Source organism: Serratia sp. P2ACOL2, assembly GCF_003691565.1.
Classification (GTDB): Bacteria; Pseudomonadota; Gammaproteobacteria; order Enterobacterales; family Enterobacteriaceae; genus Serratia; species Serratia liquefaciens.
The window spans coordinates 230,687-461,372 of record NZ_CP033162.1 but is presented as its reverse complement, the minus strand read 5'-3'; the positions used below and the strand labels follow the sequence as shown (position 1 = coordinate 461,372).

The 230,686-nt window shown below is 56.3% G+C and carries 208 protein-coding genes, 6 tRNA genes, 3 pseudogenes and 1 other annotated feature (2 of these 218 cut by a window edge); of the genes and pseudogenes, 95 read left to right on the top strand and 122 right to left on the bottom strand.

The window, feature by feature from the left end:
- Both mog and tal read right to left on the bottom strand, forming a co-directional pair.
- Positions 1–433 carry the 5' portion of a molybdopterin adenylyltransferase gene (gene mog / locus EBA31_RS02245; RefSeq protein WP_020825144.1) on the bottom strand. Its footprint begins 155 nt before the window's first position, so only the first 433 of its 588 coding nucleotides appear in the window; its start codon is at positions 431–433; its stop codon lies beyond the left edge, outside the window.
- 150 nt (positions 434–583) lie between these two features.
- Positions 584–1,537 carry a transaldolase gene (gene tal / locus EBA31_RS02240; protein ID WP_020825143.1) on the bottom strand — a complete coding sequence of 318 codons (954 nt, stop codon included), beginning with the start codon at positions 1,535–1,537 and terminating at the stop codon, positions 584–586.
- Positions 1,538–1,918: 381 nt separating this feature from the next.
- On the opposite strand from tal, the gene EBA31_RS02235 reads away from it, so the two are divergent.
- Both EBA31_RS02235 and yaaA read left to right on the top strand, forming a co-directional pair.
- On the top strand, positions 1,919–3,343 hold the full coding sequence (locus EBA31_RS02235; protein ID WP_122077097.1) for a sodium:alanine symporter family protein: 1,425 nt from the start codon (positions 1,919–1,921) through the stop codon (positions 3,341–3,343).
- Between the two features lie 104 nt (positions 3,344–3,447).
- Positions 3,448–4,221: a peroxide stress protein YaaA gene (gene yaaA, locus EBA31_RS02230; protein WP_020825141.1), complete on the top strand. Its 774-nt coding sequence runs from the start codon at positions 3,448–3,450 to the stop codon at positions 4,219–4,221.
- A 63-nt stretch (positions 4,222–4,284) separates the two neighbouring features.
- On the opposite strand, the gene thrC is transcribed toward yaaA, so the two are convergent.
- The 5 genes from thrC to EBA31_RS02205 form a co-directional block, all read right to left on the bottom strand.
- Complete coding sequence (gene thrC / locus EBA31_RS02225; protein ID WP_020825140.1) at positions 4,285–5,574, bottom strand: threonine synthase; 1,290 nt, start codon at positions 5,572–5,574, stop codon at positions 4,285–4,287.
- A gap of 3 nt (positions 5,575–5,577) precedes the next feature.
- Positions 5,578–6,507, bottom strand: coding sequence for a homoserine kinase (thrB, locus tag EBA31_RS02220; RefSeq protein ID WP_020825139.1), 930 nt, complete (start codon positions 6,505–6,507; stop codon positions 5,578–5,580).
- Between the two features lies 1 nt (position 6,508).
- Positions 6,509–8,968: a bifunctional aspartate kinase/homoserine dehydrogenase I gene (thrA, locus tag EBA31_RS02215; RefSeq protein WP_122077094.1), complete on the bottom strand. Its 2,460-nt coding sequence runs from the start codon at positions 8,966–8,968 to the stop codon at positions 6,509–6,511.
- Positions 8,969–8,993: 25 nt separating this feature from the next.
- Positions 8,994–9,112: a sequence feature (Thr leader region), on the bottom strand.
- The gene (thrL, locus tag EBA31_RS02210; protein ID WP_071998276.1) at positions 9,051–9,119 is read right to left on the bottom strand and encodes a thr operon leader peptide; all 69 of its coding nucleotides are present in this window, start codon (positions 9,117–9,119) and stop codon (positions 9,051–9,053) included. Its footprint overlaps the feature before it by 62 nt.
- 212 nt (positions 9,120–9,331) lie before the next feature.
- The gene (locus EBA31_RS02205) at positions 9,332–10,018 is read right to left on the bottom strand and encodes a tRNA/rRNA methyltransferase (protein ID WP_020825137.1); all 687 of its coding nucleotides are present in this window, start codon (positions 10,016–10,018) and stop codon (positions 9,332–9,334) included.
- Positions 10,019–10,651: 633 nt separating this feature from the next.
- Between EBA31_RS02205 and arcA the strand changes: the two genes are divergently transcribed.
- A complete protein-coding gene (gene arcA, locus EBA31_RS02200; RefSeq protein ID WP_004949989.1) occupies positions 10,652–11,368 on the top strand; it encodes a two-component system response regulator ArcA in 717 nt (238 codons plus the stop codon).
- Positions 11,369–11,412: 44 nt separating this feature from the next.
- Here the strand turns inward: arcA and creA are convergent, their stop codons facing one another.
- The gene (gene creA, locus EBA31_RS02195) at positions 11,413–11,892 is read right to left on the bottom strand and encodes a protein CreA (RefSeq protein ID WP_020825136.1); all 480 of its coding nucleotides are present in this window, start codon (positions 11,890–11,892) and stop codon (positions 11,413–11,415) included.
- 342 nt (positions 11,893–12,234) lie between these two features.
- Here creA and robA point away from each other — a divergent pair, with 342 nt between their 5' ends.
- On the top strand, positions 12,235–13,104 hold the full coding sequence (gene robA / locus EBA31_RS02190; protein WP_020825135.1) for an MDR efflux pump AcrAB transcriptional activator RobA: 870 nt from the start codon (positions 12,235–12,237) through the stop codon (positions 13,102–13,104).
- Here the strand turns inward: robA and gpmB are convergent.
- On the bottom strand, positions 13,101–13,748 hold the full coding sequence (gene gpmB, locus EBA31_RS02185) for a 2,3-diphosphoglycerate-dependent phosphoglycerate mutase GpmB (RefSeq protein ID WP_122077092.1): 648 nt from the start codon (positions 13,746–13,748) through the stop codon (positions 13,101–13,103). The two genes, robA and gpmB, sit on opposite strands and share 4 nt — an antisense overlap.
- Before the next feature lie 111 nt (positions 13,749–13,859).
- On the opposite strand from gpmB, the gene yjjX reads away from it, so the two are divergent.
- On the top strand, positions 13,860–14,399 hold the full coding sequence (gene yjjX / locus EBA31_RS02180; protein WP_122077088.1) for an inosine/xanthosine triphosphatase: 540 nt from the start codon (positions 13,860–13,862) through the stop codon (positions 14,397–14,399).
- Positions 14,400–14,420: 21 nt separating this feature from the next.
- Here the strand turns inward: yjjX and trpR are convergent, their stop codons facing one another.
- Positions 14,421–14,750: a trp operon repressor gene (trpR, locus tag EBA31_RS02175; RefSeq protein ID WP_020825132.1), complete on the bottom strand. Its 330-nt coding sequence runs from the start codon at positions 14,748–14,750 to the stop codon at positions 14,421–14,423.
- A 55-nt stretch (positions 14,751–14,805) separates the two neighbouring features.
- Positions 14,806–16,734 (bottom strand): murein transglycosylase, encoded by a 1,929-nt coding sequence (gene sltY, locus EBA31_RS02170; protein WP_122077084.1) that lies wholly within the window; start codon positions 16,732–16,734, stop codon positions 14,806–14,808.
- Between the two features lie 737 nt (positions 16,735–17,471).
- On the opposite strand from sltY, the gene EBA31_RS02165 reads away from it, so the two are divergent.
- From EBA31_RS02165 to ettA, 4 genes are all read left to right on the top strand, one after another.
- Positions 17,472–18,086 (top strand): YfiR family protein, encoded by a 615-nt coding sequence (locus EBA31_RS02165; RefSeq protein ID WP_122077080.1) that lies wholly within the window; start codon positions 17,472–17,474, stop codon positions 18,084–18,086.
- Positions 18,083–19,330, top strand: a complete 1,248-nt coding sequence (locus tag EBA31_RS02160) for a diguanylate cyclase domain-containing protein (RefSeq protein WP_048762898.1) — start codon at positions 18,083–18,085, stop codon at positions 19,328–19,330. Before EBA31_RS02165 ends, EBA31_RS02160 begins: the two co-directional genes overlap by 4 nt.
- 35 nt (positions 19,331–19,365) lie before the next feature.
- Entirely contained in the window at positions 19,366–19,863 is a 498-nt protein-coding gene (locus EBA31_RS02155; protein WP_020825128.1) for an OmpA family protein, read from the top strand.
- Positions 19,864–20,003: 140 nt separating this feature from the next.
- The gene (gene ettA / locus EBA31_RS02150) at positions 20,004–21,671 is read left to right on the top strand and encodes an energy-dependent translational throttle protein EttA (protein WP_122077076.1); all 1,668 of its coding nucleotides are present in this window, start codon (positions 20,004–20,006) and stop codon (positions 21,669–21,671) included.
- Between the two features lie 29 nt (positions 21,672–21,700).
- Here the strand turns inward: ettA and EBA31_RS02145 are convergent, their stop codons facing one another.
- Positions 21,701–22,612 carry a LysR family transcriptional regulator gene (locus EBA31_RS02145; protein ID WP_122077072.1) on the bottom strand — a complete coding sequence of 304 codons (912 nt, stop codon included), beginning with the start codon at positions 22,610–22,612 and terminating at the stop codon, positions 21,701–21,703.
- 98 nt (positions 22,613–22,710) lie between these two features.
- Between EBA31_RS02145 and EBA31_RS02140 the strand changes: the two genes are divergently transcribed.
- Complete coding sequence (locus EBA31_RS02140) at positions 22,711–23,712, top strand: zinc-binding alcohol dehydrogenase family protein (protein WP_122077069.1); 1,002 nt, start codon at positions 22,711–22,713, stop codon at positions 23,710–23,712.
- Positions 23,713–23,745: 33 nt separating this feature from the next.
- Here EBA31_RS02140 and nadR read toward each other — a convergent pair whose 3' ends face one another.
- The 3 genes from nadR to serB form a co-directional block, all read right to left on the bottom strand.
- Entirely contained in the window at positions 23,746–25,002 is a 1,257-nt protein-coding gene (gene nadR / locus EBA31_RS02135; protein ID WP_020825124.1) for a multifunctional transcriptional regulator/nicotinamide-nucleotide adenylyltransferase/ribosylnicotinamide kinase NadR, read from the bottom strand.
- Between the two features lie 56 nt (positions 25,003–25,058).
- Positions 25,059–26,444: a DNA repair protein RadA gene (radA, locus tag EBA31_RS02130; protein ID WP_020825123.1), complete on the bottom strand. Its 1,386-nt coding sequence runs from the start codon at positions 26,442–26,444 to the stop codon at positions 25,059–25,061.
- A 65-nt stretch (positions 26,445–26,509) separates the two neighbouring features.
- Positions 26,510–27,487 carry a phosphoserine phosphatase gene (gene serB / locus EBA31_RS02125; protein ID WP_020825122.1) on the bottom strand — a complete coding sequence of 326 codons (978 nt, stop codon included), beginning with the start codon at positions 27,485–27,487 and terminating at the stop codon, positions 26,510–26,512.
- Between the two features lie 104 nt (positions 27,488–27,591).
- Between serB and EBA31_RS02120 the strand changes: the two genes are divergently transcribed.
- Complete coding sequence (locus tag EBA31_RS02120; RefSeq protein ID WP_048762896.1) at positions 27,592–28,278, top strand: YtjB family periplasmic protein; 687 nt, start codon at positions 27,592–27,594, stop codon at positions 28,276–28,278.
- 95 nt (positions 28,279–28,373) lie between these two features.
- Here the strand turns inward: EBA31_RS02120 and EBA31_RS02115 are convergent, their stop codons facing one another.
- The 14 genes from EBA31_RS02115 to EBA31_RS02045 form a co-directional block, all read right to left on the bottom strand.
- Positions 28,374–28,598 (bottom strand): helix-turn-helix domain-containing protein, encoded by a 225-nt coding sequence (locus EBA31_RS02115; RefSeq protein WP_238387422.1) that lies wholly within the window; start codon positions 28,596–28,598, stop codon positions 28,374–28,376.
- Positions 28,599–28,660: 62 nt separating this feature from the next.
- Positions 28,661–29,392, bottom strand: coding sequence for a purine-nucleoside phosphorylase (gene deoD, locus EBA31_RS02110; RefSeq protein ID WP_020825118.1), 732 nt, complete (start codon positions 29,390–29,392; stop codon positions 28,661–28,663).
- Positions 29,393–29,503: 111 nt separating this feature from the next.
- Positions 29,504–30,727, bottom strand: a complete 1,224-nt coding sequence (deoB, locus tag EBA31_RS02105) for a phosphopentomutase (protein ID WP_020825117.1) — start codon at positions 30,725–30,727, stop codon at positions 29,504–29,506.
- Between the two features lie 69 nt (positions 30,728–30,796).
- Positions 30,797–32,119 carry a thymidine phosphorylase gene (gene deoA / locus EBA31_RS02100; protein ID WP_116691316.1) on the bottom strand — a complete coding sequence of 441 codons (1,323 nt, stop codon included), beginning with the start codon at positions 32,117–32,119 and terminating at the stop codon, positions 30,797–30,799.
- Positions 32,120–32,187: 68 nt separating this feature from the next.
- Entirely contained in the window at positions 32,188–32,967 is a 780-nt protein-coding gene (deoC, locus tag EBA31_RS02095; RefSeq protein ID WP_020825115.1) for a deoxyribose-phosphate aldolase, read from the bottom strand.
- A 366-nt stretch (positions 32,968–33,333) separates the two neighbouring features.
- Positions 33,334–34,611 (bottom strand): NupC/NupG family nucleoside CNT transporter, encoded by a 1,278-nt coding sequence (locus EBA31_RS02090; RefSeq protein WP_048762894.1) that lies wholly within the window; start codon positions 34,609–34,611, stop codon positions 33,334–33,336.
- Positions 34,612–34,806: 195 nt separating this feature from the next.
- Positions 34,807–35,583 (bottom strand): TatD family hydrolase, encoded by a 777-nt coding sequence (locus tag EBA31_RS02085; protein WP_115060173.1) that lies wholly within the window; start codon positions 35,581–35,583, stop codon positions 34,807–34,809.
- Positions 35,580–36,701: a patatin family protein gene (locus tag EBA31_RS02080; RefSeq protein WP_041414172.1), complete on the bottom strand. Its 1,122-nt coding sequence runs from the start codon at positions 36,699–36,701 to the stop codon at positions 35,580–35,582. The genes EBA31_RS02085 and EBA31_RS02080 overlap by 4 nt, the downstream gene beginning before the upstream one ends.
- 10 nt (positions 36,702–36,711) lie before the next feature.
- Entirely contained in the window at positions 36,712–36,897 is a 186-nt protein-coding gene (locus EBA31_RS02075) for a hypothetical protein (RefSeq protein ID WP_020825111.1), read from the bottom strand.
- 325 nt (positions 36,898–37,222) lie between these two features.
- Positions 37,223–37,384 carry a DUF1328 domain-containing protein gene (locus EBA31_RS02070; RefSeq protein ID WP_004857650.1) on the bottom strand — a complete coding sequence of 54 codons (162 nt, stop codon included), beginning with the start codon at positions 37,382–37,384 and terminating at the stop codon, positions 37,223–37,225.
- 155 nt (positions 37,385–37,539) lie between these two features.
- Positions 37,540–38,154, bottom strand: a complete 615-nt coding sequence (osmY, locus tag EBA31_RS02065) for a molecular chaperone OsmY (RefSeq protein WP_122077067.1) — start codon at positions 38,152–38,154, stop codon at positions 37,540–37,542.
- A 532-nt stretch (positions 38,155–38,686) separates the two neighbouring features.
- Positions 38,687–40,276 carry a peptide chain release factor 3 gene (prfC, locus tag EBA31_RS02055; RefSeq protein ID WP_020825109.1) on the bottom strand — a complete coding sequence of 530 codons (1,590 nt, stop codon included), beginning with the start codon at positions 40,274–40,276 and terminating at the stop codon, positions 38,687–38,689.
- Positions 40,277–40,446: 170 nt separating this feature from the next.
- Positions 40,447–40,890, bottom strand: coding sequence for a ribosomal protein S18-alanine N-acetyltransferase (rimI, locus tag EBA31_RS02050; protein ID WP_122077061.1), 444 nt, complete (start codon positions 40,888–40,890; stop codon positions 40,447–40,449).
- Positions 40,835–41,272 carry a DNA polymerase III subunit psi gene (locus tag EBA31_RS02045; protein WP_020825107.1) on the bottom strand — a complete coding sequence of 146 codons (438 nt, stop codon included), beginning with the start codon at positions 41,270–41,272 and terminating at the stop codon, positions 40,835–40,837. Before EBA31_RS02045 ends, rimI begins: the two co-directional genes overlap by 56 nt.
- Positions 41,273–41,553: 281 nt before the next feature.
- Here EBA31_RS02045 and rsmC point away from each other — a divergent pair, with 281 nt between their 5' ends.
- Positions 41,554–42,597, top strand: coding sequence for a 16S rRNA (guanine(1207)-N(2))-methyltransferase RsmC (gene rsmC / locus EBA31_RS02040; protein WP_046374563.1), 1,044 nt, complete (start codon positions 41,554–41,556; stop codon positions 42,595–42,597).
- 61 nt (positions 42,598–42,658) lie between these two features.
- Here the strand turns inward: rsmC and EBA31_RS02035 are convergent, their stop codons facing one another.
- Complete coding sequence (locus EBA31_RS02035; protein WP_046374564.1) at positions 42,659–43,651, bottom strand: aldo/keto reductase; 993 nt, start codon at positions 43,649–43,651, stop codon at positions 42,659–42,661.
- A gap of 132 nt (positions 43,652–43,783) precedes the next feature.
- On the opposite strand from EBA31_RS02035, the gene EBA31_RS02030 reads away from it, so the two are divergent.
- From EBA31_RS02030 to EBA31_RS02015, 4 genes are all read left to right on the top strand, one after another.
- Positions 43,784–44,728, top strand: a complete 945-nt coding sequence (locus EBA31_RS02030) for a LysR family transcriptional regulator (RefSeq protein WP_046374565.1) — start codon at positions 43,784–43,786, stop codon at positions 44,726–44,728.
- Between the two features lie 72 nt (positions 44,729–44,800).
- Positions 44,801–44,887, top strand: a tRNA-Leu gene (locus EBA31_RS02025).
- A gap of 34 nt (positions 44,888–44,921) precedes the next feature.
- A tRNA-Leu gene (locus EBA31_RS02020) sits at positions 44,922–45,008 on the top strand.
- A 44-nt stretch (positions 45,009–45,052) separates the two neighbouring features.
- Positions 45,053–45,139: transfer RNA gene (locus tag EBA31_RS02015), tRNA-Leu, on the top strand.
- Positions 45,140–45,224: 85 nt separating this feature from the next.
- Here the strand turns inward: EBA31_RS02015 and EBA31_RS02010 are convergent.
- Positions 45,225–45,509 (bottom strand): DUF1435 domain-containing protein, encoded by a 285-nt coding sequence (locus EBA31_RS02010; RefSeq protein ID WP_020825103.1) that lies wholly within the window; start codon positions 45,507–45,509, stop codon positions 45,225–45,227.
- 263 nt (positions 45,510–45,772) lie between these two features.
- Between EBA31_RS02010 and EBA31_RS02005 the strand changes: the two genes are divergently transcribed.
- Positions 45,773–46,846, top strand: a complete 1,074-nt coding sequence (locus EBA31_RS02005) for a GGDEF domain-containing protein (RefSeq protein WP_020825102.1) — start codon at positions 45,773–45,775, stop codon at positions 46,844–46,846.
- Between the two features lie 17 nt (positions 46,847–46,863).
- Here EBA31_RS02005 and fucP read toward each other — a convergent pair whose 3' ends face one another.
- From fucP to EBA31_RS01970, 7 genes are read right to left on the bottom strand one after another with little or no spacing between them, the layout of a single operon-like run.
- Positions 46,864–48,093, bottom strand: a complete 1,230-nt coding sequence (gene fucP / locus EBA31_RS02000; protein WP_048762889.1) for an L-fucose:H+ symporter permease — start codon at positions 48,091–48,093, stop codon at positions 46,864–46,866.
- 27 nt (positions 48,094–48,120) lie between these two features.
- Positions 48,121–48,480 carry an L-rhamnose mutarotase gene (locus EBA31_RS01995; RefSeq protein WP_046374566.1) on the bottom strand — a complete coding sequence of 120 codons (360 nt, stop codon included), beginning with the start codon at positions 48,478–48,480 and terminating at the stop codon, positions 48,121–48,123.
- Positions 48,477–49,253: an SDR family oxidoreductase gene (locus EBA31_RS01990; protein ID WP_122077047.1), complete on the bottom strand. Its 777-nt coding sequence runs from the start codon at positions 49,251–49,253 to the stop codon at positions 48,477–48,479. Before EBA31_RS01990 ends, EBA31_RS01995 begins: the two co-directional genes overlap by 4 nt.
- Positions 49,231–50,094, bottom strand: a complete 864-nt coding sequence (locus EBA31_RS01985; protein ID WP_122077044.1) for an amidohydrolase — start codon at positions 50,092–50,094, stop codon at positions 49,231–49,233. Before EBA31_RS01985 ends, EBA31_RS01990 begins: the two co-directional genes overlap by 23 nt.
- Before the next feature lie 14 nt (positions 50,095–50,108).
- On the bottom strand, positions 50,109–51,386 hold the full coding sequence (locus tag EBA31_RS01980; protein WP_122077040.1) for an L-fuconate dehydratase: 1,278 nt from the start codon (positions 51,384–51,386) through the stop codon (positions 50,109–50,111).
- 14 nt (positions 51,387–51,400) lie between these two features.
- The gene (locus EBA31_RS01975) at positions 51,401–52,246 is read right to left on the bottom strand and encodes a fumarylacetoacetate hydrolase family protein (RefSeq protein WP_122077035.1); all 846 of its coding nucleotides are present in this window, start codon (positions 52,244–52,246) and stop codon (positions 51,401–51,403) included.
- 38 nt (positions 52,247–52,284) lie between these two features.
- The gene (locus EBA31_RS01970; RefSeq protein WP_020825095.1) at positions 52,285–53,025 is read right to left on the bottom strand and encodes an SDR family oxidoreductase; all 741 of its coding nucleotides are present in this window, start codon (positions 53,023–53,025) and stop codon (positions 52,285–52,287) included.
- A gap of 235 nt (positions 53,026–53,260) precedes the next feature.
- On the opposite strand from EBA31_RS01970, the gene EBA31_RS01965 reads away from it, so the two are divergent.
- Positions 53,261–54,019 (top strand): FadR/GntR family transcriptional regulator, encoded by a 759-nt coding sequence (locus EBA31_RS01965; RefSeq protein WP_020825094.1) that lies wholly within the window; start codon positions 53,261–53,263, stop codon positions 54,017–54,019.
- Positions 54,020–54,346: 327 nt separating this feature from the next.
- Positions 54,347–55,489: a D-alanyl-D-alanine-carboxypeptidase/endopeptidase AmpH gene (gene ampH, locus EBA31_RS01960; RefSeq protein WP_122077031.1), complete on the top strand. Its 1,143-nt coding sequence runs from the start codon at positions 54,347–54,349 to the stop codon at positions 55,487–55,489.
- A gap of 37 nt (positions 55,490–55,526) precedes the next feature.
- On the opposite strand, the gene hpaC is transcribed toward ampH, so the two are convergent.
- The 11 genes from hpaC to EBA31_RS01905 form a co-directional block, all read right to left on the bottom strand.
- A complete protein-coding gene (gene hpaC / locus EBA31_RS01955; protein ID WP_122077028.1) occupies positions 55,527–56,042 on the bottom strand; it encodes a 4-hydroxyphenylacetate 3-monooxygenase, reductase component in 516 nt (171 codons plus the stop codon).
- A 17-nt stretch (positions 56,043–56,059) separates the two neighbouring features.
- Entirely contained in the window at positions 56,060–57,622 is a 1,563-nt protein-coding gene (hpaB, locus tag EBA31_RS01950; protein ID WP_122077023.1) for a 4-hydroxyphenylacetate 3-monooxygenase, oxygenase component, read from the bottom strand.
- A 315-nt stretch (positions 57,623–57,937) separates the two neighbouring features.
- Positions 57,938–58,846, bottom strand: coding sequence for a 4-hydroxyphenylacetate catabolism regulatory protein HpaA (gene hpaA / locus EBA31_RS01945; protein ID WP_020825090.1), 909 nt, complete (start codon positions 58,844–58,846; stop codon positions 57,938–57,940).
- 157 nt (positions 58,847–59,003) lie between these two features.
- Complete coding sequence (hpaX, locus tag EBA31_RS01940) at positions 59,004–60,374, bottom strand: 4-hydroxyphenylacetate permease (protein ID WP_116691327.1); 1,371 nt, start codon at positions 60,372–60,374, stop codon at positions 59,004–59,006.
- A gap of 30 nt (positions 60,375–60,404) precedes the next feature.
- Positions 60,405–61,199 carry a 4-hydroxy-2-oxoheptanedioate aldolase gene (hpaI, locus tag EBA31_RS01935; protein WP_046375088.1) on the bottom strand — a complete coding sequence of 265 codons (795 nt, stop codon included), beginning with the start codon at positions 61,197–61,199 and terminating at the stop codon, positions 60,405–60,407.
- A gap of 46 nt (positions 61,200–61,245) precedes the next feature.
- On the bottom strand, positions 61,246–62,049 hold the full coding sequence (gene hpaH / locus EBA31_RS01930) for a 2-oxo-hept-4-ene-1,7-dioate hydratase (RefSeq protein WP_122077018.1): 804 nt from the start codon (positions 62,047–62,049) through the stop codon (positions 61,246–61,248).
- A gap of 10 nt (positions 62,050–62,059) precedes the next feature.
- Complete coding sequence (locus EBA31_RS01925) at positions 62,060–62,446, bottom strand: 5-carboxymethyl-2-hydroxymuconate Delta-isomerase (protein WP_020825086.1); 387 nt, start codon at positions 62,444–62,446, stop codon at positions 62,060–62,062.
- A 51-nt stretch (positions 62,447–62,497) separates the two neighbouring features.
- Entirely contained in the window at positions 62,498–63,571 is a 1,074-nt protein-coding gene (hpaD, locus tag EBA31_RS01920; protein WP_020825085.1) for a 3,4-dihydroxyphenylacetate 2,3-dioxygenase, read from the bottom strand.
- 37 nt (positions 63,572–63,608) lie between these two features.
- Entirely contained in the window at positions 63,609–65,063 is a 1,455-nt protein-coding gene (gene hpaE / locus EBA31_RS01915; RefSeq protein ID WP_046374571.1) for a 5-carboxymethyl-2-hydroxymuconate semialdehyde dehydrogenase, read from the bottom strand.
- Positions 65,060–65,824, bottom strand: a complete 765-nt coding sequence (locus EBA31_RS01910; RefSeq protein WP_122077014.1) for a fumarylacetoacetate hydrolase family protein — start codon at positions 65,822–65,824, stop codon at positions 65,060–65,062. Before EBA31_RS01910 ends, hpaE begins: the two co-directional genes overlap by 4 nt.
- Positions 65,821–66,453, bottom strand: a complete 633-nt coding sequence (locus EBA31_RS01905; protein ID WP_122077010.1) for a fumarylacetoacetate hydrolase family protein — start codon at positions 66,451–66,453, stop codon at positions 65,821–65,823. The genes EBA31_RS01910 and EBA31_RS01905 overlap by 4 nt, the downstream gene beginning before the upstream one ends.
- Before the next feature lie 359 nt (positions 66,454–66,812).
- On the opposite strand from EBA31_RS01905, the gene hpaR reads away from it, so the two are divergent.
- Positions 66,813–67,265, top strand: coding sequence for a homoprotocatechuate degradation operon regulator HpaR (gene hpaR, locus EBA31_RS01900; protein WP_122077006.1), 453 nt, complete (start codon positions 66,813–66,815; stop codon positions 67,263–67,265).
- Positions 67,266–67,317: 52 nt separating this feature from the next.
- On the opposite strand, the gene EBA31_RS01895 is transcribed toward hpaR, so the two are convergent.
- The 5 genes from EBA31_RS01895 to EBA31_RS01875 are packed head-to-tail and all read right to left on the bottom strand — an operon-like array spanning position 67,318 to position 71,752.
- Positions 67,318–68,109 (bottom strand): SDR family oxidoreductase, encoded by a 792-nt coding sequence (locus EBA31_RS01895; RefSeq protein ID WP_122077003.1) that lies wholly within the window; start codon positions 68,107–68,109, stop codon positions 67,318–67,320.
- 4 nt (positions 68,110–68,113) lie between these two features.
- Entirely contained in the window at positions 68,114–68,911 is a 798-nt protein-coding gene (locus EBA31_RS01890; RefSeq protein ID WP_122077001.1) for a molybdenum cofactor biosynthesis F family protein, read from the bottom strand.
- A gap of 10 nt (positions 68,912–68,921) precedes the next feature.
- Complete coding sequence (locus tag EBA31_RS01885) at positions 68,922–69,704, bottom strand: SDR family NAD(P)-dependent oxidoreductase (RefSeq protein WP_122076999.1); 783 nt, start codon at positions 69,702–69,704, stop codon at positions 68,922–68,924.
- Positions 69,697–70,284 carry a DUF3156 family protein gene (locus tag EBA31_RS01880; RefSeq protein ID WP_122076998.1) on the bottom strand — a complete coding sequence of 196 codons (588 nt, stop codon included), beginning with the start codon at positions 70,282–70,284 and terminating at the stop codon, positions 69,697–69,699. The genes EBA31_RS01885 and EBA31_RS01880 overlap by 8 nt, the downstream gene beginning before the upstream one ends.
- On the bottom strand, positions 70,259–71,752 hold the full coding sequence (locus EBA31_RS01875) for an APC family permease (RefSeq protein WP_122076996.1): 1,494 nt from the start codon (positions 71,750–71,752) through the stop codon (positions 70,259–70,261). The genes EBA31_RS01880 and EBA31_RS01875 overlap by 26 nt, the downstream gene beginning before the upstream one ends.
- A gap of 565 nt (positions 71,753–72,317) precedes the next feature.
- Here EBA31_RS01875 and EBA31_RS01870 point away from each other — a divergent pair.
- From EBA31_RS01870 to EBA31_RS01855, 4 genes are all read left to right on the top strand, one after another.
- Positions 72,318–72,965, top strand: a complete 648-nt coding sequence (locus tag EBA31_RS01870; protein WP_020825075.1) for a LuxR C-terminal-related transcriptional regulator — start codon at positions 72,318–72,320, stop codon at positions 72,963–72,965.
- 140 nt (positions 72,966–73,105) lie between these two features.
- Complete coding sequence (locus tag EBA31_RS01865; protein WP_122076994.1) at positions 73,106–74,278, top strand: MFS transporter; 1,173 nt, start codon at positions 73,106–73,108, stop codon at positions 74,276–74,278.
- A gap of 13 nt (positions 74,279–74,291) precedes the next feature.
- Positions 74,292–75,404, top strand: coding sequence for a class II histone deacetylase (locus tag EBA31_RS01860; RefSeq protein WP_122076991.1), 1,113 nt, complete (start codon positions 74,292–74,294; stop codon positions 75,402–75,404).
- Positions 75,405–75,490: 86 nt separating this feature from the next.
- On the top strand, positions 75,491–76,297 hold the full coding sequence (locus EBA31_RS01855; RefSeq protein ID WP_122076988.1) for an alpha/beta hydrolase: 807 nt from the start codon (positions 75,491–75,493) through the stop codon (positions 76,295–76,297).
- 40 nt (positions 76,298–76,337) lie between these two features.
- Here EBA31_RS01855 and EBA31_RS01850 read toward each other — a convergent pair whose 3' ends face one another.
- From EBA31_RS01850 to EBA31_RS01840, 3 genes are all read right to left on the bottom strand, one after another.
- Entirely contained in the window at positions 76,338–76,703 is a 366-nt protein-coding gene (locus EBA31_RS01850; protein WP_044554062.1) for a cupin domain-containing protein, read from the bottom strand.
- Positions 76,704–76,724: 21 nt separating this feature from the next.
- Positions 76,725–78,026 carry an FAD-binding oxidoreductase gene (locus EBA31_RS01845; protein WP_122076983.1) on the bottom strand — a complete coding sequence of 434 codons (1,302 nt, stop codon included), beginning with the start codon at positions 78,024–78,026 and terminating at the stop codon, positions 76,725–76,727.
- A 102-nt stretch (positions 78,027–78,128) separates the two neighbouring features.
- Complete coding sequence (locus EBA31_RS01840; protein WP_046374583.1) at positions 78,129–78,887, bottom strand: response regulator transcription factor; 759 nt, start codon at positions 78,885–78,887, stop codon at positions 78,129–78,131.
- A gap of 266 nt (positions 78,888–79,153) precedes the next feature.
- On the opposite strand from EBA31_RS01840, the gene EBA31_RS01835 reads away from it, so the two are divergent.
- Positions 79,154–80,281 carry an iron-containing alcohol dehydrogenase gene (locus EBA31_RS01835; protein ID WP_122076979.1) on the top strand — a complete coding sequence of 376 codons (1,128 nt, stop codon included), beginning with the start codon at positions 79,154–79,156 and terminating at the stop codon, positions 80,279–80,281.
- 134 nt (positions 80,282–80,415) lie between these two features.
- Here the strand turns inward: EBA31_RS01835 and EBA31_RS01830 are convergent, their stop codons facing one another.
- Complete coding sequence (locus EBA31_RS01830; RefSeq protein ID WP_020825066.1) at positions 80,416–81,345, bottom strand: LysR family transcriptional regulator; 930 nt, start codon at positions 81,343–81,345, stop codon at positions 80,416–80,418.
- 259 nt (positions 81,346–81,604) lie between these two features.
- Here EBA31_RS01830 and EBA31_RS01825 point away from each other — a divergent pair, with 259 nt between their 5' ends.
- From EBA31_RS01825 to EBA31_RS01810, 4 genes are all read left to right on the top strand, one after another.
- Positions 81,605–82,945 carry an aspartate aminotransferase family protein gene (locus EBA31_RS01825; protein ID WP_122076974.1) on the top strand — a complete coding sequence of 447 codons (1,341 nt, stop codon included), beginning with the start codon at positions 81,605–81,607 and terminating at the stop codon, positions 82,943–82,945.
- Positions 82,946–82,961: 16 nt separating this feature from the next.
- The gene (locus EBA31_RS01820; protein WP_122076970.1) at positions 82,962–84,470 is read left to right on the top strand and encodes a CoA-acylating methylmalonate-semialdehyde dehydrogenase; all 1,509 of its coding nucleotides are present in this window, start codon (positions 82,962–82,964) and stop codon (positions 84,468–84,470) included.
- A 159-nt stretch (positions 84,471–84,629) separates the two neighbouring features.
- Positions 84,630–86,006, top strand: coding sequence for an APC family permease (locus tag EBA31_RS01815; protein ID WP_122076967.1), 1,377 nt, complete (start codon positions 84,630–84,632; stop codon positions 86,004–86,006).
- A 2-nt stretch (positions 86,007–86,008) separates the two neighbouring features.
- The gene (locus EBA31_RS01810) at positions 86,009–87,115 is read left to right on the top strand and encodes a P1 family peptidase (protein ID WP_122076963.1); all 1,107 of its coding nucleotides are present in this window, start codon (positions 86,009–86,011) and stop codon (positions 87,113–87,115) included.
- Between the two features lie 102 nt (positions 87,116–87,217).
- On the opposite strand, the gene EBA31_RS01805 is transcribed toward EBA31_RS01810, so the two are convergent.
- The 8 genes from EBA31_RS01805 to EBA31_RS01765 form a co-directional block, all read right to left on the bottom strand.
- Positions 87,218–88,468, bottom strand: a complete 1,251-nt coding sequence (locus EBA31_RS01805) for a phospholipase D-like domain-containing protein (protein WP_122076959.1) — start codon at positions 88,466–88,468, stop codon at positions 87,218–87,220.
- Positions 88,461–89,111, bottom strand: a complete 651-nt coding sequence (locus tag EBA31_RS01800; protein WP_122076955.1) for a MotA/TolQ/ExbB proton channel family protein — start codon at positions 89,109–89,111, stop codon at positions 88,461–88,463. The genes EBA31_RS01805 and EBA31_RS01800 overlap by 8 nt, the downstream gene beginning before the upstream one ends.
- A gap of 143 nt (positions 89,112–89,254) precedes the next feature.
- Positions 89,255–91,495 (bottom strand): TonB-dependent receptor, encoded by a 2,241-nt coding sequence (locus tag EBA31_RS01795; protein ID WP_048762874.1) that lies wholly within the window; start codon positions 91,493–91,495, stop codon positions 89,255–89,257.
- A 39-nt stretch (positions 91,496–91,534) separates the two neighbouring features.
- Positions 91,535–92,266 (bottom strand): energy transducer TonB, encoded by a 732-nt coding sequence (locus EBA31_RS01790; RefSeq protein WP_122076950.1) that lies wholly within the window; start codon positions 92,264–92,266, stop codon positions 91,535–91,537.
- A gap of 1 nt (position 92,267) precedes the next feature.
- On the bottom strand, positions 92,268–92,675 hold the full coding sequence (locus EBA31_RS01785; RefSeq protein WP_020825056.1) for a biopolymer transporter ExbD: 408 nt from the start codon (positions 92,673–92,675) through the stop codon (positions 92,268–92,270).
- Positions 92,676–93,182: 507 nt separating this feature from the next.
- The gene (locus EBA31_RS01775) at positions 93,183–94,103 is read right to left on the bottom strand and encodes a L,D-transpeptidase family protein (protein ID WP_041414166.1); all 921 of its coding nucleotides are present in this window, start codon (positions 94,101–94,103) and stop codon (positions 93,183–93,185) included.
- Between the two features lie 171 nt (positions 94,104–94,274).
- The gene (locus EBA31_RS01770) at positions 94,275–95,153 is read right to left on the bottom strand and encodes a helix-turn-helix domain-containing protein (protein ID WP_122076942.1); all 879 of its coding nucleotides are present in this window, start codon (positions 95,151–95,153) and stop codon (positions 94,275–94,277) included.
- A 15-nt stretch (positions 95,154–95,168) separates the two neighbouring features.
- Complete coding sequence (locus tag EBA31_RS01765) at positions 95,169–95,564, bottom strand: hypothetical protein (protein WP_020825052.1); 396 nt, start codon at positions 95,562–95,564, stop codon at positions 95,169–95,171.
- Between the two features lie 116 nt (positions 95,565–95,680).
- On the opposite strand from EBA31_RS01765, the gene EBA31_RS01760 reads away from it, so the two are divergent.
- Positions 95,681–96,499 (top strand): helix-turn-helix domain-containing protein, encoded by an 819-nt coding sequence (locus EBA31_RS01760; RefSeq protein ID WP_048762871.1) that lies wholly within the window; start codon positions 95,681–95,683, stop codon positions 96,497–96,499.
- A 57-nt stretch (positions 96,500–96,556) separates the two neighbouring features.
- Here EBA31_RS01760 and EBA31_RS01755 read toward each other — a convergent pair whose 3' ends face one another.
- On the bottom strand, positions 96,557–97,693 hold the full coding sequence (locus tag EBA31_RS01755; RefSeq protein ID WP_046374593.1) for a porin: 1,137 nt from the start codon (positions 97,691–97,693) through the stop codon (positions 96,557–96,559).
- A 587-nt stretch (positions 97,694–98,280) separates the two neighbouring features.
- Here EBA31_RS01755 and EBA31_RS01750 point away from each other — a divergent pair.
- A complete protein-coding gene (locus EBA31_RS01750) occupies positions 98,281–99,357 on the top strand; it encodes a YncE family protein (RefSeq protein WP_048762869.1) in 1,077 nt (358 codons plus the stop codon).
- A gap of 39 nt (positions 99,358–99,396) precedes the next feature.
- Here EBA31_RS01750 and EBA31_RS01745 read toward each other — a convergent pair whose 3' ends face one another.
- Positions 99,397–99,711, bottom strand: a complete 315-nt coding sequence (locus tag EBA31_RS01745; RefSeq protein ID WP_122076938.1) for a hypothetical protein — start codon at positions 99,709–99,711, stop codon at positions 99,397–99,399.
- 257 nt (positions 99,712–99,968) lie between these two features.
- Between EBA31_RS01745 and EBA31_RS01740 the strand changes: the two genes are divergently transcribed.
- From EBA31_RS01740 to EBA31_RS01690, 11 genes are all read left to right on the top strand, one after another.
- Positions 99,969–101,348 carry a glutamine synthetase family protein gene (locus tag EBA31_RS01740; protein WP_122076935.1) on the top strand — a complete coding sequence of 460 codons (1,380 nt, stop codon included), beginning with the start codon at positions 99,969–99,971 and terminating at the stop codon, positions 101,346–101,348.
- A 33-nt stretch (positions 101,349–101,381) separates the two neighbouring features.
- Positions 101,382–102,092 carry a trehalose-6-phosphate synthase gene (locus EBA31_RS01735; protein WP_122076931.1) on the top strand — a complete coding sequence of 237 codons (711 nt, stop codon included), beginning with the start codon at positions 101,382–101,384 and terminating at the stop codon, positions 102,090–102,092.
- A gap of 364 nt (positions 102,093–102,456) precedes the next feature.
- The gene (locus EBA31_RS01730; RefSeq protein ID WP_046374598.1) at positions 102,457–104,637 is read left to right on the top strand and encodes a carbon starvation CstA family protein; all 2,181 of its coding nucleotides are present in this window, start codon (positions 102,457–102,459) and stop codon (positions 104,635–104,637) included.
- Positions 104,638–104,902: 265 nt separating this feature from the next.
- The gene (locus EBA31_RS01725) at positions 104,903–105,106 is read left to right on the top strand and encodes a YbdD/YjiX family protein (protein ID WP_004953088.1); all 204 of its coding nucleotides are present in this window, start codon (positions 104,903–104,905) and stop codon (positions 105,104–105,106) included.
- A 12-nt stretch (positions 105,107–105,118) separates the two neighbouring features.
- Positions 105,119–106,081 carry a GTPase gene (yjiA, locus tag EBA31_RS01720; protein ID WP_122076927.1) on the top strand — a complete coding sequence of 321 codons (963 nt, stop codon included), beginning with the start codon at positions 105,119–105,121 and terminating at the stop codon, positions 106,079–106,081.
- A gap of 418 nt (positions 106,082–106,499) precedes the next feature.
- Complete coding sequence (locus EBA31_RS01715) at positions 106,500–106,784, top strand: 2Fe-2S iron-sulfur cluster binding domain-containing protein (protein WP_122076923.1); 285 nt, start codon at positions 106,500–106,502, stop codon at positions 106,782–106,784.
- A gap of 15 nt (positions 106,785–106,799) precedes the next feature.
- Positions 106,800–107,729 (top strand): diiron oxygenase, encoded by a 930-nt coding sequence (locus EBA31_RS01710; protein ID WP_122076920.1) that lies wholly within the window; start codon positions 106,800–106,802, stop codon positions 107,727–107,729.
- 269 nt (positions 107,730–107,998) lie between these two features.
- Positions 107,999–113,533 carry a non-ribosomal peptide synthetase gene (locus tag EBA31_RS01705; protein WP_122076915.1) on the top strand — a complete coding sequence of 1,845 codons (5,535 nt, stop codon included), beginning with the start codon at positions 107,999–108,001 and terminating at the stop codon, positions 113,531–113,533.
- Positions 113,520–114,332: a cyclase family protein gene (locus EBA31_RS01700; protein WP_122076912.1), complete on the top strand. Its 813-nt coding sequence runs from the start codon at positions 113,520–113,522 to the stop codon at positions 114,330–114,332. The genes EBA31_RS01705 and EBA31_RS01700 overlap by 14 nt, the downstream gene beginning before the upstream one ends.
- On the top strand, positions 114,329–115,066 hold the full coding sequence (locus EBA31_RS01695) for a tryptophan 2,3-dioxygenase family protein (protein ID WP_122076910.1): 738 nt from the start codon (positions 114,329–114,331) through the stop codon (positions 115,064–115,066). Before EBA31_RS01700 ends, EBA31_RS01695 begins: the two co-directional genes overlap by 4 nt.
- Positions 115,067–115,136: 70 nt before the next feature.
- A complete protein-coding gene (locus EBA31_RS01690; protein ID WP_122076905.1) occupies positions 115,137–115,907 on the top strand; it encodes a thioesterase II family protein in 771 nt (256 codons plus the stop codon).
- Between the two features lie 3 nt (positions 115,908–115,910).
- On the opposite strand, the gene EBA31_RS01685 is transcribed toward EBA31_RS01690, so the two are convergent.
- The gene (locus EBA31_RS01685; RefSeq protein WP_122076901.1) at positions 115,911–117,080 is read right to left on the bottom strand and encodes an MFS transporter; all 1,170 of its coding nucleotides are present in this window, start codon (positions 117,078–117,080) and stop codon (positions 115,911–115,913) included.
- Positions 117,081–117,184: 104 nt separating this feature from the next.
- Between EBA31_RS01685 and EBA31_RS01680 the strand changes: the two genes are divergently transcribed.
- The gene (locus tag EBA31_RS01680; RefSeq protein WP_122076896.1) at positions 117,185–117,952 is read left to right on the top strand and encodes a helix-turn-helix domain-containing protein; all 768 of its coding nucleotides are present in this window, start codon (positions 117,185–117,187) and stop codon (positions 117,950–117,952) included.
- Here the strand turns inward: EBA31_RS01680 and EBA31_RS01675 are convergent.
- Positions 117,949–118,983, bottom strand: a complete 1,035-nt coding sequence (locus EBA31_RS01675; RefSeq protein ID WP_122080574.1) for a LacI family DNA-binding transcriptional regulator — start codon at positions 118,981–118,983, stop codon at positions 117,949–117,951. The two genes, EBA31_RS01680 and EBA31_RS01675, sit on opposite strands and share 4 nt — an antisense overlap.
- A gap of 283 nt (positions 118,984–119,266) precedes the next feature.
- Here EBA31_RS01675 and ascF point away from each other — a divergent pair, with 283 nt between their 5' ends.
- Together ascF and EBA31_RS01660 are read left to right on the top strand one after the other, a co-directional pair.
- Positions 119,267–120,709 (top strand): PTS cellobiose/arbutin/salicin transporter subunit IIBC, encoded by a 1,443-nt coding sequence (ascF, locus tag EBA31_RS01670; protein ID WP_122076892.1) that lies wholly within the window; start codon positions 119,267–119,269, stop codon positions 120,707–120,709.
- Between the two features lie 222 nt (positions 120,710–120,931).
- Positions 120,932–122,362, top strand: a complete 1,431-nt coding sequence (locus EBA31_RS01660; RefSeq protein WP_122076888.1) for a 6-phospho-beta-glucosidase — start codon at positions 120,932–120,934, stop codon at positions 122,360–122,362.
- Positions 122,363–122,490: 128 nt separating this feature from the next.
- On the opposite strand, the gene EBA31_RS01655 is transcribed toward EBA31_RS01660, so the two are convergent.
- Positions 122,491–123,303 carry an HNH endonuclease gene (locus EBA31_RS01655; protein ID WP_122076885.1) on the bottom strand — a complete coding sequence of 271 codons (813 nt, stop codon included), beginning with the start codon at positions 123,301–123,303 and terminating at the stop codon, positions 122,491–122,493.
- 313 nt (positions 123,304–123,616) lie between these two features.
- On the opposite strand from EBA31_RS01655, the pseudogene EBA31_RS27225 reads away from it, so the two are divergent.
- Both EBA31_RS27225 and EBA31_RS01645 read left to right on the top strand, forming a co-directional pair.
- Positions 123,617–123,667, top strand: a pseudogene (locus EBA31_RS27225) (hypothetical protein); the annotation flags it as partial.
- An 84-nt stretch (positions 123,668–123,751) separates the two neighbouring features.
- Positions 123,752–124,084: a hypothetical protein gene (locus EBA31_RS01645; RefSeq protein WP_238387493.1), complete on the top strand. Its 333-nt coding sequence runs from the start codon at positions 123,752–123,754 to the stop codon at positions 124,082–124,084.
- A gap of 255 nt (positions 124,085–124,339) precedes the next feature.
- On the opposite strand, the gene EBA31_RS01640 is transcribed toward EBA31_RS01645, so the two are convergent.
- Genes EBA31_RS01640 through EBA31_RS01625 form a run of 4 tightly spaced genes read right to left on the bottom strand, consistent with a single transcriptional unit; the run spans position 124,340 to position 136,078 of the window.
- Positions 124,340–130,183 carry a DEAD/DEAH box helicase gene (locus EBA31_RS01640; protein ID WP_122076880.1) on the bottom strand — a complete coding sequence of 1,948 codons (5,844 nt, stop codon included), beginning with the start codon at positions 130,181–130,183 and terminating at the stop codon, positions 124,340–124,342.
- Positions 130,184–130,202: 19 nt separating this feature from the next.
- A complete protein-coding gene (locus tag EBA31_RS26730) occupies positions 130,203–132,290 on the bottom strand; it encodes a hypothetical protein (protein ID WP_162302862.1) in 2,088 nt (695 codons plus the stop codon).
- A 12-nt stretch (positions 132,291–132,302) separates the two neighbouring features.
- The gene (locus tag EBA31_RS01630) at positions 132,303–134,846 is read right to left on the bottom strand and encodes a hypothetical protein (RefSeq protein ID WP_122076876.1); all 2,544 of its coding nucleotides are present in this window, start codon (positions 134,844–134,846) and stop codon (positions 132,303–132,305) included.
- Complete coding sequence (locus tag EBA31_RS01625; RefSeq protein WP_122076872.1) at positions 134,843–136,078, bottom strand: DNA cytosine methyltransferase; 1,236 nt, start codon at positions 136,076–136,078, stop codon at positions 134,843–134,845. Before EBA31_RS01625 ends, EBA31_RS01630 begins: the two co-directional genes overlap by 4 nt.
- Positions 136,079–136,354: 276 nt before the next feature.
- On the opposite strand from EBA31_RS01625, the gene EBA31_RS01620 reads away from it, so the two are divergent.
- On the top strand, positions 136,355–137,362 hold the full coding sequence (locus EBA31_RS01620) for a DUF4917 family protein (RefSeq protein WP_122080572.1): 1,008 nt from the start codon (positions 136,355–136,357) through the stop codon (positions 137,360–137,362).
- Positions 137,363–137,965: 603 nt separating this feature from the next.
- On the opposite strand, the gene EBA31_RS01615 is transcribed toward EBA31_RS01620, so the two are convergent.
- The 4 genes from EBA31_RS01615 to fic form a co-directional block, all read right to left on the bottom strand.
- Positions 137,966–138,169: a HipA N-terminal domain-containing protein gene (locus EBA31_RS01615; RefSeq protein WP_122076868.1), complete on the bottom strand. Its 204-nt coding sequence runs from the start codon at positions 138,167–138,169 to the stop codon at positions 137,966–137,968.
- Between the two features lie 2 nt (positions 138,170–138,171).
- Positions 138,172–138,420: a helix-turn-helix domain-containing protein gene (locus EBA31_RS01610; RefSeq protein ID WP_012005023.1), complete on the bottom strand. Its 249-nt coding sequence runs from the start codon at positions 138,418–138,420 to the stop codon at positions 138,172–138,174.
- A 212-nt stretch (positions 138,421–138,632) separates the two neighbouring features.
- A complete protein-coding gene (locus EBA31_RS01605; protein ID WP_012005022.1) occupies positions 138,633–139,268 on the bottom strand; it encodes a carbonic anhydrase in 636 nt (211 codons plus the stop codon).
- 254 nt (positions 139,269–139,522) lie between these two features.
- A complete protein-coding gene (fic, locus tag EBA31_RS01600) occupies positions 139,523–140,599 on the bottom strand; it encodes a protein adenylyltransferase Fic (RefSeq protein WP_122076864.1) in 1,077 nt (358 codons plus the stop codon).
- Between the two features lie 335 nt (positions 140,600–140,934).
- Here fic and EBA31_RS01595 point away from each other — a divergent pair.
- Positions 140,935–141,036, top strand: a pseudogene (locus EBA31_RS01595) (IS3 family transposase); the annotation flags it as partial.
- A 104-nt stretch (positions 141,037–141,140) separates the two neighbouring features.
- Here the strand turns inward: EBA31_RS01595 and EBA31_RS01590 are convergent.
- The 3 genes from EBA31_RS01590 to lptF all read right to left on the bottom strand — a co-directional run bounded on the left by EBA31_RS01590 (position 141,141) and on the right by lptF (position 143,825).
- Positions 141,141–141,225: transfer RNA gene (locus EBA31_RS01590), tRNA-Leu, on the bottom strand.
- A gap of 435 nt (positions 141,226–141,660) precedes the next feature.
- Entirely contained in the window at positions 141,661–142,731 is a 1,071-nt protein-coding gene (gene lptG, locus EBA31_RS01585; protein ID WP_020825022.1) for an LPS export ABC transporter permease LptG, read from the bottom strand.
- On the bottom strand, positions 142,731–143,825 hold the full coding sequence (lptF, locus tag EBA31_RS01580) for an LPS export ABC transporter permease LptF (RefSeq protein ID WP_020825021.1): 1,095 nt from the start codon (positions 143,823–143,825) through the stop codon (positions 142,731–142,733). Before lptF ends, lptG begins: the two co-directional genes overlap by 1 nt.
- 280 nt (positions 143,826–144,105) lie before the next feature.
- On the opposite strand from lptF, the gene pepA reads away from it, so the two are divergent.
- The 4 genes from pepA (at position 144,106) to EBA31_RS01560 (ending at position 149,746) form a co-directional block, all read left to right on the top strand.
- Positions 144,106–145,617: a leucyl aminopeptidase gene (gene pepA, locus EBA31_RS01575; RefSeq protein WP_044554022.1), complete on the top strand. Its 1,512-nt coding sequence runs from the start codon at positions 144,106–144,108 to the stop codon at positions 145,615–145,617.
- An 84-nt stretch (positions 145,618–145,701) separates the two neighbouring features.
- Entirely contained in the window at positions 145,702–146,151 is a 450-nt protein-coding gene (locus EBA31_RS01570) for a DNA polymerase III subunit chi (protein ID WP_044554261.1), read from the top strand.
- Between the two features lie 13 nt (positions 146,152–146,164).
- Positions 146,165–149,041, top strand: a complete 2,877-nt coding sequence (locus EBA31_RS01565; protein WP_122076860.1) for a valine--tRNA ligase — start codon at positions 146,165–146,167, stop codon at positions 149,039–149,041.
- A gap of 201 nt (positions 149,042–149,242) precedes the next feature.
- Entirely contained in the window at positions 149,243–149,746 is a 504-nt protein-coding gene (locus EBA31_RS01560; protein ID WP_044554020.1) for a GNAT family N-acetyltransferase, read from the top strand.
- Between the two features lie 47 nt (positions 149,747–149,793).
- Here the strand turns inward: EBA31_RS01560 and EBA31_RS01555 are convergent, their stop codons facing one another.
- Complete coding sequence (locus EBA31_RS01555; RefSeq protein WP_122076857.1) at positions 149,794–150,783, bottom strand: acyltransferase; 990 nt, start codon at positions 150,781–150,783, stop codon at positions 149,794–149,796.
- Positions 150,784–151,135: 352 nt separating this feature from the next.
- Here EBA31_RS01555 and EBA31_RS01550 point away from each other — a divergent pair, with 352 nt between their 5' ends.
- Positions 151,136–152,743: a GMC family oxidoreductase gene (locus EBA31_RS01550; RefSeq protein ID WP_122076854.1), complete on the top strand. Its 1,608-nt coding sequence runs from the start codon at positions 151,136–151,138 to the stop codon at positions 152,741–152,743.
- A 24-nt stretch (positions 152,744–152,767) separates the two neighbouring features.
- On the opposite strand, the gene miaE is transcribed toward EBA31_RS01550, so the two are convergent.
- Together miaE and rraB are read right to left on the bottom strand one after the other, a co-directional pair.
- The gene (miaE, locus tag EBA31_RS01545; protein ID WP_122076850.1) at positions 152,768–153,532 is read right to left on the bottom strand and encodes a tRNA isopentenyl-2-thiomethyl-A-37 hydroxylase MiaE; all 765 of its coding nucleotides are present in this window, start codon (positions 153,530–153,532) and stop codon (positions 152,768–152,770) included.
- 99 nt (positions 153,533–153,631) lie between these two features.
- Complete coding sequence (rraB, locus tag EBA31_RS01540; protein WP_020825014.1) at positions 153,632–154,060, bottom strand: ribonuclease E inhibitor RraB; 429 nt, start codon at positions 154,058–154,060, stop codon at positions 153,632–153,634.
- Positions 154,061–154,223: 163 nt separating this feature from the next.
- Between rraB and argF the strand changes: the two genes are divergently transcribed.
- Both argF and EBA31_RS01530 read left to right on the top strand, forming a co-directional pair.
- The gene (argF, locus tag EBA31_RS01535) at positions 154,224–155,243 is read left to right on the top strand and encodes an ornithine carbamoyltransferase (protein ID WP_122076846.1); all 1,020 of its coding nucleotides are present in this window, start codon (positions 154,224–154,226) and stop codon (positions 155,241–155,243) included.
- Positions 155,244–155,445: 202 nt separating this feature from the next.
- Positions 155,446–157,014, top strand: a complete 1,569-nt coding sequence (locus EBA31_RS01530; protein ID WP_122076842.1) for an ABC transporter substrate-binding protein — start codon at positions 155,446–155,448, stop codon at positions 157,012–157,014.
- A 237-nt stretch (positions 157,015–157,251) separates the two neighbouring features.
- Here EBA31_RS01530 and EBA31_RS01525 read toward each other — a convergent pair whose 3' ends face one another.
- From EBA31_RS01525 to EBA31_RS01515, 3 genes are read right to left on the bottom strand one after another with little or no spacing between them, the layout of a single operon-like run.
- Positions 157,252–157,650 (bottom strand): RidA family protein, encoded by a 399-nt coding sequence (locus tag EBA31_RS01525; RefSeq protein ID WP_020825011.1) that lies wholly within the window; start codon positions 157,648–157,650, stop codon positions 157,252–157,254.
- Positions 157,647–159,107, bottom strand: coding sequence for an amidohydrolase family protein (locus tag EBA31_RS01520; protein WP_122076839.1), 1,461 nt, complete (start codon positions 159,105–159,107; stop codon positions 157,647–157,649). The genes EBA31_RS01525 and EBA31_RS01520 overlap by 4 nt, the downstream gene beginning before the upstream one ends.
- A 38-nt stretch (positions 159,108–159,145) precedes the next feature.
- Positions 159,146–160,009, bottom strand: a complete 864-nt coding sequence (locus EBA31_RS01515; RefSeq protein WP_046374619.1) for a MurR/RpiR family transcriptional regulator — start codon at positions 160,007–160,009, stop codon at positions 159,146–159,148.
- A 193-nt stretch (positions 160,010–160,202) separates the two neighbouring features.
- Here EBA31_RS01515 and EBA31_RS01510 point away from each other — a divergent pair, with 193 nt between their 5' ends.
- The 7 genes from EBA31_RS01510 to ridA all read left to right on the top strand — a co-directional run bounded on the left by EBA31_RS01510 (position 160,203) and on the right by ridA (position 166,719).
- Positions 160,203–161,444 carry an amino acid deaminase gene (locus EBA31_RS01510; protein WP_122076836.1) on the top strand — a complete coding sequence of 414 codons (1,242 nt, stop codon included), beginning with the start codon at positions 160,203–160,205 and terminating at the stop codon, positions 161,442–161,444.
- A 19-nt stretch (positions 161,445–161,463) separates the two neighbouring features.
- Entirely contained in the window at positions 161,464–162,252 is a 789-nt protein-coding gene (locus tag EBA31_RS01505; RefSeq protein WP_122076832.1) for an ABC transporter ATP-binding protein, read from the top strand.
- Positions 162,253–162,488: 236 nt separating this feature from the next.
- Complete coding sequence (locus EBA31_RS01500) at positions 162,489–163,445, top strand: ABC transporter substrate-binding protein (RefSeq protein ID WP_046374621.1); 957 nt, start codon at positions 162,489–162,491, stop codon at positions 163,443–163,445.
- Positions 163,445–164,449: an iron ABC transporter permease gene (locus EBA31_RS01495; protein ID WP_046374622.1), complete on the top strand. Its 1,005-nt coding sequence runs from the start codon at positions 163,445–163,447 to the stop codon at positions 164,447–164,449. The genes EBA31_RS01500 and EBA31_RS01495 overlap by 1 nt, the downstream gene beginning before the upstream one ends.
- Before the next feature lie 313 nt (positions 164,450–164,762).
- Complete coding sequence (pyrB, locus tag EBA31_RS01490; protein WP_122076828.1) at positions 164,763–165,698, top strand: aspartate carbamoyltransferase; 936 nt, start codon at positions 164,763–164,765, stop codon at positions 165,696–165,698.
- 12 nt (positions 165,699–165,710) lie between these two features.
- Positions 165,711–166,175 carry an aspartate carbamoyltransferase regulatory subunit gene (gene pyrI, locus EBA31_RS01485; RefSeq protein ID WP_020825003.1) on the top strand — a complete coding sequence of 155 codons (465 nt, stop codon included), beginning with the start codon at positions 165,711–165,713 and terminating at the stop codon, positions 166,173–166,175.
- A gap of 157 nt (positions 166,176–166,332) precedes the next feature.
- Complete coding sequence (ridA, locus tag EBA31_RS01480; protein WP_044554008.1) at positions 166,333–166,719, top strand: 2-iminobutanoate/2-iminopropanoate deaminase; 387 nt, start codon at positions 166,333–166,335, stop codon at positions 166,717–166,719.
- Positions 166,720–166,842: 123 nt separating this feature from the next.
- Here ridA and EBA31_RS01475 read toward each other — a convergent pair whose 3' ends face one another.
- Positions 166,843–167,022 carry a hypothetical protein gene (locus tag EBA31_RS01475; protein WP_238387421.1) on the bottom strand — a complete coding sequence of 60 codons (180 nt, stop codon included), beginning with the start codon at positions 167,020–167,022 and terminating at the stop codon, positions 166,843–166,845.
- 8 nt (positions 167,023–167,030) lie between these two features.
- A complete protein-coding gene (locus EBA31_RS01470) occupies positions 167,031–167,651 on the bottom strand; it encodes a hypothetical protein (RefSeq protein WP_202914187.1) in 621 nt (206 codons plus the stop codon).
- A gap of 282 nt (positions 167,652–167,933) precedes the next feature.
- Here EBA31_RS01470 and EBA31_RS01465 point away from each other — a divergent pair, with 282 nt between their 5' ends.
- The 4 genes from EBA31_RS01465 to EBA31_RS01450 all read left to right on the top strand — a co-directional run bounded on the left by EBA31_RS01465 (position 167,934) and on the right by EBA31_RS01450 (position 171,888).
- Complete coding sequence (locus tag EBA31_RS01465; RefSeq protein WP_122080571.1) at positions 167,934–169,370, top strand: circularly permuted type 2 ATP-grasp protein; 1,437 nt, start codon at positions 167,934–167,936, stop codon at positions 169,368–169,370.
- Complete coding sequence (locus tag EBA31_RS01460) at positions 169,364–170,293, top strand: alpha-E domain-containing protein (protein WP_020824999.1); 930 nt, start codon at positions 169,364–169,366, stop codon at positions 170,291–170,293. The genes EBA31_RS01465 and EBA31_RS01460 overlap by 7 nt, the downstream gene beginning before the upstream one ends.
- Positions 170,290–171,084 (top strand): transglutaminase family protein, encoded by a 795-nt coding sequence (locus EBA31_RS01455; protein WP_046374624.1) that lies wholly within the window; start codon positions 170,290–170,292, stop codon positions 171,082–171,084. The genes EBA31_RS01460 and EBA31_RS01455 overlap by 4 nt, the downstream gene beginning before the upstream one ends.
- Before the next feature lie 75 nt (positions 171,085–171,159).
- Positions 171,160–171,888 (top strand): proteasome-type protease, encoded by a 729-nt coding sequence (locus EBA31_RS01450; RefSeq protein WP_020824997.1) that lies wholly within the window; start codon positions 171,160–171,162, stop codon positions 171,886–171,888.
- A gap of 95 nt (positions 171,889–171,983) precedes the next feature.
- Here the strand turns inward: EBA31_RS01450 and EBA31_RS01445 are convergent, their stop codons facing one another.
- Together EBA31_RS01445 and mgtA are read right to left on the bottom strand one after the other, a co-directional pair.
- Positions 171,984–174,377, bottom strand: coding sequence for a beta-N-acetylhexosaminidase (locus EBA31_RS01445; RefSeq protein WP_122076824.1), 2,394 nt, complete (start codon positions 174,375–174,377; stop codon positions 171,984–171,986).
- Positions 174,378–174,650: 273 nt separating this feature from the next.
- Positions 174,651–177,359, bottom strand: coding sequence for a magnesium-translocating P-type ATPase (gene mgtA / locus EBA31_RS01440; protein ID WP_122076820.1), 2,709 nt, complete (start codon positions 177,357–177,359; stop codon positions 174,651–174,653).
- A 417-nt stretch (positions 177,360–177,776) separates the two neighbouring features.
- On the opposite strand from mgtA, the gene treR reads away from it, so the two are divergent.
- The 5 genes and pseudogenes from treR to EBA31_RS01415 all read left to right on the top strand — a co-directional run bounded on the left by treR (position 177,777) and on the right by EBA31_RS01415 (position 180,318).
- Positions 177,777–178,724 (top strand): trehalose operon repressor TreR, encoded by a 948-nt coding sequence (gene treR / locus EBA31_RS01435; RefSeq protein WP_122076816.1) that lies wholly within the window; start codon positions 177,777–177,779, stop codon positions 178,722–178,724.
- A gap of 208 nt (positions 178,725–178,932) precedes the next feature.
- Positions 178,933–179,217 (top strand): pyocin, encoded by a 285-nt coding sequence (locus tag EBA31_RS01430; RefSeq protein WP_122076813.1) that lies wholly within the window; start codon positions 178,933–178,935, stop codon positions 179,215–179,217.
- Complete coding sequence (locus EBA31_RS01425) at positions 179,214–179,486, top strand: hypothetical protein (protein ID WP_122076809.1); 273 nt, start codon at positions 179,214–179,216, stop codon at positions 179,484–179,486. The genes EBA31_RS01430 and EBA31_RS01425 overlap by 4 nt, the downstream gene beginning before the upstream one ends.
- A 53-nt stretch (positions 179,487–179,539) precedes the next feature.
- Positions 179,540–180,058: pseudogene (locus EBA31_RS01420) on the top strand (colicin D domain-containing protein).
- Entirely contained in the window at positions 180,055–180,318 is a 264-nt protein-coding gene (locus tag EBA31_RS01415; RefSeq protein ID WP_122076806.1) for a colicin immunity domain-containing protein, read from the top strand. Before EBA31_RS01420 ends, EBA31_RS01415 begins: the two are co-directional and overlap by 4 nt.
- 90 nt (positions 180,319–180,408) lie before the next feature.
- Here the strand turns inward: EBA31_RS01415 and EBA31_RS01410 are convergent, their stop codons facing one another.
- Positions 180,409–180,822: an Exc2 family lipoprotein gene (locus tag EBA31_RS01410; protein ID WP_122076803.1), complete on the bottom strand. Its 414-nt coding sequence runs from the start codon at positions 180,820–180,822 to the stop codon at positions 180,409–180,411.
- 334 nt (positions 180,823–181,156) lie between these two features.
- Here EBA31_RS01410 and treB point away from each other — a divergent pair, with 334 nt between their 5' ends.
- The gene (gene treB / locus EBA31_RS01405; RefSeq protein WP_020824992.1) at positions 181,157–182,572 is read left to right on the top strand and encodes a PTS trehalose transporter subunit IIBC; all 1,416 of its coding nucleotides are present in this window, start codon (positions 181,157–181,159) and stop codon (positions 182,570–182,572) included.
- 56 nt (positions 182,573–182,628) lie between these two features.
- A complete protein-coding gene (treC, locus tag EBA31_RS01400) occupies positions 182,629–184,293 on the top strand; it encodes an alpha,alpha-phosphotrehalase (protein WP_122076798.1) in 1,665 nt (554 codons plus the stop codon).
- Positions 184,294–184,321: 28 nt separating this feature from the next.
- On the opposite strand, the gene EBA31_RS01395 is transcribed toward treC, so the two are convergent.
- Positions 184,322–184,846 (bottom strand): NAD(P)H-dependent oxidoreductase, encoded by a 525-nt coding sequence (locus EBA31_RS01395; RefSeq protein WP_048762834.1) that lies wholly within the window; start codon positions 184,844–184,846, stop codon positions 184,322–184,324.
- A 104-nt stretch (positions 184,847–184,950) separates the two neighbouring features.
- Between EBA31_RS01395 and EBA31_RS01390 the strand changes: the two genes are divergently transcribed.
- The 3 genes from EBA31_RS01390 to nrdG all read left to right on the top strand — a co-directional run bounded on the left by EBA31_RS01390 (position 184,951) and on the right by nrdG (position 188,919).
- Positions 184,951–185,859, top strand: coding sequence for a LysR family transcriptional regulator (locus tag EBA31_RS01390; protein WP_020824989.1), 909 nt, complete (start codon positions 184,951–184,953; stop codon positions 185,857–185,859).
- 283 nt (positions 185,860–186,142) lie between these two features.
- Positions 186,143–188,281: an anaerobic ribonucleoside-triphosphate reductase gene (gene nrdD, locus EBA31_RS01385; RefSeq protein WP_020824988.1), complete on the top strand. Its 2,139-nt coding sequence runs from the start codon at positions 186,143–186,145 to the stop codon at positions 188,279–188,281.
- Between the two features lie 173 nt (positions 188,282–188,454).
- Positions 188,455–188,919 (top strand): anaerobic ribonucleoside-triphosphate reductase-activating protein, encoded by a 465-nt coding sequence (gene nrdG / locus EBA31_RS01380; protein WP_046374631.1) that lies wholly within the window; start codon positions 188,455–188,457, stop codon positions 188,917–188,919.
- On the opposite strand, the gene EBA31_RS01375 is transcribed toward nrdG, so the two are convergent.
- The 3 genes from EBA31_RS01375 to EBA31_RS01365 form a co-directional block, all read right to left on the bottom strand.
- Entirely contained in the window at positions 188,916–189,200 is a 285-nt protein-coding gene (locus EBA31_RS01375; protein WP_122076795.1) for a type II toxin-antitoxin system RelE/ParE family toxin, read from the bottom strand. The genes nrdG and EBA31_RS01375 overlap by 4 nt on opposite strands.
- An 8-nt stretch (positions 189,201–189,208) precedes the next feature.
- Complete coding sequence (locus EBA31_RS01370) at positions 189,209–189,496, bottom strand: type II toxin-antitoxin system RelB/DinJ family antitoxin (protein ID WP_122076792.1); 288 nt, start codon at positions 189,494–189,496, stop codon at positions 189,209–189,211.
- A 104-nt stretch (positions 189,497–189,600) separates the two neighbouring features.
- Positions 189,601–190,659: a permease gene (locus tag EBA31_RS01365; RefSeq protein ID WP_122076789.1), complete on the bottom strand. Its 1,059-nt coding sequence runs from the start codon at positions 190,657–190,659 to the stop codon at positions 189,601–189,603.
- 260 nt (positions 190,660–190,919) lie between these two features.
- On the opposite strand from EBA31_RS01365, the gene phnF reads away from it, so the two are divergent.
- The 11 genes from phnF to phnP are packed head-to-tail and all read left to right on the top strand — an operon-like array spanning position 190,920 to position 199,221.
- On the top strand, positions 190,920–191,645 hold the full coding sequence (phnF, locus tag EBA31_RS01360) for a phosphonate metabolism transcriptional regulator PhnF (RefSeq protein WP_170868571.1): 726 nt from the start codon (positions 190,920–190,922) through the stop codon (positions 191,643–191,645).
- Positions 191,646–192,089: a phosphonate C-P lyase system protein PhnG gene (gene phnG, locus EBA31_RS01355; protein ID WP_046374634.1), complete on the top strand. Its 444-nt coding sequence runs from the start codon at positions 191,646–191,648 to the stop codon at positions 192,087–192,089. It begins immediately after the preceding gene.
- A 2-nt stretch (positions 192,090–192,091) separates the two neighbouring features.
- On the top strand, positions 192,092–192,673 hold the full coding sequence (gene phnH / locus EBA31_RS01350; RefSeq protein ID WP_122076786.1) for a phosphonate C-P lyase system protein PhnH: 582 nt from the start codon (positions 192,092–192,094) through the stop codon (positions 192,671–192,673).
- The gene (locus EBA31_RS01345; protein WP_048762826.1) at positions 192,673–193,758 is read left to right on the top strand and encodes a carbon-phosphorus lyase complex subunit PhnI; all 1,086 of its coding nucleotides are present in this window, start codon (positions 192,673–192,675) and stop codon (positions 193,756–193,758) included. Before phnH ends, EBA31_RS01345 begins: the two co-directional genes overlap by 1 nt.
- Positions 193,751–194,611, top strand: coding sequence for an alpha-D-ribose 1-methylphosphonate 5-phosphate C-P-lyase PhnJ (locus EBA31_RS01340; protein ID WP_020824979.1), 861 nt, complete (start codon positions 193,751–193,753; stop codon positions 194,609–194,611). The genes EBA31_RS01345 and EBA31_RS01340 overlap by 8 nt, the downstream gene beginning before the upstream one ends.
- Positions 194,611–195,399, top strand: coding sequence for a phosphonate C-P lyase system protein PhnK (phnK, locus tag EBA31_RS01335; protein ID WP_020824978.1), 789 nt, complete (start codon positions 194,611–194,613; stop codon positions 195,397–195,399). The genes EBA31_RS01340 and phnK overlap by 1 nt, the downstream gene beginning before the upstream one ends.
- 16 nt (positions 195,400–195,415) lie before the next feature.
- Positions 195,416–196,120: a phosphonate C-P lyase system protein PhnL gene (gene phnL / locus EBA31_RS01330; protein WP_020824977.1), complete on the top strand. Its 705-nt coding sequence runs from the start codon at positions 195,416–195,418 to the stop codon at positions 196,118–196,120.
- Entirely contained in the window at positions 196,120–197,256 is a 1,137-nt protein-coding gene (phnM, locus tag EBA31_RS01325) for an alpha-D-ribose 1-methylphosphonate 5-triphosphate diphosphatase (RefSeq protein WP_048762825.1), read from the top strand. The genes phnL and phnM overlap by 1 nt, the downstream gene beginning before the upstream one ends.
- Positions 197,256–197,825, top strand: a complete 570-nt coding sequence (phnN, locus tag EBA31_RS01320) for a ribose 1,5-bisphosphokinase (RefSeq protein ID WP_020824975.1) — start codon at positions 197,256–197,258, stop codon at positions 197,823–197,825. The genes phnM and phnN overlap by 1 nt, the downstream gene beginning before the upstream one ends.
- On the top strand, positions 197,822–198,424 hold the full coding sequence (locus EBA31_RS01315; protein ID WP_116691395.1) for a DapH/DapD/GlmU-related protein: 603 nt from the start codon (positions 197,822–197,824) through the stop codon (positions 198,422–198,424). Before phnN ends, EBA31_RS01315 begins: the two co-directional genes overlap by 4 nt.
- A 14-nt stretch (positions 198,425–198,438) precedes the next feature.
- Positions 198,439–199,221: a phosphonate metabolism protein PhnP gene (gene phnP, locus EBA31_RS01310; protein WP_122076783.1), complete on the top strand. Its 783-nt coding sequence runs from the start codon at positions 198,439–198,441 to the stop codon at positions 199,219–199,221.
- On the opposite strand, the gene EBA31_RS01305 is transcribed toward phnP, so the two are convergent.
- Both EBA31_RS01305 and EBA31_RS01300 read right to left on the bottom strand, forming a co-directional pair.
- Positions 199,172–199,810 (bottom strand): NAD(P)H-binding protein, encoded by a 639-nt coding sequence (locus EBA31_RS01305; protein WP_122076780.1) that lies wholly within the window; start codon positions 199,808–199,810, stop codon positions 199,172–199,174. The genes phnP and EBA31_RS01305 overlap by 50 nt on opposite strands.
- Positions 199,811–199,857: 47 nt before the next feature.
- Positions 199,858–200,286, bottom strand: a complete 429-nt coding sequence (locus EBA31_RS01300; RefSeq protein WP_020824971.1) for a YhbP family protein — start codon at positions 200,284–200,286, stop codon at positions 199,858–199,860.
- A 437-nt stretch (positions 200,287–200,723) separates the two neighbouring features.
- Here EBA31_RS01300 and speFL point away from each other — a divergent pair, with 437 nt between their 5' ends.
- From speFL to EBA31_RS01280, 4 genes are all read left to right on the top strand, one after another.
- Positions 200,724–200,828: a leader peptide SpeFL gene (gene speFL / locus EBA31_RS01295; protein WP_112363015.1), complete on the top strand. Its 105-nt coding sequence runs from the start codon at positions 200,724–200,726 to the stop codon at positions 200,826–200,828.
- 269 nt (positions 200,829–201,097) lie between these two features.
- Positions 201,098–203,260: an ornithine decarboxylase SpeF gene (speF, locus tag EBA31_RS01290; RefSeq protein WP_122076776.1), complete on the top strand. Its 2,163-nt coding sequence runs from the start codon at positions 201,098–201,100 to the stop codon at positions 203,258–203,260.
- Between the two features lie 63 nt (positions 203,261–203,323).
- Positions 203,324–204,640, top strand: a complete 1,317-nt coding sequence (gene potE, locus EBA31_RS01285; RefSeq protein ID WP_041415181.1) for a putrescine-ornithine antiporter — start codon at positions 203,324–203,326, stop codon at positions 204,638–204,640.
- A gap of 90 nt (positions 204,641–204,730) precedes the next feature.
- Positions 204,731–205,039 carry a GIY-YIG nuclease family protein gene (locus tag EBA31_RS01280; RefSeq protein WP_139285490.1) on the top strand — a complete coding sequence of 103 codons (309 nt, stop codon included), beginning with the start codon at positions 204,731–204,733 and terminating at the stop codon, positions 205,037–205,039.
- On the opposite strand, the gene EBA31_RS01275 is transcribed toward EBA31_RS01280, so the two are convergent.
- Together EBA31_RS01275 and EBA31_RS01270 are read right to left on the bottom strand one after the other, a co-directional pair.
- Entirely contained in the window at positions 205,026–205,529 is a 504-nt protein-coding gene (locus tag EBA31_RS01275) for a GNAT family N-acetyltransferase (protein WP_020824967.1), read from the bottom strand. The two genes, EBA31_RS01280 and EBA31_RS01275, sit on opposite strands and share 14 nt — an antisense overlap.
- Entirely contained in the window at positions 205,523–206,044 is a 522-nt protein-coding gene (locus tag EBA31_RS01270; protein WP_020824966.1) for an SCP2 domain-containing protein, read from the bottom strand. Before EBA31_RS01270 ends, EBA31_RS01275 begins: the two co-directional genes overlap by 7 nt.
- A 254-nt stretch (positions 206,045–206,298) precedes the next feature.
- Here EBA31_RS01270 and EBA31_RS01265 point away from each other — a divergent pair, with 254 nt between their 5' ends.
- Positions 206,299–207,294 (top strand): peptidase U32 family protein, encoded by a 996-nt coding sequence (locus EBA31_RS01265; RefSeq protein ID WP_048762819.1) that lies wholly within the window; start codon positions 206,299–206,301, stop codon positions 207,292–207,294.
- Positions 207,295–207,305: 11 nt separating this feature from the next.
- The gene (locus tag EBA31_RS01260; RefSeq protein WP_020824964.1) at positions 207,306–208,184 is read left to right on the top strand and encodes a U32 family peptidase; all 879 of its coding nucleotides are present in this window, start codon (positions 207,306–207,308) and stop codon (positions 208,182–208,184) included.
- A 68-nt stretch (positions 208,185–208,252) separates the two neighbouring features.
- On the opposite strand, the gene EBA31_RS01255 is transcribed toward EBA31_RS01260, so the two are convergent.
- The 4 genes from EBA31_RS01255 to EBA31_RS01240 form a co-directional block, all read right to left on the bottom strand.
- Positions 208,253–209,374, bottom strand: a complete 1,122-nt coding sequence (locus tag EBA31_RS01255; protein WP_122076772.1) for a cupin domain-containing protein — start codon at positions 209,372–209,374, stop codon at positions 208,253–208,255.
- Positions 209,375–209,478: 104 nt separating this feature from the next.
- A complete protein-coding gene (locus EBA31_RS01250; RefSeq protein ID WP_020824962.1) occupies positions 209,479–210,621 on the bottom strand; it encodes an ABC transporter permease in 1,143 nt (380 codons plus the stop codon).
- Positions 210,618–211,772: an ABC transporter permease gene (locus EBA31_RS01245; RefSeq protein ID WP_020824961.1), complete on the bottom strand. Its 1,155-nt coding sequence runs from the start codon at positions 211,770–211,772 to the stop codon at positions 210,618–210,620. The genes EBA31_RS01250 and EBA31_RS01245 overlap by 4 nt, the downstream gene beginning before the upstream one ends.
- Positions 211,754–212,725 carry an HlyD family secretion protein gene (locus tag EBA31_RS01240; protein WP_122076769.1) on the bottom strand — a complete coding sequence of 324 codons (972 nt, stop codon included), beginning with the start codon at positions 212,723–212,725 and terminating at the stop codon, positions 211,754–211,756. Before EBA31_RS01240 ends, EBA31_RS01245 begins: the two co-directional genes overlap by 19 nt.
- A gap of 224 nt (positions 212,726–212,949) precedes the next feature.
- On the opposite strand from EBA31_RS01240, the gene EBA31_RS01235 reads away from it, so the two are divergent.
- Entirely contained in the window at positions 212,950–213,963 is a 1,014-nt protein-coding gene (locus EBA31_RS01235; protein ID WP_187962172.1) for a luciferase-like monooxygenase, read from the top strand.
- 82 nt (positions 213,964–214,045) lie between these two features.
- On the opposite strand, the gene yedF is transcribed toward EBA31_RS01235, so the two are convergent.
- The 17 genes from yedF to folP form a co-directional block, all read right to left on the bottom strand.
- Positions 214,046–214,285: a sulfurtransferase-like selenium metabolism protein YedF gene (gene yedF, locus EBA31_RS01230; protein ID WP_004952879.1), complete on the bottom strand. Its 240-nt coding sequence runs from the start codon at positions 214,283–214,285 to the stop codon at positions 214,046–214,048.
- Entirely contained in the window at positions 214,282–215,496 is a 1,215-nt protein-coding gene (yedE, locus tag EBA31_RS01225) for a selenium metabolism membrane protein YedE/FdhT (protein ID WP_122076764.1), read from the bottom strand. The genes yedF and yedE overlap by 4 nt, the downstream gene beginning before the upstream one ends.
- 147 nt (positions 215,497–215,643) lie before the next feature.
- Positions 215,644–217,611, bottom strand: coding sequence for a DEAD/DEAH family ATP-dependent RNA helicase (locus tag EBA31_RS01220; protein WP_020824957.1), 1,968 nt, complete (start codon positions 217,609–217,611; stop codon positions 215,644–215,646).
- Positions 217,601–217,675, bottom strand: a complete 75-nt coding sequence (yrbN, locus tag EBA31_RS27220) for a protein YrbN (protein ID WP_223499600.1) — start codon at positions 217,673–217,675, stop codon at positions 217,601–217,603. Before yrbN ends, EBA31_RS01220 begins: the two co-directional genes overlap by 11 nt.
- Before the next feature lie 122 nt (positions 217,676–217,797).
- Complete coding sequence (nlpI, locus tag EBA31_RS01210) at positions 217,798–218,682, bottom strand: lipoprotein NlpI (RefSeq protein WP_012004952.1); 885 nt, start codon at positions 218,680–218,682, stop codon at positions 217,798–217,800.
- Between the two features lie 128 nt (positions 218,683–218,810).
- Positions 218,811–220,928: a polyribonucleotide nucleotidyltransferase gene (gene pnp / locus EBA31_RS01205; RefSeq protein WP_020824956.1), complete on the bottom strand. Its 2,118-nt coding sequence runs from the start codon at positions 220,926–220,928 to the stop codon at positions 218,811–218,813.
- 255 nt (positions 220,929–221,183) lie between these two features.
- On the bottom strand, positions 221,184–221,453 hold the full coding sequence (gene rpsO / locus EBA31_RS01195; protein WP_012004950.1) for a 30S ribosomal protein S15: 270 nt from the start codon (positions 221,451–221,453) through the stop codon (positions 221,184–221,186).
- A gap of 123 nt (positions 221,454–221,576) precedes the next feature.
- Positions 221,577–222,521: a tRNA pseudouridine(55) synthase TruB gene (gene truB / locus EBA31_RS01190; RefSeq protein ID WP_048762816.1), complete on the bottom strand. Its 945-nt coding sequence runs from the start codon at positions 222,519–222,521 to the stop codon at positions 221,577–221,579.
- Positions 222,521–222,931, bottom strand: coding sequence for a 30S ribosome-binding factor RbfA (rbfA, locus tag EBA31_RS01185; protein WP_020824954.1), 411 nt, complete (start codon positions 222,929–222,931; stop codon positions 222,521–222,523). Before rbfA ends, truB begins: the two co-directional genes overlap by 1 nt.
- A 67-nt stretch (positions 222,932–222,998) precedes the next feature.
- The gene (gene infB / locus EBA31_RS01180) at positions 222,999–225,686 is read right to left on the bottom strand and encodes a translation initiation factor IF-2 (protein ID WP_020824953.1); all 2,688 of its coding nucleotides are present in this window, start codon (positions 225,684–225,686) and stop codon (positions 222,999–223,001) included.
- 24 nt (positions 225,687–225,710) lie between these two features.
- Positions 225,711–227,219: a transcription termination factor NusA gene (gene nusA, locus EBA31_RS01175; protein WP_004952855.1), complete on the bottom strand. Its 1,509-nt coding sequence runs from the start codon at positions 227,217–227,219 to the stop codon at positions 225,711–225,713.
- A 21-nt stretch (positions 227,220–227,240) separates the two neighbouring features.
- Positions 227,241–227,693 (bottom strand): ribosome maturation factor RimP, encoded by a 453-nt coding sequence (gene rimP / locus EBA31_RS01170; RefSeq protein ID WP_071827073.1) that lies wholly within the window; start codon positions 227,691–227,693, stop codon positions 227,241–227,243.
- 217 nt (positions 227,694–227,910) lie between these two features.
- Positions 227,911–227,987 (bottom strand) — tRNA-Met (locus EBA31_RS01165).
- A 60-nt stretch (positions 227,988–228,047) separates the two neighbouring features.
- Positions 228,048–228,134 (bottom strand) — tRNA-Leu (locus EBA31_RS01160).
- Positions 228,135–228,211: 77 nt separating this feature from the next.
- Positions 228,212–228,547, bottom strand: coding sequence for a preprotein translocase subunit SecG (gene secG, locus EBA31_RS01155; RefSeq protein ID WP_020824951.1), 336 nt, complete (start codon positions 228,545–228,547; stop codon positions 228,212–228,214).
- Positions 228,548–228,799: 252 nt separating this feature from the next.
- Entirely contained in the window at positions 228,800–230,137 is a 1,338-nt protein-coding gene (glmM, locus tag EBA31_RS01150) for a phosphoglucosamine mutase (RefSeq protein ID WP_020824950.1), read from the bottom strand.
- A 7-nt stretch (positions 230,138–230,144) separates the two neighbouring features.
- A protein-coding gene (folP, locus tag EBA31_RS01145; RefSeq protein ID WP_020824949.1) for a dihydropteroate synthase crosses the window boundary here: on the bottom strand, positions 230,145–230,686 show its 3' portion. It continues 292 nt past the right edge of the window; only the last 542 of its 834 coding nucleotides appear in the window; its start codon lies beyond the right edge, outside the window; its stop codon occupies positions 230,145–230,147.

Sequence of the window (230,686 nt, the reverse complement as noted above, 5' to 3'; positions counted from 1 at the left end):
CTTCCAGCGTTTCCTTGATTGACTTCGGTTGTCCCGGCAGGTTGATGATCAGCGCCTGCTTGCGGATTGCCCCCACCTGGCGTGAAAGAATTGCCGTTGGCACATAGTGTAGGCTGATTTGACGCATTTGCTCGCCGAAGCCAGGCATCACGCGATCGGCGATCGCCAGCGTGGCGTCTGGGGTCACGTCACGTCGCGCCGGCCCGGTACCGCCGGTCGTCAGCACCAGATGGCAGCCCATTTCATCCACCAGCTCACACAGGGTTTGCTCGATTAACGTTTGCTCATCGGGGATCAGGCGGGTTTCCAGTTTGAACGGCGTGGCCAGCGCGTCGGTCAGCCACGCTTCCAAAGCCGGTATGCCTTTGTCCTGGTAAACGCCGCCGGAAGCGCGGTCAGAAACTGAAACCAAACCAATACGTAATATGTCCATGCGTAACCTCTACAGCCTAATGGGGTTCGAGCGGGTTCGCTTCCCGCCCTGTTATTCATCCCGAGAGTATAAGGTGTCTGCCCGCGCCGGGGATCTGCGGGCATAAAAAAAGGCGGCCTAAGCCACCTTTTTCTGCGCTGACTGCCTGAATTACAGCAGATCGGCGATCATTTTTTCCAGCTTGCCCTGGTCTACGGCAAACTTGCGGATACCGTCGGTCAGTTTCTCAACCGCCATTGGATCCTGGTTGTGCTGCCAGTAGAACTCAGGCTCGGTCAGCGCCGCAGGACGCGCTTTCACTTCGCCGGTGTAAGCCAGTTTACGCTCCAGGGAACCTTCGCTCTCTGCCAGCTCTTTCAGCAGTGCAGGGGCGATGGTCAGACGGTCACAGCCAGCCAGTTCGATGATTTCACCGACGTTACGGAAGCTGGCGCCCATCACCACGGTTTTGTAACCGTGCTCTTTGTAATACTGGTAGATCTCGGTAACGGAAACCACACCTGGATCTTCGTTTGGCGCGAACTCTTTCTTGTCGCCGTTGGCTTTGTACCAGTCGAGGATACGACCAACAAACGGAGAGATCAGGTACACGCCAGCTTCGGCACAGGCACGCGCCTGAGCGAAGGAGAACAGCAGCGTCAGGTTACAGTTGATGCCTTCTTTCTCCAACTGCTCTGCCGCGCGGATGCCCTGCCAGGTAGAAGCCAGTTTGATCAGGATGCGGTCGTTACTGATGCCGGCATCGTTGTACAGCTTGATCAGGCGTTTGGCCTTGGCAACGCTGGCCACGGTATCGTAGGACAGACGTGCGTCCACTTCGGTAGAGATACGGCCAGGAACCAGCTTAAGGATTTCCAGACCGATGTTGACGGCCAGCTTGTCGGCGGCGTCGGCGATCTGCTGTTCGCGATCGCTGCTCTGCTCACGCGCCCAGGCAATGGCTTCGTCAATCAGTTTGCGGTATTCAGGAATTTGGGCTGCATTGAGGATCAGCGAAGGGTTGGTTGTAGCATCTTGCGGTTGATACAGCTTCATTGCCGCGATATCGCCCGTATCTGCAACCACGGTAGTGAGTTGGCGCAGGGAAGTTAATTTATCGGTCATGTTGGCATTATCTCATCGTTTGTGCATGAACTTTTGGCATCGTTCAACCATGCCCTGCCCTGATAATAACATGCGCAAGGCCCGGTGCAAGGCTGGAAAATCGCGGCCCGGCGGCGCTGGTTTTATCCTTGAGCGAGCAACCGTTTACGCTCGTATCTTTCGTCATTCCCGAGCTGAAGAAAAGGCAATAACGTGCTATCGATTGAATAAATTATGTTAAATTCGCGAAAATTGATGCAATAGGGCCAGTGATCTGAGAAAAATCTCAATTGCTCAGAACCCGACTGGTTTCAGCTAAGCTCTTGTAAAAATTCAATCAATATATCTTCACCCGCGGTGGATGCGGCGCGGTGCACAAAAAATAACAACAAGGAGGGATCCGTGACGGACCTGATGAATTTTATAAATAATATTTTGTGGGGTTCGGTACTGATTTATTTACTGCTTGGCGCAGGCATTTATTTTACCCTGCGTACCCGCTTTATCCAGGTCCGCCATTTCAGCCATATGTTCTCGGTGCTCAAGCACAGCAACAAAAGCGACAGCGCGGGCATCTCCTCTTTTCAAGCTTTATGTACCACCCTCGCCGCACGCGTAGGCACCGGTAACCTGACAGGCGTAGCCATCGCCCTTACCGCAGGCGGCCCCGGGGCCATCTTTTGGATGTGGGTGGTGGCGTTCATCGGCATGGCCACTTCCTTTGTCGAAAGCAGCCTGGCGCAGCTCTACAAAACCAAAGACGATCAGGGTAACTTCCGCGGCGGGCCAGCTTACTATATGGAAAAAGGGCTGGGCATGCGCTGGATGGGCGTACTGTTCTCCATCTTCCTGATCGTAGCCTTCGGATTAGTGTTCAATGCCGTGCAGGCCAATTCCATTGCCCAGGCCTCCGCCGTTGCCTTCAACGTGAAGCCTCTGTATATCGGTATCGGTCTGGTCGTACTGAGCGGTCTGGTCATCTTCGGCGGTATCCGCTCGGTTGCCCGCGTGGCTGAATGGGTGGTGCCACTGATGGCTGCGGCTTATCTACTACTGGCATTCTGGGTGATTGGCCAGAATATCGAGCATATGCCGGCAATCTTGTCGCTGGTGTTCAAGAGCGCCTTCGGGCTGCAGGAAGCGGCGGCAGGTGCCGTCGGCTATGGTATTTCGCAGGCAATGACCCAGGGCGTTCAGCGTGGCCTGTTTTCCAACGAGGCCGGTATGGGTTCCGCGCCCAACGCGGCGGCTTCCGCCTCCCCTTACCCGCCGCACCCTGCGTCTCAGGGCTACGTGCAGATGCTCGGTGTCTTTATCGATACCATCGTGATTTGCAGCGCGACCGCCGCGATCATCCTGTCGTCCGGCGTACTGGATCAGCCGGTAGCCAATGTCAGCGGTATCGACATGACTCAGCGAGCCTTGTCCGCCGCCGTCGGCAGCTGGGGCTCCCCCTTTGTCGCCATCGCCATTTTCTTTTTCGCCTTTACCTCGATCATCGCCAACTATGCCTACGCCGAAAGTAATCTGGTGTTCCTCGAGCGCAACCACCCGGCCGGCCTGCTGGTTTTCCGCTGCGCCGCACTGGGCATGGTGATGTTTGGTGCGCTGGCTGAATTGCCGGTTGTCTGGAAAATGGCTGACACCTCAATGGCGTTAATGGCCATCACCAACCTGACGGCGATCCTGCTACTGTCAAAAGTGGCGCTGAAACTGGCCGACGATTATCACCGCCAGCGTACGCTGGGCAAATTGCCGACTTTCGACGCCAACCGCTTCCCTGAACTGAAATCTCAGTTGGAACCCGGCGTATGGGATAAAAACTGAGTTTTACGGGCGCGTCTGGCTCGCGCCCTGCCTATCAGACCCATTGACCCTTTTTCCCGCGCTTTTTGCTACAGTACCCCTTCTTGGATAAACAGGATCTGGCCATGCTCGTTATTATTTCACCTGCAAAAACCCTTGATTACGAAAGCCCATTGGCGACAGAACGCTTCACTCAGCCGGAACTGCTGGACAAATCTAAGCAGCTGATCAAAATCTGCCGCGAGCTGACGCCGGTACAAATCTCCAAACTGATGGGCATCAGCGACAAACTGGCCGGGTTGAACGCCGCTCGCTTTGGCGACTGGCAGCCAAAGTTCACCCCAGACAATGCTCGCCAGGCCCTGCTGGCTTTCAAAGGCGACGTCTATACCGGTTTGCACGCACAGGACTTCAGCGAGGGCGATTTTGACTTTGCCCAGCAGCATCTGCGCATGCTGTCCGGGTTGTACGGCGTGCTGCGCCCGCTCGATCTGATGATGCCTTACCGTCTCGAGATGGGCATCAAACTGGAGAACGCCAAGGGCAAGGATTTGTACAGCTTCTGGGGCGAGCAGATCACCAAAAAGCTTAACGAAGCGCTGGAGCAACAGGGCGACGACGTGGTGGTCAACCTGGCTTCCGATGAATACTTCAAATCGGTGAAGCCGGCCAAACTGCACGGCACGCTGATTAAACCGGTGTTCCTCGACGAAAAGAACGGCAAATACAAAGTGATCAGCTTCTACGCCAAGAAGGCGCGTGGATTGATGAGCCGCTATATCATCAAGAATCGCCTGACGCAGCGCGAACAACTGCTTGGTTTCAACCTGGAAGGTTACGCCTTCGATGAAGCCGACTCCAAAGGCAACGAACTGGTGTTCAAACGCCCCGAGCAGTAATCCGCCACGCCCATAAAAAAAGCCGTCGCAATGACGGCTTTTCGCTTTATGCCTCCAGCGGGATCAGGCAGGCAAGGCCATCAGGAACTTACGCAGTTCGCCAAAGCTGGCCGGCAGATTGTGGGACAACAGCGGCAAATCGGCGCGCAGCGCCAGCGCCTTGGGCAGTGGCAGCTCCTGACCGAGAATTTCCTCTACGCTCTCTTTGAACTTGGCCGGATGCGCAGTACCGAGGAACAAGCCAAACTCCCCTTCCTTCAATTGGTCACGCAACGCGCGATAAGCGATTGCCGCATGCGGCTCAGAAAGGTAGCCCAGTTGCGCCAGCTCACGCATGCTGTCCTTGGTGGTTTCGTCACTCACCGTTGCGTGCCCCAGTTCTTTCAACTGCCAGATCTTGCGACGGAACAGCTCTTCTACGCGCGGCCAGTTATTCGGCTGGCTGACGTCCATCGCATTCGACAACGTTGCCACCGTGGCGTGTGGCTGCCACTGACCATTCGTCAGGAAGCGCGGCACAGTATCGTTGGCATTGGTCGCGGCGATAAAACGCTTCACCGGCAGGCCCAGTGATTTGGCCAACAAGCCGGCGGTCAGATCGCCGAAGTTACCGCTGGGTACCGAAATCACCAGTTGATTACGTGCTTCCTGCGGCAGTTGCGCTACCGCTTCGAAGTAGTAGCAAATCTGCGCCAGCAGGCGGCTGATATTGATCGAGTTGGCCGAGTTCAGGTGCAGCGCTTCTTTCAGCTCCTGATCGTCAAACGCCTGCTTGACCAGGGCCTGGCAAGCATCGAAGTCGCCATCAATCGCCACGGTGTGAATGTTACCGCCCAGGGTGCAGAACAGTTTTTCCTGCAGCGGGCTGATTTTGCCCTGCGGGTAAAGGATCACCACGCGAACATTCTTCAGGCCGTAGAAAGCATGTGCCACCGCCGCGCCGGTATCGCCGGAAGTCGCCGTCAGGATAGTCACCGGCTGATCGCCTGCCACTTCCGCCAGCATTTGCGCCATAAAGCGGCCGCCGAAGTCTTTGAACGCCAGCGTCGGGCCGTGGAACAGCTCCAGGCACGCGATGTCGTCTTCCACTTGCGCCACCGGTGCCGGGAATTCAAAGGCCGCCGCTACGCGCTTATGCAGAGCCTCTTCGGAAACTTCATCGCCAATAAACGCCGACAGGATGCGGCTGCTGCGGGTGACAAAATCCTGCTCCAGCAGATGATCGATTTCGGTCAATTCAAATTCCGGCAGTTCCAGCGGGAAAAACAGCCCTTGCTGTTTGCCCAGGCCTTGTTTGATCGCCTGCGCGAAGCTGACCTGCTCGTTGTGATCCTTAAGGTTGTACAGTTTCATGCGTTATCCCAGTAGTCGTGCGCCTGCGGTATCCAGACGGCAAATATGAACAAAACCTTCGTCGTTTTGCAGATAGTGATTAGTCAGCCAATCGGCCATGCGTTGAGCCGTAGCGCCATCATCACAGACGGCGAACAGCGTCGGGCCGGAGCCGGAAATACCGCAAGCCAGCGCACCTATATCCTGCGCAGCTTTACGCGCATCGGCAAAGCCCGGCAGCAGGCGGGTGCGGTACGGCTCGGCAATCACGTCCTGCATCAGTTTGGCGGCCAAACGCGGCTGTTGGGTGTGGCAGGCATGAATAAAGCCCGCCAGATAGCGACCGTGACTGACACAGTCCTGACGACGATACTGCGCGGGTAAAATCGCGCGCGCTTCGGCGGTGGACACCTTGATGCCCGGATAGGCCATCACCCACAGCCAGTCTTTAAAGCATGGCACTTCCTGGCTGATGAAGCCTTCTTCTTCCAGCATCAGTTGCAAGCCGCCAAGGTAGCAAGGCGCCACGTTGTCGTAATGCACGCTGCCGGAGATGCGGCCTTCCAGCTCGCCCATCAGGCTCAGCAGGGTCATTTTATCCAGCGGACGGTTGCAGAATTCATTCATCGCCATCAGCCCGGCAACCACCGAGCAGGCGCTGGAACCCAATCCTGAACCGATCGGCATGTTTTTCTCCAGCCGCATCGCCACCGGGATCTCACGGCCGATCTCCTGACAGAAACGCTGCCAGCACTGATAAACGATATTCTCTTTTGGATCGTCCGGCAGTTTGCTGACGAAGCGACCGGCGTTCTGCAGGCTGAACGTGGCGGCAGCCTCGACGCTGACGCAGTCGCCCAGCAAGGTACCGTCGATCGGTGACACCGCTGCACCCAGAACGTCAAAGCCGACGCTTACGTTGCCAATTGAGGCCGGCGCATACACCTTAACCATATTAAACTCCCAACTTCCATGACAGTGTGCGCAACAGATCGGCGAAGACCCCTGCTGCAGTCACATCGTTACCGGCACCGTAGCCACGCAGTACCAACGGCAACGGCTGATAGTAACGGCTGTAGAAAGCCAAGGCGTTCTCGCCGTTCTTCACTTTATACAACGGATCGTTGCCATCTACCGCATCTATGCGAACCTGACAGCGGCCATTTTCAATGACGCCGACGTAGCGCAGCACCTTGCCCTGCTCAGCGGCGTTGGCCACATTGCGAGCATACTCTTTATCCAGTTCCGGCAGGCGCGCCATAAAGGTTTCCACATCCCCGGAGGCGTCAAAGGAAGGCGGCAGCGCCGACTCGACCTCAATATCTTCCAGTTCCAGTTTGTACCCCGCTTCACGGGCCAGGATCAGCAGCTTGCGGGCCACGTCCATACCGGAAAGGTCGTCACGTGGATCCGGCTCGGTATATCCTTTGGCCTTGGCCTCCAGGGTCGCCGCCGACAGCGACATGCCCTCGTCCAGTTTGCCGAAAATAAACGACAGCGAACCGGACAGGATGCCGGAGAAACGCGTCAGCTCATCACCGGCGTTCAGCAGGTTTTGCAGGTTTTCGATCACCGGCAAGCCCGCGCCGACGTTGGTGTCATACAGAAACTTGCGGCGCGAACCGGCCGCGGCGGTGCGCAACTGTTGGTAGTAGTTCATCGACGAGGTGTTGGCCTTTTTATTCGGCGTCACCACGTGGAATCCATCCGCCAGGAAGTCCGCGTATTGATCGGCAACGGCCTGGCTGGAGGTGCAGTCGACAATCACCGGGTTCAGCAGGTGGTACTCCTTCACCAAACGAATCAAACGCCCCAGGTTGAACGGCTCTTGCGCGCCGGCCAGCTCATCACGCCAGCTTTCAAGCTGAATGCCGTGAATGTTGGTCAACATGGCACGCGAATTGGCAATGCCGCACACCCGCAGATCGATATGCTTTTGTTTCAGCCAAGGTTGCTGACGGTAAATCTGCTCGATCAACGCGCCGCCCACGCCACCAACGCCGATGACAAACACTTCAATCACCTGATCGGTATTGAACAACATCTGATGGCAAACGCGCACCCCGGTGGTCGCGGAATCATTGCTGACCACCACCGAGATGGAGCGTTCAGAAGAGCCCTGAGCAATAGCGACAATGTTGATATTGGCACGAGCCAGCGCAGAGAAGAAGCTGGCCGAAATGCCGCGCAGGGTACGCATGCCGTCGCCGACCACCGAGATGATCGCCAACTGTTCCATTACGTCCAGCGGCTCCAGCAGACCGTCTTTCAATTCAAGATAGAACTCGTCTTCCAGCGCCCGACGCGCACGTTGCAGTTCGCTCTGCGGCACGCAGAAACTGATGCTGTATTCAGAGGACGACTGGGTGATCAGCACCACAGAGATGCCGGCGCGCGACATTACGGCAAATACCCGCGCCGCCATGCCGACCATGCCTTTCATCCCCGGACCGGAGACGTTGATCATCGCCATATTGTTCAGGTTGGTGATGCCCTTCACCGGCGTATCAGAATCCAGATTTTCGCCGCCAATCAGCGTGCCTGGTGCCTGTGGATTAGCGGTGTTTTTGATCAGGCAGGGGATTTGGAACTGAGCGATGGGGGCAATGGTGCGGGGGTGGAGAACGCTGGCGCCGAAATAGGAAAGCTCCATGGCTTCCTGGTACGACATCGATTTCAACAGCCTGGCATCCGGCACGGTGCGTGGGTCACAGGTATAAACGCCGTCAACGTCGGTCCAGATCTCGCAACAGTCGGCGCGCAAACAGGCAGCCAGCACCGCGGCAGAGTAGTCGGAACCGTTACGGCCCAGCACCACCAATTCGCCCTTGTCGTTGCCGGCGGTGAAACCGGCCATCAGCACAATGTGATCCGCCGGGATGGCCGATGCGGCGATACGCAATGTGGATTCTGCGATATCTACCGTGGACTCCAGGTAATGCCCCTGTGCCAGTAGCTTTTCAACCGGGTTAATCACCGTGACTGGGAAACCTTTGGCGCGAAACACCCCTTCCATGATGGCGATGGAGAGCTTCTCGCCGCGGCAGATAATGGCCGCATTCACGCTGTCCGGGCACTGTCCAAGCAACGCAACGCCATGCAGCACCTGCTTGAGCTGGGCGAACTCCTGATCGACAAACGTCTTGAGGCGATCGTACTCAAAGCCGGGCAACGCCTGCGCCAGTCCGCTCAGCAGGTCGGCGAAGATGCGCTCTGCATCGCTCATATTTGGCAGAATGTCTTGCCCCGCTACCGTTTTTTCAATCATTGCCACCAGGTGGTTAGTGATTTTAGCCGGAGCGGACAAGACCGTGGCCACCTGTCCCTGACGTGCATTACTTTCCATGATGTCGGCAACGCGCAGAAAACGTTCTGCATTCGCTACCGAGGTTCCGCCAAATTTCAGCACTCGCATTTCTTGTCTCTCCCGAATTTAAGCCGAAAAAAAAGCCCGCACTGGTTAGGTGCGGGCTTTTTTCTTTTGTTTCCTGTACGCGTCAGCCCGCCCCGTTACCTGTGGTATCGGTGGTGGTAATAATTGTTGTGTTCAGGCTGATGTTTCGCATTTTGTCTGTCTGTCTCATTAAATACTCTGTCCCCTCTATTGGTTAAAGCAATCGCTATCCCAAGTCAAATTATTTCTTGTTTTTGCTTATTTATCGTCCAGCAGGCTAACCGGGCGATGCGAGAGATGAAAAGCCAGATGACAGAACAAAAAGACAGGCAGGCGGCAAATTTGCAGTGGATCACACTGCAAAATTAGCCATGTTTACGGGTATCACTTTGTCAGTTTTTTTTCGATATCGTGCAACAAAGTATGCAGCATCGCCGTGTCCCGCTGTTGCAGAACACCAAGGCGTTGATGCAGCCAGTCGCGCAATTTTTGATCGTCACTGACCTCCAGCGCCGCCAATAATCCCTCGGCGCGCTGACGTAATGCCTTGAGTTGACCCTCGTTGGCTACCGGCTCTTGTGGCGCACTGACGTTCATCAGCTCTGACAGTTGATAACAGTACACCATCACCGCCTGACCGAGATTGAGCGAAGGGTAATCCGCCTGCATAGGTACGCCGGTCAGCAAATCCGCCAGTTCCAGCTCCTCATTGGTCAGGCCGGAATCTTCACGGCCAAACACCAGCGCCGCCTGGTTCACCCACTGGCTGCGCTCACTCAGTTGGCCCAACAGTTGCTGCGGCGTACAGTAATAATGAAAACGTGCCCGGCTGCGGGCCGTGGTGGCCACGGTGAAATCTACGTCCGCCAGTGCCTGTTCCAGCGTGGCAAAAGTTTGCACGCCGTCGAGGATGTCTCCCGCCCCGTGAGCAACCCAACGCGCCGCGGGCTGCAGGTGCGCTTCGCTGTCGACAATGCGCAACGAAGTAAAGCCCATGGTTTTCATTGCCCGCGCCGCAGCGCCGACGTTTTCCGGCCGTGCCGGAGCCACTAAAACAATATGCAGCTGCATCAATACTCCACTGAATAAGGGATCGCAGGTTTTTGACTGTTCAGGATACTCTGATTATATTTACAAGTGTGCAACAATAATCCCGCGCACCACGATAGACAGGGGTAAATGCGCTATTGGCCTTATAAATGGCACGGAATACATATTATTACTTCTTATGATTTACTACTCTTATTAATCAAGGTGTTAATATAACTGTTTTATCAATAAGCCGTTAATTCTACCTCATTAGGCACAACAATGCTGAATCGTACACAGAATTTATGGTTCTGTGACTTAAGCTGGCATTTCTGTAAGTGTTTTTCACAAAACTGTTAACGTGCTACAATTGAATTTGATATATGTCAACAAAGCTTAGTTTTGTTGGGTGATGAATTCGGTACGCACTGTTATATTGCTGTTAATAGGGTTAGGATATGCGCCGTTTTGGCACCTTTGGGGATGTAAGGAATAGCACCCCCACCAAGCTAGCGATCTTGTTGACATGAGATGGAAAGTGCATCAAGAACGAGTTTACGTACTGTAGTCATTTGGTAAGAGGGAACGTGAGCGCTAATCTCTGCCCTCCGCTAAGAAAACAAAGACTTCTGTACTTCCTATTTTCTATTTTGTTGGCAATTTTAGGTAGCAAATATGCAGACCCCGCACATTCTGATTGTCGAAGACGAGTTAGTCACTCGTAACACCCTGAAGAGCATTTTCGAGGCGGAAGGCTACGTTGTTCATGAAGCCAATGATGGTGCAGAGATGCACAACATCCTGTCTGAAAATGATATCAATCTGGTTATCATGGACATCAATCTGCCAGGCAAAAATGGCCTGCTGCTGGCGCGTGAACTGCGCGAACAGGCCAGCGTTGCGCTGATGTTCCTGACCGGCCGTGATAACGAAGTTGATAAGATCCTCGGATTGGAAATCGGCGCTGATGACTATATCACCAAGCCATTTAATCCACGTGAACTGACCATTCGCGCACGCAACCTGCTGTCCCGCACCATGAACCTGGGCAGCGTCGGCGAAGAACGCCGTCTGGTTGAAAGCTATAAGTTCAACGGTTGGGAGCTGGACATCAACAGCCGCTCACTGATCAGCCCAGCGGGCGAGCAATACAAATTGCCGCGCAGTGAATTCCGCGCCATGCTGCACTTCTGCGAAAACCCGGGCAAGATCCAATCCCGTGGCGAACTGCTGAAGAAGATGACCGGTCGCGAGCTGAAACCGCATGACCGCACCGTGGACGTGACCATTCGTCGCATCCGCAAGCACTTCGAATCCACGCCGGACACGCCTGAAATCATCGCCACCATTCACGGTGAAGGTTACCGTTTCTGCGGCGATCTGGAAGAGTAAGTCTCGCGTTAAAATAGTTGGGGTTCAGTTGAACCCCAAGTCTCTTATTTTGCCTCACCCCAAGGGATGATCGGCACCGCGCTCAACGCGTTCTTCGGTGAACCATCCACCACACGGTCTGAATAGCTAAGATAAATCAACGCATTACGAGCTGAATCGTAGAAGCGTACCACCTGCAGCTTCTTGAACACCAGCGACGTTCGTTTCTGGAACACCACCGTCCCTTCAGCCTTGCCGTTTTTGATTTTATCGTTCAGCGCAATCGGCCCGACCTGCTGGCAAGAAATGGCCGCATCCGCAGTATCCTCCGCCAATCCCAGCCCGCCTTTAATGCCACCGGTTTTGGCTCGGCTGATATAACAAGTTACATTTTTAACATCAGGATCGTCGAATGCTTCCACCACGATTTTGTGGTCCGGACCGAAGAGTTTGAATACCGTATCCACCGACCCAACCTGTTCTGCCTGCGCGCTGTTTACCGTTGCGCAAACTAAACCAAACAAAAATATCCATCCTTTTTTCATTCACTTAACTCCAATAACCTGGGCGCTGAAAATAGCCGCAGGCAATTAATATTGTTTATGTTTCAGGTCACAGAATAGGGGTTTTTCCGGTCTGCACCGGTCTTTTTAGCACAGAGCGTGAAAAAAATCTTTGAGAGTCTCGGAGGAAAAAAATTGCTATTATGCGGCGTCGTTATTTCTTTGCGCCCTTTAAGGTGTGCCCCTGTCCAACTCCCGCACAACCCGCTGCGAGAGGCAAAGAGTGCTACGCAAAATGGCTCATGGATTGGTCTGATAGCGCAAGCACCAGCGTGACGAATAAACAGTTCGGGTCCCGACCCTAAAGCTCTACGAGGAAGATCTATGGATCAAGCCGGTATCATTCGTGATCTGCTTAGCTGGCTGGAAAGCCATTTGGACCAACCCTTGTCGCTGGACAACGTGGCGGCAAAAGCGGGTTACTCAAAATGGCATCTACAACGGATGTTCAAAGATATTACCGGTAACGCCATCGGCGCTTATATCCGGGCAAGGAGATTATCCAAGGCTGCGGTGGCGCTGCGTTTAACCAGCCGCCCTATTCTGGATATCGCCTTACAGTATCGCTTCGACTCGCAGCAGACATTCACTCGCGCATTTAAAAAACAGTTTGCGCAAACGCCGGCATTGTATCGCCGCGCCGAAGACTGGAGCGCATTCGGCATCTGTCCGCCAATCCGCCTGGGCGCCTTTACCCTGCCGCAGCCAGAGTTTGTCACACTACCGGAACTGCACCTGATTGGCCTGACGCAAAGCTATTCGTGCACGCTGGAGCAAATTTCAAACTTCCGTACCGAGCTGCGTTCACAGTTCTGGCGCCAATACCTGGGCGAAGCGGAGACGCTGCCGCCGGTGCTGTATGGTCTTCATCATTCGCGTCCAAGCCAGGAAAAGGACGACGAGCAGGAAGTGCTGTACACCACGGCACTGGAACCGCATCACGTTCCGAAGGAAATTCAGGCTGGGCAGCCGCTGACGCTGCAGGGTGGCGAGTATGCGATGTTCAGTTATGAAGGCCCAGCCTCTGGCCTGCAGGACTTTATTCTGACGCTGTACGGCACTTGTCTGCCGGCACTCAAACTCACGCGCCGCAAAGGGCACGACATTGAGCGCTTTTATCCCAAGGGTGACCGTCGGCCACCCCAACCGCCAACCGAGATCAACTGCGACTATTTGATCCCGATCCGCCGTTAACGTTGCAGTTCGTCGAGTGCGGGCATGTCCAGATGCGTGATATCGCCCGCCGTTTCGACAATCCAGCCGGAAGCCAACCATGGGCTCTGCTGATAGTCGACACGCGACAGCGAACAGTTGCGCAAACGCAGGCGACGTTCGGCGTAGGCCGGTAACCCGAGTACGGTGCTGATCAAACAACCCAACGCGATACCGTGGCTCACGATCAGCGGTTTGCTCCCCTCCGACAGCATCAGGCAGCTTTCCAGCGCCTCGCGCATCCGCCCACCCAGCTCGCTCATGGATTCACCTTGAGGGATACGGCCGTCAGCAGTACCATCGACCATCTGCTTGCGCCACTGCTCTTCCTGCGGCGTCAGGCTGTCGATCAGGCGTTCTTCCAGAACCCCCATGTGCAATTCGCGCAAACGTGGATCGTTTATCACCTCGCAACCGCAGGCTTCTGCGATGATTTGCGCGGTGCGTCGGGTACGCCCCAAATCGCTGGTAATCACGTGCGTGATGCCGAGCTTGCTGACGCGTTGGGCAACCAGATGAGCCTGATGTTCGCCGTGGGCGGTTAACGGGCTGTCGGACTGACCCTGGATACGGCGAGCCGCATTCCATTCCGTTTCGCCGTGGCGAACGAGGTATACCTGTAACATTTTGCTTTTCCGTTATACTGCGTGAAACCTGAGTTTATCTTCGTCACAGGCCGCTTGCGCAAGCGTCTGACGTATTGAATAGGCTCTTAGCTTAAGGATGCTAAACCCGTTATGTATCATGTTGTCGCTGCAACTACCAACCCGGCAAAGATTAAGGCTATTCAGTTGGCCTTTGAGGACACCTTTGGCGTAGACCAATGCCGCATTGAATCAGTCGACGTCGCCAGCGGTGTCTCACTGCAACCCATCGGCAATCTCGAAACCCGTACCGGTGCACGCCAGCGCGTCATGGAAGCACGCCAGGTACGCCCGGAGGCCGACTTTTGGGTCGGCGTGGAAGCGGGTATCGAAGAGAATATGACCTTCGCCTGGATGACGGTGGAAAACCCGTACACCCGAGGCGAATCGCGTTCAGCCAGTCTGATGCTGCCGGAGACGATTTTACAGGGAATTCGCGCCGGCCGCGAATTGGGGACGGAAATGGCGGCCATCACCGGCAATGCCGAAGTGAAGCGCCAGGGCGGCGCTATCGGTATCTTCACCGATGGGCGGTTGAGCCGCACCAGCGTTTACCATCAGGCTCTGCTGTTGGCGCTGGTGCCCTTCCACAACCCGATCTACCAAAACCATAACATCGCGCCGCAAAAATAAGCGCTGACGAGCGAGGCACGACTAAGGTGCCTCGCCCAGCAATTGCTGCTCCAGCCACTGTTTCAACGCCGGCGTCGCCGCCTTCAGGCTGTTCGAACCGCGAGTGATGGTGGCAATACCGGCCCCCAGCTCGTTCTTCAGCTCACGCTGGCTCATCTCACCGCGCATCAGTTCCTGAATAATCCGCACCCGCGTCCCCAAAGCCGTTCTTTCGTCCGGCGTCAGCAGCAGTTGCAGCAGCGGTTGATGCAGATCCTGGGCGAACGAATTCTGCAGCAGCGCGACAAAGCGCAGCCAATCCTCATTGCCTTGTTCTGAAAGAGCCGGGTCGTTAAGCGATAATTGCGTCATGGCAAGCCACCATACTATTTAACTAGTACAGCAGCATACCATAGCACCGCAAAAATCAATAACGCCTCTGCCACTCGGCATCGGTCAGCACCTTGGCCGGACGATGCATGAGGTAGCGATAAAATGCGTCATAGGCCAGTACATTCTTCACATAAGAACGGGTTTCCGAGAACGGGATGCTTTCGACAAACGCCACCGCATCTACCCGCCCTTCGCTGTTGCCCAACCAGGTATTCACCCGCGATGGACCGGCGTTGTAGGCCGCCGATGACAGAATGCGGTTACGGCCGAACTGCTGGTACACATACTCCAGGTAGCTGGTACCGATGGTAATGTTAACCCGGGGATCAAGCAGCTGGCTTGGGCTTGAGTAGCCGGGAATATTGTACATCTGCACAGTATGCTGCGCGGTACGCGGCATCACCTGCATCAGGCCGCTGGCCCCTACCGGTGACTGGGCTTTCGGGTTCCAGGCGCTCTCCTGACGGGTTATCGCCATGGCGTAGCTCGGCGTGATCCCCTTGTCATCGGTCGCGGCCCGGAACTCTTGCGGCCAGGCTACCGGGAAGCGCTCTTCAAGGTGATCCCACAGTTTGCCAACGATGGTTGCTTGCACGCTGAGATCGGCCCATTTTTGCTCGAACGCATAACGCGCCAACGCTTCCTGTTCCGGACGACTGCGGCTGGACACAAACGAGGTCCACTCGCTGCGCGCCAGATTATCCATATTCCAGTACATCAGTTCGCGTACCCGGGCAATCTCCGGTCCGTCCACCAGCGAAGCGCGAGGTTTCGCCGCCACGGCCACCATTACCGGGTAAGGCTTATTCAGTTTCTGCGCCGCCACCATTGGATAGAAGCCGCGTTCGTTCATCAGGCGACGCAGGATCTCTTCACCTTCACTGCGTTTGCCTTCGTCCAGCAGCAGGCTTGCACGCCAGTAACGCCACTCGTCTTTATTGCGAGACTCCGCTGGCAGGCGAGCCAGCCAGGTAGCCACCCCCTGGCGATCGCCATTGCCCAATGCCATACGCACACGACGTTCCAGCAGAGCCGGAGACTGACTGCGCAGGATCACCTTATCGCGCCATTGGGTCTGTTCGAAGGTGGCATCGCTGCCCATCAGGCGCCAGGCCACCGCCTCTTCCAACCCCAACTGCTCGCTGTCGCTCATTTTCTGCAGACGCACCAGCGTCGGGATCATCGCGCGAGCATTTTCTACATCCTGGCGCGCCAGGCGTTCGAAAGCGATGCCGGTCGCGGCACGGGTAAAATCAGTTGGCCCTACGCTACGGGCAAAGGATTCTACCGTGGCCGGATCGTTTTGCAGACGCACCAACGCATCGCCCATGGTTTGGTAATCTGACGGCAACTGACGGTACAAGCTGTTGACCAGGCCGCTGTTGCCCTCTTTCAACGCCAGCTTCATACGCTCCAGTATCGCCGATGGTGTCTGTTTGCCGGAGCCCTTCCAGACGCTGAACAGCTTGTCACAGGAGCCCGGTAACGATTTACCGCTCATCCAAACGTCTTCAGCACCGCTCCAGGCCGCCTGTTGATCGCCGGTGGCCCATTTGGCGTAGTAGTAGTTACAACGCGCAGCTATAGGTTTAGGCGCCTGTGGGCTAAAGGCCAACAGAGTCCGCCAGTCTTCACGCCGTGCCAGCTCGTTAACAAAGCGCGGGGCCAACGATTTGGCCGGCGGCAGCGTCGGATGCTGTTTGATAAAATCGTTCACCTCGGAGAACCCAGCCTGACTGAGATCTTGCGTTAGCTCACGGTATTCCAGATAAGGGTATAGCGGGTAATCACGCAGCGTCGGCATCAATTGCGCCACGACGTCCATCTGCTTACTGTCCCACGCCTGTTTAATCTGCAGATAACGCTGACGCTGGGCGTCCAGCGAGTCCGCCAATGCGGCGCCTGAGAATGCCGTCAGGCACAGGCCCACAGCCAAAAACCGCCACTTGTCTACCTTGACCATACTGACTCTTTCCTCGCTAATGCTGATGGTGTTGCCAGAGCCGATTCCCCCGTTGCCGCGCTACGCCAGCAGCCAACGGACAGTGAAACGGCTCTCCGAGTGTTTCGCGCTCTGTCGTGGGATATCGCTTCATCCGGCACGCCAGAACAAAAGGAGGCGCTGAGTGACTGGCTCAGCCATCTACCATAGACAGCGCGATCGCTTATCCATTCACTACTGTAGATGAAGTTTATCGTCACGAAGGGCTTCAGGTAAAAAAGGTTTACCCTCGCTGACAAATAAAATAAAGCCGGCGCCAAAGACAGCGTATTAATCATTAACCCGAGGTTAACACTGGAAACGAGCGACTCATTTATTATTAATAAGCGCCGCCGACAATAAAATGAAGTCATCTGAAATAATTAGTCATGCAGGATATATTTCCAGGCCGACGACAACGCCGTTGCGCAAATGCCCCAAACCTCAGGCCGGGCGGGCTAACTTTGCAGAAAACGCCTGGCAAACCCTGACGGACGTTTTTATACTATTAAAAAAAGGTAAGATAATTCTGAGAAAACGGCACATAAAGCGCGCAACCGGGATATCTTATAATACAATCCGCGCCAATAATGGGTAGATAGTGTTCATCAGGCAGTGCGATTGACAGTTTTCAGTAAGGCAATTATCCCTTCGAGCGGGTCAGGCTTCTCATTGTTATGTTGCCGCATCGGTACTGCGGATCTGGGCAGGAATGGCAGATGAAGATGGCAAATAATGCCGCGTGGTTAGCGACCTGCGCAAAAAATTCTCTTGCGAGTTTCATTTGCGCACGTCTGGACTACGGCCGCCTGTTGTCGCTGGTGCTGCTTACCCTGCTGGCCTTTCCCGGTTCAGCCCGCCCCGAAACCGGTGATCCTTATCAAAATCGCATCCATGCCGTCACCACCGTGGTGGTAGGCATTATCAGCTATGCCCGTTGGCCCAGCGAACCCAATCCGATCCGACTGTGTGTGACGGCCCCTACGCAGTACGCCGAAGGCCTGTTCGATCCGATCCTGCTTAGCGCTCCGCGGCCCATTAAGGCCGAGCGCGTATCCTTTGACAGCCCGCTGTTGAGCACCGGCTGCGATGTTATTTATTTGGGCAATATTAACGCCGGCCAGAAACAGAATTTTATACAACGCATCAGCGGCCACTCCATTCTCAGCATCAGCGAAAACGATGTTGAATGCTCGGCCGGCAGCGCGTTCTGCCTGCAAATCGAAGGGGATACCGCGAGTTTTAAAGCCAATCTCGATGCGCTGGCACGTAGCGGCGTGCGCGTTCACCCCAACGTGTTGCAGTTGGCACGCAAACAGGCGCCCCCGCTATGAAGTGGTTGCGCAAGAACCGTTCGGGTCAGTCACGCCCTACGCTGGGCCGGGTACTGCAAAGAGTACACCTTGGGCTGGCGCTGATTGCCGTGGGTACTGCGGGGATCTTCCTGACCCTGGTGGCGCTGTTTGCACTGCGCGCCTATGCCAACCATAACCTGCATCTGATCGCGCGCTCCATCAGCTATACCGTTGAAGCCGCCGTGGTGTTCGAAGACCGTGCCGCCGCCCGCGAAGCCCTGGTGCTGATCGCCTCTAAAGAGGAAGTGTCGGAAGCCAGAATTCTGAACAACAACGGCAAAGTGCTTGCGACCTGGCACCATCCCAAGGATGGCCCACTGCACGGCATGGAGCAAGTCGTGGCGCACTGGGCGTTGCCACAACCGGTGATCCTGCCGATCACTCACGAAGGCAAAGAGGTCGGCAAAGTGTGGTTAAGCGGCCACGGCGGCAGCCTGCTGCGTTTTTTGCTACGCGGTATGGTAGGCATGATCGCCTGTCTGGTGCTCAGTACCCTGTGTGCGCTGGTATTGTCGCGTCGCATGTTGCAGGGGATCGTCCGCTCGCTGGACGATATCGCTAACGTGGCGCATGCGGTACGGCGCGATCGCGCCTTTGGGCTGCGGGTACCTTCGGCACCGATTGCCGAACTGCATGAGCTGAGCAGCGACTTTAATGGCCTGCTTGACGAACTGGAGGCCTGGCAGGCGCACCTGAAACAGGAGAATGACTCGCTGACCCACCGGGCGACCCACGACAGCCTGACCGGCTTGCCAAACCGCGCTTTCTTCGAAGGCCGACTGAGTCGCGCGCTGGGAGACATCGAGTCACCCGAAAAACTGGCGGTGCTGTTTATCGACGGCGATCGCTTCAAAGAAGTTAACGACAGCTACGGCCACGCCGCCGGCGACGTAGTGCTGACCACCATTGCCGGGCGTATCCGCGCGCAGTTACGCGAGAGCGACCTGGTGGCACGTTTAGGAGGTGATGAGTTCGCCGTACTGTTGGCACCGGTCCACACTACGGAAGATGTACTGCAGATTGCCGATAACATTATCGACTGCATGACCCAACCGGTGATGTTACCGAACGGCGAAGAGGTCATTTCCTCTTTGAGTATCGGTATTGCACTTTACCCTGAACATGCGGTGACGCCTCAGGGGCTCTTGCACGAAGCTGACGATGCGATGTACCAGGCCAAGCATCGTTATAACGGAGGCTGGCGGCTGGCAATACAGAAATAAAGCCCCGGCTATAAAATAAAACTAGGGATTTGATTATGATACAGCAAACACTAAAAAACCGTTTTTCACTGCTGACGATGATGTTTATCGCCCTGCTGGCGCTCGCCGGCTGTCAGAGCAAGCCGCAGGGCCTGACGCCCGAGCAGATTGCCCTGTTGCAGTCGCAAGGGTTCAAACTGACGGATAACGGCTGGGAATTTGGCCTGTCCGACAAGGTGCTGTTCGGCAACAACGTGGGCAAGCTGAACCCGGAAAGCACCGACACGGTACAGAAAATGGGCCGTGCACTGATGAGCGTCGGCATCACCAAATTCCGTCTGGACGGTCACACGGATAATTACGGTGAAGACAGCTATAACGACCAGCTCTCGCTGCGCCGCGCCAATGCGGTGGCCGACCTGCTGGCCAGCGTAGGCATCCCACGCGCTAACATCGAAACTCGCGGCATGGGCAAACGCGACCCGGTCGCCGATAACCGCACCTCCAGTGGCCGGGCGGAAAACCGCCGCGTCGCGATCGTCGTCACTCCTTAAGCGACCAATATGCGCCTTCACGGGCGCATAACCGGTTATACTTAGCGATCGCTGAGTGATGTCTGGGATCCGCTTTCGAAACGGGCTACACTCCGCAGCCAGACATCCTATAAAAACTGATATAGAGAGGCTAGAGCACCGTGGCTCAATACGTCTATACCATGCACCGCGTCGGCAAAGTGGTTCCGCCGAAGCGTCATATTCTGAAAAACATCTCACTGAGCTTCTTCCCTGGCGCCAAAATCGGCGTGCTGGGTCTGAACGGCTCGGGTAAATCCACTCTGTTGCGCATCATGGCCGGCATCGACACCGATATCGAAGGTGAAGCTCGCCCGCAGCAAGGGATCAAAATCGGCTACCTGCCTCAGGAGCCGCAGCTGAATCTGGAGCACACCGTCCGCGAGTCGGTCGAAGAAGCGCTGGCGGAAGTGGTCGGTGCCCTGAAACGTCTTGATGAAGTGTACGCGCTGTACGCTGAAGAAGGCGCGGACTTCGACAAGCTGGCCGCTGAACAGGGCCGTCTGGAAGAAATCATTCAGGCCCATGATGGCCACAACCTGAATACCCAGCTTGAGCGCGCCGCCGATGCGTTGCGCCTGCCGGAATGGGACGCAAAAATCGCCAACCTGTCCGGTGGTGAACGTCGCCGTGTTGCGCTGTGCCGCCTGCTGCTGGAAAAACCGGACATGCTGCTGCTGGACGAACCGACCAACCACCTGGATGCGGAATCCGTGGCCTGGCTGGAACGCTTCCTGCACGACTTCGAAGGGACCGTTGTGGCGATCACCCACGACCGTTACTTCCTCGACAACGTGGCCGGCTGGATCCTCGAGCTGGACCGTGGCGAAGGCATCCCGTGGGAAGGCAACTACTCTTCCTGGCTGGAGCAGAAAGACGCACGTCTGGCGCAGGAAGCCTCTTCCGAAGCCGCACGCCGCAAATCCATCGAGAAAGAGCTGGAGTGGGTGCGTCAGGGCGCTAAAGGCCGTCAGTCCAAAGGCAAGGCGCGTTTGGCCCGCTTTGAAGAGCTGAACAGCACCGAATACCAAAAGCGTAACGAAACCAACGAACTCTTTATTCCACCTGGCGCACGCCTGGGCGATAAAGTGGTTGAAGTCAGCAACCTGCGCAAGTCCTACGGCGACCGCGTGCTGATTGACGATCTCTCCTTCGCCGTGCCGAAGGGCGCGATTGTCGGCATTATCGGCCCGAACGGCGCCGGTAAATCCACGCTGTTCCGCATGATGTCCGGTCAGGAACAGCCTGATTCCGGCAGCATCGTGCTGGGTGACACCGTCAAGCTGGCCTCGGTCGATCAGTTCCGTGACAGCATGGACAATTCAAAAACCGTTTGGGAAGAAGTCTCCGGCGGCCAGGACATCATGCGTATCGGCAACACCGAAATGCCAAGCCGTGCTTACGTCGGTCGCTTTAACTTCAAAGGCGTCGATCAGGGCAAGCGCGTGGGCGAACTGTCCGGCGGTGAGCGCGGTCGTCTGCACCTGGCCAAGCTGCTGCAGGTTGGCGGCAACGTACTGCTGCTCGACGAACCGACCAACGACCTGGATATTGAAACCCTGCGCGCGCTGGAAAACGCCCTGTTGGAGTTCCCGGGCTGCGCGATGGTTATCTCGCACGACCGTTGGTTCCTCGACCGTATTGCTACCCACATTCTGGATTACCAGGATGAAGGTAACGTCGAGTTCTTCGAAGGTAACTTCACCGAATACGAAGAGTACAAGAAACGTACGATGGGCGCCGAAGCGCTTGAGCCGCACCGTATCAAGTACAAGAGAATCGCCAAGTAATCCGAAAGGCGCCGCATGCGGCGCCTTTTTTATTCCCGCGCCAGCTCGCGGGCATAATCGTCAAATACCGGGTGTTGCAACACCACGTCAATAAAACAGGCCAGCGCCGGGGAATTGAGCTTGCGACTGGGATAAACCAGATAGAGTTCATTGCCTTCCGCCTGCCATTCCGGCAACACCTCCACCAGCTGTTTTTGCACCACTACCTCGCGGCTGAGAAATGCCGGCAACAAAGTAATACCCGCGCCGTAAATCGCACATTCGCGCGCGTACAGCAGATTATCGGTGATATGCAGCGTCGGCAGTTGCCAGCGAAAATACTCATCGCCCCGGCGCAGATTCCATGCGGGCCAGGAACGATGCGCGATGCAGCGGTGCTGCTGCAACTGTTGCGGATGCAGGATCGGCGGGTACTGCGCCAGATATGCCGACGATGCCAGCAAATAGCGCGGCGCATGCCCCAAACGCCGGCCAATCAGCGAGGAGTCCTGCGGTTTGCCGGTGCGTAATGCGGCGTCAAATCCGTCCTGCACCATATCCACCATCGCATCGGATACCGACACCTCCAGTGACACGTCCGGGTATTGGCGCTGAAAATCCGCCGCCAGCCGCGCCAGCAACGTCGCCCCCAGCCCGGCAGGGGTTGAGATGCGCAACCGACCACTCGGGTTGTCACGCAGCCGTTGCAGCGCAAAATCGGCGCGTTCGGCAGCATTCAGCATCTCCTGGCAGTGTTCCAGATAGCGTTCGCCGGCAAAGGTCAGGTTGAGCTGGCGGGTGGTACGGTTCAGCAAGCGCAGGCCCAACGTCTGTTCCAACTGGCTGATGCGCTGGCTGACGCTGGACTTCGGCAAAGCGGCGCGTTTGGCGGCGGCGGTAAAACTGCCGCACTCGGCCACCAGCGCAAACAGCGCCATATCCTGCAGCTGCTTAAACCTCATTGTTCACCTCATACGAACACTTAGTTAGTTATTGTCCATCTTATCACTCCCTCTCAAGAGGTCTACACTGAGGTTATTCATTCGAAAGGAGCACAGTCATGCCGATTAAAGCCATTGCCGTAGACCCGAAAAACCCCGCCGCCTTCATAGAGATCAGCCCGGAAAAACCCACGCCGGGTCAGTACGATCTGTTGGTGGAAGTGAAAGCGGTGTCGGTCAACCCGGTGGATACCAAGGTCCATGCTGGCCTGCAAAAAAGCGGCCTGCAGCAGCCACGCATTCTCGGTTGGGACGCCAGCGGCGTCGTGGTTGAAGTGGGCAGCAGCGTCAGCGGCTTCAAACCCGGCGATGAGGTTTGGTACGCCGGTGATATCACTCGCCCGGGCAGCAACAGCACCCTACAATTGATCGATTCACGTATTACTGCCCACAAGCCTCGCAGCCTGAACTGGGCCGAGTCTGCCGCCATGCCGCTGACTGCCCTGACTGCCTGGGAAGCACTGTTCGAACATCTGAAAATTCAGGATGCGGCACCGGGGAAAACTCTGTTGATCATTGGCGGCGCCGGTGGTGTTGGTTCGCTGGCGATCCCGTTTGCGGCACAGCGCAGCCAGGTGAAGGTGATTGCGACCGCCTCTCGTCCCGAGTCGGCGGCCTGGTGTCTGGAACGGGGTGCCGATCTGGTGGTGGACTATCGCGATCTGAAAGCTAACCTGGCGCAACAGGGCATTGAGAACGTGGATTATATTCTGTGCCTGAACGATACCGACGGCCACTGGCAAGCCATCTCCGATCTGATCGCGCCGATGGGCCATATCTGCACCATCGTGGAAAACGCCCAGCCGTTGGACCAGAGCGCACTGAAGCTGAAAAGCGCCGCGCTGCACTGGGAATTGATGTTTACCCGCAGTATGTTCAACACGCCGGATATCGCTCAGCAGGGCGAGATCCTCAAGCAAGTGGCGCAACTGCTGGATGAAGGGAAGCTGAGCACCACCCTGAACGAAACGATGCACGGGCTAACGGTGCCGACGCTGACCGCCGCGCATCAAAAACTGCTCGACGGACATATGCAGGGAAAACTGGTGATTGTTTACTGATGACCGACGGGGCGCAGCCTGCGCCCCGCAGGCTTAGACTGCAACGCCAACCAGGCGGCTGGCATCGGCCGCCAACAGCTGTTTGACCAGTTCTACACAGCGCAGGAAACGCTCGTCGTAATCGCTGGACTCTACGTGTACGTATTCAATGTTGTTGGCCCGCAGCATCTCTTCCAGCAAATACTGAAATGCCTTGCGATCGTTGGGATTGCCCAGGCTGCGCAACCCATCCGCCACCCATGGGGTGTTGTTCTCCAACAGGATCACCAGATCAAAGCGGTACTCGTCGATCAACGCCTGTACAAAGGGGTGCTCGCGTCCTTCGTACTTTTTGCAGAACGCCTGAGTGGTCACGAAGTCGGTATCGATAAACGCCACTTTATTGGCGTATTTCACCGCAAAATCGACGTACTGCGCCTGGCCCAGGGCGATTTTGTCATAGTCGGAATACTGTAGCGCCATCTCATCCCCGCCGAGGTGAGAGAACACGTAGTCGCGGCCATATTCCCAGGCGCTGGTGGTGTTGAAGATGTTCGCCAGCTTATTGACCAGGGTCGATTTCCCGCTCGACTCGCCGCCGAGGATAGCCACGGTGCGTACAAAAAACGGCTTCACTTCGGTCGGAATATAATCCCAATAGCGGAACGGATCCTGGCGGATTTGGCGGCCGCTGATGTTCATAAATGAACGTTCGGGATCGATCAGAATGGTTTCAATGCCCAGATGTTCGCGATAGCGCGGAGCATCCTGTGCTTCACTGGAATAGATAAAGCTCGGCACTATGGCCTTTTGCTCCAGAAAAGCTTTCACCCCGTCACTCCACACGTTCCAGCCGTGCGGATAGGGCTCGATGCCCTGTTCGTCAAACGAGTGAATATGAATGTTTTTCTGATACTTGAAGGTTTGCAGCAGCCAGCGCAGACGATCGCTGACCGTCGGCTGTTGCGACATCGAGCTGTTGTCGAACAGCTCCCGATCGCGCGGTTCATCGTGACACAGGATCACGTGCAACTCATCCACCTGGCTACAGGCTCGCTGGATCAGGTAAATATGACCGGTGTGCAGAGGGTAAAATTTACCAAACACCACGCCGACCTTTTTCTCACGGCGTGGAAACTCAAGCCCGAGGTAACGGTGCAGCGCCTCCAGCTTCTGGGCGCTAGGGCTTTTGATTTTGTCGTTTAACAGCTGGCTAAGATAGCCTTTGGTCATGCCACTGGCATCCGCCACCTGCTGCAGAGTGCAGTTCTTTTGCTTAATCGACGCCTTCAGGTAATCGAATTGCCGCATAGCCCCTCCGTTTAGTATGCTAAACAAAATAGCATAATCTGCGTACCTCGTGGCAATTAATAAAACTGTTCCAACACGTCCAGCGCATCCGCCAGTTTCTTCACGCCAAACACCTGCATATTGGCCGGCGGTTTTTTCGGCACGTTAGCGTGCGGCACGATGGCACGCTTGAAGCCGTGTTTCGCCGCTTCGGAAATCCGTTCCTGACCGCTCGGTACCGGACGGATCTCCCCCGCCAACCCCACTTCGCCAAACACCACCAAATCGTTCGGCAATGGGCGGTCACGCAGGCTGGACACCAGCGACATCAGCAACGCCAAATCGGCGCTGGTTTCACTGACCTTCACCCCACCGACCACGTTAACGAACACGTCCTGATCGGACATCTGCAATCCGCCATGGCGATGCAGCACCGCCAACAGGATCGCCAATCGGTTTTGCTCCAGGCCGACCGCCACTCGCCGCGGGTTAGACATCATGGAATGATCCACCAGCGCCTGAATTTCCACCAACAACGGCCGCGTACCTTCCCAAACCACCATCACCGAACTGCCGGAGGTGACCTCATCGCCACGGCTGAGGAAGATGGCAGACGGGTTGCTGACCTCACGCAGGCCCTGCTCGGTCATGGCGAACACGCCCAGCTCATTCACCGCACCAAAGCGGTTTTTATGGCTGCGCAGGGTACGAAAACGTGAATCGGCGTCGCCGTCCAGCAGCACCGAACAGTCGATGCAGTGTTCCAATACTTTCGGCCCGGCCAGGGAACCGTCTTTGGTGACGTGACCGACCATGACAATCGCCACGCCGCGCGTCTTGGCGAAACGCGTCAGATAAGCCGCCGTTTCACGTACCTGCGCAACGCTACCCGGCGAAGATTGAATATCCGCCATGTGCATCACCTGAATGGAGTCGATCACCATCAGCTTCGGCTGTTCCTGCTCGGCGATCAGGCAGATCTGTTCGATGCTGGTTTCAGACAGCATATTCAGGCCGCCGGTTGGCAAGCCGAGACGATGGGCGCGCATCGCGACCTGCTGCAGTGATTCCTCACCGGTGACGTACAGGGTTTTCATCTGCTCGGACAGTTTGCACAGCACCTGCAGCAGCAAGGTACTTTTACCTGCGCCGGGGTTACCGCCGATCAGGATCGCACTGCCCGGAACCACCCCGCCGCCCAGCACGCGGTCAAACTCCAGGAAACCGGTGGAAAAACGCGGCAGCTCTTCCAGGCTGATGTCCGACAGCTTTTGTACCTTGCTGATACCGGCATCGCCGGCGTAGCCGCTCAGACGCTCGTTGCGAGAAGAGGAAGACACGGCAGCCAGACGCACTTCTGTAATGCTGTTCCAGGCGTGGCAAGCGCTGCACTGCCCCTGCCAGCGCGGATAATCTGCGCCGCACTCATTACATACAAACGCCCGTTTTGCTGCTTTTGCCACGTATTACCTCTGCTTTATTACCACATTGCCGCTGACGGGCGTCATCGCCGGGTCAGGGGCCTACTTTAGCGTACTTCGTGTTTCAGGCTGCCGGTCAACACGCACAGCACGCCCATAAGATCGGCATGGCGAATCGACACCTGCGCCTTCTCATACACTTTCGGTTTGGCGTGATAGGCAATGCCCAACCCGGCAACCTGCATCATTTTCAAATCGTTGGCGCCGTCGCCGATGGCGACAGTTTGCTGCGGTGGAATACCCAGTTTTTCCGCCAGCGCTACCAGCGTATCGGCTTTGAACTGCGCGTCCACCACCGGTCCCAGCACCTCGCCGGTCAGCTTGCCGTCGCGGATCTCCAGCTCGTTAGCCACCACCGCCACCAGCTTCAGTCTGTCACGCAGATACTCGGCATAGTAGGTGAAGCCGCCGGAGGCAATCGCCACATGCCAGTCCATCGCCTGCAGCTTGCGCACCAGGTTGGTCAGCCCGGACATCAGCGGCAGCTCGTCACGCACCTGCTTGAGGATATTGGCATCGGCGCCTTTCAGCGTACCGACGCGCTGACGCAGGCTGGCGGTAAAGTCCAGCTCGCCGCGCATCGCGCGTTCGGTCACTTCCGACACCTGCTCACCGACGCCCGCCAGTTTGGCAATCTCGTCGATGCATTCAATTTCAATCGCAGTGGAGTCCATATCCATCACCAGCAACCCGGGGGTGCGCAGGTGGGGGATCTTGCCCAGCGGCGCCACGTCCAGCCCGCTCTCCGCCGCCAGCGTTTTGGCGCGTGCCGTCAGCGTGCCCGCCAGACGCACCACCTGATAATCCTCTACGCACCAGGCAGTGACGATCACCATCGCCGCGCCCAGCTTGCGCTGGAAATCGGTAATGCGCGTTTTGTTCAGTTCTCTGCCATATAATAGCCAACCGGTATGACCCGCCCGATAATCCAGCGGCATCACTTCGTCACCGCTCAGCGAAAGGGGAAGACCCGGCCATTGAGAGATCTCAGCCGGGAGATCGCAATAGGTCAGACTATTCGACATCCTTAACTCCTGAAAAAACACTGCATGATAAAACGACGCATCAAGCTATCCTATCGCCATTGCTTCTGGCAACATAAAGTGTCCAAGATGCCCAAGGAACCTGCATGGCCCGCGCTAAACTGAAATTCCGCCTGCACCGCACCGCTATTATCCTGATTTGCCTGGCTTTGCTGGTGCTGTTGATGCAGGGCGCTTCCTATTTTAGCCTGAGTCACCAATTGGCGCGATCCGAACAGGTGGAAGAACTGGCGCAAACGCTGACCAAACAGGTGGCATCCAGCCTGGCCCCCCTGATGGATGACGACAGCGACGTCGACAACCAACGCATCGACGCCATCCTCAAACAGCTCACCGACCACAGCCGCATTTTGGACGCCAGCGTCTATCAGTTGGACGGCTCCCTGGTTTCCCACGCCGGTGAGCAGATAAGTATACGCGATCGCCTGTCGCTTGACGGTAAACGCGCCGGCAGCTACTTCAATCACCAGCTGGTTGAACCCATTGAGAACAAAGACGGGCCGATCGGCTTTATCCGCATCACGCTGGACACCCACGTGCTGGCGACCGAATCCAAACAGGTGGATAACACCACCAACCTGCTGCGCCTGATGATTTTGCTGGCGCTGGCCATCGGCATCATCCTGGCCCGTACGCTGTTGCAGCACCGCCGCAGCCGCTGGCAGCAGTCCCCGTACCTGTTAACCGCCAACACGCCGTTGGAGGAAGGCAATACGGTGGAAGATGACGATGACGAAAAGCCGGAAGATAAGAAAGAAGAGAAGATGCCCTAGGCTTGCTTTAAGCCATGCGCTGGATGTGTTCATTCAACCCTTGAACCTGCATCAACATCTGGTCGGCAAGACTACGGAATGCCTCGCTGATCAACTCATGCTGTGCCCTGCTCATCCACCTGATAGAGTGGAAAATACGTCTCCTCCGCCACGGCCCTGCGCAAGGCATAGCGAGTGGCTCGGCCTTTACCCATAGCCAGTACCGCTTCCGCCAGTACACGGATACGGCGCGACAGCGTCGGTTGGCTAATACCCAGCGCATCAGTGAGTGCTTTCGACGCGGCGGCCCCCTTACGCAGAACTTGCTCGAGGCTGGTCATAGATGAATAGAGGAGTGAATAGATTGACAGGGGCGCAGCAGAACGCTGCGCCCGCAGTATGATTAGGCTTTGTCGCCCAGCAGCACAGATTCCAGCGCGATAATGATCATTTCATTAAAGGTGGTTTGACGCTCTGCAGCGGTGGTCGCTTCATGACGCAGAATGTGGTCGGAGACGGTACAAATGGTCAGTGCCTTGGAACCGAACTCTTCGAACAGCTCAGCCGCCACGCCGTAGATACCGGCCGCTTCCATTTCCACGCCCAGGATGCCGTACTTCTTCATCACCTGGAACATATCCGGATCCGGCGTATAGAACAGATCAGCGGAGAAGATGTTGCCCACACGCGCCGGGATACCCTGCGCTGCTGCCGCGTCTACGGCATTACGCACCATATCGAAGTCGGCGATTGCCGCGTAGTCGTGATCCTTGAAACGCAGACGGTTTACTTTGGAATCGGTGCAAGCACCCATACCAATCACCACGTCACGCAGTTTGATATCGTCACGCACCGCGCCGCAAGAACCCACACGGATGATTTTCTTCACGCCGAATTCGGCAATCAGTTCACGCGCATAGATAGAGCAGGATGGGATACCCATACCGTGGCCCATTACGGAGATTCTGCGGCCCTTGTAGGTACCGGTGAAGCCCAGCATGCCACGCACGTTGTTCACTTCCACCGCGCCTTCCAGGAAAGTTTCCGCGATGTATTTTGCACGCAGCGGATCGCCCGGCATCAGTACTACGTCAGCGAAATCACCCATTTCAGCATTAATGTGCGGCGTAGCCATAATTATCTTCCTTCAGAAATCATATTTAATAAAAACATCAAACATCTAAGCCTTGAATTTCGAGTTGCAGCCAGGCGCGTAGCAACAACGCTGCGGCTTGAAATACGGGGCTTAGAGCATGGATTTACCGTAATCCATCGGTGACACGCCAAAGTAGCTGGCTACGGTCTGGCCGATGTCGGCGAAGGTTTCACGGTGGCCCAACGAACCTGGTTTCACTTTCGGACCGTAAATCAGGACCGGAATGTGCTCACGGGTGTGGTCGGTGCCCGGCCAGGTCGGGTCGCAGCCGTGGTCAGCGGTGAAGATAATGATATCTTCATCTTTCACCAGTTTCAGCAGCTCCGGCAGACGGCGGTCGAACAGCTCCAGCGCAGCGGCATAGCCCGCAACGTCGCGGCGGTGGCCGTAAGAGGAGTCAAAATCAACGAAGTTGGTGAACACGATGGTGTTATCACCGGCTTTTTCCATTTCGGTCACGGTTGCGTCGAACAGCGCGTCGATGCCGGTAGCCTTGACCTTTTTGGTGATGCCCACGTTGGCGTAGATATCGGCAATTTTACCGATCGACACCACTTCGCCGCCCTTCTCGTCCACCAGCTTTTTCAGCACGGTTGGCGCCGGTGGCTCTACGGCCAGATCGTGACGGTTACCGGTACGCTGGAAGTTGCCCGGCTTGTCGCCCAGGAATGGACGAGCGATCACGCGGCCAATGTTGTAACCGCCTTCGGTCAGCTCTTCACGGGCGATTTCACAGAGTTCATACAGACGATCCAGGCCGAAGGTCTCTTCGTGGCAGGCGATCTGGAATACCGAGTCGGCAGAGGTGTAGAAAATCGGCTTGCCGGTTTTCATGTGCTCTTCGCCCAGTTGGTCGAGGATCACGGTGCCGGATGAGTGGCAGTTACCGAGGTAGCCCGGCAGGTTAGCGCGCTCGACCAGCTTGTCCAGCAGCTCCTGCGGGAAGCTGTTGTGCTCGTCGCTGAAATAGCCCCAATCGAACAGTACCGGCACGCCGGCGATTTCCCAGTGGCCTGACGGCGTATCTTTACCGGAAGAGAGTTCGCTGGCGTAAGCATAGGCGCCGATGATGTCCGCGTTGCGATCCAACCCTTGCGGGAAGGTGCCGGTGGATTCTTCCGCGGCCTTGCCCAGGCCCAGACGGCTCAGGTTAGGCAGCGTCAACGGGCCCTGACGACCAACGTTGGCTTCACCGCGCGCGCAGACCTCGGCGATGTGACCCAGAGTGTCGGAACCCTTGTCGCCAAAACGCTCGGCATCTTCGCTCGCGCCAATACCGAATGAGTCTAATACCATAATAAATGTACGTTTCATCATGCTCTCCTGCGTGTTCTCACGCTGTGGGCGACAGCGAATAGGCCGCTGCCGCTCCTGATTCGTTAATTATTCCGTGATGCGCTTATAGACTACTGGCGTCACTTCCGGCGCTTTGTCGCTCAGCACCATCGCACTGCGTACCGCTTCGGCCGCCTGCTGCCAAGTCTCTTCGTCGTTGGCATGGATCACCGCCAGCGGCTGCTGGGTATCCACTTTGTCGCCCAGGCGCGCCATATCAGTCAGGCCCACGCTGTAGTCGATGCTGTCGGTTGCACGGCGACGACCGCCGCCCAGGGACACCACCGCCATGCCCAATGCACGGGTATCCATTGCACTGATGATACCTTTTTTCTCAGCGTAAACCGGCTTGCTGAGGGTTGCGGCAGGCAGATAGCTGTCGTAGCGCTCGACGAAATCGGTCGGGCCCTGCTGTGCGGCGACCATACGGCCAAACACTTCTGCCGCTTTACCATTGTCCAGCACTGCCTGCAGTTTGGCACGCGCATCGGCATCATCTTTCGCCAGGCCACCGGAAAGCAGCATTTCCACGCACAGCGCCATCGTCACTTCCAGCAGGCGCGGGTTGCGGTATTCGCCGGTCAGGAAGCGCACGGCTTCGCGAACTTCCACGGCGTTACCGGCGCTGGAGGCCAGCACCTGGTTCATGTCGGTCAGCAGCGCGGTGGTTTTGCAGCCGGCGCCGTTGGCTACGCCAACAATCGCCTGCGCCAAATCGGCCGACAGTGCGTAGGTTGGCATAAAGGCACCGGAACCGACTTTGACGTCCATCACCAACGCATCCAGGCCTTCCGCCAGCTTCTTCGCCAGAATAGAGGCGGTGATCAGCGGAATGGAATCTACGGTAGCAGTGATATCACGGGTCGCGTAGAAGCGTTTGTCCGCCGGTGCCAGCGAGCTGGTTTGGCCGATAATCGCCACGCCCACGTCCTGAATAATTTTGCGGAAGGCATTGTCGTCCGGGAAGATATTAAAGCCCGGGATCGCTTCCAGCTTGTCCAGCGTACCGCCGGTATGGCCCAAACCACGGCCTGAGATCATCGGCACATAGCCGCCGCAAGCCGCCACCATCGGGCCCAGCATCAGCGAAGTGACATCGCCCACGCCGCCGGTGGAGTGCTTGTCGACCAGTGGCCCGTTCAGTGACAGGCTTTTCCAGTCCAGCACGGTACCGGAATCACGCATTGCCATGGTCAGCGCCACGCGCTCCGGCATGGTCATATCGTGGAAATAAATGGTCATCGCCAGCGCGGCAATTTGACCTTCTGAAACGACGTTGTCACGGATACCATTGATGAAAAAGCGAATTTCTGCTTCGCTCAACGGCTGACCGTCACGTTTCTTACGGATAATTTCTTGGGCCAGGAACAAAGCGTCCCCCTGTTTTAGCTAGAGTAGAGTGCAGGCCGGCGATTATCTCGCCTTGCCGACGTAATCGTTCAGTAACCGCTGCCGGACTGCCCGGCACTGTGGCCCAGCGTCGTCAGCAGGCTGGCTAACAGACTGGAAGCCCCGAAGCGGAAATGACGCGCATCTGCCCAACCTTCGCCCAGAATACGATCGGCAAGTTGCAGATAATGCAGCGCGTCTTCCGCTGTGCGTACGCCACCGGCCGGCTTGAAGCCCACCGTTTTGGCAACGCCAAGATCGCGGATCACCGACATCATCAGCTCGGCGCTTTCGAGCGTCGCGTTGACCGGCACTTTACCGGTAGAGGTTTTGATAAAGTCAGCACCGGCGTTGATGGCGATTTCCGATGCTTTACGGATCAGGCTGGCCTGCTTGAGCTCACCGGTTTCAATGATCACTTTCAACAGCACGTTGGCGGCCTGGCAAGCCTGCTTGCACTGTTTGACCAGTTCAAAACCTACCTGCTCGTTACCGGCGATCAGCGCGCGGTAAGGGAACACCACGTCCACCTCATCGGCGCCATAGGCGATAGCCGCGCGCGTTTCCGCCAGCGCGATTTCAATATCGTCGTTGCCATGCGGGAAATTGGTGACGGTCGCAATGCGGATGTCCGGCGTCCCCTGCTCACGCAGAGCCTTGCGCGCCACCGGGATAAAACGCGGGTAAATACAGATGGCCGCCGTATGGCCGGCCGGGCTATTGGCCTGACGACACAGCGCGATCACTTTTTCATCGGTGTCATCGTCGTTCAGCGTGGTCAAATCCATTAAGGTCAGCGCACGTTGCGCTGCTGCGGTTAATTCGGTCATAAAACTCTCCAACTGAGTACCTGGGTGTTGGCGAGCGGACTTGGTTCCTTGAAGATAGCGCTGGGGAACGGGTTCCCACCGCGGCAACTGAGATCCTTCTCACCGCACATAACCCTTCGCATCGCGCAGGGTCAGTAATAGCTATTTGAACACGATCGCCGGGGGCAATTCGCGCTCAGAGTCACACTATATGAAATAACACTGTAACAGGCCGGAATTATATGTGAAGAACATCACAAAATAACGCGATATCGTTCACAAATTCGCTAAAGAAACGGACGCGGGCACGGCACGCTGTGCCCGTCTTAGAGTATAGGCGGTGTCCTGCAATAGGGCTCGCGGCGCTATCACAGGACAGGACCGGGGTTACAGCGCCAGGAAGAACCCGGCGATGGTCGCACTCATCAGGTTGGAGAGCGTACCCGCAGCCACGGCTTTCAGGCCGAAGCGCGCGATGTCATGACGACGGTTCGGCGCCATGCTGCCCAGACCACCGAGCAGGATCGCCACCGACGACAGGTTGGCAAAGCCACACAGCGCAAAGGAGATGATCGCCTTGGTGTGCGCCGACAGCACCTGCAGCCCTTCTGCCGCCACCACGTCGTCCGGACGCAGGTAAGCACCGAAGTTCATGTAGGCAACAAACTCGTTAACGATAATCTTCTGGCCAATAAACGAGCCGGCCGCCATCGCTTCATGCCAAGGCACGCCGATCAGGAAGGCGATCGGTGAGAATACCCAGCCAAGTATCAGTTCCAGCGACAGCTGCGGATAATCGAACCAGCCGCCGACACCGCCAAGAATGCCGTTCAGCAAAGCGATCAACGCGATAAACGCCAACAGCATCGCGCCGACGTTCAGCGCCAGCTGCATGCCGGAAGCCGCACCTGAAGCAGCCGCATCGATCACGTTGGCCGGGCGTTCATCTTCTGCGATCAATTTCATCGCGTCGTCTTTATCGTGGGTTTTTTCGGTTTCCGGCACCATCAGCTTGGCGAACAGCAAGCCACCCGGTGCAGCCATAAATGAAGCGGCGATCAGGTATTCCAGCGGCACCCCCATCTGGGCATAACCTGCCAATACGGAACCGGCTACCGAGGCCAGGCCACCGCACATCACGGTAAACAGCTCAGACTGGGTCATGGTGGCGATATACGGGCGCACTACCAGCGGGGCCTCGGTTTGGCCGACGAAAATATTGGCGGTCGCCGACAGTGATTCGGTCCGTGAGGTACCCAGCAGCTTTTGCAAGCCACCGCCCAACACGCGGATCACCAATTGCATGATACCGAGGTAATACAGCACCGCAATCAGCGAGGAGAAGAACACGATCACCGGCAGTACGCGCAGCGCGAACACAAAACCGCCGCCGCCGAAGACTTCAAACATCTTGTCGGAAACCAGGCCACCGAAGATGAAGGAGATCCCCTGGTTGCCGTAGGCGATCACGTTAGCCACGCCCGCCGACATGCCGCCGAGAATCGCGCGACCAACTGGAACGTACAGCACCAGCGCGCCGATGGCGACCTGAAGAACAAATGCCCAAATAACGGTGCGCAGGTTAATCGCGCGGCGGTTGCTGGAGAGCAGCACCGCAATGGCGATCAGCACCGCCATGCCGACCAGGCTCATGATGAGTTGCATGCAAAGTATCCCTGTTGCGAAAAAGAAATGCATCCCTGTCAGAGAGGAACACGGGGCTGCTTTAGAGTAATTTCGGGGAGCGATTATACGGAGCGAGGTACCCCTCGTACCGATTTATGTCACAAATGCATACAACAGGAAGCAAATGAAAATCTTATAACGTGATCATTATCACAGTTATGGTGGGTTAGACACCTAAAGGGTAAACAGGGCGTGAGTGTTGTGTTGCAACTGGGCGGCAATATCCTCGGCTGACTCGGGGCGCAAGCGGCACAGTTCCTGGAAAACTTCGGCGGCACGTTCAGGCCGGTTGGGCTGCCCCTGGTAACCGGCCAGCGGCATGTCCGGCGCATCGGTTTCCAACAGCAAGGAGGTCAACGGCAATTGAGCCATCACGCTACGGGTTTTCTGCGCCCGCTCATAGCTGATGGTGCCCCCCACGCCAATGTAATAGCCCAGGCGGATAAACGCCTGCGCCTGTGACAGGCTACCGGCAAAACCATGTACGACGCCACGGCGTGGCACTTCGCTACGACGCAGCATTGCCGCCAGCTGATCGTGGCTGCGGCGGGAATGCAGGATCACCGGCAGGTCGTGTTCTTTAGCCAGTTTCAACTGGGCCTTCAATACCCGCTGTTGCCGTTCGAACTGCGGGTTCTCCATATACAGATCCAGACCAATCTCCCCCACCGCCACCAGCTTCTGAGGTCGGCTGGCCAGAAAACCCGCCAACTGTTCAAGCTCCGCTTCCTGATGCTGGGCAATATACAGCGGGTGCAGCCCGAGGGCTGCGAACAACGGCGGATAGTCGCGCGCCAGTTTTACCACCCGCGCAAAGCGGTCGGCAGTTACCGTCGGCACGATAATACGCCTTACGCCCGCCCGTTCGGCCAACGCCAGGCTTTCAAGCTCCTGCCCGCTGAACGGCGGGAAATCGAAGTGGCAGTGGGTATCGGTGAAATCTGGGGTCACAGCAACCCCCCTTCACCCGGGGGTACGTCACCCGGCAAAATAATCTCTCTCGCGGCCAGATTGGGCTCCGGCTGCGTGGAAAGTTCGCGCGGGTGTGCCACGTCGGTGATGATCGGCGAAGGCATAACGACATTCTCAGGCTGGATCAAACGGCGCGACAGCGCCTTTTTCACCTTCATACCGTCCAGTTTGTCCTGCTCGACCAGCCAGTGCCCGACGGTCGCCAGGAAATAGCGCCCGCAGCGACGCCCCAGATGATAGTCCTGATTGAGCGAGGTCAGCCGGCTGCCCAAGGCATTGCTGGCCAGCGGCTTCGGCGGGAAAATTTCAAAGATGCGCAGCTTGCCGGGCGGCTTCTCAATGAATTGCTGAATGCGGTGATAGCTTTGTTCGTGGTGTTGAAGGATGCGCACCATCTGCTGCAGACTGCTTTCGCTCAGCCAATGCTCCATGCGCTTCATCCACTGCGGGGTGTAATACATCTGCGAAGGCACGGTACGGATCACCACGATGGTGTCCGCGCCACGACGATAGGCCTCTTCGACTGGGATCGCATCGCTGATGCCACCGTCCTGATAGCTGACGCCGTCCAAATCCACGCCCATACGGTAAAAACCCGGAATGGCGCTGGATGCCTTGATCGCCGGCAACCAGCTGGCACGCTGCGCCGGCAGGTAAGTGGGTTCAAAGTCATCGCTGCGGCAGGCGCACATCAGGAATTCACGGCCATCGATCAGGTGTTTTTCCGCCACGTCCATTGCCAGCGGCAGCTGTTGCGACGTGGTGTCGATCAGCCAGTCGAGATCGATCAAATGCCCGCCACGCACAAAGCGCAGCGGGTTAAAGAATTCAGCGGAGGTGGTGTAACGGGTGATCACCCGCCGCGCATAGCCCATCTGGCCACAAATAAAGGCCGAGAGATTTTGTGCGCCGGCAGAAGTGCCGATCATCAGATCAAAAGGATTAAAGCGGGCACGCTGAAACTCGTCCAGCACGCCGGCGGTAAAAATGCCGCGCTGCCCGCCCCCTTCACATACCAGCGCCATTTTGCCGGGCCGGTAAGGTTTATACGCCAGCGGTTCTATATTGCCGAGCGTGATGGGTATTCTGTATCCCAACCCTGCATCCTCAGTGAGACGTTTTACCCGAGGATACCTCGTCTTGCTCTCTTCCGTAATCCTCTTGCAGTATGCCAGAGAGGCAGTCATTGCTTCCCATCAGCCAGATGCAGTCATTGTCGGACCACTCCGCCAATGCCTGACACACCCGGCCCTTCAACTGTTTCCAGCGTCCGAGGATGATGTCGCTATTCATGACTGACCTCCCTGGGGTGAGAAAAGGAATTAAGCTTTGTTACACTTTGAGAGAAACAAGGCTGTGTCCCGTAATAGTGCGTGAGCTCCGCTGGCGGTCATTTGGACGCGCAACAAGGCACGGGTCGTGAGGTTTGGTGGGCCAAATAAACGGCTCGTAACACAGGGGCGCGTTCAAATGGCCCCAGCCCTTCGGGTCGCGCCCCAAAAAGCCCGTACTCCGCGTTGTCGGGCTTGAACGTAGGCCCACTATGCTCATCACCCTCCGCCTTGATTACGGGCTTTTTGGGTCTGCGACGGCGCCACGACCTATTGCGGGACGCAGCCTATGGACGTCGGCGGCCGGTAAACAGGCTGACCAGGAACAGAATGATCCCCACGACGAAGACGATTTTTGCAGCCCAGGCGGCGGTACCCGCCAGAGAGCCGAAACCTAACGCAGCAGCAATCAGTGCGATGACTAAAAAGATAATGCCCCAACGAAACATAAGCTTCTCCTTACCATAGTGAAAAAACACATCGCAACCTGTGCCCTTTTCAGGCTCATCCAGGTTGCCGGTCAGTTTCTTTTTTTGATGGTGCTTCCTGGGTTAACCTTTCAGCCAACCCAGGATTTGGTGCTTATTGTTGCTCGTACTAAAACTTACGGCTTAACTACCAGGTCGTTTTTAACGCTTTTCACGCCGTCGATCGCTTTGGCGATGCTTTCTGCACGCTCAGACTGCGCCTGAGTTTTCACTTCACCGGAAAGCTGCACCACACCATCAGTGGTTTCCACTTTCACGTTGCGTGAAGGCACGATGTCATCGGCCAGCAGTTTGGCTTTCAGTTCGCTGGTGGTCGCAGTGTCACCGGCATAAGCCTTCACGGACTGCTTGCTTTCGTCTTTCACGTGCAGCTTGTCGCTGACGGATTTGACGCCTTCCACTTTACCGGCCACTTCAACCGCATGCTCGGCCTGCGCCTGGCTGCCGACAAAACCGCTCAGGGTGACGGTACCTTTTTCCGTTTTCACCGAGATATCGCTGCTGGTAATGGTTTTGTCATCCACCAGCGCACTTTTAACTTTAGCCGTTGTTGCGCTGTCATCCATGTAGCCGTCAACTTTTTTCATGGAGCTATCGATTTTGGCACCCGCGCTATTAGCGGCACTCGACGCTTTGTTGAGCAGCGTATCTTCAGCCAGCGCGCTGCCACTAACCAGAACGGAACCCAAAACAACAGCCATCAGTGATTGTGCAAATTTAGTATTTTTCATCGATCTCTTCCTTTGGTTATGGATCCAAAATGATTGCGGACCCTTCAGTCGCCATAACGCGACTCACTCAGTGAATACTTCACGATTTCTATACGTTCAAACATTCACGCTAAGACGATTGTTGCCACACCAGGAATATTGCAACGGTTGTGCCAACTTTAAAAAATCATTAAAAATCAATAACAAAATAAAAGCTGATTAATAATCGAACTAAAAACTGTCGCCTATTGACGACAACACCTGTCCGTTAAATCAAGGTTATAGCTATGTTATTGATATTAATAACATCACACTGTCTCTTATTGGCAACACTACCGAATAACTCGCTATTATCGTGGCAAAAAATAGTGAATTACGCTTACTGGCTAAATGATGCCCTATTAAATATAGACCATATGACAGAAAAAACAGGAAAGACCGGGCAAATGCTGGCGGATGCGGGGGAGACGAAACTGGTGAAGGAGATTTATTAATTAGCAGAATGGGGAGACGCAATATAACACAGGGCGCCCTAAGGCGCCCTGCTGTTCTGTTAGTGCTCGCGCGTTTTGCGGAACACCACTTCCGGATAGCGTTCCTGCGTCAGATTCAGGTTAACCATGGTAGGCGCGATGTAAGACAGGTTGTCGCCGCCGTCCAACGCCAGGTTAAGCTCGTTCTTACGCTTGAACTCCTCGAATTTCTTCACGTCGCTGCATTCCACCCAGCGCGCCGTAGAGACGTTGACCGACTCGTACAAGGCTTCGACGTTGTATTCGCTTTTCAGACGCGCAACTACCACGTCGAACTGCAGCACACCCACCGCGCCCACGATCAAGTCGTTGTTGGCGATTGGACGGAAGACCTGTACCGCCCCTTCTTCGGACAGCTGAACCAGACCCTTCAGCAGCTGTTTTTGCTTCAACGGATCGCGCAGACGAATACGGCGGAACAGCTCCGGTGCGAAGTTCGGGATACCGGTGAACTTCATGTCTTCACCCTGGGTGAAGGTATCGCCGATCTGAATGGTGCCGTGGTTATGCAGGCCAATGATATCGCCCGGATAGGCTTCTTCCACGTGCGAACGGTCGCCCGCCATAAAGGTCAGCGCGTCGGAGATCACCACATCTTTACCGGTACGTACCTGGCGCAGCTTCATGCCTTTTTCGTAACGGCCAGACACCACGCGCATAAAGGCCACGCGGTCGCGGTGTTTTGGATCCATATTGGCCTGGATCTTGAACACGAAACCGGTGAATTTCTCTTCCGCAGCCACCACTTTACGGGTGTTGCTATCGCGCGGCATCGGCGCCGGCGCCCAGGCGACCAGACCGTCGAGCATATGATCCACGCCGAAGTTGCCCAGCGCGGTACCGAAGAAGACCGGGGTCAAATCGCCGCTCAGGAAGGCTTCATGATCGAACTCGTGCGAAGCGCCTTGCACCAGCTCCAGCTCTTCACGCAGCTGCGCGGCCAGATCTTCGCCCACCGCGGCGTCCAGCTCTGGGTTATCCAGGCCTTTGACAATGCGCACTTCCTGAATGGTGTGGCCTTTACCGGTCTGGTAGAGGTAGGTTTCATCCTTGTACAGATGATAAACCCCTTTAAACAGCTTGCCGCAGCCGATAGGCCAGGTGATAGGCGAGCAGGCAATTTTCAGCTCACGCTCGACTTCGTCCATCACTTCCATCGGATCGCGGATATCGCGGTCCAATTTGTTCATAAAGGTCAGGATCGGCGTATCGCGCAGACGGGTTACTTCCATCAGCTTACGGGTACGATCTTCAACCCCTTTCGCGGCGTCGATCACCATCAGGCAGCAGTCGACGGCGGTCAGGGTACGATAAGTATCTTCGGAGAAGTCTTCGTGCCCTGGGGTATCCAGCAGGTTAACCAGGCATTCGCGATACGGGAACTGCATCACCGAGGTGGTGATCGAGATACCACGTTGCTTTTCCATTTCCATCCAGTCGGATTTGGCGTGCTGGTTTGAGCCACGGCCTTTTACCGTACCGGCGGTTTGGATCGCCTGTCCGAACAGCAACACCTTTTCGGTAATGGTGGTTTTACCGGCATCGGGGTGCGAGATGATGGCGAAAGTTCTTCTTTTCGAGACTTCGCGGGCAAATTCACTAGGAGACATGTTTTTCAGATTCTACAGTTAGTCCGCCCTGCGAAAGCATCAGAACGCGCCGCGCACGGCGCCAGGCAAAGCGGTAAATAAAAGATAATAGCCGGGCATTTTCGCTGATTTGTCAACCGGTGACAATCAATGCTTTTCCCGGCGGGAAGAAGTTAAAACCAAGACACCGGCTAAGCCAGCGGCAGCGCCATGACGATGGCGTCTTCACGCCCATTGGCGCTCGGATAGTAATTACGGCGGACGGTCACTTCGTTAAAGCCGAGATCTTCATACAACGCAATCGCCGCACGGTTGGAGGCACGCACTTCCAGCCACAACGTGACCACGCCGCGGGTTTCCAACTGCGCAATCAAGGCTTCCAGCAACTGGCGGCCGAAGCCGCGACGCTGCCAGTCGGGGTGAATGGCGATGTTGAACAGCGTGGCCTCATCCAGCACGATCTGGGTAATGGCAAAGCCCGCCATCTGCCCGTCGGCGTCCAGTTTCAGGTTAAGATAACGATCGCCCTGATTGCTGGAAAAGGTGGCTTGCGTCCAGGGAAAGGCGTGACTGGCTTGCTCAATCTTGAAGGCCGTGACCAGATCGGCCGCGGTCAGGGTAGAAATACTGTTCATGATGACAAATCTGCTGCCAGAGTGCGCGTTTGGCACCCGCATCGAGAGAAAGCTCGGCCAGCGCCGGGCTGTGTAGCTGTGCGCCGGCCACCGCGAGCGGCTCCGCAACGCCCAACCGCCAACTGTTGCATTCGGTATCTTCAGGCAGCATCGCCACCTGATCCGGCGTCAGGCCGTAGGTTTGCGCCGGGGTCAACCCCAGGCTGCGCAACACGTCGCAAAATAGCGGATCGTTATGCTCAGGCAGTGCCTGCGCTACGATCAGCAAACGCACTTCGGGCGGCAAGCTGACCGCTACTTCGCCCTGCAACACGCCCGGGCGGCGCAATGTCCACTGCGTAATACCCAGTTGTTGTAACAGCCAGTCGCGTTTTGATGCCATGCCGATTCCTGTCAGGATCTACCCGTTGTGGTGCGCCATGCCTGCCATGCGCCGCGCTATGCTAACAAACCCGCGCGGACTGCGCCAACATCCCCTTCATCTTTCAGGCTGCAGCGGCGTTGGCTTCCCTCGCTCATCCCAGTCACTGAGTTATCTCAGCTCCCGGGAACTCTCTCGATCCCCGCCTTGCTGGAGCCAGAAAGCTATTGGGCATAAACCCGTCGAACATATCGCCACAAAGCTCTATAATCCCCGGTCTAATTTCTAGGAGCCAAAACCTGATGTCTGCATTAACCCCCGCCAGTGAAGTCATGCTGCGCCACAGTGATGAGTTTATCGAACGCCGCGTTCTGTTTGCCGGTGACCTGCAGGACGCCCTGCCGGCCCAATTCGAGGCCGCGGATGTGCGTGTCCATACCCAGCAGTACCATCACTGGCAGTTACTGAACCGGGCGATGGGCGAAAACGTGCAGTTCGGGCTGACCGTGGACGCTGCGTTTGTCGCCGAGTGCGATACGCTGATCTACTATTGGCCGAAGAGCAAACAGGAAGCGCAATTCCAACTGTGCAACATTCTGGCGCTGCTGCCGGTCGGCGCAGAAGTGTTCGTGGTCGGTGAAAACCGCAGCGGCGTACGCAGTGCCGACCAGATGGTGGAAGACTATGCCACACTGGTGAAAATCGACAGCGCCCGCCGCTGTGGCCTGTATCATGGCCGTCTGGATACGCAGACCGAATTCAACCTGGAAGACTGGTGGGAAAGCTATCAGCTGCACGATCTGGAAGTGAAAACCCTGCCGGGCGTGTTCAGCCGCGACGGGCTGGACGTTGGCAGCTCACTGCTGCTGTCGACCCTGGAAAAACACATGAAAGGCAAGGTGCTGGACGTAGGCTGCGGTGCCGGCGTGATGGCTTCCGTGCTGTCCAAACTGTCGCCGAAGATGAAGCTGACCCTCAGCGACGTCAACGCCGCCGCCGTGGAGTCCAGCCGGGCTACGCTTGCCGCCAACGGCATTGAAGGCGAAGTGATCGTCAGTAACGTCTATTCCGACATTACCGGCCGTTTCGACCTGATCATTTCCAACCCGCCATTCCATGATGGCCTGCAAACCAGCCTGACCGCAGCAGAAACCCTGATCCGCGGGGCGTTGAAGCACCTGCCGATCGGCGGCCGTCTGCGCATCGTGGCCAACGCCTTCCTGCCGTATCCGGACATCCTGGACGCCACCTTCGGCAGCCATGAAGTGCTGGCACAAAATGGTCGCTTCAAGGTGTATCAGGCGACCGTAGCCCGTGCGCCGCGCGATACCAAGAAAAAGAAGTAACGGCGACCCGCTAACGCGTCTCCGTATCAGGGCGCAGCGTTTAGACGCTGCGCCCTTTTTATTAGCCGTTGATATAGGTCATCGACTCTGCACCGTAGCGTGCCCCTGCCGCGGCCTGCAGGGGGAACACCGCCTCAATGGCCGCCAGTTCGGCAGCGCTGAGCGTCAATTCGGCCGCGGCGATATTCTCTTCCAGATAGCGACGGCGTTTGGTGCCAGGGATCGGGACAATGTGCTCACCCTGCGCCAACACCCAGGCTAACGCCAACTGCGACGGCGCAACGCCTTTCTGCTTAGCCAGCTCGGTCACTTTTTCCACCAGCGCCAGATTGCGCGCAAAGTTTTCCCCCTGAAAACGCGGGTTGCTGCGACGGAAATCGTCAGCGTCCAGATCTTCCGGCCGTTGGATCGCTCCGGTCAGAAAACCGCGCCCCAGCGGGCTATAGGGAACAAACCCAATCCCCAGGCGTTCACAGGCCGCCAATACGCCCTGCTCGGCATCGCGTGTCCACAATGAATACTCAGTTTGCAGCGCCGTAATCGGGTGGACTTTATGCGCTCGCTCCAGCGTGGCGACCGAAGCTTCGCTCAGCCCGATATAACGGATTTTTCCTTCGCTAATCAGGTCCGCCATCGTACCTACCACTTCTTCAATCGGCACTTCAGGATCGACGCGGTGCTGGTAATAAAGATCAATCACCTCGACCCCGAGACGCTTCAGGCTGCCCTCCACCGATCGGCGGATGTACTCCGGTCGGCTGCTGACGCCCCGCGCTGCAGGGTTGGCCGGATCGCGCACAATGCCAAACTTGGTGGCCAGAAAGACCTGCTGCCGCTTGCCCTTGATCGCTTTGCCAATCAGCTGTTCATTGGTGTGTGGGCCGTACATGTCGGCGGTATCCAGCAGAGTGACGCCCAACTCCAGCGCACGGTGCAGCGTGGCGATAGCTTCTTGTTCATCGTGAGCGGTCGAATAAAAATCACTCATCCCCATGCAGCCCAACCCCAGAGCGGAAACCAGCGGGCCAGTGGGACCTAATTTGCGTTGTTGCATTGTGTTGCCCTCTTGCGGTTTTTATCAGCGAAGATGCTGATGCAACAGAGTCTGGTTGTTTCGCCTAAAAAGATAAATAATGCAGATTGCTCATCACTGTTCATAAATCACTAACAATACGGAGCGGGCAAGATGGATCAGATCCAGGCCATGCGCATTTTTACCCGTATCGTCGAACTGGGCAGTTTCAGTCGGGCGGCGGAACGCCTGCAGTTACCCCGCGCCACGGTCAGCAATGCCGTTAAGCGGCTGGAGCAGCGCCTCGGTGTGCGCCTGCTGCTGCGCACCACCCGTCAGGTACAGGTGACCAGCGAAGGCACCCTCTATTACCAGCGTTGCGTACAGTTGCTGGGCGCGCTGGAAGAGGCAGACACCTTGTTCAGCCACCAAAAACTGCAGCCCTCCGGCAAAGTGCGTATCGATATGCCCCATTCACTGGCGCGCGAAATCGTTATTCCGGCATTGGATGACTTTTACCGGCGCTACCCGGATCTGACCCTGGCATTGGGTGCCAACGACACCCACGTGGATTTACTGCGTGATGGAGTAGACTGCGTGCTGCGTGCCTGGGAAACCGAAGATGACAGCCTGGTGGCACGCCGCATTGCCATGTTGCCACAGCTGACCTGCGCCTCGCCTGCCTACCTGGCGGCGTTCGGCGTACCGCAGTCGATTGACCAGCTACAGCAGCACCAGGCGGTAGGTTATTTTTCCCTCACCAGCAACCGGGATTATCCGCTGGAGTTTTGCCGCAACGGCAAAGTGGAATTGCGCGAATTGCCCGCCAAACTGAGCGTCAGCGGGGCTGATGCCTACACCAGCGGCTGCCGCGCCGGCATGGGGCTGATACAGGCAGCGCATTATTCGCTGGCACCCTGGCTGCAGAAAGGAGAATTGGTCGAAGTGTTGGCAGAAACCCCGCCACCGCCGATGCCCATTTACGTCATGTATCCCCCCGGCCGTTTCCTTGCGCCACGGGTCAGGGTGTTGATTGACTGGCTGATTTGGCTGTTTGAACGCTATCAGTCACCCAAAACGGACGTTTTTCCAGCAAACGCCCGCAAACAGGGGAAATAACTATTGACGTACCCGCCAAAATCTCTAGAATTCGCCTCCGTGGTAACGTTACTCCGGTAATGTATCTGGTATGCGAAGGTGGCGGAATTGGTAGACGCGCTAGCTTCAGGTGTTAGTGTCCTTACGGACGTGAGGGTTCAAGTCCCTCTCTTCGCACCAAATAACCACATGATTTATATTGCACAGCATCAATGCGAAGGTGGCGGAATTGGTAGACGCGCTAGCTTCAGGTGTTAGTGTTCTTACGGACGTGAGGGTTCAAGTCCCTCTCTTCGCACCAAGCTGGTGATATAAATCGAAAGCAAAATAAAGATTATCGGCTGTGCGAAGGTGGCGGAATTGGTAGACGCGCTAGCTTCAGGTGTTAGTGTTCTTACGGACGTGAGGGTTCAAGTCCCTCTCTTCGCACCAATCGATAAATCTCTTCGGAAGCCCTCCCCAAAGCTATTCCCAATCGAAACGATAACCAACACGCGATAGCGTGATTTTTGCGTTTTTATCCCAGATTGAAATTCAGGCTGATCGCCGCCAATCCCCCAGCCAATGCCATACAGGAAGGCAGCAGCAGGTAATGCCGCCAGCGGCTGTTGAACAACATCACCAGCGTCGCCAGCATGGCGATCACTATCAGCGTACGCAGTTGCATCATATCCAGGTTGATCAATGCCAGTAACGGCATTAAAGCGCAGGGCAACAAAACGCCCCAGGCGCTGGCCAGCCGATTGCCCAGGCACCAGCTGACGCCCCACAACCCACACGCGGTAATCATGGCTGCAATCATGATAACCCTACCCTTCAAGTGATAATGATAACCAATATCATATAACACTTTTTTTCACTGCGCATCATTTTCGCCGTAACCACCAAACGCGGATGACATAACGGTGTAAAAATGATAGTTTGCCATAAGAAAATTCTTAGTCTTATTCGCATGTTAATAATCACAATCAACAACCATACAATGCGAATGTTTAATTCACGCCGATAGAATTTTTCGCCACCTTAATTTTTCGACAGATCGATATTGTGAAGAGTGAACTCCGTATGAACGCGCGTTCTTATCAGGAACTGCTGAACAGCAAACACCGCTTATCATTATTTTTATTTTTGTTAATGAACGCGGCCTCTTCCATATTTACATTATTGGTCCCATTTAATGACAAGCCAGCTTTTACCCTACCTTTATTAGGTATACCGATATTTTGTCTGGTGGCGCTGTTATTTACCTTGCAGTCTCCACGGTTATACGTCAAAAAATTGAATCTATTTTCCTGCGTGCTTGGCCTGCTGTGGGCTGCCCATATTTACGTTAAAAGTCAGTACTGTGCGCCGAACAACCAAAGTTTTCTATTAATTAGTCTGTTCAGTATGTTTTTTATCAGCGCCATTGCCTTAACCGATAACTTTATCGCTTTTTGCCTGCACGCCGTGCCTTCCGCCCTGGTTATTCTATTACTGGACGGTATGCACAATACCACCAGGATCGTATTCACCACGGTATTGCCGATTATCGCATTCTCTATTCATCATCTGATGCTCAAACGCAGCGAGCTTTTTACCCAAACGCTGGTAGCCAATCTGTATAACGAACGGGACCGGTTTAGCAATTTGAGCATGATCGATCCCTTAACCGGGCTTTATAACCGCCGGGGACTGGAAAATAAAATCAATATGCTGACGGTGCCGCCGTCGGGTTGTCATTTCGTGGTGTTACTCGATATCGACCATTTCAAGGCTTATAACGATAACTATGGTCATACCATGGGCGATCAGGCGCTGGTGCAGGTTGCCATCACCATCCGCGATTCGGTGCGTTCTCGCGATATTGTGGTGCGCTACGGCGGGGAAGAGTTTCTGGTGCTGCTGACCAACGTCAGCGAGGATTACGCCACCCAGTTGGCCGAACGGGTGCGGCTGCGGGTGCAGGGATTAAAAATCCCCCATCGCTTCAACCAGTTGGAAAGCACCACTGTGACGCTCAGCGCCGGGATCTCCGCCTTGGACAAACTTGACGTATCCTCGGCGATCCGTGCGGCCGATGCCGCCTTGTATCAGGCGAAAAACAACGGCCGCAATAATATTCAGTTGGCGCCTAGCGTGCAGCCCGCCGCTGTCTGAGCCGGCGGGCCAGACTTTTAGCGACGGCGCTGCTGCAAACCGTAAACAAACACCACGCCGAAGCACAACAGCGGCAGCACATACGACAGCGCCGTACTGTATTTGTCCGCCAGCGCCCCCATAAAGTAAGGCATGATGGCCCCCCCGACGATCGCCATGATCATAAAGGAGCTGGCGCGCTTGGTGTGTTTGCCCATGTTTTTCACCCCCAGGGCGAAAATGGTCGGGAACATGATCGACATAAAGAAGAACACCGCGATCAACGCCACCACCGAGACCCCATCCAGGCTGAGCATCACCACGCCACACAGCGCAATGTTAATCAGCGAGTAGATCATCAGCAACGTGGCCGGCTTGACCCGGCCCATAAGCCAGGTGCTGAAGAAGCGCCCGACCATAAAGCAAATCATGGCGATAGAAAGCAAGTAGGACGCACTTTGGTTGGACACTTCGTTCCAGTGTTCGGTGGCGTAGTTGATAAAGAATGCACCGACGCCCACTTGGGCTGCCACATAGAAGAACTGGGTGATCACCCCGCCGACAAAGTGTTTGTGCTGCCATAGCCCCTGAACGATTTCACCGTGTTCCGGTTGCTCTTCCTCACGAATGTCCGGCAGCCGGGTGCGGCCGAACAAAAAGGCAATCAGCAGCACCAACACGGCGATCGCCACATAGGTCATCTTCACCGCGCTCTGGTCGCCGCTGCTCGCCCCTTGGGTGGCAGAGAAAAACAGCGTGCCGCCGATCATCGGGCCGATAAACTGCCCCAGACCGTTAAACGACTGGGAAAGGTTCAGCCGCCGTTCGGCCCCCTTCGCGTCGCCCAATACCGTGGCATAAGGGTTGGCCGCCGTTTCCAGGCAGCCCAGTCCACAGGCAATGACAAACAGCGCGAACAGGAACATGGCGAAGCTGTTGGCGGATGCCGCCGGCACAAACAGTAACGCCCCCAGCGCATACAGGCACAGCCCGACCAAAATTCCGGCCTTGTACCCTTTCTTATCCATAAAATAGCCGGCGGGCAGCGCCACCAGGAAGTAGGCGCCGAAATATGCCGCCTGCAATAATCCCGACTGCGCCTTGGTAACGTGCAATGTCTCCTGGAAGTGTTTGTTTAATACGTCCAACAGGCCATACGACAGCCCCCACATAAAGAACAGGCTGGTGACCAGAATAAAAGCCCAGCGCAGGTTGGCGGTTGACTTGACGCCCAGCTGTGGCGGGGCCGCACTTTTTTCAGCAAGCATTGATATATCCTCGGTAGGGTAGCGATGTTATTGTTTTTGCAAAGAAAATATCTGCTCCATCTCCACCCATTTTTCGCCTTTCGGCGTCCAGGGGGTGGCGACCTGGTATTGCCACATCAGGGCTTCCCAGCGCTGCACGTGGGGGTTGCTCAGGCCGGCGGCGGCAAACCGCGCGGCATCGAACTCGGTACTAACGTCAACAATCATGAACAGCCGGGTACCCAGCCGATAAATCTCCATATCCAAAATGCCGTGCTCCCGCAGATGAGCGGCAATCTCCGGCCAGATACGCTGGTGATGGTGCAGGTACTCCTCGATCAGCGCCGGTGAGTCGACCAGATCGAGCGCCTGACAAAAGCGCCGTCCCCTGTCCGCCGCGCCACTCATGTGATCGCCCGATCAAGATGCAGATAACCGCCATCCACCGACAGCCATTGCCCGGTGGTGTGCGACGAACGCGATGAAATCAAAAACACCACGGTGTTGGCGATTTCCTGCGGCGTGGTCATCCGATGTTCGAGAGGAATGCGTGCGGTAATTTTCTCGAGCTGCTGTTCCGGCTGCTCGAAGGTACTGATCCAACGCTGATACTGCGGTGTGATCACCTCCGCCGGAACCACCGCATTCACCCGTACGCCTTCATGGCGCAGCGACACCGCCCACTCGCGGGTCAACGCCAGCACGGCGCCCTTGGCGGCGGTATAACCGCTGGTGCCGCCCTGTCCGCTCAGGGCCGTTTTGGAAGCGATGTTGACGATGGCACCCTTGCTGTTTTGCAGCGCCGACTGACACAGGTGCGCCATCAGGTAGTAATGGATCAGGTTTTTCTCCAGCGATCCGACAAAGGCCTCGCGGCCGGCCTCCAACCCCACGCCATCGTTAACACCGGCGTTATTCACCAGCGCATCGATGCGGCCGAAGGTCTCTTGCGTTTGCGCCACCGCCCGTCGACAATCCTGCTCTTCGCATAAGTCGGTGATGATCACCGCACTCTGCGGCTGCAACTGCCGTAGCTGCGCCAGAAACTCCGCCTCTGGCGCAGCGTTGGTGACAATCACCGGGATCGCCCCTTCCTCCGCCAGCAGCAGGGTGATGGCCGCACCGATGCCGGAACCGCCGCCGGTGACGATCACCACCTTATCTTTCAGATACAGATCCATAACCAGACTCCGTTAAGCCATAAATTCGGCAGGCGGTGCCGCCCCAAATCTCCGCCTGTTGCGAAGGACTCAGCGTGGCGATCGCCTGCTCACTCAGTTGATAAACCTGGCCATAGTCCCCGGCCAGCAAGCACACCGGCCAGTCGGAACCGAACATCAGCCGCTGCGGGCCGAATGCCTCCAGCGCCGCATCAAAAAACGGCAGCAGCTGCGATGCCTGCCACCGGCCACCGGGCACCTCGGTGATAAGCCCCGACAGTTTGCAGACCACATGGCCCAATGCCGCCAACGGCTTGATTTGCTGTGCCCAGTGCTTTGCGCCCAAAGCGATATCCGGTTTACCGAGATGGTCCAATACCAACCAGTAGTCGTCATGTTCAGCGGCAAACTGCGCCGCCGCCGTCAAGTGCCGGTGGGTGACCAACATGTCGTAGACGTAGCCCTGCCGCTGCAGCATCTGCATGCCGCGCCGCACTTCCGGCCGCGCCAGCCAGGCGTCCGGCTGCGGTTCATCCTGCACCAGATGACGCAGGCCACGCAGCAGAGGCTGCTGCCGCCATTCATCAAGCCGCTGCGCCAGCTGCGGCGCAGTGATGTCCAGCCAGCCCACTACCCCGCAGACGCCACGGCTCTGCTGCACCTGTGCCAACAGTTCCTGTGTTTCCTGCTCGCCGTGGCGGGCCTGCACCACCAGCGCACCGTCAAAACCGTGGCGTTGCAGCAACGGATCAAGCTGCGCCGGACCAAAGTCCTGCTGCAGCACCGCCATCTGCTCGCTGATCCACGGGTAGCGTTGCGGATGGTATTGCCAGTAATGTTGGTGGGCATCGATGCGCAGCATGGGCTGTTTCCCGCTCAACCGCGGAACCGATACTGTTCGAGCGATGACGCGTGCATCTCGATCGAGTAACCCGGATGACGTGGCGGCATATAGGCCGCCCCCTTGACGTCGCAAGGGTGAACAAAGTGTTCATGCAAGTGATCGACGTATTCGATCACCCGTCCTTTGTGGGTACCGGCAATGCACAGGTAGTCGATCATCGACAGATGTTGAACGTATTCACACAGCCCCACACCTCCGGCATGCGGACACACCGGCAGGTTGTATTTGGCCGCCATCAGCATCACCGCCAGCACTTCATTGACGCCCCCCAGGCGACAGGCGTCGATCTGCACCACGTCAATCGCTTCGCGCATGATGAACTGCTTGAACATAATGCGGTTTTGGCACATCTCGCCGGTGGCAACCTTGACCGGATGAACCCCTTCGCGAATGCGACGGTGCCCTTCGACATCATCCGGGCTGGTGGGCTCTTCGATAAACCAGGGCTTGGCGAATGCCAGATGTTTCACCCAAGGGATGGCGTCGTTGACCTCCCAGACCTGGTTGGCGTCGATCATCAGTTGACGATCGGGGCCGATGACCTCGCGAGCAATGCGCACGCGGCGGATATCGTCTTCCAGATCTCGCCCCACCTTCAGCTTCAGGTAGGAGAAACCGGCATCGACCGCTTCCTGACACAGCCGACGCAGCTTGTCGTCCGGGTAGCCCAGCCACCCGGCGGAGGTGGTGTAACAGGGGTAGCCATCCTCCAGCAGCCGTTCCAGACGCTGCTCTTTACCCTGCGCCCGCTGTTTGAGCAGCGTGAGCGCCTCCTGTGGCGTAATGCAGTCGGTGATGTAGCGAAAATCGATGCAGCGCACCAGTTCCTCTGGCGTCATCTCCGCCACCAGCCGCCACACCGGCTTCCCCTCGGCTTTGGCCCACAGATCCCAAACCGCGTTGATCACCGCGCCGGTCGCCAGGTGGATCGCCCCCTTGTCCGGCCCGATCCAACGCAGTTGGCTGTCGCTGGTAAAACGACGCCAAAAGGCCCCCATATCGGCGGCGATCTCTTCCAGAGTGACACCGACGATCTGGTGCTCCAGCGCGCGGATCGCCGCGCAGCAGATCTCATTGCCGCGGCCAATGGTAAAAGTCAGCCCGTGGCCGCTCAGATCGGCGCGATCGGTCTCCAGGATCACATAAGCGGCGGAGTAGTCGGGATCCGGATTCATCGCATCGGATCCGTCCAGCGCCAGTGAAGTCGGGAAGCGAATATCTTCCACCCGCAGTGCGGTAATCGTTGTCATGGCAATGCTCCCCATCAGGCCTGTACGGTTGTTTGACGCTGTTCACCCAATCCCTCGATACCCAGCCGCATCGTCTGTCCGGCTTTCAGGTAGAGAGGCGTGGGTTTCTGCCCCATGCCGACGCCCGGTGGCGTACCGGTCGAGATCACATCGCCCGGTTGCAGGCTCATAAAACGGCTCAGGTAACTGATAATTTGCGGAATGCGGAAGATCATGGTGCTGGTGTTGCCGTCCTGATAACGCTTGCCGTCCACCTCCAGCCACAGGTTCAGGCTATGAGGATCGGCAATTTCGTCGGCGGTCACCAGCCAGGGGCCGGTGGGGCCAAAGGTGTCGCAGCCTTTGCCTTTGTCCCAGGTACCGCCGCGTTCAATCTGGAATTCACGCTCCGAAACGTCGTTAATCACGCAGTAACCGGCGACGTGGTGCATCGCGTCCTGTTCGCTGATGTAGCGTCCGCCCTGGCCAATAATCACGCCCAGCTCCACTTCCCAGTCCGTTTTAAGCGAGTCACGCGGGATTTGTACCTCATCGTTCGGCCCGACCACCGCGCTGGTCCATTTGTTGAACACTACCGGCTCGGAGGGGATCGCCGCGCCGGTTTCCGCCGCATGGTCGGCATAATTGAGGCCAATGCAGATAAATTTGCCGATGTGGCCCACGCACGGCCCCAGTCGCGGTTGTCCTTCCACCCGCGGCAGTTGGTTGATGTCCAGTGCACGCAGTTTGTCCAAGGCCGCCGGCAGCAACGCATCTCCGCTCAGGTCGGCAATATGCTGCGACAGATCGCGGATCTGCCCGTGCGGATCCAATATTCCTGGGCGTTCCTGTCCCGGTGCGCCGTAACGTAAAAGTTTCATGATGTCCTCACTCTAAAAATGTTCCAAAGCGCCTGGCCTCAGTTGCTCCAGCCGCCATCGATAATCTGTACGGTCCCTGTGGTGTAGGAGCTGGCGTCGGAGGCCAGATACAGCGCCAATTGGGCGATCTCGCCGGTGGTGCCGATACGGCCAATCGGTTGACGAGCCACAAACGCCTGGTACACCTCTTCTTCGCTGCGTCCCTGCTCACGCGCCTGCTCGGCGATGCGCTGCCGCAGCGAAGGCGACTCCACCGTACCGGGGCAAATGGCGTTGCAACGGATGCCCTGAGTGACGTAATCCGCCGCCACCGAACGCGTCAGGCCGATTACCGCCGCCTTGGTGGCGCTGTAGGCAAAGCGGTTAGGCACTCCTTTCACGCTGGAAGCCACCGAGGACATATTGATAATCGACCCGTTTTTTCGTGCCAGCATGCCGGGCAGAAAGGCGCGGATCATGCGGTACATCGCGGTCACATTCAGATCCAGCGCAAATGCCCACTGATCCTCACTGCACTCCAGGATTGATCCGCTGTGTACCACGCCGGCGCAGTTGAACAGCACGTCGATCGGACCAAGGCTTTCCGCCGCTGCCGCAATCGCCGCGGCATCGGTGACGTTAAGCGTCATTGGCTCGATGCCGGGCAAACCCTGCAGTTGCTCGGTGTTGATGTCGGTGGCAATGACTTGCGCGCCTGCCTCAGCAAAAAGTTTGGCGGTACTGAAGCCAATCCCCTGGCCGGCGGCGGTGATCAGCACGCGTTTTCCGGTTAAATTCATTTTCGCTCCCTTGGCTTAAAGGTCTAATGGTCAGGCCACTCAGGGCGATTAAAGGTCAGGCCTTTAACATGACAAAAGACGCTTTACGCGTTATGGTTTGGTGAGAATGTTATGAGATACACTTGAAACAGCTTTTTGATTAACCAATTTTTTACACTTGAATAACGATTACTCAAGCGGTTTGACTAATAACTGTGCGCTGAATCACTTAACACGGAAAAGGCCAAGGTAAAAAATGCCGATCACCCGACTGGAAAACCCTCGTATTTACAGACAGATAGCCGACCAATTGAAACGGCTTATCGATAACAATGAATTTCCTCCCGGCAGCCGCCTGCCCTCCGAACGCGATCTGGCCCAGCAGTTACAGGTTAGCCGGGCCTCCGTTCGAGAGGCGCTAATCGCGCTGGAAGTGATTGGCCTGGTGGATGTCAAAGTCGGCAACGGGGTGATCGTCCGGGCGCAAACGCCGGTGATGACATCGCAAGAGCCGGTGATGGCCCAGGCCGGCCGGGATCAGTGGGCAGAAATCGATGATGAATTGAATATCGAGCTGGATTTTAACGCCGAGCTGCCGCCGTTCTCACTGCTGCAAACCCGCCTGTTGATCGAACCCGAAACGGCGGCATTGGCAGCACGGCACGCCACCGATCAGGAACTGGCGGGCATCCGTGAGGCCTACGAGCAAAACTGCCGTGATAACCGCGCGGGATCGGCCACCCATCCCGGCGATCGGCTGTTCCATATCCGCATCGCCCAGGCCAGCGGCAACCCAGCTTATGCCTTTATCATCGGCCACCTGCTCGGCCACCGCTACGGCAGCATGTTCCGCGTACTTCAGCGTCACTATACGCCGGATGACATGCCGCACCGTTCCGAGCAGGAACACCGGGAAATTCTGGCCGCTATCGAGGCGCGTGACGTGCGTGGCGCACGCAAGGCGATGAAAGCGCATCTGGACGAAGTGATCGCCATTTTCGCCCGCGCGCAGTAGGACGATTGGTCGGCATCAGGGCGGTGAGAAATTTTTTCTCAAACCGCCTTTTTTCCACATGCAGCCAAGGCTCAGGCACATTACACTGACAGCATATTGCATTGCACCCTATGGCTTTCAAGTTGCAGCTAGGCGACCTGCTCGCTCATCCCCAGCTTTTGTAGGGGCGCCGCATGCGGCGCCCGCATTAATCGGGGCGAATATATTCGCCCCCTAGAGTAACTGGGGTGAGTGACAAATCTGTCGGAAACGGATTTGAACGCTGCGGCTTGAAAGACGACGGGTATAGGCCCTTTCACTGCTGCCTTTTAAAATGGATAACCATCGTTGAAGAACTCTTTCTCCGCTTCATTGCTGGCGCTGAGCCTGTGTGCCACGCCGCTGGCCGCGCAGGCCGCCGCCCCGCAGCTGGCTTCGCAAATCGTCGACCAATATGCCGAGCACATTTTCTACAACAGCGGCGCCACCGGCATGGCGCTGGTGGTGATCGACGGCAATCAGGTGGTTAACCGCAGTTTTGGCGACACCAAACCCGGTAACAACCTGCGTCCGCGCCCGGATTCTCTGATCCGCATCGCCTCGATCACCAAGCTGATGACCAGCGAAGTGATGGTAAAAATGGCGGCGGAAGGCCGGGTCAAGCTCACCGATCCGCTGCGCAAATACGCCCCGTCCGGTGCCTACGTACCGGCTTATAACGCTCGCCAGCCGATCACCTTGCTGAACCTGGCCACCCACACCAGCGCACTGCCGCGTGAGCAACCGGGCAAGAAACCGCCTAAAACGCCGGTGTTCACCTGGCCGACCAAAGCACAGCGCTGGCAGTGGCTGGAGCATGCCAACGTGACGGTACCGCCGGGCGTACGTGCCTCTTATTCCAACCTGGCGTATGACCTGCTGGCGGATGCGCTGTCACGGGCGGCGGGTAAACCTTACAGCGCCCTGCTGAAAGAAAAAATCACCGCGCCGCTCGGTATGGTCGACACCACCCTGACCCCCAGTGCCGAGCAGTGCTCACGGCTGATGGTTGCCTCAGCCGGCCCTAGCGCCTGCCGCGATACCACGGCCGCGGCCGGCAGCGGCGGCGTTTACTCTACCCCACGCGATATGCAGCGCTGGATGCAACAGTTCCTCACTTCCAACGTCTCCGGCCCACGCAAATCAACCGCGGCCAGTGAGCAGACCATGTACTTCCAGCGTAACGATCTGGTTTCGCTCAAAGGGATGGATGTGCCGGGTGAAGCCAGCGCCCTGGGATTGGGATGGGTGTATATGGCGCCGAACGGCGAACTGCCGGGGATTATTCAGAAAACCGGCGGTGGCGGTGGCTTTATCACCTATATGGCGATGATCCCGCAGAAAAACGTTGGGGTATTTGTGGTGGTAACCCGCTCGGAACTGAGTAAATTCACCAACATGAGCGATCCGGTTAACCGGCTGGTCGCCGAGTTGGCGACCAACAAAAGCTAATGCCGTAACGGGGCGCAGCCCGTGCGCCCCGCCGTTTTCAGACTAACGCCGCCATCTTGTGCATCACCGGATGGAAGTTGCGTTTGAAGTAGATCAGGCCGTTACCGCCCGCACTCACCCGGATCTGGCGGATCTGCACCAGATAAACCTGATGGGTGCCAATACTCTGGATCTGCTCGATCTCCCCTTCCAGACTGGCCAGCGTGTTACGCAACACCGGCTGATCCAGTGCGCCGTTTTGCCACTCCTCCAGACGGAAACGATCCTCCATGCTGAGTTCGGTCATACCGGCGAAGTGGCGCGCCATCAGCTCCTGCTCATGGTTCAATACGTTAACGCACAGACGCTGATTCGCCTGGAAAACCGGGTTCATCGCGCTGTTGCGGTTAATGCAAACCAGCAGCGTCGGCGGCGTATCGGTCACCGAGCACACGGCGGTGGCGGTAATGCCGCAGCGCCCCGCAGGACCGTCGGTAGTGACGATATTCACCGCAGCGGACAGGCTGGCCATCGCGTCGCGAAACAGCAAACGGTGTTCATTTTCCTGAGACATACACCCCTCCTTCAGGATCACTTGAGCAAGTTATCCAGCTGATTAATGTCACCATTATTATGCAGATGCGGCACTTTCCAACCGTGCTGGTCGTAGTCGGACAGGCATTTGTCGACCATCTCCATCATCTGGTTCATGGCGCCGGATCCCTGTGCGTTGCGCAGACACTGCAGGCGGATCTCATCCTGGCTGCCGGCGTAGTTGATCTCATACAGCTCGTGGCGACCGCCGAATTCGCTGCCGATCGCATCCCACATCAGCTTGAGGATCTTGATGCGTTCAACGTGATCCATACCGTCGGATCCGCGCACGTAACGAGCCAGGTATTTATCGATCTCCGGGTTATTCATGTCGCGCACGCTGGACGGCAGATAAATCAAACCGCTGGTGACGTTCTTTTCGATAATGTGCTTCACCTTGGTGTAGGCCATTGGTGCCATCACGCGGTAAGTTTGCATCGCGGTGGAATCCGGCAGATAAGCGCCGTTTTCCCATTGGGTGGCCTCGGCGCACATCGCATCGCTCAGTGACCAGAACATATTGCGCCAGGCTACCACTTCGCCAAGATCGGCCTGTACGCCACGGAACTCCAGCACGCCGGTACAGGACAGGCTTTTTTGCAGCAGCGCGGTGATAAAGTCCATCTTCACCGCCAGGCGCACACAGGCCTGCAGCGGGAACAGACGAGCGAAGCCCCCTTGCGTGCTCCAGCGACGACAACGATCGAAATCGCGGTAGATCAGCACGTTTTCCCACGGGATCAGCACATGATCCATAATCAGGATCGCATCGTTCTCATCGAAACGGCTCGAAAGCGGATAATCGAACGGGGATCCCGTTGCGCCCGCCACCAGCTCATAAGAGGCGCGAGAAATCAGCTTCACCCCTTCGGCATCCATCGGCGCCACAAACATCAACGCGAAGTCCGGGTTATCCCCCATCACCTGGGCAGAACCAAAACCGATAAAGTTATAGTGGGTCAGCGCCGAGTTGGTTGCCACCACCTTGGCCCCGCTGACGATAATGCCCGCGTCGGTCTCTTTCTCCACCTGAATGTAAACGTCTTTCACTTCGTTGACCGGCTTGTGGCGGTCAATCGGTGGGTTAACGATAGCGTGGTTAAAGTACAGGCCGGTTTCCTGAATGCGTTTGTACCAGTGGCGCGCGTTATCGGCGAACTGACCATAAAACTCGGGATAAGCCCCCAGCGCACACCCGAAGGCTGCTTTGTAGTCCGGGGTGCGCCCCATCCAACCGTAACTCTGGCGCGACCAGTCGGCGATGGCATCACGCTGCTGACGCATCTCTTCCGGGCTGCGGGCGTAGCGGAAGAATTTGTGAGTGTAACCGCCGTTGCCGGTATCGGTGTTCCAGCACAGGCGATCCTGGCTGATCGGATCGTGCAGCGCGTCGTACAGTTGACCGACAGAAGCCGCTGCATTACGGAATGCCGGGTGAGTGGTGACATCTTTCACTCGTTCGCCGTAGATATAAATCTCACGGCCGTCCTGCAAACTTTTCAGGTATTCGGCACCGGTGAACGGGCGTTTGTTGTCAGCACGAAAGTCTTCAGGTTTCATTAAGCATTCCTCGTAATCGGCCGTATCCTTCATATTTGCAGTTGCCGCGGTGTTGACTGCGCTCCCTCACCCGAATCACTGACCAAAGTCAGCTCATCGGGATGCGTTCACTGGTCGCCTTGCTGCAACTCCAACTATTTTGGCTAGCACTAATATCGTTTGAACATTTCATTGTTAATAAAATGTTTTCTTTTGGTTGCTTAATTGAAGCTTCCAGGGCCGGTTTCGAGAAGAGACTTTTGCGGCAAACGCCGGTACTTTTCAGGCGGGTTGGCCACAATCGCCGCGAATTGTGATCCAGACGGTGTTCCGCCGTTATGAAAGGGGATGCTGCGCGGCGCGGTAGGTCGAGGGTGAACAGCCTTCCAGACGATTGAAGAAACGCGCGAAATAGGCCGGATCCTTAAAGCCCAGGCTATAGGCGGTTTCATGCACCGTACAGGCGCTGAATAGCAGCATGCGCTTGGCTTCGCGCAGCAGGCGATCGAAGATCAAACGTTTGGGGGGCTGATTGGCAAACCGTCGGCACAAATCGTTGAGCCGCGATTCGGTGACGCCGAGCGCCTGAGCATAGTCCGGCACCGCCAGGTGATCGCGAAAACGTTCGTCCACCATCTTGTTGAAACGCTGGAACAGTTTCAGCTCACCCCGCACGCCGCTGGTGGCGGTATCCTCCAGCGTGGTATTGCGCAACAGCAGGGTAAACACCGCCTGCGCCAATAGCACCAGCGTCTGTTCGCGGCCCACCAACCTCTGGCTGAACTCACGCCGGATCAGCGCCCAGTAATGGCTAAGCGCGGTCAATTCCTGCGGTGCATCCGCCAGTGAAAGGCAAATGCCCGGCATGTCCAACGCCAGATTGCTGCCAGGGTAGAGGCGCTCCAGCAAAGGCCAAATCAGCTCCTGGCGTACCGTCAGCACGTGGCCGTCGCTGTCCGGTTCGGTGAAAAACGCATGGGGTACCGAGGGCGGCGTCAGGATGAACAGCGGTGCCTGCACCGAATAGTGCTGGCTGTCCAGCTGCAGCTCTATCTTGCCGGTCTCCAGAAAATGCATCTGGAAAAACCGATCGTGCCAATGCACCTGCATATCGCGGCCAAAAAACGCCGCCAGTCCGGCGAAGGTTTCATAGTGCACTTCGTCGGTGGCGTAACGCGCATCGTACTCTTTGCAGATATCGATATTGGCGATAAAACCGGTACTTTTCTGCACATCATCCTCCATCAGCGATGAGATCAGTGATAAGCCTTTTATTAGGCGTCATTGTCGCAGACAGTTTGGCCATGGACAGCGCGCAGGGACCCGAGCGTACACGCAGTACGTAAGGGGTCCGAGCACTGCCCTAGGCCAAAATGGCAAGTAAAATAGCCTAATATCAGGCTTATGGCGTGGCCCGTGGACGCGAGCCTTGCATCGGGATCCGCCACACGATCACGGCACCGATGACCAACAACGCCGAAACGAAATACAGCCCAGAGTTAAAGCTGCCGGTCAGATCCTTAAACCAGCCGATCAATACCGGGCTGACCGCCGATCCGATATTGCCGGTGGCATTGATCACCGCGATCCCAATCGCCCTCGCCTCGAGGCTGATGGACTGATCCGGCGTAGTCCAGAAGATAGCCATCGCCGTGAACGACCCCACCGACGCCATCACGATCCCCAGCAGCTGGATCATGCTGTGATCGGTGGCCGACGCCAGCAGCCATCCGGCAGCGGCAAACAGGTACGGCAGTGCGGTATGGTGTTTGCGTTCTTGCAGCCGATCCGATCTCTTACTCCACCACACCATGCCGGCGATGGTACAGACTTGCGGGATCGCCGCCAGAATACCGATCACAATGTTGCTACTGCTCTGGTTGAAGCTCTGCAGGATCTGCGGCGTCCAGATATTGATGGCGCTCAGGGTGTTGGTCAGACAGAAATAAGCCAGGGTATACATCAGCACGATCGGCGTGAAGATTTCCCGCCACAGGCTGCGCTGTTGCAATGCCCGATGGCTGCCCGGCCCATTGGGCTGCACCAGTTGCAGTTTGTCCGCCTCCATCATCGCCTTCAGACTGGCCTTTTCCTCGTCGGTCAGCCATTTGGCCTTGGCAGGAGTATCGTCGAGGTAGAACCACACCACCACGCCCAACAGCACCGAAGGAATGCCCTCCAACAGGAACAGCCATTGCCACCCTTTGAGGTTCATCAGCCCGTCCAGCGCCAGAATATAGCCGGACACCAACGAGCCAATCGCCATGGTTACCGGCATGGCGATCATAAACAGCGCGTTGGCGCGAGCGCGGTAAAAAGCCGGGAACCAATAGGTGAGATACACCAGAATCCCCGGCAGAAAACCGGCCTCGGTAATACCTACGATCATCCGCAATAGGTACAGGCTGGTCGGCCCGGTGGCGAACAGCGTGCAGGTCGAGGCGATGCCCCACAGCACCATGATGGTGGCGATCCAGCGTCGCGCGCCGACGATCCCCAGCATGATATTGCTCGGAATGCCGAAGATCACATAGGTGACGTAGAACAAGGTTGCCGCCAGGCCGAACATGGTCGAGCTCAGGCCCAGATCCTTGCCCATCGTCAGCCCGGCGAAACCGATGTTGATGCGGTCGAGGAAAGAGAAAACAAACAGCACAAACAGGAAAATAATCAGTCGCCGAAATAACTTTTTAATCACCGATTGCTCGGCGGCGGTTAACGCTTTATGTTGCTGCGCCGGGTTGACCGGCGGCAGCGAATCGACGTTGCTCATTGTGTCTCCAATAAGATGGCGGCCTGCAACCTAATAAACGCTCGGGGACTGTACGGGCGGCCGCTCTTGTTTAAAGCGGCTGGCCAAAGATTCCGCCGCTCGCGACAGCAGGGTGGTATCCACCCCTACTGCGACAAACAGCGCGCCGGACGCCAGATAGTGCTGCGCCAGTTCCGGGTTGGCCGTCAGAATGCCTGCTGCCTTACCGGCGGCGCTGATGCGCGCTATAGCGTCGTCGATGGTGCGCTGCACTTCCGGCTGCTGTGGATTGCCGGAAAAACCCATGTCGGCACTGAGATCCGCCGGGCCGATAAATACCCCGTCGACCCCTTCCACCTGCAGGATGGCATCCAGGTTTTTCACCGCCTCACGGGTTTCGATTTGCACCAGTACGCACATCTGCGCGTCGGCCTGTTGCAGGTAATTCGGCACCCTGTTCCAGCGGGAAGCACGAGCCAGCGCACTGCCAACGCCGCGTATGCCATGCGGCGGATAACGGGTGGCTCGCACCGCGTCACGCGCCTGTTCTGCGTTCTGGATCATCGGGATCAGCAGCGTCTGCGCACCGACGTCCAACAGTTGCTTGATCATCACCGGATCATTCCATGCCGGACGCACCACTGGATGACTCGGATAAGGCGCGATGGCCTGCAGCTGGCCCAATACCGTTTGTACGTTGTTGGGCGCGTGTTCGCCATCGATCAGCAGCCAGTCGAAACCGGCCCCGGCCAGCATTTCTGCGCTGTAGCTGCTGCACAGCCCCAGCCACAGGCCAATCTGCGGGCGTTTTTCCTGCAACGCCTGCTTGAAAGGGTTGGTTAACATGGTGTTCTCCATTGGTTTTTCCACTCTCCCACAGGGAAAGGGCCGATCAGACAAAGCGACAGCTGATGCAGCCCATCGGGCCATAATCCGCATGGAAGGTGTCGCCACGTCGGGCGGCAACCGGTCGGGTGAAGGAACCGCCGAGGATCACCTGCCCGGCTTCCAGCTCTACGTCGTACGGGAAGAGTTTGTTGGCCAGCCAGGCCACGCCGTTGGCCGGATGGTTCAGCACCGCTGCCGCCACGCCAGACTCTTCAATCACGCCGTTGCGGTACAGCAACGCGCTGATCCAACGCAGATCCAACGCGTCCGGTTTGATCGGCCGCCCGCCCATCACCACCCCGGCATTGGCGGCATTGTCGGAAATGGTGTCGAACACCTTGCGCGGGCGCTGAGTTTCGGGATCCACGTTATGGCTGCGCGCATCGATGATCTCCAGGGCCGGAATGATGTAATCGGTGGCGTTATAAACGTCGAACAGCGTGCAGTTTGGCCCGCGCAGCGGCTTGGCGAGCACGAAGGCCAGCTCCACCTCGACGCGCGGCACGATAAAACGGTCGATGGTAATATCGCTGCCATCGTTGAAAAACATGTCGTCCAGCAGCGCGCCGTAATCCGGCTCGGAGATCTGGGAGCTGACCTGCATGGCGCGCGACGTCAGGCCGATTTTATGGCCCTTGAGTTTGCGCCCTTCGGCGATCTTCAGCTCTACCCACTGGCGCTGAATGGCGTAAGCGTCTTCAATGGTGATCTCGGGATGATCCAGCGACAGCGCGCGGATCTGCTCGCGGTTTTGCTCCGCCTGATGCAAGCGCTGCACGGCATGACTAACCAGCTCTTTATTCAACATTGACGGCCCCTTAGCCTTGGCGAAATAGCGCGTGGACATTGTTTTGCTTGTAGTTCAGCACCGGATCCAGCTCTTCCATCGTGAAGGACAGCGCCAGATAGCGCCTGGCCATCAGCGCGGCAAAATGTTCTTTGATCAGCGCAAACAGCATCTCGCCCACCTGTTCACGACTTTCCAGGCTGCGGCCGTGACCAATCTTCAATGTCATATGCACGAAGGCGTAATCGTGCTTACCGTCGGCCATCTGCCAGGTATCCAGCCAGATAGCGCGGCTGCGCACTCCGGCCAGCGGAAAAATACCGGTGTCCGCCAGTGCCTGATTGACCTTGGCGAACAACGCGGGGAGCTCGGCTTCTTCGCGGATGTTATTGGTGCATTCAGCATAAAAATGCGGCATAGCAATCTCCGGGAAACGAATTTGCGCGAACGCCTGTCCGCGCGTTGGGGGCTACAGGGTGTTACCGAGCTTAAAGCCTTTCTCTGTATCGCCTTGACGGGTATAGGAAAAACCATCCGCGCCAATGGTGACGGCCATTTCGCTTGGCGCGTTGCGTTCGATAACCGGCTGCGGCTGGCCATCGAGATCGAGCACCAGTGACCCCTCGGTGTACCAGCTTGGCACTACCGGGTTGCCCCACCAGTCGCGGCGCTGGTTATCGTGCACATCCCAGCTCACGGTCGGGTTGTCAGGATCGCCGGTGTAGTAATCCTGGGTATAGATTTCTACGCGATGGCCATCGGGATCGCGCAGATAGAGATAGAAGGCGTTAGAGACGCCGTGGCGGCCTGGACCACGTTCGATCAAATCGGATTTACGCAGTGCGCCGAGCTTGTCGCAGATGGCCAGAATGTTGTGCTTTTCATGGGTGGCGAACGCAATATGGTGCATACGCGGCCCGGCGCCGCCGGTCATCGCGGTGTCGTGCACCGTGGCTTTGCGGCGCATCCAGGCGGCGTAAACCACGCCATTTTCATCCCGGATATCTTCCGTCACGCGGAACCCCAGGCCCTGGATGTATTCCACCGCACGCGGAACATCGGGCGTGATCTGGTTAAAGTGGTCGAGACGTACCAGCGCCCCTGGCGTGTAGAGATCGTAACGCCAGGCCAGACGCTCGACGTGCTGCACGTCGTAGAAGAATTCGTACGGGAAGCCGAGCGGATCCTCTACCCGCACCGAATCGCCAATGCCTTTGGCGAAGCCATTCACCCGACGTTCGGTACGACAACCCAGCGCTTTGAAATAGGCTTCAGCCCGATCGACGTCTTCCGGCGTACGCACCCGGAAGGCAAAGGCCGCAACGGCAGCCACCGGTCCTTCACGCAGCACCAGATTATGGTGGATAAACTCTTCCATCGACCGCAGATAGAGGGTTTTCTCGTCCTCGGCGGTCACAACCAGACCCAGGATATCGACGTAGAATTCGCGCGCGGCTTTAAGGTTGGTGACCTGAATTTCCATATAGGCGCAGCGCACAACATCGGGAGCAGGGACAGCATCGGTGGTAAGTTTGGTCGTCATTGTTCTCATCTCCTTCTTTTTTATTATGGTTTGAGGCTTAAACGCCCCAGCGCGGGATCGGGTGGTCACCCATGGAAATGCACACGTTCTTCATCTCGGCGAACACTTCAAAGCTGTATTCCCCGCCCTCGCGGCCGGTGCCGGAAGATTTCACGCCGCCAAACGGCTGACGCAGATCGCGTACGTTTTGGGTATTGACGAAAACCATCCCCGCTTCAATATTGCGGGCCAGACGCAGCACCTTGCTCACATCCTGCGTCCAGATGTACGACGCCAGGCCGTACTCCACGTCGTTGGCCATGCGCAGGCCGTCTTCTTCCGATTTGAACGGCAGCAGGCAGGCCACCGGCCCGAAAATCTCCTCCTGCGCGATGCGCATCCGATTGTCGACATCCGCCAGCACCGTTGGGCGCAGGAAGTTGCCGTGGCTGAGGCCAGCCGGTTTGTCCGGGCCACCGGCCAACAGGGTGGCGCCTTCTTCCAGCCCGAGGCGGATATAGCCGGACACTTTTTCCCAGTGCTGCTGGCTGATCAACGCCCCAACCTGCGTGTTGGGATCCTGCGGATCGCCTACGCGCAGGCGGTTGGCGCGCTCGGCAAAACGTTTGACGAATTCCGGGTAAATGCTCTCTTGAATAAAGATGCGCGAACCGGCGGTGCAGCGTTCACCGTTGATCGAGAAAATGGTGAACAGCGCGGCGTCCAGCGCACGTTCGATGTCGGCATCTTCGAAAATCAGTACCGGCGATTTCCCGCCCAGCTCCATGGAAAACTTCTTCAAGCCCGCGTTTTCAATGATCCGGCGTCCGGTGGCGGTGCCGCCGGTAAAGGACACCGCACGCACGTCCTTATGACGCACCAGCGCATCCCCGGCGGTGGCGCCGTAACCCTGCACCACGTTGAGTACCCCGGCCGGAATGCCGGCTTCCAGCGCCAGTTCACCCAGGCGATCGGCGGTCAGCGGCGACAGCTCGGACATTTTCAGCACCGCGGTATTGCCCAGCGCCAGGCAAGGCGCGGTCTTCCAGGTTGCGGTCATGAAAGGCACGTTCCACGGTGACACCAGCGCACACACCCCCACCGGCTGGATCAGCGTGTAGTTGAGCATCTTGTCGTCCACCGGATAGGTACGGCCGTTCATCTGCTGGCAGATCTCGGCAAAGAACTCGAAGTTGTGAGAAGCGCGCGGGATCAGCACGTTTTTGGTTTGGTGGATCGGCAGGCCGGTGTCGGCGGTTTCCATCTCGGCAATCTGCGGCACGTTCTCGTCAATCAGCTCGCCCAGACGACGCATCAGGCGAGCACGCTCTTTCATTGGCGTATTGGCCCATTTCGGGAACGCAGCCTTGGCGGCAGCCACCGCCTGATCGATCTCCAACTGCCCGCCGGAAGCGACCTCTGCCAGCACCTCGCCGTTGGCCGGGTTGGTGGTAGTGAAATACTCTTTGCTGGCTACGTTTTTACCGTTAATCCAATGGTTGATGGTTTTCATCGCAGGCTTTCCTCGTAATCTTTTTCACTGATGATGTGGTTAACCAGGCGGCCGATGCCCTCAATCTCCACCACCACTTCATCGCCCGGCTGCACGTCGGCCAGCCCTTTCGGCGTGCCGGTGGCGATCATGTCGCCCGGCTGCAGCGTCATAAATTCACTCAGGTAACTGATCAGGTAGGGGATATCGAAAATCATGTCGGCGGTGCTGCCGCGCTGGCGCAGCACGCCGTTGACGTAGGTGCTGAGTGCCAGACGGTGCGGATCGGCGATATCGTCACGATCGACGATGTACGGCCCAATCGGCGTCAGGGTATCGCGGCTTTTCACCCGCAGATTCGGGCGGTAATAGTTTTCCAGATAGTCGCGAATGGCGTAGTCGTTGCACAGCGTGTAGCCCGCCACGTATGCCATGGCATCTTCGCGGCTGACGTTACGCGCCGTCTTGCCGATCACCGCCACCAGCTCGGCTTCGTAGTGCATATAGTCGACGTTGGCCGGACGTACCGAAACCTGCCGATGGCCGGTCAGGGTGTTCGGCGCCTTGAGGAACACCAGCGGCTCTTCCGGGGCCTTGAATTCCAGCTCGCTGGCGTGATCGGCATAGTTCAGCCCCAGGGCAAACACCGTGCCCTGCGCCGGTGGCAACCACTCGACGTCCTGCTCTGGCAACACCGTGCCGTCCGGCAACGTCACGCGCAGTTGCTCGTCGACGCTGACATTAACAATTTGGCCATGATGGCGAATACGGGCGTGTCTCATGCGGTTTCTCCTGCCTGCACTACGCGGTTGGTCAGGGTCGGCAAACCGGCGGCACGCACCCTCACTTCATCTCCAGGTTTGATCTCCACCCGCTGGTGCGGCGTGCCGATCAGCACTGCGTCGCCCGGCTGCAGGGTAATAAAATCGCTGATGGCGGAGATCAGTTCCGGCACCGAACGCACCAAATCGGCCGTCGACCAGCGATCCTGCTCTACCCCGTTGATTTCGGTGATGATCTCCACCGCATCGGTGGTCACCAATGAACCGATCTCCCCCAACGGGCAAAAACCGTCGCGGCATTTCGCCTTGATCGCCGGGCGGTAAAAGCTGCTTTCCGGCAGGCTGATATCGTTGGCCAGCGCATAACCGACCAGATAGTCGGCGACCCGTTCGGCCGGCACCTTACGGGCGGTGTTGCCAATCACTACCGCCAGCGTGGCGCCGCTTTGCACTTGCTCACCGGCAGGAAACGGGATCGCCCCGCCGTTGGCGAGGTGGGTATTGCGCGGTTTGATAAACCACACCGGGGTCTTCGGCGGGGTTTTATACGGCGGCTGATGAAACGCCTGATCCCAGGCGTCTATCTGGCTGCGGTGATTCAACGCGACGGAAAATACGGTGCCTTTCATGCAAACTCCTTTCAATGACACAACAGGGCAATTCGGCATTCATTAATATGTTAATGAATACTTTTATACGCTGTTCAGCTTTTACGCAACGCCGGTGGATTGATTTGTGATCGTGATAACAAAATATTCACAACCCATGAACATTGGCGTGATTATTCAACGAATTAATCATTTTTAGGTGATTTTTACCGCTGCGGATGCGTTTTCGCTTTATCCATCTGGGTAAACTTGGCTACTATTAAGTTATTAATAAAATCAGGATTTACTGATAGGGGTATTGCAGTGTCCGCACGGCCACCTGCTGAGCCACAACAGTAAATGCCTGAATGACGAACACCTTTATAGCCAAGGCCAAATCTATGCATGAGTCCTTAACCATTGCCCTGCTGCAAGCGCGTGAAACCGCCATGGGCTTTTTTCGCCCGATCCTGAAAAGCCATAACCTGACCGAACAGCAATGGCGCATCATTCGCGTTTTGGCCAACAGCCGTTCGATCGAATTCCACGAATTGGCGGCAGAAACCTGCATCCTGCGCCCCAGCCTGACCGGCATTTTGTCGCGCATGGAACGCGATAAGCTGATTTTCCGCCTGAAACCGGTTAACGATCAGCGCAAGCTGTACGTGTCTCTCACCCAGCAGGGTCAGGAGCTGTATGAAGTGGCGCGCCACCAGGTAGAACAGGGGTACGCTGAAATCGAAGCCGCATTTTCACAGCAGAAAATGGACCAGTTGATGGCCTTACTGGACGAGCTGATCACCCTGGGGGATAAACTGCCCGCCAACGTGACCGCTCATCCCACAAAGAAATGATCCTTCCGATTATCATCCTCTGATTAATTGGCGTTGCAGCCAGGCTACAACGTCAAGAAAGAACAGGATGAGCCTCGGGGAGTAATGCGCCGCCGTCCACCACCAGCGTTTGGCCGGTCATATAGGCGGCCGCCGGTGAGGCGAGAAACACCATCGCCGCCGCGATGTCTTCCGGCTCCCCCAATCGCCCGAGCGGCACTGCGGCCGCAATCGCCTGATTGACCGCCGCGCCCCCCAGATTGGCCATCGCCGGCGTGCGGATCATTCCCGGCTCCACACCGTTGACCCTGACGCCAGCCGCCGCCAGTTCCAGCGCCGCCGCGCGAATAAACCCGTTTACTCCGGCCTTTGAAGCGGCGTAGTGCGCCAACCCCGGATAGGCGACCCGTGGCCCGGTCACCGACGACGTCACCAAAATGCAGCCCCCGCCCTGACGTTGCATCCAGGGTAAAGCCGCCTGCGCCAGAAAGAACGGCGCCATAAGATTAACGCTCAGCGTGCGTTGCAATAACACGGCGTCAATCTCGGCAAAGGGCGTCAGCGGGAAGTAAGCCGCGTTATGGATCACCACGTCCAGCCGCTGATGCTGCTGCCCAACCGCTGCAACCAGTTCGGCAATCTGCCACGGATCGGCCAGATCGCAGGCCATCGCCTGGACCTGCCCGCCCTGCTGTTGCAGCGTCTCGGCGGCATCCTGCGCTTTTTGCAGCTGCAGATCCGCCATCACCACCGTCGCGCCCAACTGAGCAAAGGCACTGACGATCGCCAGCCCGATGCCCTGCGCACCGCCCGTCACCAGCACCACCTGCCCCTTGAACGCATCAGCCGCATAGGTTGCATTCATCGGCCTATCCCCGTGGATGGTGGGTGGTGTTCAGCACCTGCGCATGGGCGCCTACCGCAAAATTGCTCAGCGCGCTGAAATCACTGCCCTGATAGCCGAGGATCTTGCCGTCGGTACGCATGCCCTGCAGATCGATCATGACCACGCCCAGCGTCGGCACAATCTTCTCTCGCCAGACAAACAGGTACAGCTGTTCGGCCACCTTCACGTAGTGGCAGCGATCGACATCCGCCAGCCCTTTCTCCACGCCGTCCAGGCACTGCCAGGCGTAGAAATTGTCGTTCAGATAAATGTGTTCGTAACGCTCGGTCGGGCTGTAGGTATACATGTTACGCATGCCAATCATCTCGTCGGTGAACTGTGGCGGCGCAACATCGGCGTTATCCAGCGTGCCAAAGTGGAATTCAACGTTGACCGCCGTCAGCGGCAACCCTTGCTCAACCCGGCTGAAGGCGTCCAGACGGGCTTGTTCCTCATCCGGCAACTGGCCATACACCGCCGTGAAATTACCCTGGTTGCGATCGCACACCAGCGTGATGCAGGCGTTCTCCTGTGCCGGATCGAGAAAATCGATAAACAGAATGCCGGGGCGGATGCTGGTGGCGCGATAAGCGATGCCCCTGTACTCCCCCCAACTCAGCGTCTGCTCATCGACAAAGTGACAACTCAGCATTTCTCCGTCGGCAAAACGTAATGTCAGCGTGTTACCGCTCAACCCATGCTGCTGTTCCAGCGTATTGCTGTGCGGCGCAAAGCCTTCCGCCAGTGCGCCAACCTGAATAAATACCGCTTCTGTACTCATTTGATGCTCCTTAAAGGGAAGTAAAAGCCAATGTCGGTACGTCGACAATGGTGGAGCCGCCGTCGGCCACCAGCGCCGCACCGGTAATGATCGACGCGTCCTCCGAACAGAGAAAACGGCAGATAGCGGCGATCTCTTCGGCGCTGGCCGGGCGACGCAGCGGCACGTCGCGGCATACCCGTTGGTAAGCCTGCTCCAGCGTAAGGTGGTACTCAGCCATCAGCGGCTGCATCTCTTCATCCGCCATCGGTGTAGTGACCCAGCCGGGACACACCGCGTTGGCACGCACGCCCAGCGGGCCGTAGTCACGAGCGATGGAGCGCATCAGCCCAATCAGCGCATGTTTGGCGGTCACGTAGCCGCACACCTCCGGCCCGGCGGCCAGCGAAGCGATAGAGGCGACAAACAGCAGGTTGCCGCCGGTTTTCACCAGCTCCGACAGGCAGGCGCGGGCGCTGGCAAAAGAACTGTTGAGGTTGCTGTCCAGCGCCTGACGCCACTGGTCATCGTTCATTTCGGTAATGCGCCCCAGCCCCATCCCGCCGGCGCTGCAGATCAGACAATCAATGCGCCCGGCCTGCTGCAAAATGGCCGGCAGCAGCTGGCTTTGCCAGCATTCACCGCTGGCCGCATCCCCCACCAATGCCTGCGCGCCAATGTCGTCCGCCAGCGCCATCAGAGGTTCACGGCGGCGGCCGATGATAAACACCCGATCGCCTCTGCTCGCCAGCAGCCTGGCGCACGCAGCCCCCACGCCGGTGCCGCCGCCGGTAATCACCACCACTCTACTCATCCAGTTTCTCCATCAATTGGCCGATCATCAGCAGGCTGCTCAGCAGCAAGCGCCGCTGCTCCGGTTCCAGCCGCAGATAGCGGCGACCGGCAGGCAAACGGCTGACCACTTCCGAAGCTGCGAAATGTTCGATCTCCAGCCGCCAATGACCGGCCGCGACCGTCAGTTGGATACGCCGAAAATCCAGCTGCTCCAGCGTTTCGGCAATCTGCGGATAGCGCCGCAGAGCGGCAATCATTCGCTGCGCTGCGGCATCATCCCGGGTCGCGCGATAAACCATGCCGCGTCGCCGCAACCAACCGCCGGCGTTAATGCGTAGCGTCAGCGGCTCCTTCTGCGAGCACGCCCCCTGCACGCAGAAACGCTGACTAACGATATGCGCCATAAACAGCGCGCTGACCTGTTCGCTAATGTCGATAACCGCCCCCTGCGGCAAGGTCAGGCGCAGCAGGCAGGGCGAAAGGCGCTCGCAGGCATAGGGCTGCAGATTGTTCGCCAGCCGGCTGAGGGTGACGCCCGGCTGGTAGCCCGCCGGGGAGCGCTGCCAGTAGCGATTAAGTGAGGGAAGTAAGCCGATCAAACTGGGCCTCCTCGCTTTCCGCTTTGGCAAAGGCCGTTTCCAGTACCTGTTCGACCGGCACCGGTTTAAACGGATTGACCTTTTGCACGCACAGGGTCCAGAACAGCGCATAGGCAGCAGTCAGGCCAATCATGATGCTGAACGGGATATAGACGGCATGCGGATCCATGCCCGGCGGGGTGATATAGATAATCGCCAGCACGATGCCCACGCTGGAGACAATTTGCGGCAGCGGGAACCAGGGAGATTTGTAAGCGCGTGGCAGATCCGGGCGGCGAATACGCAGGATCACCACCGAGCAGGTGACCAGCAGGTAGGCCACGCCCCAGGCGCACACCGCCGCCAGCACCAGCGGAATAATACGGTCGAGATTGCCCTGAATGGCAAAGGCATGCACGCAGGGGATCAATACCGCGACCAGAATACCTACCACCGGGGTTTTAAAACGGGGGTGCAGATAGGCGAAGATACGTGGCAATGCCCCGTCCAGCGCCATGCCGTAAAGAATACGCGGCACCGCCGCCATCAGCGTGTTGATGGTCGCCGCCCCGGCCAGCAGCAGCCCGATACCCAACCAGTATTTGCCGAACTCGCCCATCACCTGACCGGCAAAAGCCGGGATCGCCATCGGCGTATCCAGCAGATGAACGCCGTTGGCGGCGTCCACCACCGCGTTTTCCACCTGATGGCTGAGCGCCGCGCCGTACAACGCCATGCACACCGCCACGCCACACAGCCCCAGCGACATCGCCCGTGGGATCACGCTGGCGGAGCGTTTGATCTCCGGTGCCATCGGCGTGACCAGCTCACAACCGACGAACATAAACATCGCCATGCCGATCAGGCTGAATACCGCAAAGGGATCGCTCAGGCTCAGCGTGCTGCCGAACCAGCCTTCCAGCGGTACCGCGTGCGGCGAAAGCAGCCCGGTAATGCCAAATATCACCAGGGTGCTCCACATGGCGAAGGTCAGCACGATCTCCGCTTTACCGAAGGCCTCGATGCCGAAGGCGTTGAGTGCACCGAACACGATGACCAACCCCACCCCCACCATCCAGGAGGCATTGTGGGTTTCCATCAGGGTATTAAGGTGCTCAAAATTCACCAGCGCCATAATGCCGGAGAGAATGGTTTCGGCGGTCCCGGCAAAGATATGCACGATCAGGTAGGCCGACAGCGCGCCGGTAATGGCAAAAAAGCGTCCCATACCACAGGCGATATAGTCATACACCGATCCGGAGGTCGGCAAGATCGCCGCCGCTTCCGAGAAGGTGGTGAGCTGGGCCTGCATCATGATAAAGGCGATCAGCATCGCCAGCGCGAAGGTATCGCCGCCGATGCCGAAACCGCTGGTCACGGTGAGGATCACCGGGCTGGCCATAATCACCCCGACCGAGCTGGCCAGCGTGGTGGGGAATCCGACCTTGCCCCGCTCAAGATGGGCATGAAGCCGCGACGACAGGTTCATGGTTATGTCCTCTTATAGTTTTATCGTTTGGCCCTGATGGTGCTTTTGCAGGTGTTTCGTCGCCAGTGGCGGCAATATCACTATAGAGAGGAAAAGAAAATGCTGGCTATCGTCCTTAAGGACGAGGCCAAACCATAGCTTTTTCGTCTTACCTTTGGTGCCCAATCAACCGTTATGGTTTTCGTTGGCCGGAAAAGGTTTTCACAGAGAGAACAAACGGGATTAAGGCTGTCTATCGTTCTTAAGAACGAGCCGCGGGGAGCGGCATCAGCGGCGAGACTGGCCGGTGATATCGCAGGGGGTCACCACGCCGAGGGGGAAATTGCAGTAAATTCAGCAGGAAGGCCATAGGTCATTCGTTAATATATTAATAAAATATCGACACTCGTGCGGCACTGTCGCTGCCGAGGCCTCTTCGTTGCCTTGTTATTTATGTGTTTTATTGCAATCAGGCTCACGTTGTTAATATGTATTTATTGTGTTGCACAATTGCTATCACTATGCTTGTATCGTTCACATATTGACCGAATATTCCAGACCGAACGATAAAGGGAGGAAATGAATCATGCACATTACATCGTCCGATGCCTTTATCAACAGCTGTTTGACCACCATTGCGCACCTGATCCCGGTGTCCGCAGGGGTGTTTTATTTGGTTAACCAGGACCTGCGGCCAGACCACTATATTTTGCACGGCATCTCCGATAAAACCCATCAGCAGTACCTGAACCATTTCCAGCAGATCGATCCGCTCAAGCCGGCCAACTTTCACCAGCAAGACATCAACATGGTCGGCATGAGCCCGGCGGCAATCGCCAATAACCGCCATTACTATCATGACTTTATGCTGCCCAATGATATGCGCGACATGACGGAGATCTTTATTCGGCAGCGTAAACGCATCGTTGCCGGGGTGTCCTTGATCCGCGATACGCCGTTTACCGAACTGGAACGCGGTCGCCTGCGGGCGGTGATGCCGCTGATCGAACTGGCGACCCGCGACCTGTTGCCCGACGGGGAAGCCCGCCTGCTGACCGCCAAAGAGCAGGAGATCGTCAATATGGTGCGTGAAGGCGCCAGTAATAAACGCATAGCGTTGAAGCTGGGTATTTCGCTTTCAACGGTAAAAACCCATATGCGCAATATTTTTGCCAAAACTGAAGTGGTCAACCGTACCGAATTGGTGGCCAGCAGCTTTATTGCCCACGGTTAATAAAGAGAGCCATAACATCGGCTTATAGTGGAGAAAATAAGTTCGTTAATTATTCGCCATTCATGGCGCGGTTTCCGCCTGCCCAGAATACGGCAACGCGGTTATATCTGAGTCAGGCTTAACCTGCGGGGATACTTATTATGTCCAGTGATTCCGTTTCTGTACCCGCTGCCGGGGCGGCTCTCCCCTGCCCGCCGCGGCTGTTGACCGCCATCATCATCTTTGCCGCCATTGCACCGGGCATCTTGATGACCGCTCCGGCGGTTGCCGCACAGCTGGCCAGCCAATGGTCGCTCACCCCCGCGCAAATCGGCCATCTGTTTTCCACCGAGCTGGGGGCCATGAGCCTCGCCACCCTGCCCGCCTGGTGGTGGATCAGCCGCGTTAACTGGCGCCGGGTGGCAACCCTGGCTGCGGGGGTGTTTATCATCGGCAATTTGGCGTCGGCAATGGTCAGTGATTTTCACCTGTTACTGGGGCTGCGTTTCATCGCCTCTTTGGCGGGCGGCACGCTGATGATCCTGTGTATCACCTGTGCCGGTGGCACCGCCAACCCCAGCCGGGTTTACGCCTTGTGGGTGCTGGGCCAGCTGGTGCTTGGCGCCGTTGGGCTGCTGGTGCTGCCCTTGCTGTTCGCCCATTTTGGCCTGATGGCGGTATACCTGATCCTGGCGGCCATCATGCTGTGCTGCCTGCCGCTGCTTTCCGCCTTTCCCAGCGGCTTTCACCCTGCGCAATCCACCGCCCATACCACGGCAACGCCATGGCTGCGTAAAGTCTTCGCCGTCCTGGCGGTGCTGACCTTTTATATCAGCCTGAGCGCAGTCTGGACCTTTATCGGCAGTATCGCCCACGCGGCCGGCCTTTCGCCGGTCAGCAGCGGCCAGGTGCTGGCGGCCGCCACGCTGTTTGGCATCGTCGGCGCCGGCGGTGCGGCGTTCATCAGCGCCAGGCGAGGCGGCAATGGACTGATCTGGCTAAGTTACGGCTTGTTGCTCGCCGGCATTGCGCTGCTGTTCCACACGCCCCAGCTGCTGCGCTTTGCGCTGGCGGCGGTGCTGTTCAAGTTTACCTGGACCTTTGTGCTGCCGTTTATCCTGGCCCGCGTCGCCGGGCTGGATAACAACGGCAAGCTGATGAACAACATCAATCTGGTGATTGGCGGCGGCATGGCGATTGGCCCAACGCTGGCCGGTTATTGGATTGAGTCTTCAGGCGGTTTCGACAGGCTGCTGGTCGGGGCGCTGGGCAGTGCGCTGCTGTCGCTGCTGCTGATTTCGCTGGCTTCACCGCGCGTTCGACGCGCCGTTTAACAGGAGTAATAAGGTGAAAAGAAAAACCGGTTTCTTGTTTGATGAACGCTGTTTCTGGCACAGCACCGGCCTGCATGCCACCACGCTGCCGGTCGGCGGCTGGGTGCAACCGCCTTCAGGGGCGGGCCATGCCGAATCGCCGGAAACCAAACGGCGGATGAAAAACCTGATGGACGTGTCCGGCCTGTCGCGACAGCTCCAGCTGCTGAGTGCCGACATGGCAACGGAAGAAGACCTGTTGCGCATTCATCCGGCCGACTATCTGCAACGTTTCAAACAGCTAAGTGATAACGGCGGAGGCATGCTGGGTGAGGAAGCCCCTTTGGGGCCGGGCAGCTACGAGATAGCCAAACTGTCCGCCGGGCTGGCCTGCGCGGCGGTCGATGCAGTGCTGCAGGGCGAACTGGATAACGCCTATGCGCTGTCGCGCCCACCGGGCCACCATTGCCTGCCGGATCGGTCGATGGGGTTCTGCTTTCTGGCCAATATCCCGATCGCCATCGAGCGTGCCAGGGCCAAATACGGTTTGGGCAAAGTGGCGGTGCTCGATTGGGACGTGCATCACGGCAATGGCACGCAGCATATCTACTGGCAACGTGACGACGTGCTGACGCTGTCGCTGCATCAGGACGGCTGCTTCCCGGCGGGCTACTCCGGTGAACAGGACCGTGGTGCCGGGGCGGGAGAAGGCTTTAACATCAATATTCCGCTGCTGGCAGGCGCCGGTGACGACGGCTATCTGTATGCCATGCGGCAGATCGTGATCCCGGCACTGGAGCGCTTCAAACCCGAGCTGATCATTGTCGCCTGCGGCTACGATGCCAATGCCCTCGACCCGCTGGCGCGCATGCAGCTGCACAGCGACAGTTTCCGCAGCATGACGGCTCTGGTGCAGGACGCCGCCGACCGCCTGTGCAATGGAAAGCTGGTGATGGTGCATGAGGGAGGTTATGCCGAGTCCTACGTGCCCTTCTGCGGGCTGGCGGTGATGGAGCAGCTTAGCGGTATTCGCACCGAGGTCGAAGATCCGCTGTTGGCATTCATCCGCCAACAGCAGCCGCGAGACGCTTTCAATCTGTTCCAACGCCAGGCTATCGATGCGCTGGCACAGCACTTCATTCGCTAAATATCCTGGGGCACCGCACGCAGTGCCCCTACCCATTCTCCGCTTTGCCGCTACGCTGAATATGACCCTTCCGATGAGAAAATACGATGTCTGAACAGAAGATCAGCTTTATCAAAGGTGGGCATGGCGATATTGCCGTGCATGACTGGGGCCATGACCGACCGCGCTTTCTGGCGCTGCTGGTTCACGGTTACGGCGAGCATCTCGGCCGTTATCAGTACGTCGCACGTACGCTGGAAGCGCAGGGTGCACGGGTGTTCGGCCCCGATCATCTCGGCCATGGGCTTTCGCAGGGCGAACGCGTATTGATTGAAGATTATGACGCCGTGGTCGACGACGTTCGACGCGTAACGGAGCATTTTCAGCGGCTGCATCCTGGCGTCCCCTTGGTGGTTATCGGCCATTCCATGGGCGGGATGATTGCCACCCGCTACGTTCAACGTTATGGCGATGACGTGCGTGCGCTGGTGCTTTCCGGCCCCTTGATTGGCGAAAGAACCCTGATTTCGGATTTGCTTACTCTGCCAGAGATCCCGGACACGCCGCTCGATACTGCCACCCTGTCGCGTGATCCGTCGGTGGGGGAAGCCTATCAGGCCGACCCGCTGGTGTGGCACGGGCCGTTCAAACGCCCGACGCTGCGGGCGATGCAGCAGATCCTGGCAAAAATCAACGCCGGCCCGGGCTTCGGCACGCTGCCTACGCTGTGGATACATGGCGATGACGACAGGCTGGTGTTAATGGCGGAATCGCAAACCGCGATCGATCTGCTCAAGGGCAGCGATTTCGAAGCGATGGTCAATCCAGGCGGGCGGCACGAGAGTTTTAACGAAACCAACAAGGATCAGATATTAAGGCGGATCACCGACTTTATCGATCGGGTGCTGGGATAGCGGAATGCCCCTCTCCCGGCGGAGAGGGGCCAGTTCACGATCAGCCTTCTACGATCGCCAGGTAATGCTTTACAAAACGATCCGAGGTGATCTCCCAGCGTACCGGGGTGCCTTTTTCGACAAACCACGAATCCCCGGCCTGGTACTGCACGGATTGACCGGTCTTTTCGTCGGTCAGCGTCGCGGTACCTTCCCACACCGTGGCGTGTTCGGAGAACGGATACTCCATCACAAAGGTGCCGCGCGTGCAGCTGAAAATGCCACAGTTCAGGTTGTCGGTCGGCTCACCGAACAGGCTCGCCACCCCGACGTTTGGCTCACCGGCGATCACCGTGGCGCCCAGGTTGCTGACGCTGCCAATGTCCAACAGTTCAGGCAGCGGTTGCTTAAGCAGTAATGGTTTCATGTTTCTCTCCTGTGATAAAAATTAGCGACGACCTTTCCAGTAACCGGACGTCTGGTGCCAAACCTTGCCGGCGGTGGTCATTACCCGTCGCAGCTTGTCTTTACCGAAGATATTGACGTGCGGAATCGAACTCATCAGATCGTAACGATCCGATCCTTCGCTCATGCCCTCTGCCAACACTTTGCAAACGATATGACTCGGCGTTACGCCAAAGCCGGAATAGCCCTGCACATAAAACACGTTGTCATGCTGCGGCAAGGTGCCGATCTGCGGGAACAGGTTGGCGCTGCAACACAGCGGCCCGCCCCAGGCCAGATCGATCTTCACGTCATGCAGATACGGGAACACTTTCAGCATCAGGTTGCGGTTCCAGGCCTTAAGATCCGACGGGATGTATTCGATCAAGCGGGTGGCGCTGCCAAACAGCAGCCGGTTTTCATTGGTCACCCGGTAGTAATCGATCACCGGGCGGATATCGCTGTAGGCACCGCGGATCGGGCTGATCTGGCGGATCAATTCTTCAGGCAAGGGTTCGGTCGCCAGTTGGAAAGCGTAGGTATTGATGGTTTTGTTGTAGATGAACGGCTCCATGCCGTTGAGGAAACCGTTGCACGCCCACAGCATCTTGTTGGCACGTACTGAGCCCATGGCGGTGCGCACTTTGATGCGCGAACCGTATTCCACGCCCAGCACGCTGCTGTTTTCGAAGATTTTTACGCCGTAGCCGCTGAGCGCCTTCGCCTCGCCCAACAGCAGGTTGAGCGAATGCACGTGGCCGCCGCCCATGTGTTTCAATGCGCAGGTATAGGAATCTGACCCCACGACCTGTTTCACCTCTGCGCCGGTGTAGAGTTCAATCTCTTCATCCGGCGATACCGCCTTGAATTCCTTCAGCCAGCTGCGCAGGGTTTTCTCCTGGCGTGCATTGCTGCCGAGGTAGCCGTAGCCAAAACAGAAATCGGCATCAATCTCGTACTTCTTGATGCGCTCACGAATAATCCCGGCGCCGAGGTTGCTGATTTTGAAGATGGTTTCCAGCCCGGAGGGGCCGACGTGGCGTTTGATTTTTTCCAGATCGTGACCGATACCGGCCATCACCTGCCCGCCATTGCGGCCGGTGCCGCCGTAGCCCAGGTAGCGCCCTTCGAGTATGGCGATATTGGTGATGCCGCGCTCAGCCAACTCCAGGGCGGTATTGATGCCGGAGAAACCACCGCCGATGATCACCACGTCAACGTCCAGATCTTCTTCCAGCGTCGGAAAGCGCAGATCGTATTTTTTGGTTGCCGCGTAGTAGGTTAACGATTCGATATTATTGTTCACTGTCGCACTCCCGAAGACCCTATGCCATAACATCGGATTATCAGGAGGTGGGCGCGACGCCGCCATGTCCCTTTAGGGACATTCGCAACAAATAATTAACACTCAGGCGCTGCGGCGCAGCGGGGTGGCCAACAGCAGATTGAACAGTTCGGCCTGCGAACCGATCGCCAGCTTGCTGTAGATGTTCTTGCGGTGGTTTTTCACCGTTCCCAGGCTGATGAACAGCCGATCGGCGATTTGCTGCGAGCCGCAGCCGTCCAGGATCAGATCCACTATTTCGCGCTCGCGCGGCGTCAACAGATAACGTGCCTGCACCGCATGATCCGTCACCCTTTCTGGTTCTGCCGGGGCGACGACCACTTCGCCATGCAGCCGCGCGACGCTCTTGAGCAGCGTCAGCGCATCACGCAACTCAGCCAACTGCGGATAACGCACGCCCACCGACTGGCGCGCCGAGCCGAAAAACACCCCCAACCCGCGTTCCGGCGTCAGGGGCAGCAGCACGCCGGCTTCATCATGCCAGCCGGTCTTGCGGTAAAAGTTACGGTAATAATCAGTATGGTAGAAGCCGCAGGGAGCCAACTGGCGCAGGGTCAGCACCTCGCCGCCGCCGCCATCATTCAGCGCCTGGTAAAACGGATCCTGCAGGTAAGCGCCCTGTTGATAGAGTTGATTGACCGCGTCACTGTTTTCTCGCTCGGTTTTGATCAGGCAACGCGGTGCCTGGCCGCGTTCAAACGCGTAAACAATGGCGCTATCAAAGGCGAAGAACCCTTCCAGCCAGGCCAACAGGTTGGGATAGAAACCTTGGGTTGCGACTGCGTCTATCACTGCGGATAACCGTTCCACCTGAATATTCATCTTCGCCCCGCCATTATTAATAAATTAACAATCACTTTATTCCGGCTACGCCGTGGCCTGTTTGTTATAGAAAACACTCAATAGCGCCAAATGCAACAGCAGAATCGTTTACATGTTAAACAAATCACACCTTCGCCAGATTATTGCGGCGTGGCCGAACGAGGCTGGATTAATATATTAACGGAATCCCTTTCAGGCAGCGAAAAGCAGTGGTTCAGCCGCAGAGGCTGGCTTATGCTGTGGTTTTCGCGTGCCAAGGAGAGAACATGACTACCAGCCTGACCATTGCCAACCGCCAGACCTGGTTCGGCCACGGCAGCATCAGCCAACTGATCCCGCTACTGACCGCCGAGCCACAGCCGACGCTGCTGTTTAGCTGCCGATCATTCCTCAATGGCGCGGTGTATTCCTCACTGGCAGACGGATTGACGCCACTGCTGCTCGGCACCGAAATCGTCAGTCACGAGGCTTCACCGCAAGAGATAGACGCCTGGGTCGCGCGCTGGCGCGGCAAGGTAAGACGCGTGGTAGCCATTGGCGGCGGTAGCGTGCTGGATGCTGCCAAGGCCTTTGCCGCGCTGGTCGAGCACCCGTTGCCCACCCTGCGCTATATGGAAAAGATCGGCGACACAAAAATCAGCGGTGCAACCCTGCCGCTCATTGCCATCCCGACCACCGCCGGTACCGGCAGTGAAGTCACGCAGAATGCGGTGATCACCGACACCCAGGTGAGCAAGGTGAAAGCCTCGCTGCGCCATAACAACTTTGTGCCGCACACCGCCATCCTGGATCCGCAACTGCTGCAAGGGTCACCGGACAAGGTGCTGGCCTACTGCGCCATCGACGCCTTTACCCACCTGTTCGAGGCCTATCTGTCCAAAACCGCCAATACCATGACGCGCGAGATGTCGCTGACCGGCATTCGCCACTTCCTGCAGGCCTGGCCTGCGCTCAACCGCAGCGCCGAGGCTCACGAGGCGATTATGCAAGCCTCTTACCTTGGCGGCCTGACGCTGAGCGCCGCTGGGCTGGGAGTGATCCACGGCATCGCCGGCGAGATTGGCGCCCTGCGCGATTATCACCACGGCCAGGTCTGTGGTCGCCTGCTGCTGCCGTTCCTCGAACTGCTGGCGAAAAGCGAACAACCGCAGCAGCGGGCGCTGATGGCTGAGCTTGCCGTCCGCCTGTTCCCCGAGCAGCATGACAGCCCGGAACGCTACCTGATCGACTTTATTACCCGCAATGCCATCGCCAGTTTCTGGCAGGATGACCTGCCGATTTCCGCCGACGAACTGGCGGTGACGCTGGCAAAATCCAACAGCAAGAACTCGCTGATCGACTACAGCGCGCCGCAGCGGCAGCAGATGATCGAAGGCGCATTCCGCATCGAATGATTATATAATCAGATCAAAGTAATAGCGGGAGATTGGACATGGGCATCATCAGCTGGATTTTCACCGGCATCGCGATTGGCATCCTGGTCGGCTTGCTGATCAAGATTTTTGGCAAGAAGAAAGATCAGTAAACATCAAGCTGTTCCATGAGCTGCCAGCAGGCATTCGTGGAACAGCTTGACCACCCGCTGCGGGCTGGGCGAACGCCGCAGCACGCTGGAATATTCGCAGTGATAACGGAACAGCGTCGGTTTGATGGCGCGCATCATATTTTGCGCGACAAAAAACGCCGCATAGTGGTCGGGAAGAAAGCCGACGTACTTACCGGAAAGAATTAGGGTCGCGATCGACTCCTGGGCAAACCCCGTTGCCTTGCGATGTAAATGCTGCTGCAGGCTCAGTTCCATATTCGGCGAATGGTAGCCTAATCCGGCAAAGGCATAATTGTGCAACAGATCCCAATTTAGTATTTCATGGTTAGCGGAAAATAATTCATGTTGCGCGCCACAATATAAGAACATCCTCTCATGAAATAACGAACTATAAGATAAACTTTCCGCACTGCGGTGCATGGGAATAATGCCAATTTGAAATTGGCCGTCAATGACGCCGCGTTCAATGGTATTTATCGGTTCCACATACATTTGCAAAGAGACATCCGGCGCCTGCTCGCTGAATAAGGCAATCGCCCGGCCGATATGTGCCTGAGGATTACTGACGGTATGGTCGAATATCGCCACGTGCAGCTGCCCACCCAGGCGTTGATGCACATCGTCCACCCCACGGCGAAAGGCCTCGGTCGCCGCCAACAGATTCACGGTTTCCTGATATATCAGCAGCCCTTCGTCAGTAACCGCAAACCCCTCGCGCCCGCGGTGGCACAGCGTCAGGCCCAGTCGCTGTTCCAAATCCTTGATATGCTTGCTGATGGTCGACAGGCTGATATTCAGCTCCAGCTCGGCGGCGCTCATGCCGCCACAGTCGACCACCGCCTTAAATACCCGCAGCAACCGCAGATCCATATCCGATAACTGGCCCAACAATGCGCGCTTTTTTACTTGCATAAAACCTTAAGTAAGTTTCGACATATGATTATTCACATTAGTGAAGAAGCAGAACATAGTCAATTTCACTCAACAATTCATTAACACGTTTATTTATACCCTCTAGCTTTTATAGTTGCAGCCAGGCGGCCAGCTCACTCAGCACAGGTGCTTACTCAAGTAAGTATCTGGGCTTAGCTGGTGCAGATAACAACGCTGCAATTTAAAAGATGACGGGCATAGTTAATTAACCGTACCTATTCTCCCCTCGGAGGGAAAAATGGCTGATTTAAATCAACGTGAAAATAAAGCCGACCGCGAATGGTTAGAAGCACATTGGATGCCCTTTACCGGCAACCGTAATTTTAAAGCCAACCCGAGAATGATAAGCCACGCGCAAGGCGTTTATTATACCAGCCAAGACGGTCGCAAGATTTTTGACGGGTTATCCGGGTTGTGGTGCTGCGGATTGGGCCATGGCCGCCAGGAAATTGCCGATGCCGCTCACCGGCAACTTTCCCGATTGGATTATTCCCCGGCGTTTCAGTTCGGCCATGCCTTATCTTTCGAGCTGGCGAACAAAATCAAGGCCATGACCCCGGCCGGGCTGGACTATGTGTTTTTCACCGGTTCCGGCTCCGAAGCGGCAGACACTTCGTTAAAAATGGCGCGTGCCTATTGGCGAGCCAAGGGCCAGGCGGGTAAAACCTGTTTTATCGGTCGCGAGAAGGGCTACCACGGCGTTAACTTTGGCGGCATCGCGGTGGGCGGCATTGCCGGCAATCGTAAAGCCTTTGGCGCCAGCGCCGAAGCGGACCACCTGCCCCATACCCAACTGGCGGGAAATGCCTTTTCGCGCGGCATGCCCGAGCAGGGCGCCGAGCTTGCGGAAGAACTCAACCGCATCATCGCACTGCGTGACGCCTCGACCATCGCCGCGGTGATTGTCGAACCCTTCTCCGGCTCGGCCGGGGTGATCGTACCGCCGGTCGGTTATCTGCAACGCATCCGCGAGATCTGCACTCAACACAATATTCTGCTGATTTTTGACGAAGTGATCACCGCCTTCGGCCGCTGCGGCGCATTGACCGGCGCCGAGGCATTCGGCGTCACGCCGGACATCATGAATATTGCCAAACAGGTCACCAACGGCGCACAGCCGATGGGGGCCGTGGTGGTTCGGCCCGAGATTTACCAGGCCTTCATGGCCACCGATGAACCTGAATATTTGCTCGAATTCCCGCACGGCTACACCTACTCCGCCCATCCGGTCAGCTGTGCGGTGGGGCTGGCGACGCTGGATATCATTGAACGCGAGCAGATGATCGAACGGGTGCAGGCGTTGGCCCCCCATTTCGAACGTGCGGTGCACGGCTTACAGGGCAGCAACCACGTCAGCGACATTCGCAACTTCGGTCTGGCGGCGGGTATCACGCTGGCGGCCCGACCGGGCGAAGCGGCACGCAGGCCGTATGAAGTGGCGATGCGCTGCTGGGAAAGCGGGTTTTATGTCCGCTATGGCGGCGACACCCTGCAGTTGGCACCGCCGTTTATCAGCAGCGAGGCGCAGATCGACTCGCTGATCAACGCCCTCGGCGACGCTATCAACGCAACCGAATAATCAAGGAGCGCAAGCCATGCCAATTGCACATTGGATCAACGGCCAGTCCGCCACCGGCGGAACCCGCAGCCAGCCGGTTTACGATCCGGCTACCGGGCTGTCGCATCAGGAGGTGTTACTGGCCGACCGCGCCACGGTAGAAAGCGCTATCGACGCCGCCGAGCAAGCCTACCCAGCCTGGCGCGATACGCCACCGCTAAAGCGGGCCAGGGTGATGATGCGTCTAAAAACGCTGCTGGAACAGCATGCCGATGCCATCTGCCGGTTGATCACCGCCGAACATGGCAAAGTGCTCAGCGACGCCATGGGCGAACTGCAGCGCGGCATCGAGAATATTGAGTACGCCAGCTATGCGCCGGAACTGCTGAAAGGCGAACACAGCAAGGATGCCGGGCCGGGCATCGACAGCTGGAGCGAGTTTCAACCGCTGGGAGTGGTGGCAGGCATCACGCCGTTTAACTTCCCGGCGATGGTACCGCTGTGGATGTGGCCGATGGCGGTAGTGTGCGGCAACACCTTTGTGCTGAAACCCTCCGAGCGCGTCCCTTCCTCCACGTTGTATATCGCTCAACTGGCGTCCGAAGCCGGGCTGCCGCCGGGAGTGCTGAACCTGGTCAACGGCGACCGTGAGGCGGTGGACACCCTGCTGCACGATCCCCGGGTCAAAGCCGTCAGCTTTGTCGGCTCTACGCCGGTCGCGGAGCACATCTACCACACCGGTTGTGGTCAGAACAAACGGGTGCAGGCGCTGGGCGGCGCGAAAAACCATGCGGTGGTGCTGCCGGATGCCGACATCGCCGGCAGCGTCAGTGCGCTGATGGGCGCGGCGTTCGGTTCCTGCGGACAGCGCTGCATGGCCATCCCGCTGGTGGTGGCAGTGGGAGACGACACGGCCGAGGCGCTGGTCGCCGGGTTAAAGCAGCAAATGGCGGCCATGCGGATCGGTGCCGGTAGCGATAACCGCAACGACATGGGGCCACTGGTCACCCAACAGCATTATGAAAAGGTGAAAGGCTATATCGATCGGGGCGTTGAGGAAGGCGCTACTCTGGTAGTCGACGGCCGCAAGCTGGCGGTGCGGGAAGACAGCGGGCAAATCAGCCAGGGCTATTTCCTCGGCCCTACGCTGTTTGACCACGTGCGACCGGGAATGCGGATTTATCAGGAGGAGATCTTCGGCCCGGTGCTGGGGGTGGTTCGGGTCGGCTCGCTGAAAGAGGCGATGGCGATGATTGACGCCCACGAGTACGGCAACGGGACCTGCCTGTTCACCCGCGACGGCGAGGCGGCACGTTATTTTTCCAATCATATTCAGGTCGGTATGGTGGGGATCAACGTCGCGCTGCCGGTTCCGGTGGCCTACCACTCGTTCGGCGGCTGGAAACGCTCGCTGTTTGGCGACCTGCACGCCTACGGCCCGGATGCCGTCAGGTTCTACACCAAGCGCAAAACCATAACCCAGCGCTGGCCTTCTTCCCATGACGCCCAGCATGCCACCTTCAGCTTCCCGTCCGGGCAAGGGTAATTTCATAATAAACATAATGATTTTTTAGGGGCGAAGAAATTCGCCTCGTTTTCCACGCGCTCCATTTAATCAGGCCCGGGCAGCGGCATGCCATCGCAATGCTCTACCGCACGACCGCCGTCCGTAAAATAATCCACTAACGCGTTAATGGAGTTTTGAATGACTGAGTCCACACCAGAACACAAATTCAAAGGTAATCTCAGCGTCCTCGACGTGGTGATGATTACCGCCTCCGGCGTCACGCCCGCCAGCTCAATTTTCGTTATTGCTCCGCTGGCGATCGCCAGCGCCGGCAGCGGTGCCTTTATCTCATTTCTGATCGCCGCCTTTATCGCCGCCACCATCGCCCTGTGCTATGCCGAACTCGGCGCGGCGCACCCCAGCGCCGGGGGCGAATACAGCATTATCAAACGCCTGTTCGGCACCCTGTGCGGACTGCAAACTTACCTGTTTATCCTCAGCGCTGCGCTGTTCGTGCCGGCGGTGCTGGCCACCGGTGCCGTACCTTATTTGAACACCGCGCTGGGGACTCAGTTCGACGCCTCTACCGCCGGGATGATCACTATCCTGATCGGCGGTGCCTGCGCCATTTTCAACATCAAGGCCAATGCGCTGCTGACCGGCACCTTTTTGGTGGTTGAAATCGCGGTGCTGGGGCTAATCGCCTGGTTGGGCTTTAGCACCCCGCACCAAAGTGCGGACATCCTCGTCGCGCCGGTGATGCTAAACCCCGAAGGCGTGTTGGCACCGGTTTCCGTACCGCTGATCGTCGCCATGGTCGGCGTCGCGCTGTTTTCCTATAACGGCTACGGTGCCGCGGTGTATATGGCGGAGGACATGCGCGAGCAGGGCAAACCCATGGCCACCGCCATCATGCTGACGTTGGCGATCGTGGTACTGGTCGAGCTGCTGCCCTTCACCGCTTTGCTGATTGGCGCGCCGTCCCTGGCGGAAATGGCCAAACAGGCCGATCCGGTCGGCTACGTGGTCAGCCAACTGGGTGGGCCGACGCTGGCGCGGGTGGTCAGCGGCGCGATTTACCTGTCGGTGTTCAACGCCATTATCGCCATCGTGGCGCAGTTTAGCCGCATGATGTTCTCCAGCGGGCGTGACGGTTTTTGGCTGCCGCAGGTGAACCGGGCGCTGAAAATCATCCATCCGCGTTTCGGCACGCCCTGGATTGCCACCCTGCTGTTCGGTATTCCCTCGGCGCTGTTGGCCTTTTGCTCCAACCTCGGCGATCTGACCTCATTTACCGTGATCCTGCTGCTGCTGGTGTACATCATCATGGCCGTTGCCGCGCTGATCAGTCGCCGCCGCGTACGTTTCCACCACCCGTATCTGATGCCGCTGTGGCCGCTGCCGGTGGCGATCGCGCTGATCGGCTGCCTGTATGTGTTATGGACAATTTTGATCGCCAGCAGCCTGAAAGACTTTATTATCATTGCCGGTATCCTCTGCTTTGGCCTGCTGCTGAGCTATATGCGCACCCGGCAGGCTATCCCGCACGTTGAACCCTCAATTGAAGGAGAATAACCATGTCGCAGCGCGCTCAGGATTTGGGCATTAAAATCGGCCACGGCGTTGCCGGTCCGCTGAACGCCATCACCGACGTGCCCGGCGTTCGCGTCGGCCACGCCAGCATCCACGCCGATTTGGCCGACGGGCGCAGCGTGCGTACCGGCGTCACGGTGATCGAACCGCGTGCCGGCCAGGCCCGGCAATCCCCCTGCTTTGCCGGCGTACATGTGCTTAACGGCAACGGCGATGCCACCGGGTTGGAGTGGATCCGTGAAGCCGGCCTGCTCACCAGCCCAATCGCCTTCACCAACACCCACAGCGTCGGCGTGGTACGTGACAGCCTGATCGCGCTGGAACGTGAAGCGCTGCCGGCCGACGACGCGGTGTACTGGAATATGCCGGTGGTAATGGAAACCTTCGATGGCCTGCTCAACGACATCAACGGTTTTCACGTCAAGCCTGAACATGTGCGGCAAGCACTGCAGGCGGCACACGAAGGATTACCCCAGGAAGGTGCCGTCGGTGGCGGCAGCGGCATGATCTGCCATGAGTTCAAGGGCGGCATCGGCACCGCTTCGCGCCGCCTGCCTGCCGATCGCGGTGGCTGGACGGTCGGTGCCATCGTGCAGGCCAACCACGGTAAACGCGCGTCGCTGCTGGTGGGCGGTTATCCGGTGGGCCGTCATTTGGCACATATTCACTCGCCGTTTACACCGCAGCTGCCGCACCCGGGCATGGGGTCGATCGTCGTCACCCTGGCCACCGACGCCCCGCTGTTGCCGCACCAATGCGCCCGTCTGGCCCAACGTGCCAGCATCGGCATTGCCCGCACCGGCGGCGGTACCGAAGACTCGAGCGGCGACATTTTTATCGCCTTCGCCACCGGCAATGACGGCCTCCCCCCTGCCGACTACGCCAACAAAGGGGCCTTTACCACCCCGCTGCGCATGGTGAACAACGATTACATCTCCGAGCTGTTTGCCGCAGCGGCAGAAGCGGTGGAAGAGGCAATTATCAATGCCCTGCTGGCCGCCAAGACCGTTTCCGGCAATGGCCATCGGGCGGAAGGACTGAGCGCCGAACAGTTGCTGACGGCACTGGAAAAAAGCGGCTGGCGGAAATAATCCGGCAAAGCCAAGCGCAGAGGCGCAGCATTAAAAGGGGTAAATCGGGTCGAACCTGTTCGACCCTACCGGTTCAGTCTTGACGAGGATTTGCCGACAATCTCAGGACTCACCGCCCGGTTTGGGCGTCGGGTAGTCGTAATCCAGCTTCAGCGGTTCTGCGTAAAGGCTGTCCCACAGTTGGCTGTACAGCTTGTCCAGCCGCTGGCTCATGTTCACGTCGTGCAGCACAATCTCCAGATTGCGCGAATTGTCCAGATAGCCGCCGGTCCAGTTGCTGGTGCCTACCCAGGCGATCTCGCCGTCGATGGTCATGATTTTACTGTGGATCACTCGAGCAAACGGGATAAACCCGCTGCTTGCCGGCGGAATGGTGACCACTTTCACCTGCACATTCGGCACCAGCGCCAGGCTTTTCAGCCAGGCGATATCCGGCTTTTTGGTATTCCAGTTAGCGACCATCAGCTCAATCTGCACACCGCGCGCGGCAGCGCTGCGCAGGGCGTTATCGATCACCGCGTAGTAAGGCCGGGTGCGGTCCGGGCCAAAAGACAACGGCGCGTAGTCCATCACCTGTACCCGCACTCGCTGCCTGGCCGAAGCCAACAGGCGCGGCAGCTCAAGCTGCGAATCAATCACGCCCGCCGGGTTGTAGGCACGCGGGCTGGCGACCAGGTAATTGCTCTGCAGCGGTTCAACCGTGGGTTGGGACGTCAGCTGGGGCACCGGTTTATCCGCCGCCAGCAACGCCTGCGCCTGCCAATCCTGTTCGAAGATCGCCTGGATCTGCCGCACCACACCGGCATCGCTGATGCGCAGCCCGGTTTCATGGATGTGCGTCAGCGCGCGCCAGTCAAAGTTCTGGCTGCCGACAAACGCCTGTTCACCGTCCACCAGCAGATATTTGGCATGCAGAATGCCGCCGCTCAGCCGCTGGTAAGGGATGATACGCAGCTCCAGATTCGGGATCGCCTTAAGCTGTTCCAGCGTTTCGGGAGTAGAAATGCGGATGCCCTTCTCCTCCATCAGGAAACGAATTTTTACCCCACGTTCCCCCGCCGCTTTAAGATGCTGCAGCACGCCATCCAGCAGCGAACCCTGTTGGTTCGCCACGTAGAACTGGCCCAGATCGATGCGGGTTTTCGCCGCATCAAACATCTGCTGCCACACTTCGGCTGTGTTGCGCAGGTCATCCGCCTGCAACGCGGTTTCTACCGGTGCGGTATACACCAGCTCGTAGCCGGGAATTTCAAAACGCGCCGCCGCATTCTGGCTCAACATCAACAGGCAACCACCCCATAACGCAGTGTAAAGGCGGCCTAATGGCCACCGTGAATGACGGCCATTAGGCATAGCGCGGCACCTCGCTGTCAACCCGTTGCTCGCGGCTGCCGTTTTCCGGGCGGCTGCCCGGCGCACCGGCGCGGATCAGCAGTACCTTCAACAGTTCGTTAATGCGCTCCATGCGGCTTTGCAGATAGTTGTTCCCCACCAGGCACAGCAGCGCGATGGCGATACCCAGTCCGGTAGCGTACAGCGCGGTGCCCATCCCGGCAGAAACCAGGCTCGGCTCGGACACTCCCGAGGCAGCCAGTGCCTTAAAGGTTTCGATAATCCCCATCACCGTACCCAGCAGCCCCAACAGCGGTGCCGCGGTAACGATAGTTTCCAGCAACCACAGGCCCCGCGCCATCAGCGGCTTGCTCAACAAATACTGAGCGTCGATCAACTCACCGATCGCCTCGCGGTCACCGGCACGGTGTTTTTGCTCCAGCACCGGAGAAATCACCGCCAGCGGCAGGCTGTTGCGCTGGGTCAACTCATCCGGCAGATCGGCCGTGCGGTGCACATCCAACGTCAGCGCCTGCTCCAGTCGACGCGCCTGGCGTTGGGTATAGGCGAAATACAACGCACGTTCGATAATGATCACCAGTGCAATCGCCAGCGCGGCGTACATCACGTAGAAAATAATGTCGTGTAGCAGATTGGCATTCATCGTTCAGTCCTCTTACCCGTCGTCTTTCAAGCCGCAGCGTTGTTACCTGCACTCGCTCACCCCAGTTACTTACTTAAGTAAGCGCCTGGGGATGAGCGAGTTGGCCGCCTGGCTGCAACTTGAAAGCCATAGGGTATAAATAGTTAAAAGGTGGCTTCCAGCGATACGCTGAAGGTACGTTCTTCCCCGACGTTGTAGTAAGGCGTGCTGGCCCTTACGCCGTTATAAGGCGCGGCGTTGAAGGTGGTGGAGCGCACCGAAGTCAGGTACTCCTTGTCAAACAGGTTGCTGATGCCGAAGCGGAGCGCCGCGCTCTTGACGATCTTCTTGTCCACCGGCAAATGCACCCCCGCCGCCAGATCGAATACCGTCCGGCCGCCAATCTTCTCGTCATTGGTCAGGTCGCCATAGAACGAACTAACGTACTTGCCGCTCACGCTGCTGTAATACAAACCGTCGTCATAACCCAGGGTCACGTTAAGCAGGTTTTTCGGCACGTTCGGCACTTCTTTACCGCTGGTCGGCAGCGGCAGGCCGCCGTTGCTGACAATGTCGCTCTTCTGCTTGGACTCGGTATAGGTGTACGAGGTGTAGTAGTTGAAGTTATGCGGCAGTTGGCCGCTCCACTCCAGTTCCAGCCCTTTGTTCTCTACGTTGCCGATGTTCATCATCTCGTAGTCACCGTCCGGATTGGTGGTAGAGATTTGACGGTCGCTGTAGCGCAAGTAGAACAGCGAGGCGCTCAGCAGCATATCTTCACGCTCGAAACGCCAGCCCAGCTCATGGTTCCAGCTCAGTTCAGGCTTGGTGCTAAGCGAATCGCCGACGTTGTACAACACGTAGTTTGGCGGGGTGCGCATGTTGCGCGTCAGGTTATAGAACACCTGGTTTTCCGGGTTCAGCTTGTAGCTGGCGCTGAAGTTCGGCAGAAATTCATGGTATTTGGCATCACGCTTTTCCGGTACGTTATACAGGCTGCCCTTGTTATCGCCTTTTCGTTCAACGTACTGATAGGCCAGCCCGCCGACGAAGGTCCAGTCCGGCGTCGCGAACCAGGTGTCCTGCAGCCATACTTTTTGCGCCGGGGTAATGGTGTACTGGTTACGCCCCTGCACGGTTTTGCCGTTGGCGTCCTTCACCTGATCGGAACCGCCCGGTTTACCCGAGAGCTGCTGCGGGTTGCCGTCGTCCTTGATGCCGATAAACGGCTGGGTTTGCGACTGGCGCGCACGTTCAAACCAGTAGCCGATATCCAGGCTGTGCTGATCGTTGATGTCCCACTTCAGCTTGGTGGTGATGCCCGGCCGCCAGGTCTGGGTCCAGGAAGGACGGTAATAGGTATTGGACTGCAAGTTGCTGAGGTCATACTGACCGGCCCGATCCGAGGTACTGGACAGTACCGACGCGCTCTGGCCGCTGAAGCTGCCGCCGTTCCCCCAGTAGTAGTACGGCTGCAGGGTCAATGCCAGGTTGTCGCGCAGCTGCAGCTTCTGAGTGAACGTCAGGTTGAAATTCTCGAACGGATTACGGTTGAGCTTGTAATAGCGAGTCAGTTGGCCCCGGTTGTTGTAGGACGGCGTGGTGTCATAATCGCCACGGGGGTCCTCCGCAAACTGCGCTTTGCTCAGGGTGTTGTAGTTAACGTTATTTTGCTGGTTGTACTTCATGATCAGGTTGCTACTGTTGCCGTTGCCGTCCTCATACAACGAGTTCATCTCAAACTTGTTGGAGTACAAGCGCCCTTCCCCGCGCCACTTTTTGGCCTCGGTGTGCGAATAGGAGATCCAGTTGCTGAAGCCGTTGTACTCACCGGTCTCCAGACGGGCAAAGGTTTTGCTCAGGTTGTTGCTGCCCAGCGTCTGTTTTACGAAGCCGCCGAAGTCTTTAGACGGACGCCGCGTCACCAGGCCAATATTGCCGCCGCTGGAGCCGATGTGCGGGCCGTCGGCTTCCGAGGAGCCCTGGGTGACGAACACTTCCCCCAGGTTCTCAGAATCACCCAGCAGGTTCGGGTAAACCGCATAGTTGCCGGAGTCGTTGATCGGGATCCCGTCCATCGATAGGCCGATTTGATCGGAGCTCATGCCGCGCATGGTGTAATCGACGCCGCTCAGGCCGCTGGCGTCGTTGCTGTTAACGTTCAGACCCGGCGTGTATTTCAGCTTGTCGATGGCGTTGGCCGCCGCCGGCATTTTATCCATCGCCTCTTTGGTGACGGTGGAACGCGACTTGGCGCTGTCCTCCTGCACCATCATGCCGCCGCCCAGCGACTGCCCCTTTACGTTGATGGTGCCGACGTCGGTCGAGTCCGCCGCCAGCACGGCACCCGGTAACATCGCCGACATCACTGCCAGATAAATCCCAGATCGATTGAAAGATTTCATTGTTTCCATCCCATAAAAATCAAACTGTTATGCCAGGCATCAAGGCGCCTGATAATTGAACGTGGCTGAAAATCTTTTGGTTGTCTGCCCGTTGAAAGCCTCACTTGGGAACGGCTTCACCTGGCTGATACTTTGCAAACTGCTCAGCGCCGCACGGTTGAGCAGCATGCTGGAGGCCTTATTGGTGATGCCGGAAGAGATCACCCGACCGCTGCGATCCACCTCCAGCCACACCTCGACGTTGCCCTGCGGCCGTTCAAGCGAAGCCTGCCGCCCGCTGGGATAGCGCTTGCGCTGCTCCAGCTCATGGCGCAATGCCTGCAGATAACCGTTTTCGATTGCCTGCGCATTCACCTTCGGTGCCGCTGGAGCCGGCGGAACGGGCTGTGCGGCGGGCTTGCTGACCAAGGTTCTCGGCGCTGCCGGCACCGCGGCGGGCCTGGCCTTTTCCACCGGCTTGGCTTTCTCTTTCACCGGCTTGGGTTTGTGTTTCGGCTGTGGCTTGGGCACCGGTTTGGCCTCGACAATCGGCTCAGGTGCAGGCACCACAGGTTCAGGAAGGGGCTCAGGTTCCGGCGGAGTTTCCACCGGCGGCTCCGGTTCCGGCTGTGGCTGAGGTTCCGGCTCGACCAATGCCAGCTCCATGGCGGTTTCGTCATAGCGCGGCTGAATTTTCAGCGCCGCCTGTTGGCTGGCGAACAGCACGCAGCCCGCGACGATCAGCGCCGGCAACCAGCTGAAAAGGTGACGTGAGCGATAGAGCAGATACATGTCACAGCTTCCGTGTGGCGATGGAGACGGAGAAGAAACCGCCCTGGCGCAGGTTATCCATCACCGCGACCAAGCGCTCTACCGCAACGCCTTTGTCGCTGTTAACGATAATGGTGGTGGTCTGGTTCTCCTGCTGCTGTTGCTTCAGCGTGCTGACCAGCGCGCTCAGCGCTATCGGCTGGCCGTCGAGCTGCAGTTGCTCCTCCGCGCCCAGGGTAATGATCGCCTTCTTCTGCGGCTTCAATTGCTGAGCGCTACCGGCGGACGGCAACTGAGTCTTCAGCCCAAGGGCCGGGATCACGTTCAGGCTAATCAACACAAAAAACACCAGCAAAAACATCATCACGTCGATCATCGGGATCAGTTCGATGTGCGCTTTGTTCTTTTTCGGCTCGTTCCAGTTACGCATGGCACTCCCTCCCAAAAGCAAAGCAGCCAATATAGAGAGCCTATGTTTATCTTTTGTTACGTTTGTGTGATCTTATTTTCACAATACAGAGGTTTTGAGAGTTTTTTCTCAGGCAATCACTGGTCGGAGGGGATATATAACCAATTAATTAAAGATGATTTTTTGAGGAATAATTATCAGGAAGGATTTATAGCGGTGATGCATAGGCAGGTAAGCTGTGATTATTCTGACACTCTACAGCAAGATCTTCAGGTCGCGTTTTTGCACCAGAGAAAAGAAGTTTCAGCGACGGGCCTCCCGACAGTTTCCCGTCGCAATTTGGCCCACCTACAGCTTCGCGATGCCCGTTTAAGGCAACGAGACAATCTGTTTTTTGCTAACAGTACCGGACCTTTAAAGCGGCAGCGGTAACGAAAAGCAAAGAACTGCGGAGGCCTGCGCAAAACGGTGTTTTTTAGCCATAAAAAAAGGCGCCCTAAGGCGCCTTTTCTACAGCGACTGAATCAATCAGTTCACTTTAACCGGCATACCGGAACGGGCTTTGATTGCCGCGTCCACTTCGCTCTGGTTAACCGCCGGGTCCATCATCACTTTGCCCACTGGCGCAGAGATGGTCAACGGCACCGGATCTTTGGACTTCAGCTGTTCTTCGTTTGCTGAGAGTGGGTTGTGCACTTCAATGTAACGGGAACCGTCCGGCTCAACGCTGGCTTTGATCGGCTCGTTGATGAACTGCACGCGAGTGCCGACCGGAACGTTTTCGAACAGAAACTTGATGTCGTCAGCACGCAGACGCACACAGCCGTGGCTCACGCGCAGACCGATACCGAAGTTGGCATTGGTACCGTGGATCGCATACAGACGACCGACGTACAGCGCGTACAGCCCCATAGGGTTGTCCGGACCGGCCGGGAACACTGCAGGCAGGATCTCGCCGTCCGCGGCGTATTCCGCACGCATCTTGGCGGTTGGCGTCCAGGTTGGGCCATCTTTCTTGCGCTGCACGGTGGTGGTCCAGTTCAGCGGCGTATCTTTGCCCAACTGGCCGATACCGATTGGCAACACGATCACGGTGTTGGTGCCTTTCGGGTAGTAGTACAGACGCATCTCGGCGCTGTTGATGATGATGCCTTCACGTGGCGCATCCGGCAGGATCAACTGCTGTGGGATGGTCAGAGTGCTGCCCGCTTTCGGCAGGAAAGGATCCACACCCGGGTTGGCTTCCAGCATATTGCTCAGGCCCATCTGGTATTGAGCGGCAAAGCTCTCCAGCGGCAGCTTGCTGTCTTCCGGTACGGTGATCTGGATGTTCTCACCCACCAGACGGCTGTCTTTGGCAGGCAACGGATATACAACGGCGAAGGCAGCCTGGCTGAAAGCCACCAGTGCCGTAAACAGGGTTAGTAACGCGCGAATGCTCATTTTCATCTTCGTGTTGGTAGTGGCCACTGGCAGTTATCAATATAGGTTATGCGGCCATAAATGACCGGATGCGCATTATATGTGCACATCGGCCTAAGTGTGAAACATTACCAGCGCAATATCGAACTTTTTTGTAACCTGGTGCAGCACGAAGAGGTTTTTCTGTGAAAACTGCCGTTAAAGCACAGCGGCCGGCGGTGGCGTTCGGCGAATCGGGATCAGATATTCACAGCGGATCGCCGTACCACGTGCATTACAAACCTCTCCCTGTGCCGGGTAAAAACGCTCGATATCCTGCCCGGGACGGCGTACAGCTTTCATCATGGGCATCGCGGAGTCGTACAGGCGATCGACGAAGTTTGGCAACTCTTCGACCTGCCCCTGGTAGGTAAAGCTGGCGTAATCGCCCTGTTCGATCAGGATCTGCTCCCCTTCGGCCTGTTCATCTGCCAGCGCCAGTGTATAGGCCATGCGTTGACCATCAAGCTGTCGGTTGTCCGCTTCCAGACTGGTGAGGCCGTAGACTACCGCCGGTGGCGCGACTTCGGGTTGCAGCACCTGGTTCCAGACGTACTGGCGCAGCTCATTTTTCGAATGTTGCATTTGCCCCAGAGTGCAGCTGCGGCGCTGGGTACGCCCCACCAGCTGCATGGCCGGCAGAGTGACAATACTCCCCTGAGGCAATGGGCCTTCTGCCATCCGCAGCGGCGGCTGCATGCCGTGGCTGGACCAATCCGCACTGCGGCGATAGCCGGCCGGCGGCAAACCGAACTGTTTTTTGAAGCAACGGGTGAAGGTCTGCTGGGAATCGAACTGGTACTTATCGGCAATGCAGGCCACGCCGGTATGGGTGAGCCGCAGCTCACGCGCGGCGGCGGTCAAACGTCTGCGCCGGGCGTAAGTGCCCAGAATATGGCCGGTCAACTGCTTGAACAGCCGTTGCAAATGCCATTTGGAATAGCCGGATTTGGCGGCAATATCGTCCAGCGTCAGCGGCTGGTCGAGGTTTGCTTCAATCCAGGCCAGCAGTTGCGCAATTACCTGTTGCTGATACATGGCGCTTCCTTTTAATTATTGTTCCCGCTGCTCGAGCAGGCGTTGTGCCAGCTCATGGGCCTGTTGCTCACTGGCCACCACCATCACCGGATAACCCCAGAAACGGCTGGCGAAATCGACAAACTCTTCCGCCGCCTTTCGGCGCATGTCGTCCGGCTCGATCAGCACCATACCTTTGACCCACTTCGCTAACGCCTCGCGGTGATCGCGTTTCCACAGGGCGACCTGGGTACGCTCGTCGCGATCCTGCTCACCGCTTTCGTCCATACGACGATCGCAAAGCAGCACAAACGGCTGTTCACGCTGCAGCAAGGTGCTGAATTCGGCAAATTCGGCGAGGGTATCTTTCGGTTCGCCGGCGGCTTGCTGACGCATCCAGACCAGTGGGAAGGTTGCAGAATCTAATGACATGAGATTTCTCCTAAGAGTTCGGAAACGTGCGCTTACTTTATCGGCGGAAGCACTAGACCACATTGCACAATCAGGACATAATGTTTTTCATTTGCGCCAAATTGAGAATTATTCTCATGCCTTTTGTCACTCCACCGCTTTTCGATATCGATCGGGTGCCCCGGGCGGTTTTTGCCGTGCAGGGTTCCACCGTTAACAAGGATTGGGAAGTCGCCCATCACCGGCACCAAAAAGCGCAGCTGATTTATACGATGCGCGGCATGATCCGCTGCGAAGTGGAAAACGGCCTGTGGCTGGTTCCGCCGCAGTGTGCGCTTTGGATGCCCAGCAACGTGCTGCACAACGCTCAGGGTACCGGGGCCACCGAATGTTATGCGCTGTTTGTCGATCAGGCTGCCATCGCCGGGTTGCCGACCAGCTGCTGTACGTTGGCCGTTTCGCCGTTGCTGCGCGAACTGCTGTTGCAGGCCAGCGGGTTTGATCCGCTGTATGACGAGCAAGGCGCTGAAGGGCGGCTGATTGGCGTACTCTTGGATCAATTGGCCGCCGCGCCGATTGAGAACCTGCACTTGCCGGTCTCCAATGACGCGCGCATTCGCCAACTGACCGAGCGCCTGCTGGCCGATCCGGCGGACAAGGCCACCCTCAGCCAATGGGCTCAGCGCATTGGCATGAGCGAACGCACCCTCAACCGCACCCTGCAGCAGCAAATGGGCATGAGCTTTGGCCACTGGCGACGGCAACTGCACGTGATGCTGGCGCTGCAACGCCTGACCAAGGGGGAGACCGTACAGCGGGTGGCGCTGGATTTGGGCTATGAGAGCGCCAGTGGCTTCGTCACCATGTTTCGCAAAGCCGTCGGCAAACCGCCGGCACGCTATCTGGCGGAGAAAACCGCGGCGGATCGGGCGCAGGGCGGTTGGATCACCCTGTGAAATAACCCGACAAAAAGGCCGGCAACGAGGCCGGCCTGGAAAGTTTGTCAGGAGCGATCAGAAGTCGTAGAACACAGTCACCCAGGTGGAGTCCGGTTCGTTGTCGCTGCTGTTGGCCAGCGTCCGTTCCACATACACCGACAGGCCGTAGCCGATGGTGGTACCCGCCCCAAGGTAAACGTGATTGGCGTGGTACTCTTCGCCGCCCTTCAATTGCAGCGAGTCCGCGGCCACATAAGGCTGGATCGATTTCAGGAAAGGCTTGTCGATATTAAAGGTATAACCGACAAAGCCTTCTACCCCGTAACCGCTCCCGGCGAAATAATGCGACAAGGTACGTTCACGGGTGCTCGGCACATAGTCTTTGTAATAGCTGGCGGTCCCGACGATATACCAGTTATTGGGTTGCCAGGTCAGCGCGGTGCCGGACAACTGCTGGTGATACTCTTTCTCGTTATATTGATTGTCTTTGATCTTTGCGTCGGTGTAGCTGTAGGCCGCGCTGAAGGTTAATTCCTTCGTCGCCTTATAATCAAACCCCAACCCGCCGCCGCCTTTACGGCGATAGATGAGATTATCCGCCGTGTGCAAATCGTCTTCCGGTAATAAATAGTTGGCATATAAGGTGACCGGCCCAAAATCATTGGTGTATTTCAGGCTGTTCTTCGGTTTATTACCGCCGTCGTAGTCGCCGGAAATACCAATGCCGGTGCCGCCCGCATGACCATCGTTATCCCAGACGTCGCTTTTAATGCCGACAACCGAATAATAAATGCCGTATTGGTGGCCAAAGGTTAAGGTGCCGTAGCGGTCATCTTTGAAGCCGCCGTACAGCTGGCGCTGATAGTCGCGTTTGCCGTCTTCGTTGTAGTGGCCGTCCCAGCTCAGCGCGTGTGCCAGATCGACGCCCCACTCGTAGTAGCCGATAACCGAGGTATCCTGCGTCAGCGCATAGTCGCCGCTGAAGCGAAAACGCGTGCCGCCGTCATGACCATTTTTATAATATCCCGGCTCCGGGCCATTATTAAATATCCACTCGGGGCGAATACTGCCGCCAACTTTCAAACTCAGCGGTGCCAGCAACACATTGCTTTGCGGGTTTTTATCCAGAATAGTGATTTCTGCCTGCGCGCCGGCGGATAACGCCGACAGCACAACGCCGCCAATGAATATTGGCGTTTTTATATATCTCATTATTACCCCTGCCCGAAAAATTATTGTTATAAATACGGTGGTCTTGAGCCACGCATAAACAATTACCCGATGTGTGCAAATGACGCAAGTTATAAAAATTCATGTCATAACCTGAGATTATCCACCACAGGATGACTTTTTCACCACAAAAGTATTCAACTGTAATTCAATGCAAGACAATGTAATTAACCGCTCACATAACGTACAAAGCCGGAGTTTTTAACCCAAAGAAACCTCCGTTATTATCGGGTTTTTATTATAAGAGATAACAAATAAATATTATTACAGCGACCAAACAATAACGCAGCTAAATTAATTATTTGTTATCGGCCCGCAGGGAAAACCAGGAAACCCACGCAGCGACACGGCAACGGTCACCCTCCACCCACTCTTCACATTGTGATTTTCACCCCAGCCTGGGTAGAAATCACTCCCCTCCGGCATGAATAATGATTATTATTCGCAAACAGAAGGCCCGGCGCGCCACGATGCGACCGGCCGGATTTTGCTTTGAATTCAATGTTGAGCTTTTTAGCCTCTGGGCAACCGCCCTGCGGCGACAGGCATTTTAACTCCATGGAGAGGTTATGAACTCTGCAACAACGACCAGCCGCCGCTTTGGCGCACGCGCCGCTTTCCCACTGCTGCTGCTCACTTCAATGCTGTTTTCCGCCCCGCTGCTGGCCCAGGGCGAGCCGGAACTGCTGCGCAAGCCCGTCGGCAAAGGCGCTTACGAGATGGTCTACAGCCAGGGCGAAAACGCGCTGTATCTGGCCACTTCGCAAAGCCGCAAGCTGGACAAAGGCGGCGTGGTGTATCGTTTGGATCCGCAAACGCTGGATATCACCCAGATCATTCACAACGATATCAAACCTTTCGGCGCGGCCATCAACAGCAAAACCGACACGCTGTTCTTCGGCAACACCGTCAATAACTCGGTCACTGCCATCGACGGTAAAACCGGTGAGGTCAAAGGCCGCCTGGTGCTGGATGCGCGTAAACGCTCCGAAACGGTAAAACCGCTGGCACCGCGTGAGCTGGTAGCCGACGCCACCACCGACACCCTGTATATCACCGGGCTGGGTGAATCCAGCGTGGTTTGGGTAGTGGACGGCAAAGACCTGACCCTGCGCACCACCATCACCGAAACCGGCAAATACGGTACCGGTCTGGCGCTGGATGCGGCCGCAAGCCGCCTGTACGTGACCAACGCCGACGGCGAGCTGGTGACTATCGACACCAAAACCAACAAGGTGCTCAGCCGCAAGAAATTGGACGAGTCTAAAGAGCACTTCTTCCTGAACATCAGCCTGGATCCTGCCACGCATCGCGCCTTTATCACCGACTCCAAGCAGGCACAGGTGCTGGTGGTCGATACCCGCGACGGCAAGATTTTGAGCAAAATCGACGTGCCGGAATCACTGGCGGTCCTGTTCAACCCGACGCGCAATGAGGTGTATGTCACCCATCGTCAGGCAGGCCAGGTCAGCGTGATCGACGCCAAGAACTACAAGCTGCTGCAAACCATCAAGACCCCAACCCACCCGAACAGCCTGGCGCTGTCACCGGATGGCCAGACGCTGTACGTGAGCGTCAAACAGGCTTCCAGCCGCGAGAAAGAAGCCACGGCGCCGGACGACGTGATCCGTATCGCGTTGAAATAAAGGCATAAGGGCGCCCCGGCGCCCTTTTTTGATCGGTAGCTACGGCTTCCCCGCCATCTCGTCAGCGTCCTGAACCACCGCCTTTTTAGTGGCTCGTTGGTAAAGGCACAGCTCTCTGCCCACTTTGTTACGCATAAACGCCTGCGGATAGCGCCCAGCGATCAACAGAGCCGAGTAACCGATGTCGTCACCATAATGGATAATGCTGCCGACGGCTTTGGCCCCTTGCAAACTGCTGGCTTTCAGGCAGGCGGTTTGCAGTGCTTTATCGCCGCTGGCCCATGCCGCTTCAGATGAGGCCCCGGCGCTGAACGCCGTTATCACGGCGGCAAACACGATAAAAACTCTGATCATTATTTTCTCTCCTTATAACGGCGTTCTCAGCAGTATATGCAGCCTTTTATTCTTCAGCCATCAGAGCCACGCCCCTTATTTACACCTTTTTTATTCCGGCTATAAATAAAGTTACGGCGTTTTTACAGACAGGTTTTAGGGGCGCAGATAACATCATTACATCGCCAATATGGCCTTACGAGACGGATGCCTCATGTGTTTATCCCCTGCCCTGATAATAACTTCCCCCGCGACTTTAATTTATTTCGGGGGCTGCCATGCATGCTAACGTTATTGGTTTTAACCCACTGCTGGCAGATATTCCTGCTTCGCAGGCGCGTTCATTCCACAAAGAAGTAGAACAGTATTTACAGCGCTACCCGGACACCGAACACGTCGATATTTATCTCAACGATCTGAACGGTCAATTCCGCGGGAAACGGTTGCCTGTCGCAGAGCTTTTTACGCTGGATAAAGGCTGTTATTTCCCGCTGTCGATCTACGCCATGGATCTTGGCGGCCAGGTGATCGAAGAAAGCGGACTGGGCCAACAGGCCGGCGAGCCGGACAGGTTGTGTCTGCCGGTGCCCGGTACTTTGCGGCCGTGCGCCCGAGATCCGCAGCACCATGCCCAATTGCTGCTGACGATGAAAAATGCCGACGGCGACGCCTGCGAGCTGGAGCCGCGCGTGGTGCTGCAACGGGTGCTCAAACGCCTGCATGCCAAGGGTTACTTCCCGGTCGTGGCGGCAGAGCTGGAGTTTTATCTGCAGGATCCGCAGCAGCAACCGGCTGAGGCCGGACAGTGCCCAACGCAGAGTTTTTCTGTCGATGCGCCGGAGCGCCACCAGGCGTTGCTCAATGACATCGAACATCAGGCCCGGCTGCAGGCCTTGCCGCTGACCGGCGTGGTCGCCGAAGCCGCCTCCGGCCAGTATGAGCTGAATCTGCATCACAGCGCTCGCGTACTGGAGGCCTGCGATCAGGTGCTGGCCCTGAAGCGGCTGACGCGCCAGATCGCCGAGAAACACCACCAGCACGCCTGCTTTATGGCCAAGCCCTGTGCTCAGGCCGCCGGTAGCGGTTTGCATTTTCATATCAGCCTGCAGGATGAGCAGGGCAACAACCTGCTGGCCAGCCTGCCGGGCGAGTTGAGCGCCACCATGACGCAGGTGATGGCGGGCATGCTGGCGCTGATGCCAGCCTCGATGGCGATATTCGCGCCCAACGTTAACGCCTTCCGCCGCTTTCGTCCCGGTATGCACGTGCCGCTGCGCGCGTCCTGGGGGCACAATAACCGCACGGTGGCACTGCGTTTACCCTGCGCCGACCATGCCAACCAGCGCATCGAATACCGGCTGGCCGGGGCCGATGCCAACCCGTATCTGGCCGTAGCGGCGATGCTGAGCGGCATGCTGTATGGGCTGGAACACGCACAGCCCCTGCCACCGGCAGCCTGCGGCAATGGCTATGAAAATGGCGACGCGGTGGCACTGCCGCTCAGCCAGCAGGAAGCATTGGCGTTATTCCGGCAAACTCCGCCGTTGCAGGAAAGCCTCGGCCCGGCGTTTGCCGCGCTGTGGCACACCTGCAAGAGCGCCGAGCTGCGCCGCTTTGAAGCGCAGGTCACCGAAGCGGAAACCCGCTGGATGCTTTAACCCCCTATTCGTAACCTGAACAAGGAACGCAGCATGTCTCGTTTGGTTTTGATCTCGAATAAGCAGTGTGACGGCAAGGATCTGGCCTGCGCTACGCAGGCCCTATCGCCTGACAGCCAGAGCGACGACGATCGCGGGTTGTGGCTGGGCTGGAACGGTGACGTACAGAACTTTGGCGATGCGCCGCTGCGCCCGGTCAGTTACCAGCACCGCAGCGGCTACGAGCAGGTGACCTTTCCGTTATCGACCGAGGAGTTTCACTTCCACTATCAGGGCTACTATCACGACGGCCTGTGGCCAGTGTTCCATAACCACCCGGAGAAGGCGCATTTCACGCCGGAGAACTACCGCGCTTATCGGCAACTCAACCGGCATTTCGCCGATATCGCCTGCGAGTATATTTGCCCGAACGACATCATCTGCATTGATGATTACCAGCTGTTGCCCTGCGGCCAGGCGCTGAAAGAACAGGGGTTGCTGAACCCCTGCGCGTTCTTCTTCCATTTGCCGTTCCCGTCGACGGCGCTGCTCAGACAGATCCCCGAGCATCACGGCTTAATCGAATCGCTGTTTTTCTACGATCTGATCGGCTTTCAGACGCTCGACGACCGCAATAACTTTCTCAGTTATCTGACCCACGAATACCCGGTCGAAATGCTGCCCGACGGCCAGTTGCAGGTTAACGGGCACATCTTCGCCACCGGCATTTTCCCCGCAGGGATCAACGCCAGAAAGATTTACTGACCCGGCCCTCGGTGGGGCGTTGCCACTCCCCCTGCAACGCCCAACCGCTCACCCCGGGATTTCAACCGTTCGGCACCCTATAGCACCGTTGACTGAAATTCGCATGTCTTCCCCAGCCCCAACCCGCAATGATGAGCTGTTCCTAAACTCGTCATACTTCAAGTTGCATCGTTGTTGGCTACGATTGCTCACCCGAATCACTTACTTATGTAAGTTCATCGGGCTTCGCGCCCTTGCCGCCTCAATGCCACTCGAATTATTTAGAGTTCGTACCCGAACGTTATCCGCACCGGGCCGCGTGCCTGAAACATCTTATAAGCGGGTTAACTCACTCATTTTGCAGATTTGAACTAAGGACACCTCAATGAACAGAGAGGGGATTTTAAAACACATACCCTGGATGCTGCTGGGAATACTCGGCGCGTCCTGCCTGGGCGTGGTTGCGCTGCGCCGTGGCGAACACATCAGCGCGCTGTGGATCATCGTCGCCTCGGTGGCGGTGTATCTGGTGGCATACCGTTATTACAGCCTGTACATCGCCACCAAGGTGATGAAGCTGGACGCCTTCCGCGCGACGCCGGCGGTGGTCAATAACGACGGCCTGAACTACGTGCCAACCAACAAAAACGTGCTGTTCGGCCACCACTTCGCCGCCATTGCCGGGGCTGGCCCGCTGGTGGGCCCGGTGCTGGCAGCGCAGGTCGGCTACCTGCCCGGCACGCTGTGGCTACTGGGCGGCGTGGTGCTGGCGGGGGCGGTGCAGGACTTTATGGTGCTGTTCATTTCCTCGCGCCGCAACGGCGCTTCGCTTGGCGAGATAATCAAAAAGGAAATGGGCCCGGTACCGGGGACCATCGCGCTGTTTGGCTGCTTCCTGATCATGATCATCATCCTGGCGGTGCTGGCCCTGATCGTGGTGAAAGCGCTGGCGGAAAGCCCGTGGGGCGTGTTCACCGTCTGTTCCACCGTGCCGATTGCCCTGTTTATGGGCGTTTACATGCGCTTCCTGCGTCCGGGACGGGTGGGCGAAGTGTCGATCATTGGCATCGTGCTGCTGGTAGCTTCCATCTGGTTCGGCGGCGTGATCGCCCACGACCCGTACTGGGGCCCGGCGCTGACCTTTAAAGACACCACCATCACCTATACGCTGATTGGTTATGCGTTCGTTTCCGCCCTGCTGCCGGTCTGGCTGATCCTGGCGCCGCGCGACTATCTGGCAACCTTCCTGAAAATTGGCGTTATCGTCGGGCTGGCGATTGGCATCGTGATCCTCAACCCTGAGCTGAAAATGCCGGCGATCACCCAGTTTGTCGACGGGACAGGCCCGGTGTGGAAAGGCTCGGTGTTCCCGTTCCTGTTCATTACCATCGCCTGTGGCGCCGTGTCCGGCTTCCATGCGTTGATCGCCTCCGGCACCACGCCGAAGCTGCTGGCCAATGAAAAAGACGCGCGCTTTATCGGTTACGGCGCGATGCTGATGGAGTCCTTCGTGGCCATCATGGCGTTGGTGGCGGCTTCGATTATCGAGCCGGGCCTGTACTTCGCCATGAACACCCCGCCGGCCGCACTGGGCATCACCATGCCTGACCTGCACCGTTTGGGTACCGAAGATGCGCCGATGATCATGGCGTCACTGAAAGATGTTACCGCCCACGCGGCGGCGACCGTCAGCTCATGGGGCTTTGTCATCAGCCCGGAACAGATCCTGCAGACCGCCAAGGACATCGGCGAGCCTTCGGTGCTGAACCGCGCCGGTGGCGCACCTACGCTGGCAGTGGGTATCGCCCACGTGTTCCACCAGATCATTCCCGGTGCCAACATGGGCTTCTGGTACCACTTCGGTATTCTGTTTGAAGCGCTGTTTATTCTGACCGCGCTGGATGCCGGTACCCGTTCCGGTCGCTTTATGCTGCAGGACCTGCTGGGCAACTTCGTGCCGTTCCTGAAGAAAACCGACTCGCTGGTGGCCGGTATTGTCGGCACCGCCGGCTGCGTGGGCCTGTGGGGTTACCTGCTGTATCAAGGGGTGGTCGATCCGCTCGGCGGCGTGAAGAGCCTGTGGCCGCTGTTCGGCATCTCCAACCAGATGCTGGCCGCCGTGGCGCTGGTGTTGGGTACCGTGGTGCTGATTAAGATGAAGCGTACCCAATACATTTGGGTCACCGTGCTGCCGGCGGTATGGCTGCTGATTTGTACCACTTACGCCCTGGGTCTGAAGCTGTTCAGCGACAATCCTCAGTTGGAAGGCTTCTTCTTCCAGGCCGGTGAGTACAAGCGCAAAATCGCCGAAGGCGGTGCCGAGCTGACCGCTCAGCAAGTGGCTAACATGAACCATATCGTGGTGAACAACTACACCAACGCCGGGCTGAGCATTCTGTTCCTGCTGGTGGTGTACAGCATCATCTTCTACGGGGTGAAAACCGCCATGGCGGCGCATAAAAACCCGAACCGCAGCGACCAGGAAACGCCGTACGTGCCGGTGCCTGAAGAAGCGCCCTCCAACGGCGTAACTGAGGGGGACGTCAAAGTTTCACCGCAGCACTGATGGTGATTTAACGGATACCCTGCATATATCCTTCATCTTTCAAGTGTCAGGGGTGTTGGCTGCCTTCGCTCACCCCAGTCACTTGGTAGACCAAGCTTCTGGGGTTTCGCCCAGTTGCCGCCTACCTGCAACTTGAAATCTATTGGATATAATGAGATCTATACCCTAAATACTTGGCATTGCATCGCGGCGTAGCCAACAAAGAGGCAACTTCAAGTACAGCGGGTATATTATGCAGGGTATTTTCATCAACGAGGGGAAGGCGATGTTCGGAAATCTCGGCCAGGCGGGGAAATACCTCGGTCAGGCAGCGCGCATGTTAGTGGGCGTGCCCGACTACGATACCTACGTCCAGCACATGAAAGACAACCACCCGGACAAACCGGTGATGACCTATAAAGAGTTTTTCCGCGAACGCCAGCAGGCCCGCTACGGTGGGGACGGCAAAGGCGGCATGCGCTGCTGTTAATAAGGACCCGTAATGAAACCCATCGCAGTCACCATTCTGACCGGCTTTTTGGGCGCCGGTAAAACCACTCTGCTACGCCATATTCTCAACGCCGAGCACGGCTACAAGATTGCGGTAATCGAAAACGAATTCGGCGAAGTGCCGATCGACAATGCGCTGATTGGCGACCGCGCCAGCCGCATCACCACCCTGAGCAACGGCTGCATCTGCTGCAGCAAATCCAACGAACTGGCCGATGCGCTGCTGGACTTGCTGGACGGCGTAGACCAGGGCCAGTTGGCGTTCGATCGATTGATCATCGAATGCACCGGCATGGCCGATCCCGGCCCGATCACCCAGACCTTTTTCTCGCACGAGATCCTCTGCGAACGCTTCCTGCTGGACGGCATCATCACCCTGGTGGACGCCGCACATGCCGACCAACAACTGACCCAGTTCAGCATCGCGCAGGCGCAGGTGGGCTACGCCGACCGCATTCTGCTGACCAAAACCGACGTGGCACCGGACTGCGAAGCGCTGATCCAACGCCTGCAGCAGATGAACGCCCGCGCACCGGTGTATAAAGTGACGCACGGCGATATCGATCTCAGCGTACTGTTCGACATCGAAGGCTTTGTGCTGAACGACAAGCTGACCCTGACGCCGCCGACGCCGCTGTTCCGCCGCATTCCGCAAGCGCAAAACAACATTGGCTCGATCGTGGTATACCACGACCAGCCGCTGGAGCTGATGCAGATTTCCGAAGTGATGGAAGGCCTGCTGCTGGAATACGCCGACAGCCTGCTGCGTTATAAGGGCATTTTGTCAATCAAGGACGAGCCGCGCCGGCTGTTATTCCAGGGCGTACAACGGCTGTATAACGCCGACTGGGATCGCGAGTGGCTGCCGGAGGAAGAGCGCCGCAGCACCTTGGTGTTTATTGGCGTAGATTTGCCTGAGGAGGAGATCCGGGGGCGGATTGGCGGGTTGGGTTGAGATAGCGACGTTGCGTACTGCACCAACCAAAGGGTAAGCGAAAGCTTGCCCTTTTTCGTTAACGGGGCGAGGTCCCAAGGTTGGCCTCCAACAGAAGTGAATATTCAACGCCCCCGCCGGCGGTCGATACCAAATAAAATAATTTTAAAATCAATTATTACAAAGACACTTCTTGCAATATGCACATCTGCACCTGTAAAAATAAAAAAAGAAATAATTAACGAATTAACCATTAAAAAATAAAAAGACAACGCAAATATTAATGAAATGTTAAAGTTATTAACCATTCATGTTGACAATAAACAACTCAGAAGCTACTGTTATTCCGCCATCAAGGCACATAAATAAAAATATCATTCAATCAGGGAAGAATAATGGACCCCACACCATTTAATTAATAGCCAAGGGAATCCCCGCCATGATTTCACAATCAAAAAACACCCACTATCAGGTTATTCTTGATGGTGAGGACACGGGTAGCTTTTGCTCCGAGAAGTCACTATTAGATAACTTTGAGAGTAAAGGCATCGATATTCCACATTTATGTCGCGCAGGAAAATGCGGCTGCTGCAAAATGTTGTTAGTCAAAGGTGAAGTGCGTCATGGAAAACAAAGCGCCCTGGCCGAAGATGAGCTTGAGGAAAATATTATATTAGCTTGCTGTGCCTATCCGCTGTCGGATATTGAAGTCGAACTCTACTAAAGAAGGACTCTTTCCGTGAGCATAATTGAAACAACCCTGAAAAAATGGGATCGCGCTGCTATTGTCCGTTCCCGTCCGCGTCGCATACTTAATGAGCAAGATTACCAATCCAGGCAATATTTCCCTACGGAACGCCTGCCGCTTTGCATGCACCCGCGCGTGGCAGCGTTGGGTGACGAAGCACTGCGCTATATTCAGGTCCAAACGCTTTATCACTATCTGAATGGCATTGCCAACATTGAGCTGGATATTATTAATGACTCAACCTACAAACTATACAAAAATACCGCAGGCGTCGATTTCCCCGCAGATATGCGCCTGGATGCACTAACCGTCGTTGTAGATGAGTCCTATCATGCTCTGGTCGCACTGGACCTTATCAATCAGGTCGAACAGATGACGGGCATAGCGCCGCTGAGCATGCCGAAAGACACCGAAGCGTCCTTCGCGCTCGCGCTCGCGCTTGGTCAGACCCCGGATGAACACCGTGAATTATTCCGGCTGGTGTGCGTTTCCCTGTCAGAACAGGCGTTAACCACCGATCTCATCGATGTGATCGACAATGAAAATATTTTCCCCTCCTTCTATCAGATCATGAAAGACCATGTCGCGGACGAAGGCCGACACGCCCGCTTTTCTCAACAGATACTTGGGCATATATGGCGCCACAGCGATACGCATGCAAAAGAGGCGATGAAACTCCCCATCCTGACCTTTATTGAACACTATACGACGGATGCCATCGCTAAAGAATTTAGCGCCCGGATGCTAGGTCATTTGAATATGGATGCAGAAGCCATCGCCGCCGTCATTCACGACACTTACCCACCTGCCGACACCAAGCCATGGGAAACCAATAATATTGTTACGCAGCAAATGCTGCTGGCACTGGATAAAGCGGGCATACTCGAAGACCTGCCGATTTCAAAAATAACGCAGGCATAAAACAGATAAACCGAATTAAAACTGGGCATCAACACCGGATGCTCACGTTACACTATTACTAGGAAGCCAATGTGGAACTATTAAACATAGTATTCTCAGGTGATATCCATTGCGGGGAAGCGCTCACCTCAGAAATACAAGAATATGGACATCATATTTACCCGTTATCTTCACCCCGCCTACCCGCCGAAAAAATCGATCTGATAATAACGACAAACAATCATCAGGAGGAATTACAACGACTGCAGAAATTATCTGAAAACGTTCTGGTGATATCGTCCAATAAAGAAATAATCACCGATATTGATAGTTTACAAAAACAAGAATACTTATCCCTGTATTTTATTCAAAAAGAAAAAATCGGCTACCTGTGCGGCAGCCTGATACCCGATGCCCGGCATAGCCAAAGAAATAACGCAGCGCAGCTGAAAGACTTAATCTGCGACGTAGTGGTCTCTCTGTCACGCGGCATACCGCCTGACAATATCAGTTTGCCTCCTCGCATCGGCCAGAAATGTTATTCCGCTTCGCCAGAACGCCTGCGCGCTTTGATCATCACGCTTTTACAGCGGCTGGGTGACCAGACCCAGGGGCGTTGCGCGACCGATCTCTGTTTCGTCACCTGGCGAAAAGAAGCTGACTTCCATACCCTTGCCGAAGATCAGGTCACGCCGGAGAATCAAAACCTGCGGCATTTCTTCTTCAATGAAACCGGCATTCTCAAACAAAACCGATACGCGCAAACCCATGCGATGATCTCCCTGACCCCCGCCGGTGATGGCGTGTGGGTCACGGTCACCGGGGACGATGCCCGTTTCCAACGCTTCACCGACTATCTGGACGCGCTGCTCACCTCTGAGGACGATCCCGCTACCGCGCCGCTGGTCATTTCGCCTGATGAAATACGCCAGTTGGCGTCCTTCAATGATACCGCGGACGCGCCCCTGCTTTCCCAAGATATTGTCACCCTGTTTCGCCGTACGGCGGCGGCAAATTCGGCGCTTATCGCCTTGCATGCCGACGACAGAGAATACAGCTATGCTGAGCTCGATGACGCCTCTGACAGAATGGCTTGCTGGTTGCTCGAACACCGCGGCGACGTAGACAGCCACGACATTATCGCCGTATCCATGCAGAAATCCGCCCTGCTGCCAATCGTGATGCTGGGCATCCTGAAAAGTAATAAGACCTATGTTCTGCTCGACCCGCAGGCCCCGGCAACCCGCAATCAGAATATCCTTGATGATGTGCGGCCCACGCTGATCCTGGCCGATACCCTTCTGCAGGCGGGGAATGCGCCGTGCATTGATCCGGCAACCATTAACTACCAGGCAATGACCCTGCCGGCGTTACATCTTCCCCGGCCGTCTGATGGCCTGGCTTACCTCTGTTACACCTCGGGCACCACCGGCAAAGCCAAAGGCGTCATGATCACTCGTGAGGGGCTTGCCAATGTCGCGCAAAACCATCGCGACTTCATGCGGTTGGAAACCGGCAGTAAAGTCCTGTCGATTGCCTCTCTGGGTTTTGACGCTTTTGGCTGGGATGTTTATGGCGCCTTGATCAGCGGATCAACGCTCTACCTCGCCCCTGCGGCATTGCATACCGAAACCGATGCCTTATTCCGTTACCTCGCGCTGCACGAGGTGAACCATATCACCATTACCCCGGCCATCCTTGAGTTGCTGCCGCGTGAAGCCTGGCGCGGATTAAAATCGATGATTGTGATGGGCGATGCACCGCCGGCGGATGTGGTGGCCTGGTGGGCGGAGCAAACTCGTCTGTGCAACGGCTATGGCCCGACAGAGGCCACCATCGCCACTTCTTTGTGCGAATACCAGCCCGGCGTGGCCTGGAACTGCATTGGCAAACCGCTGAAGAATTACCGCTGCCATATCCTGGATGCGCACAATAATCTGCAGCCCCTCGGCTTCGAGGGTGAATTGTGCATCGCCGGCCACGGCCTTGCCCGCGGTTATTTGAATCAGCCCGAATTGACCGGCGAAAAATTCATCACGTTCGCCCTACCCGGCAGTCAGGGTAAAGAACGCATTTACAAAACGGGCGATATCGCCAAATGGGATAAACAGGGCAATATTATTTTTATTGGCCGCAAAGACCATCAGGTCAAGATCCGCGGCGTACGCATCGAAATTGGCGAAGTGGAAACGGCCATTCGCACCCATCCGCAGGTAGAAAGCGTGTGCGTGGTAGCCAAACCGCAGGCCGCCGGCAAAGCGCTGGTGGCGTTTGTGCAAGCGTCGTCGCCGGCGTTGACCGCCGATGGCTTGCGGCATTCGCTGGCCCCTTTGCTGCATGCCGCCGCCATTCCGACCGCTTTCGTTTTCTTGCCTGCATTGCCGTTGACCACCAATGGCAAAGTGGCGCGCCAACGGTTGGAAAACTGGGTTATAGAAGACAATGACGGCGATATGGCGCTGCCGGAAACCGAAACGGAAGTGATCCTGGAGCGCATCGTGACCGAGGCCATCGGTTGTACCCGCGCCGACGTCACGCAAGACTTTATCTGCCTGGGTGCACACTCACTTACCATGAGTAAAATCGTTTCGCTGGTCGCCCGGGATTTGTGCTGTCGTCTGAATATCGCCGACCTTTTCCAAAACAATACGATACGCAAGCTGGCGGAATATATTGAGAATAAGGCGGTTTCCGCAGACAGAGCCGTTCCCATCGGCGAGCAACGCCGGGCGGCGCTCAGCCCCCAGCAAAATTTACTGTGGTACCTGAGCGCGCTGAATCCTGATGATTGCAGTTATAACCTGCCCATTGCGGTGGAGATCCGCGGGCCGCTAAATCTTTCGCTGTTCGAGCAGGCCATCAATTTCATTTATGAAAAACATGAAAGCCTGCGTACTCAATTTGGCGAGGCTCAGGGCATCGCCTATCAGCATGCCCTGCCGCATATTCCCATTAACCTTGCCGGGCATACCCTTACCGGGCAGCATCCGCCTCTGGAAGACACGGTGAAACAGCTTTGCGCCGTCCCCTTCGATATCACCCACCGCCCGCCGGTCACCCTGCGTTTGGTGCAGTACCATGACCAGCACCACGTGTTAGTGTGGGTGAAACACAACATTCTGACCGATGCCTGGAGTGAGGACCTCATCCTCAACGATCTTTGGCGCCAATACAATCATCTGTGCGGCGGAGGCCCCTACGCACTGCCGGCGCCAGAGGTTCAAACAATTGATATCGTCAATGATGCCGGGGAACCCCATCTCGAGAACGATATCGCCTACTGGCAGCAAAAACTGCACGCGTGCAGAGAGTTGGATTTCCCCCTGGACATGCCTCGCCCCCTGGCACCGACGCATGCCGGCGAACGCATATGCCGCCGGTTGGATCCCGCCATCGCGGGGCTGCTGGAACAGCGCGCCAGGGTATTGGGCGCGACTCCCTTCGTTATGCTTACCGCAGCGCTGACCTATCTGCTGAGTAAATACGCCAACCAAGACGATATTGTCATTGGCAGCGCCATCGCCGCGCGCGACGACCTTTACCTCGAGCTGGTGAGCGGATTCCACGTCAATACCGTACCGCTGCGCACGGTACTGAGCGCGAGTGACACCCTGGCAACCCTGATCGGTAAAATGACGGAAACCTGTACGGGCGCCTATCGGCACCAACAGCTGTCCTTCGACCGCATTCTCCACCAGCTTGATTATGAGCGCGTATCGAACAAAAACCCGCTGTTCCAAATCATGGCTATTCTGCAAAACGCCGGGGACGTGTGTCAGGCCGGCCTCCATGACTGCTCATTGCAAAAATTGCCGGTGTCTTCGGGTTTCTCGATGTTCGACATGACCTGGAACTTCAGCCTGGCCGCAGACGGCATCAGCATTGAGCTTGATTACGCCAGCGAATTGTTCCACGCCGCCAGATTGCAGATGATGCTGAACAATTATGAACAGGTGCTGCATCAGTTGCTGACGCAATCCCCCTCGATGGCGCTTGCCGCTATCAACCCACTCAGCGAGGCAGAGCAAACCCGACTTTTACAGCTCGCAAGCAATACGACGCAGAGCGCGCGTGGGACGCTGATCGAGCAAATTCATGACCTGGCACGCAGGCAGCCGGATTCGCTGGCGGTGAGTTGCGAAAAAGAGAGTTACAGCTACGAGCAACTGTGGCGCCTCTCTGAGCATGTCGCCCATTACCTGAGCGCGCTGGACAGCAACGCGTTTTCTGTCGGCATCATGATGGAAAAGAGCTGCAGGGTGGCGGCGCTGATCCTCGGCGCGCTCAAGGCCGGCAAATACTATATTCCCATTGATGTCCATTACCCGGCGGATCGCGTGCGGTACATGATTGACGATGCGCGCACGAAAATCCTGGTCACCGACGAAGCAAACGCCGCAGTGCCGGCGGATTGCCCGCACGTGACTTTCGAGTCAATACTGTCTGCCCGCCCCGCCGTTGAGCAAACGCGTTCGAACGGAGAAAAGGATCCGCTGGCTTACATCATCTACACCTCCGGTTCTACCGGCAACCCGAAAGGCGTGATGATTAGCCACAGCAATCTGAACAATTTCACCAATGACTTTGCCGACCGGCTGGCCCTGGGGCCTGCTGACAAGATGTTGAGCCTGACGAGCATCAGTTTCGATATTTTCGGTCTGGAGCTGTTCTGCTCTCTGGCCTCGGGTGCTCATGTCGTGCTGTGCCCGCGGGAAACCGCCATGGATCCCGTCAGGCTTTATCATTTTATCGAGCAGCAGCAACCCAGCGTCATTCAGGCCACCCCTACCGTCTGGGGCACCATCGTCAGTCATTTACCGGCGGCGGGCAGCCGACCGCTGACGGTGCTGTGCGGCGGCGAGAAAATGCCCGTCGCACTGCTTTCACAACTGCGGCGCATCGCCACTCAGGTGCTGCAGGTCTATGGGCCGACGGAAACCACTATCTGGTCAACCTGCGCCGATCTGACCTTTGAGGGCGACAGCACCTGCATCGGCACGCCGATAAACATGACCGAGGCTTTCATTATGGACTCGACCGGCGGCCTGGTGCCCAGCGGCGCTTTCGGCGAGCTTTGCCTGGGCGGTGCTGGCGTATCTCCGGGCTACTGGAACAACGGTGCGCTGAGCGCCCAGGCGTTCGCCAAACGCCAGGTCCTTGGTACCGTCCATTACCTGTATAAAACCGGCGACATCGCACGCTTCAACAGCCGTGGGCAATTGGAATATCTGGGCCGTAACGATCACCAGGTAAAAATTCGCGGCCATCGCATTGAGCTCAGCGAGATCGACCTCAATTTATCCGCCATGGATAGCATCGCGCATGCCTTGAGCCTGATCGTCGGAGAAGGGAATAGCGCCAGGATCGTCAGTTATCTGCAAATGGAGCCCGGCGCGGAGTTAAACGAGAAATCCGTGCGCGCGGCGTTGAAAAGCAGGCTGCCCAACATCATGATCCCCTCCAGCTTTATGGTGCTGTCCGCTTTCCCGCTGACCAATAACAACAAGATCGACGTTCGCAGGCTACCTGCCCCGACGATAACCTACTCGGCCTCCGAAACGGATTACGTGCCGCCGGCCAGCGACGCGGAACACGCCATGCAGGAAATCTGGCAAGCCGTGTTGATGCAGGAACACATCAGCGTGACGGACAGTTTTTTCAGCCTGGGCGGCAACTCGCTGCAGATCCCACGGCTATTGCACGCCATTCGCCAGGCGATGCACATTTCCCTCACTATTCGCGAATTCATCCTGCACAGCCAAATTCGCGAGTTGACCGCGCTGGCGCTCACCAAAACCAGGGAGGAAGCGGATGGAGTGCATTGAGGTGACCTACCGCGGCCGGCGCCACCGAGTGCATCACCATGAGCGGATCCCACTGTCCGCCATGCTGAAATTCGGCGACAACCCAACCAATATCTACGGCGTGGCACCGGCGAGCGCAGCGCCCCTGCGCTACGGCGATTCGCTGGCCAGCGTAGAGCATGGGGGGGCATGCAATGCCTCCCGCATCTCTTTGGTGCCGCATTGTCACGGCACCCACACGGAGTGCGCCGGGCACATCATGCCTGGCGAACATAACGTGGCAGAGTTGGTTTTCGAGCCATTCATTGCCGCCACGCTGATTCGGGTACCGCTGCAAAGGGCCGGCGAGATGTCGGAAACTTATAATGCGAGCGCCCGGGGAACGGACCTGGTCATTACCCGCGCGGCGATCGACGATGCCTTGTCGCAGGTGGCGCCGCATTATCTTCAGGCGTTGGTGATCGCCGCCAAAGCGCCGAGCTGGCGGCTGGCGGATGAAATACCGCCTTATTTCAGCCACCAGGCGATGGCGCGCATCGTCGAGCTTGGCGTACATCACCTGTTGGTTGATGTGCCTTCGATTGACCGATTGCACGATGACGGCAGGATGGACAACCACCGCTGCTTTTGGGGAATGGGCCTGCCAACGGCGGAGGCGTGCGCAAGATTGCGCTGCTCCGTAACGGAAATGGCGCAGGTTTCGCCGGCAACCCCGGCCGGTAGCTATTTCCTGTCATTGCATTTGCCGGATTGTTCGGGCGACGCCCTCCCCAGCAAACCAATTTTGTTTCCGTTCTCCCAAGGGAATGACGCAGCATGAATTACTCAAGTTATTTGCAGTTAAATCAGCTACTCGCTTTGCAGCAACCGGCCTCGCCGCCGAGCGAACACCGCAACGAGAACCTCTTCATCATTACGCATCAGACGTATGAACTGTGGTTCAAACAGCTGATCGATGAGCTCCACTGCCTTATCGATCTGATAGAAAACGGCGACATAGCCGCCGCAAACAATGGGCTGATCCGCATCAACGCCATCACGAAAACCGTGGTGAACCAGATTGAGGTGATTTTCACGCTGAAATTCCATGAGTTCCAAAAATTTCGCGGTTACCTCGGCTCCGCCAGCGGATTTCAGTCCTACCAATTTGCGGGCATTGAGGCGCTGTTGGGTAAAGCGAACGGTAAAAAGTTGCAGCAGTACGGTGAAGATCCGGCCATTCAGAAAATGCTTGGCGCGATCATTCGCCCAATCTCGCTCTGGCAAGCGGTTCAGCGCCACCTGCTGCTGCTCAACGATCGCCAGGGACAGCAGGCCGAGTCCTTCAAGGCCATCATAAAAACCGTGCTGGAGGAAGCCTCCAGCGAGTCGCTGTTGCTGAATCAGCTGCTGGATCTGGACTCACTGCTGCAGGAATGGCGCTATCGGCACGTCAAGCTGGTGGAAAGAACCATTGGCCAACGTAAAGGCACCGGCGGGTCCGCCGGTTCCGACTACCTGAAATCCACGCTGTTTACGCCGATCTTTGACGAACTGTGGGAGGCGATCAACTAATCGCCTTAGCCGAAAATCCGGGGATCGCGCGATCCCCTTCCCCTTCATCCTGAACGGCGATTAACCTGCCATGCACAACATACCCTTCCGGGGAGCCGAGCGATGCCTGAAAGCGCTGACCCCCACACGCCAGGGCAAATTGCGACTGATTTGCTTTCCTCATGCCGGTGGCAGCGCCGGCACCTTCCGCGCCTGGAGCAGCCTGCTGTGCTCGGACATCGAGCTGTTCGCCATGCAATATCCCGGGCGTGAAGACCGGGCGGACGAAGCGCCGGCGTGCCAGCACCGCGGGCTGGTGGCCGAACTGCAGCAGGCGTTGGCCCCCCTGCAGGACAAACCCTGCGTCTTTTTCGGACACAGCCTTGGCGGCCGGTTGGCCCTGGCAACCGCACTCTCAGCCAGGCTGCCGCCCATAGGGTTGATCGTGTCCGCCTGCTCCACACCCTACGCGGCAAAGCACGGTCATTTGCTGCGCCTGACGCGCAGCGCGCTGATTGAAACACTTCACGAGTCCGGGCAAACGGCTGCAATCACCGATGAAAACGCCGACCTGCTTGACGCCTATTTGCCGCTGATCCGCGCCGATCTCCTGCTTGCCAGCCAGCTTATTTTCCCACGGGAAACACATTTGCCGATCCCGCTGGCGGTTTTTTATGGCGAGGACGATCTATGGGTCGACAGGCAGGATCTGGCGGATTGGCGGTTGCTGGCCGGGGGCGAAGTGCATGAACGACGCTTCCCCGGCAGGCACCTCTTTTTGAACGAACAGCGCAATGCGGTGATAGAGGCGCTTCATACCTTGCTGGCGGGCCCGCTGAGCGCCCCGCCAACTCCCCGCTGAGGGTTACGCCTGCTCGCTGTTGCGTTTACCCAATGCGACGGTGCGTTCGCCGCGCACGACGGTCCACGCCAGCAGCAGCGCGCAGGCGCTGCTCGTCATCAGCACGATGCCCGGCCGCTGCGCCATCCCGGCCAGCACCAGCCCCGCCGCCAGCATCAGGTAATACATCAGGCCAAGAATTGCGCCCGCAGTGCCCATGCAATCCTTATAATTCCGCAGCGCCCGGGCCAGAATATTGGGGATCGCGATGCCGTAGGCCATCACCACCAGCATCATCGGCAGCACGAACCACAGCTTATCTTCCAACAGGAACACCAGGCCGCCGCCGATCAGCGCCAATACGCAGGCCAGCATCAGCAGCGGCGTAAACAGCCACTGTTTGGCGATGAGAAACTTGTTGATTGCCGCGCCGATCCCGACGCCGGCGGCCAGCACCAACCCGGTATAGCCAAACCACTGCGGCGGAATGCCCAGCGCTTCAAACCGAAACGGCGCCAGTTGGTAATAGCTGAACATACAGACGTTGAACAGGGCCACCAGCCATGCGCTGCGCCAGATATCGCCGTCTTTCGCCATGCGGCCTAACGTACCGAAGAAAGAACTTTTCACCACCTGCGCCGGGCGCGTTTCCGGCAACTGCCATGCGGCATAGGCCAGCAGCAAGGCAGCCAACGCCGCCAGCCCGGCGAACACCCCCTGGTAACCCCAGTAATGGGTCAACAGGGCGCCGCTCAGCACCCCCACCGCGGGGCTGACCGCCATCGCAATCCCCATCACGGAAAACACGCGCGCCAGCTCATAGCCGTCGAACCGGTCGCGAATGGCGGTCTGAGTGCCTACCGAGCCCACCGCCGCGCCAAACGCCGCCAACACCCTTGCCGCCAACAACAAGGTAAAGCCAGTGCTGAAGATGGCGATGATCGACGCCAGCAGATACAGCGCCAGACCGGCCAAAATGGTGGGGCGCCGGCCGATCACGTCACACAAACGGCCCCAGATGACAACCCCGAAAGCAAAAGCAAAAAAGTAACAGGACAGGGTTTGCGCCGCGACCTCCGCGCTGACGTGAAAACCGTCGGCAATGTGTGTGAGCGCCGGGCTATAGATCGTTTCCACAATTTGGGGAAACATCATCATCAGTGTCGCCAGGGTAAGGGTCAGTCTGCGTTGCATGGTACATCCCGTCTCCAAAAAGAAAGTAGGCCACAAAGTAGCACCTTCCCCACCCTGACCATTACAATATAAAAGACAAAAAACTTATAAAATCGGACACATTTATGGCATGGCTCAGCGCACAGGACGAATTTGATCCCGATGCTATCAACAATAGCGTGTTAGGCATTGCGGCCGAGCTGGCGCAGCATGATTCCGGGCCGCACTGGCACCACATGGGGCAGTTGCTGTTCAGCCAGCGGGGCTGTATGCGCATCACGCTCAATGAAAGCATTTGCCTCCTGCCGCCGGCACGCATTGCCTGGATCCCCCCCAAGGTGGTGCACCGCGTTCAGGTTACCGGCGTGGCGGGCTATCGCTCGGTTTATCTCGACAACCAGTGCTACCCTGGCCTTTCGCCCCATCTGGAAGTGCTGTCGGCCTCTTCTTTGCTGCGGGAAGTGCTGGAGCGGATCGCCCTCGCCGACTTTGCTACCCAGTGGGAAAGCGGCCCCAGCGCCAATATTCTTGCCGTATGCCTGGACGAAATACGGCATGCGCAGCGCGAACCGACCTTATTGCCGCTGCCCAAGGACCGCCGCTTACGGCAATTGGCCGGCATGGAGGAAGTGCCACCGCTCAATGAGCTGGCGCGCTACAGTGGCGCTTCGGAGAAAACCATCAGCCGCATCTTTCGCAAGGAGACCGGATTGAGCTACCAGCAGTGGCGCCAGCAATGGCGTTTGATCAAAGCCATCGAGCTGCTGGCGGAGGGATACGGCCTGTCAGATATCGCCGGTAAGCTCGAATTCTCCAGCGACAGCGCCTTCTCAACCTTCTTTAAAAATATGACCGGCAGCTCGCCGCGCGCCTATATGCTGATCCGCCGTTAACGGTCCGCCTTCTCTGCCGACAAATAAGGCCCCGCCGCTACCGAATCGCGCAGGATCAGGCTGGCCGGGAAGGTGGGGCGCTTGCTCAGCTCGCCGCCGTCCAGCATCGACACCAGCCGATTGATGGTTTCCTTGATCATGTCGGTTACCGGCATTTTCATGCTGGAGAGCGAAGGGATGGTATAAGGTGCCAGCGGGATGTCATCAAAACCAATCACCGAAACGGCAGACGGCACCGGAATTTGGCGCTCCGTCAACCGCTTGATAGCGCCGATAGCCATCTCGTCGTTGCTGGCGACAATGGCGCTGAAAGCGCTGCCGCTGGCCACCAGCGTATCAACCGCCGCCATGCCGCTTTGCGCATTCCACTTCCCCTCGACAATCAGGGCGCTATTGACGGCGATCCCCTGCTCCGCCAACGCGGCTTTATAGCCGGAAAGCCGCTCCAGCCCGGTGGGCGAATCCAGCGAACCGGTGATGAATGCGATATCGCGATGCCCCTGTTCGATCAGGTGCCCCACTGCCGCCGCGCTGGTGGCGTGCTGATCGCTGAAGATGCAGTAGCTGTCGTTTAGCCTTAACCGACGGTTGATCACCAGGATCGGCTGTTTGTGCTGGGAAATGATCTCGTCCATTTCCGCGATCGACAGAAAGCGCGGGTAGATGATCACGCCGTCGCAGCGCAGGTCCAACAGAAATTGAATAGCGGCCTTTTCTTCTTCGGCGGTGTGCTTGCCGTCCGCCAGGATCAGTTGGCGGCCGTGCTCTTCCATGATGCGCGCCGACTGGAACATCAGCTCGCTGAAATAGTTGCCGCTGTACAGCGTGTTGGTGACCACCAGCCCGATGGTCTGAGTGGTTTTGGTGGCGAGGTTGCGCGCCAGCAGATTGGGCCGATAGCCGGTCTCGGCGATGGCTTTCTCTACCCGTTCGCGCTTCTCCGGGCCCACATAGCCGCTGCCGGATAACACGCGGGACACCGTCGCTTTCGAAACGCCGGCCCTTTTTGCCACCTCAAGTATTGTTGCCATCTCTGCGCCGTCAAAATCCAGGGTTCCGCGCAGTCTACCCAAGACGCCCCGCCTTTGGAATGTTTTCGCGCCTGCCGTTGCCGCCCTCCCCAGCCTTAAAGTGACTGACTTCACGAAATTAAAAACCAAAAAATCATAATTCTTGCCAGAGCTAAAACAGATCAGCATGATTTTGTGAAACCGGTTTCTTGTGGGCGTTTCATTAAGATGGAACGGCGGATCGCCCAGGCAGTAAAAGTGAGCCTTTGGGCAATCCGAATTCATATCTTAGAGACGATATTCCATGCCGAAGAACTACACAGAGATCTCGCACGCCATCGTGGATGCGTTGGGCGGCCGCGCGAACGTCGAAGCCGTTACGCACTGCATGACCCGCCTGCGATTCGTGGTGAAAGACAAGGCGCTGATCGACACGCCAAGACTCAAAGCGATTAGCGGCGTGATGGGCGTGGTGCACAGCGGCGAGCAGTGCCAGGTGATCATCGGCAACGAAGTGTCGAAAGCCTATCAGGCGGTGCTGGCGCTCGGCATGCCGGGTAACGCCCCCGCGGCCGCACCGGCAAAGCGTAAAATCACCCTGAAAAGCATTGGCGCCGGGATCCTCGACGCACTGGTCGGCACCATGTCGCCGCTGATCCCGGCCATCATCGGCGGTTCGATGGTGAAGCTGCTGGCGATGATGCTGGATATGGCCGGCGTGTTCGAAAAAGGCTCGTCGACGCTAATCATCCTCAATGTGATTGGCGACGGCGCGTTCTTCTTCCTGCCGGTGATGGTCGCCGCGTCGGCCGCCCTTAAATTCAAAACCAACATGTCGCTGGCGATCGCCATTGCCGGTGTGCTGTTGCACCCTAACTTTATCGATCTGATGGCCAAGGCGGCGCAGGGCCAGGCGGTGGAGTTCGCCTACATTCCGGTGACGGCGGTGAAATACACCTACACGGTGATCCCGGCGCTGGTGATGACCTGGATCCTGTCGTATATCGAACGATGGGTCGATCGCATCACCCCGGCGGTAACCAAGAACTTCCTTAAGCCGATGCTGATTGTGCTGATCGCCGCGCCGATCGCCATTGTGTTGATCGGCCCGCTGGGCATCTGGATCGGCAGCGGTATCTCGGCGCTGGTGTACACCGTGCATGGCTATTTGGGCTGGCTTTCCGTCGCCATTATGGGGGCGATCTGGCCGCTGCTGGTGATGACCGGCATGCACCGCGTATTCACCCCGACCATCATTCAGACCATCGCCGAAACCGGCAAAGAGGGCATGGTGATGCCTTCGGAGATTGGCGCCAACCTGTCGCTCGGCGGCTCTTCGCTGGCGGTGGCGTTCAAAACCAAGAACCGCGAGCTGCGCCAGACCGCCTTGGCCGCCGCCGCTTCCGCCATTGTGGCGGGCATTTCCGAACCGGCGCTGTATGGCGTGGCGGTGCGGCTCAAACGCCCATTAATCGCCAGCCTGATCAGCGGCTTTATCTGCGGCGCCGTCGCCGGCATTGGCGGATTAGCCAGCCATTCGATGGCTTCGCCCGGTCTGTTCACCAGCGTGCAGTTCTTTGACCCGTCGAACCCGATGAGCATTGTCTGGGTCGGCGGCGTGATGGTGCTTTCCGTGGTGTTGTCTTTCGTGCTCACGCTGCTGTTGGGCTTTGAAGACATTCCGGAAAGCGAAGAGGCCACAACGACAACCGCGCCTGCGGCCAATACCGCTAACGCTACCCATTAACACACTATTTTTTACCCTACATAATTGGTGTTGCATCACGGCGGCAAGGCCGTACATCCCCAGGAGCTTAGTCAGCTAAGTGACTGGGGTGTGCGACAAATCTGTCAGGAACAGATTTGAACGCTGCTTGCAGCGGCCCCGAAGGGGCAAGACCCACGGATGGGTCTTGTAACGCAGCCAACACAGATGCAACTTCAAGTATGACGGGTAATTGAGGATTGCATGTCTGATTCAACTTTCCCGCAAGGGTTTTTATGGGGCGGCGCCCTGGCCGCCAACCAGTCTGAAGGGGGTTATCGCGAGGGCGGCAAAGGGCTGACCACGGTTGACATGATCCCGCATGGCCCCAACCGCATGCCGGTAAAGCTCGGCCTGGAGAAGCGTTTTGCCCTGCGCGAAGACGAGTTTTACCCCAGCCACGACGCGATTGATTTTTACCACCGCTACCGCGACGACATTGCGCTGATGGCGGAGATGGGCTTTAGCGTGTTCCGCACCTCCATCGCCTGGAGCCGGATTTACCCGAACGGCGACGAGCTGACGCCCAACCCGGAAGGCATCGCCTTCTACCGCAGCCTGTTCGAAGAGTGCCGTAAATACGGCATCGAACCGCTGGTGACGCTGTGCCATTTTGACGTGCCGATGCACCTGGTGACCGAATACGGCTCCTGGCGCAGCCGCAAAATGGTGGCGTTTTTCACCCGCTATGCCCGCACCTGCTTCGAAGCCTTCGACGGGCTGGTGAAGTATTGGCTCACCTTCAACGAGATCAACATTGTGCTGCACAGCCCGTTCTCCGGCGCAGGGTTGGTGTTTGAGGCGGACGAGAACCCCGAGCAGGTAAAATACCAGGCCGTGCACCACGAACTGGTGGCCAGCGCGCTGGCGACCCGCATCGCGCACGAGGTGAACCCCGCCAACCAGGTGGGCTGCATGCTGGCGGGCGGCAATTTTTACCCTTGGTCCAGCAAGCCGGAAGACGTGTGGGCCGCGCTGGAGAAAGACCGCGAGAACCTGTTCTTCATCGACGTGCAGGCCCGCGGTGCCTACCCTGCTTACTCTGCCCGGGTATTCCGCGAGAAAAGCGTGAGTATCGTGATGGAGGAAGGCGACAGCGAAATCCTGAAGAACACCGTCGATTTTGTCTCCTTCAGCTATTACGCCTCGCGCTGCGCTTCTGCCGATATGAACGACAACAACAGCAGCGCCGCCAACGTGGTGAAATCCCTGACCAACCCGCATATTCCGCGCAGCGACTGGGGCTGGGGCATCGATCCGTTGGGTTTGCGCATTACCATGAACATGATGTACGACCGCTACCAAAAACCGTTGTTTCTGGTGGAAAACGGCCTGGGCGCGCATGACGAGTTCAATGCCGACGGCGAGATAGCCGACGATTACCGCATCAGCTACCTGCGGGAACATATCCGCGCCATGGCCGACGCCATCGCCGACGGCGTGCCGGTGATGGGCTACACCACCTGGGGCTGCATTGATCTGGTGGCGGCATCGACCGGAGAAATGAGCAAACGCTACGGCCTGGTTTACGTCGACCGCGACGACAACGGCAACGGTACCCTCGCCCGCACGCGCAAGAAATCCTTCTGGTGGTACAAGCAGGTGATTGCCAGTAATGGGGGGGATTTGGGGTGATGGGTTCGTAAGTTCATCGAATAAGGCTGCAGATTTACAGCCTTATTCATTTGGTGGGGAGTTGGCTCTAGTGTTTTGAGGTAGTATGACCGCTCAACCTTGCCGCAGATTACGTCGTAAGCTCAGACTCACCCCTTCTGCTGCTGGATCATTTCTTTGAGTTCATCAATAGAGAGGGTTCTATCTTTTTTACGATGGATGATACTGTGGCAATTAGCGCAGACCGGCACCAAATCTGTAGCTGGATTAACGGGTTTCTCACCGCCAAGCTCCGAGACCGGCAACAAATGATGGATGTGGATAAATCCCTCTGCATACTCACCATAAAATGCCTTGAAGTTGAAACCGCAGACGCAACATGTAGTGCCATGTAATTTCACTGCTTGGTTTTTTAACAGTGGCTTACGTTCGTACTTGGTCGTGAAGTAGCTGATTTTTGCACCTTCAAGATGGGTTGCTTCGGACTCAAAACTGTCGTTGTAATCCCCTTCCTCTTCCACCGCCTTCTCTTCCGGAACTACTACCGCACCCAGCTTCGCATGCTCGACTATCGCTTCAAATATTTCTTCGGTTATGGGGCGTACGCCATCGTACCAGTAGTTTGATTCGCGATTAGAAGGAATAGACTCAAAGTAGCTTTCACCCTTCTTTGCCAACACAGCCTCAGTGAAGGGCTGAAAGTCCGTCACCACAGCATATAAATCGCCACGTTTTGCTTTGGGGTCCGGATAGACACTATCAATGGTAGCTATCGCAAAATAATGTGGTTTATCAGAAAGCCGCAGCGGCCGATAACTCCTATCCTTAATCTGGCCTTTGTAGTAGACCACGCGAGTCCCAGGTGTGAGCATTTTTGCGTAACGCTTAGGGATGTGATACTCCACGCCGGGCTTATCATTCCATTTGGATTTGTCCATTTCTGCAATTACGGCATACAACATACGAATACTCACAGCAAAAAAATAATTTTAGTGAATATATCGTAACCTATCGACATTGCAAATGTTTCAACGGGTTTCCATTGATTAAGATATTGAGACCATAAGTAAATGGGGTATATAAATTAATTGCTGCGATCTCTATTCCAATATTGGCAGTAACTATCTGTAAATTTAGACAGGCTATTTTATCGTCAATGACACAACGATATAATTTTCCTCGCTGCGACAAAATTCGTAGCCGGAGTTAGCGTTCCGAACACATACACTAAGCAGCATTATGTATATAATGCTGGGACCTTGAACATCCAGAATTATGGTGGCCCAGGCGGAGGCTTCGCAAGAAGCGCCGGTTTCCTTAGTGTCCGGTAACGCTAACTCCGTTTGGGCTACCACCATGGGTTTAGCGTCTCATGTGGTAGCAGCGCACCACACTAAGGAGAACAGGCACATGGTAAACACTTTCACATCAGAACCCGCCACTAACACCATCACTCTCTATTGCGAACTCTTCAGCCAACTCGATCTTCATGAACTTACTTCCACACAGCTTCTCGACCTTGCTGCACTTTCAGCGGAACATGCGGAAGGTCTTTGCCATGGGTTGATACTGTTCGGTGATCTACTGCAAAGGAGCCCTCAACCCGATGACACCCAGTGGGCACAACTGAATCACTACCTCAATGCTACAGCTCACTTGGTGCCCGCCCTGTGCAACCTTTATGGATGGCCGCGCACTGCAGCAAATGGAGTGCCAGAACTGATAAGGCAAAAAAAGAAATAATAAGAACGGTATTAGTTTTGTGCCGTTCTTATCACTCTGGTAAATCTCATAGATATGACTTACATATCACGATAAACACATTCACGAAGGTAAGCATTTTCTCCACAGCCTGGCATAGTTGACGCATTCGATAACTCGATGAGTTAACTGCTGGATAACCTCGCTATGTTATGCCGTGGCTTAAAAGCGCTTTCGCATTGAAAGCGCCTTCGACTAAAAACATCAACCAGTAACAACGAACGCTATTGCGATATTTTAACTCCGTTTAAGATTCGCCAGCGCACGCAGCGGTCGTCTTTCCAGTTCAAACGTATCAATGAATAGTAGTGGCGACTCCCCGCCAGCCAATCCAAAAGAGTCAATCAGGGCATCATGTTCGGCTTCTCTCCATTGCCATAAAGGATGCGTTACGGCCGCTCTCCAAAGTTCTTTCCCATCCTGTATTTCGATAAGAACAGGTAATGAATACTCTTTTAACAATTTGATCGTTGCTGGTCGTAGTGCCTCGACGTCTTCCGCTAACTCAAATGCTCTTTGTCGCCATCCTTTCATCTCTGGCTGACTCCAGTCGGCGGCATTCAGACCACATGCGAATTCGGGCATAACCATCGCCCGTAAATAGGCCATACCTAAACGCCAGTCCAGCAAGCCGTGATACCGACGGTTGCCATAGCGCTGTATGCATTTGTAACAGGCTGTTTGACATTGAGCAGGATGATCCTTCTTCAGAAAGTCAACCATTGGCCAGACGCACTTATCTTCCAGAATCTCATGCAATAATGTGACGATCAAAGGCGGACCGCCAGCGATGGCAGGCTCGGCAAGTCGTCTGCATAACCCTGAACCATTGATCAACGCGTCGGCGATTTGCAAGATGGGTTTACCAAGATGCACTCGGGGTTCAAGCATTTCGAATTCATCTGGCGAAACATCCAGATAGAGTGCTGCCTTATGCGTCAATATCTGGGTCGCGCTAATAGCAGCAGCGCGCGTAGGCAAATTCATGTACTCGCCGTATCTGGCGACCATGTCCAGATTAAGGCGTGCATCGAATTTAGTTAATTCGATATGAAGCGATTCTGTCTCTTTGCTTGATACAAGCCCAAAACTTTTTTTCTTGCCGCTACATTGCCAGCGCGGGTTATTGTGCGACTCCAACCAACCTGAATCGATAGCCTGTTCACCTTTAACTGGCGGACAATAAGTAGAAAAGGGCATTGGTGCTTTTAGATCATTTGCCAGGTCAACAGTAAATCGTTCACCTTCCTTTTCTCCATTAATGGGGCCATCATTGAGGCGAAGAATGGTCACTTCGCCGCGTCGTACAGTGAAAGAGTCGCATTTTGTTGGAACACCCTCATGCAAAACTGTCGCTGTGGTTTTCAAGGACATGCGGATAAAACTATCCATATCGTCTTTGGGTTTGAAATCCGTGCGAAAAGCTGCTGGCGTGATATAAAGCCTGAATTCTTCAGGACTGATCGGCGCTCGGCAATCCTCACAATTAATGTCGTTGTCAGGTTTATGTAGCTCCAGCTTGGCGGAACCGCATGCAGGGCAAATTGCTACATGGCTGCACGACTCCTGCCATGAGCCTACCACCGAAATATCCGATATTCGGTTGTTCTGGATCTGTGGTTCCTGGTAATTTCCTGTGAAGCCTATTACCTCATGCTTTTTCTTATCCTTGATCAATACCGAACCAGGAGCATACTCGAAAACTGCGAGATCAAGATCGCGATCCATCGTCGACCATTCGTATTCTTCTTGAGCGTTTAGACCTTTTGTTTTACGTAATCCCAAATAAAGGTTTCGCACCCGAGTCGGCATTCCATACATCGGCAGTTTACCGTGCTCGGCCAGGAAACGTGCAAGCCCCATATCGTCTTCAGGGACGTAATCCTTCAGTTTATCGATTTCATCAATTATGCCTTCCGCATTTAATGCGGAATAAAGACGTCGTTTTTGCTCTGGATCGAACGTTGCTGCCTCAATAAAGCGATCATGTATATTCTGAGTTGTTCTCAACGCTCCCAGTAATCGTTCAGCCCAATTCACTTTATCACTAAAATAGTAATCATGCGTAGAAACATATTCACCATGAATATCAGGCGGAACGAGTTTATCTCCAGGGAAAGCCGTTCCTTTTTTATGATCCTCTTCGCGTAAAAGATTAAATGCAGCTCTAAGCCATACTTTCCGCATAAGTCTTAATGGAATGGCATGGTGATCTACCGCCAGGAAAGGCGGCGGCGGCGAATCGCCGGTGATTGCATGAGGATGAGCAAAATAGTATGCATCATGAGTACGTCCGCGACAAAATGTGATAACGAAGGAAAAAGCTTGGCCGCGTCGCCCAGCTCGACCGACTCTCTGCTGGTAGTTAAACCGCTGAGGCGGCATGTTGGCCTGATAAACCGACTGAAGTGAGCCGATATCAATTCCGACTTCCATTGTCGTAGTAACGGCAAGCATATCAATTTCTGTATCTAGCTTTTCAAGCTCACTAACTTTATCGACAAAAATCCCCTTGAACTTACGCAGACGATCGGAGAAATCATCCGTCTGCCCCGTCAATTCTTCGACGTTCAGCCGGAAACGTTTAACTCCGTCTCGCTCTCCACGTACAATGCGTTTACCAAGAAAATTGTCTTCCCATAGATCTTCGACAAACCCGCTGGGTTCAAGATCGAGTGGATTTACGCAACGGGTACAATATTTAAACCCTAAATGTAAGTGAATTCGCCCACAGTTACCGCATTGCCAGTAATTATCGCCAGGTTTGGTGACCTTAAGAAACAACTTGCCGATACTAATTAACCCCGCCGGATGTTTCAAATCAGCAAACTGCTTTAATACATGTGTCAAACCATCTTGATAGTTGTTATCACCGAATAAAACCCTGGCGATTCGCTTAATCTTTTCTTTTTCGACATCTTTCCCAAAACACCAATCACGAGTGCGACCTTCATCGTAATATTTATTCTCTTTAACACGATAGGCACCGGAAAACACCCGTAGCCAAGCATCAATTTCCGGCATTTCATCTTTATCTGAGATGCATGGATATGCCAGCCCTGTTTCTTCCAGCGCGAAAAAGGTGTTGGCAAAAATAACATCATCTATCAGTTCAGACTGATCTAACGATATTTTCGTTTTTATTTTCATTCGTTCATGAGAAGGAAGCCTTTCACTAAATCTAATAGCCTCCCCTTCTTTAATGAAATTAGCATACCAAACAGTGCTATCATTCTCATCTGAATTAGAACGATATTTATAGGGTGATATTCCCAGCCCGACGAGCTCAGATGTAATTCTTCCGATTGAGTCGCCTTCAGACTCCAGTAATTTGTCGATTTTTACCCGTCGATATTTACAAAGCTCAGTAATTCCGACTTGCATTTTTTGAAGGTCATGCAGTCTGATATACTCATCATAATCTCCAGATTGTTTAGCTTTGGCTTTCCTGTCTTCAATATCCTCGTCTGAAATGTACCTGCTTTCGGCCTCGTTAATCATCGCTCTGGAAGATGCGACCAATATTTCCCTGCGTAGATCACGTAAGTGCAGCCGTTCGATTTCCAGCGCCATTGATGCCGCATCCTGTCGACTGTCTGAGAAAACAATACTCTTTGCTTCCGCACCAATTGCATGCAGTAATTCAAATAGCTCCGTTGCTACCAGTTGGGATGATTTCGTCACACCAGTACGAAATGCGCGAATGGGCGTTCTGGAACGATTGCTGGCAGGCCGGTTGGAATAGTCAATGCCGCAGTTAGGGCAGCAGAAAGGCTGCGCAGAAGGGCTCTTCGCCGGCTCGCCTTTTTTAGGCTTAACCGGATTCTGGAAATAGAGATACCCGCGAACCACGCCAGTACTTGTCGGTGATATATCCTGCCCAACAGTCACTATGCCAGTAACAGGATTAAGTGCCGCCTTATCCCAGACATCCCAACCTTTTTCGCAGCCTGCTGGACTTTTATCTGACATATCGACAGGCCAGAAAACCGCAAACTCATCCAACGTCATATCATCGTAGTATTCTGCGCCGGGGCGTTCTGGAAGATTTTCCAGATTGGTTGCCGAAGGTAATAATTCGATGGTTTTACCGTGATTCTGTCCCTTCTGACCGCCGATCAGTAACTCACCGCACGCTTCACAATACAGCATTTCGAACAAACGGCGACCACGTTTTCCGTCTGGGGTTGATGGCGCATGTGACAAGCCTCGTTCCAGACAAAAATCGGAGAATTTCGCCTTTTGCTCTCCCGGCGATACGGAGGCGAAGAAGCCCTCAATATTTCTGACAAATGTATGCACGCGAAAAGCTGGAGTGACATTGGCAGGTTTCTCGCAATTTATCCCAGATTCCGGCAGCGCGCGTAACAGCATTAACCCGCGCAATGCTAATTCCAATTCATCTTGATTACCCGTGTCTTCCTTAATAAAAATCTTATCAATGATTAACCCCGGCGGCATCGCTCGCGGCGACTCGCTGCCTTCTTCTATGCAAGCATTGGTCAGCAGCGCAGCTGCTTTTTCTGCTGCTTGTTTAATACCTTGCATGCCATTTTGCGCTTTCACGCCCAGAGCCAGGAAGACATTAGACAAAGCCTGACTCAGCGCGTCCGTCATGTTCAGATTACGAACGACGTTTTCCTGCCCCTCAAGGGCAACCCGCATCAATGCGGCGAAAGGCCACACGGCGATTTTTCCTTCAGGTTTTGGTGGTATATATGGTTTTCCCTGAATAACGCAATTACGCCAGAAGTCAGGCTTATCGCTACCGGGATCCAGAGAGTCGCGGCAAGTGCCAAAGGGGGCAAAGAGATCCCGAAGGTATTTCCGTGATTGTTCTCCATCCGCGCCATCCATCGGAAGGGATGCAGATGACGCCAGCAAACGCAGTTTGTAACGATGTTTCGGGTCATCAAGCCCGAGTCTGATAATCAGCGACTTAATCAACATTGCGGTTTCGGTTCCAGCAGAACCACGCATTAAATGCAGCTCGTCGAATACCAGATAGAAGTACGCGTCGTTGTTATTCATCAGCCATTCACGCGTAGCATCAAAAATACCGTCTTCAACTTCTCGCGAAAGCATAGCCCCTAGCATTGAGGCGTTAGTGACGAGAACGTCAGGCGGGGCTGCCTGCATATCCCAGCGAGAAACCATTTCCCCACCGTCTGTCGAAGGAAATATATATCGGGTCTTTTCCGAAACGTTTCCTTTTTCTTCGTCGAATGCACGCGCAGCCTGCTGATCGCTATCAATTCGCTTCAACGCCTTACGTAATTTTTCAAGATTACGAGCACGGCGACTTTTTTCCGATTTGACTCCGGAAAGACGTGGATGGCTGGCATAGCCAGTAATCGGTGTTGCACTGGTATATTGCCCAAAGAAAATCCGATTCCCGGCGAAGCGATGCTCCATCACCTGCCGCGCATCATCGGAATCCAATGTTTTACGCAAGCGCGCCATTTGATCTTCGACCAGTGCATTCATTGGATAAAGTACTAATGCCCTGACTGCTGCCGGACGTTTTTCTCCTTCGCGACGAGAAACCCAGTTTGTTTTTTCGCCATTCCACCACTGATTTTGCAGATAGCCGTCGCAAGGCGAGGCCCAGTTTACTGCCTCATTTGATAATGCAGCCAATATAGGCAACATGAAACTTTCCGTTTTTCCCGAGCCTGTACCCGATGTCACAATTCCCGGGCTACCGGGACGAATACCGCGCTCAAGCATTTGAGTCTGGTGGCTATACGGTGCATGGAGTGAACGACGCGGCCAAACCTCGTCGCCAGGTATCGAATCGAATAGACCGGATAACGCCAGTTCGACAAACGCTTTCCGACCTTTGGGATACAAACTATTTAGTGGCCCGCGCTCCATCTCGGCCAGAGCTTCAAGCGTTTTATCCGAAGACTCATATCGTAGAACAGGTTCAATATAGGGCTCCGCGGCAAATTCCCCGCTGCTATTCAAAAGATTGCGTCTTGAGGCCGTGACGAAAGGATCGGCAATTCGGAAGTTGGTTTCTATATACGAAATGAAAAAGTCCTGAATGCGGCGAAAACCGCCAATCGGATCTAACATGAATTCCTTCTCCTGCTGTTTAATGGGCGCATAGATCGTTATTCTGTAAATCGGCGTATAAATCGACTAAATGCTTCTGATGCGCTTTATTTTCATCATCGAACGGCACGGCTTCATGCGCCGTTCTCATCGCCAGTAGGGTATTTGCCAGATCCAGACGTCCGGCTGACATTTCATCCGCGATAGCGAGTTTGTCTGGGAGCGAACCTTCTGATGCCGGGCCAGGATCCAGCTCGCTATGATTTTCTAAAGAAAGATGTAAAGGAGACAGCGCAATCGCATCACGAATGACTACGTTTTCCATCCGCAGGCGAAGATGTTTTTCCTTTATATTCTCCGCTTCTTCACTATCTTCGTTTTCAATGGTGCCGCAAATCAGAAAGCGTCGGGGTAAATCGCCACCGTGCAATCGGTCTTTTAGCGCTGGCAACCAGAAACGCGCGGCAGAACATTCGACACGCTCAATGACGGCGAGGATCGTTCGGGGACAGGAAGCTTCGCTCAGCAATAATCCCTGATAAAGTGGCGTCGCCAGATTATTTCCCGCACGAACCCAAAGGTCTTCGCCGGTAATCATCGTTGGATCGGCGATGTGCCGGATGGAGCGGCCTGAAGAAATTAGCGATTCGGCAATAGCAAGGAAGTCCTGCGTTTCAGGGCCAGATAACAATGGACATTCTCCTGCCAACATTAGTGCCAGAAATTGCGTCATGAGTATCTTTCCGTCGGGCGTCAGCAACCTGTTCTCTCTAACGGTTTGACCGAATTCTTCGCAGGATACGACTCTCGTTTGCACCGGGAGGCGCACTTCGGGGATCGCTGAGTAAGCCATGCGACGCGCCTTTTCAGTAATAGCGATATCCATTTTTTCGAGTTCAATTTGCGCCTGAGCAGTACGTTCTTCAACATCGGTTAAAGACACCAAACACACTTCACGCTCGCAGGTCAGGGAAGCCAGTATCTGTTGCTGATTTTCGTTCTGAGCGCATAAATCAGCGTTGGCGTCTTTCAGACGGCTAATTTCGCTTTCGAGATACGCTTTTTCCTGTTTGAGCGTTTGTTCTATCTCCGCTTGCTTTTCTGCAAAATCAACCTGTAATTTTTCTTCTTCGAGCTGCCGTAATTGTGCGATCTCCTCTTCGATCTCGCTTTTCCTTGTCTTCTCAAAAACAGCCATTTCCGTTTCAATAGCTTCTCGACGTCGCAGGCGTTCAACAGAAAACTCTTTATCGAGCGCCTTATGCTGTTCGGCGCGCAACGCGACTCGCTCTTCTTCCGCAATGTTTTGTATCTGATGGTCGAGAAGGTGGGCGATGTGCTGGTCCTTCAACACCGCTTCGGTAAACTGACGAGTAAGCGAATCCTCTTCCTCCAGTTTCTTAGCCAGCTCTCCTGCACGGAGCGTTTGAGCAGCAGCCAGAAGAGCATCGACGCCGGAAGTTAATTTCCCGTTTTGTTCATTTGTATGCACCCGAAGCCATGAAGCGATCGCGACCGTCGAATCAGCGCAGGAAAGTAGTTGAATAACGTTTTCGATGTACTGCTTATCCGGCGTCCAGTCATGGATACAGGCAGGTGACGCATCGACATCGGGCATATAAAACGATTTTCCGCTTTCAGATATGCCGGATACGGAAATCACGACACCTTCATGGAAATCATATTCATAGACGTTCTGGCTTTTGGACAGGATCAGACAACCTGATTTCGACTCAGCCAGATTAGCCAAAATCAGACCATCCGGCCCAAAACGGATAGCCCATAATCCCGGTTCGCCATCTATCGTTATGCCATCGAAACTCAATTGGCGACGCGTTTCCAGCAGCGACTGGCCAGAAGATAAATCATAATAAGGATAAATACGGCGGGTATGTTTCGCCTGCGCTTTGTTGCGTATGCCGGGCCCAACATGAAAAGCGGCCCATTCACCCTTACGAAGCGGCAAAGCATCAGCCTCGTTAAACTCAACTTCTCCCGTACGAGGGAACAGTTTCTTAGGGTTCTCGATCGTGCGCCAACCACCAGGCGTTTCCTGCGCGATAGCTTTGAGGTAAGACTGATAATTTCTGCGATCAAATTGACCAAGATACCAAGGGATTTTACTCATCTTTAATTTTCCTTATAATCCCGGCGTCAGCGTTAGCCGACCGTTTCGCCATATTGGACGTATTTTTCCGCCGGAATGGCGACTAGCGGAAACTAAGCGGTTTATATCGCCCTCACCGTCTGGAAAGAGGGAATAGAAACATCCAGGAAGCAGCGATTCTAGCCAGCGGAATGAGGCGTCATCGACAGGATAGGCGTAACCGGAGTCCACCGGACCTCCGTTTCTGAGCGAGTGACGCCGTATTCCCGCAGCCAGCACATCGGGTAGGCCGCAATCATTAATAAGGCATAGCAGATGATTTTTGGCAACGCGTTCAAACACGGGTTCCCGGTTTTTCGCGCCAGCGGCGATAATAGCGGCGGTTCGGGAAAGATAATGCATCGTTTTTCGCCCGGAAATGACCCGATAGATATCATGATCTCGCCCGCCAGGATGAATATGAAGTGACAGGGACGCGGATTCTTTCTCTAAACCATACTGCTGAAATCTTCGTGAACGCCAGTTCCAGACCGCCGCTGGCTCGTGTAGTTCAGCGGTACGTTCCGTCGTGACAAGTGAAAGCGGTGTTGTATCGGATGACGATGGGGCTTTTATAAGCGGCCATCCCAGACGCTGAGATAATGCAACAGGATTAGCGAGTACGGCCCCAAATACAGGGGGAGACCAGAGGCTTACGCCACGACGACGGAAACTTTCCCCGCCCAGCCCGGTGACCGCTTTTTGAAAATCATCTATCAGACTGGCGCAGACAGCACCTTCCACAACAACCAGAGAATTTTCTCCGTTGCAAATATGAAGCAACGAAGGTTTAACCAGCGTCCATGCCCGCCCCTTCCACCCAGGGCGCAGGCGTGGCTGGATCAGACCCGCATGATGTAAACAACGAATCAAATGCCATACGTTGATGTTGCCACCCACACGCCTGAGAAGCTCGAATAACTCGGCTTCCTCCCAGCCGCTGGCTCCGCTGGCGTAAATCGCCTCCAGAAGATAATCGCAACATGCTTCGCTATCTTCCCACTGAAACAGTTCTTCGAAATTAAACGTCGGTGCCTTTGGTGAAGAAGTCGACCAGTCGCAAAGCGGTTCAAACCGGTATCTTGCGCTTTCGCCTAAGGTCGGGTGCGGTACGGCGCGAGTGAAAAAGCGCGCACGCCGCCGCCACGGCGGTGTTTTTTCTCCCACTTCAGGGGCCGGTTCGATAAAAAATTCACCATTAAGTGGCGATGAAGAAATCAGACGACCATCGGCGACAGAAATGTCGGCTCCCGCATCATCATTCCGGGATGAATATATTTTATAGTGCTGCGTATCCGATTCGACAGAAGGTAAAAACGCCGGTAATCCCAGCCATCCACCAGGGACTCGTATTCCACCGTATAGCTGAGGGCGCGTAACGTCATCGTCGCCTGAAGAGGATTTTACTGCGCGAAAAATATCTATCGCTGAAACCCGCTTCAGCGGTTGCGTCGTTAAAATCCACTCACATTCGTCAACATAGCTTCTAAGGCGCTCGCTCATTCTTACAGAATGTCTACTGGATAAAGCAATATGGAATTGCTGCGAATAGTCGTCAGGAGACGGTTTCGCTCTCCAGCGTCCATGCCCTGTTTGATGAAAGAAAATTAAGCCTGCCTGCATCGCTTTCCCCAGATTGTCACTGTTTTCGGCGGAAGTGGCTACAAGAGCTTCGGATAACGTAGCATAGAAAATAGAGTCGCCATTTTCGCTGAAATAACATCGCGAACCATCGAAATCAACGCACATATCAATAATTGCCTGATGCGTCGTTATACTGGAAGACAACTCGGCAACCCGTTGGAGCAGACGCCAGAACGGCATATCGAAAAGCGCGCGACGTCCCAGTATCCAGGCGTCCCTGAACTCAGTGAAGGAATCCTTCAGAGCTTGAGAAACCTTTTCTCTCTGAATAACAATCTGAAAGTAGGCGATTAATTGCCGTGGACTGGCGGCGGCTTGCGGATGGCGCTCAAGACATTCTCTCATCAGGCGTAGATCGGCTTTGTTCGGAAATGCCAGACGTAGGGTGTGTCCTATCTGTCGCCAACCGTCCTGCGGCGGCAGGATGAGTCGTCTGTATGGCTCGCCTTCGTGAATACGTTGCTTAAGCCATTCGGCTAATGCTTCCCACATCGCGTTAATGCCGGATAAATTCTGAAAATGGTGCCCGGTTCGCAGCCAGTTTTGCAACTTCAGGCGAAAATCATTATGTTCCTCATGGGCGTCAGACTGACTACTGATAAACAGCGTCATGACAAGATAAGTAAAATACCCGGGTGATCGGCGGGTCGATTTTTCCATCATGCCATCTTCAAGGCGCAGCGACAGATCCGGTATTCTCGACATGTACGACCGGAATGCTTTTTCTACCTCATCAGCGCCGGCTTCGCTCCCGGCGAACGCCGCGGCAAGCGTTGACGGCGTAACCTCAAACCAGCGGATGTCCCGGGCATCGCCGTCAACGCCGCTCCTGAGAAAGTAATCGATGAACTTACTTTCCCATTCGTCAGGCGTGACAGGCGGCATCCATGTCATTCTGATATGTTCTCCATTTGAAGATAACCATTTCGGACGACCATCGCCAGAGGCTCCAGTATACGTTCGGCCAGAAAACGAACGGAAGGAACGGCAAGGCCGTCGCCGATCACTTTAAATGCCGATTGATACGTAGCCGGGAGGATAAAATCATCCGGCAAACCCATTAATGCCGCCGCTTCTTTGACCGACAACAAACGTGTTTTCACCTGATTGCCGTTGACAACGATAATACGAGGACGGGAAGCTCCGCCTTTCGGGGTTCTCAGGCAACCGAGAACAGTTGAGAATGTCATTTCGGCCCGTTGCCGATTGACGCCTTTTTCTTTGCGCATGCGTAAGTAAAGGCTGCCTATCATTGTCTCGCCGGATTCCTTCGCTTCTACCAAACGCGCCAGATTCGCCGGAGCCATCATACTAATAAGCCGCCGGGTTTCATCGGTAGAGTGCCATAGCGCATTTGTGTCTTCACAATCTATTATATCAGCCAGTTCCTTCATTCTGGCTTCGGGCATAATGCCGGGCGACCACCAGACCCAGTCATCATGAACTTCTTCCGACAGTGCATCGAAGGCGCGAAGAAGAGACGACGAATGCCATTGAGGAAGAGGCTCTTTTGAAACCAGATATCCGGGAATGGATATCTGACGACTAATCGCCACAAGAAAGACGCGGGGTCTGGATTGTGGAAGAAAGTGTTTTGCATCAATGATTATTGCGCCATAGCGGTAGCCCGTTTTACTTAACTGATGGCATATCGCGGCGAAATGCCGCCCTTGATCCAGCGTCAGTAATCCAAGTACATTTTCAAGAACAAGAATCGGCGGCCTACGATTTACACGGCCTAGCTTGCTTATCAAATCGAGAAATGGCCATATCGCGCCGGAACGCGTAGTTTCATCCGCGCTGGAATCTATTTCTCCGATCCCTAGGCCATTGCCGGCCAGCGATAAATCCTGACAGGGGAATGAGGCCCAGGTTAAATCAGCGTGCTGCGGCAGGTCATCGGGAGTGATTTCGCATACATTACGTATGTCGAAATGCTCGTTGCCCCAGTTGTCAAGGTAGGTCGACGCTTTTATCGGATCCATGTCGTTGGCGAAAAGGCATTGCCACTGTTCTCCGAGACCAGCTCGGGCCATACCGCCGCCAGCGAAAAATTCATAGAAACTGAACTCCGCCTCGTGAGGTTCCGTTAAATGATTGTCACCCGCGACAGTTTCAATGCTCATGATTGGACCATAAAATAATATTGCTGAATCGGGGCATCACTCTACTTCCTGAAAGGATAATCTTAACTGGATAGTTTATAAAATCATGAAGATAATATCTATATGAATAAATGTACGAGCTATGTAGAAAAGTTTAGAAACCAGCTGAAAACAAAGATGATTTTTTCCTTCATCAAATGAGGCTATTGAAACGATGACGAAAAAATGCAAACAGTCGGCACCTTCGCCGTAAAATGTTTGTTATTTAAAAATTCACTACTGGAGCTGATACCTAAAATGTTGTTTCCCATTTTCCCTTGGTCTGAGCTAGCACCACGATACGATGGAACTATTTTACTGGGCAATGGTGCAAGCATCGCCGTCAGTCCTCGTTTTGCGTATGGATCCCTGCTTGAATACGTCACGCAAAGAGAGAGTCTGGAGGAAGATGTACGCAGACTTTTTGACTTTTTTAAAACGAAAGATTTTGAACTTATTCTGCGTATCGTTTGGCAGGCATCTAACGTCAATAAATCTTTAGAAATTGAGGATACCCGTACCCATGATGCCTATCTCCGAATCCGCGAATGCCTTATTCAGGCTGTACGAGATGTGCATCCTGAGCATGATGAAGTTGATGAGCAACTGCCATATATTTACGAATTTCTGAAAAAATTCAACACGGTTATTTCGCTTAACTATGACCTGATCGTTTACTGGACAATGACATATAGCCTGGATATCAACGATCATCACCGATTTAAGGATTGCTTTCTTGCCAGAGGTCTTTTTGAACAGGATTGGCAACGGTTAAGAGGGATGCTTGGAAATGAAAAATCTAATACGCTTGTTTTTTATCCACATGGCAGCCTTATATTGTGTCGAAATCGTATCGAACAGGAGAGTAAAATTCATATTCAGAACGCGGGTTTGCTTGAATCGATTCTGAAACGTTGGCAAAGCGAGGAAGTCGTTCCACTGTTTGTGAGCGAAGGAACACATGAACAAAAAGTTAACTCGATTCATAGCAGTTTTTATCTATCAACGGTTTACCGGGAAGTTCTCGCTGAACAGCGTGAGAATCTTGTGATTCTAGGCTGGGGGATGGGCGAGCATGATATACATCTGCTAAAACGAATGGCTGGAACGGGTATAAAGCGAGTCGCGGTATCTGTTTTCAGAAGAGACCAAGCATATTGCAATAGAGCTAACCAATTAATCAAAGATAATCTTGGGCAAAAAACTATGATAGAGTTTTTTGACAGTGAAAGTCCCGGCTGCTGGAATCAGCTACCAGAAATTTGATGAGGGGCTCTAACTGTTAACAGTGTGTGGACATAGCTCAGGCGGCGCGTTATTAGGCTATGTTCCTTTAAAGATTTAAGTAGAATAAAATTTTCATTTTTCCAATTGAATAGTTCAGTAATTCGTTATGAGCGTCCCGACACTGGATGGGTTCTAATTTCACCTTTGCTTATCCCTGAACTCTCGTTAAGCCGGTCCCCCTTCTATTCAGAACCGCAAGAACATTAATGGGATTGCTTCCCCCCACCCATATGACCATGATTTAACTTCTCCGATTAGAAAGTGGCTGCATTTTTTATGTTGGAAAATTAGCTGTTCTTTTGGAGGATAAGAACTAATCAGACAAACATTGGGTATCTATTTCATCTGGATTTGTTATTGCTCATGTCGGATGAATAAAAAAGACTTTGACGATGGCTAGATGGTACCGATAAAACTCTATAACTCCCTAAAGAGTTGTGCATTTCTACCAGCATCTTTCCTATCCCGCAAAATAGTCAGGTGATAGTTGCGCTAGTACAAAAATCAATCAAAGGCGTCGTGTTGTGACCCATGCCTAGCATGTGAGGAATCCGCACATAAGCTGAGAATCGCAGATTTTTTCTAGCGAATAATGAATTGTCGAAAAAAGTTATACACCACATCACCGCGGAATGGTTCTGGTTGTAGCGGCAGGGATAACGATATGGCGCGCGCACCGGCTTGTGTCAGCCACTCCTCGTGGTAAACAAACGACATCGCGCCGCCTGCATGCTTTTCCAGCGTCCCTACAACAGTACCATTCAGCGCCACGCGTAGCTTTTCCATGCTCACCACTCCTGATCCCAGGTCTTGGGATCGACCGGCTTGCCACGCGGGGTGACCTGCAGTTCCAAGTCCAGCGCAGCAAGCAGTTTGAACAACGTCTCCAGCCGGGTACCGTCCGGGTTGTTTTCAAACGCGGAAACCGTCGCCTGTTTTAACCCAACACTGTCAGCGGTTTTGCTTTGGCTTTGGTTACGCTTTTTACGCTCGTTGCGTAATGTATGCGCCAGCATCTGTGCCGAGGTGATTTTCATTTTATCCTCCCAAGCGGATGAAATGAGTATTATCCCCTATAACGGATAAAGCAAATATTACCCCCTATAGAGGATAGATGCCCTCGCCATATCGTGGGATCTGCTATGGCTTTTAGTGAGTATCAAAAGCGGACATGATTATTTAGATCTGCCCCTAAAAAAATCCACGCCGAAACGTGGATTGAATTTCATAGCTAAAGCCAAACATCGCTTTATTCGAAGTGAACTGCGGGGTTATCCGCCAGTGACACGAAATTCTTCGTATTTTTATCCAGCGTGCGGATCTCGCCACTTTCGATGTCGTACACCCAGCCGTGCAGACGCAGGCCATTGTTGCGCAGGCCCACGGCCACGGATGGGTGAGTCTTAATGTTATTTAGCTGGGCGATGACGTTCTCTTCGACCATAGCGTTAACTTTGTCGATTTCGTTATCCCAGGTTTTCTTCTCTACCACCGCTTTGGCGGCGTCAGCATAATGCAGCCAGTGGGCCACTGCCGGCATCGGGTCAAGGCACTGGCAAGAAGCTATCGCCTTCATGGCGCCGCAGTTCGAGTGGCCGCAAATCACGATATCCGTGACGCCCAATGCCACCACCGCGTATTCGATGGTCGCAGACACCCCGCCCGGTTCCGGGCCAAAGGAAGGAACGATATTGCCTGCGTTACGGATAACGAAAAGCTGCCCCGGGTCTTGCTGTGTCACAAGCTCGGGTACCAGGCGGCTGTCAGAACACGAAATAAAAAGCGCTTTAGGGTTCTGGCTGGAGGCAAGGCTGCGGAAGAGTTCCTTACGCTGTGGGAAAATCTCTTTCTGGAAGCTGAGGAAACCTTCAATGATATGTTGCATAACACGCTCTCTGGATCGGTAGTATCGATAACATGATAATCATCACTCCCGGTTAGTCCAGTATCTCTTGGATAGAAATGAGCGTTTAGGGCACTGCGAGACGTGCCTGCAAAAGTGCCAATGACGAGGTGCGGCAACGCGGTTAAATTGGGGATAACCGCTTTCTGCGCATTCTTTAATTGAGGGGTGACCGTGAACTCCCCCCACTTATTGAGCACGGGTAGGTCGTTGCCCCTACCTTAATGGGTATATAACTACTGATTCAATTCCTGTAGCAGCCTGGTGTTGATATACAGCTTTTCACGGCCAACTCTCATTTCCTCCAGAATACCAATTTCTACCAGTTGCTTAAGATACGTTGATGCCGTCTGGCGCTTGGCTACACCGCGTTCCACAAGGTTATCGATCCGGCAATACGGCTGCGCAAAAAGCACCTGGATAAGTTCATGGGTGTAAATTTTCGGCAGCTTCTCGCGCACATATTCTGTGGTTTCTGCCATCAATGCCCGCACAATCGATATCTTGTCAGTCGTCCACCGAGACGTATTCTCTACCGCCTCCAGCATAAACAAGATCCATGATTCCCAATCCCCCTCTTCTGTCACCCTGCGCAGGAGCATGTAGTAATCGTCACGCCGCTCCAGGATGAAGTGAGATAAATACAGAATAGGCAGCGAAAGCAGCCCAGTCTGAATCAAATACAAGATATTCAGGATACGGCCCGTTCGCCCGTTCCCGTCAGGAAAGGGATGAATGCACTCAAACTGATAGTGCGCAATAGCCATTTTTACTAGTGGATCTAAATCATCATCGCCGTGTATGAATCGCTCCCAATTCGCCAGTAAGTCACGAATAGCGTCTTCACCCACGGGGGGGGTGTACACCGCGTTTTTGTTCTGATCGCGCAATACCGTACCCGGCGTTTTCCTGATATCGGTTTGCACTGCGCGTAATTTGGTACAGAGAGTTATCGCGGTGTTTGTACAGAGCGGATAAGCCTCAAGGTGGGTGTAGCCATCATAAAGTGCTGTACGATAGCGCAGCGCTTCCTTGGTGGCCGGATCTGCACCATCTGCGCGATCTGCATACTGGAAGAGCTGATCGCTGGTAGTCACGATATTCTCAATGCGCGAAGAGTCTTTCGCTTCCAGCATAGGAAGGATATTTATCAGTAAACCTTGATCGGGGATCAGCTCACCTGCAGTTTTCAACTCTGCGATCGCTACGCGCGCACTTATGCACGCTTTGAGTACATTGCGCGTTTCAACACGCTCCAGATCGGGCGGCAGTATCGGCAAATCGTTGTAAGGAGTTTCAGGATCCCAGTTCATATGTTTATAAAAACCGTTTTCATCGACATATAGCCATCTTATGTCGATGCCATAAACATGTCACGCCATCATGTTTAAAAAATTGCATTTTATCGATATATCACCGGAACCTGTCGATACCCTGGATCTATCCCAGCCATATGTTTAAAAAAACGAATTTCATCGACACAGAGTCGGAATATGCCGCTGTCATAAACACGTTGGGGGATTAGGTTTAAAAAGGTCATTTTTATCGACCTATCTGGATATGCAGCGTAGCTTGCCTGCATAAATTGATTGCACTGCCGAGAGTTTTCCTGCCCGTTGGGTTAACTCACTATAAAAATCAGGGCATGGCCCGGGTGGATATCTTCGATTACATTGAAGTGTGCTACAGCCGTACCCGGCACCATAGCCATCTCGGTGGCGTCAGCCCTGAGGCCTTCAAAAAGGCCTCGCCGCGAGGACAAAAACTGTCTACCGGAACGGGGGCACTCCACCATGCCAAATTTCAGGCACAAAAAAACCACCTTTCGGTGGCTTCTTGTTCGCGCTGTACTAATGGTGCCGAAGGCCGGACTCGAACCGGCACGTATCTCTACGGTTGATTTTGAATCAACTGCGTCTACCGATTTCGCCACTTCGGCACTGCAAGTAGTATGCGGAAAACGGGTGCATTATACCTTTCAGCGATCCACGTGCAACACTTATCCGTTGTTCAATGAGTTAAGTGCTGAAAAAATCGTCGCCGGGGTCACATTGGGTTCGTTTTTTGGGCGAGTATGGCGTGTCTATCGGGGATAACTGTGGCAAACGGCACGGGCACGGCATGCGGCGCCCCTACGGATGACATCGGGGATAACTGTGGTAAACGGCACTGGCACGGTATGCGGCGCCTCTACGCATATCATCGGGTATAACTGTGGCAAACGGCACGGGCGCGGCGTGCAGCGCCCCTACGGATGATATCGACGATAATGTGCACTGTGCATAGCATTATCAGCAGTAGCGCGCTGCAGAGTTCCCAGAAACAAAAAAGGCGTAACCGCATGGCTACGCCTTTTAAATCGTCTGTCGTGCCGCTACTTGCGTTTTAGCAGCATATACACGCTGATCAGCAGGAACAGCATGCTTGGCAGCAACGCGCCCAGTACCGGCGGCATGTTGTACACCAGGCTCAGCGGGCCGAATATCTGGTCCAGCACGTAGAACAGGAAGCCGAAGCTGATACCGGTCACCACACGCACGCCCATCGGCACACTGCGCAGCGGCCCGAAGATGAACGACAGCGCCATCAGCATCATCACCGCGACGGAAAGCGGCGAGAACACTTTGCTCCACATGTTCAGCTGATAGCGGTTGGCTTCCTGGCCACTCTGTTTCAGGTACTTCACGTAGTTGTGCAGGCCGCTGATCGAAAGCGAGGTTGGGTCCAGCGCTACCACGCCCAGTTTGTCCGGGGTCAGGTTGGTTTTCCATTCGCCTGTCAGCGTCTGGGTGCCGGTCACCTGCTTTTCATTGGTCAGGTCGGAGGTATCCACCTGCGAAAGCTTCCACACGCCGTCTTCAAAGCTGGCGGTGGCGGCATAGCGCACCGTCTCCAGCCTGCGCTGGTCGTTGAAGTGGTAGATGTTGACGCCGGAAAGCTCTTTCTCGCCCGCCACGCGCTCGATGTAGATGAAGTCGTTGCCGTCCTTCGCCCACAGGCCGTTTTTGGTGGAAAGCAGCGAGCCGCCGTACATCTGCTGCGCGCGGTAGTTGCGCGCCATCTGGTCGCCCTGCGGTGCCACCCACTCGCCAATCGCCATGGTCAACAGCACCAGCGGGATAGCGGTTTTCATCACCGAGCCGGCGATCTGCATGCGGGTAAAGCCGGAAGCCTGCATCACCACCAGTTCACTGCGCGTCGCCAGTTGCCCCAGCCCGAGCAGTGCGCCCAGCAGCGCCGCCATCGGGAAGAAGATCTCGATGTCTTTCGGTACGCTCAGCAGGGTAAACATCCCGGCGCTCAGCGCCGTGTACTCGCCCTGGCCCACTTTACGCAGCTGGTCGACGAACTTGATGATGCCGGAAAGCGACACCAGCATGAACAACGTCATGATGATGGTGTTGAAAATCGTCTTACCGATATATCGGTCTAAAACGCCAAACATCAGGCCGCTCCTCTCAGGCGTGCACGCAGCTTACGCATCGGCACCGTATCCCACAGGTTTAGCGCCAGCGCGATCGCAAAGTACGCCGCGTTGACCACCCAAAGCCATATCATCGGGTCCAGTTTGCCCTTGCCGCCGTTGGAACGCAGCGACGTCTGCAGCAGGAAGAAAATCAAATACAGCAGGATGGCCGGCAGCATGCTGAGCACGCGGCCCTGGCGTGGGTTGACCACGCTGAGCGGTACCACCAACAGCGCCATGATCACCACGGAAAGCACCAGCGTCAGGCGCCAGTGGAACTCGGCGCGCGCGTCCGGGTCGTCAGACTCCAGCAGCGTCTGCATCGACATCTGCTCGGCCTGGTTGCCGTCCACGGCGACCGTGCGGTGGCCGACCACGGCTTTATAGTCGTTGAAATCGGTAATGCGGAAGTCACGCAGCAGCGCGGTGCCTTCGAAGCGGGTGCCCTTGTCCAGCGTCACCACCTGCGAACCGTCTTTCATCTGGTTGATCTGGCCATGCTCAGCCACCACCACGGATGGGCGTTGGTTGCCGTTCGGCCGCAGTTGCGCCAGGAACACGTCGTTGAAGGTGCTGCCTTTTACGTTGCCGATAAACAGCACTGCGTTGCCGTCTTGCGAAGGTTTGAACTGCCCTTCCGCCAACCCGGCGATGCTGGGGTTGGCTTTGGCTTCGCTGATTACCACGTCCTGATAGCGCGAGGCCATGGGCCCGGCCCAGAACACGTTGACCGCCGCCACGGCGGAGGTGATCAGCGCCAGCACCATCGCGGCGATAATCAGGGTGCGTTTACCCAGCCCGCAGGCATGCATCACGGTGATTTCGCTGTCGGTATACAGCCGCCCAAGCGTCATCAATAAGCCGAGAAACAGGCTTAACGGCAGGATTAGCTGCGCCATCTTCGGCACACCCAATGCGAGCAATGAAAGGACTAAATTTGTCGGGACATCGCCGTCCACCGCATCGCCTAACACCTTGACCAGGTTCTGACAAAAGAAGATCAGAAGCAGGATGAAAAGGATCGCGATTTGGCTCTTTAGCGTTTCCCGTACCAGATATCTTATGATGATCACGCTTATTACGCCTGTGAAAACTTGTCTTTTTGCAGGAAAATCGATAGTTTCATCGCTAATCCGCCATTTATTCTCATCATATGGCAACCAACACAGCTAAAATAGTATTACAACATCTAGCATTTGGGTGTCCTATAGGAACTTACTTATAGTCGCCAAAACAGAGCAATTTACGCCGTTCAGGTTAACATAGTTAGTTAACTCAATGGCGGGAGATCGTTACGGAGTACGTTATTCTAGCCGTAGCGCCTGCCTTTGTCTTTAAGATTCAGGAGAGTGCATGGAGTTCAGTGTAAAAAGCGGTAGCCCGGAAAAACAGCGCAGTGCCTGTATTGTAGTCGGCGTTTTCGAACCGCGCCGCTTGTCCCCTATCGCAGAACAACTCGACAAAATCAGTGATGGTTATATCAGCGCTTTGCTGCGCCGTGGCGAACTGGAAGGTAAAGTCGGGCAGACGTTACTGCTGCACCATGTGCCTAACATTCTCTCCGAACGCATCCTGTTGATTGGCTGTGGCAAAGAGCGCGAGCTCGATGAACGCCAGTACAAACAGGTGATTCAAAAAACCATCAATACCCTTAACGATACCGGCTCCATGGAAGCGGTCTGCTTCCTGACCGAGCTGCACGTGAAAGGCCGCAACACTTACTGGAAGGTGCGCCAGGCGGTGGAAACCGCAAAAGAAACGCTCTACACCTTCGATCAGCTGAAAAGCAATAAAGTGGAGCCGCGCCGTCCGCTGCGCAAAATGGTGTTCAACGTGCCGACCCGCCGTGAGCTCACCAGCGGTGAACGCGCTATCCAGCACGGTCTGGCCGTCTCTTCCGGTATCAAGGCAGCGAAAGATCTCGGCAATATGCCGCCGAACATCTGTAACGCCGGCTACCTGGCCTCTCAGGCTCGTCAGTTGGCGGATGCCTTCAGCACCAACATCACCACCCGCGTCATCGGCGAACAGCAGATGAAAGAGCTGGGGATGAACGCCTATCTGGCGGTTGGCGCAGGGTCGCAGAACGAATCGCTGATGTCGGTGATGGAATATAAAGGCAACCCGAACCCGGACGCCAAGCCGATTGTGCTGGTGGGTAAAGGGCTAACCTTCGACTCCGGCGGTATCTCGATCAAACCTGCCGACAGCATGGACGAGATGAAGTACGACATGTGTGGCGCTGCCACCGTGTACGGCGTGATGCGCGTGGTGGCGGAACTGAACCTGCCGCTGAACGTGATCGGCGTACTGGCCGGCTGTGAAAACATGCCGGGCGGCAGCGCTTATCGTCCGGGCGACGTGCTGACCACCATGTCCGGCCAGACCGTCGAGGTGTTGAACACCGACGCCGAAGGCCGCCTGGTGCTGTGCGACACCCTGACCTACGTTGAGCGTTTCGATCCGGAGCTGGTGATTGACGTTGCCACCCTGACCGGCGCCTGCGTGATCGCGCTGGGCCACCACATCACCGGTCTGATGTCGAACCACAACCCGCTGGCACACGAACTGATCGGCGCGTCCGAACAGGCCGGTGACCGCGCGTGGCGCTTGCCGATGTCCGACGAGTACTACGAGCAGCTGGACTCCAATTTTGCCGATATGGCGAACATTGGCGGCCGTCCGGGCGGGGCTATCACCGCAGCCTGCTTCCTGTCGCGCTTTACCCGCAAGTACAGCTGGGCGCACCTGGATATCGCCGGCACCGCCTGGCGTTCCGGCAAGGCCAAAGGCGCAACCGGCCGTCCGGTAGCCTTGCTGTCTCAGTTCCTGCTCAATCGCGCGGGGCTGAACGGCGACGATTAAATCTGAGCGGTAATTCAGGTATAATCCCGAGGGGCACAGCATGCTGTGCCCCTACATTTTTTATTGGCAGCGGTGAATCAGATCATGAAACAGGCAACGTTCTATTTACTCGAACACGCGGAACCGGCAGGTGCGCTCAGCGCGCATGAGGCCGTGGCCTGCGCCGTTGCCGCCGAACGCTGGCGCTCCGGCAAGCGGGTGTTGATCGCCTGCGAAAGCCAGGAACAGGCCCAGCGGTTGGACGAAGCGCTGTGGCAGCGCGATCCGCACCAGTTCGTGCCGCACAATCTGGCCGGCGAAGGGCCGCACTACGGTGCCCCGGTCGAGCTGTGCTGGCCCGGCAAACGCGGCAACTCACCGCGCGATCTGCTGATCGCCCTGCTGCCGCAGTTTGCAGATTTTGCTACTGCTTTCCATGAAGTGGTAGACTTCGTCCCTTACGAAGACACCTTAAAACAGTTGGCGCGCGACCGATATAAAGCTTATCGCAGCGTCGGCTTCCATTTGACCACGGCAACGCCGCCAACTCACTGAACAACGATATAAAATGGAAAAGACAAACAGTCATCTCGATACCGCATACGACCCGAAAGAGATCGAACAGAAGCTGTACGATCACTGGGAAAACCAGGGTTACTTCAAGCCAAACGGTGATACCAGCCAGGAAAGCTTCTGCATCATGATCCCGCCGCCGAACGTCACCGGCAGCCTGCACATGGGTCACGCCTTCCAGCAGACCATCATGGACACCATGATCCGTTACCAGCGCATGCAGGGTAAAAACACCCTGTGGCAGGCCGGTACCGACCATGCCGGTATCGCCACCCAGATGGTGGTTGAGCGCAAGATCGCCGCAGAAGAAAACAAAACTCGCCATGACTATGGCCGCGATGCGTTCATCGACAAAATCTGGCAGTGGAAAGCGGAATCCGGCGGCACCATCACCCGCCAGATGCGTCGCCTGGGCAACTCCGTGGACTGGGAGCGCGAGCGCTTCACCATGGACGAAGGCCTGTCCAACGCGGTACGTGAAGTGTTTGTCCGCCTGCACAAAGAAGATCTGATCTACCGCGGCAAACGCCTGGTGAACTGGGATCCGAAACTGCGCACCGCCATCTCCGATCTGGAAGTGGAAAACCGCGAGTCCAAAGGCTCCATGTGGCACCTGCGCTACCCGCTGGCTGACGGTGCCAAAACCGCCGAAGGCAAAGATTACCTGGTGGTCGCCACCACCCGTCCGGAAACCGTGCTCGGTGATACCGGCGTTGCGGTAAACCCGGAAGATCCGCGCTACAAGGACTTGATCGGCAAAGAAATCATTCTGCCGCTGGTGGGCCGTCGCATCCGCATCGTCGGTGACGAGCACGCCGACATGGAAAAAGGCACCGGCTGCGTGAAAATCACCCCGGCGCACGACTTTAACGACTACGAAGTCGGTAAACGTCACGGCCTGCCGATGATCAACATCCTGACTTTCGACGGCGATATCCGTCAGGAAGCTGAAGTGTTCAACACCCTCGGCGAAGTGTGCAGCGATTACTGCAACGAAATCCCAGCCCAGTTCCGTGGCCTGGAGCGTTTCGCGGCGCGTAAAGCGGTGGTTGCCGCCTTTGAAGAGCTGGGTTTACTGGAAGAGATCAAACCGCACGACCTGACGGTGCCTTACGGCGACCGCGGCGGCGTGGTGATCGAACCTATGCTGACCGACCAATGGTACGTGCGTACCGCCCCGCTGGCGAAAGTGGCGGTGGAAGCGGTTGAGCAAGGCGAAATTCAGTTCGTGCCGAAGCAGTACGAAAACATGTACTTCAGCTGGATGCGCGACATTCAGGACTGGTGTATCTCTCGTCAGCTGTGGTGGGGTCACCGTATCCCGGCCTGGTACGACGTGAACGGCAAAGTCTACGTTGGCCGCAGCGAAGAAGAAGTACGCAGCGAAAACAACCTGGGTGCCGACGTGGTGCTGACTCAGGACGAAGACGTGCTGGACACCTGGTTCTCTTCCGGCCTGTGGACCTTCTCTACCCTGGGCTGGCCAGAGCAGACCGACGCGCTGAAAACCTTCCATCCGACCAGCGTGATGGTCAGCGGCTTCGACATTATCTTCTTCTGGATTGCGCGCATGATCATGCTGACCATGCACTTCATGAAGGACGAAAACGGCAAGCCGCAGGTTCCGTTCAAGACGGTCTACATGACCGGCCTGATCCGCGACGACGAAGGGCAGAAGATGTCCAAGTCGAAAGGCAACGTGATCGACCCGCTGGACATGGTTGACGGCATCTCGCTGGAAGACCTGCTGGAAAAGCGCACCGGCAACATGATGCAGCCGCAGCTGGCGGAGAAAATCCGCAAGCGCACCGAGAAGCAGTTCCCGAACGGCATCGAGCCGCACGGCACCGACGCCCTGCGCTTCACCCTGGCGGCGCTGGCCTCTACCGGCCGTGACATCAACTGGGACATGAAGCGCCTGGAAGGCTACCGCAACTTCTGTAACAAGCTGTGGAACGCCAGCCGCTTCGTACTGATGAACGCGGAAGGTCAGGACTGCGGCTTCAACGGCGGCGAGAAAGTGCTGTCGCTGGCGGACCGCTGGATCCTGGCCGAATTCAACCGTACGGTGAAGGCATACCGCGAAGCGCTGGACACCTACCGCTTCGATCTGGCCGCCAACATCCTGTACGAATTCACCTGGAACCAGTTCTGCGACTGGTACCTGGAGCTGACCAAGCCGGTCGTGAGCAACGGCAGCGAAGCGGAACAGCGCGGCACCCGCCACACGCTGATCACCGTGCTGGAAGCCCTGCTGCGTCTGGCGCATCCGGTGATCCCGTTCATTACCGAAACCATCTGGCAGCGCGTGAAAACCCTGACCGGCGAAACCGCAGACACCATCATGCTGCAACCCTTCCCAGAGTACGACGCCGCGTTGGAAGACGCGCAGGCGCTGAACGACCTGGAGTGGATCAAGCAGGCGATCACCGCGGTGCGTAACATCCGCGCCGAGATGAACATCGCCCCGAGCAAACAGCTGGAAGTGCTGCTGCGTAACTGCAGTGCTGACGCCCAGCGTCGCGTGCAGGAGAACCAGAGCTTTATCGAGCGTCTGGCGCGTCTGGAGTCTATCGCCCTGCTGCCTGCGGGTGACAAAGGCCCGGTATCGGTCACCAAACTGGTGGACGGTGCCGAGCTGCTGATCCCTATGGCCGGCTTTATCGATAAAGACGCCGAAATCGCGCGTCTGTCGAAAGAGATGGGCAAGCTGGATGCAGAAATCGCCTCGATCGAAGGCAAGCTGGCCAACGAAGGCTTTGTGGCGCGCGCGCCGGAAGCCGTGGTCGCCAAAGAGCGCGAACGTCTGGCAGCCTGCAAAGAAGGCAAAGTGAAGCTGCAGGAACAGCAGGCGACCATCGCCGCGCTGTAATCTTTCGGTTCACTGCCACAGTTGAAAAACAGCGGGGATTTCCCCGCTGTTTTTTTATCGCCGTTGCATCCGGCCCGCTTTAGATGTTATTACAAGATATTGCTGCATGGACGCCGCCGGGATATAAACCCGGCGCGTTTTTGTCTGCACAAAAAACGATATTCCGGAACCCTTCGGGTTCTTTTTATGGCGAGTGTAACTATGACAACAGCAACCCCAGTACGTCTTCTGGTGCGCCCAATAACGGCTGACGACAACGCCGCTATTGCTAATGTCATTCGCGAAGTCTCTGCCGAGCACGGCCTGACGGCGGACAAAGGCTATACCGTTTCCGACCCCAATCTGGACGTCTTGTATCAGCTCTACAGCCTGCCCCGCAGCGCTTATTGGGTGATAGAAGTCGATGGCCGGATTGCCGGCGGTGGCGGCGTGGCCCCGCTGCAGGGCGGTGACGACGATATTTGCGAATTACAGAAAATGTATTTCCTGCCGGTTTTACGCGGCCAGGGCCTGGCAAAACGCCTGGCGCTGCAGGCACTGGAGTTTGCCCGTCAACAGGGCTTCCGCTGTTGTTATTTGGAAACCACCGCCAGCCTGACGCAGGCCATCGGCCTGTACGAGCATCTGGGCTTCGAACATATCGACCACGCCATGGGCACCACTGGCCACGTCGACTGCGAAGTCACCATGCTGAAAACGCTTTAATCTTGCTGCTGCGCCCGCGGTCATCACGGGCGCAGTATTCAGCCTCCCTACGCCGTTACCCTGCCCTTGATCGCCAGCTCAATCCGGCTCAGCACCAGGCTGGTCAGGTAGGACACCACAATCAGCAGCAGCAGGATCAGCGGCGTATAGCGCGGCGCAAAAATCAGCTTTTGGGTAAAGTAATAGCAGTAGAAGCTGTGGGTCAGCCACATGTACATCGAATGCTTGCCCAGCTCGCCCACCACCCGATTCACCGTGCTGCCCAGCCCGTCTGCGGTTTTCATCATCGCGATGATAAACAGCGGCGTCACCAGCAGCAGCCCCGGATTATGGGCGACGATAAACACCGCCACCGTCACCATCAGCAAGATCAGCGGATGGGTGCGGCTCAGGGTAACAATCAGCTTCGACAGCCAGAAGTCCGCCAGCATTTGCTTGCTGCGGCCAAACACCATGCCAAAGCCGAAAGGCAGCAGCCAGGTGCAATATTCGATCACGATTTCAGGCGCCCAGGCGAAATACTGTAGCCCTCTGCCGCACAGCGCCGCCAGAACCAGCAGCCCCAGTAAAGGGTAGATATTCAGCCGTGATAACAGCGGCAGAGAAAGCACGTACAGCACATAGAGTTTGAAGAACCACCACTCGCTGTTATACGTGGATTTAATGCCAATCAGGTTTTCGAGAAACAGCGGCAGGGAAAGGCTATATCTTTCTCCGGGAAAGAAGAAAATGCCGATAGGGACAAAGATAAATAACACTATCCAATAGCTGATATATAAATTCTTCAGCTTTCCCCAGATATAGTGAAACGACACTTCTTTTTTCAGCGCAAACCCGTAACCGGACAGAAACAGAAACATCGAAACGCAAATCTTGCCGAACAGACCAAGATACATTTCAAGATCAACGCTGTTAACAATATGATAGACCGGGATATCCGGGCTAATTCGGATCGGGTAGGCAAACAGGTGATGGATCAGCATCAATATGATGGCAATCCCTTTTAAATAATTAGATTTATTAATCGAAATGTCCATATTTCTTAATATCTTATCCAACCACAGAGTGGCTCATCATATAGCAGCATTTTTGTGCTGACATCCTCTTTCCCGCTCGGATAAATCTCATATTTAATATTCCGTTTAGAAACAATGCGCCGGATATTTATCACCGCGTATTTTTCGCCCCGGTATCGTCACGGTCGCGCAAACCACAAAAAATATTAATATGAACATTTTATTTTTTATATATTAAAATCAATTAGTTGATAAAAATTAAAAACAATTTATGTGATATTCATTAACAAATTAACGATTTAAAATTGACCTACCGCCCGCTTGCGATACTCTGCCATGACAGGCTCATGCCGTAATCGCACAGGGAGCAGTCATGTCGGAAAACGCTTTTGATTACATCATTGTCGGCGCAGGTTCCGCCGGCTGCGTACTGGCAGCGCAGTTGATCCGCCGCACTCAGGCGCGGGTGTTACTGCTGGAAGCCGGTGGCGACGACAATAATTTATTCATCAAGATGCCGGCCGGCGTGGCGAAAATCATCGCCAAAAAAAGCTGGCCCTACGAAACCGAACCCGAGCCGCACGCCAACAACCGCCGCATGCAGATCGCCCAGGGCAAGGTGTTGGGCGGCAGCAGCTCGGTCAACGGCATGATCTATATTCGTGGCCAGCGGCAGGATTACGACGAGTGGGCCGAACGTTACGGCTGCGTCGGCTGGGGGTATCAGGACGTGCTGCCCTATTTCAAACGTGCCGAGGCCAACGAGAGCCTGTCCGACGCTTATCACGGCGGTGAGGGCCTGCTGCCGGTCAGCGAGAACCGCTACCGACACCCGCTCAGCATGGCGTTTATCCGCGCCGGCCAGGAGCTGGACCTGCCCTACCGCAACGATTTCAACGGCGACAGCCAGCACGGCGTCGGCTTCTACCAGACCACCACCCATAACGGCGAGCGCGCCAGCACTGCACGCACCTACCTGAAAGCGGTGCGCAACGACCAACGTCTGGTGGTGAAACTGAATGCGCTGGTGCACCGAGTGGTATTGGACAACAACGTCGCCACCGGCGTGGTGTATAGCCAAAACGGCGGTACAGAAGTCACCGCGCATGCGGCAAAGGAAGTGATCCTCAGCGCCGGCGCGGTAGGATCGCCGAAGATCCTGATGCTGTCAGGCATTGGGCCACGCGAACATCTGCAACAGTTGGGCATAACCCCGCTCGCCGATCTGCCGGTGGGCAAGAACTTCCACGATCACCTGCATATGTCGATCAACGTCAGCACCCGGCAACCGATCAGCCTCTACGGTGCCGATCGCGGGCTGCAGGCGCTACGCCACGGCACCGAATGGCTGGCGTTTCGCAGCGGCGTGCTGAGCTCCAACGTACTGGAAGGCGCCGCCTTCACCGACAGCCAGGGTGACGGCCGGCCCGACGTGCAAATCCACTTCCTGCCGATGCTCGACAGCTGGGACGACGTGCCCGGCGAACCGCTGCCCAATATCCACGGTTTCACGCTCAAGGTCGGTTATCTGCAGCCCAAGGCGCGAGGGGAAGTCCTGCTGCGCAGCCGCGATCCGCGCGATCCGGTGAAGCTGCACGCCAATTACCTCGGCCATCCGGAGGATCTGGCCGGCAGCGTGCGCGCGGTGAAATTCGGCCTGCGCTTCCTGCAAACCGCGGCCCTCAAGCCGCTGATCAAAGATCTGCTGATGCCGCAGCCGGTGTGGTTGAACGATGACGCCCAGTTGGAGGAGTTTGTGCGCAACTTCTGCAAGACGGTGTATCACCCGGTAGGCAGTTGCCGCATGGGCCAATCGCCGCAGGACTCGGTGACAGATCTGCAACTGCGGGTGCACGGTTTTGAGCGACTGCGGGTGATCGACTGCTCGGTGATGCCGCAGGTCACCAGCGGCAATACCAATGCGCCGACCATTATGCTGGCGGAAAAAGCGGTGGATTTGCTGCTGGGCGCATCGGCGTAACTGAGTTGCGCGGGCGCCCGGCTATCAGGCGAAGGCGGGCACGCCGCTGTGGAAGCGGAACTCGCTGTCCGGCGTTTGGATAAGCTCTGCTTCAATGCGGCCGAAATGGGCCACCCGCTCACTGATGTCGCCACCGGCTATCTGTTCGGCAAGCTGCAGGTAATCCTGATAGTGGCGCGCTTCGGAGCGCAGCAGCGAAACGTAGAAACGGTTTAACTCGTCGTCCAGATACGGTGCCAACCGGGCAAAACGCTCGCAGGAGCGGGCTTCGATATAGGCACCGCAAATCAGCTTATCAATCAGCGTGGCCGGATCGTGGGTGCGGATCTCGCGGATCATGCCTTTGGCATAGCGGCTGGCGGTGATCTTTTTATACGGGATCTGCCGCGCCAGCATGATCTCCAGCACCTGCGAGAAATGATGCAGCTCTTCTTTGATCAGCAACACCATCTTGTCCGCCAGATCCTGGCCGTAGGCCGAGCCGTTCTTAGGCAAGATCTTGCGGGTGAAATTGTTTTGCTGGAACAAGGCTTCCGGCACGCCCTGCGCTTCATGCAGAAACGCTTCATAAGGCCTTAGCAGCGCCAACAAGGCATCACCGCTCTCCTTGTCTGCCACGTAACGGCGGATTAGCCACATGCCGGTTTGCGCCGCTTTCAGCTCGCACACCATATGGTCGGTCAGCAACAGCGGCAGGTTTTCCGGACGACGGGCGGCGTCGATCCAGGCGTCTGGGGTTTCGCAATGCAGGAAGTTTAAAATGGGGGCTAACAGGGATTGGTATTTCATCTGCTTCAACTGCCCTGTGCATTTCAAGTTACAGCTAGCGCTGCGGCTTGAAAAACGGCGGGATAGGCGGGGCCGGCGAGCGCCGGCCCACAAGATTAATTAATGGCGTTTACCGTCGTCGTCTTCGTCGATGAAGTCACCTTCTTCTTCGTCGTCGTCACCTTCTTCGCCGTTCGGATCTTCAAAGTAGGTGCCCCAACCGTCGTAGTTGACGCCGCAACGTGCCGCCAACGCCACCAGCTGCTCTACCTGAGTGTCGATCAACTCGGCGTTGAGACCGATTTCGCTGATCACGTCACAGCACATCACCAGGGTACCGTCTTCCACTTCCAGCTCTTCGGCGTCGGTCACTTCGTAGCCCAACTTGAAGGCTTCAACGGCGGCCTGCTCCAGCACTTCAAACTTCTCAGCAGAAAGGTGGTGTTCGATAGTGTAGAGCGCTTCCGGATCGCTGCCGTCTTCCAGCAGTTCTTCGATGATCAGGCGGGTCTCTTCACGTTGTTCTTCTAGCTGTTCGCGGTTTGCCATGCCTATATCCTCAAGTCAAATGGCCTGTATTCCTTCTATTTTCACACACCGTCGGCATTGCTTCCACGATAAACGTGAAAGATTTCTCCCACGGGGTTGAAATTGAATATTCATACATATAAAGTGAATTTTAATTCAATAACAACAATCAGGATACACGGCAATGAGTAGCATAAAACCGTTCTACAAACGTCACTTCCTAAGGTTAATGGATTTCACCCCGGCGGAGCTTCAGGCGCTGCTGCAGCTTTCGGCCGAGTTAAAGCAGGCCAAGCGGAAAGGCCAGGAAAAACGCCACCTGCAGGGCAAAAACATTGCGCTCATCTTCGAAAAAGACTCGACCCGTACCCGATGCTCTTTCGAAGTTGCCGCTTTCGATCAGGGTGCTCAGGTCACCTATCTGGGCCCAAGCGGCAGCCAGATCGGCCATAAAGAGTCGATGAAAGACACCGCCCGGGTGCTGGGCCGGATGTATGACGGTATTCAATACCGCGGTTATGGTCAGGCGCTGGTGGAAACCCTGGCCAACCATGCCGGCGTACCGGTGTGGAACGGGTTGACCAACGAGTTCCACCCGACCCAGTTGCTGGCGGATCTGCTGACCGTACAGGAGCACCTACCGGGCAAGCCGCTGAGCGAGGTGAAGCTCGCCTACCTTGGCGACACCCGCAACAACATGGGCAACACCCTGCTGGAAGCTGCCGCCTTGGCAGGCATGGACCTGCGACTGGTGGCGCCGAAGGCCTGCTGGCCACAGCCGGAGCTGGTGGCAGAGTGCCAGGCATTGGCAAAACAGACCGGCGCCAAGATCACCCTGACCGAAGACATTGCCGAAGGGGTGAAGGACGCGGACTTTCTGTATACCGACGTGTGGGTATCGATGGGCGAGCCGAAAGAAACCTGGCAGGAGCGTATCGCGCTGCTGAAGCCTTATCAGGTCAATATGGCGATGGTGAAACTGACCGGTAACCCGAACGTCAAATTCCTGCACTGCCTGCCGGCGTTTCACGACGACCAGACCACGCTCGGTAAGCAAATGGCCGAACAATACGGGCTGCACGGCGGCATGGAAGTCACCGATGAGGTGTTCGAATCTGCACACAGCGTGGTGTTCGATCAGGCCGAGAACCGCCTGCACACCATCAAGGCGGTGATGGTCGCCACCCTGAGCGAAACGTTTTAATCTGCATTGCCGGGGCGCAGTGATCCAGCACGCTGCGTCCCCCTCCCGCCTTTTCCGTCTAATATATTTTAAGCATATCAAATAGCCGATTGGCCTTTGTCAGCCGCCGACAAAGACTCTACCGTGGCATTCTGGCGGCGAAAACGCCGTGAAAACAAACGATAACAATAATTTCTTGCCGTACATTCAAGGGAAAACATCGATGAAAGCCAAAGTCCTGCCGCTATTAATGCTTGCCGCCCTGTCCTCCTCCGCGCTGGCCGCCACCCCGCCCAATACGCTGGTGGTCGTGCAATCGCTCGACGATATCGTCAGCCTGGATCCGGCGGAAGCCAACGAGCTGTCGAGTATCCAGACCGTCCCAAGCCTGTATCAGCGGCTGGTGCAGGCGGATCGCGACGATCCGGCGAAAGTGGAACCGGTGCTGGCGGAAAGCTGGCAGGGCAACGCCGCGGCCAAAACCCTGACCATCAAACTGCGTCCGCAGGCGACCTTCGCCTCCGGCAACCCGCTGACTGCCGATGACGTGATCTTTTCCTTTAGCCGCGCGGTGAAGATGAACAAGTCACCGGCGTTTATCCTCAACGTTCTCGGCTGGCAGCCGGACAACATCGACGCACAGCTGAAAAAAATCGACGACCACAGCCTGCAACTGAGCTGGACGGCGAACGTCAGTCCTGCGGTGGCGCTGAATATTCTCTCCACGCCGATCGCCTCGATCGTCGACAGCAAGGCGGTGCAGCCTAACGCCAAAGACGGCGACTACGGCAATGCCTGGCTGAAAATGCACTCCGCCGGCAGCGGGCCATTTAAAATGCGCGTCTATCAACCGCATCAGGCGATTGTGCTGGACGCCAACCCGACGTCGCCGGGCAGCAAGCCACTGCTGAAAAGCATCATCATTAAAAGCGTGCCGGACTCCGCCACTCGCCGCCTGTTGATCCAGCAAGGTGACGCTGATGTGGCGCGCGAACTGGGCCCGGACCAAACCGTGGCGCTGAAAAATCAGCCGGGCGTGAAGGTGCTGGAAATCCCCTCTGCCGAGCAGAATTACCTGGTGTTCAACACCGGCAATACTGCCAATCCGCTGTTGAAAAACCCGGCGTTCTGGGAAGCGGCGCGCTATCTGATCGACTATCAGGGCATCACTAAAGACCTGCTGAAGGGCCAGTATTTTGTGCACCAGAGCTTCCTGCCGGTCGGCTTGCCGGGCGCGCTGAAAGACAATCCGTTCAGTTTCGATCCGGCCAAAGCCAAGGCCATTCTGGCCAAGGCCGGTATCACCAATGCCTCGCTGACGCTGGACGTCGAGAACAAACCGCCGTTTATTACTATTGCTCAGGCGTTGCAGGCCAGCTTTGCCGAAGGCGGCGTGAAGGTGGAACTGTTGCCGGCCGCCGGCAGCCAGGTTTATTCGCGGGTACGCGCCCGACAGCATCAGGCGGCGATCCGCCTGTGGATCCCGGACTATTTCGACGCCCACTCCAACGCCAGCGCCTTCGCCTATAACGACGGCAAGACCAGCACGGTCGCAGGCCTCAACGGCTGGCAGATCCCACAGTTGAACCAGCAAACGCTGGCGGCGGTGGCCGAAGCCGATCCCACCAAGCGCAGCGCGCTGTACACTGCCATGCAGCAAGAACTGCAACGCAGTTCGCCGTATGTCTTTATCGATCAGGCGAAAACCGAAGTGGTGCTGCGCGATAACGTCAAAGGCTATCAGCAGGGTCTGAACGCCGACATGGTCTACTACGATCGCGTCAGCAAATAACCGACTCGCGCCACGGAGCTCCACCGCCTGGTGAAATGATGATTAAGGGAGATTTTTCCCCTAAGGCCACTGGCAAAGTGCTCCAAAGTTTCGTAGTAAGGGCGCTGCATGCTGCGCCCTATCGCATAATCAATCGGTTAAATCGGGTCGACATGTTCGACCCCTACCGGTTTAACCCTTATGCGGGTTTGTCTGCGGTCTGAGGGTGGCTTCCCCCCCCTTTAATCGGCAAGCGCTCTAGCGGGGAATACGTGCGGCGTTATAGCAGGTGATATCCACTTCAACCTTGCAATCCACCACCAGATCGGCGACCGCGCAAATCCGTGCCGGGGGGTGAGCGGCAAAGAACTCGCGAAAGACTTTATTGAATGACTGGAAGTAACGCGCATCAGTCAGAATGACCTTAACGTGCACCACGTCTTCCAGGCCATATCCCGCTTCCGCCATAATATCCAGGCAGTTTTGGATCGCCAGGCGAGACTGATCGATAATTCCCCCCTCCACCACTTCACCATCTTTCATCGGCGTTTGGCCGGAAATGTACAACCAGCCACCGGCTTCTACCGCGCGGGAAAAGGGCAGATGCTGTCCACCGGTTCCGGTTCCGCCGTCAATGCCGTATCTTTTGATCGTCATGCCTTGCTCCTGTCGATTGTGTTGCCCTGACGGCACAAAAACCGCCCGGCGCGCAGGCCGGTCACGGCCTGATGTTGATAACTCAGTACGCCGTTCACCCACACCGCATCGATCCCTGCGGCGGGTTGCTGCGGTTGGCTGAACGTCGCGCTGTCTTTCACTTTCAATGCGTCAAACAATACCAGATCGGCGTAGTACCCTGTTTTGATCAGCCCACGCTGCGGCAGCTGATAACGCGCCGCCGACATACCGCTCATTTTGTGCACCGCCACCGTGAGCGGGAACAAACCTTCATCGCGGCTGTAGTGGCCCAGCACGCGGGGAAAAGCGCCCCACAGGCGCGGGTGCGGCATCGGATCGTTCGGCAAGCCATCCGATCCCACCATGGTCAGCGGATAGCGCAATACCCGGCGCACATCCTGCTCGTCCATGTTGTAATAAATCGCCCCCGCCGGCATCAGCCGTTTGCCGGCCTCATGCAGGCTCATTGACCAGGCCCCGGCGATGTCCCGCAAGGATTGCCCCGCCATTTCCGGGTGCGGTTCGGACCAGGTGATGACGATATCGAACTCATCGGTGATCTGTTTTAAATCCAGCGTCGATGAACTGGCGGAATAAGGGTAACAGTCGCAGGACACGTCCTGCGTCTGGCGCACCCTGTCGAACAGCTTGAGTGTTTCCTGCGTGCGGCCCCAGTTTTTCGCCCCGGCGCATTTGTGGTGCGAAATCACCACCGGCACCCTGCCATGGCGGCCAATGTGGAATGCCTCCTCCATTGCCTCGAGTATGGGCTCAAATTCAGAACGCAGGTGAGTGATGTAAATCCCCTGCTCACCCGCCAGCTCTTCCGCCAATGCCATCACCTCTTGCGTGGGGGCAGAGAACGCCGAGGCATACGCCAGGCCGGTACTCAGACCCAAAGCGCCCTGTTGCAACGCGGCACGCAGTTGCTCACGCATGGCGCAGATTTCCTCGGCATTAGCCGGGCGAAACAGGTCGTCCATCTGGTTACTGCGCAGCGTGGTGTGCCCGATCAGCGTCGCCACATTCACCGCCGGCGTCGCAGCCTCGACCTGCTGACGATAATCGGCAATCGTGGGGTAAACGAAATGCGCTTTTTCTCCCAGCAGGTTCATCGGATCGGGCACGCTGGTTTTGATTACCGCCCCGGCAGCGCTGATGCCACAGTTGCCGACAATCACCGTTGTCACCCCCTGGGATATCTTCGGCAGCATCTCGGGCATGCGGATCACGTTGGTGTCGTCGTGAGTATGTACGTCGATAAACCCCGGCGACAGCACCCGCCCCCGGCCGTCGATCACCACCTCGGCTTCAGCCTCTATGGCGGGTGCGATCGCCGCAATCCGATCGTCTTTCACCGCCACATCGGCACGGTATTGCGGCCCGCCGCTGCCGTCGATCACCGTGACATTTTTAATCAGATACTGATACCGCATGAATCATCATCCTCAGGTTAGTGTCTTGGGGCAGCGACTCAGTCCCCCAGCGGCTGCCGATCTTCTCCTCCACGGTGACTGTCCAGCGCCAGCTTGATGCGGCGCAGACGGTCCCGGGACTGGCGTTTATTCGCCATGGCCAGCGCCGTCGCCAGCACGTCGACCATCGCCAACATGGCGTAGCGCGAAGTACTGGGTTTATAGATGTAATCATTTTCCCGCACCACCAGCGCCAACAGCACGTCGGCCTGCGCCGCCAGCGGCGTTCCTGCCGGCGTGATGGCCACTACTTTGGCCCCGTATTGGCGAGCAATCGCCGCGCTTTCCACCACTTCCTGCGTGTAGCCGCCCAGCGACAGCGCCACCACCACATCCTGCCTGGCCACCGCCGCCGCCATCATGCGCACCAGCAAGCCGTCGCTTTGCGCGGTCACCGGCAGCCCGAGCCGAAACAGGCGGTGCTGTACCTCAGCGGCACAAATGGTCGAGCCGCCGCCCATGCCAATGGCCAGAATTTGCCGCGCGTCGCTGAGCCACTCCACCGCTTTGGCCAGCGCCGGCTCGTCGATCGTCCGGCGGTTAATCGTCAGGACATTGATGATGGTTTCGTAAATCCCCTGGATCCCTTCCAGGTCCGGTTCTTCATGGATAAACCGTTGCCCCACCGCCAACGACTGCGCCAGCTTGACCTTAAGGTCACGCACGTCACGGCAGCCCAGCGTTTTGGCGAAGCGCGTGATCGAGGCCTGGCTGACGTTGGCCTGCCGGGCCAGCTCGGCAATCGGCAAAGCGGTCACCGCGTCCGCCTCGTCCAGAATGAATTGCGCGATACGTTTTTCGGCGCTGCTCAGCTCAATAAAAAGCTCTGTAATGCGCGAGATAATGTCGATATCCACACCCATCGCCTCACCCCATAGTGATTAAATTTTGTCATTTACAATGCAAGAAAACAGTGGAAGACTACACAAAAATCAGCGTTAAAAATGATACTTTGTACCCTAAAATCAAAAAATAATATTTAAATCCAATTAAAATCAAATAAATAAATCAAGATACCCCAATTTAAAAAAGATAGAGCACCCAAAGGATAATGTTATGAAATACCAAAAAGATTTCACCGTTACCCATAAGGCCGCCGTGCTGCGCAGTGACCCGTCTGCGCCGGCAAACCTGCTTAACGAAGATGTCTGCCTGCCGGCCGCGGTGATCAAGCTCAGCAGCCTGGAAAACAATATCGCCTGGATGCAAAACTATGCCGATGCACGCGGCGTCTCGCTGGCCCCGCACGGTAAAACCACCATGACCCCCTGGATCTTCCAGCGTCAGGTAGCCCAGGGCGCCTGGGCGGTGGGCGTCGGTTCCGCCTGGCAGGCGAAGGTGGCAATGGAGGCGGGCGTACCCCGGGTACTGATGGCCAACCAACTGGTCGGCAAGGCCAATATGCGACTCGTGGCCGAATTGAAAGCGCAACATCCCTCCACCCTTTTCCTTTGCTGCATCGACAGCCTGAGCAATGCACAATCCCTCTCGGCGTTTTTCAGCCAGCATGGGCAAACTCTGGATGTCCTGTTAGAGCTGGGCGTGCCCGGTGGCCGCTGCGGCTGCCGTAGCGTGGCACAAGCCGAGCAACTGGCGCAGGATATCGCCGGGCTGCCAGGGCTGCGCTTGCAGGGTATCGAGCTATATGAAGGCGTGATGCACGGCGACGACGCCCAGAGTAAAATCGAACGGTTCCTGCGTGACGCCGCCGGCTTGCTGCGTGAACTGCACCGGCAACGTCTGCTCAGCGGTGAAGAAGCAATCCTCACCGGTGCGGGCTCTTCCTGGTATGACGTGGTTTGCCGCGTTTGGGGTGAAGAGTCGCTGCCGGAAAACTGCCGTCGGGTGATCCGCCCCGGCTGTTACATCACCCACGATCGGGGAATTTATCAGGACGCGCAAAATGCGGTGCTGGCCCGCGATAGCTACGCCTGCGATCTGGCGGGGGAGCTAACCTCGGCATTGGAATTGATAGCGCTGGTACAGTCGGTGCCGGAGCCGGGCCGGGTTATCGTCAATTTTGGCAAGCGAGACGCGGCTTTCGACGCCGGATTACCGCAGCCGATCGCCCATTACCGCAACGGGGTTCGGCAAGACAGCGGCGTGCAGCAGTTAACCACCCAGGGGATTATGGACCAGCACGCCATGTTAAGCTGCCCGGCAGACTTCCCGGTGCAGGTTGGAGATATACTGGTGTTTGCCACCTCTCACCCCTGCCTGACCTTCGATAAATGGAAGACGCTGTTGGTGATTGATGATAATTACAACGTTATAGAAACCATTGAGACATTTTTCTGAGCTCGGAAAAGGATATTTCATGACCAGCCTGCCCACCGACAGCCTGCTGTCGGTGCAGAATCTTTCCCTGACGACCCCAGGGAAAGCCCCGCGAATTGATCGGGCCAGCTTCAGTATTCAACCCGGTGAATCCGTTACCATTATCGGCCCGAACGGCAGTGGGAAATCCACGCTATTGCGGCTACTGACCTGTGAGCTCAAGCCGACCGAAGGCGAAATTCTCTTTCAGGGAAAGCCCCTAGCCAGCTTAAAACCCCAGCAACGCGCCCGCGCTATCGCCTTGCTGAGCCAGCACGATGATGCGGATTTACGGCTTAAGGTTAGCGAGTATGTGGCACTGGGACGACTGCCCTGGCTGGCCGATCATTCGCCATCTCAACACGCGCTGATAGTTGCAAAAGCGATGGAGGAGGTGGGTATCGGCCACCTGCAACATAACCCGTTGGGCAAGCTTTCAGGCGGTGAACGCCAGCGCGCCGGGTTCGCCAGAGCATTGGCGCAGCAGCCGGTGCTGTTATTGCTTGATGAACCCACTAACCACCTCGATCCTCTGGCCCGACATCAACTGCTGTCGCTGATCCATGAAAAAAAGATAGCCACGATAAAAGTGCTGCACGATCTCGAGCTGGTGCAACCCTTTTCCGATAAGGTGATGATCATCAATAAAGGGAAAATCCTTTGTTATGGCCGCCCTGAAACGGTGCTGGAATCGACGCACCTGCAACAGGTGTTTGGCATGAGAACGCTGCAGGTTCGTCATCCGGAAAGCGGCGAAGCTGTGCGTTTCTTCGAGGCTTTACCGACATAATCCCCGCGATATTCGCCACAACCGACAATTGTTTGATCTAACTATATTTGTCATACGAATTATTCAGGTATGTTGCCCCCGTTTCCAATAAACCGGGTTATTGACTTCGGTTTTGCCGTTTTGCCCACGGGGTTACCCGAGTGGGATGACCTTCCTCCGCCCCACTGACGCCAGGCCAGACAACCGACGGTAATGCCCAATCAATAGCCTTTCGGTGCAATGAATCTGGAGTCGATGTGAAAAAGTTAACCCTCGCCGCGTTACTGGCATTCACCGCGGCAAGCGCCGGGGCCTCTGGTTTCCCGGTTACGGTGGACAACTGCGGCCAGCCCCTGACCTTTGAACGCCCGCCACAGCGTGCCATTATTCAAGATATCAATATGTCGCAAATGGCCTTTGCCCTGCAGCTCCAGCCTTCTATCGTCGGCGTGACAGGGATCTCCGGCTGGTACAAAAACATCCCTGAATTCACGCAGCAGCAGGGAACCATTCCTGAACTGGCCGCCAAATACCCGACGATCGAAAACCTTCTCGCTGCCAGTCCAGACCTGTTCTTCGCCGGCTGGAATTATGGTCTTCGTGGGGAAGTGACCCCGCAAGCGCTGGCAAAATTCAATATCAAAACGCTGGTGCTGAGTGAAAGCTGCATCCACGTCGACAACCATCGGCCGCGGGCCAGTATGGATTTGCTCTACGACGATATGATCAGGCTCGGCAAAGTCTTTGGTAAACAGGAACAGGCGGAAAAGCTGGTCGCAGGCTGGCAACGGCAGGTGGCAGATATCCATCGCAAAATTGCGACGCAGAAACCCGTCAGGGTGTTCCTTTATGATTCCGGCGAAGAAAAGCCCTACACCAGCGGGGCCTACGCCATGCCGACGGCGATTATTGAAGCCGCTGGGGCAACAAACGTGATGGATACCCTGAACACCAGCTGGGTGAACACCAATTGGGAAAGCGTGGCGGCGACAGAGCCTGAATTTATCATTCTGGTGGACTATCAGGCTGAGCCCACCGACAGCATCGATGCGCGGCAGCTTTTCCTTGAACAACACCCCCTGATGAAGCAAACCCCGGCAGTGGTCCATCACCGCTATTTGAAATTGAAATACCAGGCGTTAACACCGGGGCCGGTCAATATTGAGGCGATCCACAAACTGGCTCAGGCCCTTTATCCTGCCGCTGTTAGCTGATGTCGGAAAAAATACGTTTCAGGCTGGCCTGGACCCTCGCCCCGCTGTTATTGGCAGGGTTAATCTTCGCCAATGTCGCCCAAGGCAGCGTGTCGCTCTCTCTTGCCCAGGTGTTAAGCGCGCTGGGCATCGGCCCGGGTGATGTACCCCCCATGATCAAAAGCATCGTGCTGGAACTGCGTTTGCCACGCACCTTGCTTGGGCTGCTGGCGGGGGCTGGCCTGGCGTTGGTCGGCGCACTGTTGCAAACCACAACCCGCAACGATTTGGCCGATCCCTTTCTGTTTGGCCTCTCCTCTGGCGCCTCCGCCGGCGTGGTGCTGGTGATGACCCGTCTCGGTGATAGCCTCGGGGCCTGGACGTTACCGGTGTCTTCCTTTGCCGGTGGCATGCTCTCTGCTGCCGTGGTGCTGGTTATTTTTATGACTCAATCGCAAAAAGGCACCGAAAAGCTGATTATCTGCGGGCTGGCGGTCTCTTTTTTATTCGGGGCCTTCACCAACTATCTGGTTTTTTCCGGCGATCAGCGTACCGCCAGCAGCGTACTGTTCTGGACGCTGGGCGGGCTGGGGCTGGCCCGCTGGGATAATGTGATTTTTGCCTTGATAGCGCTGCTGTTGCTGGTGGTATTGATTGCCTTGCGCTGGCGATCGCTGGACGGCTTACTGGCGGGCGAACAGACCGCCGGCACGCTGGGCATCAACACCCGCCGTTTGCGCACGGAAGTGTTTCTTTGCTGTTCGCTGGCGACGGCATTACTGGTGGCATTGACCGGGGTGATAGGATTTGTCGGCTTAATGGTTCCCCATCTGGCGCGCCCTTTTACCGGCGTACGTCACCGGCGTCTGCTGCCGTTGGTCGGAGTGTTAGGGGCCATATTGCTCTCTGCCGGCGATCTGCTGAGCCGCGTCATCACCGCCCCCCAAGAGCTGCCCATCGGGATCATTACCGCCGGGCTGGGCGGTGTTTTCGTTCTGGTGATTTTGCTGCGCCGAGCCCACTGAAGGTAAATTTTCTGCCATGCGGCTAAAGGCCACCAGCCAATCGATTGCGAAATGACAAAAATCGGCGTTTTAGCGCTTGCAGTGGACAAAGGCGCGAGTATAATGCGCGACAATTTGCCAGGAGAAAGCATGAAAAACGACGTTTGTTTTGTTAGCCACAACCGACAAAACCGACTGCCAATCGGCAGCCAACTGCCGTTGTTTCTCCTGTTGCTAAACCGATCGTTTCAAGCCCCTCGTTGAGGGGCTTTTTTTTGCCTGAAAAATCTGTTCAAAGCCCCGCGCCACGGGCACGAGTCGAGGAGAGTGAAAAATGGCCAACCCGCTGTATCACAAACATATCATCTCTATTAACGATCTCAGCCGCGAGGATCTGGAGCTGGTGCTGCGCACCGCCGCCAGCCTGAAAGCCAATCCGCAACCCGAGCTGCTAAAACACAAGGTGATCGCCAGTTGCTTCTTTGAAGCCTCGACCCGTACCCGCCTGTCGTTTGAAACCTCGATGCACCGTCTGGGCGCTTCGGTAGTGGGTTTTGCCGACGGCAGCAACACCTCGCTCGGCAAGAAAGGCGAAACGCTGGCCGACACCATCTCGGTGATTGGCACCTACGTCGACGCCATCGTCATGCGTCATCCGCAGGAAGGCGCGGCGCGCCTGGCGACCGAATTCTCCGGCGGCATCCCGGTACTCAACGCCGGTGACGGCGCCAACCAGCACCCAACCCAGACGCTGCTCGACCTGTTCACCATTCAGGAAACCCAGGGCCGCCTGAACAACATCAATATCGCCATGGTCGGCGACCTGAAATACGGCCGCACCGTGCACTCACTGGCGCAGGCGCTGGCCAAGTTTGAAGGCAATCGCTTCTTCTTCATCGCGCCGGACGCGCTGGCAATGCCGACCTATATCCTGCAAATGCTGGAAGAGAAAGGCATCGAGTTCAGTCTGCACAGCAGCATTGAAGAAGTGGTCCCCGAGCTGGATATTCTCTACATGACCCGGGTGCAGAAAGAGCGTCTGGATCCTTCCGAATACGCCAACGTGAAGGCGCAGTTCGTTCTGCGCGCAGCGGATCTGGCCGGCGCACGCGCCAACCTCAAGGTGCTGCATCCGCTGCCGCGCATTGACGAAATCACTACCGACGTGGACAAAACGCCGTACGCCTACTATTTCCAGCAGGCGGGTAACGGCATTTTCGCCCGTCAGGCGCTGCTGGCGCTGGTTTTAAACGCAGATTTGGCTCTTTAAGGGGGAACCGTCATGACTCACGATAACAAACTGCAGGTTGAAGCGATCAAGTGCGGCACGGTGATTGACCATATTCCGGCACAGATCGGGTTTAAGCTGCTGACGCTGTTCAAGCTGACCGCCACCGACCAGCGCATCACCATCGGCCTGAACCTGCCTTCCAACGAGCTGGGCCGTAAAGACCTGATCAAAATCGAAAACACCTTCCTGACGGAGCAACAGGCCAACCAACTGGCCATGTACGCGCCGAAAGCCACGGTTAACCGCATCGACAATTATGAAGTGGTACGCAAGCTGACCCTCAGCCTGCCGGATCACATCGACGGCGTGCTGACCTGTCCGAACAGCAACTGCATCAGCCGCAGCGAACCGGTGTCTTCCAGCTTTAGCGTGAAATCCCGCGACGGCGACGTACACCTGAAATGCCGCTACTGCGAAAAAGAGTTCGAGCATCAGGTGGTCTTGCAGGCGGACTGAGTTCGGCCAGCTGCCGGGAGATGAGGCTGTTATTCTCCCGGTGACTGCCTATAATGGGAACCCCGTAGGGGCACCGAATACCGGGCCCGACGCTACGGAGAGCCACGCAGCCCACCGCGCTGCGATTTGAAAGACGAAGGGTATATCAGGAGAAAAAATGTCACGTAACATCAGCACTGAACTCGCCCCGGCAGCCATTGGTCCTTACGTGCAGGGCGTTGATCTGGGCAGCATGATCATCACTTCCGGCCAGATCCCGGTCGATCCGAAAACCGGCGCCGTTGCCGACGACGTTGCCGCTCAGGCTCGCCAGTCGCTGGAAAACGTTAAAGCGATCGTTGAAGCTGCCGGCCTGAAAGTGGCCGACATCGTGAAAACCACGGTTTTCGTGAAAGATCTGAACGACTTCGCTACCGTTAACGCCGCTTATGAAGCTTTCTTCACCGAGCACAGCGCGCCGTTCCCGGCCCGTTCCTGCGTTGAAGTGGCCCGTCTGCCGAAAGACGTGAAAATCGAAATCGAAGCCATCGCCGTTCGTCGCTAATACCGCGACCACGCGCCCAACGGTCAGCCCAGGCTGGCCGTTTTTATTTGTTGACTCGGCGAATTGCGCCCGCAGCCTCACTTATCGGAGAAGATTGAGCCTTAAAACTTTTTGAGGCCTGTTTCAAAACCGCCACCACTTCTTCACGTGAAGCGCTAATCGGCATTCCTCGGGGGTCAGGCGGTTAATCTCCTCAGAAGTATAGGCTTTTACCGCCGTCAGCCTTCCCCCCTCGGTTTTGTATACCTGCAGTTCATAGGCGTCAGTTTTCGCTATAAACCGATCCGTGGTTTTAATGACCATATTCCCCCCTATAACCCTGTTTGTTGGTCGTCATTGTCGCTCAAATAATGCGCAATCTCAACCGAGGCCGAGTCGTCGATAAACCATTGGAATAATGCCTGAGCATCGCGGTAGAGAATGCCCTTCTCACCCGAGGTGATATCAATAAAGCGATACTCATTGATGTAATAATCAGCAACTCTCGCATTGATCGGTGATATTAGCCGTAAGCTGGTGCATTGAGTAGCGACCATAAATAGCACCGTGGCATAGAGTGCAAAACGGAAAGTGTTCCCGTCCAGGCTGGAGCCTTTGATGTGGAAATTTTGCAGCATTTCAACATTCAGCACCGCAGGCATCTCGTCTGTCGCGGGGCAAAACTGGCAATGACAAGCCCCTGCAGGCCTTTGATCCGCATCCAGGATCTTAAAACTAAAATTGAAAGCATCTGGATTATCCAACACAGCACCGCTTAGTGCCCACGGCATACGCAGATTTTCAGGTTGCCGACGCGTCTGCACAATGCACCATTCCAAATCTTCAGCAGTCAGCATTTGCACCCGAATGTTATAGGTAGCGGCAGCAAAAATTTCATTGGCGGTAGCCAACGCGGCACGTCCCAGCGCCTGAACATTAAAATCATGTGGCATTACCCTTCCCTTGAATGCTTTTAAAAATGAATCTGTTAGATATATTTTCTCGGTGTCCCCCCTATCTTTTTATGCCTTCGCTGAAGACACAATCCCCGTATTTTGTTACTGAGGCACGCGCCGCGGTTTTGCCCCGTTTTAAGGCAGCGCCCGCTTGGGTTGCACCCAAAGCGGGCCATTTCCTGCCGCGAGCCGGCGTTTTCGCGCCATTTTCGCCCCTTTATCACCTTGGCACATTTTATGCTGGTTCTGTATACAGCCTGCAATGTCGACGAGGTGATGATGCTAAATATCGATCTGTCTGCTTCACCGTTTTTTGATGAGATGCTTCTGGCTGAGGGTAAGCACCGGGGTCACTACGAGGCTTACTGGCATTGGCTGCAACAGGCTGACCAAAAGGCCATTCAACGCAAGAGGGAAGAGGCTGCACTGCTGTTTCACCGGGTGGGGATTACCTTTAACGTTTATGGTGAGGATCATGGCGCTGAGCGCTTGATTCCGTTCGACAGCGTACCGCGCATCATACCCGCCAGCGAGTGGGCGATGCTCGATCGCGGTATTCGCCAGCGCGTACAGGCGCTTAACGCCTTTCTGCACGATATTTACCATCAACAACACATTCTGAAAGCCGGGATCATTCCGGCGGAACAGGTGCTGGCCAACGATCAATATCAACCCTGCATGCAAGGGGTCGATCTGCACCGCAATATTTACGCGCACATCGTTGGCGTGGATATGGTGCGCAACGGTGACGGCCAGTATTACGTGCTGGAAGACAACCTGCGCACCCCGTCCGGCGTTTCCTATATGCTGGAAAACCGCAAAATGATGATGCGCCTGTACCCGGAGCTGTTCGCTCAGCAACGCATCGCGCCGGTGGAGCGCTACCCGTCGCACCTGCTGCAAACCCTGCGTGAAAGCTCGCCGATCAACGATCCTACCGTGGTGGTGCTGACGCCGGGCCGCTTCAACAGCGCCTACTTCGAACACAGCTTCCTGGCGCAGCAGATGGGGGTTGAGCTGGTGGAAAGCGCCGACCTGTTCGTCAAGGACGGGGCGGTCTTTATGCGTACCACCGCCGGGCCTTGCAAGGTGGATGTGATCTACCGCCGGGTGGACGACGCCTTCCTCGATCCGCTGGCGTTCCGCCCGGATTCGATGCTCGGCGTGCCGGGCCTGCTGTCGGTATACCGCGCCGGCAACGTGGTGCTGGCCAACGCCATCGGCACCGGCGTGGCCGACGACAAGTCAATTTATCCGTACGTGCCGGACATGGTGCGTTTCTACCTGCAGGAAGAGCCGATCCTCAATAACGTGCCCACCTGGCAATGCCGCCACAAGAATGAACTGTCGTACGTGCTGGCGAACTTGGAACAGATGGTGGTGAAGGAGGTGCACGGTGCCGGCGGCTACGGCATGCTGATCGGCCCGGCGGCGACCAAAGACGAAATCGCTCACTTCCGCAGCCTGCTGCTGGCCAAGCCGCATAACTACATTGCGCAAAATACGCTGGCGCTGTCGACCTGCCCGACCTTCGTCAACGACGGCCTGGCGCCGCGACATATCGATTTACGGCCGTTCGCCCTCAGCGGCGCGGAAATCCGCCTGGTGCCAGGCGGCCTGACGCGCGTGGCGCTGGCGCAAGGCTCACTGGTGGTCAACTCGTCGCAAGGCGGGGGAACCAAGGATACCTGGGTGTTGGAGGACGACGCATGCTGAGCCGAACTGCCAGTGAACTCTATTGGATGGCCCGCTATCTGGAGCGGGCGGAAAGCATCGCCCGGGTGCTCGACGTCACCAACAAGCTGTCGATGATGCCGATCCGCGACAGCGAGGATCAGGATCTGCAGGTGCCGCTCAATCTGACCAGTACCGGGCAGCTGTATGCCGCCGCCTACCCCGACCTGACGATGGCCAATCTGGTGAGCTTTTTTGCGCTCGACAGCCGCAACCACAGCAGCATTTACAGCTGTCTGCAAATGGGCTGGAACAACGCCCATGCGGTGCGCGGCAGCCTGTCTTCCGAGGTCTGGGAGTGCATCAACGCCACCTGGATCGAAATGAAGCTGATCCGCCGTCAGGGCATAGGTTCGGTGGGCGCGGATGGCTTTTTCGACTGGGTGAAGGAGCGTTCTCACCTGTTTCGCGGTGCGATGTTCGGCACTTTGCTGCGCAGCGACGCCATGTGCTTTATCCGCCTCGGCACCCTGCTGGAGCGCGCAGACAGCACTGCCCGTCTGTTAGGGGTCAAGAACTCGCTGATGGACAGCGACGGCGACCCGGTGCGCGAATATTACCGCATGGACACGCTGTTGCGGGCAGTGAGCGCACGCGAAGCCTACCACAGTATCTACAAGCAGCAGCTCAGTCGGGACACCATTGCCGAACTGATGATCCTGCGTAATGAAATCCCCCGCTCCCTGCTGGCCTGCGTCGGCGATCTGGTGCAACAGCTGGAGCAAATTGGCGGCAACAGTGCCAATCAGCCGCGCCGGCTGGCGCATACGCTGCACGCCGAGCTGCGCTTTAGCAGCATGAAAGATCTGAATAAGGTCGGGTTGAACGACTGGCTGGACGCGTTTCTCGGCCAGATTGGCGGCATCGCGGAGAGCATCCATCACACTTATCTGGAGGCGCAATGAAACTGAACATTGAGCACAACACCCACTATACCTATGCCCAGCAGGTGCAGCGCAGCACTCAGTATCTGCGCCTGACGCCGCAGGATTCGGAGCATCAGCGCATCATTTCATGGCAGTTGACGCTGCCGGAAGATGCCGTGTGCACCACCGATGCCTTCGGCAACGTGCTGCACGTGCTGACGCTGGATCACCCGCACCAGGCCATCAGCATTCAGGCCCACGGCGTGGTGGAAATTGAAGACGGTGCCGAAGATCAGGTGATGGGGCATTTGTCGCCGCTGGTCTTCCTGCGCCACAGCCCGCTGACCCAACCCGACAGCGCGATCCAGGCCTTCGCCCTGCGCTACTACCAACCGCAGGCGGTGCTGGACGGGCTGGAAAATCTGATGGGCGAGCTGCTGCTCAAAATGCCGTACACCCCAGGGTCAACCAGCGTCACCGACAGCGCGGCCCAGGCATTCGCAACCGGCACCGGCGTCTGTCAGGATCATACCCACGTATTTTTGGCCTGCTGCCGCAGCCTGAACATTCCGGCGCGCTATGTCAGCGGCTATCTTTACAGCGAAGACTCCGCCCACGTCGCCACCCACGCCTGGGCCGAGGCCTGGGTCGACGACCGCTGGCACAGCTTTGACGTCACCAACAATACCCGCCTGCCGAATCAACACCTTAAGCTGGCGGTAGGCATCGACTATCTCGACGCCTGCCCGGTACGCGGGATGCGGCTCGGCGGTGGCTGCGAGAACATGCAGACCATCGCCGAAGTGCAGATGATGCCAACCGGCCAGTAGCCTCTTGCCGAAAACCAAGGTTTACGGCACGCTGGCGGTTGGCGGCGTGCCAGTATCGTTTTGAGGGATTGTGGTATGACCTATTGTGTGGCCATGCGCTTGTCTTCCGGGCTGGTCTTTGCTTCCGATTCACGCACCAATGCCGGCGTGGATCATATTTCCACCTTCCGCAAACTGCACGTGTTTCAGCAGGACGGTGAACGCATGCTGGTGTTGCAAAGCGCCGGCAACCTGGCGACCACTCAGAGCATCATCAGCCTGTTACAGCGCCGCAGCAAAGATCCCGAACGCCTGAACCTGCTGAACGCACCGAGCATGTACGAAGCCGCCACGCTGGTGGGCGAAACGGTGCGAGAAGTGATCCAACGCGACAGCGAAGCCCAGCAAAGCGGCAGCACGACCGACTTTAGCTGCAGCCTGCTGCTCGGCGGCCAGATCAGCGGTGAAGAGATGCGGTTATTCCATATTTATCCGCAGGGTAATTTTATCGAGGCCACCCGCGATACGCCCTATTTCCAGATTGGCGAAAGCAAATACGGCAAACCCATTATCGATCGGGTACTGACCTACGACACCCCGCTGGAACAGGCGATGCAGTGCGCGCTGATCTCTCTGGATTCGACGCTGCGCAGCAACCTGTCGGTCGGCCTGCCGCTCGACGTGATGATCTACCCGCGCGACAGCTTTAGCAGTGCGCAGCAGTACCGTATCACCGAAGATCACCCGCATTTTAGCGCCATCCGTAAAGGCTGGGGCGAAGGGCTGGTCAGTATTTTCAAACAGTTGCCGCCGTTGCAACTGTAGGTTTTGCGGGCTTAGCATGCTGAGCCCCTACATATGCAGAGCCCTACACACGCTGAGCCCCTACACATGCTGAGCGCTACATATACTGACTTATCTCATTCGATAGCGCTGGCGCGCAAAAGCGCTTCCAGCGGATAGACCGCCGCAATCACCACTTCGTCGCGTATCTGCGCCGCCGCGTCCAATTGCTGCTGTATCTGCGTCGCTTCTGCCTTGCTCAGCGGTTTGCCCTGTTGATAACGCTCCAACAGCATCAACCCCAGCGTGGACAGCGCGCCGACATCCTGCACCACCGGTGCCAGATCCTGCATCAGCCGGTTACCGGCAATCACCGTTTTTACCGGTGCGGTATTGAGCTGCCAGCGTTGTAAACGTTCGCGCAACGCCTGCGCTGCAGCACGATCGTTGCGGTCCTTCACTAACGCCGCAACCTGCATGCCCATCTCGCGCACCGCGTTGCTTTCCGCCGGCAGTGCGTCGGCAAAACGGTTCAGCGGTTCGAACTGGTGATAGTTACCGGCTTTGAATTTCAGATGCTGTCGGGTGTAGTACTGGCCCGGCTCCACCGCTTCGGCCAAGGTTTGCAGCGGTGCTATCGTCACGCTGTTTGCCAACCGGGTGAACTCGCGTGCGGTTTCCGCATGCTGTTGCAACCCCACCGACACCACCGACCAGGCATCGACTGCCGCCAGCCTGCGGTACATATTATTTTCATCGGTCACGTCCTGCGCAGACCACAAGCGCTCCGCCACCGCGAACCCACGCGGCCAGAGCTTGAGATCGAGGATCGGCGCCCTGATGTTTTCCGCCCACAGTGCCGCCTCGCCGCCGAGAATATTTGCCTGCTGCTTCGTCTCCGGCACCACCGGCATCTTGCCCACCGGGATCGCCGTCAGCTTGCTGCCAGTGGTCGGGTAACGCACGTTGCCCACCAGCGTATAGCCGCTGAGCTGGTCCTGGCTCAGGGTAAATACCGGGCGGGTATCCCCCATCCAGCTGTCGAGCCGGAAGCTCACCTGCTGCGGAGAACGCCAGACGATTTCGTGCAGCGCACGGCGCGATTTACCGTTGAAATCGATAAAACCCCGCCAGCCCTGCTTGCCTTCAATCAGGGTAAAACTGCCTTCTACCGCGCTGCCCTTCAGCCGCGGCATGCTGAACTGCCAGCTTTGCGCCTTTTCATCCGGCTGCACCTCGGTGTCGACGCCCAGCGGCTGCGGCAGGATCTCATTGCGATAGTGATAGGCCGCGCTTTGCGGTTGATCGAGGTAAAAACCGGTAGACAGAATGCCCTGGTAACCGTCCTGTGCGCTGGCGCCGAGCGAGTCCTGCCCCTGCCAGGACTGGATGACAATGCTGCGCGGCAGCGACGGATGATAGATCTCATCCCAACCCACCATCTGGCGCTGATGCTGCTCGAGGATTTTCTCCAGCTTCTGATTGAAGTAGGCCTGCAGCGCATGGGTGTCCGCCAACTGGTGCTGCTGCATAAAGGCCTGAATGGTTTTGGATTGCTTCCACTGGCTGGCATCAACCTCATCACCGCCAATATGCAAATAAGGATCGGGGAAGATCGCAGCCAGTTCGCCAATGATGGCGTCAACAAACCGATAAACTTCATCGCGGGTCGGATCCAGCGTCGGCAGATGCACACCCCACTTGCGCTCCATCGAATACGGGCCCGGCGCGCTCATCAATTCCGGGTAGGCCACGGCGATACTGGAAGCATGGCCAGGCAGATCGATTTCAGGTACTACCCGGATACCGCGCGCGCTAGCGTAAGCCACTACCTGTTGCATCTGTTCGCGAGTATAGAACTGGCCGTCGCTGGCCTGCTGCTGCAGTTTAGGATAGCGCTCGGAGGCAAAGCGCCAGCCCTGATCGTCGGTCAGGTGCCAGTGGAACACGTTGAGTTTGGCCGCCGCCATGCCGTCGAGCTGACGCAGAATGTCCGCCAACGGCAGGAAATGACGTGCCGAATCCAGCAGCACACCGCGCCACGGGAAACGCGGTACGTCGGTAATGCTCACCAACGGCAGGAAGGTGTTCTGCCCGTCGGTCTGCACCAATTGCAGCAGGGTTTCCATGCCGCGCAACGCGCCGAAACGGGTATTGGCTGCCAGCGTTACCCCCTGCGGCGTCACCGTCAATTTATAGCTTTCATCGCTTCCCGGCAGCGGCTGCGCCGCCACCTTATCTTTGATATTCACCTTGATGACCACGCCCGCGGCTTTTTCGGCCTGCGGCACCAGGGTCCAGCCGGTTTGCAGCTCAATACGTTGGCGCCAGCGCTGCAGCGCATCGTCCAGATCGTCCCCCTGCAGGCTAATCGACAAACGGTGATCCAACACCAGCTTGCCCGCCGGCTGAGTCAGTTCAACCTGCTGCGGCCAGGGCATCAGCGGCAGATCGCCGGCCGGTTGCGCCAGCGCGCCCAGGGAAAGCAATAACGATGAAGCCAATAGCGTATAACGCAAAGTTCTGTGCATCAGAAATTCCTCAGAGGAAAAAATATCAATTGCTCCCCCCAACGAATTTCAAATTACCGCCAGGCAGCAAGCGTCTGAATCCCTGGGAGCTTAGATTTGCTAAGTGACTAGGGTGAGGACGTGCAGCCAACAACGCGGTAGTTTGAAAGGCAAAGGGGAAGACAGCTAAGCTGTAAATAAAGACTGAGCACAGGACAGATGTCCAACGACAAGGGTGAAAAGCCGGGTTGGATCACAGATGCCCCTCTTCCAGGCGAAAGAGGGGCGCAGCGATTACTGCCAGCCGTAACGGCGCACAAACCAGCCTTTCACGCACTGGGTCAGCACCATATAGCCGGTCAGGATCAGCACCAGCCACGGGAAGTAGCCGAGCGGCAATGCCTGCAGCTGCAAGAATCCGGCCAACGGCGAGAAGGTCAGGCCGATGCCGGTAACGATGACCAGCAGGGTCATCATGCACAGCGGCCATGAAGGACGGCTCTGGATAAACGGTATTTTGCGCGTGCGGATCATATGCACAATCAGCGTTTGCGACAGCAACCCCTCCACGAACCAGCCGGACTGGAACAGCGTCTGCATTTCAGGCGTATTGGCCTTGAAAACCCACCACATCAGGCTGAAAGTCAGCACGTCGAAGATCGAGCTGATCGGCCCGAAAAACACCATAAAGCGTCCAATATCGCCGGAGTTCCAGCGTTGCGGCTGAGTAATCTGATCGTCGTCGACGTTGTCGAACGGAATGGCGATCTGTGAAATGTCATACATCAGGTTCTGGATCAACAGGTGCAGCGGCAACATCGGCAGGAAAGGCAAAAAGGCGCTGGCAATCAGCACGCTGAAGACGTTGCCGAAATTGGAGCTGGCGGTCATCTTGATGTACTTGAGCATGTTGGCAAAAGTACGGCGTCCCTCGATGACCCCCTGCTCCAACACCATCAGGCTTTTTTCCAGCAGGATGATGTCCGCCGCTTCCTTGGCGATATCCACGGCGGAGTCCACCGAAATACCGATATCCGCCGCACGCAGAGCGGGCGCATCGTTGATGCCGTCCCCCATAAAGCCGACCACGTGGCCCTGCTGGCGCAATAGCTTGACGATGCGTTCCTTATGCAGCGGCGTCAGCTTGGCGAACACCGTGGTACGCGCCGCAGCCTGCGCCAGCTGTTCGTCGTTCATCTGTTCGATTTCACTGCCGCGCAATACGTGATCCGCCGCCAGCCCGACGTCTTTGCACACCTTGGCAGCCACCAGCTCATTGTCACCGGTAAGGATCTTCACCGTGACACCGCTGTTTTTCAGCGCCGCCAACGCCGGCGCCGTGCTCTCTTTAGGCGGATCGAGGAAGGCCACGTAGCCCTCGAGGATCAAATCCGACTCGTCGGCCACGCTGTATTCATGGGCCTGGGCCGGCAAGATCTTGTTGGCCACCGCCACTACGCGCAACCCTTGCTGGTTGAGATCGTCGGTGATGCGCCGAATTCGCGCCAGCAGCGCTTCGTTGAGCGGGATCACCTCATCTTCCTGCCGCACATGGCTGCAAATCGCCAGCATCTCTTCCAGCGCGCCCTTGCAGATCAGTTCGTGATATTGCGCGTCTTTGGCCACCACCACCGACATACGGCGCCGTTCAAAATCAAACGGGATCTCATCCACTTTACGGTAATGCTGCAACGCATCCGGCTGTTGGTTTTGTTCCGCGCAGCTCAGCACTGCCACGTCGAGCAGGTTTTTCAAGCCGGTCTGGTAGAAGCTGTTCAGCCATGCGTAATGCAGTACGCGATCGCTGGCGGCACCGAACACGTCGGTGTGGCGCTCCAGCACGATTTTATCCTGGGTCAGGGTGCCGGTTTTATCAGTGCACAAAACGTCCATGGCGCCAAAGTTTTGGATAGCATCCAGACGTTTGACGATCACTTTCTGCCTGGACAGTTTCACTGCCCCTCTGGCCAGCGTTGAAGTGACGATCATCGGCAGCATTTCCGGGGTCAGCCCCACCGCCACCGACAGCGCAAACAGCGCCGCTTCCCACCAGTCACCCTTGGTGTAGCCGTTGATCAACAAAACGATCGGCGTCATCACCAGCATAAAACGGATCAGCAGCCAGCTGACCCTGCTGATGCCGGTCTGGAAGGCGTTCGGCTGTTCATCCTGGCTGATGACCCGCTGCGCCAACTGGCCAAAGTAGGTGCCGCCGCCGGTACCGATCACCATCGCCAGAGCGGTGCCGCTGACCACGTTGGTGCCCATAAAGCACAGGTTCTGGCACTCCAACGGATCTTCTGCCTGTTCGCGCAGCTCGGCGATTTTCTCTACTGGCAGAGATTCGCCGGTCAACGCCGCCTGGCTGATAAACAGATCCTTGGCCGACAGCACGCGCAGATCCGCCGGGATCATATCTCCTGCCGCCAGTTTGATGATGTCACCCGGCACCAGTTGAGAGATCGGCAGTTCAAGGTGTTCGCTTTTCCCGGACAATGCGTCGCTACGGATCACCGTGGCGGTGTTGCTGACCATCGCCTTCAGCGCGTCCGCCGCCCGATTGGATCGCGCTTCCTGAATGAAATTCAACAACGTGGAGATCACCACCATCAGTGCGATCACCAGAGCGCCAGTCAGATCTTCCGTCGCGTAAGAGATCATGCCAAGCGCGGTCAGCAGCAGGTTGAACGGGTTGCGATAACAGTGCCACAGGTGCTGCCACCAGGCTTCTTTTTGCTGATCGTCGATGACGTTCTCGCCGCAGCGTTCGCGCACCCGCTCAGCCTCATGGGCAGTGATGCCTTCCGGGTGGCTGTGAAAACGCAGATACAGATCGGTGACGTCGGCCGCGGCGCATTCCAGCCGCTGCTGTGCCAATCCGGCGGGCAACCCTTGCGCTTTGCCGCCAAGGCTGTCCAACAGGCTATCGCGGTGCACCAAACGGCGCGGTAAATTGCGGCTGAGCATGCCCAACAGCTGACGGGGAATATTTTTCAGTTTCATTATTTTGCACCTCGTCGCCCATTGCCTCCCGGCAGCGGGTGAACGCGGGATCGCTCCCAACCGGGCTTTTGGATGTGCCAAAAAGCCTCTGCCGGGGCAGATCCTGTTTTTTTAAAAGCAGCAGGAGCGAACGACGGGCGTGCGCTACCGGTTACCGTTTACTTCACCGGTAAAACAGCAGCGCAAAGCGAGCAGGTTTTACCGGATCACCGAGTGGGTGTCTAACGGGGTCGGATCGGGATCCATACGGGTGATAACCTCCGGTAAATGAAAAGATCGAACGACAAGAGCGGCCGTTCAGCGCAGCACATAAATCCCTGCATAGCGTCAAGATCCGTTGCGGAAAATAAGCTATGCTGACGGGCATTCAGCGTAGGCCGCCAGTCTACGCCTTTTAACCTCAACGAAAAGTAAACCATGCAAAACCGGCTGACCATCAAGGACATCGCACGCCTGAGCGGCGTAGGCAAATCCACCGTATCACGCGTGCTGAACAACGAAGGCAGCGTGAGCCCGCAAACCCGCGAACGGGTGGAAGCGGTGATCCGTCAGCAGGGGTTTACCCCGTCCAAATCGGCGCGCGCCATGCGCGGCCAGAGCGATAAAGTGGTCGGCATCATCGTTTCCCGTCTCGATTCGCCATCCGAGAACCAGGCGGTACGCACCATGCTGCCGCTGCTGTATCAGCACGGTTTCGACCCTATAGTGATGGAAAGCCAGTTTGAAACCCGGCTGGTGGAAGAGCATCTGCATGTCCTTCAACAGCGCAACGTCGACGGGGTGATCCTGTTTGGCTTCACCGGCCTGACGGCGGCCATGCTCAGCCCATGGCAAGAAAAGATGGTGGTGCTGGCGCGGGAATACGACGGTTTTTCCTCGGTGTGCTACGACGACGACGGCGCCGTACGGCTGTTGATGGAACGCCTGCACCAGCAGGGGCATCGCCATATCAGTTATTTGGGGGTGCAACTGTCGGATGCCACCACCGGTTTGCGCCGCCACCAGGCCTATCTGGACGCCTGCCGCCAACGGAGGATTTCCCCCCATGTGGCCTTGGGTGAATTGAGTTATCAGAGCGGCTTCCAGCTGGCTGCCTCAGCCATCGAACCACAGACCACCGCGCTGGTATGCGCCTCCGATACCATCGCCCTCGGTGCCATCAAATACCTGCAACAGCAGCATATTACGCCGCTGCAGGTGTGCGGCATCGGTAACACCCCGTTGCTTAACTTCTTGTTCCCCGAAACGTTCTCGGTCGATCTCGGCTACGGCAGCGCCGGACTGCAGGCTGCGCAACAGCTGCTGGGCCAGCTCAGCGGCGAACAGGGTATCCGTCAGATCATCGTGCCAAGCAAACTCGCCTGACGGCGGGTGGGTTTGTTTACCCGGATAAATTCCCCAGCCTAAAATACCCTGTTGGTGCTCACACCCAGTGAGCGTCACTTCATCGCTATTTTTTTTGTCTCCGCCACCACACAACAACCGGTAGTCGACCGCCTTCACCCATCTAATTAAATTACTGTTCATACATACAGTTATCGCTGTGTGTTTTAGCGGTTTTTCAGCACACGGAATGTGTACCTCCCCAGACCTGCCATTCAGGAGCAACGGAGGTAAGGGTGAACTGCAGCCCACCGATATCGACAAGCGTTTTTACACCCATGAGATCAGGGAGCTTGAAAGATACCGTAATCTAGATGTTGAAGATGGCAAACTTCCCTATAATTCTGGGGAGGTATGGAATAATACTCACACGGCAACTTTAGAGGATTATCAATTAGGTAATGATGAGGCTCTTTTATATACACGAGAAGCTTTAGAGGCTGCTGAAGAACAAGATTTGAGGATGTTAAAATGATTGATCTAGAACGCTTAGCGAACGAAGAAAAAATTTCTGATGTCATTGCCTTTTTAGTAAGAAGAGAAGGCGGATTTGGTTACCCACAAATGGACAGGTTCTTTAGTCGCCACAATTTTTCAGTAATTGAAAATGGTGAGTTTATGCGAGCATTCGAACAATTACGTCAGAATGGTGTTGTGATGTGGGGAGATAAAATGCTTGTTAAAAAAGGCCCCAACTGGAAAGAGCAAAAATTCGTGACCGAGAAAAAATACGGCATCGAATAACATTCTGCGTTTTACAAAAAATTAATTTTCAGCAAAGCCCAACAATTTCTCATTTGTTGGGCTTTTTAATTAATACAATCGTCTTATTCTGTCCATTTATTTATCCTCCCCATGCCGGTACCTATGTCAGACATGCGGACAGCATTGTTGTTACGACCTTCCCTGCAGACGTCGTCCAGGATTTACAGGATTTTATCTTGTGGCTGCCGGATGCGTCTGAATCAGGCGTTGAAGCTCTCTATGTGATGGTCAGTGATCCACTTGACTCTGGGCGTTTTACGCGTAAACAATTGGACAAGAAATTTAAGCATGCTAGTGACTTTGGTATTGCCGACACGAAAAAAAATAGCGTAACGTTGACTCAATATCGCGACGCAATTGAAGCACACTTGAAGGACAGAGATACTGTGAAAAAATGAACATATCGACGGGAAAAGGAATCTAAAGTTTACTTCAACCCCAAAAATATGATGGTTGTAATCATAAAAGCCAATGGCGATTTTCTCTCCGGATGGAAAATAAACCCCGATGCGGATAATGGTCGAATTTATTTAGAGACAGGTGACTTATGAACAAAATGGCGATAATTGAATTAGCCAGGGATTTTTTGAACTCAAAAGTTAATGCACTTAAATTTTCTGAAGAAATATGTATTGAAAGACGTAAATTATATGGAATTGATCAGGACAAGAGTGTTTTGAACTGTGGAGAGGAACTATTTATGGTGGCTGAGATTTATAATCCAGATTCAGATCGCGCTGATTATGAACTGGATGAGTCTGGATTAAGAAAAGAAGTCAAAGCGACCCTGGAGAAATTCAATCTACTTTAACCCTCACCAATTTCCGAATAAAATAATTGAAACAATGCCCAATAAGCTCTAGTTTATTGGGCACTTTCATTAGTAGCTTATTTATCCCCCTCAAGGCCGGCCTTCGTAACCATCCCAGTAGGTGGCCACGGCGGAATCCAGCAAGATCTGGCGTTGTTTTTGCGGGTTATCCACTGAATATTGCTGATTGATAAATCGCCCTTTCTTCCCCATGTCACTGAGGAATTCTGGGCTGCGGAAATAGGCTTCCTGCTGCTGTGCCTGTTGCTGCGTTAAGCCCTTGGCCCGATCGGCTTTGCCCATTTGGTAAAACTGGTCAAAGAATGGGATAGCCGCTTTTATCGAGTCTGGGATTTGGGTTCGCATTTCGGGGGAGAAATCCTCACGTGCCAACTGATAAACCGCATGTTTGGCGTGGCGTTCCGGGCTACTTTTTTGACTGGTACAGGCGCTCAGGAGCAGCGCGGTAAAGACAAAAAGCAGTCGAGGCAATGTCAAAGTCATCATTCTTCCTTGAAAAAAGTCCGTGGTAATAGCACTCGTATAGCGTATTGGTTTTGAAAACACGGGCGTGAGTGCCGCTGATTTCAATCAACTTATTGATTGTTAAGGCTGACAGTATAGCCAGCGTTGCATCAGTTCAAGATAATATTACGGAATGTTTCGCCCCGCTCTCAAATTTCCCCTGTTCAACAAGTGGTCATTTTTTTATCGTTTTGTGATCCTCGCCCCAAACCGGGAACGTTCCCATTCCATAAAAAAAGCGAAATGACTAAGCTTTGATCATCACTCCAACAACACCTCTGCGGCAGTCTCATACCAAGAAAGGTATCTAATAATGGGCAAAGTAAAACAGCAGGATATCGATCGCCTGATTGTGCTGGTGGGCGGGCGCGAGAATATCGCCACCGTCAGCCATTGCATTACCAGGCTGCGTTTCGTTCTCAACGACACAAGTCTTGCCAAACCAAAAGAAATCGAAGAGCTGCCAATGGTCAAAGGCTGCTTCACCAATGCCGGGCAGTTCCAGGTAGTGATTGGCCCGGAGGTCGGTGATTATTATCAGGCGTTGATTGCCACCACCGGCGTCAACGAGGCCGATAAAGAACAGGCCAAGGTGGCTGCGCGCCAGAACATGACCTGGAGCGAGCGCGCTATCTCCCACTTCGCCGAAATCTTCTTCCCGCTGCTGCCGGCGCTGATCAGCGGCGGTTTAATCCTCGGCTTCCGCAACGTGATCGGCGACATCCCGATGTCCGGCGGCCAAACGCTGGCGCAAATGCACCCGGCGTGGAAAACCATTTACGACTTCCTGTGGCTGCTCGGTGAAGCCATCTTCATGTTCCTGCCGGTCGCCATCTGTTGGTCAACGGTGAAAAAAATGGGCGGCACGCCGGTGCTTGGCATCGTGCTGGGCGTCACGCTGGTGTCGCCGCAGTTGATGAACTCCTATCAGCTCGGCCAGCAGATCCCGGAAGTGTGGAACTTCGGCTGGTTCACCATCCAGAAAGTCGGCTATCAGGCGCAGGTGATCCCGTCCATGCTGGCCGGTATGGCACTGGGCTGGATTGAAACCCGTTTGAAAAAGATCGTGCCGGATTACCTGTATCTGGTGGTAGTGCCGGTCGTTTCTCTGCTGCTGGCGGTGTTCCTGGCGCACGCCTTTATCGGCCCGTTCGGCCGCATGATTGGCGATGGCGTAGCCTGGGCGGTGAAAGCCGTCATGACCGGCAGCTTCGCGCCGATTGGGGCCGCGCTGTTTGGTTTCCTGTATGCCCCGCTGGTGATCACCGGCGTACATCAGACCACGCTGGCCATCGATATGCAGATGATCCAAAGCATGGGCGGCACGCCGGTTTGGCCACTGATTGCTCTGTCCAACATTGCGCAGGCATCTGCGGTGCTGGGTATCATCATCGTCAGCCGCAAGGCCAACGAACGTGAAATCTCGGTCCCGGCGGCAATCTCCGCCTACCTTGGCGTCACCGAACCGGCAATGTACGGGATCAACCTGAAATACCGTTTCCCTATGCTGTGCGCGATGATCGGCTCTGCCTTCGCCGGGCTGATCTGCGGCCTGGACGGCGTGATGGCCAACGGCATCGGCGTCGGCGGTTTGCCGGGCATCCTGTCGATCAAACCTCAGTTCTGGATGATTTACACGGTGGCGATCCTGGTGGCGGTGATTATCCCGCTGGTCCTGACCATGATGGTTTACAAACGCAAAGCCAGCCGCGGTGAGCTGCCGGTCTGATTAAAATGTAGGGGCCCGGCATGCCGGGCCCGTTGTCACGATTTAAAGGTATGACTATGAGCAATCCAATCCCCTGGTGGCAAAACGGCGTCATCTACCAAATCTACCCGAAGAGTTTTCAGGACAGCACCGGTAACGGCTACGGCGATCTGGCCGGTGTGACCCAGCGGCTGGACTATCTGCAGGAGCTGGGCGTCGATGCGATCTGGCTGACGCCGGTTTATGTCTCCCCACAGGTGGATAACGGTTATGACGTGGCGGACTACTGCGCCATCGATCCGGCCTACGGCACCATGGAGGATTTCGACCGACTGATTGCCGCCGCCCACCAGCGCAGCATCCGCATCGTCATGGATATGGTGTTCAACCACACTTCAACCGAGCACCCGTGGTTCAAAGCTTCGCAAGAACCGAACAGCCCTTTCCGCCAGTTCTACGTCTGGCGCGATGGCGAAGGTGATACCCCGCCGAACAACTGGCGTTCCAAATTTGGCGGTAATGCCTGGCAGTGGCATGCCGACAGCGGCCAGTATTACCTGCATCTGTTTGCCACCGAGCAGGCCGATCTCAACTGGGAACACCCGCCGGTCCGCGAAGAATTGAAGAAAGTGTGCCAGTTCTGGGCCGACAAAGGCGTCGACGGCCTGCGCCTCGACGTGATTAACCTGGTTTCCAAACAGCAGGATTTCCCGTCCGATCCCCAAGGGGACGGTCGCCGTTTCTATACCGACGGGCCGCGGATCCATGAGTTCCTGCAGGAAATGAGCCGCGACGTGTTCCAGCCGCGCGGCTTGATGACCGTGGGCGAAATGTCCTCCACCACCCTGGAGCATTGCCGGCAGTACGCTGCGCAAAGCGGTGAAGAGTTGTCGATGACCTTCAACTTCCATCATCTGAAAGTGGACTATGCCGGCGGCGAAAAATGGACGCTGGCGGCACCGGATTACGTTGAACTGAAACAGATTTTCCGCCACTGGCAGAAGGGCATGCACAACCAGGCCTGGAATGCGCTGTTCTGGTGTAACCACGATCAGCCGCGCATCGTTTCGCGCTTCGGCGATGAAGGCGAACTGCGAGTACCGGCCGCCAAAATGCTGGCGATGGTGCTGCACGGCATGCAGGGCACGCCTTATATTTATCAGGGCGAAGAGCTCGGCATGACCAATCCCGGCTTTAGCACCATCGGGCAGTACCGCGATGTGGAAAGCCTGAACATGTACGCCGAGCTGAGCTCCCAGGGCAAAAGTAACGCCGAATTGCTGGCGATCCTGGCCACTAAATCGCGCGATAACGGCCGCACGCCAATGCAGTGGAGTGCCGCGCCCAACGCCGGTTTCACCCAGGGAACCCCGTGGATTGGCTGTGCGGAAAACTACCCGCAAATCAATGCTGAAGCGGCACTGGCCGATCTGGACTCGGTGTTTTACGCCTACCGTCAGTTAATCACCCTGCGCAAGCAGTATCCGCTGTTGACCCACGGTGACTATCAGGATCTGGCGCCCAACCATCCGGCGCTGTGGTGCTACCAGCGCCGCTGGAACGGCCAACGCCTGCTGGTGGCGGCCAACCTCAGCCGCGAACCGCTGGCCTGGCAGGCGGAAGGCGTGGAACCTTCAGCGTTGTGGCGTCCGCTGATGAGCAATTACGCCGATGCGCCTACGCAACCGCAGGCCATCACCCTGCGCCCGTTCGAAGCGGTGTGGTGGTTGTTAGAGGACTAACCCCCAGGGTGCGGCCTCAGGCTGCGCCCTACTCTTTTTTCAACAGAGCCACCACTCCGGCGGCCTCTTGCGCCAGACGCTCATCGCTCATATCAAAGACGCCCTGCACCAGATGCGGCGGCAGATAATCCATGCCGGTCAGGTTGGCCATCGCATGGAACGGTCGCAGCAAATCCTCGACCGGATAGCGGTTATACCCTTCCGCCGTATAGGCCTGCTGATTGCCGCCGGTGGTGACCACCAGTTGCAAGGGCTTGCCATGCAGTTGGGTACCTTCACTGCCGTAGGCGAAACCGTGGGTTAATACCGCATCCTGCCACTCGCTGAGAATCGCCGGTGAGCTGTACCAATAGAACGGGAACAGCATCACCACCGCATCATGGTTTTGCAGCAGCTCTTGCTCACGCGCCACGTCGATTTGATAGTCCGGGTAAGCACGCATCAGTTCGTGGACAGTGACGTTAGGCAAAGGACGAAGCGCTTCGATCAGCGCTTTGTTGATGCGTGATTCGTCGGGAAAACGGTGGGCGGTCAACACTAAAATACGCGACATAAAGGATCCTTGATTAAGATTTGATAACGCATTTTTCCATTTCCAGCGCCCCGGGTGTAGGCTGTGAATCGTCACTTCAATTTCAACTGAAAGTATCAACCACTATGTCGCTGCCCTTTGACGTGCACCGCCTGCTGCCGGCCTTTCTCGCGGCCGCCCAGGCGCAGAATTTCTCCGCCGCCGCGCGCCAACTGGGCGTCACCCCGGCGGCAATCAGTAAAAATATTCGCGTGCTGGAAGAAAAGCTGGCGCTGCGGTTGTTCCAGCGTAATACCCACAATGTGGTGCTCACCGACGAAGGTAAGGCGCTGTTGCAGCAAGTCGCACCGCTATGGCAGGCGCTGTCCGCCACGCTGGAAACTGCCGGTAGCGCGCAGCAGGCACCTTCCGGCACGGTGCGCGTCAGCATGATCCCCGGCTTCGGCCGCCAGATCCTGATGCCGTTGATCCCGCAATTCCTAGAACGTTATCCGCAGATCGATCTCGATCTCTCACTGGATGCCCGCGTGGTTAATCTGGTGGGCGAAGGATTTGACGTCGGCATCGGCAGCCGGGTCGATCCCGACAGCCGGCTGGTGGCGCGGCCACTGTATCCGATGCAGATGGTTCTGGCGGCCTCGCCCGGCTATCTTGCGCAGCACGGCACGCCGCAGGATCCTGACGATCTGCTGCAACATAATTGTCTGCTGCACCGTAACCCGGCCACCGGCCGCAGCGTAAAATGGCCGTTGCATCGACATGGCGAAGCCAAAACGCTGGAGCTGCATGGCCGCCTGGTGGCCAGTCGGCCGGAGATGTTACTGGATGCGGCGCTGGCCGGCCTGGGCATCGTCTGTCTGGCGCGTTGGTATGCGGAGCATCACTTTGCGCAGGGTACCCTGCTGCCGGTGCTGGCAGAATGCTGGCCGCAGCCAACCCAACTGTGGTTGTACTATGCCTCGGCCGATCTGCCCCCGCGAGTGCGCGTCTGGGTTGAGTTCCTGCTCGAACATTTCCACTCTCGTCCGGCCTGAGCATTCAGGCCAAAATTAACGTCTGTACAGCTTACGCGCGCTCTTTCATTTTCTTTGTCCTACGTCAAAAGAACTCCACCAACATCTATATATAGTGCATTAAGAAACGACAGCAACTATATATAGTAGTTATCCACAAAATCATCCACACATCGCCTCAGCCCTTGCGTGCTGCGGCATTGCCCTGTGGATAAGCTGAAATCATACCGATACCCGCTAGCTTTCAGGCTGAAATCTGCAAGGCAGGGCATCAACGCTCCCTCGGGGAACAAGGAGTAACAACGTGAAACCAGTAGTGATTAAACGGGACGGTTGTCAGGTACCTTTTGACGAGGCACGTATTGGGCAAGCGATCGAGCGGGCCGCGCTGGCCGTGGGGATCGTCGATGCGGACTACTGCGCAACCGTCGCCCGCGTAGTCGCTCAACAGATATCACAGCAGCCGCGCGTCGATATCCATGAAATCCAGCGGGCAGTGGAAAACCAGCTTATGGCCGGCGAATACAAGCAGCTGGCGCGGGCCTATATTGAGTACCGTCACGATCGTGACGTTGCGCGTGAACTGCGTGGACGGTTGAACCAGGAGATCCGCGGCCTGGTCGAGCAAAGCAACGTGGCATTGCTCAATGAAAACGCCAATAAAGACAGCAAGGTGATCCCCACCCAGCGCGATCTGCTGGCCGGGATCGTCGCCAAGCACTATGCCAAGCAGCACATCCTGCCGCGTGACGTGGTGCTGGCCCATGAGCGAGGCGAGATCCACTACCACGATCTCGACTACTCGCCATTCTTCCCGATGTTCAACTGCATGCTGATCGACCTGAAGGGCATGCTGACCAACGGCTTCAAGATGGGTAACGCCGAGATTGAACCCCCGAAGTCGATCTCCACCGCTACCGCAGTGACCGCGCAAATCATCGCGCAGGTGGCCAGCCATATTTATGGCGGCACCACCATTAACCGTATCGACGAGATCCTGGCGCCGTTCGTCACCGAAAGCTTTAACAAACACCAGCAGGTCGCCGAACAGTGGCAGATCCCGGATGCGCAAGGCTATGCCATGGCGCGCACAGAAAAAGAGTGTTACGACGCCTTCCAGTCGCTGGAATACGAGGTCAACACCCTGCACACCGCCAATGGCCAGACGCCGTTCGTCACCTTCGGTTTCGGGCTGGGGACCTCTTGGGAATCACGCTTGATCCAACGTTCTATCCTGAGTAACCGCATTGCCGGGCTGGGCAAAAACCGTAAAACGGCTGTATTCCCTAAACTGGTGTTTGCCATCCGCGACGGCCTGAATCATCAGTACGGCGATCCGAATTACGACATCAAGCAGTTGGCGTTGGAGTGCGCCAGCAAACGCATGTATCCAGACATACTCAATTACGATCAGGTGGTGAAAGTCACCGGCTCGTTCAAAACGCCGATGGGCTGCCGCAGCTTCCTCGGCACTTACGAAGAAGAGGGCGAGCTGGTACACGATGGCCGCAACAATATCGGCGTGATCAGCCTGAACCTGCCGCGTATTGCGCTGGAGGCCATGGGCGATGAAAGCCGCTTCTGGGATCTGCTGGATCAGCGCTTGCTGCTGGCGAAAAAAGCGCTGATGACGCGCATTGCCCGGCTGGAAGGTATCAAGGCGCGCGTGGCCCCTATTTTGTATATGGAAGGCGCCTGCGGCGTACGCCTGAAGGCAGACGACAACATTGCCGAGATCTTCAAGAATGGCCGTGCCTCTATTTCGCTGGGTTACATCGGTCTGCATGAAACCATCAACGCCCTGTTCGGCAACGAACAACACGTATACGACGATGAAACGCTGCGCGCCAAGGCGATCGCCATCGTTGCGCACCTGCGGGCCGCCACGGAAAGTTGGAAAGCCGAGACCGGTTACGGCTTTAGCCTGTACAGCACGCCAAGCGAAAACCTGTGCGATCGCTTCTGCCGGCTCGATACCGCCGATTTCGGCGTGGTGTCTGGCGTGACCGACAAAGGCTATTACACCAACAGCTTCCACCTCGACGTAGAGAAAAAGGTCAATCCTTACGACAAGCTGGATTTTGAAGCCCCCTATCCGCCATTGGCCAACGGCGGTTTCATCTGTTACGGCGAATACCCGAACCTGCAGCACAACCTGAAAGCGCTCGAAGACGTGTGGGATTACAGCTACAGCCGCGTGCCCTATTACGGCACCAACACGCCCATCGATGAATGCTACGAGTGCGGCTTTACCGGAGAATTCTCTTGCACCAGCAAGGGCTTCACCTGCCCGAAATGCGGTAACCACGAGCCATCCAAGGTCTCCGTCACCCGCCGGGTGTGCGGCTATCTCGGCAGCCCGGACGCCAGGCCGTTCAATGCCGGCAAGCAAGAAGAGGTGAAACGCCGGGTGAAACACCTGGGGAACGGGCAGATCGGCTGAAGCAAAGATCGTCAAGCCTGCTGAGCATAAGTCTGTTCATCGGGCGTGATTGTCGCCGCCAATTTACCCTCGGCCAGCGCGGAAGAAACGGAGCGTACACGCAGTACGTGAGTATTCAGAGCACTGCCCGGGGGGAAAATGGCAAGTAAAATAGCCAGATGGGCAGACCTCGCATGAATTATCACCAGTATTACCCCATTGATGTCGTCAACGGCCCCGGCACCCGCTGCACGCTGTTTGTTGCCGGCTGCGTGCACCAGTGCCCTGGCTGCTACAACAAAAGTACCTGGCGGCTTAACTCCGGCCAGCCGTTTACCCAGACGATGGAAGACCGGTTGATTGCCGACCTGAACGATACGCGCATTCCGCGCCAGGGGCTGTCGCTGTCCGGTGGCGATCCCCTGCACCCCGCCAACGTCGCGGCGGTGCTGCAACTGGTGAAACGGGTGCGTGCCGAATGCCCGGGCAAGGATATCTGGCTGTGGACCGGCTACCGGCTGGCGGAGCTGGATGCGCAGCAAATGCAGATAGTGGACAGGATTAACGTGTTGATTGACGGAAAGTTTGTGCAGGACTTAAAAGATCCGGCGCTGATTTGGCGCGGCAGCGCTAATCAGGTGGTGCATAAGCTGCGTTAGTTCTCTATGTCGGGGAGTTTCTCTCGTTGATGAGCAACGGCTAAAACCTTAATCACGTCGTCGACAACAACGTATAAAACTAATAACGAAGCCTGGCTGACCAATAACTTACGCGCCTGTCTGTACCAAATTTTACCGAGTTCAGGGTAATCCAACAGGCGCTTCACTGCCTTATCAATCTCAGCATCAGCCTGCTCAGCAGCCTGTGGATTAAAAGGATAGAGAAAATCAAAAATACGTTCCCTGTCCCGTAGCGCTTCTTCATCCCATTCGACACGCATAACGATCCTTATTTTCGGTCGTATTTCGCTCGGACTTTTGCCTTAAAGGCATCCATGTTTTCATCAACCTGTTGCTGGTCAAGATAGACCGCACTTCCTTCATGCAAACGGGCAAAAGCGGCATCAACCTTTTCTTTCAACCAATTTTCATGTTGCTCAGTGGCCCGTTGCTCATCCGCCATTTGCTCAGCCAAACGTCGACACGCCTCACTCAAAGTGATCCCCTTGGCTTCTGCGGCTTTCTGCGCCAAACGTTTAGTCTCATCCTCAATGCGAAACTGGATACGGCTTTCCATCTTGATACTCCTGCATTCGCTCAATATTTAACAACTGAAAACCTGCCAACGTTAGCACATTTGTGACAACGCAAATACGAATGAAAGACTATTTATTAAACAATTTATACCAACCCCATTCCTACCACGCCCGTGACGATCCCACACAGCGCAACCAACAGCGCTGTCAGGCACAGTGCCTTGGCAGAGAAGGCCTTGTTCAGCATCAGCAACGAAGGCAGGCTGACCGCCGGCAGGGTCATCAACAGCGCCAGCGCCGGGCCGGTGCCCATGCCCGCCAGCATTAGAGTCTGCACAATCGGGATTTCCGCCGCCGTCGGGATCACGAACAGGCAACCGGCGATCGCCAGGCCAATAATCCACAACACACTATTATCTATCGCCCCATCGGCATACGGGAACAGCCAAACGCGCGCGGCCCCTAGCGCCAATACCGCCAGAATGTAGACAGGTATGGTGGACCAAAACAGCGACCACAGCGCCTTGAGCCAGCGGCCGAAAAACGGCTTTTCGTCAGCTTTATCCAGCGGCAGCAGCGGCGTTTGCAAAGCCGCCGGCTGCGGATCCCTGGCAGTGGCACGCTGCACCAGCCAGGCGATGCCCAGCACCATGATCACCCCAGCCACCAGCCGGATTGCGGCAAACTGCCAGCCGAGCACAAAGCCCATAAAAATCAGCGTGGCCGGATTCAGCACCGGGTTACTCAGCCAGAACGCCATCGCTGCCCCGCTGGACACCGACTGACGCCGTAATCCGGCAGCTACCGGCGCGGCACAACAGGTACACATCATGCCCGGCAGTGCGATCACCGCGCCCAGCAAGGTACCGGAAAAACGCGGATGGCCGAGCGTGCGCATCAACCAATCGCGTGGGATCAGCACCTGCACCAATGAGCCCAACACCACACCGAGCACCGCCGCCTTCCATACCGCCGTGAAATAGACCAGCGCGTAATGCCAGGCCGCCAGCCACGGGCTGCTGTCGTCGTTGACCAGTATCGATTTGCCGATGGAATGCGTGTCAGCCGCCAGAAAGGCCTTGCCGTAATAAGGCTGCCATTTGACGTAGTAGAGGCCGATGGCCACCACCAGCAGAAACAGCGCCGGTTTCCACCACGGCCAAGGGCGCGCGCGGTGTTCAGTTGCAGTCAGGGGATGTGGCATGGGCTTAGATTAACTCGGTTCAATCATCAATAGCGTCAGCTTAGCGCGCAGCGGCCCCCTGCGCATCATCTGCCTGTCCAAAATAGTTCATCTGTTCGCCACCGACGCGTAACGCGATTGTCATCTGACGCCTGCAAGATGATGCCAACTTCACCACGGGACCTACCCGTCGTCTTTCAAGCCGCAGGGTAAGCACTGTAAGACATGCCGATAAACCGCATATTTTTATGTCGTTATGGCCACCGAGGTTTTTTATTATGATGGACTTATCTAGACATCCGACCAGTTTTCCCACCCGCTACCAGCAAATCGCCGCGCAGCTGGAACAAGAGCTGCGCACCCAATACCGCTGTGGCGACTACCTGCCTTCCGAGCAGCAATTGGCGGAACGCTATCAGGTCAATCGCCATACCCTGCGTCGTGCAGTCGATCAATTGGTGGAGCGCGGCTGGCTGCAACGCCGGCACGGGATCGGCATTCTGGTGTTGATGCGCCCCTACGACTACCCGCTGCATGCCAATACCCGTTTCAGTCAGAACCTGTTCGAGCAGGGAAGCCACCCCACAAGTGAGCGCTTACTCGCTGTACTACGCCCGTGCAATGGGCATGTTGCCAGCGCATTGTCACGGGAAGAAGGCGAAACGGTGATCCACCTTCGCACTTTGCGCCGGGTCAACGGCGTACCGATGAGCCTGATCGACCACTATCTGCCCGATCTGGACTGGTGGCCGGCGCTACAGCAGTTCCACAGCGGTTCGCTGCACGAATTTATCGAATCAAACATCCACCAGCCGCTGACCCGCAGCCAGACACGCATCAGTGCGCGCCGGGCCCAGGCCAAAGAGAGCCGGATGCTGGAAATTGCCACCCAGGCGCCGCTGCTGTGCGTGCGCACCCTGAACGTCTGCACCGGCAGCGACAACGTGGCGGAATACTCCGTCAGCCTGGCGCGCGCCGACATGATTGAACTGACGATGGAGCACTAAATGCAAGCCTTACAGCCGAGACAACGCTGGATGTCGGTACTGGCGCACAGCCAGCCGGCCCAGTTGCGCAGCCACTGGCAGGCGCTGAATATCAACCCGCGCTACCAGAGCATCCGTGCACCGGAGATTGGCCTGGCGCAGTTGCAGGGGCGCATGGGGGCCACTGGCCGCCGCTTCGTCTTGGGCGACATGACCGTCACCCGTGCGGTGGTCCAGCTCGAAAACGGCGGCTATGGCTACAGCTATATCGCCGGGCGCGATAAGGCGCATGCCGAACTCTGCGCGCTGCTGGATGCCCTGCTGCAACTGCCGGAGCAGGCCGAATTGCTGCAACAACAGCTGATAGAGCCGCTGGCCGCGCTGCAACACGAGCAACGCCAGCTGCGTGCAAGGGCCGTCGCCTCCAGCCGGGTGGACTTCTTTACGCTGGTGCGAGGGGATTAATCATGAGCCTACTGACAGGTTTTACCCAGCCGATCGACCAATCTCAGCAGACTTTCCGCTTAATTCTTAAGGCGTTAAGCGAGCCTGGGCATGTGGTTACGCTGCAAGGCAGCCCGACCTGGGACAGGCTGAATGCCGCCAGTACCGCTGCCTTGCTGACCCTGGCGGATCAGGAAACTCCGATCCAGCTGAGTCCTGAGCTAAAAAGTGAGCAAGCGCTAACAAACATTCGCTTCCACAGCGGCGCACCGCTGGCCGAGCGCGCCGAAGAGGTGTGTTTCGCCCTGTTCGATAGCCAACTGCAGGCGACCGATTTACAGGCATTGCCGCGCGGCAGCGAAATTTCCCCCGAGTTCAGCGCTACGGTGATTGTGCAGTTAGCTAGCCTGGAACAAGGCACCGCCCTGCGCCTGACCGGGCCAGGCATCGAACATCAACGAATTATTTCACCGCAGCTGCCGCCGGCGCTGCTGGATTACCTGCTTAACCGCCCGCAGCGCTTCCCGCTGGGGCTGGATTTCCTGCTGACCTGCGGCGAATGCCTGTTGGCGTTACCGCGAACCACCCACGTGGAGGTGTGCTGATGTACGTTGCCGTTAAAGGGGGCGAAAAAGCCATTGAGGCCGCCCATCAGTTACAGGAACAGCTGCGGCGCGGCGATGACAGCGTGGCGGAACTGAGCGCACTGCAGATTGAGCAGCAGCTGGGCCTGGCCGTGGACAGGGTCATGACCGAGGGCGGCATCTACGATCCTGAGCTGGCGGCGCTGGCCATCAAGCAGGCGAGCGGCGATCTGGTCGAGGCCATTTTCCTGCTGCGCGCCTACCGTACCACTCTGCCGCGCCTGGCGATCGGCGAACCGCTGGCGACAGAAAATATGCGACTGGAGCGCCGCATCTCGGCAGTTTACAAGGACTTGCCCGGCGGACAGGTGCTGGGGCCAACCTACGATTACACCCACCGGCTGTTGGATTTCGCGTTGCTGGCGGAAGGAGAAGCCCCCCGCGCACCACAGGCGGACGAACCCTTGCCGGAAAACTGCGCCCACGTGTTTGATCTGCTCAGTCAGCAACAGCTGGCGTTGGCGGAGCGGGACGACGGCAGTATACCGGACGATATCACCCGTAATCCTCCGGTTTACCCCTGCTCACGCTCAGCGCGACTGCAGCAATTGGTGCGCGGTGATGAAGGCTTTTTACTGGCGCTGAGCTACTCCACCCAACGTGGCTACGGCCGTACCCACCCGTTCGCCGGCGAGATCCGCACCGGCTATGTTTCAGCGGAGATCACGCCAGAAGAGCTGGGTTTCACCATTGATATCGGCGAAATCCTGCTAACCGAATGCGAGATGGTTAACGGTTTTATCGATCCGGTTGACCAGCCGCCGCATTTCACCCGCGGCTATGGTCTGGTGTTTGGCCGGGCCGAACGCAAGGCGATGGCAATGGCGCTGGTAGACCGTGCACTGCAAAGCCCCGAGTACGACGAAGGCATCGCCAGCCCGGCGCAGGACGAAGAGTTCGTGCTGGCCCATGCCGATAACGTCGAAGCCGCCGGCTTTGTTTCCCACCTTAAACTGCCGCACTACGTCGATTTCCAGGCAGAGCTGGAACTGCTTAAGCGTCTGCGCCAGGAATTTAGCGAGCGTCAGGAGGCCCGCAATGAGTGAGGTATTAACCGGCTACAACCTGGGCTACCTGGACGAGCAAACCAAGCGCATGATCCGTCGCGCCATTTTGAAGGCAATCGCCATCCCCGGTTATCAGGTGCCGTTCGGCGGCCGTGAAATGCCGATGCCCTACGGCTGGGGCACCGGCGGCATTCAGTTGACCGCCAGCGTGATTGGCCGTGCCGACGTGCTGAAGGTGATTGATCAGGGCGCCGACGACACCACCAACGCCGTGTCGATTCGCCGCTTCTTCCAGCGCGTCGCCGGGGTCGCCACCACCGAACGCACGCCCGAGGCTACGCTGATCCAGACCCGTCACCGCATTCCGGAAACCGCGCTGCGCGAAGACCAGATCCTGATTTATCAGGTGCCGATCCCTGAGCCGCTGCGCTTTATCGAACCGCGAGAAACCGAGACCCGCAAAATGCATGCGCTGGAAGAGTATGGCGTGATGCAGGTGAAGCTGTACGAAGACATCGCGCGCTACGGCCACATCGCCACCACCTACGCCTATCCGGTGAAGGTCAATGACCGCTACGTGATGGATCCGTCGCCGATCCCCAAATTCGATAACCCGAAAATGCACATGATGCCGGCGCTGCAGCTGTTTGGGGCCGGACGCGAGAAACGTATCTATGCCCTGCCACCCTTTACCAAAGTGGAGAGCCTGGACTTCGACGATCATCCGTTCAGCGTACAGCAGTGGGACGAGCCCTGCGCGCTGTGCGGCTCGCGCCACAGTTATCTGGACGAGGTGGTGCTCGACGACCAGGGCAACCGCATGTTCGTCTGCTCCGATACCGATTACTGCCAGCAGCAACTGGCGCAACCTTCGCAAGAGGCGCAGCACTGATGACTTCCACCCCTCTGAGCACCACGCCGCTGCTGTCGGTGGCTAACCTGACCCACCTGTACGCGCCGGGCAAAGGCTTTAGCGATGTGTCTTTCGATATCTACCCCGGTGAAGTGCTGGGCATCGTCGGCGAATCCGGCTCCGGCAAAACCACCCTGCTGAAGTCGATCTCTGCGCGGCTGGCGCCGCAGCAAGGGCAGATCCTCTACCGTCCGCAGGCCGGGCAACAGCATGATTTATATGCGATGGCGGAAAGCGATCGCCGCCGCCTGCTGCGCACCGACTGGGGCGTAGTGCATCAGCACCCGCTCGACGGGCTGCGGCCCAAGGTTTCCGCCGGCGGCAACATCGGCGAACGGCTGATGGCCATCGGCCAGCGCCACTATGGCGACATCCGCCGTCAGGCCGGGCAGTGGCTGGAAGACGTTGAGATCCCGCTGTCGCGCCTTGACGATCTGCCGACCACCTTTTCCGGCGGCATGCAGCAACGCTTGCAGATCGCCCGCAATCTGGTGACCCACCCGAAGCTGGTATTTATGGACGAACCCACCGGTGGTCTGGACGTTTCGGTGCAGGCGCGGCTGCTCGATCTGCTGCGCACTTTGGTGGTGGAAATGCAGTTGGCGGCGGTGATCGTCACCCACGATCTCGGCGTGGCGCGCCTGCTGGCGCACCGCTTGCTGGTGATGAAACAGGGCGAGGTGGTGGAAAGCGGCCTGACCGACCGGGTGCTGGACGATCCACACCATCCTTATACCCAACTGCTGGTTTCTTCGGTGCTGTCGTAACTCAAGGTAATAACAGATGACTATTCAAATCCGGGTTGAACACCTCAGCAAAACCTTTGTGCTCCACCAGCAGCACGGCACGCGGCTGCCGGTATTGCACGACGCCAACATGACGGTCAGCAGCGGCGAGTGTGTGGTGCTGCACGGCCATTCCGGCAGCGGAAAATCAACCCTGCTGCGCTCGCTGTATGCCAACTATCTGCCCGACAGCGGCCATATCTGGGTCAACCATCAGGGGGAATGGCTGGACATGGTGCAGGCCGAAGCGCGCCAAATCCTGGCGGTTCGCCGTCATACCCTTGGCTGGGTCAGCCAGTTCCTGCGAGTGATCCCTCGTATCAGCGCACTGGACGTCGTGATGCAGCCGTTACTGGAACAGGGTGCCGATCGCGCCGAATGCCGTGAACGCGCCGAAACCTTGCTTAACCAGCTCAATGTGCCGCAGCGTCTGTGGCAGTTGGCGCCTTCGACTTTCTCCGGCGGCGAGCAACAGCGGGTGAACATTGCGCGCGGCTTTATTGTCGATTATCCGATTTTGCTGCTGGACGAACCCACGGCGTCACTCGACAGCCGCAACAGCGCGGCAGTGGTCGCCTTGATCGAACAGGCTAAACGGCGCGGCGCGGCTATCGTCGGCATTTTTCATGATGAGGGCGTCCGTCAGCAGGTCGCCGACCGGTTATATGACATGCAGGCGCCACAGGCGCTGGAGATCCTCTGATGATCATCAATAACGTGAAGCTGGTGCTGGAAGATCAGGTTGTCGAAGGATCGCTGGAGATCAACGACGGCACGATCCGCAGTTTTGCCGATACGCCCAGTCAGTTACCCCAGGCACTGAACGGTGAAGGCGGCTGGTTGCTGCCTGGCCTGATCGAATTACACACCGACAACCTGGACAAGTTTTTCACCCCGCGCCCTAACGTCGACTGGCCGGCCCATTCGGCCATGAGCAGCCATGATGCATTGATGGTGGCCAATGGCATCACCACCGTGCTAGACGCAGTGGCCATTGGCGACGTACGCGACGGCGGTCATCGGCTGGAGAACCTGCAAAAAATGATCGACGCGGTGATCCACAGCCAGCGTGCGGGGGTGAATCGCGCCGAACACCGGTTGCACCTGCGCTGCGAACTGCCGCACGACAGCACCCTGCCGTTGTTCGAACAGCTGATGGACAAGCCGGGCGTGTCTCTGGTGTCGTTGATGGACCATTCGCCGGGTCAGCGCCAGTTCGCTTCGCGAGAAAAATACCGCGAATATTATCAGGGCAAATACAACCTCAATGACCAGCAGATGAGCGACTTTGAGGAGCAGCAAATCGGGCTTTCCGCTCGCTGGGCCACGCCAAACCGCGAAGCGATCGCCGCTCACTGCCGGGCACGCAAGATCTCTCTTGCCAGCCACGACGACGCGACCGCCGAACACGTAGCCGAGTCCTGTGCGCTGGGCAGCGCCATTGCCGAATTCCCCACCACCGAAGCCGCGGCCCTGGCCTCGCATCAGCAAGGATTACAGGTGCTGATGGGGGCGCCGAATATCGTGCGCGGCGGTTCCCACTCCGGCAACGTGGCAGCGCACCATCTGGCGGCGTTGGGGGTGTTGGATATTCTGTCTTCCGATTATTACCCGGCCAGCCTGCTGGATGCGGCATTTCGTATCGCGGCCGACGAGCGCAACGGCTACGGCTTGCCGCAGGCGGTGCAGATGATCACCCGCAACCCGGCGAAAGCGCTGGACTTGCAGGATCGCGGGACCATCGCCGAAGGATTACGGGCAGATTTGGTACTGGCGCGGCCGCACGGCGAGCATATCTACGTGCAGAACGTGTGGCGCCAGGGCAAGCAGGTGTTCTGATGGCACAGCTTATCTATCTGATGGGGCCTTCCGGGGCCGGGAAAGACAGCCTGCTGGCCGCCCTGCGCGCCCATGCCGACAGTGCGCCGCTGGTGGCGCACCGTTATATCACCCGGCCGGCAGACGCCGGCTGCGAGAACCATATTGCGCTCAGTGAACCCGAATTTTTGCGCCGCCGCGCCAAAGGCCTGTTCGCCCTCGACTGGCACGCGCACCAGCATCATTACGCTTTTGGGATCGAAGTGGATCTTTGGTTGCTGCAGGGGATCGATGTGGTGGTCAATGGCTCGCGCGCTCACTTATTGCAGGCGCAGCAGCGTTATGGCGCACAGCTGCTGCCGGTTTGCCTGCAGGTCAGTACGCATATTCTCCGCCAGCGGTTGCAAAACCGCGGACGCGAAAATGCCGAGCAGATCGAACAACGATTGGCGCGAGCGGCAGAGTACCAGGAAAAACTCCCTGCCGGTTGCCGACGGTTGGATAACGACGGCAACCTTGATGACACGCTGGCGGCGCTGTTGGCGCTGCTGCCCTCTTTGGCAAAACAACCACAGGATGCCGTGCCATGAACGATGCTGCACAGCCGAAAATCGGTAACAACGTGACGCTTAACCGCAGTCGCTTAGGCCAATATGTACATCTGGCCGACGATGCGATTCTGGAAGAGGTGGAGATGGGTGACTACTCCTATACCGCCGGACACAACCAGATTTTTTACGCCACCATCGGCAAATTCGTGTCAATTGCCTCTTATGCACGCATTAATCCTGGCAATCACCCCACTTACCAGCGTATCGCCCAACACCATTTCACCTACCGCGCTTCAGAGTATGACCTGGGAGAAGACGACGAAGCGTTCTTCGACTGGCGGCGCGAACAGCATGTGACTATCGGCCACGACGTCTGGATCGGTCATAACGCCATCGTCATGCCCGGCGTCAGCATCGGCAACGGTGCCGTTATCGGCAGCGCGGCCGTCGTCACCAAAGATGTCGCCCCCTATGAGATTGTCGCCGGCGTAGCGGCCAAAAAGATTGGCATGCGTTTCGACGACGCCCTGATCGAACGCATTGAGCGCAGCCAGTGGTGGCACTGGGACCACCAGACGCTGCAACAACGGTTGGCGGATTTCCGTGATATCCATGCCTTCGCGGAGAAGTATTTATAATCGGGAGTGACGACATGCAACTGACGTTTCTCGGCACCGGTGGCGCGCAACAGATCCCGGTGTTTGGCTGTGATTGTCTGGTCTGTCAGCGGGCGAGGCGCGAGCCGGCTTTTCGGCGAAGACCATGCAGCGCCATGCTCAAATTTCAGGGGGAAACGACCTTGCTGGATGCGGGATTACCGTCGTTGGAACGGCGTTTTTCGGCGGGGGAAATTCAACGTTTTTTACTGACACATTACCACATGGATCACGTACAGGGGTTATTTCCTTTGCGTTGGGGGTGCGGAAATTTTATTCCCGTCTATGGTCCGGCAGACGAGCAGGGCTGCGATGACCTGTTCAAACACCCTGGTATTCTGGCGTTTCAACCGCCGTTAACCCCCTTCGAACCCCTTGAACTGGGCGGGCTGCGCATCACACCGTTACCGCTGCAGCATTCAAAAATCACGCTGGGCTATCTGATCCAGGCCGCTGGGGCATCGCTCGCCTACCTGACCGATACCGTCGGCCTGCCGCCCGATACCGACGCTTTTCTACGCGGAGTGCCGTTGGATTTGCTGGTGCTCGATTGCAGCCTGCCCCCTCAGCCGCAGGCACCGCGTAACCACAACGATTTGACCCGTGCGCAGGAAATTCAGCAACGCTTGCAACCTGGCCGTACCCTATTGACGCACATCAGCCATCATCTCGATTTGTGGCTGACGGACAATGAACTGCCGTCTGGCCTGGAGCTGGCGTTCGATAATCTCAGCGTACACTGCGGTAACAATGCAGCCGATCGGATTCCAGCACCCTAACGCCGTCGCCAGGGCTGAACGCCTGTTCCAGCAGGGTTTGCGCCACGTCCTTGGCACTCACCGCTCGCCATTTTCCGGGCAGCAATTTAAACAGCGGCGCGGTGAGGCGCTCCAGCAAGCGCGGCGAGGGCCGTGACCCCAGTAGCATGGATGGCCGCACCAGCGTCAGGCGCGGCCAATTCTGTTCACGCAGCGCCTGCTCCATTTCCCCTTTGGTGCGGTTATAGAGGAACGTAGAGCGCCTGTTCGCGCCTAGCGCGCTGACGGCCAGACAATGCTGCGCCCCTAACCGACGGCCAGTCAGCGCACTTTCCACCACCAGGGTGTAATCGACATAATGGAAATTAGCGTCGCTACCGGCTTCGCGGCGGATCGTCCCCAGGCAGCAAAACACCATATCGACCGGCTGTTCACATTCAGTCAGCAGCGCAAACAAATCATCCCCCACCGGGTTCTCTAATTTTTCGTGCGGTGGCAATGGCCTGCGCGTTGGCGCCACGATCGCCGTGACCTGCGGATCACGCTGCAGCAGATGCAACAGTGCATTACCCACCAACCCAGTTGCCCCGACAATGAATACCCGTGCCATATGCCCTCCCGCTGATTGATGATGCTGAAAAGTATAGTTTGCGGTATTCAGACCCGCGCCCAGTGAAGCTTTTTACCGAAACCGAGGGTGTTGTCGGTCATCTTCACCTCCTGCAGATCCAACTGCCAGACCGGCGCCTTCATCATCTTGGCTATCGGGAAACGCTTGCAGTAACGTGCCCGTGCCAACGCCTCCTGCTCACCGTTCAGCATCGTCGCTTGCGCCCGATACTGAATGCCGCGGATCAAGGCGATGGTCTTCGGTTTCGGCGCTATGGTGCCCACCACGCTGGCGTTTTGCAGCATCAGCTCACCGTGACGGGTGTGGGTTTCGGTCATCAACCACAGCGCCATCCGCTCGGCGTCAAACACATAGAAACAATTGGCGCACCACATATCCATGCCGTTTCCCGCGCACAGCGTCAGTACGTGCTGCTTGCTGAGAAACTGTGCGATAGGTTGATGCTCATCGGTCATAGTCACTGTGAATTCTCCCCGTTATCTTGTTTCATCTTAACCCGTGTTGTTGAGGCGGGTCACAAATAACAACAATGTCGGAAAAATTAAAACAGAATAAACACCCAGATAAAGTGAATTTATATACAAAATATCATTATATAGACTTATAACATAATAAAAACAAACTCACTTCAATTGCGCATTATACGCCCCTCTTAAACGCAATTTTTTTTGCTATTTCTCCCGCATAGAAAAAATCAGGTAGCAGAAAGGGCTATTTGTTATCAATCTATTTACATGCATAATCACTCTTTAGAGGTATTCTTATGCAACTAAATGCATAACCAGTGAATAGTTATTTACTTAAAGCTGCATATGCGTGATGTATGTCACATATTTTGCTCAAGCCTGCGTTAAAATAGCGCCATCTTTTCACTCACAAAGGTGGATTAGAAATGGAAAACAACAACAGAAAAATGGCGCATATCAGGCGCACAACCCATATTATGATGATGGCTCATCGTAGTTGCTTTAGCTTCGCTTTCTTTAACTTCAGATAACCTCCCTCCTCGTTCGTCCTTATTCCGAACGCAAGACATTATTACGACTTATTTTTCACTCTATTCAACAGAGATAAACTCCTGTTGCTTATGCAGTGGAAAACATCGTAATTCATCTTCATGGGATAAGAACGCCGCCACAAAATAATAGAGTGAATTCAGGAATGCCTTCCGGCATGCCAGGTTCTCGTACACCTTTATTTTAATAAGGTATTAACGGCAGATTTAATTATTTGCCGGTGGAATACCTTTGTCTGAAGAATGAGAAAATGAAAAAGTTAAAAATTGCCGCTAATGAAAAAACACTGGGCTGCTTTGAAACAGAACGTGAAATTGTCGATGTACATCACAGCGATTTCAATGATGTCGCCGCCATTGTGCTGTCCGTTGAGGACGTTACGAAGGGCATGGTGACGCATCTCGAAGAGATCGGGTTGAACATCCCGCTGTTTGTGGCGGTTTGCTGCGAAGAAGAGTTGGACAATGCCGTATTACCGGCGCTGCACGGGGTATTTGAACTCTGCGGGAAAAACACCCAGTTCTACGGCAAGCAGTTGGAGGCCGCGGCGGTAAAATATGAAAAAGATCTGCTGCCACCGTTCTTCAACACGCTGACGCAGTATGTCGAAATGGGTAACGCCACCTTTGCCTGTCCGGGCCATCAGGGCGGTGAATTCTTCCGTAAACATCCGGCCGGACGTCAGTTCTTTGATTTCTATGGCGAGACGCTGTTCCGTTCCGATATGTGCAACGCGGACGTCAAACTGGGCGATTTATTGATCCACGAGGGGGCTCCCTGTGCCGCGCAGCAACACGCAGCCAAGGTGTTTAACGCCGATAAGACCTATTTCGTGCTGAATGGGACCTCGGCATCAAACAAAGTTGCGACCAACGCCCTGTTAACACGCGGTGATTTAGTGTTGTTCGACCGTAATAACCATAAATCCAATCACCATGGCGCTCTGATTCAAGCTGGCGCAACACCGGTGTATCTGGAGACCGCCCGCAACCCATTTGGCTTTATCGGCGGTATTGATGCGCACTGCTTTGATGAACGTTACTTACGTCAGCAAATCCGCGAAGTGGCGCCGGAACGCGCCAATGAAGCCCGACCTTTCCGTTTGGCAATCATCCAGTTAGGCACCTACGACGGCACCATTTACAATGCTCGCCAGGTGGTCGACAAGATTGGGCACCTGTGCGATTACATCCTGTTTGACTCCGCCTGGGTGGGCTACGAACAATTCATCCCAATGATGAAAGATTGTTCGCCTTTACTGCTCGATCTGAATGAAAACGACCCGGGGATCATTGTTACCCAGTCCGTTCACAAACAGCAGGCCGGCTTCTCGCAAACCTCGCAAATCCATAAAAAAGACAAACATATCAAAGGGCAAAGTCGCTATTGCAACCATAAGCGCTTCAATAACGCTTTTATGTTGCATGCTTCTACCAGCCCGTTCTATCCGCTGTTTGCCGCTCTGGACGTCAATGCCAAAATGCATGAAGGGAAAAGCGGTCAGCGCCTGTGGAAGGAGTGCGTTCGCGTAGGGATTGAAGCTCGCAAGATGCTGCTGGAAACCTGTCAGTTAATCAAACCCTTTGTCCCGGACCAGATCGACGGTAAACCCTGGCAGTCTTATGACACCGAAACGATGGCCAACGATTTGCGCTTCTTCAACTTTGTGCCAGGCGAGAAATGGCATGCCTTTGAAGGCTATGCGGAATCGCAGTATTTTGTCGACCCGTGCAAGCTGTTGCTCACCACGCCGGGCATAGACACGGCGAGCGGCAACTACAGCGACTTCGGCATTCCGGCGACCATTTTGGCCAACTATCTGCGCGAAAACGGCATCGTACCGGAAAAATGCGATCTCAACTCGATCCTGTTCCTGCTTACGCCGGCCGAAGACATCGCCAAAATGCAGCATCTGGTGGCGCTGATTGCCCGCTTTGAAAAACACATCGAACAGGATTCATTACTCTGTGAAGTCCTGCCAGCGGTATATAAAAGCAATGAGCAACGCTACAAGAATTATACCCTGCGTCAACTTTGCCAGGAGATGCACGATCTTTATGTAAGTTACGACGTTAAAGAACTGCAAAAAGAGATGTTCCGTAAAAATTATTTCCCTCGCATTGCCATGAATCCACAAGATGCCAACACGGAATTTGTCCGCGGTAATATTGAACTGGTTTCTCTGGCCAAGGCGGAAGGCCGTATTGCGGCCGAAGGTGCATTACCTTATCCACCGGGCGTTTTATGTGTGGTCCCTGGGGAAATATGGGGCGGTGCGGCACAGCGTTATTTCCTTGCATTGGAAGAAGGTATTAATTTGCTTCCGGGTTTTGCACCAGAACTGCAGGGTGTTTATATCCAGAAAGATGAAGACGGCTGGAACCGTGCTTACGGTTACGTCATGAGTCATTAACGACCTTACAAGGCGGTGAATATTATTCACCGCCCAGATCGCATCATAAAAGAGAGAATGATCATGAGTAAGTCCAATAATAAAATGGGGGTCGTGCAGTTAACGATCCTGACGGCCGTCAATATGATGGGCTCCGGCATAATTATGCTGCCGACCAAGCTGGCCGAAGTCGGTACGATTTCTATTGTTTCCTGGTTGGTCACCGCAGTGGGGTCAATGGCGCTGGCCTATGCCTTTGCCAAATGCGGGATGTTCAGCCGTAAATCCGGCGGCATGGGGGGGTATGCTGAATATGCCTTCGGGAAATCGGGCAACTTTATGGCGAACTATACCTACGGCGTTTCGTTACTGATCGCCAATATCGCCATCGCCATTTCTGCCGTGGGTTACGGTACCGAGCTGTTTGGCGCCAACCTGAGCCCATTGGGGATCTGCATTGCCACCATCGGTGTGCTGTGGTTAGCCACGGTCGCCAACTTCGGCGGTGCTCGCATTACCGGCAGGATCAGCGGCATCACCGTCTGGGGCGTCATCATTCCAGTGGTCGGGATTTCGATCATCGGCTGGCACTGGTTCAGCGGCAGCGCATACGTCGCCGCGTGGAACCCGCATCAGGTGCCGACTTTTGAAGCCATTGGCGCTTCGATTTCCATGACCCTATGGGCTTTCCTCGGCCTCGAATCCGCCTGTGCCAATACCGACGTGGTGGAGAACCCGGAGCGCAATGTCCCGATCGCCGTATTGGGCGGCACGCTTAGCGCCGCGGTGATTTATATCGTTTCGACCAACGTGATCGCCGGCATAGTACCGAATATGGACCTGGCCAATTCCACCGCGCCGTTTGGACTGGCGTTTTCCCATATGTTCAACCCAACGGTCGGCAAGATCATCATGGCACTGATGATCATGTCCTGCGTAGGTTCACTGCTGGGCTGGCAGTTCACCATCGCCCAGGTGTTCAAATCTTCCGCCGACAGCGGTTTCTTCCCGAAAATCTTCTCGAAACTCAGCAAGGCGGACGCCCCGGTCAAAGGCATGCTGACCATCGTCGTTATCCAGAGCGTACTGTCGCTGATGACCATCAGCCCGTCGCTGAACAAGCAGTTCAACGTGCTGGTTAACCTGGCCGTGGTGACCAATATTATCCCCTACATCTTGTCGATGGCGGCGCTGATCATTATTCAGAAGGTGGCGAAAGTGCCGGAGAAAAAAGCGCGGATCGCCAACATCATTGCCGGCATTGGCGCGCTTTACAGCTTCTATGCGCTCTACAGTTCCGGTGAAGAGGCCATGATGTGGGGTGCCATCGCCACTTTCCTCGGCTGGACGCTGTACGGCCTCGTTTCACCTCGCTTTGAAATGGCGGGCAAAAAAGGCTAACCGTAATCATCCGCAGGCGGACAGGGTGGGATTACGACGGCGAACATGCCATCATATTCCCACCCTGACCACCGAAGTCGCTGCTTATTCATGACCGATACCCTCTCCCCCTGGTACCTTTACATGCTGCGTCTGCCTAACGGCATGCTGTATACCGGCATTACTACCGACGTCGAACGACGTCTGGCGCAGCATCAGGCTGGAAAAGGTGCAAAGGCACTGCGGGGCAAAGGCGAGCTGGTGTTGGCGTTTCACTGCCTGGCGGGGGATCGTTCTAAAGCGCTAAGGCTGGAATATCGGGTGAAGCAACTGAGCAAAACGCAAAAAGAGAGGCTGGTGAATCACCCGCCTCTTACTTTGGATCATTTACTGCCGGACGCTGAGATTAAAACCGGTTAAACGGCTCGGAAAACTCCACCGCCCCGCGCGCATCATCCAGAGCATTTTCCGCCAGCGGATACACCTGGAAGGCGGCTTCGCTGCCCGGCCAACGGCACTGCAGCCCGTAGGCAGCAGCCGGTTTAAAGCCAAAGCGGCCGTAATAAGCGGGATCGCCCAGCACCACTACTGCGGCATAGCTGAACTCATTGAGCGAATCCAATCCTTCGTAGATCAGTTTTTCACCCAGCCCTTGGCGACGCAGGCTTTCGTCCACCGCCAGCGGTGCCAGACCGACCCATTGGCGATCCTCCCCGGCCACGTCCACCGGACTGAACGCCGCATAACCTACCACGCCGCCTTCGTCGTCGGTGGCGACAATGCCCAGCGTCAGCAGGCCATCTTCGCGCAGTTGCTGCACCAGATCGGCCTCGTCGTCACGCCCAAAGGCACGACGCAACAGCGCGTCGATCCCTGCGGCATCTACCGGAATTTCTACGCGGATTAGCATGATACCGGCACACGGGAAGTTTGCACCGTGCCCTCCTGCAGCCCTGCTTCGACAAATTCAGCCAGTTGCAGCAGGCCCAGGCGCAATGGCGCAGGCATGGCTTCCAACTCGATGGCGTCCATCAGATTTTTTACATACAGGCCCAATTCGGTGTCCCCTTCAATCTGCAGCCGACGCTGAAAGAACAGCGTATCGGGATCTTGCTTACGCGCTGCGATAAGAATCAGATCGTTGGCGTCGCCGCTGAAGCTGACATCAGCCTCGGCATGTTGGCTGACAACCAGCTTGCCGTTTTCTACCGTCATAAACCAGTGTAGCGCCAGATCGCGGACTTCGATCTTTAACCAGCGCGATTCGAGAAATTCCAAATCGCCATCCGCCAACGCCTGGCGGAACTGCCAGCCCAGCACCTGTTCCAGAAGCTGGCGCTGCAAAGCAAACGGCGTGAATTTTAGCGGTACTCGCAGCAGCGACGGCCCCTGGCGCACAATGCGCGCTCGTAATTGTTCCAACACTGTCGTTCACTCCTTTCAACACAGATGCACTATTTTGCCACAGTGGCGCACGGCAGAAGCGCTCTATATCAACAAATAGTGCATTTCGCCGCCAGCTTTATCAATACGCCAGAAGCTGCCTCAAATCAAAGCCTGTTCAGCGCGCTTTCACTAAAATTGCCTCCCGATTAGCGTTTGCCGGTTAAAAACGGTCACCGGTAAACATTGTGACAGCCCGCATCCGCCATGGGTGCATGCTGAGTCAGGATAAATCTATGGAGCTGCTTTGTCCCGCCGGTAACCTGCCGGCCCTGAAGGCTGCGGTGGATAACGGCGCTGACGCCGTGTACATCGGCCTGAAAGATGATACCAACGCGCGCCACTTTGCCGGCCTCAACTTTACCGAGAAAAAGCTGCAGGAAGCGGTCGAGTACGTCCATCGCCACCACCGCAAGCTGCACATCGCCATCAACACCTTCGCCCACCCGGACGGCTATGCCCGCTGGCAGCGGGCGGTAGACATGGCGGCGCAGTTGGGTGCCGACGTGCTGATCCTCGCCGATTTGGCGATGCTGGAATACGCCGCCGAACGTTACCCGCAGTTGGAGCGTCACGTGTCGGTGCAAGCTTCTGCCACTAACGAAGAGGCAATTCGCTTCTACCAACGCCATTTCGACGTCGGGCGGGTGGTGCTGCCGCGCGTGCTGTCGATGCACCAGGTTAAACAGCTGGCGCGTACCAGCCCTGTGCCGCTGGAGGTCTTCGCCTTCGGCAGCCTGTGCATCATGGCCGAGGGGCGTTGCTACCTCTCCTCTTACCTGACCGGCGAATCCCCCAATACCGTCGGTGCCTGTTCGCCGGCGCGCTACGTGCGCTGGCAGCAAACGGCTCAGGGTATGGAGTCACGCCTGAACGGCGTGCTGATCGACCGCTACCGGGACGATGAAAATGCCGGTTACCCGACGCTGTGCAAGGGCCGCTATCTGGTGGATGACGTGCGCTACCACGCGCTGGAAGAACCCACCAGCCTCAATACGCTGGAACTGCTGCCGGAACTGCTGGCTGCCAATATCGCTTCGGTGAAGATTGAAGGCCGCCAGCGCAGCCCGGCCTATGTCAGCCAGGTTGCCCGCGTGTGGCGTCAGGCCATCGACCGCTGCCAGGCCGATCCGGCCGCTTATCAGGCCGAGGCCGGCTGGATGGAGGCGCTCGGCTCGATGTCCGAAGGCACCCAGACCACCCTCGGTGCCTATCACCGCAAATGGCAGTAGCAGGAGGACGCATGAAATACGCATTAGGCCCGGTGCTGTACTACTGGCCAAAAACCGAGGTCGAGAGTTTTTATCAGCAGGCGGTAAACAGCAGCGCGGAGATTATTTATCTCGGTGAAAGCGTCTGCACCAAACGGCGTGAAATGAAGGTGGGAGACTGGCTGGCACTGGCGCAAGAGATAGCCCGCAGCGGCAAGCAGGTGGTGATCTCTACCCTGGCACTGTTACAGGCGCCGTCCGAGCTGAACGAACTGAAGCGTTATGTGGAAAACGGCGAATTCCTGATCGAAGCCAACGATCTGGGCACGGTGAACATGGCCGCGGAACGTGGCCTGCCGTTCGTCGCCGGTCACGCGCTGAATTGCTACAACGCCTACACCCTGCGTCTGCTGCACCGCCAGGGCATGACCCGCTGGTGTATGCCGGTCGAGCTGTCACGCGACTGGCTGGCCAAACTGTTGGCGCAGTGCGAGGAACTGGGCTTCCGCCAGCAGTTTGAAGTGGAAGTGCTGAGCTACGGCCACCTGCCGCTGGCCTATTCGGCACGCTGCTTCACCGCACGGTCTGAAGACCGCGCCAAGGACGAATGCGAAACCTGCTGCATCAAATACCCGCAGGGCCGCATGATGCGTTCCCAAGAACAGCAGCAGGTGTTCGTGCTCAACGGTATTCAGACCATGAGCGGCTACTGTTATAACCTGGGTAACGAATTGAGCGGTATGCAGGGATTGGTAGACATCGTGCGCCTGTCGCCGCAGAGCACGGAGACGTTGGCTCTGGTCGAACGCTTCCGTGCCAACGAGCAGGGTGCGCAGCCGTTAACGCTCACCGATCAAGCCGACTGCAACGGCTACTGGCGCCGGGTCGCGGGGCTGGAATTGGTGTCTTAATTCGTTGAGAAAATACAAAACTGCCGGGTAGGCGTAGCGCCACCCGGCAAGTCAGCCAACCGCGACAACTACTCTTTGAAGAACCAGTATCCCTGATTGATCAGCTCGGTCAGCTCAGCCACAAAGGCCGGATTTTGCAATGCATCACCCAGCTCCGGCTGGCCCAGCTCGGTATAACGACACAGCGCATCGGCCGCACGATCGTCCACGGTGTTCAGACGCTCGCTGTTGATGAAGAAGCTGTCGCCGACCTGCAGCACACGCAGGCCGCTCAGGCGAGTCAGGGTTTCACCGCCCATCAGCGCATTCAGTACCTCTTCCGCTTCATAAGGGGGTTCCGCCATAGCGATATCCAGCTCATGACGTGGCGTAGTGGCAAAACGGCCAAACCACTGCTTAAAGTCTTCCGGTTGGCCGATCATTTCGAACATCATTGAGCGCAGGCGCTCAAGCTCATATTCTTCAACCCGGCCCGGATGTTCACGCAGGGTTAAATCAGGATCGCTGTAATGCGCACCACCCAGATCTTTTTCCAGCGCGTAATCAGCAAAGCTACTGATCAAGTCGCGGCCGTTTGGCCCACGGAAGCCCACTGAATAGTTGAACGCCGTTTCGTGGGTAAAACCGTCATGTGGGAAGCCTGGCGGGATGTACAGAATGTCGCCCGGTTCCAATTCTTCATCAATGATCGGCTCGAACGGATCAACGTGCAGCAGCGCCGGGTGCGGGCAGAACTGACGCATCGGCAAGGCATCGCCTACGCGCCAGCGACGGCGGCCCATCCCCTGAATGATGAACACATCGTAGTTGTCGATATGCGGACCCACACCGCCTCCCGGCACCGAGAAGGAGATCATCAGATCATCCAGGCGCCAGTCCGGCAAGGCGCGAAACGGGTGCACCAGCTCGGCTGAGGGCGCATGCCAGTGGTTAACCGCCTGCGCCAGCAGTGACCAACCCGTTTCACCGAGGTCATCGAAATGTTCAAACGGACCGTTGCTGGCCTGCCATTTTCCCTCTGCGTTGCTCACCAGACGGCTGTCAACCTCCTGCTCCATCGCCAGCCCCGCCAGTTCGTCTGGCGTGATAGGATCGACAAAATTCGGGAAGGCATTTTTCAAAACAACAGGTTTTTTCTGCCAATACTTCTCTAAAAACTCGGGCCAGTTCAGGTTCAGTTGGTAAGCCATACAATCACACCAGTAAGAAAATTCACGGACGTGATTATGCGAGACAGCGCGTCTGTCCACCTTGTTAAGGGTCAAGGAAATGGTGGGGCTCCCTTGCTGGAACGTTAATTAACCTGCCGTTTGCGGAACATACTGCGCAGCGCGACGCTGTTGCGTACGAAACCTACGCCGAAGCCCAACAGGGTGTAAACAATCCCCAGCACCAGCAGCATCGCCACATCCCCCCACACTTCGTTCAGCGACAACCCCATCTGGTTAACCCCCGCAACGGCCTTGGTTGCCCAGGTGGAGGGAATGCTGTAGGAAATCGCCCGCACCCAGCCCGGCATCGCCTGCAGCGGCCAGATGGTGCCCGAAAGATAAAATATCGGCGTCGTAATAAACGCCAGCGTCAGGTAGATCATTTCGACGCTGCGCAGGCACTCGGTCACCAGCTTGCCCAACCCCAGCACCGCCAGTAAGAACGGGAAGGTCAGCAGCAGAATTTCCGCAATGCCCGCCGTTTGCCGGTAGCCCAGCACCCATGGCCACAACACAAACAGCACGATCGACAGGAACAGCCAGATCGGCAGCAACGCCGTCAGCCCCCCCAGATGCGCCGCCAGCGGCGCTTTACCCCCGGGCATGCTCTTCATGGCAATGCTGACGCGCACGCAGGCAATCAACAACGAGTGCTGCAATAGCATCACCAGCAGGCCGGGGAAGATGATCGCCGCAAAGCTGATGCCCGGATTGAACACATCCAACGTCTGCCCGACGATCGGCGTCAGGATCACCTGCGCCTGGCGTTCGCTGAAACCGCTGCGTAACAGCAGGCCGTTGTTGTACTGGGTCAGCAACTGCTGATAAGCCGCCACCACATCCTGCTGGATCTGCCCGTTGGCCAGGCGGTTGGTCGCATCGCCATACACCGGCACCACGATATTCTGGCCGCTCAGGATCTTCTTCTCCAGATCCACCGGCATGATGATCACCGCGAACAGCTTGCGCCAGCCAAGATCCCGCTGCGCCTGCTCAAGACTGTCGTAGGTTTCAATAGCGATTTTGGAGGTGGCGTCCAGTTGACGGATCAGCTGGCGACTGGCGGTGCTGTGGTCCTGATCGATGACGCCCACCGGCAGATCCCATACCGTGCGGTTGGCATAGACCATGCTCATGACGCACAACGACAGGATCAACATCAGCCACATCGGCCGCTCCAGCATGCCGAGCAGCACCCGGACGAAGGTTTGCCAATAAAGTTTCATCCTGCCCCCCCTTCTTTTAACAGCCGCGCCAACAGCCGGTTACGCACCAGCAGTGCGGTCACCAGCGGATAAATCGACAGCAACGCACAGACGCTGAAGATGGCGCTGGCAGGGACTTGCCGCAGGAATACGTCAAACATGGCGTACAACGCATGAGTTAACGGCTCAATATTAGAAATAATGCGCGCCGGCAGCGGCATCGACAGTTCCGGCACCGCCATGCCCGAAAAGGTCAGCGCAATACTCACCAAAATGGCGATCAGGCTGTAGGCGGTGATGGTGCTGCTGGTAAAGGTAAATAGCAGCAGGCCAATGCTCTGCGCCGCCATCACGTAGAAGAAACCAATCATCAGCATGAACAGCGGATTGCCGCTGACGCGGGCGTCAAAAATGCCCACCAGCGCGGCAATTTCAACCATCAGCAAGCTGGTGAAACATAAGGTGTACGGCGCCAACTTGCCGAGCAGCGCCAGGCTGAACGGCCGCGCCTTCAACAAGGATTTACTGCGTGCCAACACGTAAATCATGCAGGTCACTACGAACAGCTGCAGCAGGTGGATGGTGGCGGCAAACTGTTGATAATAAATATAGCTGCCGCTGGCGTTGAATAAACTGCCGTAGGAAAGCGTCACGTCCGCCAGGGGCGGCAGTGTTTTGCCCATCTCGCCGGCGATGATGCTGCGGTAGCTGGCGTTGATTTCGGTCATCAGGCCGCTGAAGTCCTGGGTGGAATACAGCCCCGCACCGTAAAACAGCGCATTGTAGTACATCACCACGCTCGGCTGTTTGCCAGCCAGCGCGTTGGCCTCAAAATCCGGCGGCACATACAGCAGCGCGTAATCCTGCGCGCTACGCAGGCGATGCAGCGATTCTTGCAGCCCACCGGGGTAAGCCTCGACGTGGGCGTGCGAACCGGCATCCAGACGGCGCGTCAGCGATTTGGATAGCGGGCTGTGATCGCTGTCCACTACCGACACCGGCAGATCGAGCAAGGTCCCTTCCGAAAAGTTACTGCTGATCAGACCAAACAGGATCAGCGGGAAGATCCAACTCAGCCAATGCACCACCGGGCTGCGGAAGGCAAGCCGACACTCGTTGCCAAACGCATGGCTGAAGCAGCGCCAGCCGGCCCTTACTCTTTCCATAGCCATAAGCTGCTCATCCCTGGGCGCAGGCCGTCTACCGGCTGTGACGGATACAGGCGCACTTCAAACGTTTTCAGATCGAAGTCACCGGTAGCTCGGGTGGCGCGTTTGGTGGCGTAGTCGCCCAGCGGGGCGATATAACGCACTTCCGCCTCGATCATTTTGTCCTTCAGTGCCGGTACCCGCATCTGGACTTTGTCGCCCTTCCGCACGTGAGCCAAAATATCTTCACGCAGGTTAAACACGAAATAAGCGTCCGGTATGCGGATCAGCGTCAGCAATGGGCTACCCGCATTCAACAACTCGCCCACTTCTGCCGGTATTGGCCCAACTTCGCCGGTCACCGGAGCTAATACCTGCAAGTCGTCCGTCTGGGCTTTCACCTGCAGCAAGTTTTCTTCCGCTGCTCGCAGTGCCGCAGCGTACTGTTGCCGTAATTCGACACGGTCGCCGTTAATCCCTTCGTCCAGGTTGGCTTTGGCCGCCTGCACCTGTTGGAAAGCGGTATCGCGCGCGCGGCGTGAAGCGTCCAATTCAGATTTCGAAATATAACCTTTACCGGCCACGCTCAGGTTGCGGTTGTAGTCGTTTTGCGCGTTGCGATATTGCGCTTCGGACTGCGCCAGGTTGGCGCGCAGGTTGCGGATGCTTTCTTCACGCGTGCCGTGCAGCGACTGCTCGAGCTGCGCTTTGGCCTCATCGCGCGACGCCTGCGCGGAACGCAGTTGCGCCATCAGTTCCGGGCTGTCGAGATGAATTATCACTTGCCCTGCCTGCACGTCGTCCCCACGCTCCACCAGACGTTCAATCACTCGTCCCTTAGCTTTGGAAGCCACAATCACCTCAGGCGCATCCACTTCGCCCTGCAACAACAAATCCTGATTATGCGCGCGGAACAATATCGCCATGGCGATCGCCACCACCATCAACAGTAGGGTAAACAACGTCTTTTTTTTCATTCTCTCAGCTCCCTGAGCAGTAAGCGGCAGGTGAAATCATCATGTCCATATTTCAATAAACTCCCAAAAAAACCATTTTACTCATAAGGATATCTCGAGCACATATATCCTCTTTTATAACTATAAATTGGATTATGCTTTTAACACTAAAAGCACATTATGCTTTGTAGTTTGCAGACTTCTGCAATCGCCCTTTAAGCGATCACCTTTTGATGGACGATGCCATGACTGAAAAAACTGCGGTACCGGTTTCGGTACTGGATTTATCCCCTATCCCACAAGGGGCCAAACCACGTGATGCGTTTCACGCTTCTTTAGATTTAGCACAACATGCCGAAAAATGGGGTTATCAACGCTATTGGTTGGCAGAGCATCACAACATGACCGGCATCGGCAGTGCCGCCACCTCGGTACTGCTGGGTTATCTGGCCGCGGGTACCCAAAGCATTCGCCTTGGTTCCGGTGGCGTGATGCTGCCTAACCATGCGCCGCTGGTGATCGCCGAGCAGTTCGGTACGCTGGAGTCTTTGTACCCCGGGCGTATCGATTTGGGCCTCGGCCGCGCACCCGGTACCGATCAACGCACCATGATGGCACTGCGCCGCCATCTGTCCGGCGAGGTGGATAACTTCCCCCGCGACGTGCAGGAACTGCAACATTACTTCTGCGATGCACAACCGGGCCAGCCGGTTCAGGCGGTACCCGGCCAAGGATTGCATGTCCCTCTCTGGCTGCTCGGTTCCAGTTTGTACAGCGCGCAGTTGGCGGCACAGCTTGGCCTGCCGTTCGCCTTCGCCTCTCACTTTGCACCGGAGATGCTGTTCCAGGCGCTGAAGTTGTATCGTGATAACTTCAAAGCTTCCGAGCAGTGCCAGCAGCCGCATGCGATGGTGTGCGTCAACGTGGTGGCCGCCGACAGCGATGCCGATGCGCGCTTCCTGTTTACGTCGATGCAGCAGCAGTTCATCAACCTGCGTCGTGGTTCGCCAGGCCCACTGCCGGCGCCGGTGGACAATATCCACGCGCTATGGACCGCCGGGGAACAGTACGGGGTTGATCAGGCACTGCGCATGTCGATCATCGGTAACGAAAATACCGTGCATCACGGGCTGCAAACGTTGCTCAACGAAACCGGCGCGGATGAGATCATGGTTAACGGCCAGATCTTTGACCATCAGGCACGGTTGCATTCGTTTGAGATTGTCGCCGGAGTAAAAGACACGCTGGCGAAAGGGTAAGTCAACGCCGGGCCGCAGGGCAATCATTTCCCTTCACGTCCGCCGTGCAAAAATGGGGCAGCACACCGCTGCCCCACGCCGGTTAACGCTGGATAAGATAGCGGATGGTTGGCCCGTCCTGCTGAATATCCAACACTTTGTAACCGTGATTCCGCGCGTCGAGTGGAATGTTGTTGATCGACTGCGGGCAGTCGCTGATCACTTCCAGGATCTCGCCCGGCTTCAACTGCGGCATCGCCTCCAGCGTGGCCACTGCCGGATACGGACAAGGTTCACCCAGCATATCCAACCGATAATCTGGCACTATCGCCGCTTGCTTCATGACACACTCCTCAAATTAACCACCTGCGCATCGGGTTTGGCGCGGAAAAAACGTTTCTCCCACCACAGCATGGCGGCAAACGCCAACGCCAGCAGCAGGTAAGTCACCAGTAGGCCGCCGATCGGCCCGAAAGTATCCAGCAGGTTGATCTTGTCGTAATCTGTGGCCAGCGCCGGGGCCAGGTCATCCCAGTAGTAAGCCAGCAGGGTCGCGCCGATGATGTTACCCAGCCCCACCCACCAATAGTGCACCTGTCCTTCCACCGCACGGTACATCCAGCCGGTTTCACAGCCGCCGGCCAGCACGATGCCGAAACCAAACAGCAGGCCGCCCAGAACCGCATTGGGGCCGGCCCACATGATTTTCGGCGCGACACCCAACTGCACATAGCTGAAAATGCCGATGGCGCTCACCGCCATGCCGATAATGATCGCTTTCGCCATGTGGGTGCGACCGGTGATCCATAAATCGCGGAAGGCTGAGGTGAAGCAGATCTGCGCACGCTCAATCAGCAGGCCAAAACCGATACCGAACAGCATGGCGATACCCAGCTTCGGCGCATCGAACAGCGTCCAAAGTGACCAGGCTACCGACAGACAGAAAATCACCATGCCCAAACGGAAGCGGCGGCGCGCCTGCTCCGGCTTTTGCGTCAACGGGGCGGCGGCTTTTACCTTTTGTAATTTCACCGGGAGGCGGAACATCGGCAGCAGGGTAAATTTGGCGCCAAAGTAGGAGCCAGCAGCGGTCGCCAGTGCGAAGAACCAGGCGTGCAGCGAGAACTGAGGAATACCGGTGAAGAACGCCGCCAGGTTGCAGCCCATCGCCAGACGGGCACCGAAGCCGGCGATAATGCCGCCCAACAGCGCCTGCACAATGCGAATGCGGTGCTGTGGCTGGCGCAGCTTGATGTTATTGGCCCACAGTGCGGCAGCGATACAGCCAGCGAACATGCCGATGATCATCCTGCCGTCGATGCGCTGCAGCGGCGTGCCCTCAAGGCCGATAACCTTGAAGTAGCCCCATTGCTCAGGGTGCAGGCCGAACCACTGCAATACATGGCCGCCCCAGCGGGTAAATTCCCCGGTTACCGCCCAGAAGGTACCGGTCAAACCAAAGTAGTAGGTAGAGAGGATCCCTGCGGCAATCACCGCGGGTAAAGGCGCCCAAAAGCGCACCAGGTATTGAGACTTGAACTGCTGCCAACTCATGGCATCTCCCGTGCGTAGTATCCATAAGAAAAAACCTTATAAATGATACGCCATTTTCTGCCATTTAACGGTGAATTTCAGGCATAAAAAAACCAGCCCGAAGGCTGGTTTCTTAGTCCGATTAACCGCAAGCGGTCAAATCAGATGTTATGCATCACCGAAACGGCGACGTGGTGCAGCCGGAGCGGCGTCATCACGACGTGGGGCGCGTTGGCCGTCACGGTTGAAGTTACCGCCACGACGTTCGCCACCGTTGCCGGCAGGTGCAGCAGCACCGCCTTCACGACGATCACCGAAAGAACGACGGCCTGGGTTTGCCCCTTCACGGCGTTCGCCGTTGAATGGGCGACCACCGCCACGACGCTCGCCGTTACCTGCACCAGCACCGCCTTCGCGACGCTCACGACGTTCATGCGGCTGTGCATCGCCCAGCAGTTGCATGTTCATCGGCTTGTTCAGGATACGAGTACGGGTGAAGTGAGACAGGATCTCGCCCGGCATGCCTTTTGGCAGTTCGATGGTCGAGTGACCAGCAAACAGCTTGATGTTACCGATGTAACGGCTGCTGATGTCACCTTCGTTAGCGATCGCGCCAACGATATGACGAACTTCAACGCCGTCATCACGGCCCACTTCAATGCGGTACAGCTGCATTTCGCCAACGTCACGACGCTCGCGACGTGGGCGATCTGCGCCACCATCACGGCTGTCTGGACGTGCGTCACGACGACGGTCGCTGCCGCGGTCGTCACGGTCGTTGAATTCACGACGCTGACGTGGTTTGAACACGGGATCCGGTGGCAAGATCAGAGGACGTTCGCCCTGTGCCATTTTCAGCAGTGCTGCGGCCAGGGTTTCCATTTCCAGCTCTTCTTCCGGCTGCAGTTTAGCCAGCAGTGCGCGGTACATGTCCAGATCGCTGCTTTCCAGCTGTTGCTGTACTTTAGCGGCGAACTTGGCCAGACGACGCTCACCCAGCAGTTCTGCGTTTGGCAGTTCAACTTCTGGAATGGTCAGCTTCATGGTGCGTTCGATGTTGCGCAGCAGGCGGCGTTCGCGGTTTTCTACGAACAGCAGCGCACGGCCGGCACGACCAGCACGGCCGGTACGGCCGATACGGTGAACGTAAGACTCTGAATCCATAGGGATATCATAGTTTACCACCAGGCTGATACGCTCAACGTCCAGCCCACGAGCAGCAACGTCGGTTGCGATCAGAATATCCAGACGACCATCTTTCAGGCGCTCCAGGGTCTGCTCACGCAGTGCCTGGTTCATGTCGCCGTTCAGTGCTGCGCTGCTGTAACCGCTGCGCTCCAGCGCTTCAGCCACTTCCAAGGTCGCGTTTTTGGTACGAACGAAGATAATCGCCGCATCAAAGTCTTCCGCTTCCAGGAAACGCACCAGCGCTTCGTTTTTACGCATGCCGTGCACAGTCCAGTAGCTCTGGCTGATGTCCGGACGGGTAGTGATGCTGGATTGGATGCGCACTTCCTGCGGCTCTTTCATAAAGCGGCGGGTAATGCGACGGATCGCTTCCGGCATGGTTGCGGAGAACAGCGCGGTCTGATGTTCAGCCGGGATCTCTGCCATGATGGTTTCTACGTCTTCGATAAAGCCCATGCGCAGCATTTCGTCGGCTTCATCCAGCACCAGACCGCTCAGGTTAGAGAGGTTCAGGGTGCCACGCTTCAGGTGGTCCAGCAGACGGCCTGGAGTCCCTACTACGATTTGCGGGCCCTGACGCAGAGCGCGCAGCTGCACGTCATAACGCTGGCCGCCGTACAGGGCCACGACGTTAACGCCATGCATGTGTTTGGAGAAATCAGTCATCGCTTCAGCAACCTGAACCGCCAGTTCGCGGGTCGGTGCCAGCACCAGGATCTGAGGTGCTTTCAGGGAAGCGTCAAGGTTGTGCAGCAGTGGCAGCGAGAATGCTGCAGTTTTACCACTACCGGTCTGTGCCATGCCCAGCACATCACGGCCGTTCAACAGGTGAGGAATACACTCAGCCTGGATCGGTGAAGGTTTTTCATAGCCCAGATCGGTCAGGGCAGAAATGATCGGAGCAGACAGCCCCAGGTCAGCAAAAGAGGTTTCAAGCTCAGTAGTCATGTACACGTGCCTCATTAATAATGGCAGCCAGTCTACATAACTCGTCGAGAAAATTTTCAGTCATTTTCATTGAAAAGTGTGAACCGGCTCAAATTAGATTATAAAACGAACAAAAAAGCCCTCGCCCGTTAAGACGATAACTTTGGCAAAAAACCAATGTATATCAGGCTGATAGTTGTTCGTCAGCTATTGCTGGTCCGATTCCGATAGGTCGTCTTGTTCTTGGCCTAACAGCGCCAATTCCAACAATGCATAGCGGTGCTCAACGAAGTTATGAACGTTGTTAGCGACCGTCAGTTTGAACAGCGCCGAAGCGGTGTCCTTGTCCCCCAGACTTAGGTAATGCTTACCTAAATAGAAGTCAGTTTCACTGAGATGCTCAGCGAGCGAAGTGTTATCCGTTGCATCTGCCTTGAGCCTTTCCATCAGCGTTTTTTCACTGATGTTGCCCAGGTAGAATTCGACAATATTCCATCCCCATTGCCCTCGGTTCGCTTTGTCATAACGCTGCTGGAGCGCTACGTCAGCCTTCTTGGGATCGATTTCTCTTTCCACCAGATAAAGCCACAACGAACGGAAGGGATCGTTTGGGTCGTCTTGATAAAACGCCTGCAGATCATCCTGCGCCAACGGGAAGCGGCCGCCATAATACAGTGCGATGCCCCGGTTTAAACGCGCGTAATTGTAAGTTGGATCAAGCTCTAGTACAGAATCAAACGCTTCATAGGCAGCATCAAAATTGCCTGCCTGCGTTAAGTAAATGCCCAGGTAGTTGAAAACTTCTGGCATATCAGGACGTATCGCCAGCGCTTGCGAGAAATCATTGCGCGCCAGTGCACGTAGCCCGAGGCTATCATACAGCACACCGCGCTCATATAAAAGCTGCGCACGCTCATCGTCCGTCAGTGCCCGGCTGGCAAGTATTTGTTCCATGCGCGCCAGGATCACTTCCTGCTGCAGAGTTGGCTGCAACGGGATCGCCAAAACTTCGTCTTTACGCCAATCATGGTTGCTGCATCCTGCCAGCATGAGTGCTGTCGCAACGTAACACCAGCGCAAGAAAGGCTTCATTTCCCACTCCCGAAGACAAACATTGGATGAACATCCTTTCATCCGTTTGCTAATACGCAAGCATCCTACCCGCGCGATACGAACAGCTCCCAACCCCATGGCCGGGAGCTGTAAATCTATCTATACAGTTATTCTGCTTCAGGCGCAGGTGAACCTGCTTCTGGTGCGGTCGCTTCTTTGATGCTCAGACGCACACGGCCCTGACGGTCAACTTCCAGTACCTTAACCGGTACTTCCTGACCCATCTGCAGATAGTCGGTCACTTTCTCAACGCGCTTGTCTGCGATTTGAGAGATGTGCACCAGACCTTCTTTACCACCACCGATCGCCACGAATGCGCCGAAATCAACGATACGGGTAACTTTACCCTGGTAAATACGGCCCACTTCGATCTCGGCAGTGATCTCTTCGATGCGGCGAATAGCGAATTTCGCTTTCTCACCGTCGGTAGCAGCGATTTTCACTGTACCATCATCTTCGATTTCGATGGTAGTGCCGGTCTCTTCGGTCAACGCACGGATGACAGAGCCGCCTTTACCAATCACGTCTTTGATCTTGTCCGGGTTGATTCGGATAGTGTGAATACGTGGTGCGAACTGAGAGATATCGCCACGCGGAGTGCTGATAGCCTGTTCCATTACGCCCAGGATGTGCAGACGCGCGCCCTTGGCCTGGTTCAGTGCAACCTGCATGATTTCGCGGGTGATGCCTTCAATTTTAATGTCCATCTGCAGCGCGGTAATACCGTCACGGCTACCCGCTACTTTGAAGTCCATGTCGCCCAGGTGATCTTCGTCACCCAGAATGTCGGACAGAACCACAAAGTTGTCTTGTTCTTTCACCAGGCCCATTGCGATACCCGCAACGGCGGCTTTGATTGGCACACCAGCGTCCATCAGCGCCAAAGAAGCGCCACAGACTGAAGCCATGGAAGAAGAACCGTTGGATTCGGTGATTTCGGAAACCACACGCACCGTGTACGGGAAATCTTCTGCTTTAGGCATCATAGCCAATACGCCGCGTTTCGCCAGGCGACCGTGACCAATTTCACGACGTTTAGGCGAACCTACCATCCCGGTCTCACCAACGGAGTACGGAGGGAAGTTGTAGTGGAACAGGAAGCTGTCGGTCTTCTCGCCCATCAGCTCATCCAGGTTCTGCGCATCACGTGCGGTACCCAGAGTTGCAGTAACCAGAGCCTGAGTTTCACCACGGGTGAACAGTGCGGAACCGTGGGTACGTGGCAGTACGCCGGTGCGCACGTCCAGGCCACGGATCATGTCTTTTTCACGGCCGTCGATACGCGGCTCGCCACGCAGCACGCGGCTACGAACGACGTTTTTCTCAACGCTGCCCAGGATGTCCTGAATTTCAGACGCGTCCAGGGTTTCGTCCTGTGCCAGCAGGGTTTCAACAACGCTGTTCTTGATCGCATCTACCTGAGCGTAACGCTCTTGTTTTTCGGTGATGTGATAAGCGTCGCCCAGGCGGCCTTCTGCCAGTTCTGCAACGCGCGCGTGCAGCGCTTCGTTGACTGCAGGTGCCTGCCAATCCCACTTAGGCTTGCCGGCTTCGGCAACCAGGGAATTGATGTTCTCGATAACGATCTGCTGTTGCTCGTGGCCAAAGACCACCGCGCCCAGCATTTGATCTTCGCTCAGAACGTCAGCTTCGGATTCAACCATCAGCACTGCGCCTGCGGTACCGGCAACCACCAAGTCCAGGCTGCTTTCTTTCAGCTCGTCAGTCGTTGGGTTCAGCACGTACTGGCTGTTGATGTAACCCACGCGAGCGGCACCGATTGGGCCATTGAACGGAATACCGGACAGGCTCAGGGCTGCCGAGGCACCGATCATCGCAACGATGTCCGGGTTAACCTGCGGGTTTACGGAAACAACGGTCGCGATCACCTGAACTTCGTTCAGGAAGCTGTCCGGGAACAGTGGACGGATCGGACGGTCAATCAGACGGGAAGTCAGAGTTTCGCCTTCGCTCGGACGGCCTTCACGACGGAAGAAGCTACCCGGGATACGACCAGCAGCGTAGGTACGCTCCTGATAGTTAACGGTCAGTGGGAAGAAGCTCTGGCCTGGTTTGGCTTTTTTCTGGCCAACTACGGTAACGAATACGGCGGTGTCATCCATGCTCACCATCACGGCGGCGGTGGCTTGACGAGCCATCATACCGGTCTCGATAGTGACGGTATGCTGGCCATACTGGAATTTGCGAATGATCGGTGTCAGCAAAATTATATCCTTAGATTAGGCGCGCAATCGTATTGACGACTCGACACGCCATTGACTCGATTTGCCTTCTCACTACATCCTCGCGACTAATGACAATCCTTATCTCAAGCCTGAGACAAAGCCTCTCATTAGCCGCGCGAACCTCTGTAATGGAAGATCCTGTTTGGAAACATCAGTAATACATTAACCTGATTTGCTTATGCTTCCTAGAAGAAAGGGGCCCAAATAGGCCCCTTTCCACTGAAACTCGCTAGATTAGCGACGCAGACCCAGACGCTCGATCAGGCTGGTGTAACGTGCTACATCTTTACGCTTCAGGTAGTCCAGCAGCTTACGACGCTGAGAAACCATACGCAGCAGACCACGACGGCTGTGGTGATCTTTTTTGTGCTCTGAGAAGTGGCCTTGCAGATGGTTGATCTGCGCAGTCAACAGGGCAACCTGAACTTCGGAAGAACCGCTGTCGTTAGTACCACGACCGAAATCAGCTACGATTTTAGCTTTAGCTTCAACACTTAGAGACATTGTAATACTCCAGATTATAGATAATAAATACAGGCGCCGATCTCTAATTCAGCAACCCAATGCATAAGCTGCGCCATTCTACCCTTAGCGCAGTGCGATCGCAAGGCAGTGCGTTTTCTGCCCTCAGTCGAAATATTCGACGACCAGGCGGCGCGGCGCCACACGACCGTCATCGGCAATATCGCCCACGCCGATAAATTTACGCTCTTCACCTTCGGTGATACGTACCATGCCCGAGGCCGGCGCACCGGCAACCTGTACGGGCTGCCCCTGCTTAACGTATCCCGCGACTACCGGCAGCAAATTCACTTCCGGGTAGTTCTCCACCGGGCTGTCCATCGGCATCAGCAGAGGATCGAGCAGCTCGCCTGGCGCGACTTCCTGTGCCTGTGCCTGCTCCAGCAATTCGTTCAGCTGTTCCAGCGTGACCATCCTTTCGATCGGATAGGTCGCCACCTGCAGACGACGCAGGTAGATCACATGTGCGCCACACCCCAGCAACTCACCGAGGTCGTCGGTAATGGTGCGAATGTAGGTGCCTTTCGAACAGTGAATTTCCAGCTCCAGTTCGTCCCCTTCCCAGCGGATAAACTGCAGATCGTAAACGGTGATGCTGCGTGCTTCGCGCGGAACTTCGATACCTTGACGAGCATACTCATAGAGTTTCTTGCCCTGGTACTTCAGCGCCGAATACATCGAAGGCACCTGCTTGATATCGCCGCGGAAGCTGTCCAGCGCCGCATCGAGCTGCGCCTGGGTGAAGTTCATCGGACGTTCCTGCACAATCTGGCCGTCGGCGTCCGAAGTATCGGTGCGCTGACCCAGTCGAGCAATAACGCGATAGCGTTTGTCGGAGTCGAGCAGGAACTGTGAGAACTTGGTCGCCTCACCGAGGCAAATCGGCAGCATGCCGGTCGCCAGCGGGTCGAGCGCGCCGGTGTGTCCCGCGCGGTTGGCGTTATAGAGGCGTTTTACTTTTTGCAGGGCGTCGTTAGACGACAGACCCTGCGGTTTGTCCAGCAACAGGACGCCGTGGATATCACGGCCGCGGCGACGAGGGCGACTCATTAAGCCTCCTCGTCATCGCCTGATGCGGAACGGCGTTCGGCGTCGTTCTTCACTACGTTAGTCACCAGGTTGGACATGCGCATGCCTTCAACCAGAGAGTTGTCGTAAGCGAAGGTCAGCTCAGGTACTACACGCAGACGCATGGCTTTGCCCAGCAATGTGCGGATGTAGCCCGAAGCGTCTTGCAGCGCTTTGATACCGTTTGGCACCAGTTCCGGATCCGGGTTTTCGGTCAACACGTTCAGGAAGGTGACATAAACTTTGGCATAGGCCAAATCGCGAGAAACTTCTACACCAGAAACGGTAGCCATGCCGATACGCGGATCTTTGACTTCACGCTGCAGAATGATAGCAATCTCTTTTTGCATCTCTTGTGCCACGCGCTGACCGCGGCTGAATTCTTTTGCCATTATGGATTCTCCAGACAAATCGGGGGCACAAGGCCCCCCAGAAAAGACTTAAGCAGATGTGCTAGCGTTAAGCGATGGTACGTTGGATCTCGATGATTTCGAAGACTTCGATCATGTCGCCGACGCGCACGTCGTTGTAGTTCTTAACGCCGATACCACATTCCATGCCGTTACGGACTTCGTTAACGTCATCTTTGAAGCGGCGCAGGGATTCCAGCTCGCCTTCATAGATAACCACGTTGTCGCGCAGAACGCGGATTGGGTTGTGACGCTTGATGTTACCTTCGGTAACCATACAACCGGCAATAGCACCGAATTTAGGTGATTTGAACACGTCACGCACTTCGGCCAGACCGATGATCTGCTGCTTGTACTCAGGCGCCAACATACCGCTCATCGCCTGCTTCACTTCGTCGATCAGGTTATAGATCACGGAGTAGTAACGCAGATCCAGGCTTTCTGCTTCAATCACGCGGCGCGCAGAAGCGTCGGCACGGACGTTGAAGCCCAGGATGATGGCGTTGGAAGCGGCTGCCAGCGTTGCGTCGGTTTCAGTGATACCACCTACGCCAGAACCAACAATCTTCACTTTCACTTCGTCGGTAGAGAGTTTCAACAGTGAATCCATGATGGCTTCACAAGAACCCTGTACGTCGGATTTCAGTACGATGTTCAGCTCAGAAACTTCACCGTCGGTCATGTTCGCAAACATGTTTTCCAGTTTAGATTTCTGCTGACGCGCCAGTTTAACTTCGCGGAACTTGCCTTGACGGTACAGCGCAACTTCACGCGCTTTCTTCTCGTCACGCACAACGGTCGCTTCATCACCGGCGGCAGGAACGCTGGACAGACCCAGGATCTCAACCGGAATAGAAGGACCCGCAGAGGTCACTTCGCGACCCAGTTCGTCACGCATCGCACGCACGCGGCCGTATTCGAAGCCACATAGAACGATATCGCCTTTGTTCAGCGTACCTTCCTGTACCAACACGGTAGCAACCGGACCACGACCTTTATCCAGGAAGGATTCGATAACTACGCCGCTGGCCATGCCGCTGCGTACTGCTTTCAGTTCGAGAACTTCGGACTGCAGCAGGATAGCGTTCAGCAGTTCGTCGATACCGGTACCGGCTTTCGCAGATACGTGAACGAACTGAGCTTCGCCGCCCCACTCTTCCGGCATAACGCCGTACTGGGACAGTTCTTGCTTAACGCGATCCGGATCGGCTTCCGGCTTGTCAATTTTGTTCACTGCAACCACCAACGGTACCTGCGCTGCTTTCGCATGCTGGATAGCTTCGATGGTTTGCGGCATCACGCCGTCGTCGGCAGCAACAACCAGAACAACGATGTCAGTCGCCTGAGCACCACGGGCACGCATTGAAGTAAAGGCTGCGTGGCCTGGGGTATCCAGGAAAGTGATCATGCCGTTGTCGGTTTCTACGTGGTAAGCACCGATATGCTGGGTAATACCGCCGGCCTCGCCTGCTGCCACCTTGGTGGAGCGGATGTAGTCCAGCAAAGAAGTTTTACCGTGGTCGACGTGGCCCATGATGGTCACAACTGGCGCACGTGGCTCAGCCGCTGCACCGGTATCACGATCGCTCATCAGCGCTTCTTCCAGCTCGTTCTCACGACGCAGGATAACTTTGTGGCCCATCTCTTCGGCAACCAGCTGCGCGGTTTCCTGATCGATGACCTGGTTGATGGTGGCCATTGCGCCCAGCTTCATCATCGCTTTGATGACCTGAGAGCCTTTAACCGCCATTTTGTTAGCCAGTTCGGCTACGGTGATGGTCTCGCCGATAATAACGTCGCGGTTAACCACCTGAGCCGGCTTGTTGAAGCCCTGCTGCAGAGTGCTTGGCTTACGCTTGCCTTTACCGCCACGGGTAACGGCGCGCGCTTCTTCACGGTCTGCTTTAGACTCGGAAAGCTTGTTGCCTTTCTTCTGCTTGGTCGCTTTACCGCCACGGGTGCGGCTGCGGCGTTCGCCTTCAACTTTAGCGTCGTTTTCGTCTTCAGCGGCACGGGCGTGCTGAGAGGTAGTCACGTGGTAATCGGCTGTTTCAACCGCAGCGCTTGCTGCTTCAGCTTCGGCCCACTTCTCACCGTTCTCTTCTGCCATGCGGCGAGCTTCTTCCGCTACGCGTTTGGCGTCTTCTTCGACCTTACGGCGTACTTCCTCTTCCGCTTTACGTTTCAGTTCAGCGGCTTCGGCTTCACGGCGTGCTTTTTCTGCCTGAGCTGGCTTGGTCATTTCGTCGGTATGTTGATTCGTCACTTTTTCTTTTTCCGCTGAATTACGCTTAGCAATCTCCGCGGCCTCACGTTTGGCTTGCTCTTCGGCTGCGCGCTTCGCTTCTGCTTCGCGTTTCGCTAGCTCTTCCGCTTCGCGCTGTGCCTGCTCTTCCGCTTCACGCTGTGCCTGCTCTGCCGCTTCAGCCTGTTGGGCTTCTGGCGTATCGCGATTTACATAAGTGCGTTTCTTGCGGACCTCAATTTGCACCGATTTACTTTTACCGCCGGTGCTCGGAATATTCAAGGTGCTGCGCGTTTTGCGCTGCAACGTGAGCTTACCAGGCGCGCTACCGTGTTCACGGTTCAGGTGCGCCAGTAAGGCTTCTTTCTCATGTTGGGTTACAGAGTCTGTCTCAGACTTGTTAATCCCTGCATCAGCAAACTGCTGTACCAGGCGATCAACTGGAGTCTGAATCTCTGCTGCCAGCGATTTTACGGTTACATCTGTCGTCATGCTGTTCCTTCCTGCTACAGTTTATTACGCGTTGTCGCCAAACCAACAGATATTACGTGCGGCCATAATCAGCTCGCCGGCTTGCTCATCGCTAAGCCCTTCAATATCAGCCAGATCGTCAACACCCTGCTCGGCAAGATCTTCCAGCGTACAAACCCCACGCGCGGCCAGTTTAAAGGCCATGCTGCGCTCAAGACCCGGAAGGTTGAGCAAATCGTCAGCAGGTTTTTGGTCGCCCAGGCTTTCTTCTTGGGCCAGGGCCAGCGTGGTCAATGCAGCTTTGGCGCGATCGCGCAACGCTTCAACCATATCTTCATCCAGACCGTCGATTTCCAGCAGCTCTTTGATTGGCACGTAAGCCAATTCTTCCAGCGTAGAGAAGCCTTCTTCGACCAGTACGGTGGCGAAATCTTCGTCGATATCAAGATACTTGGTGAAGGTATCAATGGCGGCATGAGCTTCGGCCTGGTGCTTGGCCTGCAGATCGTCCGCCGTCATCACGTTCAGTTCCCAACGGTCGTCGTCACGGTGTTGTTTTAACAGCTGGGATGCCAAACGCACGTTTTGGCCATTACGGCCGATCGCCTGTGCCAGATTGCTGGCTTCAACGGCGATATCCATAGTGCAATTATCTTCATCAACCACGATCGAGGCAACGTCTGCCGGCGCCATGGCGTTGATGACGAACTGCGCAGGGTTATCATCCCACAGGATGATGTCGATACGTTCACCGCCGAGCTCGCTCGAAACGGCCTGAACGCGCGCACCGCGCATACCTACGCAAGCGCCGACCGGGTCGATGCGTTTGTCGTTGGTTTTCACTGCAATTTTCGCACGGGAGCCTGGATCGCGGGCTGCCGCTTTAATTTCAATCACTTCTTCGCCAATTTCCGGTACTTCGATGCGGAACAGTTCTTTCAGCATCTCGGCGCTGGAGCGGCTGACGAACAGCTGGGCACCACGGGCTTCGGGACGAACGGCGTACAGGATGCCGCGGATGCGGTCGCCTGGACGGAAGTTTTCGCGCGGCAGCATGTCTTCACGGCCAATTACCGCTTCGGCGTTGCTGCCCAGATCCAGCGCAATGCTGTCACGGTTAACTTTCTTCACCACGCCGGTGACGATTTCACCTTCGTGCTGACGGAAAGCATCAACGACCATAGCGCGCTCGGCTTCACGTACTTTCTGTACGATAACCTGTTTCGCGGTTTGAGTGGTGATACGGTCGAAGGTAACAGATTCAATCTGATCTTCGATGTAACCGCCCAGCTCGATGCCTGGCTCTTCATACTGCGCAGCTTCCAGCGTGATTTCACGCGTTGGCTGAGTCACTTCATCTACGGCGACCCAACGGCGGAAGGTATCGAAATCGCCAGTTTTGCGGTCAATGCTGACGCGAACTTCGATTTCCTGCTCGTATTTTTTCTTGGTGGCGGTGGCTAATGCGGTTTCCAGCGCTTCGAAAATCTTCTCACGCGGAAGGGATTTTTCATTGGAAACAGCTTCAACAACAGCCAGAATCTCTTTATTCATCCTAGTTGCCTCATCCAAACTTTAAAAGTGGGGTACCAGGTTCGCTTTCTGGATATTGCTCAGCGCGAACACTTCATCTTTCCCTTCCACAGTAACCGTGATCATCTCGCCATCGACAGACTTGATAATGCCCTGCCATTTGCGACGGTTCTGTACGGCCATGCGCAGGACCAAGCTGACTTCATCACCGAGGAAACGAGTATAGTGTTCGGCGGTGAACATCGGGCGATCAAGGCCAGGAGAGGAGACTTCCAAGTTGTAAGCGACTGTGATTGGCTCTTCGACGTCCAATACAGCGCTGACCTGGTGGCTGACATCAGCGCAATCGTCAACATTGATGCCGTTTTCACTGTCAATATAGATACGGAGCGTCGATTGGCGCGCACGAATAAATTCGATGCCTACAAGTTCAAAGCCCAACGCTTCTACCGGTGCCGAAAGCATCTCTGTTAATTTTTGCTCTAATGTGGACAAGCCCACCCCCAAGACATAAAAAAAGGGCCTAATAGCCCAGTGATTCTGTTGCCAAATAACAAAAAACCCCGAAAATTCGGGGCTTTATGCAACTGGACCCTGTTTGCCGCTAAGCGGCTTCGGTGCAACTTTCTAACAAGTGTCATTTTCAAATGTTGATCGAGAAAAGCGGAATTCAATCGAAAAGTGTATTTGAAAATAAACACTTAAAGGAAAGTGGTTGCGGGGGCCGGATTTGAACCGACGACCTTCGGGTTATGAGCCCGACGAGCTACCAGGCTGCTCCACCCCGCGTCCGAAAACGTGGCAAATATTACGCCGATAATCGCAAAATTGCAAGTTATCTCTGGGATTTGGTACCGAGGATGGGACTCGAACCCACAAGCCCGTTAGGGCACTACCACCTCAAGGTAGCGTGTCTACCAATTCCACCACCTCGGTACTGATTCTTACTGCTAACGGCCGTTATTTTAATGAGGTAATAACAACCGTTTTCAAACTCTGTTACTGCGTGCTGCTTACTGCGGGATATCGCTGCTCGGCTTGGTTGGTGCTGCCGGCGCGGTAGTCTGCTCAGATTTCACTGGCTGACCCAGGTTTTCCCACTCGCTGCCTTTCTTGCTCTGGTTGGTGCTCAGGTTGCCCAGGATCAGACTGATGACGAAGAACAGCGTCGCCAGCACAGCCGTCATGCGGGTCATGAAGTTACCGGAACCGCTCGAACCGAACAATGTGCCAGAAGCACCTGCTCCGAATGAGGCTCCCATATCAGCGCCTTTACCTTGCTGCAGCATAATCAGAGCAACCAGCCCGATTGAGATCAGCAGGAAAATTACCAGAAGAGCTTCGTACATAGTTGTACCCGTATCCTTGCGGCTTCACCGCGTGCCAAATGCTTCACACCCCAAAGGCTTCTAATTCTATTAAGAAGTCGCAGGCGTTATATCAAACTGCCCACTGAAGCGGGTGTGAATACTAACCAAAGGCGCCAAACCACGCAAGGGCAATTTGCAGCCACCGGCGCGTTTGCGGAAAAAAACGCCAATAAAATTCGCAGGCTGTGATTTCCGAGGGCAGCGGTTGCCCCCGGACCGATCAAAAAAGCGTTAGCCCGCAGATTTCACCGCGTCGGCAATGCGATGTGCCAATGCCGTCACTTGCTGCTCATCCTCGCCTTCCACCATCACACGGATCAGCGGCTCGGTACCGGATTTACGTAGCAGCACGCGGCCGCGGCCGGCCAGTTCAGCCTCGACCTGCTCGGTGATTTTACGCACCTCTTCCGATTCCAGCGGGTTGTGCTCGCCGACAAAACGCACGTTGACCAGGATCTGCGGCAGTAATTTCATGCCGCTGCACAGGTCGTGCAGGCTCATGTTGTTGCGGACCATCGCCGTCAGCACCTGCAGACCGGCAACGATGCCGTCACCGGTGGTAGTTTTATCCAGCAGGATTACATGGCCGGAGTTCTCTGCACCAATGCGCCATCCCAGTTCCTGCAGCTTCTCCAGTACATAACGATCGCCGACTTTGGCGCGAGCGAAGGGAATGCCCAGTTGCTTAAGTGCCAGTTCGAGCCCCATGTTGCTCATCAGCGTGCCTACCGCGCCACCGCGCAGTTGGCCCTGACGCAACCCTTCACGGGCAATGATGTAAAGGATCTGGTCGCCGTCGACCTTGTGGCCAAGGTGATCAACCATCATCACCCGGTCACCGTCACCGTCAAATGCCAGACCGACGTGCGCTTTCTCCTGCAGCACGCGCTCTTGCAGTTGGCGAACGTCTGTTGCACCGCATTTTTCATTGATGTTCATGCCGTCCGGTTCAACGCCGATGGCAATCACCGTGGCACCCAGTTCACGCAGCACGCTCGGCGCAATGTGATAGGTCGCGCCGTTGGCGCAGTCCACCACGATTTTCAGGCCTTTCAGGCTCAGTTCGCTCGGGAAGGTGCCTTTACAGAATTCGATGTAACGGCCGGCGGCATCGATGATCCGGCTCGCTTTACCCAGTTCGGAAGATTCTACGCAGGTCAGCGGTTTTTCCATTTCAGCTTCAATGGCTTCTTCCACATGATCCGGCAGCTTCGCGCCATCAATGGAGAAGAATTTAATGCCGTTGTCGTAAAACGGGTTATGAGAAGCGGAGATCACAATACCGGCTTCCGCACGGAAGGTACGCGTCAAATAGGCTACCGCCGGCGTCGGCATTGGCCCCGTGAAGGAAGCAGACAGCCCCGCTGCGGCAAGACCGGCTTCCAATGCCGACTCAAGCATGTAACCTGAGATACGGGTGTCTTTGCCGATAATAATTTTACGAGAACCGTGGCGTGCCAGCACCTTGCCCGCCGCCCAGCCCAGTTTCAGAACGAAATCAGGGGTAATAGGACTCTCACCGACCTTGCCACGAATGCCGTCGGTACCAAAATATTTGCGCTCGCTCATGTCTCTATCATCCCTTAGCTGAAATGGTTGCCTCGACGACACGCATCGCCTCGACGGTTTCTTTAACGTCATGCACTCTGACAATCTGCGCTCCCTGCATGGCGGCGATAACCGCACAGGCTACGCTGCCGATAACCCGCTGATCAGGGGGGACATTCAGCAGTTGCCCAATCATCGACTTACGCGACATTCCCACCAAAAGCGGCAGGCCGAAGTGATGAAACTCAGACAATCTGGCCAGAAGCTGATAATTGTGCGCTAAATTCTTACCGAAACCGAACCCGGGGTCGAGCAGCAATTTCTGATTTGTAATGCCGGCGGCATTACAGCGTTCTATATGATGCTGAAAAAAAGCGTTCACATCGCCAATCAGATCGTCGTAGTGCGGTGCCTGCTGCATGGTTCGTGGCTCACCCTGCATGTGCATCAGGCACACTGGCAACCCGCTTTCCGCCGCAGCGGCCAATGCGCCCGGCTCCTGCAATGAACGAACGTCGTTGATCAGGTGCGCACCGGCCTGAGCCGACTCGCGGATCACCCCTGCTTTCG

Excerpts from the sequence above, each read along its gene's own strand:
- treB (WP_020824992.1), top strand. The coding sequence starts at position 181,157 with ATGGGCAAAGTAAAACAGCAGGATATCGATCGCCTGATTGTGCTGGTG.
- EBA31_RS02010 (WP_020825103.1), bottom strand. The coding sequence starts at position 45,509 with ATGATTGCAGCCATGATTACCGCGTGTGGGTTGTGGGGCGTCAGCTGG.
- EBA31_RS01835 (WP_122076979.1), top strand. The coding sequence starts at position 79,154 with ATGACTACCAGCCTGACCATTGCCAACCGCCAGACCTGGTTCGGCCAC.
- EBA31_RS02045 (WP_020825107.1), bottom strand. The coding sequence starts at position 41,272 with ATGGCATCAAAACGCGACTGGCTGTTACAACAACTGGGTATTACGCAG.
- rraB (WP_020825014.1), bottom strand. The coding sequence starts at position 154,060 with ATGGCAAACCGCGAACAGCTAGAAGAACAACGTGAAGAGACCCGCCTG.
- phnL (WP_020824977.1), top strand. The coding sequence starts at position 195,416 with ATGACTATTCAAATCCGGGTTGAACACCTCAGCAAAACCTTTGTGCTC.
- pepA (WP_044554022.1), top strand. The coding sequence starts at position 144,106 with ATGGAGTTCAGTGTAAAAAGCGGTAGCCCGGAAAAACAGCGCAGTGCC.
- pyrB (WP_122076828.1), top strand. The coding sequence starts at position 164,763 with ATGGCCAACCCGCTGTATCACAAACATATCATCTCTATTAACGATCTC.
- EBA31_RS01810 (WP_122076963.1), top strand. The coding sequence starts at position 86,009 with ATGTCGCAGCGCGCTCAGGATTTGGGCATTAAAATCGGCCACGGCGTT.
- thrC (WP_020825140.1), bottom strand. The coding sequence starts at position 5,574 with ATGAAACTGTACAACCTTAAGGATCACAACGAGCAGGTCAGCTTCGCG.
- EBA31_RS01825 (WP_122076974.1), top strand. The coding sequence starts at position 81,605 with ATGGCTGATTTAAATCAACGTGAAAATAAAGCCGACCGCGAATGGTTA.
- phnM (WP_048762825.1), top strand. The coding sequence starts at position 196,120 with ATGATCATCAATAACGTGAAGCTGGTGCTGGAAGATCAGGTTGTCGAA.
- EBA31_RS01560 (WP_044554020.1), top strand. The coding sequence starts at position 149,243 with ATGACAACAGCAACCCCAGTACGTCTTCTGGTGCGCCCAATAACGGCT.
- EBA31_RS01685 (WP_122076901.1), bottom strand. The coding sequence starts at position 117,080 with ATGCAACGCAGACTGACCCTTACCCTGGCGACACTGATGATGATGTTT.
- EBA31_RS02035 (WP_046374564.1), bottom strand. The coding sequence starts at position 43,651 with ATGCAACAACGCAAATTAGGTCCCACTGGCCCGCTGGTTTCCGCTCTG.
- treC (WP_122076798.1), top strand. The coding sequence starts at position 182,629 with ATGAGCAATCCAATCCCCTGGTGGCAAAACGGCGTCATCTACCAAATC.
- sltY (WP_122077084.1), bottom strand. The coding sequence starts at position 16,734 with ATGGTCAAGGTAGACAAGTGGCGGTTTTTGGCTGTGGGCCTGTGCCTG.
- EBA31_RS01620 (WP_122080572.1), top strand. The coding sequence starts at position 136,355 with ATGTTGTTTCCCATTTTCCCTTGGTCTGAGCTAGCACCACGATACGAT.
- phnF (WP_170868571.1), top strand. The coding sequence starts at position 190,920 with ATGGACTTATCTAGACATCCGACCAGTTTTCCCACCCGCTACCAGCAA.
- rsmC (WP_046374563.1), top strand. The coding sequence starts at position 41,554 with ATGTCTGCATTAACCCCCGCCAGTGAAGTCATGCTGCGCCACAGTGAT.
- EBA31_RS01610 (WP_012005023.1), bottom strand. The coding sequence starts at position 138,420 with ATGAAAATCACCTCGGCACAGATGCTGGCGCATACATTACGCAACGAG.
- EBA31_RS01875 (WP_122076996.1), bottom strand. The coding sequence starts at position 71,752 with ATGAACCTGTCGTCGCGGCTTCATGCCCATCTTGAGCGGGGCAAGGTC.
- EBA31_RS01410 (WP_122076803.1), bottom strand. The coding sequence starts at position 180,822 with ATGACTTTGACATTGCCTCGACTGCTTTTTGTCTTTACCGCGCTGCTC.
- EBA31_RS01510 (WP_122076836.1), top strand. The coding sequence starts at position 160,203 with ATGAAATACCAAAAAGATTTCACCGTTACCCATAAGGCCGCCGTGCTG.
- ridA (WP_044554008.1), top strand. The coding sequence starts at position 166,333 with ATGTCACGTAACATCAGCACTGAACTCGCCCCGGCAGCCATTGGTCCT.
- hpaH (WP_122077018.1), bottom strand. The coding sequence starts at position 62,049 with ATGTTGAATAAAGAGCTGGTTAGTCATGCCGTGCAGCGCTTGCATCAG.
- EBA31_RS01990 (WP_122077047.1), bottom strand. The coding sequence starts at position 49,253 with ATGGATCTGTATCTGAAAGATAAGGTGGTGATCGTCACCGGCGGCGGT.
- EBA31_RS01390 (WP_020824989.1), top strand. The coding sequence starts at position 184,951 with ATGTCGCTGCCCTTTGACGTGCACCGCCTGCTGCCGGCCTTTCTCGCG.
- EBA31_RS01760 (WP_048762871.1), top strand. The coding sequence starts at position 95,681 with ATGCCTTTTGTCACTCCACCGCTTTTCGATATCGATCGGGTGCCCCGG.
- EBA31_RS02075 (WP_020825111.1), bottom strand. The coding sequence starts at position 36,897 with ATGAATAGCGACATCATCCTCGGACGCTGGAAACAGTTGAAGGGCCGG.
- speFL (WP_112363015.1), top strand. The coding sequence starts at position 200,724 with ATGGAAAACAACAACAGAAAAATGGCGCATATCAGGCGCACAACCCAT.
- potE (WP_041415181.1), top strand. The coding sequence starts at position 203,324 with ATGAGTAAGTCCAATAATAAAATGGGGGTCGTGCAGTTAACGATCCTG.
- nusA (WP_004952855.1), bottom strand. The coding sequence starts at position 227,219 with ATGAATAAAGAGATTCTGGCTGTTGTTGAAGCTGTTTCCAATGAAAAA.
- serB (WP_020825122.1), bottom strand. The coding sequence starts at position 27,487 with ATGTCGAATAGTCTGACCTATTGCGATCTCCCGGCTGAGATCTCTCAA.
- EBA31_RS01690 (WP_122076905.1), top strand. The coding sequence starts at position 115,137 with ATGCACAACATACCCTTCCGGGGAGCCGAGCGATGCCTGAAAGCGCTG.
- hpaI (WP_046375088.1), bottom strand. The coding sequence starts at position 61,199 with ATGTTAACCAACCCTTTCAAGCAGGCGTTGCAGGAAAAACGCCCGCAG.
- yjiA (WP_122076927.1), top strand. The coding sequence starts at position 105,119 with ATGAAACCCATCGCAGTCACCATTCTGACCGGCTTTTTGGGCGCCGGT.
- truB (WP_048762816.1), bottom strand. The coding sequence starts at position 222,521 with ATGAGTCGCCCTCGTCGCCGCGGCCGTGATATCCACGGCGTCCTGTTG.
- nlpI (WP_012004952.1), bottom strand. The coding sequence starts at position 218,682 with ATGAAGCCTTTCTTGCGCTGGTGTTACGTTGCGACAGCACTCATGCTG.
- EBA31_RS01970 (WP_020825095.1), bottom strand. The coding sequence starts at position 53,025 with ATGAATTTAACCGGAAAACGCGTGCTGATCACCGCCGCCGGCCAGGGG.
- EBA31_RS01660 (WP_122076888.1), top strand. The coding sequence starts at position 120,932 with ATGTCTGATTCAACTTTCCCGCAAGGGTTTTTATGGGGCGGCGCCCTG.
- EBA31_RS01275 (WP_020824967.1), bottom strand. The coding sequence starts at position 205,529 with ATGCTAATCCGCGTAGAAATTCCGGTAGATGCCGCAGGGATCGACGCG.
- phnP (WP_122076783.1), top strand. The coding sequence starts at position 198,439 with ATGCAACTGACGTTTCTCGGCACCGGTGGCGCGCAACAGATCCCGGTG.
- EBA31_RS01840 (WP_046374583.1), bottom strand. The coding sequence starts at position 78,887 with ATGAATATTCAGGTGGAACGGTTATCCGCAGTGATAGACGCAGTCGCA.
- deoC (WP_020825115.1), bottom strand. The coding sequence starts at position 32,967 with ATGACCGAATTAACCGCAGCAGCGCAACGTGCGCTGACCTTAATGGAT.
- EBA31_RS01450 (WP_020824997.1), top strand. The coding sequence starts at position 171,160 with ATGACCTATTGTGTGGCCATGCGCTTGTCTTCCGGGCTGGTCTTTGCT.
- EBA31_RS01550 (WP_122076854.1), top strand. The coding sequence starts at position 151,136 with ATGTCGGAAAACGCTTTTGATTACATCATTGTCGGCGCAGGTTCCGCC.
- hpaR (WP_122077006.1), top strand. The coding sequence starts at position 66,813 with ATGCATGAGTCCTTAACCATTGCCCTGCTGCAAGCGCGTGAAACCGCC.
- EBA31_RS01975 (WP_122077035.1), bottom strand. The coding sequence starts at position 52,246 with ATGAAACTTTTACGTTACGGCGCACCGGGACAGGAACGCCCAGGAATA.
- EBA31_RS01775 (WP_041414166.1), bottom strand. The coding sequence starts at position 94,103 with ATGAAAATGAGCATTCGCGCGTTACTAACCCTGTTTACGGCACTGGTG.
- EBA31_RS01415 (WP_122076806.1), top strand. The coding sequence starts at position 180,055 with ATGAACAAAATGGCGATAATTGAATTAGCCAGGGATTTTTTGAACTCA.
- EBA31_RS02145 (WP_122077072.1), bottom strand. The coding sequence starts at position 22,612 with ATGAGGTTTAAGCAGCTGCAGGATATGGCGCTGTTTGCGCTGGTGGCC.
- hpaE (WP_046374571.1), bottom strand. The coding sequence starts at position 65,063 with ATGAAAACCATCAACCATTGGATTAACGGTAAAAACGTAGCCAGCAAA.
- EBA31_RS01905 (WP_122077010.1), bottom strand. The coding sequence starts at position 66,453 with ATGAAAGGCACCGTATTTTCCGTCGCGTTGAATCACCGCAGCCAGATA.
- EBA31_RS01695 (WP_122076910.1), top strand. The coding sequence starts at position 114,329 with ATGAATTACTCAAGTTATTTGCAGTTAAATCAGCTACTCGCTTTGCAG.
- EBA31_RS01555 (WP_122076857.1), bottom strand. The coding sequence starts at position 150,783 with ATGGACATTTCGATTAATAAATCTAATTATTTAAAAGGGATTGCCATC.
- EBA31_RS01370 (WP_122076792.1), bottom strand. The coding sequence starts at position 189,496 with ATGGAAAGCCGTATCCAGTTTCGCATTGAGGATGAGACTAAACGTTTG.
- arcA (WP_004949989.1), top strand. The coding sequence starts at position 10,652 with ATGCAGACCCCGCACATTCTGATTGTCGAAGACGAGTTAGTCACTCGT.
- creA (WP_020825136.1), bottom strand. The coding sequence starts at position 11,892 with ATGAAAAAAGGATGGATATTTTTGTTTGGTTTAGTTTGCGCAACGGTA.
- EBA31_RS01890 (WP_122077001.1), bottom strand. The coding sequence starts at position 68,911 with ATGAGTACAGAAGCGGTATTTATTCAGGTTGGCGCACTGGCGGAAGGC.
- EBA31_RS02005 (WP_020825102.1), top strand. The coding sequence starts at position 45,773 with ATGAACGCGCGTTCTTATCAGGAACTGCTGAACAGCAAACACCGCTTA.
- nadR (WP_020825124.1), bottom strand. The coding sequence starts at position 25,002 with ATGCGGCAATTCGATTACCTGAAGGCGTCGATTAAGCAAAAGAACTGC.
- EBA31_RS01245 (WP_020824961.1), bottom strand. The coding sequence starts at position 211,772 with ATGGCTATGGAAAGAGTAAGGGCCGGCTGGCGCTGCTTCAGCCATGCG.
- EBA31_RS01820 (WP_122076970.1), top strand. The coding sequence starts at position 82,962 with ATGCCAATTGCACATTGGATCAACGGCCAGTCCGCCACCGGCGGAACC.
- EBA31_RS01520 (WP_122076839.1), bottom strand. The coding sequence starts at position 159,107 with ATGCGGTATCAGTATCTGATTAAAAATGTCACGGTGATCGACGGCAGC.
- phnH (WP_122076786.1), top strand. The coding sequence starts at position 192,092 with ATGAGCCTACTGACAGGTTTTACCCAGCCGATCGACCAATCTCAGCAG.
- EBA31_RS01985 (WP_122077044.1), bottom strand. The coding sequence starts at position 50,094 with ATGCTGCGCATCGATGCCCACCAACATTACTGGCAATACCATCCGCAA.
- yedE (WP_122076764.1), bottom strand. The coding sequence starts at position 215,496 with ATGAGTTGGCAGCAGTTCAAGTCTCAATACCTGGTGCGCTTTTGGGCG.
- EBA31_RS01870 (WP_020825075.1), top strand. The coding sequence starts at position 72,318 with ATGCACATTACATCGTCCGATGCCTTTATCAACAGCTGTTTGACCACC.
- EBA31_RS01715 (WP_122076923.1), top strand. The coding sequence starts at position 106,500 with ATGATTTCACAATCAAAAAACACCCACTATCAGGTTATTCTTGATGGT.
- yjjX (WP_122077088.1), top strand. The coding sequence starts at position 13,860 with ATGTATCATGTTGTCGCTGCAACTACCAACCCGGCAAAGATTAAGGCT.
- EBA31_RS01495 (WP_046374622.1), top strand. The coding sequence starts at position 163,445 with ATGTCGGAAAAAATACGTTTCAGGCTGGCCTGGACCCTCGCCCCGCTG.
- EBA31_RS02070 (WP_004857650.1), bottom strand. The coding sequence starts at position 37,384 with ATGTTTCGTTGGGGCATTATCTTTTTAGTCATCGCACTGATTGCTGCT.
- tal (WP_020825143.1), bottom strand. The coding sequence starts at position 1,537 with ATGACCGATAAATTAACTTCCCTGCGCCAACTCACTACCGTGGTTGCA.
- EBA31_RS01345 (WP_048762826.1), top strand. The coding sequence starts at position 192,673 with ATGTACGTTGCCGTTAAAGGGGGCGAAAAAGCCATTGAGGCCGCCCAT.
- EBA31_RS01365 (WP_122076789.1), bottom strand. The coding sequence starts at position 190,659 with ATGCCACATCCCCTGACTGCAACTGAACACCGCGCGCGCCCTTGGCCG.
- EBA31_RS01460 (WP_020824999.1), top strand. The coding sequence starts at position 169,364 with ATGCTGAGCCGAACTGCCAGTGAACTCTATTGGATGGCCCGCTATCTG.
- EBA31_RS02120 (WP_048762896.1), top strand. The coding sequence starts at position 27,592 with ATGGCCCGCGCTAAACTGAAATTCCGCCTGCACCGCACCGCTATTATC.
- EBA31_RS01885 (WP_122076999.1), bottom strand. The coding sequence starts at position 69,704 with ATGAGTAGAGTGGTGGTGATTACCGGCGGCGGCACCGGCGTGGGGGCT.
- deoB (WP_020825117.1), bottom strand. The coding sequence starts at position 30,727 with ATGAAACGTACATTTATTATGGTATTAGACTCATTCGGTATTGGCGCG.
- yaaA (WP_020825141.1), top strand. The coding sequence starts at position 3,448 with ATGCTCGTTATTATTTCACCTGCAAAAACCCTTGATTACGAAAGCCCA.
- yedF (WP_004952879.1), bottom strand. The coding sequence starts at position 214,285 with ATGAAGCAAGCGGCGATAGTGCCAGATTATCGGTTGGATATGCTGGGT.
- EBA31_RS02155 (WP_020825128.1), top strand. The coding sequence starts at position 19,366 with ATGATACAGCAAACACTAAAAAACCGTTTTTCACTGCTGACGATGATG.
- EBA31_RS01805 (WP_122076959.1), bottom strand. The coding sequence starts at position 88,468 with ATGCCTAATGGCCGTCATTCACGGTGGCCATTAGGCCGCCTTTACACT.
- fic (WP_122076864.1), bottom strand. The coding sequence starts at position 140,599 with ATGAACTGGGATCCTGAAACTCCTTACAACGATTTGCCGATACTGCCG.
- deoD (WP_020825118.1), bottom strand. The coding sequence starts at position 29,392 with ATGGCTACGCCGCACATTAATGCTGAAATGGGTGATTTCGCTGACGTA.
- EBA31_RS01470 (WP_202914187.1), bottom strand. The coding sequence starts at position 167,651 with ATGCCACATGATTTTAATGTTCAGGCGCTGGGACGTGCCGCGTTGGCT.
- EBA31_RS01465 (WP_122080571.1), top strand. The coding sequence starts at position 167,934 with ATGCTAAATATCGATCTGTCTGCTTCACCGTTTTTTGATGAGATGCTT.
- infB (WP_020824953.1), bottom strand. The coding sequence starts at position 225,686 with ATGACGACAGATGTAACCGTAAAATCGCTGGCAGCAGAGATTCAGACT.
- EBA31_RS01530 (WP_122076842.1), top strand. The coding sequence starts at position 155,446 with ATGAAAGCCAAAGTCCTGCCGCTATTAATGCTTGCCGCCCTGTCCTCC.
- pyrI (WP_020825003.1), top strand. The coding sequence starts at position 165,711 with ATGACTCACGATAACAAACTGCAGGTTGAAGCGATCAAGTGCGGCACG.
- phnN (WP_020824975.1), top strand. The coding sequence starts at position 197,256 with ATGGCACAGCTTATCTATCTGATGGGGCCTTCCGGGGCCGGGAAAGAC.
- EBA31_RS01740 (WP_122076935.1), top strand. The coding sequence starts at position 99,969 with ATGCATGCTAACGTTATTGGTTTTAACCCACTGCTGGCAGATATTCCT.
- EBA31_RS01765 (WP_020825052.1), bottom strand. The coding sequence starts at position 95,564 with ATGTCATTAGATTCTGCAACCTTCCCACTGGTCTGGATGCGTCAGCAA.
- EBA31_RS01315 (WP_116691395.1), top strand. The coding sequence starts at position 197,822 with ATGAACGATGCTGCACAGCCGAAAATCGGTAACAACGTGACGCTTAAC.
- EBA31_RS02160 (WP_048762898.1), top strand. The coding sequence starts at position 18,083 with ATGAAGTGGTTGCGCAAGAACCGTTCGGGTCAGTCACGCCCTACGCTG.
- EBA31_RS26730 (WP_162302862.1), bottom strand. The coding sequence starts at position 132,290 with ATGAGTAAAATCCCTTGGTATCTTGGTCAATTTGATCGCAGAAATTAT.
- rimI (WP_122077061.1), bottom strand. The coding sequence starts at position 40,890 with ATGAACAGTATTTCTACCCTGACCGCGGCCGATCTGGTCACGGCCTTC.
- EBA31_RS01475 (WP_238387421.1), bottom strand. The coding sequence starts at position 167,022 with ATGGTCATTAAAACCACGGATCGGTTTATAGCGAAAACTGACGCCTAT.
- EBA31_RS01455 (WP_046374624.1), top strand. The coding sequence starts at position 170,290 with ATGAAACTGAACATTGAGCACAACACCCACTATACCTATGCCCAGCAG.
- EBA31_RS01375 (WP_122076795.1), bottom strand. The coding sequence starts at position 189,200 with ATGCGTGTCGAATGGGATGAAGAAGCGCTACGGGACAGGGAACGTATT.
- EBA31_RS01430 (WP_122076813.1), top strand. The coding sequence starts at position 178,933 with ATGTGTACCTCCCCAGACCTGCCATTCAGGAGCAACGGAGGTAAGGGT.
- EBA31_RS01995 (WP_046374566.1), bottom strand. The coding sequence starts at position 48,480 with ATGAGTGGCGCGGCGGACAGGGGACGGCGCTTTTGTCAGGCGCTCGAT.
- EBA31_RS01830 (WP_020825066.1), bottom strand. The coding sequence starts at position 81,345 with ATGCAAGTAAAAAAGCGCGCATTGTTGGGCCAGTTATCGGATATGGAT.
- EBA31_RS02140 (WP_122077069.1), top strand. The coding sequence starts at position 22,711 with ATGCCGATTAAAGCCATTGCCGTAGACCCGAAAAACCCCGCCGCCTTC.
- ascF (WP_122076892.1), top strand. The coding sequence starts at position 119,267 with ATGCCGAAGAACTACACAGAGATCTCGCACGCCATCGTGGATGCGTTG.
- prfC (WP_020825109.1), bottom strand. The coding sequence starts at position 40,276 with ATGTCTCCTAGTGAATTTGCCCGCGAAGTCTCGAAAAGAAGAACTTTC.
- EBA31_RS01770 (WP_122076942.1), bottom strand. The coding sequence starts at position 95,153 with ATGTATCAGCAACAGGTAATTGCGCAACTGCTGGCCTGGATTGAAGCA.
- argF (WP_122076846.1), top strand. The coding sequence starts at position 154,224 with ATGAGTAGCATAAAACCGTTCTACAAACGTCACTTCCTAAGGTTAATG.
- EBA31_RS01240 (WP_122076769.1), bottom strand. The coding sequence starts at position 212,725 with ATGAAAAAAAAGACGTTGTTTACCCTACTGTTGATGGTGGTGGCGATC.
- EBA31_RS01250 (WP_020824962.1), bottom strand. The coding sequence starts at position 210,621 with ATGAAACTTTATTGGCAAACCTTCGTCCGGGTGCTGCTCGGCATGCTG.
- fucP (WP_048762889.1), bottom strand. The coding sequence starts at position 48,093 with ATGCTTGCTGAAAAAAGTGCGGCCCCGCCACAGCTGGGCGTCAAGTCA.
- EBA31_RS01340 (WP_020824979.1), top strand. The coding sequence starts at position 193,751 with ATGAGTGAGGTATTAACCGGCTACAACCTGGGCTACCTGGACGAGCAA.
- gpmB (WP_122077092.1), bottom strand. The coding sequence starts at position 13,748 with ATGTTACAGGTATACCTCGTTCGCCACGGCGAAACGGAATGGAATGCG.
- EBA31_RS01505 (WP_122076832.1), top strand. The coding sequence starts at position 161,464 with ATGACCAGCCTGCCCACCGACAGCCTGCTGTCGGTGCAGAATCTTTCC.
- EBA31_RS01605 (WP_012005022.1), bottom strand. The coding sequence starts at position 139,268 with ATGCAACATATCATTGAAGGTTTCCTCAGCTTCCAGAAAGAGATTTTC.
- EBA31_RS01800 (WP_122076955.1), bottom strand. The coding sequence starts at position 89,111 with ATGAATGCCAATCTGCTACACGACATTATTTTCTACGTGATGTACGCC.
- robA (WP_020825135.1), top strand. The coding sequence starts at position 12,235 with ATGGATCAAGCCGGTATCATTCGTGATCTGCTTAGCTGGCTGGAAAGC.
- EBA31_RS01730 (WP_046374598.1), top strand. The coding sequence starts at position 102,457 with ATGAACAGAGAGGGGATTTTAAAACACATACCCTGGATGCTGCTGGGA.
- hpaA (WP_020825090.1), bottom strand. The coding sequence starts at position 58,846 with ATGGAGGATGATGTGCAGAAAAGTACCGGTTTTATCGCCAATATCGAT.
- nrdG (WP_046374631.1), top strand. The coding sequence starts at position 188,455 with ATGAATTATCACCAGTATTACCCCATTGATGTCGTCAACGGCCCCGGC.
- EBA31_RS01755 (WP_046374593.1), bottom strand. The coding sequence starts at position 97,693 with ATGAGATATATAAAAACGCCAATATTCATTGGCGGCGTTGTGCTGTCG.
- EBA31_RS02090 (WP_048762894.1), bottom strand. The coding sequence starts at position 34,611 with ATGCAACTCATCATGAGCCTGGTCGGCATGGCGGTGCTGATCGCCATT.
- EBA31_RS01655 (WP_122076885.1), bottom strand. The coding sequence starts at position 123,303 with ATGTTGTATGCCGTAATTGCAGAAATGGACAAATCCAAATGGAATGAT.
- EBA31_RS01630 (WP_122076876.1), bottom strand. The coding sequence starts at position 134,846 with ATGACATGGATGCCGCCTGTCACGCCTGACGAATGGGAAAGTAAGTTC.
- EBA31_RS01785 (WP_020825056.1), bottom strand. The coding sequence starts at position 92,675 with ATGCGTAACTGGAACGAGCCGAAAAAGAACAAAGCGCACATCGAACTG.
- EBA31_RS01790 (WP_122076950.1), bottom strand. The coding sequence starts at position 92,266 with ATGTATCTGCTCTATCGCTCACGTCACCTTTTCAGCTGGTTGCCGGCG.
- osmY (WP_122077067.1), bottom strand. The coding sequence starts at position 38,154 with ATGAAAAATACTAAATTTGCACAATCACTGATGGCTGTTGTTTTGGGT.
- EBA31_RS01795 (WP_048762874.1), bottom strand. The coding sequence starts at position 91,495 with ATGAAATCTTTCAATCGATCTGGGATTTATCTGGCAGTGATGTCGGCG.
- EBA31_RS01675 (WP_122080574.1), bottom strand. The coding sequence starts at position 118,983 with ATGGCAACAATACTTGAGGTGGCAAAAAGGGCCGGCGTTTCGAAAGCG.
- EBA31_RS01525 (WP_020825011.1), bottom strand. The coding sequence starts at position 157,650 with ATGACGATCAAAAGATACGGCATTGACGGCGGAACCGGAACCGGTGGA.
- EBA31_RS01815 (WP_122076967.1), top strand. The coding sequence starts at position 84,630 with ATGACTGAGTCCACACCAGAACACAAATTCAAAGGTAATCTCAGCGTC.
- phnK (WP_020824978.1), top strand. The coding sequence starts at position 194,611 with ATGACTTCCACCCCTCTGAGCACCACGCCGCTGCTGTCGGTGGCTAAC.
- EBA31_RS01980 (WP_122077040.1), bottom strand. The coding sequence starts at position 51,386 with ATGACAACGATTACCGCACTGCGGGTGGAAGATATTCGCTTCCCGACT.
- thrA (WP_122077094.1), bottom strand. The coding sequence starts at position 8,968 with ATGCGAGTGCTGAAATTTGGCGGAACCTCGGTAGCGAATGCAGAACGT.
- glmM (WP_020824950.1), bottom strand. The coding sequence starts at position 230,137 with ATGAGCGAGCGCAAATATTTTGGTACCGACGGCATTCGTGGCAAGGTC.
- EBA31_RS01515 (WP_046374619.1), bottom strand. The coding sequence starts at position 160,009 with ATGGGTGTGGATATCGACATTATCTCGCGCATTACAGAGCTTTTTATT.
- treR (WP_122076816.1), top strand. The coding sequence starts at position 177,777 with ATGCAAAACCGGCTGACCATCAAGGACATCGCACGCCTGAGCGGCGTA.
- lptG (WP_020825022.1), bottom strand. The coding sequence starts at position 142,731 with ATGTTTGGCGTTTTAGACCGATATATCGGTAAGACGATTTTCAACACC.
- EBA31_RS01910 (WP_122077014.1), bottom strand. The coding sequence starts at position 65,824 with ATGAGACACGCCCGTATTCGCCATCATGGCCAAATTGTTAATGTCAGC.
- EBA31_RS01965 (WP_020825094.1), top strand. The coding sequence starts at position 53,261 with ATGCCGATCACCCGACTGGAAAACCCTCGTATTTACAGACAGATAGCC.
- EBA31_RS01645 (WP_238387493.1), top strand. The coding sequence starts at position 123,752 with ATGGTAAACACTTTCACATCAGAACCCGCCACTAACACCATCACTCTC.
- EBA31_RS01745 (WP_122076938.1), bottom strand. The coding sequence starts at position 99,711 with ATGATCAGAGTTTTTATCGTGTTTGCCGCCGTGATAACGGCGTTCAGC.
- EBA31_RS01725 (WP_004953088.1), top strand. The coding sequence starts at position 104,903 with ATGTTCGGAAATCTCGGCCAGGCGGGGAAATACCTCGGTCAGGCAGCG.
- EBA31_RS01260 (WP_020824964.1), top strand. The coding sequence starts at position 207,306 with ATGAAATACGCATTAGGCCCGGTGCTGTACTACTGGCCAAAAACCGAG.
- EBA31_RS01865 (WP_122076994.1), top strand. The coding sequence starts at position 73,106 with ATGTCCAGTGATTCCGTTTCTGTACCCGCTGCCGGGGCGGCTCTCCCC.
- EBA31_RS02165 (WP_122077080.1), top strand. The coding sequence starts at position 17,472 with ATGAAGATGGCAAATAATGCCGCGTGGTTAGCGACCTGCGCAAAAAAT.
- mgtA (WP_122076820.1), bottom strand. The coding sequence starts at position 177,359 with ATGAAACTGAAAAATATTCCCCGTCAGCTGTTGGGCATGCTCAGCCGC.
- EBA31_RS01305 (WP_122076780.1), bottom strand. The coding sequence starts at position 199,810 with ATGGCACGGGTATTCATTGTCGGGGCAACTGGGTTGGTGGGTAATGCA.
- EBA31_RS01680 (WP_122076896.1), top strand. The coding sequence starts at position 117,185 with ATGGCATGGCTCAGCGCACAGGACGAATTTGATCCCGATGCTATCAAC.
- EBA31_RS01445 (WP_122076824.1), bottom strand. The coding sequence starts at position 174,377 with ATGCACAGAACTTTGCGTTATACGCTATTGGCTTCATCGTTATTGCTT.
- hpaB (WP_122077023.1), bottom strand. The coding sequence starts at position 57,622 with ATGAAACCTGAAGACTTTCGTGCTGACAACAAACGCCCGTTCACCGGT.
- EBA31_RS01925 (WP_020825086.1), bottom strand. The coding sequence starts at position 62,446 with ATGCCGCATTTTTATGCTGAATGCACCAATAACATCCGCGAAGAAGCC.
- EBA31_RS01235 (WP_187962172.1), top strand. The coding sequence starts at position 212,950 with ATGACTGAAAAAACTGCGGTACCGGTTTCGGTACTGGATTTATCCCCT.
- EBA31_RS01735 (WP_122076931.1), top strand. The coding sequence starts at position 101,382 with ATGTCTCGTTTGGTTTTGATCTCGAATAAGCAGTGTGACGGCAAGGAT.
- EBA31_RS01425 (WP_122076809.1), top strand. The coding sequence starts at position 179,214 with ATGATTGATCTAGAACGCTTAGCGAACGAAGAAAAAATTTCTGATGTC.
- rbfA (WP_020824954.1), bottom strand. The coding sequence starts at position 222,931 with ATGGCAAAAGAATTCAGCCGCGGTCAGCGCGTGGCACAAGAGATGCAA.
- speF (WP_122076776.1), top strand. The coding sequence starts at position 201,098 with ATGAAAAAGTTAAAAATTGCCGCTAATGAAAAAACACTGGGCTGCTTT.
- EBA31_RS01625 (WP_122076872.1), bottom strand. The coding sequence starts at position 136,078 with ATGAGCATTGAAACTGTCGCGGGTGACAATCATTTAACGGAACCTCAC.
- secG (WP_020824951.1), bottom strand. The coding sequence starts at position 228,547 with ATGTACGAAGCTCTTCTGGTAATTTTCCTGCTGATCTCAATCGGGCTG.
- hpaC (WP_122077028.1), bottom strand. The coding sequence starts at position 56,042 with ATGTCTCAGGAAAATGAACACCGTTTGCTGTTTCGCGACGCGATGGCC.
- rpsO (WP_012004950.1), bottom strand. The coding sequence starts at position 221,453 with ATGTCTCTAAGTGTTGAAGCTAAAGCTAAAATCGTAGCTGATTTCGGT.
- hpaX (WP_116691327.1), bottom strand. The coding sequence starts at position 60,374 with ATGAGCAACGTCGATTCGCTGCCGCCGGTCAACCCGGCGCAGCAACAT.
- trpR (WP_020825132.1), bottom strand. The coding sequence starts at position 14,750 with ATGACGCAATTATCGCTTAACGACCCGGCTCTTTCAGAACAAGGCAAT.
- hpaD (WP_020825085.1), bottom strand. The coding sequence starts at position 63,571 with ATGACGACCAAACTTACCACCGATGCTGTCCCTGCTCCCGATGTTGTG.
- phnG (WP_046374634.1), top strand. The coding sequence starts at position 191,646 with ATGCAAGCCTTACAGCCGAGACAACGCTGGATGTCGGTACTGGCGCAC.
- EBA31_RS01280 (WP_139285490.1), top strand. The coding sequence starts at position 204,731 with ATGACCGATACCCTCTCCCCCTGGTACCTTTACATGCTGCGTCTGCCT.
- EBA31_RS02205 (WP_020825137.1), bottom strand. The coding sequence starts at position 10,018 with ATGCAGCTGCATATTGTTTTAGTGGCTCCGGCACGGCCGGAAAACGTC.
- EBA31_RS01750 (WP_048762869.1), top strand. The coding sequence starts at position 98,281 with ATGAACTCTGCAACAACGACCAGCCGCCGCTTTGGCGCACGCGCCGCT.
- EBA31_RS01855 (WP_122076988.1), top strand. The coding sequence starts at position 75,491 with ATGTCTGAACAGAAGATCAGCTTTATCAAAGGTGGGCATGGCGATATT.
- EBA31_RS01570 (WP_044554261.1), top strand. The coding sequence starts at position 145,702 with ATGAAACAGGCAACGTTCTATTTACTCGAACACGCGGAACCGGCAGGT.
- EBA31_RS01300 (WP_020824971.1), bottom strand. The coding sequence starts at position 200,286 with ATGACCGATGAGCATCAACCTATCGCACAGTTTCTCAGCAAGCAGCAC.
- miaE (WP_122076850.1), bottom strand. The coding sequence starts at position 153,532 with ATGAAATACCAATCCCTGTTAGCCCCCATTTTAAACTTCCTGCATTGC.
- EBA31_RS01700 (WP_122076912.1), top strand. The coding sequence starts at position 113,520 with ATGGAGTGCATTGAGGTGACCTACCGCGGCCGGCGCCACCGAGTGCAT.
- EBA31_RS01640 (WP_122076880.1), bottom strand. The coding sequence starts at position 130,183 with ATGTTAGATCCGATTGGCGGTTTTCGCCGCATTCAGGACTTTTTCATT.
- EBA31_RS01220 (WP_020824957.1), bottom strand. The coding sequence starts at position 217,611 with ATGACTACTGAGCTTGAAACCTCTTTTGCTGACCTGGGGCTGTCTGCT.
- EBA31_RS01615 (WP_122076868.1), bottom strand. The coding sequence starts at position 138,169 with ATGGAAAAGCTACGCGTGGCGCTGAATGGTACTGTTGTAGGGACGCTG.
- EBA31_RS01265 (WP_048762819.1), top strand. The coding sequence starts at position 206,299 with ATGGAGCTGCTTTGTCCCGCCGGTAACCTGCCGGCCCTGAAGGCTGCG.
- thrB (WP_020825139.1), bottom strand. The coding sequence starts at position 6,507 with ATGGTTAAGGTGTATGCGCCGGCCTCAATTGGCAACGTAAGCGTCGGC.
- EBA31_RS02115 (WP_238387422.1), bottom strand. The coding sequence starts at position 28,598 with ATGACCAGCCTCGAGCAAGTTCTGCGTAAGGGGGCCGCCGCGTCGAAA.
- EBA31_RS01895 (WP_122077003.1), bottom strand. The coding sequence starts at position 68,109 with ATGAATGCAACCTATGCGGCTGATGCGTTCAAGGGGCAGGTGGTGCTG.
- EBA31_RS01850 (WP_044554062.1), bottom strand. The coding sequence starts at position 76,703 with ATGAAACCATTACTGCTTAAGCAACCGCTGCCTGAACTGTTGGACATT.
- EBA31_RS01255 (WP_122076772.1), bottom strand. The coding sequence starts at position 209,374 with ATGGCTTACCAACTGAACCTGAACTGGCCCGAGTTTTTAGAGAAGTAT.
- EBA31_RS01565 (WP_122076860.1), top strand. The coding sequence starts at position 146,165 with ATGGAAAAGACAAACAGTCATCTCGATACCGCATACGACCCGAAAGAG.
- EBA31_RS01395 (WP_048762834.1), bottom strand. The coding sequence starts at position 184,846 with ATGTCGCGTATTTTAGTGTTGACCGCCCACCGTTTTCCCGACGAATCA.
- EBA31_RS02030 (WP_046374565.1), top strand. The coding sequence starts at position 43,784 with ATGGATCAGATCCAGGCCATGCGCATTTTTACCCGTATCGTCGAACTG.